At 63.0% G+C, this 224,226-nt stretch carries 209 protein-coding genes and 11 pseudogenes (1 of these 220 cut by a window edge); 124 read left to right on the forward strand and 96 right to left on the reverse strand.

All coding sequences use genetic code 11. The features are described from left to right. The first annotated feature begins 33 nt into the window (after positions 1-33). Entirely contained in the window at positions 34-336 is a 303-nt protein-coding gene (locus OKW45_RS12395) for a VF_A0006 family four-cysteine protein (protein ID WP_429468432.1), read from the forward strand. A 150-nt stretch (positions 337-486) separates the two neighbouring features. Here OKW45_RS12395 and OKW45_RS12400 read toward each other — a convergent pair whose 3' ends face one another. Then, on the reverse strand, positions 487-1,671 hold the full coding sequence (locus OKW45_RS12400; protein WP_429468434.1) for a TIGR03118 family protein: 1,185 nt from the start codon (positions 1,669-1,671) through the stop codon (positions 487-489). Between the two features lie 263 nt (positions 1,672-1,934). On the opposite strand from OKW45_RS12400, the gene OKW45_RS12405 reads away from it, so the two are divergent. Beyond that, complete coding sequence (locus tag OKW45_RS12405; RefSeq protein ID WP_184004948.1) at positions 1,935-2,270, forward strand: hypothetical protein; 336 nt, start codon at positions 1,935-1,937, stop codon at positions 2,268-2,270. 313 nt (positions 2,271-2,583) lie between these two features. On the opposite strand, the gene OKW45_RS12410 is transcribed toward OKW45_RS12405, so the two are convergent. Continuing rightward, positions 2,584-3,801, reverse strand: a complete 1,218-nt coding sequence (locus OKW45_RS12410; protein ID WP_429468436.1) for an FAD-dependent monooxygenase — start codon at positions 3,799-3,801, stop codon at positions 2,584-2,586. A gap of 173 nt (positions 3,802-3,974) precedes the next feature. On the opposite strand from OKW45_RS12410, the gene OKW45_RS12415 reads away from it, so the two are divergent. Beyond that, positions 3,975-4,919: a LysR family transcriptional regulator gene (locus OKW45_RS12415; RefSeq protein WP_090807793.1), complete on the forward strand. Its 945-nt coding sequence runs from the start codon at positions 3,975-3,977 to the stop codon at positions 4,917-4,919. A 36-nt stretch (positions 4,920-4,955) separates the two neighbouring features. On the opposite strand, the gene OKW45_RS12420 is transcribed toward OKW45_RS12415, so the two are convergent. Then, positions 4,956-5,573 (reverse strand): dihydrofolate reductase family protein, encoded by a 618-nt coding sequence (locus OKW45_RS12420; RefSeq protein WP_429468439.1) that lies wholly within the window; start codon positions 5,571-5,573, stop codon positions 4,956-4,958. Between the two features lie 264 nt (positions 5,574-5,837). Between OKW45_RS12420 and OKW45_RS12425 the strand changes: the two genes are divergently transcribed. Continuing rightward, positions 5,838-6,395: a DMT family transporter gene (locus OKW45_RS12425; RefSeq protein WP_429468441.1), complete on the forward strand. Its 558-nt coding sequence runs from the start codon at positions 5,838-5,840 to the stop codon at positions 6,393-6,395. Between the two features lie 33 nt (positions 6,396-6,428). Here the strand turns inward: OKW45_RS12425 and OKW45_RS12430 are convergent, their stop codons facing one another. Both OKW45_RS12430 and OKW45_RS12435 read right to left on the reverse strand, forming a co-directional pair. Continuing rightward, the gene (locus tag OKW45_RS12430; RefSeq protein WP_429468444.1) at positions 6,429-7,496 is read right to left on the reverse strand and encodes a rhodanese-like domain-containing protein; all 1,068 of its coding nucleotides are present in this window, start codon (positions 7,494-7,496) and stop codon (positions 6,429-6,431) included. A 57-nt stretch (positions 7,497-7,553) separates the two neighbouring features. Next, complete coding sequence (locus OKW45_RS12435; protein ID WP_184004936.1) at positions 7,554-8,210, reverse strand: peroxiredoxin; 657 nt, start codon at positions 8,208-8,210, stop codon at positions 7,554-7,556. A gap of 853 nt (positions 8,211-9,063) precedes the next feature. On the opposite strand from OKW45_RS12435, the gene OKW45_RS12440 reads away from it, so the two are divergent. Both OKW45_RS12440 and OKW45_RS12445 read left to right on the forward strand, forming a co-directional pair. Further along, complete coding sequence (locus OKW45_RS12440; RefSeq protein WP_429468448.1) at positions 9,064-9,345, forward strand: DUF4148 domain-containing protein; 282 nt, start codon at positions 9,064-9,066, stop codon at positions 9,343-9,345. A gap of 516 nt (positions 9,346-9,861) precedes the next feature. Continuing rightward, complete coding sequence (locus tag OKW45_RS12445; RefSeq protein ID WP_429468449.1) at positions 9,862-11,841, forward strand: acid phosphatase; 1,980 nt, start codon at positions 9,862-9,864, stop codon at positions 11,839-11,841. Positions 11,842-11,931: 90 nt separating this feature from the next. Here OKW45_RS12445 and OKW45_RS12450 read toward each other — a convergent pair whose 3' ends face one another. The 3 genes from OKW45_RS12450 to OKW45_RS12460 all read right to left on the reverse strand — a co-directional run bounded on the left by OKW45_RS12450 (position 11,932) and on the right by OKW45_RS12460 (position 15,506). Beyond that, a complete protein-coding gene (locus OKW45_RS12450; protein ID WP_018423871.1) occupies positions 11,932-12,807 on the reverse strand; it encodes an alpha/beta fold hydrolase in 876 nt (291 codons plus the stop codon). Between the two features lie 711 nt (positions 12,808-13,518). Beyond that, positions 13,519-14,481, reverse strand: a complete 963-nt coding sequence (locus OKW45_RS12455) for a sterol desaturase family protein (protein WP_429468451.1) — start codon at positions 14,479-14,481, stop codon at positions 13,519-13,521. Positions 14,482-14,489: 8 nt separating this feature from the next. Continuing rightward, positions 14,490-15,506, reverse strand: coding sequence for a YncE family protein (locus tag OKW45_RS12460; protein WP_260327599.1), 1,017 nt, complete (start codon positions 15,504-15,506; stop codon positions 14,490-14,492). Between the two features lie 322 nt (positions 15,507-15,828). On the opposite strand from OKW45_RS12460, the gene OKW45_RS12465 reads away from it, so the two are divergent. The 11 genes and pseudogenes from OKW45_RS12465 (at position 15,829) to OKW45_RS12515 (ending at position 27,304) form a co-directional block, all read left to right on the forward strand. Then, on the forward strand, positions 15,829-17,139 hold the full coding sequence (locus OKW45_RS12465; RefSeq protein ID WP_429468453.1) for an Nramp family divalent metal transporter: 1,311 nt from the start codon (positions 15,829-15,831) through the stop codon (positions 17,137-17,139). A 181-nt stretch (positions 17,140-17,320) separates the two neighbouring features. After that, positions 17,321-17,494 (forward strand): annotated as a pseudogene (locus tag OKW45_RS12470) (IS110 family transposase); the annotation flags it as partial. Between the two features lie 200 nt (positions 17,495-17,694). Further along, the gene (locus OKW45_RS12475; protein ID WP_429468456.1) at positions 17,695-20,079 is read left to right on the forward strand and encodes a bifunctional salicylyl-CoA 5-hydroxylase/oxidoreductase; all 2,385 of its coding nucleotides are present in this window, start codon (positions 17,695-17,697) and stop codon (positions 20,077-20,079) included. Beyond that, on the forward strand, positions 20,076-20,849 hold the full coding sequence (locus OKW45_RS12480) for an SDR family NAD(P)-dependent oxidoreductase (RefSeq protein ID WP_429468459.1): 774 nt from the start codon (positions 20,076-20,078) through the stop codon (positions 20,847-20,849). The genes OKW45_RS12475 and OKW45_RS12480 overlap by 4 nt, the downstream gene beginning before the upstream one ends. Continuing rightward, positions 20,846-21,406, forward strand: a complete 561-nt coding sequence (locus OKW45_RS12485) for a MarR family winged helix-turn-helix transcriptional regulator (protein WP_018423877.1) — start codon at positions 20,846-20,848, stop codon at positions 21,404-21,406. Before OKW45_RS12480 ends, OKW45_RS12485 begins: the two co-directional genes overlap by 4 nt. A gap of 19 nt (positions 21,407-21,425) precedes the next feature. After that, a complete protein-coding gene (locus OKW45_RS12490; RefSeq protein ID WP_429468462.1) occupies positions 21,426-22,277 on the forward strand; it encodes an enoyl-CoA hydratase family protein in 852 nt (283 codons plus the stop codon). Between the two features lies 1 nt (position 22,278). Then, entirely contained in the window at positions 22,279-23,490 is a 1,212-nt protein-coding gene (locus OKW45_RS12495) for an acyl-CoA dehydrogenase family protein (RefSeq protein WP_429468465.1), read from the forward strand. Then, positions 23,487-23,930 carry an acyl-CoA thioesterase gene (locus OKW45_RS12500; protein WP_429468468.1) on the forward strand — a complete coding sequence of 148 codons (444 nt, stop codon included), beginning with the start codon at positions 23,487-23,489 and terminating at the stop codon, positions 23,928-23,930. The genes OKW45_RS12495 and OKW45_RS12500 overlap by 4 nt, the downstream gene beginning before the upstream one ends. Next, complete coding sequence (locus OKW45_RS12505; protein WP_018423881.1) at positions 23,927-24,322, forward strand: RidA family protein; 396 nt, start codon at positions 23,927-23,929, stop codon at positions 24,320-24,322. Before OKW45_RS12500 ends, OKW45_RS12505 begins: the two co-directional genes overlap by 4 nt. Before the next feature lie 84 nt (positions 24,323-24,406). After that, the gene (locus tag OKW45_RS12510) at positions 24,407-26,047 is read left to right on the forward strand and encodes an AMP-binding protein (protein ID WP_429468470.1); all 1,641 of its coding nucleotides are present in this window, start codon (positions 24,407-24,409) and stop codon (positions 26,045-26,047) included. Between the two features lie 33 nt (positions 26,048-26,080). Continuing rightward, complete coding sequence (locus tag OKW45_RS12515; protein ID WP_429468473.1) at positions 26,081-27,304, forward strand: dienelactone hydrolase family protein; 1,224 nt, start codon at positions 26,081-26,083, stop codon at positions 27,302-27,304. A 103-nt stretch (positions 27,305-27,407) separates the two neighbouring features. Here the strand turns inward: OKW45_RS12515 and OKW45_RS12520 are convergent, their stop codons facing one another. Next, the gene (locus OKW45_RS12520; RefSeq protein WP_429468475.1) at positions 27,408-27,716 is read right to left on the reverse strand and encodes a hypothetical protein; all 309 of its coding nucleotides are present in this window, start codon (positions 27,714-27,716) and stop codon (positions 27,408-27,410) included. A 157-nt stretch (positions 27,717-27,873) separates the two neighbouring features. Then, positions 27,874-28,437, reverse strand: coding sequence for a hypothetical protein (locus tag OKW45_RS12525; protein ID WP_429468478.1), 564 nt, complete (start codon positions 28,435-28,437; stop codon positions 27,874-27,876). On the opposite strand from OKW45_RS12525, the gene OKW45_RS12530 reads away from it, so the two are divergent. Beyond that, positions 28,436-28,615 (forward strand): hypothetical protein, encoded by a 180-nt coding sequence (locus tag OKW45_RS12530; RefSeq protein ID WP_018423887.1) that lies wholly within the window; start codon positions 28,436-28,438, stop codon positions 28,613-28,615. The two genes, OKW45_RS12525 and OKW45_RS12530, sit on opposite strands and share 2 nt — an antisense overlap. Before the next feature lie 55 nt (positions 28,616-28,670). Here the strand turns inward: OKW45_RS12530 and OKW45_RS12535 are convergent, their stop codons facing one another. From OKW45_RS12535 to OKW45_RS12550, 4 genes are all read right to left on the reverse strand, one after another. Continuing rightward, entirely contained in the window at positions 28,671-29,840 is a 1,170-nt protein-coding gene (locus OKW45_RS12535) for a WD40/YVTN/BNR-like repeat-containing protein (RefSeq protein WP_429468481.1), read from the reverse strand. Between the two features lie 79 nt (positions 29,841-29,919). Further along, positions 29,920-30,801 (reverse strand): hypothetical protein, encoded by an 882-nt coding sequence (locus tag OKW45_RS12540; protein ID WP_429468484.1) that lies wholly within the window; start codon positions 30,799-30,801, stop codon positions 29,920-29,922. 2 nt (positions 30,802-30,803) lie between these two features. After that, positions 30,804-33,197, reverse strand: a complete 2,394-nt coding sequence (locus OKW45_RS12545) for a type VI secretion system Vgr family protein (RefSeq protein ID WP_429469371.1) — start codon at positions 33,195-33,197, stop codon at positions 30,804-30,806. 204 nt (positions 33,198-33,401) lie between these two features. Further along, positions 33,402-33,812: a hypothetical protein gene (locus OKW45_RS12550; RefSeq protein ID WP_429468487.1), complete on the reverse strand. Its 411-nt coding sequence runs from the start codon at positions 33,810-33,812 to the stop codon at positions 33,402-33,404. Between the two features lie 174 nt (positions 33,813-33,986). On the opposite strand from OKW45_RS12550, the pseudogene OKW45_RS12555 reads away from it, so the two are divergent. The 3 genes and pseudogenes from OKW45_RS12555 to OKW45_RS12565 all read left to right on the forward strand — a co-directional run. Continuing rightward, positions 33,987-34,103, forward strand: a pseudogene (locus OKW45_RS12555) (glutathione S-transferase); the annotation flags it as partial. A 129-nt stretch (positions 34,104-34,232) separates the two neighbouring features. After that, positions 34,233-35,726, forward strand: coding sequence for a DHA2 family efflux MFS transporter permease subunit (locus tag OKW45_RS12560; protein WP_429468489.1), 1,494 nt, complete (start codon positions 34,233-34,235; stop codon positions 35,724-35,726). A gap of 45 nt (positions 35,727-35,771) precedes the next feature. Next, complete coding sequence (locus tag OKW45_RS12565) at positions 35,772-36,605, forward strand: AraC family transcriptional regulator (RefSeq protein WP_429468492.1); 834 nt, start codon at positions 35,772-35,774, stop codon at positions 36,603-36,605. A 47-nt stretch (positions 36,606-36,652) separates the two neighbouring features. Here the strand turns inward: OKW45_RS12565 and OKW45_RS12570 are convergent, their stop codons facing one another. After that, on the reverse strand, positions 36,653-38,017 hold the full coding sequence (locus OKW45_RS12570; RefSeq protein ID WP_429468496.1) for an MFS transporter: 1,365 nt from the start codon (positions 38,015-38,017) through the stop codon (positions 36,653-36,655). Positions 38,018-38,301: 284 nt separating this feature from the next. Beyond that, a complete protein-coding gene (locus OKW45_RS12575; protein ID WP_429468498.1) occupies positions 38,302-39,174 on the reverse strand; it encodes an AraC family transcriptional regulator in 873 nt (290 codons plus the stop codon). A 152-nt stretch (positions 39,175-39,326) separates the two neighbouring features. Between OKW45_RS12575 and OKW45_RS12580 the strand changes: the two genes are divergently transcribed. From OKW45_RS12580 to OKW45_RS12590, 3 genes are all read left to right on the forward strand, one after another. Continuing rightward, positions 39,327-39,710 carry a hypothetical protein gene (locus OKW45_RS12580; protein ID WP_429468500.1) on the forward strand — a complete coding sequence of 128 codons (384 nt, stop codon included), beginning with the start codon at positions 39,327-39,329 and terminating at the stop codon, positions 39,708-39,710. A 252-nt stretch (positions 39,711-39,962) separates the two neighbouring features. Continuing rightward, a complete protein-coding gene (locus OKW45_RS12585) occupies positions 39,963-40,784 on the forward strand; it encodes an outer membrane protein assembly factor BamB family protein (RefSeq protein WP_429468503.1) in 822 nt (273 codons plus the stop codon). Positions 40,785-40,787: 3 nt separating this feature from the next. Further along, the gene (locus OKW45_RS12590) at positions 40,788-41,285 is read left to right on the forward strand and encodes a GNAT family N-acetyltransferase (RefSeq protein ID WP_429468506.1); all 498 of its coding nucleotides are present in this window, start codon (positions 40,788-40,790) and stop codon (positions 41,283-41,285) included. 6 nt (positions 41,286-41,291) lie between these two features. Here the strand turns inward: OKW45_RS12590 and OKW45_RS12595 are convergent, their stop codons facing one another. The 3 genes from OKW45_RS12595 to pdxR all read right to left on the reverse strand — a co-directional run bounded on the left by OKW45_RS12595 (position 41,292) and on the right by pdxR (position 44,175). Next, a complete protein-coding gene (locus OKW45_RS12595) occupies positions 41,292-41,870 on the reverse strand; it encodes a flavin reductase family protein (protein WP_429468508.1) in 579 nt (192 codons plus the stop codon). A 184-nt stretch (positions 41,871-42,054) separates the two neighbouring features. After that, positions 42,055-42,387 carry a hypothetical protein gene (locus OKW45_RS12600; protein WP_026226426.1) on the reverse strand — a complete coding sequence of 111 codons (333 nt, stop codon included), beginning with the start codon at positions 42,385-42,387 and terminating at the stop codon, positions 42,055-42,057. Positions 42,388-42,582: 195 nt separating this feature from the next. Further along, positions 42,583-44,175, reverse strand: a complete 1,593-nt coding sequence (gene pdxR / locus OKW45_RS12605) for a MocR-like pyridoxine biosynthesis transcription factor PdxR (protein ID WP_429468510.1) — start codon at positions 44,173-44,175, stop codon at positions 42,583-42,585. 136 nt (positions 44,176-44,311) lie between these two features. On the opposite strand from pdxR, the gene OKW45_RS12610 reads away from it, so the two are divergent. From OKW45_RS12610 to OKW45_RS12640, 7 genes are all read left to right on the forward strand, one after another. Then, positions 44,312-45,046, forward strand: coding sequence for a GNAT family N-acetyltransferase (locus OKW45_RS12610; protein ID WP_429468511.1), 735 nt, complete (start codon positions 44,312-44,314; stop codon positions 45,044-45,046). 435 nt (positions 45,047-45,481) lie between these two features. Continuing rightward, positions 45,482-47,053: an efflux transporter outer membrane subunit gene (locus OKW45_RS12615; RefSeq protein ID WP_429468513.1), complete on the forward strand. Its 1,572-nt coding sequence runs from the start codon at positions 45,482-45,484 to the stop codon at positions 47,051-47,053. A 53-nt stretch (positions 47,054-47,106) separates the two neighbouring features. Next, on the forward strand, positions 47,107-48,258 hold the full coding sequence (locus OKW45_RS12620) for an efflux RND transporter periplasmic adaptor subunit (RefSeq protein ID WP_429468516.1): 1,152 nt from the start codon (positions 47,107-47,109) through the stop codon (positions 48,256-48,258). A 16-nt stretch (positions 48,259-48,274) separates the two neighbouring features. Next, positions 48,275-51,343: an efflux RND transporter permease subunit gene (locus tag OKW45_RS12625; RefSeq protein WP_429468518.1), complete on the forward strand. Its 3,069-nt coding sequence runs from the start codon at positions 48,275-48,277 to the stop codon at positions 51,341-51,343. A gap of 137 nt (positions 51,344-51,480) precedes the next feature. Next, positions 51,481-52,449 carry a quinone oxidoreductase family protein gene (locus tag OKW45_RS12630; RefSeq protein WP_429468521.1) on the forward strand — a complete coding sequence of 323 codons (969 nt, stop codon included), beginning with the start codon at positions 51,481-51,483 and terminating at the stop codon, positions 52,447-52,449. 124 nt (positions 52,450-52,573) lie between these two features. Then, positions 52,574-53,161: a DUF4337 domain-containing protein gene (locus OKW45_RS12635; protein ID WP_018423909.1), complete on the forward strand. Its 588-nt coding sequence runs from the start codon at positions 52,574-52,576 to the stop codon at positions 53,159-53,161. A 52-nt stretch (positions 53,162-53,213) separates the two neighbouring features. Then, positions 53,214-53,831 (forward strand): LysE family translocator, encoded by a 618-nt coding sequence (locus OKW45_RS12640; protein WP_018423910.1) that lies wholly within the window; start codon positions 53,214-53,216, stop codon positions 53,829-53,831. A 53-nt stretch (positions 53,832-53,884) separates the two neighbouring features. Here OKW45_RS12640 and OKW45_RS12645 read toward each other — a convergent pair whose 3' ends face one another. The 5 genes from OKW45_RS12645 to OKW45_RS12665 form a co-directional block, all read right to left on the reverse strand. Beyond that, positions 53,885-55,159: an RNA polymerase sigma factor gene (locus OKW45_RS12645; protein ID WP_429468523.1), complete on the reverse strand. Its 1,275-nt coding sequence runs from the start codon at positions 55,157-55,159 to the stop codon at positions 53,885-53,887. A 77-nt stretch (positions 55,160-55,236) separates the two neighbouring features. Beyond that, positions 55,237-55,650 carry a YciI family protein gene (locus tag OKW45_RS12650; RefSeq protein ID WP_018423912.1) on the reverse strand — a complete coding sequence of 138 codons (414 nt, stop codon included), beginning with the start codon at positions 55,648-55,650 and terminating at the stop codon, positions 55,237-55,239. Between the two features lie 179 nt (positions 55,651-55,829). Beyond that, positions 55,830-56,183 (reverse strand): YciI family protein, encoded by a 354-nt coding sequence (locus tag OKW45_RS12655; RefSeq protein ID WP_429468525.1) that lies wholly within the window; start codon positions 56,181-56,183, stop codon positions 55,830-55,832. A 300-nt stretch (positions 56,184-56,483) separates the two neighbouring features. Then, on the reverse strand, positions 56,484-56,957 hold the full coding sequence (locus OKW45_RS12660; RefSeq protein WP_429468526.1) for a hypothetical protein: 474 nt from the start codon (positions 56,955-56,957) through the stop codon (positions 56,484-56,486). An 878-nt stretch (positions 56,958-57,835) separates the two neighbouring features. Further along, positions 57,836-58,108 carry a DUF1488 family protein gene (locus OKW45_RS12665; protein WP_013092747.1) on the reverse strand — a complete coding sequence of 91 codons (273 nt, stop codon included), beginning with the start codon at positions 58,106-58,108 and terminating at the stop codon, positions 57,836-57,838. Positions 58,109-58,541: 433 nt separating this feature from the next. Here OKW45_RS12665 and OKW45_RS12670 point away from each other — a divergent pair, with 433 nt between their 5' ends. Continuing rightward, positions 58,542-59,045 (forward strand): GNAT family N-acetyltransferase, encoded by a 504-nt coding sequence (locus tag OKW45_RS12670; RefSeq protein ID WP_429468529.1) that lies wholly within the window; start codon positions 58,542-58,544, stop codon positions 59,043-59,045. A gap of 30 nt (positions 59,046-59,075) precedes the next feature. Continuing rightward, positions 59,076-59,426, forward strand: a complete 351-nt coding sequence (locus tag OKW45_RS12675) for a DOPA 4,5-dioxygenase family protein (protein WP_429469374.1) — start codon at positions 59,076-59,078, stop codon at positions 59,424-59,426. A gap of 28 nt (positions 59,427-59,454) precedes the next feature. Here the strand turns inward: OKW45_RS12675 and OKW45_RS12680 are convergent, their stop codons facing one another. The 5 genes from OKW45_RS12680 to OKW45_RS12700 form a co-directional block, all read right to left on the reverse strand. After that, positions 59,455-59,769 (reverse strand): high-potential iron-sulfur protein, encoded by a 315-nt coding sequence (locus tag OKW45_RS12680; protein ID WP_429468531.1) that lies wholly within the window; start codon positions 59,767-59,769, stop codon positions 59,455-59,457. Positions 59,770-59,805: 36 nt separating this feature from the next. Further along, on the reverse strand, positions 59,806-60,495 hold the full coding sequence (locus OKW45_RS12685; protein ID WP_018423921.1) for a nitroreductase: 690 nt from the start codon (positions 60,493-60,495) through the stop codon (positions 59,806-59,808). Between the two features lie 110 nt (positions 60,496-60,605). Next, positions 60,606-61,328 (reverse strand): PepSY-associated TM helix domain-containing protein, encoded by a 723-nt coding sequence (locus OKW45_RS12690; protein ID WP_429468533.1) that lies wholly within the window; start codon positions 61,326-61,328, stop codon positions 60,606-60,608. Continuing rightward, entirely contained in the window at positions 61,325-62,008 is a 684-nt protein-coding gene (locus tag OKW45_RS12695; protein ID WP_018423923.1) for a Fe2+-dependent dioxygenase, read from the reverse strand. Before OKW45_RS12695 ends, OKW45_RS12690 begins: the two co-directional genes overlap by 4 nt. Before the next feature lie 80 nt (positions 62,009-62,088). Next, a complete protein-coding gene (locus OKW45_RS12700) occupies positions 62,089-64,269 on the reverse strand; it encodes a TonB-dependent receptor (RefSeq protein ID WP_429468536.1) in 2,181 nt (726 codons plus the stop codon). Between the two features lie 278 nt (positions 64,270-64,547). On the opposite strand from OKW45_RS12700, the gene OKW45_RS12705 reads away from it, so the two are divergent. After that, positions 64,548-65,543 (forward strand): aldo/keto reductase, encoded by a 996-nt coding sequence (locus OKW45_RS12705; protein WP_429468539.1) that lies wholly within the window; start codon positions 64,548-64,550, stop codon positions 65,541-65,543. Positions 65,544-65,590: 47 nt separating this feature from the next. Here OKW45_RS12705 and OKW45_RS12710 read toward each other — a convergent pair whose 3' ends face one another. After that, positions 65,591-66,163, reverse strand: coding sequence for a YbhB/YbcL family Raf kinase inhibitor-like protein (locus OKW45_RS12710; RefSeq protein ID WP_429468541.1), 573 nt, complete (start codon positions 66,161-66,163; stop codon positions 65,591-65,593). 170 nt (positions 66,164-66,333) lie between these two features. On the opposite strand from OKW45_RS12710, the gene OKW45_RS12715 reads away from it, so the two are divergent. After that, positions 66,334-66,585, forward strand: a complete 252-nt coding sequence (locus tag OKW45_RS12715) for a hypothetical protein (RefSeq protein ID WP_429468543.1) — start codon at positions 66,334-66,336, stop codon at positions 66,583-66,585. Here the strand turns inward: OKW45_RS12715 and OKW45_RS12720 are convergent. From OKW45_RS12720 to OKW45_RS12735, 4 genes are all read right to left on the reverse strand, one after another. Further along, on the reverse strand, positions 66,551-67,396 hold the full coding sequence (locus OKW45_RS12720; protein WP_018423928.1) for an ROK family protein: 846 nt from the start codon (positions 67,394-67,396) through the stop codon (positions 66,551-66,553). The genes OKW45_RS12715 and OKW45_RS12720 overlap by 35 nt on opposite strands. Before the next feature lie 63 nt (positions 67,397-67,459). Beyond that, on the reverse strand, positions 67,460-69,079 hold the full coding sequence (gene zwf / locus OKW45_RS12725) for a glucose-6-phosphate dehydrogenase (protein ID WP_429468546.1): 1,620 nt from the start codon (positions 69,077-69,079) through the stop codon (positions 67,460-67,462). Between the two features lie 110 nt (positions 69,080-69,189). Then, a complete protein-coding gene (locus tag OKW45_RS12730) occupies positions 69,190-72,000 on the reverse strand; it encodes an MGH1-like glycoside hydrolase domain-containing protein (protein WP_429468548.1) in 2,811 nt (936 codons plus the stop codon). Positions 72,001-72,051: 51 nt separating this feature from the next. Next, the gene (locus OKW45_RS12735) at positions 72,052-74,022 is read right to left on the reverse strand and encodes an amylo-alpha-1,6-glucosidase (protein WP_429468551.1); all 1,971 of its coding nucleotides are present in this window, start codon (positions 74,020-74,022) and stop codon (positions 72,052-72,054) included. Positions 74,023-74,222: 200 nt separating this feature from the next. Here OKW45_RS12735 and OKW45_RS12740 point away from each other — a divergent pair, with 200 nt between their 5' ends. Together OKW45_RS12740 and OKW45_RS12745 are read left to right on the forward strand one after the other, a co-directional pair. Beyond that, positions 74,223-74,570 carry a hypothetical protein gene (locus OKW45_RS12740; protein ID WP_429468554.1) on the forward strand — a complete coding sequence of 116 codons (348 nt, stop codon included), beginning with the start codon at positions 74,223-74,225 and terminating at the stop codon, positions 74,568-74,570. 99 nt (positions 74,571-74,669) lie between these two features. Then, on the forward strand, positions 74,670-76,826 hold the full coding sequence (locus OKW45_RS12745; protein ID WP_429468557.1) for a phosphocholine-specific phospholipase C: 2,157 nt from the start codon (positions 74,670-74,672) through the stop codon (positions 76,824-76,826). Positions 76,827-76,935: 109 nt separating this feature from the next. On the opposite strand, the gene OKW45_RS12750 is transcribed toward OKW45_RS12745, so the two are convergent. The 3 genes from OKW45_RS12750 to OKW45_RS12760 all read right to left on the reverse strand — a co-directional run bounded on the left by OKW45_RS12750 (position 76,936) and on the right by OKW45_RS12760 (position 80,031). After that, positions 76,936-77,853 carry a dihydrodipicolinate synthase family protein gene (locus tag OKW45_RS12750; RefSeq protein ID WP_090807963.1) on the reverse strand — a complete coding sequence of 306 codons (918 nt, stop codon included), beginning with the start codon at positions 77,851-77,853 and terminating at the stop codon, positions 76,936-76,938. Between the two features lie 257 nt (positions 77,854-78,110). Then, complete coding sequence (locus OKW45_RS12755) at positions 78,111-79,226, reverse strand: succinylglutamate desuccinylase/aspartoacylase family protein (RefSeq protein ID WP_429468560.1); 1,116 nt, start codon at positions 79,224-79,226, stop codon at positions 78,111-78,113. Positions 79,227-79,263: 37 nt separating this feature from the next. Then, a complete protein-coding gene (locus tag OKW45_RS12760; RefSeq protein WP_429468562.1) occupies positions 79,264-80,031 on the reverse strand; it encodes a transporter substrate-binding domain-containing protein in 768 nt (255 codons plus the stop codon). Positions 80,032-80,145: 114 nt separating this feature from the next. On the opposite strand from OKW45_RS12760, the gene OKW45_RS12765 reads away from it, so the two are divergent. Further along, positions 80,146-81,066, forward strand: coding sequence for a LysR family transcriptional regulator (locus OKW45_RS12765; protein ID WP_429468565.1), 921 nt, complete (start codon positions 80,146-80,148; stop codon positions 81,064-81,066). A gap of 22 nt (positions 81,067-81,088) precedes the next feature. Here the strand turns inward: OKW45_RS12765 and lysA are convergent, their stop codons facing one another. Then, a complete protein-coding gene (gene lysA, locus OKW45_RS12770) occupies positions 81,089-82,345 on the reverse strand; it encodes a diaminopimelate decarboxylase (protein WP_429468568.1) in 1,257 nt (418 codons plus the stop codon). Positions 82,346-82,464: 119 nt separating this feature from the next. Here lysA and OKW45_RS12775 point away from each other — a divergent pair, with 119 nt between their 5' ends. Further along, positions 82,465-83,403 carry a LysR family transcriptional regulator gene (locus tag OKW45_RS12775; RefSeq protein ID WP_429468570.1) on the forward strand — a complete coding sequence of 313 codons (939 nt, stop codon included), beginning with the start codon at positions 82,465-82,467 and terminating at the stop codon, positions 83,401-83,403. A gap of 229 nt (positions 83,404-83,632) precedes the next feature. Next, positions 83,633-84,487 carry an oxidoreductase gene (locus OKW45_RS12780; protein WP_184030598.1) on the forward strand — a complete coding sequence of 285 codons (855 nt, stop codon included), beginning with the start codon at positions 83,633-83,635 and terminating at the stop codon, positions 84,485-84,487. 33 nt (positions 84,488-84,520) lie between these two features. Here the strand turns inward: OKW45_RS12780 and OKW45_RS12785 are convergent, their stop codons facing one another. The 6 genes from OKW45_RS12785 to OKW45_RS12810 all read right to left on the reverse strand — a co-directional run bounded on the left by OKW45_RS12785 (position 84,521) and on the right by OKW45_RS12810 (position 90,129). Continuing rightward, positions 84,521-84,955, reverse strand: a complete 435-nt coding sequence (locus tag OKW45_RS12785; protein WP_429468571.1) for a rubredoxin — start codon at positions 84,953-84,955, stop codon at positions 84,521-84,523. 71 nt (positions 84,956-85,026) lie between these two features. Continuing rightward, complete coding sequence (locus tag OKW45_RS12790; protein WP_260327592.1) at positions 85,027-85,152, reverse strand: hypothetical protein; 126 nt, start codon at positions 85,150-85,152, stop codon at positions 85,027-85,029. Between the two features lie 223 nt (positions 85,153-85,375). Further along, on the reverse strand, positions 85,376-86,566 hold the full coding sequence (locus OKW45_RS12795) for a Rieske 2Fe-2S domain-containing protein (protein WP_429468573.1): 1,191 nt from the start codon (positions 86,564-86,566) through the stop codon (positions 85,376-85,378). A 215-nt stretch (positions 86,567-86,781) separates the two neighbouring features. Continuing rightward, positions 86,782-88,233: a glycosyltransferase family 2 protein gene (locus tag OKW45_RS12800; RefSeq protein WP_429468576.1), complete on the reverse strand. Its 1,452-nt coding sequence runs from the start codon at positions 88,231-88,233 to the stop codon at positions 86,782-86,784. Between the two features lie 55 nt (positions 88,234-88,288). After that, on the reverse strand, positions 88,289-88,888 hold the full coding sequence (locus tag OKW45_RS12805; RefSeq protein WP_429468578.1) for a cytochrome b: 600 nt from the start codon (positions 88,886-88,888) through the stop codon (positions 88,289-88,291). Positions 88,889-89,214: 326 nt separating this feature from the next. Beyond that, on the reverse strand, positions 89,215-90,129 hold the full coding sequence (locus OKW45_RS12810) for a LysR substrate-binding domain-containing protein (protein WP_429468580.1): 915 nt from the start codon (positions 90,127-90,129) through the stop codon (positions 89,215-89,217). A gap of 97 nt (positions 90,130-90,226) precedes the next feature. Here OKW45_RS12810 and metC point away from each other — a divergent pair, with 97 nt between their 5' ends. From metC to OKW45_RS12830, 4 genes are read left to right on the forward strand one after another with little or no spacing between them, the layout of a single operon-like run. Further along, the gene (metC, locus tag OKW45_RS12815) at positions 90,227-91,390 is read left to right on the forward strand and encodes a cystathionine beta-lyase (protein ID WP_429468582.1); all 1,164 of its coding nucleotides are present in this window, start codon (positions 90,227-90,229) and stop codon (positions 91,388-91,390) included. A gap of 38 nt (positions 91,391-91,428) precedes the next feature. Next, positions 91,429-92,268 (forward strand): ABC transporter substrate-binding protein, encoded by an 840-nt coding sequence (locus OKW45_RS12820; protein ID WP_429468584.1) that lies wholly within the window; start codon positions 91,429-91,431, stop codon positions 92,266-92,268. A 2-nt stretch (positions 92,269-92,270) separates the two neighbouring features. After that, positions 92,271-92,921, forward strand: a complete 651-nt coding sequence (locus OKW45_RS12825) for an amino acid ABC transporter permease (RefSeq protein ID WP_018423949.1) — start codon at positions 92,271-92,273, stop codon at positions 92,919-92,921. Beyond that, positions 92,918-93,688 (forward strand): amino acid ABC transporter ATP-binding protein, encoded by a 771-nt coding sequence (locus OKW45_RS12830; RefSeq protein ID WP_429468587.1) that lies wholly within the window; start codon positions 92,918-92,920, stop codon positions 93,686-93,688. The genes OKW45_RS12825 and OKW45_RS12830 overlap by 4 nt, the downstream gene beginning before the upstream one ends. Positions 93,689-93,778: 90 nt before the next feature. Here OKW45_RS12830 and OKW45_RS12835 read toward each other — a convergent pair whose 3' ends face one another. Further along, positions 93,779-94,663 carry a LysR family transcriptional regulator gene (locus OKW45_RS12835; RefSeq protein WP_429468590.1) on the reverse strand — a complete coding sequence of 295 codons (885 nt, stop codon included), beginning with the start codon at positions 94,661-94,663 and terminating at the stop codon, positions 93,779-93,781. A gap of 133 nt (positions 94,664-94,796) precedes the next feature. On the opposite strand from OKW45_RS12835, the gene OKW45_RS12840 reads away from it, so the two are divergent. The 3 genes from OKW45_RS12840 (at position 94,797) to OKW45_RS12850 (ending at position 97,994) form a co-directional block, all read left to right on the forward strand. Beyond that, positions 94,797-95,081: a hypothetical protein gene (locus OKW45_RS12840; RefSeq protein ID WP_429468592.1), complete on the forward strand. Its 285-nt coding sequence runs from the start codon at positions 94,797-94,799 to the stop codon at positions 95,079-95,081. Between the two features lie 185 nt (positions 95,082-95,266). Beyond that, on the forward strand, positions 95,267-96,529 hold the full coding sequence (locus OKW45_RS12845; RefSeq protein ID WP_429468595.1) for a multidrug effflux MFS transporter: 1,263 nt from the start codon (positions 95,267-95,269) through the stop codon (positions 96,527-96,529). Positions 96,530-96,584: 55 nt separating this feature from the next. After that, positions 96,585-97,994, forward strand: coding sequence for a DHA2 family efflux MFS transporter permease subunit (locus OKW45_RS12850; RefSeq protein ID WP_429468597.1), 1,410 nt, complete (start codon positions 96,585-96,587; stop codon positions 97,992-97,994). A gap of 23 nt (positions 97,995-98,017) precedes the next feature. Here OKW45_RS12850 and OKW45_RS12855 read toward each other — a convergent pair whose 3' ends face one another. After that, entirely contained in the window at positions 98,018-98,737 is a 720-nt protein-coding gene (locus tag OKW45_RS12855) for an SDR family oxidoreductase (RefSeq protein WP_018423955.1), read from the reverse strand. 82 nt (positions 98,738-98,819) lie between these two features. Here OKW45_RS12855 and OKW45_RS12860 point away from each other — a divergent pair, with 82 nt between their 5' ends. Together OKW45_RS12860 and OKW45_RS12865 are read left to right on the forward strand one after the other, a co-directional pair. After that, the gene (locus tag OKW45_RS12860; RefSeq protein ID WP_429468600.1) at positions 98,820-99,770 is read left to right on the forward strand and encodes a LysR family transcriptional regulator; all 951 of its coding nucleotides are present in this window, start codon (positions 98,820-98,822) and stop codon (positions 99,768-99,770) included. Between the two features lie 83 nt (positions 99,771-99,853). Further along, complete coding sequence (locus OKW45_RS12865) at positions 99,854-100,258, forward strand: DUF3224 domain-containing protein (protein WP_429468603.1); 405 nt, start codon at positions 99,854-99,856, stop codon at positions 100,256-100,258. A gap of 80 nt (positions 100,259-100,338) precedes the next feature. Here the strand turns inward: OKW45_RS12865 and OKW45_RS12870 are convergent, their stop codons facing one another. Beyond that, positions 100,339-102,606, reverse strand: coding sequence for a beta-glucosidase (locus OKW45_RS12870; RefSeq protein WP_429469376.1), 2,268 nt, complete (start codon positions 102,604-102,606; stop codon positions 100,339-100,341). 224 nt (positions 102,607-102,830) lie between these two features. Here OKW45_RS12870 and OKW45_RS12875 point away from each other — a divergent pair, with 224 nt between their 5' ends. From OKW45_RS12875 to OKW45_RS12885, 3 genes are all read left to right on the forward strand, one after another. Further along, on the forward strand, positions 102,831-103,850 hold the full coding sequence (locus OKW45_RS12875; RefSeq protein ID WP_429468606.1) for an AraC family transcriptional regulator: 1,020 nt from the start codon (positions 102,831-102,833) through the stop codon (positions 103,848-103,850). 7 nt (positions 103,851-103,857) lie between these two features. After that, positions 103,858-104,472, forward strand: a complete 615-nt coding sequence (locus OKW45_RS12880) for a hypothetical protein (RefSeq protein WP_429468609.1) — start codon at positions 103,858-103,860, stop codon at positions 104,470-104,472. 405 nt (positions 104,473-104,877) lie between these two features. Then, positions 104,878-105,483 carry a hypothetical protein gene (locus OKW45_RS12885; RefSeq protein WP_429468612.1) on the forward strand — a complete coding sequence of 202 codons (606 nt, stop codon included), beginning with the start codon at positions 104,878-104,880 and terminating at the stop codon, positions 105,481-105,483. Between the two features lie 369 nt (positions 105,484-105,852). On the opposite strand, the pseudogene OKW45_RS12890 reads toward OKW45_RS12885, so the two are convergent. Continuing rightward, positions 105,853-107,275, reverse strand: a pseudogene (locus tag OKW45_RS12890) (ShlB/FhaC/HecB family hemolysin secretion/activation protein); the annotation flags it as partial. A gap of 267 nt (positions 107,276-107,542) precedes the next feature. Here OKW45_RS12890 and OKW45_RS12895 point away from each other — a divergent pair. The 3 genes from OKW45_RS12895 (at position 107,543) to OKW45_RS12905 (ending at position 109,429) form a co-directional block, all read left to right on the forward strand. Next, the gene (locus tag OKW45_RS12895) at positions 107,543-108,583 is read left to right on the forward strand and encodes a hypothetical protein (RefSeq protein ID WP_429468614.1); all 1,041 of its coding nucleotides are present in this window, start codon (positions 107,543-107,545) and stop codon (positions 108,581-108,583) included. A 226-nt stretch (positions 108,584-108,809) separates the two neighbouring features. Then, entirely contained in the window at positions 108,810-109,037 is a 228-nt protein-coding gene (locus tag OKW45_RS12900; RefSeq protein ID WP_429468616.1) for a hypothetical protein, read from the forward strand. A 134-nt stretch (positions 109,038-109,171) separates the two neighbouring features. Continuing rightward, the gene (locus tag OKW45_RS12905; RefSeq protein ID WP_429468619.1) at positions 109,172-109,429 is read left to right on the forward strand and encodes a hypothetical protein; all 258 of its coding nucleotides are present in this window, start codon (positions 109,172-109,174) and stop codon (positions 109,427-109,429) included. 336 nt (positions 109,430-109,765) lie between these two features. Here the strand turns inward: OKW45_RS12905 and OKW45_RS12910 are convergent, their stop codons facing one another. Further along, on the reverse strand, positions 109,766-111,076 hold the full coding sequence (locus OKW45_RS12910; RefSeq protein WP_429468621.1) for an MFS transporter: 1,311 nt from the start codon (positions 111,074-111,076) through the stop codon (positions 109,766-109,768). A 176-nt stretch (positions 111,077-111,252) separates the two neighbouring features. Then, the gene (locus OKW45_RS12915; RefSeq protein WP_429468624.1) at positions 111,253-112,347 is read right to left on the reverse strand and encodes a tartrate dehydrogenase; all 1,095 of its coding nucleotides are present in this window, start codon (positions 112,345-112,347) and stop codon (positions 111,253-111,255) included. 124 nt (positions 112,348-112,471) lie between these two features. On the opposite strand from OKW45_RS12915, the gene OKW45_RS12920 reads away from it, so the two are divergent. Continuing rightward, positions 112,472-113,398, forward strand: coding sequence for a LysR family transcriptional regulator (locus OKW45_RS12920; RefSeq protein WP_018423970.1), 927 nt, complete (start codon positions 112,472-112,474; stop codon positions 113,396-113,398). Between the two features lie 34 nt (positions 113,399-113,432). On the opposite strand, the gene OKW45_RS12925 is transcribed toward OKW45_RS12920, so the two are convergent. After that, positions 113,433-113,777 carry a hypothetical protein gene (locus tag OKW45_RS12925; protein WP_429468627.1) on the reverse strand — a complete coding sequence of 115 codons (345 nt, stop codon included), beginning with the start codon at positions 113,775-113,777 and terminating at the stop codon, positions 113,433-113,435. 149 nt (positions 113,778-113,926) lie between these two features. Here OKW45_RS12925 and OKW45_RS12930 point away from each other — a divergent pair, with 149 nt between their 5' ends. The 11 genes from OKW45_RS12930 (at position 113,927) to OKW45_RS12980 (ending at position 123,281) form a co-directional block, all read left to right on the forward strand. After that, entirely contained in the window at positions 113,927-115,225 is a 1,299-nt protein-coding gene (locus tag OKW45_RS12930) for a TAXI family TRAP transporter solute-binding subunit (RefSeq protein ID WP_429469378.1), read from the forward strand. Between the two features lie 235 nt (positions 115,226-115,460). Beyond that, positions 115,461-115,664 (forward strand): DUF3562 domain-containing protein, encoded by a 204-nt coding sequence (locus OKW45_RS12935; protein WP_429468629.1) that lies wholly within the window; start codon positions 115,461-115,463, stop codon positions 115,662-115,664. 142 nt (positions 115,665-115,806) lie between these two features. Continuing rightward, positions 115,807-116,268, forward strand: a complete 462-nt coding sequence (locus OKW45_RS12940) for a GNAT family N-acetyltransferase (protein ID WP_429468631.1) — start codon at positions 115,807-115,809, stop codon at positions 116,266-116,268. A gap of 257 nt (positions 116,269-116,525) precedes the next feature. After that, entirely contained in the window at positions 116,526-118,238 is a 1,713-nt protein-coding gene (locus tag OKW45_RS12945) for an acid phosphatase (protein ID WP_429468633.1), read from the forward strand. Between the two features lie 217 nt (positions 118,239-118,455). Next, the gene (locus OKW45_RS12950) at positions 118,456-118,815 is read left to right on the forward strand and encodes a DUF3564 domain-containing protein (protein WP_184004683.1); all 360 of its coding nucleotides are present in this window, start codon (positions 118,456-118,458) and stop codon (positions 118,813-118,815) included. A gap of 320 nt (positions 118,816-119,135) precedes the next feature. Then, entirely contained in the window at positions 119,136-119,885 is a 750-nt protein-coding gene (locus OKW45_RS12955) for a DNA/RNA non-specific endonuclease (RefSeq protein WP_429468636.1), read from the forward strand. Continuing rightward, positions 119,878-120,138: a hypothetical protein gene (locus tag OKW45_RS12960; protein ID WP_429468638.1), complete on the forward strand. Its 261-nt coding sequence runs from the start codon at positions 119,878-119,880 to the stop codon at positions 120,136-120,138. The genes OKW45_RS12955 and OKW45_RS12960 overlap by 8 nt, the downstream gene beginning before the upstream one ends. Positions 120,139-120,447: 309 nt before the next feature. Continuing rightward, a complete protein-coding gene (locus OKW45_RS12965) occupies positions 120,448-121,563 on the forward strand; it encodes a SpoIIE family protein phosphatase (protein ID WP_429468641.1) in 1,116 nt (371 codons plus the stop codon). A 12-nt stretch (positions 121,564-121,575) separates the two neighbouring features. Beyond that, on the forward strand, positions 121,576-122,139 hold the full coding sequence (locus OKW45_RS12970) for a SiaB family protein kinase (protein ID WP_090808073.1): 564 nt from the start codon (positions 121,576-121,578) through the stop codon (positions 122,137-122,139). A 19-nt stretch (positions 122,140-122,158) separates the two neighbouring features. Continuing rightward, positions 122,159-122,554 (forward strand): DUF1987 domain-containing protein, encoded by a 396-nt coding sequence (locus tag OKW45_RS12975; RefSeq protein WP_018423981.1) that lies wholly within the window; start codon positions 122,159-122,161, stop codon positions 122,552-122,554. 1 nt (position 122,555) lies between these two features. Continuing rightward, positions 122,556-123,281, forward strand: a complete 726-nt coding sequence (locus OKW45_RS12980; RefSeq protein WP_429468643.1) for a GGDEF domain-containing protein — start codon at positions 122,556-122,558, stop codon at positions 123,279-123,281. 80 nt (positions 123,282-123,361) lie between these two features. On the opposite strand, the gene OKW45_RS12985 is transcribed toward OKW45_RS12980, so the two are convergent. Further along, on the reverse strand, positions 123,362-123,607 hold the full coding sequence (locus OKW45_RS12985) for a hypothetical protein (RefSeq protein WP_239499235.1): 246 nt from the start codon (positions 123,605-123,607) through the stop codon (positions 123,362-123,364). Between OKW45_RS12985 and OKW45_RS12990 the strand changes: the two genes are divergently transcribed. From OKW45_RS12990 to OKW45_RS13000, 3 genes are all read left to right on the forward strand, one after another. Further along, positions 123,593-125,410, forward strand: coding sequence for a putative bifunctional diguanylate cyclase/phosphodiesterase (locus tag OKW45_RS12990; RefSeq protein WP_429468645.1), 1,818 nt, complete (start codon positions 123,593-123,595; stop codon positions 125,408-125,410). The two genes, OKW45_RS12985 and OKW45_RS12990, sit on opposite strands and share 15 nt — an antisense overlap. A 148-nt stretch (positions 125,411-125,558) precedes the next feature. Beyond that, positions 125,559-125,936, forward strand: a complete 378-nt coding sequence (locus OKW45_RS12995; RefSeq protein WP_429468647.1) for a hypothetical protein — start codon at positions 125,559-125,561, stop codon at positions 125,934-125,936. 243 nt (positions 125,937-126,179) lie between these two features. Beyond that, positions 126,180-126,497, forward strand: a complete 318-nt coding sequence (locus OKW45_RS13000; RefSeq protein WP_429468649.1) for a hypothetical protein — start codon at positions 126,180-126,182, stop codon at positions 126,495-126,497. Here the strand turns inward: OKW45_RS13000 and OKW45_RS13005 are convergent. Continuing rightward, a pseudogene (locus OKW45_RS13005) lies at positions 126,494-126,787 on the reverse strand (helix-turn-helix domain-containing protein); the annotation flags it as partial. The gene OKW45_RS13000 and the pseudogene OKW45_RS13005 overlap by 4 nt on opposite strands. A 154-nt stretch (positions 126,788-126,941) precedes the next feature. Between OKW45_RS13005 and OKW45_RS13010 the strand changes: the two are divergent. Continuing rightward, positions 126,942-127,469 (forward strand): Mpo1 family 2-hydroxy fatty acid dioxygenase, encoded by a 528-nt coding sequence (locus tag OKW45_RS13010; protein ID WP_429468651.1) that lies wholly within the window; start codon positions 126,942-126,944, stop codon positions 127,467-127,469. 1 nt (position 127,470) lies between these two features. On the opposite strand, the gene rarD is transcribed toward OKW45_RS13010, so the two are convergent. After that, on the reverse strand, positions 127,471-128,367 hold the full coding sequence (gene rarD / locus OKW45_RS13015) for an EamA family transporter RarD (protein WP_429468654.1): 897 nt from the start codon (positions 128,365-128,367) through the stop codon (positions 127,471-127,473). Positions 128,368-128,926: 559 nt separating this feature from the next. Between rarD and egtD the strand changes: the two genes are divergently transcribed. Next, on the forward strand, positions 128,927-129,910 hold the full coding sequence (egtD, locus tag OKW45_RS13020) for an L-histidine N(alpha)-methyltransferase (RefSeq protein WP_018423989.1): 984 nt from the start codon (positions 128,927-128,929) through the stop codon (positions 129,908-129,910). Between the two features lie 103 nt (positions 129,911-130,013). Here the strand turns inward: egtD and OKW45_RS13025 are convergent, their stop codons facing one another. Continuing rightward, on the reverse strand, positions 130,014-130,307 hold the full coding sequence (locus OKW45_RS13025) for an acylphosphatase (protein WP_018423990.1): 294 nt from the start codon (positions 130,305-130,307) through the stop codon (positions 130,014-130,016). A gap of 138 nt (positions 130,308-130,445) precedes the next feature. On the opposite strand from OKW45_RS13025, the gene hpnA reads away from it, so the two are divergent. Both hpnA and OKW45_RS13035 read left to right on the forward strand, forming a co-directional pair. Beyond that, positions 130,446-131,456: a hopanoid-associated sugar epimerase gene (gene hpnA / locus OKW45_RS13030; protein ID WP_429468657.1), complete on the forward strand. Its 1,011-nt coding sequence runs from the start codon at positions 130,446-130,448 to the stop codon at positions 131,454-131,456. Positions 131,457-131,590: 134 nt separating this feature from the next. Then, positions 131,591-132,169, forward strand: coding sequence for a hypothetical protein (locus tag OKW45_RS13035; RefSeq protein WP_018423992.1), 579 nt, complete (start codon positions 131,591-131,593; stop codon positions 132,167-132,169). Between the two features lie 90 nt (positions 132,170-132,259). Here OKW45_RS13035 and OKW45_RS13040 read toward each other — a convergent pair whose 3' ends face one another. Both OKW45_RS13040 and hpnC read right to left on the reverse strand, forming a co-directional pair. Further along, on the reverse strand, positions 132,260-133,432 hold the full coding sequence (locus tag OKW45_RS13040; RefSeq protein WP_429468659.1) for a glycosyltransferase: 1,173 nt from the start codon (positions 133,430-133,432) through the stop codon (positions 132,260-132,262). Beyond that, positions 133,432-134,298, reverse strand: coding sequence for a squalene synthase HpnC (gene hpnC / locus OKW45_RS13045; RefSeq protein WP_429468662.1), 867 nt, complete (start codon positions 134,296-134,298; stop codon positions 133,432-133,434). The genes OKW45_RS13040 and hpnC overlap by 1 nt, the downstream gene beginning before the upstream one ends. Positions 134,299-134,677: 379 nt before the next feature. Here hpnC and ispH point away from each other — a divergent pair, with 379 nt between their 5' ends. Beyond that, positions 134,678-135,622: a 4-hydroxy-3-methylbut-2-enyl diphosphate reductase gene (gene ispH / locus OKW45_RS13050; protein ID WP_018423995.1), complete on the forward strand. Its 945-nt coding sequence runs from the start codon at positions 134,678-134,680 to the stop codon at positions 135,620-135,622. 10 nt (positions 135,623-135,632) lie between these two features. After that, complete coding sequence (gene hpnH / locus OKW45_RS13055; RefSeq protein ID WP_018423996.1) at positions 135,633-136,787, forward strand: adenosyl-hopene transferase HpnH; 1,155 nt, start codon at positions 135,633-135,635, stop codon at positions 136,785-136,787. Between the two features lie 144 nt (positions 136,788-136,931). Here the strand turns inward: hpnH and OKW45_RS13060 are convergent, their stop codons facing one another. Further along, positions 136,932-137,531, reverse strand: coding sequence for an MlaC/ttg2D family ABC transporter substrate-binding protein (locus tag OKW45_RS13060; protein ID WP_018423997.1), 600 nt, complete (start codon positions 137,529-137,531; stop codon positions 136,932-136,934). Between the two features lie 211 nt (positions 137,532-137,742). Here OKW45_RS13060 and hpnN point away from each other — a divergent pair, with 211 nt between their 5' ends. Together hpnN and OKW45_RS13070 are read left to right on the forward strand one after the other, a co-directional pair. Beyond that, positions 137,743-140,358, forward strand: coding sequence for a hopanoid transporter HpnN (gene hpnN / locus OKW45_RS13065; protein WP_429468664.1), 2,616 nt, complete (start codon positions 137,743-137,745; stop codon positions 140,356-140,358). A 2-nt stretch (positions 140,359-140,360) separates the two neighbouring features. Next, positions 140,361-141,380: an MlaA family lipoprotein gene (locus tag OKW45_RS13070; RefSeq protein WP_429468667.1), complete on the forward strand. Its 1,020-nt coding sequence runs from the start codon at positions 140,361-140,363 to the stop codon at positions 141,378-141,380. A 156-nt stretch (positions 141,381-141,536) separates the two neighbouring features. Here OKW45_RS13070 and OKW45_RS13075 read toward each other — a convergent pair whose 3' ends face one another. The 5 genes from OKW45_RS13075 to hpnD form a co-directional block, all read right to left on the reverse strand. Beyond that, positions 141,537-142,022: an acyl-CoA thioesterase gene (locus OKW45_RS13075; protein ID WP_018424000.1), complete on the reverse strand. Its 486-nt coding sequence runs from the start codon at positions 142,020-142,022 to the stop codon at positions 141,537-141,539. Between the two features lie 261 nt (positions 142,023-142,283). Continuing rightward, complete coding sequence (locus OKW45_RS13080) at positions 142,284-143,063, reverse strand: phosphorylase (RefSeq protein WP_429468670.1); 780 nt, start codon at positions 143,061-143,063, stop codon at positions 142,284-142,286. Positions 143,064-143,066: 3 nt separating this feature from the next. Then, positions 143,067-145,145, reverse strand: a complete 2,079-nt coding sequence (shc, locus tag OKW45_RS13085) for a squalene--hopene cyclase (RefSeq protein WP_429468673.1) — start codon at positions 145,143-145,145, stop codon at positions 143,067-143,069. Beyond that, positions 145,142-146,410, reverse strand: coding sequence for a hydroxysqualene dehydroxylase HpnE (hpnE, locus tag OKW45_RS13090; RefSeq protein WP_429468676.1), 1,269 nt, complete (start codon positions 146,408-146,410; stop codon positions 145,142-145,144). Before hpnE ends, shc begins: the two co-directional genes overlap by 4 nt. Positions 146,411-146,414: 4 nt before the next feature. Beyond that, positions 146,415-147,242, reverse strand: a complete 828-nt coding sequence (hpnD, locus tag OKW45_RS13095) for a presqualene diphosphate synthase HpnD (RefSeq protein ID WP_429469381.1) — start codon at positions 147,240-147,242, stop codon at positions 146,415-146,417. On the opposite strand from hpnD, the gene OKW45_RS13100 reads away from it, so the two are divergent. Further along, entirely contained in the window at positions 147,141-147,413 is a 273-nt protein-coding gene (locus OKW45_RS13100; RefSeq protein WP_429469422.1) for a hypothetical protein, read from the forward strand. The two genes, hpnD and OKW45_RS13100, sit on opposite strands and share 102 nt — an antisense overlap. An 88-nt stretch (positions 147,414-147,501) precedes the next feature. On the opposite strand, the gene OKW45_RS13105 is transcribed toward OKW45_RS13100, so the two are convergent. The 3 genes from OKW45_RS13105 to OKW45_RS13115 are packed head-to-tail and all read right to left on the reverse strand — an operon-like array spanning position 147,502 to position 149,430. Further along, positions 147,502-148,452 (reverse strand): sensor domain-containing diguanylate cyclase, encoded by a 951-nt coding sequence (locus OKW45_RS13105; RefSeq protein WP_018424005.1) that lies wholly within the window; start codon positions 148,450-148,452, stop codon positions 147,502-147,504. Then, a complete protein-coding gene (locus tag OKW45_RS13110) occupies positions 148,449-149,072 on the reverse strand; it encodes a chemotaxis protein CheC (protein ID WP_018424006.1) in 624 nt (207 codons plus the stop codon). Before OKW45_RS13110 ends, OKW45_RS13105 begins: the two co-directional genes overlap by 4 nt. Beyond that, positions 149,065-149,430, reverse strand: coding sequence for a response regulator (locus OKW45_RS13115; RefSeq protein ID WP_184004619.1), 366 nt, complete (start codon positions 149,428-149,430; stop codon positions 149,065-149,067). Before OKW45_RS13115 ends, OKW45_RS13110 begins: the two co-directional genes overlap by 8 nt. A gap of 603 nt (positions 149,431-150,033) precedes the next feature. Between OKW45_RS13115 and OKW45_RS13120 the strand changes: the two genes are divergently transcribed. Together OKW45_RS13120 and OKW45_RS13125 are read left to right on the forward strand one after the other, a co-directional pair. Further along, positions 150,034-152,328, forward strand: a complete 2,295-nt coding sequence (locus tag OKW45_RS13120) for a hybrid sensor histidine kinase/response regulator family protein (protein ID WP_429468680.1) — start codon at positions 150,034-150,036, stop codon at positions 152,326-152,328. A 238-nt stretch (positions 152,329-152,566) separates the two neighbouring features. Beyond that, positions 152,567-153,736, forward strand: coding sequence for a hypothetical protein (locus tag OKW45_RS13125; protein WP_429468683.1), 1,170 nt, complete (start codon positions 152,567-152,569; stop codon positions 153,734-153,736). Positions 153,737-153,839: 103 nt separating this feature from the next. On the opposite strand, the gene OKW45_RS13130 is transcribed toward OKW45_RS13125, so the two are convergent. Continuing rightward, complete coding sequence (locus OKW45_RS13130; protein WP_184004610.1) at positions 153,840-154,394, reverse strand: NADPH-dependent FMN reductase; 555 nt, start codon at positions 154,392-154,394, stop codon at positions 153,840-153,842. A gap of 290 nt (positions 154,395-154,684) precedes the next feature. Between OKW45_RS13130 and OKW45_RS13135 the strand changes: the two genes are divergently transcribed. Beyond that, complete coding sequence (locus OKW45_RS13135) at positions 154,685-154,900, forward strand: hypothetical protein (protein WP_026226445.1); 216 nt, start codon at positions 154,685-154,687, stop codon at positions 154,898-154,900. A gap of 154 nt (positions 154,901-155,054) precedes the next feature. On the opposite strand, the gene OKW45_RS13140 is transcribed toward OKW45_RS13135, so the two are convergent. Then, positions 155,055-155,189, reverse strand: coding sequence for a hypothetical protein (locus OKW45_RS13140; RefSeq protein WP_018424013.1), 135 nt, complete (start codon positions 155,187-155,189; stop codon positions 155,055-155,057). Positions 155,190-155,654: 465 nt separating this feature from the next. On the opposite strand from OKW45_RS13140, the gene OKW45_RS13145 reads away from it, so the two are divergent. Together OKW45_RS13145 and OKW45_RS13150 are read left to right on the forward strand one after the other, a co-directional pair. Beyond that, entirely contained in the window at positions 155,655-156,263 is a 609-nt protein-coding gene (locus OKW45_RS13145; protein ID WP_018424014.1) for an RNA polymerase factor sigma-70, read from the forward strand. Beyond that, positions 156,244-156,456: a zf-HC2 domain-containing protein gene (locus OKW45_RS13150; RefSeq protein WP_184004605.1), complete on the forward strand. Its 213-nt coding sequence runs from the start codon at positions 156,244-156,246 to the stop codon at positions 156,454-156,456. The genes OKW45_RS13145 and OKW45_RS13150 overlap by 20 nt, the downstream gene beginning before the upstream one ends. Before the next feature lie 24 nt (positions 156,457-156,480). Here the strand turns inward: OKW45_RS13150 and OKW45_RS13155 are convergent, their stop codons facing one another. Next, positions 156,481-156,726: a DUF1272 domain-containing protein gene (locus OKW45_RS13155; protein ID WP_429469383.1), complete on the reverse strand. Its 246-nt coding sequence runs from the start codon at positions 156,724-156,726 to the stop codon at positions 156,481-156,483. A 33-nt stretch (positions 156,727-156,759) separates the two neighbouring features. Next, positions 156,760-158,136, reverse strand: coding sequence for a GntT/GntP/DsdX family permease (locus tag OKW45_RS13160; protein ID WP_429468686.1), 1,377 nt, complete (start codon positions 158,134-158,136; stop codon positions 156,760-156,762). 248 nt (positions 158,137-158,384) lie between these two features. Here OKW45_RS13160 and OKW45_RS13165 point away from each other — a divergent pair, with 248 nt between their 5' ends. After that, positions 158,385-159,368, forward strand: coding sequence for a sulfonate ABC transporter substrate-binding protein (locus tag OKW45_RS13165; RefSeq protein WP_429468689.1), 984 nt, complete (start codon positions 158,385-158,387; stop codon positions 159,366-159,368). Positions 159,369-159,422: 54 nt separating this feature from the next. Here OKW45_RS13165 and arsC read toward each other — a convergent pair whose 3' ends face one another. After that, positions 159,423-159,782, reverse strand: coding sequence for an arsenate reductase (glutaredoxin) (arsC, locus tag OKW45_RS13170; protein WP_018424018.1), 360 nt, complete (start codon positions 159,780-159,782; stop codon positions 159,423-159,425). A gap of 728 nt (positions 159,783-160,510) precedes the next feature. On the opposite strand from arsC, the gene parA reads away from it, so the two are divergent. Beyond that, positions 160,511-161,173: a ParA family partition ATPase gene (gene parA, locus OKW45_RS13175; RefSeq protein WP_013092840.1), complete on the forward strand. Its 663-nt coding sequence runs from the start codon at positions 160,511-160,513 to the stop codon at positions 161,171-161,173. 24 nt (positions 161,174-161,197) lie between these two features. Next, positions 161,198-162,253: a ParB/RepB/Spo0J family partition protein gene (locus OKW45_RS13180; RefSeq protein WP_018424019.1), complete on the forward strand. Its 1,056-nt coding sequence runs from the start codon at positions 161,198-161,200 to the stop codon at positions 162,251-162,253. Positions 162,254-162,311: 58 nt separating this feature from the next. Here OKW45_RS13180 and OKW45_RS13185 read toward each other — a convergent pair whose 3' ends face one another. Continuing rightward, a complete protein-coding gene (locus tag OKW45_RS13185; RefSeq protein WP_018424020.1) occupies positions 162,312-163,661 on the reverse strand; it encodes a replication initiation protein in 1,350 nt (449 codons plus the stop codon). A gap of 355 nt (positions 163,662-164,016) precedes the next feature. Here OKW45_RS13185 and OKW45_RS13190 point away from each other — a divergent pair, with 355 nt between their 5' ends. Continuing rightward, positions 164,017-164,415, forward strand: a complete 399-nt coding sequence (locus tag OKW45_RS13190; RefSeq protein ID WP_429468692.1) for a hypothetical protein — start codon at positions 164,017-164,019, stop codon at positions 164,413-164,415. A 1,270-nt stretch (positions 164,416-165,685) separates the two neighbouring features. Further along, a complete protein-coding gene (locus OKW45_RS13195; protein ID WP_429468695.1) occupies positions 165,686-166,915 on the forward strand; it encodes a DNA-binding protein in 1,230 nt (409 codons plus the stop codon). Positions 166,916-166,984: 69 nt separating this feature from the next. On the opposite strand, the gene OKW45_RS13200 is transcribed toward OKW45_RS13195, so the two are convergent. From OKW45_RS13200 to OKW45_RS13210, 3 genes are all read right to left on the reverse strand, one after another. After that, entirely contained in the window at positions 166,985-168,067 is a 1,083-nt protein-coding gene (locus tag OKW45_RS13200) for a tyrosine-type recombinase/integrase (protein WP_429468697.1), read from the reverse strand. Between the two features lie 115 nt (positions 168,068-168,182). Then, on the reverse strand, positions 168,183-168,581 hold the full coding sequence (locus OKW45_RS13205; RefSeq protein WP_429468699.1) for a DUF2471 family protein: 399 nt from the start codon (positions 168,579-168,581) through the stop codon (positions 168,183-168,185). Positions 168,582-168,648: 67 nt separating this feature from the next. After that, entirely contained in the window at positions 168,649-169,296 is a 648-nt protein-coding gene (locus OKW45_RS13210; protein ID WP_018424025.1) for a helix-turn-helix domain-containing protein, read from the reverse strand. 137 nt (positions 169,297-169,433) lie between these two features. On the opposite strand from OKW45_RS13210, the gene OKW45_RS13215 reads away from it, so the two are divergent. Both OKW45_RS13215 and tdh read left to right on the forward strand, forming a co-directional pair. Next, positions 169,434-170,639, forward strand: a complete 1,206-nt coding sequence (locus tag OKW45_RS13215) for a glycine C-acetyltransferase (protein WP_018424026.1) — start codon at positions 169,434-169,436, stop codon at positions 170,637-170,639. A 28-nt stretch (positions 170,640-170,667) separates the two neighbouring features. After that, on the forward strand, positions 170,668-171,699 hold the full coding sequence (gene tdh / locus OKW45_RS13220) for an L-threonine 3-dehydrogenase (RefSeq protein ID WP_429468702.1): 1,032 nt from the start codon (positions 170,668-170,670) through the stop codon (positions 171,697-171,699). 41 nt (positions 171,700-171,740) lie between these two features. Here tdh and OKW45_RS13225 read toward each other — a convergent pair whose 3' ends face one another. After that, positions 171,741-172,391: a YceI family protein gene (locus tag OKW45_RS13225; protein ID WP_018424028.1), complete on the reverse strand. Its 651-nt coding sequence runs from the start codon at positions 172,389-172,391 to the stop codon at positions 171,741-171,743. A gap of 123 nt (positions 172,392-172,514) precedes the next feature. Here OKW45_RS13225 and OKW45_RS13230 point away from each other — a divergent pair, with 123 nt between their 5' ends. From OKW45_RS13230 to OKW45_RS13240, 3 genes are all read left to right on the forward strand, one after another. Then, positions 172,515-173,180 carry a TetR/AcrR family transcriptional regulator gene (locus OKW45_RS13230; protein WP_429468705.1) on the forward strand — a complete coding sequence of 222 codons (666 nt, stop codon included), beginning with the start codon at positions 172,515-172,517 and terminating at the stop codon, positions 173,178-173,180. Positions 173,181-173,193: 13 nt separating this feature from the next. Beyond that, the gene (locus tag OKW45_RS13235) at positions 173,194-173,673 is read left to right on the forward strand and encodes a nuclear transport factor 2 family protein (RefSeq protein ID WP_429468707.1); all 480 of its coding nucleotides are present in this window, start codon (positions 173,194-173,196) and stop codon (positions 173,671-173,673) included. 245 nt (positions 173,674-173,918) lie between these two features. After that, on the forward strand, positions 173,919-174,437 hold the full coding sequence (locus OKW45_RS13240) for a hypothetical protein (RefSeq protein WP_184004560.1): 519 nt from the start codon (positions 173,919-173,921) through the stop codon (positions 174,435-174,437). A 1,214-nt stretch (positions 174,438-175,651) separates the two neighbouring features. Here OKW45_RS13240 and OKW45_RS13245 read toward each other — a convergent pair. Beyond that, positions 175,652-175,807 (reverse strand): annotated as a pseudogene (locus OKW45_RS13245) (division/cell wall cluster transcriptional repressor MraZ); the annotation flags it as partial. A 745-nt stretch (positions 175,808-176,552) separates the two neighbouring features. Between OKW45_RS13245 and OKW45_RS13250 the strand changes: the two are divergent. Beyond that, the gene (locus OKW45_RS13250; RefSeq protein WP_429468711.1) at positions 176,553-176,828 is read left to right on the forward strand and encodes a hypothetical protein; all 276 of its coding nucleotides are present in this window, start codon (positions 176,553-176,555) and stop codon (positions 176,826-176,828) included. A gap of 275 nt (positions 176,829-177,103) precedes the next feature. Here OKW45_RS13250 and OKW45_RS13255 read toward each other — a convergent pair whose 3' ends face one another. Next, complete coding sequence (locus OKW45_RS13255; RefSeq protein ID WP_429468714.1) at positions 177,104-177,316, reverse strand: hypothetical protein; 213 nt, start codon at positions 177,314-177,316, stop codon at positions 177,104-177,106. A gap of 155 nt (positions 177,317-177,471) precedes the next feature. After that, complete coding sequence (locus OKW45_RS13260) at positions 177,472-177,657, reverse strand: DUF3562 domain-containing protein (RefSeq protein ID WP_429451350.1); 186 nt, start codon at positions 177,655-177,657, stop codon at positions 177,472-177,474. 383 nt (positions 177,658-178,040) lie between these two features. On the opposite strand from OKW45_RS13260, the gene OKW45_RS13265 reads away from it, so the two are divergent. Together OKW45_RS13265 and phoU are read left to right on the forward strand one after the other, a co-directional pair. After that, the gene (locus OKW45_RS13265; RefSeq protein ID WP_187634295.1) at positions 178,041-178,493 is read left to right on the forward strand and encodes a hypothetical protein; all 453 of its coding nucleotides are present in this window, start codon (positions 178,041-178,043) and stop codon (positions 178,491-178,493) included. A 184-nt stretch (positions 178,494-178,677) separates the two neighbouring features. After that, positions 178,678-179,385 carry a phosphate signaling complex protein PhoU gene (gene phoU / locus OKW45_RS13270; RefSeq protein ID WP_429468718.1) on the forward strand — a complete coding sequence of 236 codons (708 nt, stop codon included), beginning with the start codon at positions 178,678-178,680 and terminating at the stop codon, positions 179,383-179,385. A gap of 545 nt (positions 179,386-179,930) precedes the next feature. On the opposite strand, the gene OKW45_RS13275 is transcribed toward phoU, so the two are convergent. Beyond that, positions 179,931-180,122: an RDD family protein gene (locus tag OKW45_RS13275; protein WP_429468720.1), complete on the reverse strand. Its 192-nt coding sequence runs from the start codon at positions 180,120-180,122 to the stop codon at positions 179,931-179,933. Positions 180,123-181,066: 944 nt separating this feature from the next. Between OKW45_RS13275 and OKW45_RS13280 the strand changes: the two genes are divergently transcribed. Then, complete coding sequence (locus tag OKW45_RS13280) at positions 181,067-181,261, forward strand: DUF3562 domain-containing protein (protein ID WP_429468723.1); 195 nt, start codon at positions 181,067-181,069, stop codon at positions 181,259-181,261. 90 nt (positions 181,262-181,351) lie between these two features. Here the strand turns inward: OKW45_RS13280 and OKW45_RS13285 are convergent, their stop codons facing one another. Continuing rightward, on the reverse strand, positions 181,352-181,570 hold the full coding sequence (locus tag OKW45_RS13285; protein ID WP_429468725.1) for a hypothetical protein: 219 nt from the start codon (positions 181,568-181,570) through the stop codon (positions 181,352-181,354). A 428-nt stretch (positions 181,571-181,998) separates the two neighbouring features. Here OKW45_RS13285 and OKW45_RS13290 point away from each other — a divergent pair, with 428 nt between their 5' ends. Then, complete coding sequence (locus tag OKW45_RS13290; protein ID WP_429468727.1) at positions 181,999-182,838, forward strand: H-NS histone family protein; 840 nt, start codon at positions 181,999-182,001, stop codon at positions 182,836-182,838. A gap of 88 nt (positions 182,839-182,926) precedes the next feature. Here the strand turns inward: OKW45_RS13290 and OKW45_RS13295 are convergent. Both OKW45_RS13295 and OKW45_RS13300 read right to left on the reverse strand, forming a co-directional pair. Next, a pseudogene (locus OKW45_RS13295) lies at positions 182,927-183,546 on the reverse strand (HAD-IA family hydrolase); the annotation flags it as partial. Between the two features lie 103 nt (positions 183,547-183,649). Then, positions 183,650-183,793: pseudogene (locus OKW45_RS13300) on the reverse strand (type I restriction enzyme endonuclease domain-containing protein); the annotation flags it as partial. A 2-nt stretch (positions 183,794-183,795) separates the two neighbouring features. Between OKW45_RS13300 and OKW45_RS13305 the strand changes: the two are divergent. Further along, positions 183,796-184,095 (forward strand): annotated as a pseudogene (locus OKW45_RS13305) (type I restriction enzyme endonuclease domain-containing protein); the annotation flags it as partial. Between the two features lie 2 nt (positions 184,096-184,097). Here the strand turns inward: OKW45_RS13305 and OKW45_RS13310 are convergent. Then, positions 184,098-184,784, reverse strand: a pseudogene (locus OKW45_RS13310) (AbiJ-related protein); the annotation flags it as partial. Here OKW45_RS13310 and OKW45_RS13315 point away from each other — a divergent pair. Together OKW45_RS13315 and OKW45_RS13320 are read left to right on the forward strand one after the other, a co-directional pair. After that, on the forward strand, positions 184,666-184,932 hold the full coding sequence (locus tag OKW45_RS13315) for a YlcI/YnfO family protein (protein ID WP_429468729.1): 267 nt from the start codon (positions 184,666-184,668) through the stop codon (positions 184,930-184,932). The pseudogene OKW45_RS13310 and the gene OKW45_RS13315 overlap by 119 nt on opposite strands. A gap of 107 nt (positions 184,933-185,039) precedes the next feature. Then, on the forward strand, positions 185,040-185,456 hold the full coding sequence (locus OKW45_RS13320; RefSeq protein ID WP_429468731.1) for a hypothetical protein: 417 nt from the start codon (positions 185,040-185,042) through the stop codon (positions 185,454-185,456). 388 nt (positions 185,457-185,844) lie between these two features. On the opposite strand, the gene OKW45_RS13325 is transcribed toward OKW45_RS13320, so the two are convergent. The 3 genes from OKW45_RS13325 to OKW45_RS13335 all read right to left on the reverse strand — a co-directional run bounded on the left by OKW45_RS13325 (position 185,845) and on the right by OKW45_RS13335 (position 189,055). Beyond that, positions 185,845-187,407 (reverse strand): tyrosine-type recombinase/integrase, encoded by a 1,563-nt coding sequence (locus OKW45_RS13325; RefSeq protein WP_429468733.1) that lies wholly within the window; start codon positions 187,405-187,407, stop codon positions 185,845-185,847. After that, positions 187,404-188,345: a DNA-binding protein gene (locus OKW45_RS13330; protein ID WP_429468736.1), complete on the reverse strand. Its 942-nt coding sequence runs from the start codon at positions 188,343-188,345 to the stop codon at positions 187,404-187,406. Before OKW45_RS13330 ends, OKW45_RS13325 begins: the two co-directional genes overlap by 4 nt. Positions 188,346-188,755: 410 nt before the next feature. Further along, positions 188,756-189,055: a helix-turn-helix domain-containing protein gene (locus tag OKW45_RS13335; protein WP_429468739.1), complete on the reverse strand. Its 300-nt coding sequence runs from the start codon at positions 189,053-189,055 to the stop codon at positions 188,756-188,758. A 221-nt stretch (positions 189,056-189,276) separates the two neighbouring features. Here OKW45_RS13335 and OKW45_RS13340 point away from each other — a divergent pair, with 221 nt between their 5' ends. The 5 genes from OKW45_RS13340 to OKW45_RS13360 all read left to right on the forward strand — a co-directional run bounded on the left by OKW45_RS13340 (position 189,277) and on the right by OKW45_RS13360 (position 192,307). Next, entirely contained in the window at positions 189,277-189,762 is a 486-nt protein-coding gene (locus OKW45_RS13340; RefSeq protein WP_429468742.1) for a hypothetical protein, read from the forward strand. Between the two features lie 4 nt (positions 189,763-189,766). After that, the gene (locus tag OKW45_RS13345; protein ID WP_429468745.1) at positions 189,767-190,552 is read left to right on the forward strand and encodes a metallophosphoesterase; all 786 of its coding nucleotides are present in this window, start codon (positions 189,767-189,769) and stop codon (positions 190,550-190,552) included. A gap of 259 nt (positions 190,553-190,811) precedes the next feature. Further along, positions 190,812-191,207: a hypothetical protein gene (locus OKW45_RS13350; protein WP_429468747.1), complete on the forward strand. Its 396-nt coding sequence runs from the start codon at positions 190,812-190,814 to the stop codon at positions 191,205-191,207. Between the two features lie 296 nt (positions 191,208-191,503). Beyond that, on the forward strand, positions 191,504-191,755 hold the full coding sequence (locus OKW45_RS13355) for a hypothetical protein (protein ID WP_134143164.1): 252 nt from the start codon (positions 191,504-191,506) through the stop codon (positions 191,753-191,755). A 3-nt stretch (positions 191,756-191,758) separates the two neighbouring features. Then, positions 191,759-192,307: an MbcA/ParS/Xre antitoxin family protein gene (locus OKW45_RS13360; protein WP_121319894.1), complete on the forward strand. Its 549-nt coding sequence runs from the start codon at positions 191,759-191,761 to the stop codon at positions 192,305-192,307. 427 nt (positions 192,308-192,734) lie between these two features. On the opposite strand, the gene OKW45_RS13365 is transcribed toward OKW45_RS13360, so the two are convergent. Together OKW45_RS13365 and OKW45_RS13370 are read right to left on the reverse strand one after the other, a co-directional pair. Further along, a complete protein-coding gene (locus OKW45_RS13365; RefSeq protein ID WP_429468751.1) occupies positions 192,735-193,697 on the reverse strand; it encodes a DUF4238 domain-containing protein in 963 nt (320 codons plus the stop codon). 93 nt (positions 193,698-193,790) lie between these two features. Next, the gene (locus tag OKW45_RS13370) at positions 193,791-194,591 is read right to left on the reverse strand and encodes a hypothetical protein (protein WP_429468754.1); all 801 of its coding nucleotides are present in this window, start codon (positions 194,589-194,591) and stop codon (positions 193,791-193,793) included. A 213-nt stretch (positions 194,592-194,804) separates the two neighbouring features. Here OKW45_RS13370 and OKW45_RS13375 point away from each other — a divergent pair. Next, positions 194,805-195,209 (forward strand): annotated as a pseudogene (locus tag OKW45_RS13375) (TIGR02594 family protein). Positions 195,210-195,355: 146 nt separating this feature from the next. Here the strand turns inward: OKW45_RS13375 and OKW45_RS13380 are convergent. Both OKW45_RS13380 and OKW45_RS13385 read right to left on the reverse strand, forming a co-directional pair. Beyond that, entirely contained in the window at positions 195,356-195,781 is a 426-nt protein-coding gene (locus OKW45_RS13380; RefSeq protein ID WP_429468756.1) for a hypothetical protein, read from the reverse strand. 265 nt (positions 195,782-196,046) lie between these two features. After that, positions 196,047-196,274 carry a hypothetical protein gene (locus OKW45_RS13385; protein WP_429468758.1) on the reverse strand — a complete coding sequence of 76 codons (228 nt, stop codon included), beginning with the start codon at positions 196,272-196,274 and terminating at the stop codon, positions 196,047-196,049. A 547-nt stretch (positions 196,275-196,821) separates the two neighbouring features. On the opposite strand from OKW45_RS13385, the gene OKW45_RS13390 reads away from it, so the two are divergent. Next, entirely contained in the window at positions 196,822-197,583 is a 762-nt protein-coding gene (locus OKW45_RS13390) for a DUF3592 domain-containing protein (RefSeq protein ID WP_429468761.1), read from the forward strand. Between the two features lie 784 nt (positions 197,584-198,367). Here OKW45_RS13390 and OKW45_RS13395 read toward each other — a convergent pair. Both OKW45_RS13395 and OKW45_RS13400 read right to left on the reverse strand, forming a co-directional pair. Further along, complete coding sequence (locus OKW45_RS13395; RefSeq protein WP_167368822.1) at positions 198,368-199,123, reverse strand: substrate-binding periplasmic protein; 756 nt, start codon at positions 199,121-199,123, stop codon at positions 198,368-198,370. A 2-nt stretch (positions 199,124-199,125) separates the two neighbouring features. Continuing rightward, positions 199,126-200,295, reverse strand: a complete 1,170-nt coding sequence (locus OKW45_RS13400) for an aldose epimerase family protein (protein ID WP_429468765.1) — start codon at positions 200,293-200,295, stop codon at positions 199,126-199,128. Between the two features lie 355 nt (positions 200,296-200,650). Between OKW45_RS13400 and OKW45_RS13405 the strand changes: the two genes are divergently transcribed. Next, complete coding sequence (locus OKW45_RS13405; RefSeq protein WP_090812110.1) at positions 200,651-200,875, forward strand: hypothetical protein; 225 nt, start codon at positions 200,651-200,653, stop codon at positions 200,873-200,875. On the opposite strand, the gene OKW45_RS13410 is transcribed toward OKW45_RS13405, so the two are convergent. Then, positions 200,842-201,819 carry a LysR family transcriptional regulator gene (locus OKW45_RS13410; RefSeq protein WP_090812111.1) on the reverse strand — a complete coding sequence of 326 codons (978 nt, stop codon included), beginning with the start codon at positions 201,817-201,819 and terminating at the stop codon, positions 200,842-200,844. The two genes, OKW45_RS13405 and OKW45_RS13410, sit on opposite strands and share 34 nt — an antisense overlap. Positions 201,820-201,990: 171 nt before the next feature. On the opposite strand from OKW45_RS13410, the gene OKW45_RS13415 reads away from it, so the two are divergent. From OKW45_RS13415 to OKW45_RS13445, 7 genes are all read left to right on the forward strand, one after another. After that, positions 201,991-203,037 carry a 4-hydroxythreonine-4-phosphate dehydrogenase PdxA gene (locus OKW45_RS13415; protein ID WP_090812112.1) on the forward strand — a complete coding sequence of 349 codons (1,047 nt, stop codon included), beginning with the start codon at positions 201,991-201,993 and terminating at the stop codon, positions 203,035-203,037. Positions 203,038-203,103: 66 nt separating this feature from the next. After that, positions 203,104-204,276, forward strand: a complete 1,173-nt coding sequence (locus OKW45_RS13420) for an L-rhamnonate dehydratase (RefSeq protein ID WP_090812113.1) — start codon at positions 203,104-203,106, stop codon at positions 204,274-204,276. A 2-nt stretch (positions 204,277-204,278) separates the two neighbouring features. After that, positions 204,279-205,196, forward strand: coding sequence for a dihydrodipicolinate synthase family protein (locus OKW45_RS13425; RefSeq protein WP_429468767.1), 918 nt, complete (start codon positions 204,279-204,281; stop codon positions 205,194-205,196). 193 nt (positions 205,197-205,389) lie between these two features. Continuing rightward, the gene (locus tag OKW45_RS13430; RefSeq protein WP_090812115.1) at positions 205,390-206,682 is read left to right on the forward strand and encodes an MFS transporter; all 1,293 of its coding nucleotides are present in this window, start codon (positions 205,390-205,392) and stop codon (positions 206,680-206,682) included. Positions 206,683-206,775: 93 nt separating this feature from the next. Next, positions 206,776-207,723 carry a YncE family protein gene (locus OKW45_RS13435; protein WP_429401018.1) on the forward strand — a complete coding sequence of 316 codons (948 nt, stop codon included), beginning with the start codon at positions 206,776-206,778 and terminating at the stop codon, positions 207,721-207,723. Further along, entirely contained in the window at positions 207,701-208,699 is a 999-nt protein-coding gene (locus tag OKW45_RS13440; protein ID WP_090812117.1) for an amidohydrolase family protein, read from the forward strand. The genes OKW45_RS13435 and OKW45_RS13440 overlap by 23 nt, the downstream gene beginning before the upstream one ends. Then, positions 208,699-210,279 (forward strand): aldehyde dehydrogenase (NADP(+)), encoded by a 1,581-nt coding sequence (locus OKW45_RS13445; protein ID WP_429469385.1) that lies wholly within the window; start codon positions 208,699-208,701, stop codon positions 210,277-210,279. Before OKW45_RS13440 ends, OKW45_RS13445 begins: the two co-directional genes overlap by 1 nt. Positions 210,280-210,689: 410 nt before the next feature. On the opposite strand, the gene OKW45_RS13450 is transcribed toward OKW45_RS13445, so the two are convergent. Beyond that, on the reverse strand, positions 210,690-211,604 hold the full coding sequence (locus OKW45_RS13450; protein WP_429468770.1) for a LysR family transcriptional regulator: 915 nt from the start codon (positions 211,602-211,604) through the stop codon (positions 210,690-210,692). A 348-nt stretch (positions 211,605-211,952) separates the two neighbouring features. On the opposite strand from OKW45_RS13450, the pseudogene OKW45_RS13455 reads away from it, so the two are divergent. The 4 genes and pseudogenes from OKW45_RS13455 to OKW45_RS13470 form a co-directional block, all read left to right on the forward strand. Beyond that, positions 211,953-213,188, forward strand: a pseudogene (locus tag OKW45_RS13455) (serine hydrolase domain-containing protein); the annotation flags it as partial. A gap of 141 nt (positions 213,189-213,329) precedes the next feature. Further along, the gene (locus OKW45_RS13460; RefSeq protein ID WP_429448599.1) at positions 213,330-214,196 is read left to right on the forward strand and encodes an NmrA family NAD(P)-binding protein; all 867 of its coding nucleotides are present in this window, start codon (positions 213,330-213,332) and stop codon (positions 214,194-214,196) included. A 581-nt stretch (positions 214,197-214,777) separates the two neighbouring features. Beyond that, positions 214,778-216,598 carry an ABC transporter transmembrane domain-containing protein gene (locus OKW45_RS13465; protein ID WP_429468773.1) on the forward strand — a complete coding sequence of 607 codons (1,821 nt, stop codon included), beginning with the start codon at positions 214,778-214,780 and terminating at the stop codon, positions 216,596-216,598. Between the two features lie 405 nt (positions 216,599-217,003). Further along, on the forward strand, positions 217,004-218,524 hold the full coding sequence (locus tag OKW45_RS13470; RefSeq protein WP_429468775.1) for a methyl-accepting chemotaxis protein: 1,521 nt from the start codon (positions 217,004-217,006) through the stop codon (positions 218,522-218,524). A gap of 504 nt (positions 218,525-219,028) precedes the next feature. Here OKW45_RS13470 and OKW45_RS13475 read toward each other — a convergent pair. After that, a complete protein-coding gene (locus OKW45_RS13475; RefSeq protein WP_429468778.1) occupies positions 219,029-221,086 on the reverse strand; it encodes an alkaline phosphatase family protein in 2,058 nt (685 codons plus the stop codon). Between the two features lie 1,256 nt (positions 221,087-222,342). On the opposite strand from OKW45_RS13475, the gene OKW45_RS13480 reads away from it, so the two are divergent. The 3 genes from OKW45_RS13480 to OKW45_RS13490 form a co-directional block, all read left to right on the forward strand. Then, entirely contained in the window at positions 222,343-222,531 is a 189-nt protein-coding gene (locus tag OKW45_RS13480) for a hypothetical protein (protein ID WP_429468780.1), read from the forward strand. Positions 222,532-222,693: 162 nt separating this feature from the next. Further along, the gene (locus OKW45_RS13485; protein WP_429468783.1) at positions 222,694-222,993 is read left to right on the forward strand and encodes a hypothetical protein; all 300 of its coding nucleotides are present in this window, start codon (positions 222,694-222,696) and stop codon (positions 222,991-222,993) included. Between the two features lie 146 nt (positions 222,994-223,139). After that, positions 223,140-224,226, forward strand: partial view of a CapA family protein gene (locus OKW45_RS13490; RefSeq protein WP_429468786.1) — the 5' portion only. The gene runs 26 nt beyond the window's last position; only the first 1,087 of its 1,113 coding nucleotides appear in the window; the start codon lies at positions 223,140-223,142; its stop codon lies beyond the right edge, outside the window.

Here is a 224,226-nt window from a genome sequence, read left to right on the forward strand (position 1 = left end):
CATCGTTATATCCCTTGCGTCTCGCCCACATTCATGATCAAGCCCGCCTCTCTGCTTCTGTCGATCGCACTCGCCACGCCGCTTTCGGCTCTGGCGCTCGGCACCGATAATCCAGACTACGATCAATGCATTCTGGGTTCGCTAGGAAATAGCCAGAGTACTTTCGCGGCACGCGTGATTAGCGATTCGTGCAGCGCGCTTTACAGAAATGGCGCACTGCTTCTGCCGCGGGAAAAGTCGTATCACGTGTGTGTGCTGCAGAATGTGCAAACCGTGCGAGGCGCATTTGCAGTTCAGCAGATATTGCGGGCATGCCGGCGTCAGAATCAGATGTGAGTCAGGACAGTCAGGACCTGACATCGCTGGTGCTCGACCACGCGTGGATCTGACGATCGTCACACACACTGCTCGAGCGCACATTGCCTCGCATAAGCAATACCGCCGTTCTCGCTTCCAGAGCGGCGCTTCTCAATTGCGCGCTTAGCGCTACATTCCAACGCTCATGCCGCCGCCCGCGCTTGTGCCGGTGTTCGTACCCGTGTTCGTGCCTGAGCTCGACGTCGTATTCAGATCGATTCTTCCGTAGACGCCATCGGCTTCGTCATTCGGCCCCGCCGCGAAGAAGAGTGTGCTGGAAGGCTGATTGCTGAGATCGTTGCCGAACGCGATACCCCACACGCCCTGCTCGACGATCGGACTGCCGTTCGGTCCACTGATCTGTCCCATCGACTGACCGCTCGACGCGTTGAACGCATTGATCATGCCATCGCCGAAATTGCCGATCAGTATTGCGCCGCTCATCGAGCCGAAGTTCCCGGGCGCTTGCGCAATGCCCCACGGCGCGTTCAACGAACCGCCTGTCGCGAAGCGTTGCTTCAGGTTGCCCGCGGTGTCGTACACATCGACCATGCCGAGCCCCGCGCCCGGGACATCGTCGTGTTTGGCTGCGTCTTGCATCGCGTAGGTGACGAACAGATTCGAGCCGATCGCCTGAATGCCGAACGGCGCGAAGCCGGCTGGAATCGCCGGGTCCGTGAAGGCGCCGGGCATCGCGACCTTCGTGAACGAGGTATCGAAGACGTCGATCTTGTTGTTATGGAAGTCCGTCGCATAGAGGAAGTTGCCGTTGTTCATCGCGGCGAGCGCGAGACCCTTGTAGACGGCGCCGCCCGTACCGTCGTCGTACATGACGAACGCATTGGTCGGCCCTACGGCGGGCGCCCACGCGGTGATGGTGCCGCCTTCGCCCGTGAAGATGAATGCAGCGACTCCAGACTTGCCGTTTTCCGTGACGCGGAAGCTTTGTGTTCCATTGAAAACGATGCCCGTGGGCGATGCGGAGCCGTTCTTGCCGTCGGGTATCGTGACGACCAGCGACTGCGGCACGCCATTGCCGTCATAGAGCGTCGCGACGTCGGTGCCGTTGTCCGCGACCCAGACGAAACCTTTGGGATTGAAGGCCACGCCCCAAGGGTTTTTCAGATTTGCGTCGGTGTGTGCAGCGGGCACCGCGCCATCGGATACGAGGGCCGTCGCTGCGAATGACGACTGGACGGGTGGGTTCGCGCTGCTCGAACTCGAGCCACCGCTGCCACCGCCGCCGCATGACATCAGAGTCGCGATGGCCGCGCCGCATGCAACGACGCCGAATATAGCGAGTAGAGACTTCATGACCGCACTCCTTGTTCTGCTCAAAGGACCTAACGGTCAATGAACGAGAACGTCGCGGGGTTTATTCCGGCGGAGAGCGGCTTATTTCGCGGCAGGTCTCGTGAGATCGAATGGCTGGATTCGCCCCCCACGACCGCCACTCCGTGCGCCGCCGATCGCTTCGCTACCTACAAAAGCACGCGGCACGCTGTTTGCGACATTCCTGTAGCGCAGGCGGCAACTGTCTGCGTCTATCTTCCAGTCCAATTAAGGAGGGGCGGATCATGAGCAAGGCAACCATCACACTAGTCGCGGCCGTCGCCGCACTCTCGCTGTCGGGCGGCGCTTATGCGCAGGCGGCCGGAGGCCAGAGCGGCAGCGGTTCGACCGGCACAGCCGGCAGCACGGCTAGTCCGTCGAACCAGATGAACGGCGCAACCACAGGCGGCTACGGCATGCCAGGCACCACCAACACGGGCAGCGGCATGGGCGCCAAGGCGCCGAACTCGGGCCTGCCGAGCAACGACAGCAGCTCGACGTCTGACACCACCGCCGCTCCCAAGAGCAACAACACGCTGGCGACTCCAAGCGTGGTGTCGCCAGCCGCTACCGGCCATTAACAGCTGGTAAAAATGACTGTTAGCCGCGAATCAGCGCAAGCACGGAGCGCTCCAATCGCAGCGACGTAGATGTAACTGCGACCGACGCGCAGTTTCCCGGATATCAGGCACTAGCTAATGCGACCGATCTACGCGGTTTCATACGGTCGCTATTCGACACTTCTTCACCGGGAATTGCGCGCCGGATTCCCAGGCAACGCGCGAACTCCCAGGATTTACGGCTCGCATCAGAAGCCGCAGAGCCGGTAGATCGCGCGTTGCCGGTCACTCGCATGCGGCCCACCGCCTCCCTATTGAAGCCTCATGGAGAGGCTCAAAGCCACGTGCCCCCTTGCCGCGCGCTCGGCTCTTGCGCGAGCGCATCGAAATCGTGAATCCAGTCGAGGTGATGCAGCATGCTGTCGCGCGCCCCTAGCCGCGCGTTGCGTTCCTGCGCGGCGGGGCCGTCCGGCAGATGCAGCACGTCCGCGGTGCTGATCGACGCGTACTGCACTTTGCGCGTGCGGCCTCGGCGCAGACGCTCGTAGGCTTCCTGTGCTTCTCGCCAATTGCCTGGGCCCGCCTTGGCGAGTTGCGCGGCCAGCACCACGGCATCCTCGATCGACTGGTTGGCGCCCTGGCCGTGATGCGGCACGAGCGCATGCGCGGCATCGCCGATCAGCGTTACGCGGCCCTTGCTCCAGCGGCCGAGCGGCGGACGGTGAAACAGGCCCCAGCGCTGACTGATCGGCACGGCCGTGATCATCTGCACGACGGCCGGATGCCAGTCCTTGAACAGGCGCAACTGCTCGCCTTCGGTCGACGGCATGACCCAGTCGCGCGACGGCCACGGCGACGGATGACGCTCGACCAGCAGGAAGTTCTGATCGCCCTTGTCGCCGATCGGATAATGCAGCAGATGGCCGCCGGGCCCGACCCAGAACTGGATCGTCTCCGGATCGGGCAAGAGGTCCATGCGCTCGGCCGGCACGATGCCACGAAAGCCCGAGCAACCGGAATACAGCACGTCGTCGTAGCCGAGCATCCAGCGTCGCGTAATCGAGCGGGCGCCGTCGGCGCCGATCACGAGATCGGCATCGATGCGCCGACCGTTGTCGAACGCGAGACTCACGCGATCGGGATGCTGCACGAGATCTACCAGCCGATGGCTGAGCTCGATGTGCTCGAGACCAACCGCCTTCGACAGCACCGCCTGCAGATCGGCTCGATGAACGCCCCAGTACGAGCCGCCGAACTGCTCGCGATAGCTGGGCATGCCGCGATGATGTCCAATGACGCTGCCGCTGCGGCCATCACGATAAATGAGCCCGGGTACTTCGGCGCACACGTTTTCGAACGCGGAGCGTAGCCCCATGCGCTCGTACAAGCGCGTCGCGTTGGCCGACAGTGCGACGGCCGCGCCCACTTCGCGCAACTCATCGGTCTGCTCGTAGAGTTGCGCATCGATGCCATGTTCGCGTAGTGCGAGCGCCAGTGTAAGGCCGCCGATGCCGGCGCCGACGATCGCGATGCTCAGATCCATCCGGTTCATGATTGTGTCTCCGATATGCGGGTTTATCGATTCGGGCCACTCTGGAACGCGCGCCCGGCGCGTCGCATGCGGATACCGTGTTGGTATTTTCAGCACTAGACGGTCATTGCTCAATAAGATGAAATGAATCTTCTTCATCACTGAAATGAATGACCTTAGGTCATGCCGAAGCCATGGAACTGAGCGATCTCGATCTCAACCTGCTGCTGCTGTTCCAGCGGCTGATGCAGGAGCGGCGCGTGGCGAGCGTCGCCGAGCAAATGAACATGAGCCAGCCGGGCGTCAGCAATGCGCTCGCGAAGCTGCGCCGCCTGCTGGGTGATCCGCTGTTCGTGCGGGCGCCGGGCGGCGTGGTGCCTACCCCGTTCGCGCTGCGTCTCGCGGAACCGGTCTCGCAGGCGCTCGCCACCTTGCACGCCGCGCTCAATCCGGTGACGGGCTTCGATCCGCTGCGCGAGATGCGAACGATGACGATCGGCATGACCGACATCGGCGAAGTCGTGTTTTTGCCCGCATTGCTGGAACGATTGTCGCGCGTCGCGCCAGGCATCGCGATGAATACGGTGCGCAATACGAGCGTCAATCTGAGCAACGAAATGGCCGACGGCCGGGTCGACCTGGCGATCGGCCTGTTGCCGCAGTTGAAGGGGGGTTTCTATCAGCGGCGTCTGTTCGATCAGCGCTACGTCTGTCTGTTCAGACGCGCTCACCCACTCGAGGACGCGCCGCTCACGCTTTCCGCGTGGCGCGAAGCTGAGCATCTGGTGGTGGTGTCGGCCGGCACCGGCCACGGTCAAGTGGACGAGTGGCTGAAACGGCGCGGCGTGCGGCGTCAGGTGCGACTGACCGTGCCGCACTTCATGAGCGTCGGCTACATCCTGCAACGTACCGACCTGATCGCCACGGTGCCCGAGCGGCTCGCTCTGGAGTTGGCCACGCCGTTCTCGCTCAGCCTGCGCGCGCTGCCGATGACGCTGCCCGCCGCACCGATCCATTTGTTGTGGCACGAGCGCGTCCATCAGGACGAAGGCAATCGCTGGCTGCGCGAGGTCGTGATCGACCTGTTCGCCGATACCGTGGCGCGTGGCAGGCGAGCGCGGGACGTGAGGAAGAAATAGGCCTCCGTTTGTAAGCGTCGACCGGAAGCTTCGCGCTTACTCGAACGTTCCGGTTCGGACTTCGCCGTTGCGGGTGTAGCGCGTGATCAGCACGCCGCCGGGGGTGCTCGTCACGTGTGCCAGCGTGAAGGCGGACGCTTGCGCGTCGTTGCCGAAAAGGCGTTTGCCGTGCCCGAGGATGACGGGATAAATCAGGAGTTGGAGTTCATCCACGAGGCCCGCCGCCAGCAGTTGGCGCACCATGTCGCCGCTGCCGAACGTCAATAGATCGGCACCGTCCTGAAGTTTCAGCGCGCGTATCGCGTCGGCAAGGTCTCCGGTCAGTGCATGACTGTTGTGCCAATCGAGCGTATCGGATCGATGCGTGGCCACGTGCTTGCGGACCTGATTGAACTGGTCGGCCATGTCGCGGTTGCGTGAATCGGCCGGTACATATGGCCAATAAGACGCGAATATGTCGTACGTGCAACGCCCTAGCAGCAACTCGAACGGCTGCGCGAGCAGATGGTGCACACTGGCGCCGACCGCTTCGTCGGCGTAAGGGACGATCCACCCACCCAAACGAAAATCACCACTGGCATCCTCCTGGGGCGCGCCGGGGGATTGAGCGACGCCATCCAGACTGAGGGACATGGAAACGATGTGCTTGCGCATGATGTGCTCCTGGGCGATGAACCTGATCGGTTCCATCTATACGACGAACGAGTCGCGTGCGGATCGACAATCGACGTCCGCACCGGGTGAAGCCGCGTGAGCGAGCATCGCGCGGTTGGCGCACAATGACTGGACCCACGGGTGCCTGCGCCGCAGGTGTGAAGGTGCGCACCACTCGCCAGCGCATGGTCGGAAGATCGCCCGACACAGTGATGCGGACATAGCAGCCGGCGTAACGTCCGGTCGCCCGTGGCATTTCGTTCGATGGCCGATGGACAACATCACCAGAAACATGTCCGTACCTTCAGCAACAACCGGATCGCACGATTCCGCGCGGGGTTATTCACCCAACCGAAAGTGCTCGTCATTGTGGCGATAGTATGCAGCCTGCTGTGGGGCAGTTCATACCCGGGAATTAAAATTGGCTATGCGTTGCTCGGGATCACGCAAAACGATATTCCTTCAAAGCTGATCTCAGCGGGCTACCGGTTCGTGCTCGCGGGACTGTCGTTGTTGATTCTTGCTACCCTGTCGAAGAAGCCTGTTTTCGATTTGAATCGGCGCCATAGCGGACAGTTGATGCGATTGGGTTTCACGCAAACGGCCATTCAATATGCTCGGCGAAGGCTTTATCGTTATTGCCGCATTCGTGCTTTCCGCTGCATCGATTTACGGAAAGCGCATTTCGCAGAACATGGACGTCATGGTCATGACGGGTTATCAACTCGGGTTTGGCGGCGCCGGCGCAACGGAGCGCTGGCTATTCGAAGGCTGGCGCGGCTTTGGGGGCAAGGTCGAGGCTGTCGCCAAGGCCAAGGCTGAGCTTGTGGGGGTTCCGAAGCGCCGAAGCCCCCCTCAAACACTATCCGACGCAACCGGCAACCCCTCCGTCCTCCACCGCAGCATCCCACCGGCAAGATTCGCCACCTTGCCGAACCCCGCCTTCGTCAGCAACACGCTTGCCTGCGCCGAGCGCACGCCGGACCGGCACACCGCGACCACCGGCCGCTCGCGCTCCAGTTCATCGAGCCGCCCTGTCAATTGCGACAGCGGCACCAGCTTCGCGCCCGGCAGATGACCCAAACGATCGATGAACTCGGGCGCCTCGCGCACATCGACGATCTGAAACGCGGCGCCATGCTCAAGCAGCGCCATCGGCTCGATTTCCCACACGCCGCTAAAGCGCAGCGTCAACGGTGCCCAATTCGGCGTTTCGGTCGCAACTTCGGCGCCGCTTTCCGGCTGCCCGCAACGCATGTTTGCGGGCACCGCGACAGCCATCTGCTTCGGATGCGGCAAATTCAGGTTGTTCATGTACCCGGCGAAATCGCCGACGTCGACGTCGCCGCCCAGACGCGGATTGAAGCGCCGCTCCTCAGTCACGCTCGTCACCGTGATGCCGCGATAATCGTGCGCGGGATAGAGGAGGCAGTCGTCCGGCAGTGACAGGATCTGCTCGCGCACGGACGCGAACAACTGCTGCGGACTGCCCTGCTGGAAATCGGTGCGGCCACAGCCGCGAATCAGCAGGCTGTCGCCGGTAAAGGCCATGCTCAGATCGTCGAGCACATAGGTCAGGCAGCCGTTCGTATGGCCAGGCGTTGCGCGCACGGTCAGGTGACGCGTGCCGAAGTCGATCCGATCGCCATGCGCGAGCGGTCGCGTGACGCCTTTCGCCTCGACGACCCCGGCAAGCCCGATCTCGCTGCCGCAACGCAAACGCATGCGCCATGCGCCGGTTACGTGATCAGCGTGCACGTGGGTATCGAGCGTCGTGAGCAGCCATAGGCCCAGCTCCCGCAGCAGCGCCTGATCGCGCGGCACCTGCTCGTAGACGGGGTCGATGAGCACCGCCTCGCCGCTATCGCCGAGTAAGTACGTGTAGGTCGACGAAGCAGGATCGAACAGCTGACGAAAAATCATCTGTATCCCATAGGAAGGTCGGCGAGGCGGCCGCAAGCGGCCGCCGTGCCACATCTGTCAGCCCGGTTGCTTGGTGGTGCGCAGATACGGTTTGATGGTCTTGAAACCAGGGAAAATCTGCTGCGCCTCTTCGTTGCTGACCGCGGACGTGATGATCACGTCTTCGCCCTGCTTCCAGTTGACCGGCGTCGCGACCCTGTGTTTGGCGGTCAGTTGGATCGAATCGAGCACGCGCAGGATCTCGTCGAAGTTGCGGCCGGTGCTCATCGGGTAGGTCAGCGTCAGCTTGATCTTCTTGTCGGGGCCGATGATGAAAACCGAGCGCACGGTCGCGTTGGTCGCGGCGGTGCGGCCCTCGCTGGTATCGCCCGCGTCGGCCGGCAGCATGTTGTACAGCTTGGCGATCGCGAGGTCGGTGTCGCCGATCATCGGGTATTTGACGGCGGCGCCCTGCGTTTCCTCGATGTCCGCGGCCCATTTTTCGTGGTCTTCGACCGGATCGACCGACAACCCGATCAGCTTCGCGTTGCGCTTGGTGAACTCCGGCTCGATCTTCGCCATGTAGCCCAGTTCAGTCGTGCAAACCGGCGTGAAGTCTTTCGGATGAGAGAACAGGACCGCCCATTGGTCGCCGATCCAGTCGTGGAAATCGATGGTGCCCTGCGTGGTCCGCGCGGTGAAGTTGGGCGCGGTGTCATTGATACGAAGTGACATATTGCCGTCCTGTGAAGTCGTGGTTAAGCGGAAGACTCGAGCCAGGCCTGTCTGCAACGGTCCAACACGAGCCCGGTTAATCTCGGGGATCGAAAAATCACTAACGCTCACAACGATAGATGAAGCTTTCGCGGCAAGTAGAGCATCGCCGTGCTGAAGAAGCTCGAGATCGCCGCCTGTCGGGCGAATACGAGCGTTGCCGCATCGCGCAGTGAGAGTTCAAATATAGCGCGTTACGCACAAGCCATGCTGACACCCATCGAAATCAGTCCGGCTTGGCCACTCCGGAACGGCTTGGGGGACGTTTACCGGAAAATCATGGACATTCGACGCGTCGGCGTGTGTTCGATAGCGCACAGATTTACCGGCCCTGGCGTGACCGAGTCCGAGCGCGGTTTGATGCTTTGCACGAACCCGGCGAGGCGGGTCGGAGCGTGCGGTACTGAAGCGCTTGCAACAAACGCAGCTTCCGTCCGCTCGAAAAACATCTGCTGAATGCTCGCCATGATGGCCCGGTTTGGCGGCGGGGTGTGGATATTCGCGATTGCGGCGGGTCAGTCCGCAGTGCCTGGCGAGACAGGCGAAGCCGGTTCGTCAAAGACGACTGCCAGATCGCCTTTATCGATAAACGGTCGGAACATGTCTGGCGAACGCCGCGCATTTTTCGCAGACGGGATAAGCGGCTTTTAAGGTTGCAGGGCGTACCTTCATATCCACGCACTGAATAGCGGGCACCCCGTCGATCGCTATCTGTTCGCGGTCCACCTCAGCGTGAAGATCGACTCGCTTTCAATGCAGCTAGCGTGGTCCATTCTATCCATCGAAATTTGCCTATTCACCAAGGAGCCATCTCATGAAAGTACTTATCGCTCATGCAATCCTTGCAACCACAATCGCCATTCCAGCGCTCTCGTCGGCGCAGCCCCTCACTCGCTCCGAGGTGGAAGCGAACGTCATCCAGGCGGAACAGAACGGCACGCTCCATCAGTCGAAAGTGCACTATCCGAGCGAGAGCAGCCCGCGGCAGGCACACGCGAATAACGACTACGGTTCAGGGCAGGTGGTGAATTCGCAATCCGGACATCGCCTTTCCTTCGCAACGCCCTCGGATAACGCGCTTTTCTCGCATCACTGAATTGCTGGTGAGCGTTCGACTTTCCATTCAAGCGCGCTTCGATACTTCCACACGCCTAATTTCCGGTTCTCATACGGACGTCGCTAGTCCGATCCAACGTCGATATGAAAAAGCTAGTGCGCTCGATTGACTTCATTCTATTGACCGCCGCGTCGGTGGGCCTCGTCTTGTTTGTCGTCTGGCGAGTGGCGACGGTAAAGGGGTGGTTTTAGGCTCACGCGAAACGATTGTCCGTTAAAGGATCGCCCTATGGTTGGCGTTCCGAATCGACATTGCATCAGTACCTCGCGGAATGAAACCTTTCGCATGCTTCGCGAATGTGGATGAGCCGCAATCAAATACTAAGGAGTTCTGCGTTCACACGTCTGCGACGCATGTGCAGCTTCCACCACCAGGTCTTCCGGGATATCTGCGAATCGCGCCACGATATCCGATACCGCGTAATCAGTCGCAACAATGCGGTCATAATTCACCCGCACAATCCGACGCGACCAACAACCACAAGAAAGTCTCGTGATGCCTCATTTTCGCGTCCCTCTCCCGCTGCGCCTCACGGTGTTCGCAAGCGTGGTGGCACTAGCCGCGTGCGGTGGTAGCAATGATTCTTCTACGCCGACCGCCTCGAACACTTCGACGACGGCGACGGCCTCGATCCCGGCGCCCCCTGCCGACCCCGGTTTTGTCGACAACGCAGCAATCCCCGACGTGCCCGCGTTCGTCGACACGATTGCGACAAACCAGCGCGGCGATGCGCGATATGCGACGCTCGCCACGAATGCGGGCGTGCGTGTCGTCTCGCGATTCCTCGACATCTGGCAACCGTTGACCGAGATCGTCGATGCGGGCGTCTCCGCGCCCGCCAATGGTTCCTTTCCGGCTGTCGTGCAGTCCGCGTGGACAGGACTACCCAATGACGGTACGCCGGGTGGGGCTGTCGTGAACAGTGCCGTCCATGCCGCGAACATTCAATTCGTGGTCACCGAGACGACCAACCGAACTCAGGCACAGGCCGACGCAGCCTACTACGACGACCGGCGCGGCAAAGCTTATAGCGTGACCGATGGCATGGGACCGCTCACCAATGCGTGGCGCGCGGCGGCACAGCAGGTAACGACCATCACGTCGATTCCGGCGGATGCGACGACCGTTCTGTACAACGACAACGGCAACAACATCGGCGTCGGCAGCAGTGGCGGCAACACCAGTTTCGGCCAAGTTGTCGACCTGCTCAACATCATGGGCAACAACGCGTCCACCGAGCCGGCCAAGCGCTTCTACAAATACGCGCGGCCATACCGCTGGAGCACGAGTGTCGTGGTGGATCCGACTCTGGTGCCTGCCGAGAGCACTACGCCTTCGACCGATGGCGGATTTATCAGCGGTCACGAGGCGGAGGCCATGCGCGACGCGATGACGATGGCCTACGTGCTGCCGGAGCGGTTCCAGGAGATGGCGAGCCGCGGCCTCGAACTTGGCGAAAACCGCATTTTCGCCGGTATGCATTCGCCGCTCGACGTCATTGCTGGTCGAATGTTTGCACTTGCGGCGACTGCCGCGAATCTTTCCGATCCGAGCAACGCCACCTTGAAGAGCGCCGCATTTAGCCAGGCGCACACGGCCCTGATGCAGTCGACGAATACCAATTCGACGAGCTTCGCTGCTTTCGCCCACTCCGGCACGGCAGCGACGGACCGCTTCGCCGACTACGCGACGAACAAAGCGGACTTCACTCGCCGTATGACGTTCGGCTTTGCTCCGATCGAATCGACCAATGCGCCTCCCGTTGTGCCGAAGGGTGCGGAGGTGTTACTGGAGACGCGCTTTCCGTATCTGAGCGCTGAGCAGCGCCGCGTGGTGCTCAAAACGACCGAGCTTCCTTCCGGCTATCCGGTCATGGACGATGCGGAAGGGTGGGGCCGCCTCAACATGTTTGCAGCCGGGGACGGATATGGTGCGTTCCATGGCAGCGTCATCGTTTCGATGGATGCGTCTCAGGGCGGATTCAACGCGTCGGATCTGTGGCGCAACGACATTGCCGGCGCAGGGAAGTTGACGCTGCAGGGTAGCGGAACATTGAAGCTCGGCGGCAACAACACCTGGTCGGGCGGCTCGCAGGTAAGTGGCGGCGTGCTCGAGGCCGATTCTCCGAATGCGTTCGGCACGGGCGACGTGTATGTGGGTGCGGGTGGCATCACCATCGCGGCGGCGTCGCCCGTGTCTATCGTCGGCAAGTACACGCAGCTCGCCGGCACGACACTCGAGCTCGACATTGACGGTAAAGGCGCCGGCCAACTGCACGTTGGTAATCAGCTGACCATCGCCGGCGGCACGCTACACGTGAAGTTCGTGAGCGGCTATGCGCCCAAGGTCGGCGACACCATCGATCTGATCGATGGCAACGGGGCGACGAAGCAGTTCACGACGATCACGGTCGACGGCCACAAGGCGACGCCGGTCTATTTGTCGACCGGCGTGTCGGTGCACATCGATTCGTAATCCGGCCATATTGGCGTGGCTATGCGACGCCCGGATAACCCGCTGTCTGTAATGCGGAGCGTCTGGCTATGCCCGTCTGTCGTTGATCGTCTAAAGCGGCGATTCCTTCGTCAAAAACCGCCTGATGGCAATGGAGACGATTTCTGGAAACTCTTCGTGAATCGCGAGCTTGCCCTTCATGACCCATTCAACCTGAACATTTGGCAATTGTCCTAACGCTTCCATTTCGACACGCGATTTCGGTGGCGTCTGATCGCCGTAGATCACGAGGATCGGAATGTTGGCTCGGCGCGCAAGATCAAGGAACGCCGCACGGTTGGCGACCCGGTCTAGCGCACCGGTCACAAAGCGTACCGAACTGTGCCGGGCTCCGGGTGCACGGGTGACGGCGAGTTTGGCCGCGAGACGATCGCCGCCAAGCCAGTCAGGATCGCTGTAAACGTGTTCTCTCGCCATCATGGTGATGACATGGCGGCTGACGTTGAGCCGGTAGAGAAGCGGGCCAGCGAGGGGGTGATCAATGGCAGAGCGCACACGGGAGAACCAGGCCCGCTGGCCACCCATCATCGTCGGCAACGGGCCGCGCCACGTCGGTGCGATGAGGACCAGGCGATCAACGGTACCTGACCGCAAGACGGCCTGGTAAAGCGCATAGGTGGCTGCATGTCCGGCCGCCACAATGGCGTGCGGTGGTGCCACGAAGTCGCTTAAAAACCAGTTAAGAAACTCCGAGAGAAGCTCCGGCGACCATTCTTCCTTTGGCCGCCCCTGATCGCCGAACCCCGGCCAATCAACCGTCGTCACGTGAAACTGAGGCGCGAGCAAGTCGAGCAGCGGGCGCATCTCCAGGCGCGTGGAAATCGTACTCAGGGCCGGCAGGAGGACGACCGAAGCGCCGCTGCCGGCCTCATCCACGTCCAGCGCGATCTCTCCACTGTCCCACTGGCAGCGTATCGTCTTCGTCATTGCCTTTCCAATTTGGCCTTCATACGAATCACGCGGTAGATATTGAGGACCAGTTTTATTAGAGGTCGGTCTCCGGCCATGTATGGATGCGTTTTTCGTGCTGATTGCTGCGCTTGCTAACGGACTGGCCAGTTTCTTTGGATCCGGCCGCCATCCGTGCGATGTTGACGCGCATCTCCAACCAATCTCGAGGACGACTGGTCGTTCAAAACGTCATCGGCCATCGTCTCATAGCAGACCGAGAGCCGTCGTTCGGGAAACTTATCGCAGTGGCAGAAACGCCGATCGCTTTACGCGCGCGCGGGGCGTGTAACGCACAAACCAGGAACTGCTTCTGCGCAACATCATTCACTCCATGGGCGCCTTGACGGGCGCGTCGCGTCGGGGAGAGACAGCCCCCTAAGTTGACGGAGCGCAGGCCGTATCGCGACGTGTTTCGCCCTGATCTGTGCTTGACAGCCTTTACCACTTCGAACTCTTTGAACTGAGGATAGCTGGATAGAGCGGGTAGGTGCCGGTATCCGTGCATTCTGAAACCAGCAACCAGCCTGTCTTCGAACCGTGACCTGGAGTTATCGCACCTCGGGTTCAAAGGCACAGAGCAGATGCTTTGCGGTCTACTAACAGGTTCTTTGCACCAGCCGGTCCGGACGCAAATCCAGGCGCCCATGAACCGGCCCGTTTGGGCACTGGCGCAATGCAGGGATGTCCTCAGGAACTGCGGCGAGTCTTTGCCGGTTGCCGCCACTGTTCAAGGAAAAACTGCAAGCCGCCCAGTTGCTGTGCGATGTAGCCGCCCGTGGCCATTGATTCCGGTGCGCGCCGGTCGCCTGTGGGCGGGTACTCGGCGGAGAAGTCCGCTGTGCCAAACACGATGTCCCAGATCGGGAACACGGCGCCGTAGTTGCAGGAATTCCTACCGGCCGCGCGCAGGCCGTGATGCAGCCGATGAAAGCGCGGCGAGACGATCACCCGGTCCCCGAGCCAGCCGAACGAAAGCTTGATATTGGCGTGGCTCAGGCTTTCGATGAAGCGCATGAACAGGAACAGCAGCGGAAACTGCAGCGGCGGAATACCGATCGCGAGGCCGACGATGCCGAACCAGATTGCGGCGACCAGGTCGTCAAGCAGATGGTTGCGATCGTCCGACCAGAAACTCATCTGTCGCTGCGCATGATGCAACGCATGCAGTGCGTACCAGCTACGGTATGAGTGCGACAGGCGGTGACGCCAGTAATCGGCACAGTCCAGAATCAGCGCGTACGCGATGAAGGTAATGACCGGATGTCCGAGAAGCGGCGGTATCAACGTCTCAAGCGTTGGCGGTATGTAGCCGTGATCGACCACGAAGCCGTTCACCCACACCTGCACCTGGTAGAACAGCAGGAAACTGACGACAGGCAACACCCCGACGCGGTTGAGGATCGTATAGAACGCGTCGGTTACGACGGCTTTGCGGTCATCCCAGCGTTCGATCGGAAAGAGCGCTTCGAGCGGCCAGCAAACCGCATACGTGACGATAACCGCGAAGAGGCCATAAACGCAGATCAGCGCCCAGTCGAAGGAAAGCTCTTCCCATTGCATCCAGCCGAAGTGATAAAGCAACGGCAGAACGAGATACTGGTCGATTTCACCGGCCAGCATATTGAAGAACCTGTCGAGAAATATCAGCATGATGGGCGTTAGAGCGTTTCGGCGGTAACGAGACCTGGGCGGCTCATTTCGGTGGTGAGGAAGATGCCGTGCGGCGAGCGTCCGACATCAATGGTCTCGTAGTTGCCGCTGGCTGGATCGAGTACGGCGACCTGCTCCCGGAAACGCAGCGTCACCCATAGCTTGCCGTCGGGGCCAACAGCAATATCATCTGGCCCCGCGGCGTGGAACGGATAGGTACGACGAAGCTCGAGGGTGGTTGGATCGAGCGCCACCAGCGAGCCGCCGATCCGGTTGCTCACGTAGAGCGTCGCGCCGTCGGGTGTAAGAAAGACATTGTGCGGGCCGACGCCGGTTTTCACGCGCCGCAGCACGTTACCCGTCACTGGATCGACCTCAGCCACATGGTCGCTGCCCATCACGCAGACCAGTACCTTGCCGTTGTGCCAGAGCACGCCGGCGGGGGTCGATCCGACGTTCGACTTCCAGCGGATCGTCAGGTTCGTCAGGTCGAATGAAACGAGCGTGCCGGACTGCTGCATCGAATTGAAGCTCCAGCGCGAGTCCGGCGAGAAGTCGAGGTGGCTCGGCATGCCGCCGGGCGAGAAGCGCTTGACGAGCGTCAGGTCGTCGGGGCGGTAGATGTCGACATAGTTGAGCCGCAGTGCATTGACGACGAGGTAGCGGAAATCCGGCGTGAAGCCAAGCTGGTACGGATCGGCGATCACCTTGTGGCCAAGCGCCAAACCGGTGTGCGGGTCGACAATGAACAGTGCATTGCCGCTGGCGTCGGCAATATAGAGCTTGCTTCTGTCGCGCGAAAGCGCCCAGTGACTGGGTTCGCGCAACGTCGGCAATGTCCGGACGATCTTGTGCGACGCCATGTCGATGACAGAAACGCTGGCTTCGCCGGAATTCATTACGATAGCGAGAGAGAGAGGCGCCGCGCTGGCGATACCTGAACGAAGGGCGAGGAAAGGCGACAGGCCAAGACTCAGGGGAATGGCCAGACTACGGCCCAGTACTTCGCGACGTGAAAGCTTCATGGAGGGCATGCATGAGAGAATCAGCCATTCATTCTGCTGGATGGATTCACCGTCACGCAAGGACGAATTGCGAATGGCGCTGATATGGAGCGATGCTACGGCCGCTTCCTGTCAGTGGCCTAACAAATGTCGGGCGAAGCTGACGATCCGCACACGATTTCGCTGTATTTGACCGAGCTTCCAGGGGGACCCGGGCGCGCTTCGCGCAGCACCCGCCCCGATCATCCGCGGAGTTTGGCCGCCCCTGTATATTGCCATCACGCGCTAAAGAATCTGGAGTAATAGCATTGCCACGTTCGTCCAGAGAAATCGGGAAGTGTCCATGAACAGCACTACCGGCAAAAATACGCTCACAGATCGCACGACTGTTGCGATTCGCGATGTGCTGGCCGGCAAACGGCGCGGCTTGCGCTCTGCGCTGCTGTTCGCCGGACCCGCAGTGATTGCCTCGATCGCCTACATGGACCCAGGCAATTTCGCGACCAACATCCAGGCCGGTTCCCAGTTTGGGTACACGCTGCTGTCGGTGGTACTGATGGCCAACCTGATCGCCATGCTGTTCCAGGCGCTCTCTGCCAAACTCGGCATCGTGACGGGCCGTAATCTGGCGGAAATGTGTCGCGAGCGACTGCCGCGCAAGGCCGTCTTCGTCATGTGGTGTGTCAGCGAAGTGGCTGCGATGGCAACCGACCTGGCCGAATTCCTCGGTGGCGCAATCGGCCTCGCGTTGCTGCTCAAAATGCCGTTGATGGCCGGCATGGGCGTGACCGCCGTGGTGACGTACGGCATCCTGGTGTTTGAAAAAAGCGGTTTCCGGCCGATGGAAATCATCATCGGCGCGCTCGTCGCCGTGATCGGCCTGTGTTACCTGATCGAATTGTTCATCGCGCCCGTTGCATGGGGGCAGGCCGGATTGCACTCGATCTTGCCCTCGATGCCGAACGGGGAAGCGCTGACCGTCTCGGTCGGTATCGTGGGCGCCACCGTGATGCCACATGCGATCTATCTCCATTCCGGGCTGACTCAGAGCCGGACCCCGGCGAGCAACGCGGGCGAGCACCGCGCACTGCTGCGCTTCTCGAATCGGGAAGTCATCGTTGCGCTTTCCTTCGCGGGTCTCGTCAACATGGCCATGGTCATCATGGCCAGCGCAGCATTCCATGCCGGCCACCGCGACGTCGCGGAAATCGAAACTGCTTACCATACGCTCACGCCGTTGCTCGGTGCGGACGCGGCAGCGGTTTTCCTGATTTCGCTCATCAGCTCGGGTATCTCCAGCTCCGTTGTCGGCACCATGGCTGGCCAGATGATCATGCAGGGCTTCGTCGGTTTCCGGATTCCCATCTGGGTGCGACGTCTGGTGACCATGGTGCCGGCGTTCGTGGTGGTCGGCCTCGGCGTGAATGCCACCCAGGCGCTGGTGGTCAGTCAGGTTGTGCTCTCTTTTGCGTTGCCGATCCCGATGGTGGCGCTGGTGCTCTTCACTCGCCGCAAAGACCTCATGGGCGAGTTCGCCAATGGCCGGATCACGGATATTGCGGCGATCGCCGCGACGGTCATCATCCTCGCGCTGAATGCGGTGCTACTGCTTCAGACCTTCGGCGTCAGCATTCCGGGCATGCCTGCACGCTGATGCAGCCCACCCGGACTCGTTCGGGATGGGCCTCTGCGCCCGGCTCGCTTCTGCTTCGGCCGCGCTGCCGGAGCGATGGACGGCGAAGTTTGTTCGCTAGCCATCGACTGACGTCGCAGTAGGTAAGCAATCGCGGCGAAGCTTAGTGCGACAGTCAAAGGTGCTGTTGCATGCGAAGTTCATTCGGCCGTTTGTCCAGACGAACAAGACCGACGCGGCGGATGCGCGGGCGATCTGGACGGCGGTGCAGCAGCCGGGGATGCGAACGGTAGCGGCAAAGACGGAAGACCAGCAGGCGATGCTTGGCCTTCACCGGATGCGCTCGCTGCTGATCAAGTTCCGCACCATGCAGGTAAAACCGGCAGCCAGCCCCGAAGACCTCGCAACGCGCGCTGTTCCGTCCCCAAGACGGACTTCACTCTCTCCAAGACGGACTTTATTACTTTGGATCACGTCGCAGAACACGACTCGATACCCGCGCTCGAAATTTACTTGACATATAAACTATCAAAACCTAAATTAATCCCACCGCGGAGTTCATTTTGGGGAACCAGCATGCGCATAGTCTGTATCGGCGGCGGTCCGGCCGGTTTGTACTTCGGTCTGTTGATGAAACAACGCAACCCCGGCCATGAGGTCACGGTGATCGAGCGCAACCGCCCCTACGACACTTTCGGCTGGGGCGTCGTGTTCTCCGACCAGACGCTCGGCAATCTGCGCGCCGCCGACGCCCCGAGCGCCGAGGCGATTCTCGACGCGTTCAATCACTGGGACGACATCGAGATTCACTTTCGCGGCCGCAGCGTGCGCTCATCGGGCCACGGTTTTTGCGGCATCGGTCGCAAACGTCTGCTGAATATCCTGCAAGCGCGCTGCGAAGAACTCGGCGTGAAGCTCGTGTTCGAAACCCAGGTCGTGGACGACAGCGCGTACGACGCGGACCTGATCATCGCGAGCGACGGCCTGAACAGCCTCGTGCGCCAGAAATACGCGGACACCTACCAGCCGGACATCGATGTGCGCGACTGCCGCTTCGTGTGGCTCGGTACGAAGAAGCTGTTCGACGCGTTCACGTTCGCGTTCGAGCAAACCGAATTCGGCTGGTTCCAGGCACACGCCTACCGCTTCGACGATCGAACCTCGACGTTCATCGTCGAAACACCGGAACGCGTGTGGCGCGCCGCCGGTCTGGACGAAATGAGCAAGGAAGACAGCATCGCGTTCTGCGAGAAGCTGTTCGCGAAGTACCTCGACGGCAACGCGCTGATGTCGAACGCGGCGCATCTGCGCGGCTCGTCGCAATGGATCCGTTTTCCGCGCGTCGTCAACAAGGAATGGGTGCATTGGCGCAGCAAGGCGAACGGCACACGAACGCCGATCGTGCTGATGGGCGACGCCGCGCACACCGCGCACTTCTCGATCGGCTCGGGCACCAAGCTCGCGCTCGAAGACGCGATCGAACTCGCGAACAGCATCAGCGCGCACCCGGGTTCGCACCTGGACGATCTGGCCGCCGCATTGAAGCACTACACCGAGGTACGCAGCGTCGACGTGCTGCGCATCCAGAACGCCGCGCGCAATTCGACCGAATGGTTCGAGCACGTCGATCGTTATACGTCGTTCGAGCCGGAACAGTTCGCGTATTCGTTGCTCACGCGCTCGCAGCGCATCTCGCACGAGAACCTGCGCGAGCGCGATGCGCAGTATCTGTCCGGTTTCGAGGACTGGCTCGCGAAGCGCGCGGGTGTCGAGCGCGCCGCTGACAGGCATTCGATTCCGCCGATGTTCACCCCATTCACAGTGCGCGGCGTCACGCTGAAAAATCGCGTGATGGTGTCGCCGATGGCGCAGTACTCGGCGGCAAACGGCGTGGCCGGCGACTATCACCTGATGCATCTCGGCGCGCGCGCGATGGGCGGCGCCGCGCTCGTGATGACCGAGATGACCTGCGTGTCGCCCGAAGCGCGTATCACGCCCGGATGCCCGGGCATGTACGCGCCCGAGCACCTGGTCGCGTGGAAACGCATCGTCGATCTGGTCCATCTGCAATCGGATGCGAAGATCGGCATCCAGCTCGGCCACTCGGGCGCGAAAGGTTCGACGCGCGTCGCGTGGGAAGGCATCGATCAGCCGCTCGACGAAGGCAACTGGCCACTCGTTTCGGCGTCGCCGCAGCAGTATCTGCGCGGCATCAGCCAGCATTCGCGCGAAGCCACACATGACGAGCTGCGCGCCATCGAGCAGCAGTTCGTCGAGGCGACGCGCATGTCGATCGAAGCGGGTTTCGACTGGCTCGAACTGCACTGCGCGCACGGCTATTTCCTGTCGAGCTTCCTGTCGCCGCTCACGAATCACCGTACCGACGCATACGGCGGTCCGCTCGAAAACCGTCTGCGTTATCCGCTGCAGGTGTTCAGCGCGATCCGCGCTGTGTGGCCGCAAGACAGGCCGATCTCGGTGCGGATTTCGGCGCACGACTGGGTCGAGGGCGGCAACACGCCCGACGACGCCGTGAAGATCGCGCAAGCGTTCAAGGCGGCCGGCGCGGACATGATCGACGTGTCGTCGGGTCAGGTCAGCAAGGAAGAAAAGCCCGTGTTTGGCCGCATGTTCCAGACGCCGTTCGCCGATCGCGTGCGCAACGAAGCCGGCATCGCGACAATCGCGGTCGGCGCGATTTCGGAAGCGGACCACGTGAACAGCATCATCGCGGCGGGTCGCGCCGACCTGTGCGCGATCGCGCGTCCGCATCTCGCGAATCCGTCGTGGACGTTGAACGAAGCGGCAAAGATCGGCTATCTCGACGTCGCGTGGCCGAAACCCTATACCGCCGCGAAAATGCAGCTCGAACGCAACCTCGAACGCGAGCGTGCGCAGGCCATCGCCAACGCCGGCCTCACGGCGCAACAACGCGCGCAACGCGCCGAAGGAACCGTGTGAACACCTCAGACACTCCTCTCGCCGGACAACACGCGGTCGTCACCGGCGGCGGCAGCGGCATCGGCTCGGCCATCGCGCAGGCGCTGCTGCGCGCCGGCGCGCGCGTCACGCTGATGGGCCGCAACGCGCAACGCCTCGACGCGCAGCGAGAGCAATGCGCGGCGCTCGGCGACGTCGCGTGTATCAGCGTGGACGTCACGCAAGAAGATTCGGTGGTGCGCGCATTCGAGCAGGCGGGCACCGTCGATATCCTCGTGAACAACGCGGGCCAGGCGCAGGCCGCGCCGTTCACGCACACCGATATCGCGCTGTGGCAACGCATGCTCGACGTGAATCTGACCGGCGTGTTTCTCGGCACGCGCGCCGTCCTGCCCGGCATGCTCGAGCGTGGCTATGGCCGCATCGTCAATGTCGCGAGCACCGCGGGGCAGATCGGCTATGCGTACGTCGCCGCGTATTGCGCCGCGAAGCACGGCGTGATCGGCCTCACGCGCTCGCTCGCGCTCGAAACCGCGACGCGCGGCATCACGGTCAATGCAGTGTGCCCCGGCTACACCGAAACCGAGCTGCTGCATGCCTCGCTCGAACAGATCACGAGCAAGACCTCGCGCACCGAAGCACAGGCGCGCGAAACGCTGCTGCGCTCGAATCCGCAGCGCCGCTTCGTGAATCCGGAGCAGGTCGCGAACGCGGTGTTGTGGCTGTGCCGCCCCGGCTCGGATGCGATCACGGGGCAATCCATTTCCATTTCGGGTGGAGAAGTGATGTGAGCAAATCAACGCAAGCAAAAAAGTCGGCGGCGGCATCGGATGCGAAGCTGTCGCGCAAAGGCGTGGCTCAACCCGCGGAGAACGTCGTGGACCTCGAAATGAGCACCGGTGCGGACAGCCACATGGGCCTGCGTTTGTGGCTGCGCATGCTGACCACCACCAACCTCGTACAGGCCGAATTGCGTAGACGTCTGCGCACCGAATTCGACACCACGCTGCCGCGATTCGATCTGATGGCGCAGCTCGAACGACATCCCGATGGCCTGAAGATGACCGAACTGTCGCGCCGTTTGATGGTGACGGGCGGCAACGTCACTGGCATCACCGATCAGCTCGAAAAAGAAGGGCTCGTCACGCGCGACACCGATCCGAACGACCGCCGCTCGATCAGCGTGTGCCTGACGCCCGCTGGCCGCAAGGCGTTCGACAAAATGGCCGTCGCGCACGAGCAATGGGTCGTCGAACTGTTCGGTGGTCTGAGCCTCGACGAAAAGATGAAGACGCATCAGGACCTCGGCAAGCTCAAGCAGCATCTGCTCGACAGCCTGAGAGGCTGACTTCGCACTGGAGGAATACATGACACGATCCAACGCCGATGCACTGTTGTCCGGCAACCGCCTGACCCTGGCAGGCCACGAGGCGAAGCATTTCGGCTGGTCGGTGAGCGACAAGGTCGCGACGATCACGCTGAACCGTCCCGAGCGCAAGAACCCGCTGACCTTCGAATCGTATGCGGAGCTGCGCAACCTGTTCCGCGATCTCGCGTACGCGACCGACGTGAAAGCCGTCGTGCTGCACGGCGCGGGCGAAAACTTCTGCTCGGGCGGCGACGTGCACGACATCATCGCGCCGCTGATCGATCTGCCGATGCCCGAGTTGTTGCTGTTCACGCGCATGACCGGCGACCTCGTCAAGGCAATGCGCCATTGCCCGCAGCCGATCATCGCAGCCGTCGACGGCGTCTGCGCGGGTGCCGGCGCGATCCTCGCGATGGCTTCCGATCTGCGCCTCGGCACCGCGCGCAGCAAGCTCGCGTTCCTGTTTACGCGCGTCGGCCTCGCCGGCTGCGACATGGGCGCGTGCGGGATGCTGCCGCGCATCATCGGCCAGGGACGCGCCGCCGAACTGCTGTTCACCGGCCGCTCGGCAACGGGCGACGAAGCTCACGCCTGGGGCTTCTACAACCGCCTGTGCGACCCGTCCGCGCTCATCGAAGAGACACAGAAGCTCGCCGCCGATCTCGCGGCCGGCCCGAGCTTCGCGCACGGCATGACGAAGAAGATGCTGCACCAGGAATGGAGTATGAGCATCGACGAAGCGATCGAATCCGAAGCGCAGGCGCAGGCGATCTGCATGGGCACGCGCGATTTCGAGCGCGCGTACGACGCGTTCGCGGCGAAGACGCGTCCGGTGTTCGAAGGAGACTGAGTTGAGCGCCGATCATCAGAACACCCCGATCGATTTGCACAGCCCGCTGGCGTGGCCGTTTTTCGAGCCGCGTCATCGCGAGCTCGCGGCAGGCATCGACGCATGGTGCCGCGCGCATCTCACGCATGACGAGCATGGCGACACCGATGCGACCTGCCGTCTGCTGGTGCGCGAACTCGGCCACGCCGGCTGGCTGAAATACGGCGTCGGCGGCATCGCCTATGGCGGGCACGGCGACACGATCGACACGCGCGCCGTATGCCTGCTGCGCGAAACGCTCGCACGCTATTCGGGCCTCGCCGATTTCGCCTTGGCGATGCAAGGCCTCGGCTCGGGCGCGATCTCGCTCGCGGGCACGCATGAGCAGAAATCGCGTTATCTGCCGCGCGTCGCGAGCGGCACGGCGATCGCCGCGTTCGCGCTGTCTGAGCCGCAAGCGGGCTCGGACGTCGCCGCGATGGCGCTCGCGGCTCGCGCGGACGGTGAGCACTACGTGCTCGACGGCGAAAAGACGTGGATTTCGAACGGCGGCATCGCGGACTTCTACGTGGTGTTCGCGCGCACCGGCGAAGCGCCGGGCGCGCGCGGCATCAGCGCGTTCATCGTGGATGCGCAGACGCCGGGCCTCGACATCGCCGAGCGCATCGACGTAATTGCGCCGCATCCGCTCGCGCGCCTGCGCTTCACGAACGCGCGCGTGCCGAAGAGCCAGATGCTCGGCGCGCCCGGCGAAGGCTTCAAGATCGCCATGCGCACGCTCGATATTTTCCGCACCTCGGTGGCGGCCGCATCGCTTGGCTTTGCCCGTCATGCGATGGCCGAGGGCCTCGCGCGCGCGGCGTCGCGCAAGATGTTCGGCCAGACGCTCGGCGACTTCCAGTTGACGCAGGTGAAGCTCGCGCAGATGGCATTGACGATCGACAGCAGCGCGCTGCTCGTCTATCGCGCCGCGTGGCTGCGCGACCAGGGCGAAAGCGTCACGCGCGAAGCCGCGATGGCGAAGTGGCACGCGAGCGAAGGCGCGCAGCAGGTGATCGACGCAGCAGTGCAGCTTTATGGCGGCATGGGTGTGCAAAGCGGCAGCGCGGTGGAGATGCTGTACCGCGAGATCCGCGCGCTGCGCATCTACGAAGGCGCGACCGAGGTGCAGCAGCTGATCGTCGGCCGCGATCTGTTGAAGGCGCATGCCGCCGCGAACGGGAATGCGCAATGAGCACTTCGTTCGAGCGGCCCATACGCATCCGCTTTTCGCACTGCGATCCCGCGGGCATCGTGTTCTTTCCGCAGTACCTCGTGATGACCAACATGCTCGTCGAAGACTGGTTCAACGAGGGCATGCGCATCGACTACGCGCACATGATCGCGCGGCGCCGCATCGGCCTGCCGATCGTCAAGCTCGACTGCGAGTTCTCGCGGCCGAGCCAGATGGGCGAAACGATCCTGCTCACGCTCAAGGTCCGAACCATCGGCCGCAGTTCGATCGGCATCGAGATTCACGGCCATTGCAACGGCGAAACGCGTTTCCGATCTAAACAGGTGCTCGTGTTCATATCGTTCGACAGCGGCAAATCCATCGATATTCCCGGCGACGTCGCGAGCGCGCTCGCCGCGTATGCTCCATCGCCCCCCTCCATCCAGGCGCATCGCTCATGAAACAGGCTCTCCTTCCCGCCGGCTGGGTCAAGCCGCGCGGCTATGCGAACGGCGTCGCCGCGAGCGGCACGCAGGTGTTCATCGCCGGCCAGATCGGCTGGGACGAACAGGCGCAGTTCCAGTCCGATGACTTCGCGCAGCAGTCCGAGCAGGCGCTGAAGAATCTGCTCGCCGTGCTGCGCGAAGCGGGCGGCAAGCCCGAACACCTCGTGCGCCTCACGTGGTACGTGACCGACAAGCGCGAGTATCTCGCATCGCTGAAGGACATCGGCCGCGCGTTTCGCGAGCTGATCGGCGACTACGACATCGCGATGAGCGCGGTGCAGGTCGTCGCGCTCATGGAAGACCGCGCGAAGGTCGAGATCGAAGCCACCGCGGTGATTCCGCACTGAACGTCGTACAGGTACCGAACGCACAGGCAAGCCCTTCACACCGAACGAAGCGCATTTTCCGGCTCAACGCCTCGGGAGACCACGATGGAACCGTCAGCACACGTCGATACTTTCGCGCGCGACAATCTTCCGCCGCAGAATCAATGGCCCATCTTTCTGCTCGACAATCCGGACGTCGCCTATCCGCCGAGGCTGAACTGCGCAACCGAACTGCTGGAGCGGACCATCGAGGCGGGGCATCGCGACCGGCCGGCGATCTGGTCCGACGTGGACGGCAAGCCGCAAGCCACCACGTACGGCGAACTGCTCGCGCTGGTCAACCGTAGCGCGCATGTGCTCGTCGATGAAATGGGCTTGCGCCCCGGCAACCGCGTGCTGCTGCGCGGACCGAACACATTGCAGATGGCCGTCGCCTCACTCGCGGCGCTGAAGGCCGGACTCGTCGTCGTGCCGACCATGCCGCTGCTGCGCGCGAAGGAGCTCAAGCAGATCATCGAGAAGGCGCAGGTCAGCGCCGCGCTTTGCGACGCGCGCCTGAGCGCGGAACTCGAGCGCTGCACGAATCCGCGGGACGAGTTCTACTGCGCCGTGCTGAAACAGACCCGCAGCTTTCACGACGACTCCGCCGATTCGCTCGACACGCTCGCCGTCAACAAGCCCGAGCACTTCACCGCCAGCGACACCGCCGCCGAGGACATCTGCCTGATCGCGTTCACGAGCGGCACGACCGGTGCGCCGAAAGGCTGCATGCATTTCCATCGCGACATGATCGCGATGTGCGACCTGTTCCCGCGCCATGTGCTGAAGCCTTCCGCGAACGACATCTTCTGCGGCACACCGCCGCTCGCGTTCACGTTCGGGCTCGGCGGGCTGCTGTGCTTTCCGCTGCGCGTCGGTGCCTCGACGGTGTTGGTCGAAAAGCTGACGCCGCAGACCTTGCTCGAGGTGGTCGAACGATTTCATGCGACCGTGATGTTCACCGCGCCGACGTTCTATCGGCAGATGGCGCCGCTCGTCGCGCAACATGACCTTTCGTCGCTGCAGAAGACCGTGTCGGCCGGCGAAGCGCTGCCCGATTCGACGCGGCGCCTGTGGCGCGAGGCGACCGGCATCGACATGATCGACGGTATCGGCGGCACCGAGCTGATCCACATCTTCGTTTCGTCGCAAGGCGCGGAGATCCGGCCGAACGCAATCGGCCGCGCGGTGCCGGGCTACGTCGTGCAAGCCGTCGACGACGACATGCAACCCGTGCCGCCTGGCACGATCGGCAAACTCGCGGTGCGCGGCCCCACGGGCTGCCGCTATCTGGCCGACGAACGGCAGTTACGCTTCGTGCGCGACGGCTGGAACCTGCCGGGCGATTCGGTCTATCTCGACGCGGACGGCTACGTGTTCTACCAGTCGCGCGCCGACGACATGATCGTGTCGGCCGGCTACAACATCTCCGGTCCTGAGGTGGAAAGCGTGCTGATGCAGCACGAGGCGGTGGCCGAATGCGGCGTGATCGGCGTGCCCGACGAAACGCGTGGGCAGATCGTGCGAGCCTTCGTCGTGGTGAACCCGGGCTACACCGCCGACGATAAACTGGTCGCGCAACTGCAGGATTTCGTTAAGAATAACGTCGCGCCGTATAAATACCCCCGCGTCATCACGTTCGTCGGCGCACTGCCGCGCACCGAAACCGGCAAGCTCAAACGTTTCGAGTTGCGCATGATGACGTAACCCCTATCTTTCCTGAGACTGGAGGCAGACTGCATGGCCGGCTCTTTCATCGAAGTCGTCGCCCACGATGGCGGCCGTTTCAACGCATACGTCGCGCGGCCCGCGCAGGGCTCGGGCCCAGGGCTCGTGCTGCTGCAGGAAATCTTCGGCGTCAACGACACGATGAAAGCGAGCGCCGATCGCTACGCCGAAGAAGGCTACGTCGTGCTCGTGCCCGATCTGTTCTGGCGCATCAAGCCGGGCATTTCGCTTGGCTACGGCGACGCCGACATGAAAGAGGCACTCGGCTATCTGGCACAGTTCAACGCCGATGTCGCGGTCAAGGACATCGCCGCCACCATCGCCGCGTTGCGCGAACTGCCCGAGCAGGCCGGCAAGGTGGGCGTGGTCGGCTACTGCCTCGGCGGCAAGCTCGCGTTTCTGAGCGCGGCGCGTACCGACGTCGATTGCGCGGTCAGCTATTACGGCGTGGGCCTCGAAGCGCATCTCGACGAAGTATCGGCAATCAACTGCCCGATGGTGTTCCACTTCCCTGAAAACGACGCGCACTGCCCGCCCGAAACGCGCGAACGCATCAGCGCCGCGCTGCGCACGCGACCGCAAATCGAGCAATACGTGTACCCCGGCTGCGATCACGCGTTCGCCGCGCAGCAGCGCAAACAGTACGACAAGCCCGCCGCGATGATGGCGTACTCGCGCACGCTCGCGCTGCTGCGCAAGGTGCTCGGTCCGGTCTACGATCTGAACGCGCTGTGGGAAGCGCATTGCTATCACGAGTTCGCGACACGCGACGTCGACGCAGTGATGCCGACGATGGTCGCCGAGCCCTACGTCAATCACGTGCCGACGATGACTGGCGGCGTCGGCCACGACAATCTGAAGCGCTTTTACACGCATCACTTCGTCAACTCGAATCCGCCCGACACGAAGCTGATTCCGATTTCGCGCACGATCGGCTCGGATCGCGTCGTCGATGAATTCATTTTCAGCTGCACGCATAGCTGCGAAATCGACTGGCTGCTGCCGGGCGTCGCGCCGACCGGCAAGTACTTCGAGGTGCCGATGCTCGCCGTGGTGTGCTTCCGCGGTGACAAGCTTTATAACGAGCATATCTATTGGGATCAGGCTTCGGTGCTCGTGCAGGTGGGGCTGCTCGATCCGGAGGGCTTGCCGGTGGCGGGGATTGAAAGTGCGAGGAAGTCGCTCGATGAGACGTTGCCGTCGAATGGGTTGATGGGGGGTAAGTCGAAGGTTTAAGGAAGTGGTGCTGCCGTCGCTGTGCATCATTCGAATGACTCGCGCCGGCAGCCGAGGCGGCGTAAAAATCACAGGGTGTGATTTACGGGCGGACGACCGGCGACTACCAGGCCAGTGCATCATCCATCAACTCAAGGGCAGGGACGAAATGCCATTGTCGGAACTCGGGATCGAACAGGGCAAACTGATCGAAATCGGGAGCGGCATCATCAACTTCCATAACCGGGGCTTGCGCCCACGCCTCCTGCACAAGAACCGCAAGCCTTATTTCCGCCCAAGCGTGGAAGGTCTTCACCGTTTCCTTCCACGCAAACAGGCCCGCCCGCTCGTGAACCTCATCAACCAGCCGTGCAATGCTGCCTGTCAGCAAGGCAGTGTCTTCCCATGAATCCGATCGCGACGGCACAAACATGACCGCTTGCGGTGCGCTGTCTGGCCGCAGCAACACCCACAAGCCATGAAACAATTTAAGTGGAAATGCTGTTACCACTCATATAAATTTATTAAACTTAGGCGCATTGCGATTACAGATCAACGTATCGCGGCAACAAATTCTGATCGGCACGGCGTCATTTTGCAGAAGTGCCGTTGTATATATTCAAGGTAGTACGGTTGCACCGATGCACTCGGTTTAGCACCGGGAGTTGCGGCAACATCCTTCGTCGCTCCATACCCCATGACATTGCTGTCGGAGCGGATCTGCCAGACCTGCTGCCCCCACAAGCCGCCCCCTTGGAACAGCCGTCCAGAACTAGCACACTGCTGTGCGCGTTTAACACGCTTTCGACATGCTGCCTACGCGTTGGCACGTCGAATGTTGTATCCGGCCCGTCTCGGTAACGCGCCACATAACCGCCTGCAATCGGCGTATCGACCGTCACACCATACCGGCCATGCACATCATGGTCGTACGGGACCGACTGCTTTTTCCCGTCTGGCCCAAGCAGTTCTCGACCGGTCGAGTCAGCTTTGAACATATCGACCGACACGATCTTTACCCGCACCGTTGCCGTCAGTACTTTCTTCTGACTGTCATAGGCCAATTCGAAGGCCGTTGGAAACTTGTAGCCGGCGAGAAAGCCCATCTGCGAGTTATCGGTGCCGGTCGGCGGCTGCGTACTCGACCCGTTCATGGGATCGGGTTCAAGTGGTGTCGCGGCGTTGCAGACCGAGCGGCGCTTCATCGGTATCGAGCTGGACCCCGTGCATTTCGATAATGCTTGTGAGCGCATCAGCGACGCGCACCGCCAGGGCGTGCTGTTCGACCATGCCGACACGGCGCAGGAACAGGCGTGCTTGACGCTCGAATAAAAACCCCCGCCGAAGCGGGGCAGAAGCTACGAACGCCAACGTTATACCCGACCGTTTACCAGGTTCGCTTTTTCAGCGTATAGCCATACAGGCCGTACTGTGTATTTGTGGCAGCGTCAAAATAAACACCTTGCGTGATACCGTCATCGGTTTCGGTCCACGATTTGCCGTAGTCCTTGCTGGCAAGCGTAATGTCGCGAGGCGCACCTTGCCCGGTGGCATCCGTCGCATACACAAGCAGTACGCCACGCTTGCCCACGCTGAGTCCGTCCAGCGTCAGACGTGCATCAAAGGTATGGTGTTGTTCGGCTGTCTGATTGCCGCGATTTCCCCACGTCGATAGCGCACCACTTCGTCGCCCGTTGTCACTCAAGTCTTTCCAGTCGCGCGGCGGCCCAAGCCGGGATAGCGCATAAACCGAATAGCCGTAATCGGGCGGCACCGGCTCGGACTGGAGCGAAACGACTACCTGGTTAGGGAGCTTCACGTCAAACTCGAACGCATCGCTATCCCATTTCAGCCGGTCAACGATGCTTTCAGGTTGTATATCCTCCATTTCTTCCGGCACGTAGTAGGCAACACGCAGCGTGCCGTCCGGACCAAGGTCCACGGCATCAAAGGTCTTTCGCGGCGCGTCGTCCTCGGTTGCGTGGAGCGGGACCTTAATCGCTTTCCATGTGTGCCCGCCATCCGCCGTGCGCCAGACACGTGGTCCCCAGCCAACCGCGTACCCCCGGTCAGAATCAAGGAAAAGTAGCTGGCCGATATTCCGGCTCTCCGGCCAGTCGAGTTGTGTCCAGGTTTTGCCGCCGTCGCGCGAGCGCCAGAGCTTCGTGATATGCGGTGACAAGCCATTTTTTGGTTCAGGAAGCTTGTAGTCCATCCAGTCCGTGCTGATGTACTGCGTGCTCCAGTCCTTCGAATACCACCAGGCCGCGTCCTGTCCCGGCTGCTGGAAGTAGCGCGTCAGCCCGACGTCGATTGTGCCGCGGAAGAAACTAACGGTATTGCGGTTTAGCGTTTCCGCCGTATTACTCATCCAAGCCTCAGTGGGTTCCGCAACCTGCGGGTCCTTCAATTGTTCAACTGGCTTGAAAGTGATTACCGGGTCAGCAATCTTGAGGCTGATAACCTCATTCCCGTTGATCCGAGAATTGCCGCCCCCATACGGCTTGTCGTTCTTCATGAACGTCGTTGAAATCGTCTGCCAGACTGGAGTCGTCATGCTGTGATATCCGTAAGTTGCGATGGCGGCCAGGAGAAGGCTGCCGAAAATGAATGTCCTGTACCTGGGCATTCGCATGTCACTTCGCATCCATCAGTCGCCCGAGCGCCTTACTCACCAGGTCGTCGATATCGGCTTTCGTGGCATCCCACGCATCGCCGATGGTGTCGCGTGCAACCACCTTGCCGCTGTCCCATACCTGCTGGTAGGTTCGCCAGTCGCCCCATTCTTCCATCGCCGGACCGCCCGTAATCTTCAGCATGTCAGGAGGGTGCAAACCAGCTAGTCCGCCATCAAGATAGGCGAGTGGGTGCGTCTTGAACGCAAAGCTCTTGAACGTATCGCTGTCCAGTTCAAGCTGGTATTGAGGAACCGTCATTTTGAAGCTGCCGTTTCCCGGCTTCACACTGCTCATCTGGATGACATTGCCCTGCATGTTCTGCTGAAGTCCTCTTTCCATATTCTTTTGCAGATACCACCGCGCGCTACGAAGCCATGCCTGCCCTGCGGGGCTAAGCGTTGGAAACAGTTTCGCGCCATAGTTCGAACAGTAGAAGTAACCGTAACTGACGTAATAGCTTGGCGGTTTGTGCCCGCAGCCGATGTGCCGCATCATGAAGTTGCTATGCCGGGACCAGTCGGAGGCGGTGCAATCGGGCTCAATCAATGTCTGCCGCTGGTGCAGCAGACGGGCGGAGACTTCCTTGTCGGTCCACGGGTCCCAGGACGTGGCGAAGGCTTTCACGGTGGCCCATGCGCTGCCCACAGTGACCTTCTCGACTGTTTCTGTGTATTCGCACTGCAACGGCCTGTAGTAGTACTCGCAATTTCCGATTAGCGAATCCGCAGCAGGCGGCACATGATCGTCACAGGCGGTACGCTCCACCCGCGCGCGCTTCGTGTATGACTTCAACGTCATGTACGACTCCGCGTAACCCACATCCTTGTCTTCATCTGCCATTTTTAGTTGCCCTTCAATTTGATTGAGACACCTTGAGGAACATGGCTCTGAGCCAGCGACGTTTCGCCGCGCTCATTGGTTGTACCTTCGGCAATCAGCTTGCCCTCAGAGAACATCTGGTAACGCGTATTGGTAATGGGAACTTCTGACCCGGCCCAATGCACAACGAACGCCTCATCAAAAGCCCCCGTCAATTCCGGCAATGGCGGAACTGCGGTTGCCAGCCTCTGCGCGCCTTTCTTCTGGATTGTGATGAACTTCAGAAATAGGTCGAATGGACCACCAAGCGTAATGCTGCCGTCCTTCATGTGGATGAACGCACCGCCGCATTCGAGAATGATTTCCTTCGCGGCCGACAGATTGACCTTGCCGTTGACGCTGGCAACGTTCACATCCTTGTCCGCAATGAGGGACATCGGGCCGCCCTGGGCCTGCACCTCGACCGGCCCTTTGGCCGCGAAGATTTTTATCCCAAGCTTCTGCGCGAATAGCGACAGCTTTTCGCCCGCCGCAACCGTGAAGCGCTTGACCACGCTCCAGTCGGCGTTCTTCCCTGCGACGGTCGAGATGCTATCCTGCGCCGAAAACTGTACGCCGCCGCCCGCGACAAGCGCCGCCGAGGCGGGGGTGCTCATCAGCAGCCCCGGCTTTTTCAGGCCGTCCAGATCGTCTTTCATCTGCTGGTGGGCGTCGGTGTCGGCTGGCTCGGCCTTCGCGCTCGCGGCCGATGCGGCGAGCGCCTTTGCGGTCGCCAGCGCGCTTTCAAGCTGCGCGATGGTCTCCTGCATGTCAAGCTGCTTGCCGGTGGCGCCGGGACGGTCATAGGTCGTAACCATCACGCCTTTGCCTGCGCGAAGCGCCCCCCAGCCCGACGATCTGAGCTCATACCCTTCGCCCCTATATTCGAGCTTGCTGTTGACGAGGTAGCCGAGATTCAGTTGCGACTTGCCCGAATGGTCGGTGCTGAGCTTGACGCCTTCCTGACCCTCCCAGTCCTCCATACGCAGCTTGTTGTTTTTCTGCGTGCGGATCGTGTTGCGCGACAGCCAGCGCCGGTCATTCGTCACCAGGTCGCGCGCCTGGCTGTGGTGATGGAAAGCCGTGATTTCCGGCTTGTCCGGGTCCCCGTCCCTGAAGGAGATGACTGCTTCGTCGTTATCCAGCGCAACGAAGTGCATGCCGGTCTGCAGCTTGCCCGCGAACGGTTTCGCGAGCCGCAGCGGCACGCTCTCGCCGCCGTTGGGCCAGGTGCCGAAGTCGGCATCGAGCCGAACCACGTAGTAGCCTGCGGCATTCATGTAGCCATAGGTGTATTTGTCCGGGCTGCAAATCCGCCCGCTGAGTGTGCCGCTTACCCTGGCCCATTTTTCCGGCTCCAGTTCCAGCCGGAAACGCCGGTCGGCAGGGATCGCCTTGTAGCTGTTGGTGTAGGACGCGTCGCGCGCGCCGCTGTGCGTGACCCCGATCACGACCTGACCTTTGGGCGCATCGGGCAGCACGATATCCGTTTCGAGTACGCTCGCGCACTGCAATGCGAGCACGTTGCTCTCGCCCTCATACACGACCTGGCGGGCAATCGCCGCCTCATGCCTAAGCTGCGCCTCCCACTTGGCCCCGGCCTGGTCCAGGTGGTTCGTGCCATAGAGGTAGGGCTGGCCGTAGGTGGTCGGGTCGGCAGGTGCGACATTCGCCGTGTCGCGCAAACGCTCCCAGGCGGCGTCCGGGTTGTAGTCCGCCACGAGGATCGATTGCGGCACCGTCACGGTATGGGTCCGGATGGCCGTGACGGCTTCCACGCCGTCCGCTTCGAGTCCCGCCGCCTCGCGGTACGGCACGATCCGTTGCGGCTCGTCGTAGCGGTAGTGGTCGATGTCATCGGCAAATACAGTCTGGTCGCCGTATTCCGTTTCCACGATATAGCTGTAGATGCCGGCCTTCTGCATCAGCGTCTGGACATAGGCCAGATCATTCACCTGGTACTGGAAGCGCCACAGGTGAACCGGATACTGGCGGCGCAGGCGGAACGCCACCAGGTGATCCGGGATGCCGTGCCGGCGCAGGATGGCCTGGATGATCTGCGGGGTCGTGAGGTGCTGGTAAGGCTGGGTGGTCGTGACGGCCTCAAGCCGTCCGAAGTGCGACTTCAGGACAACTTCGTACTTGACGAAATCCTTCGTGGTCTGCACCGTCGAGAAGCGCTCGACATATCCCGAGAACTTCCGCACGGTCCCGTCCCCGGCCACGATGCTGAAAACCGCATCACGGTTCAGGTAGTCGGCGCGCGCAAGCTGCTGCCGATGGGTCAACTCGATATGAACCTCGTTCGGTGCGCCCATCTTCTCAGTTGCTTCGAACGACACGACCGATAACGCTGACGCGCTGTCGGTGCCTGGCACCGCCAGGTGGCACGCCTGTCGTCCCGTGATACCCCGGCTTAACGGATCAAACTCTGCCACTCCCGTCTCCTTGAAAAGACCAGCGATGCTGCATTGACTGTAAAACCCGTTAACTGACCATTTAAATTTCGCGAGGTCAACGGAAACAATATGAGATAGGCGCATCTTGACAATCGTTAAAGAAAATCCGGCGCATCTGATTCATCACGCATCAGAACGGCTTCTGCCGTCGCCTCCCGACAAGTGACTTGTCCTTTCCCGCCGCCTTTCGACAAGAACCGCGATAACCAGCACAGCACAGAACAGCGCCACGCAACCCAGCGCCACGTAGAGATAAAGTACTGATGGATCGTCCATAGGAGAAAACGAGCCCGTCGGGGTGGGCAAACTATAGTGAACGCTGATCGATACCATGAACGGCCACGGATGACGCGTGTCGTCCTCACCAGCTCCGGCAGACAGGTGCAATGCACTGACTGCCACCAGTGAACCCAGGTGTGCGTTCGCTTCAGTAGCACGTTCTTCACAGAATATCTGGAGCGTGGCCGCGAGCAGCGCGCGATCTTTTGCCTGTCCTTCATTCGTAGCCAGCGCGTGCGCCGTGAAGCGCGGCATTTTCCTGCGCGAGCTGGAGACTGGATTCGGTGAGTTCGGCAGGCGTGGCGGAGAGTTCTTTCTTGCTCACGGTGTCCTGTTCCTGTCTGTGAGGAAAAGACCCGCCAGCGCCGCAAGTGACTGGTAGGGTGGGCGGGCACATTGACAGGGTTGGACGACCGGAAACGCGCGTCCGGCGTCACCGCGCAATTGCCCGCGATAAGCGCGTTTTTGCAGCGCATTCACGCGCGGCCCGCGTATCAGCGCACGCTCGAACGCGGCGGCAAATACGAAATCCTCGGCGGTGATTGAAGCGGAACCGCGCGCCGCTTCGCGCAACGCCGCCGCCCAGGATTTCGTAGTTGGACGCTAAATGCACGGGTGCTAGACTCGAAAACCCATCGTCGGTGATCGACCGAATCCTCGTAAAGGGGCGTCCGCATGACCCATTCCCTGCACGGCAAGCAACGCTGGCTCGCGCTAATCGTGCTCTGCCTCGGCGTACTGATGATCGTGCTCGACACGACCATCGTGAACGTCGCGCTGCCGTCCATCGCAGCCGATCTCGGCTTTAGCGAAACTTCGCTCGTGTGGGTTGTCAACGCCTACATGCTGACGTTCGGCGGCTGCCTGCTGCTCGGCGGACGGCTTGGCGATCTGTACGGACACCGCAAGCTGTTTCTCAGCGGTATTACGCTCTTCACGCTCGCTTCGCTCGCCTGCGGCCTCGCGAATTCGCAGGTGCTGCTGGTCGCCGCGCGCGCCGTGCAGGGTCTGGGCGGTGCGATCGTCTCGGCGGTATCGTTGTCGCTGATCATGAATCTGTTCACCGAAGCCGGCGAACGCGCGAAAGCGATGGGCGTGTATGGCTTCGTCTGCGCGGGCGGCGGCAGCATCGGCGTGCTGCTCGGCGGACTGCTCACCAACCTGCTGAGCTGGCACTGGATCTTCCTGGTCAATCTGCCGATCGGCATTGCGGTGTACGCGCTGTGCCTCGCGCTATTGCCCGCTGCGCGCGGCCACGCGCATGGCGAACGGCTCGACGTGGCCGGGGCGCTCAGCGTGACCGCATCGCTGATGCTGGCGGTCTATGCAATCGTCAACGGCAACGAAGCGGGCTGGACTTCGGCGCAAACGCTCGGCCTGCTGTTCGTCGGGCTCGCGCTGCTTGCTGTGTTCCTCGCCATCGAGGCGAGAATCGAACACCCGTTGATGCCGCTCGCTCTGCTGCGTTTGCGCAATGTCGCGACCGCGAACCTGGTCGGCGTGTTGTGGGCGGCGGCGATGTTCGCGTGGTTCTTTATTTCGGCGCTGTATCTGCAGCGCGTGCTCGGCTATCGGCCATTGCAGGTGGGGCTCGCGTTTCTGCCCGCGAACCTGATCATGGGACTCTTTTCGCTGGGATTGTCGGCGCGCGTGGTGATGCGCTTCGGGCTGCGTCGTCCGCTCGCGGCCGGCCTGCTGATCGCTGCATGCGGGCTTGCGCTGTTCGCGCGTGCGCCCGTCGACGGCAGCTTCGTACCCGACGTGTTGCCCGGCATGTTGCTGCTCGGCTTTGGTGCGGGCATCGCGTTCAATCCGCTGCTGCTCGCCGCGATGAGCGACGTCGATCCCGCCGATTCGGGCCTCGCGTCGGGCATCGTCAATACATCGTTCATGATGGGCGGGGCGCTTGGGCTTGCCGTGCTCGCGAGTCTTGCCGCGGCGCGTAGCGAGGCGATGCAGGCGTCGTCGAGTGCGGCGGCTGCGCTGAACAGCGGGTATCACGTCGCGTTTCTGTTTGGGGCGGTTTTTGCGGCGGCGGCCGGCGTGCTCGGTGGGCTGTTGCTGAGGCCGGGGCAAGCGGGTAGCGCCGCGGGCGTGCATGGTGACGCGGCGGAATCGTCTCAGCCCTCCGCCGCGACTGCAAAACCGCAAGCGCGATCAAATGCGTGAGTTCGCCGCTGACTATGCTGGCTTCATGCTGACATGAGAGCTGAGATGAACCCGGTTGGAAAAGCGCTCTGGTATATCGAAAGCCACTTCGCCGGAGAGTTGACGCTCGACGACATCGCCCGCTGTGGCTGCGTATCGCGTTTTCACCTCGCGCGCGCGTTCGAAGCGGCCACCGGAATGCCGGTGATGCGCTACGTTCGCGCACGGCGTTTGAGCGAGGCCGCACGACGTCTGGCCGATGGTGCGCCCGACATCCTCGCGGTCGCTCTCGACGCCGGCTACGGCTCTCACGAAGCATTCACGCGCGCGTTTCGCGAACAGTTCGGGCTCACGCCCGACGCGCTGCGCGCGCGGGGTCATTTCGACAACCTGACCATTGTGGAGCCGATCAAAATGGACGAAACCCTTCTCACCCATCTGGACGCGCCGCGCTTCGAAGACGCGCGAGCGTTTCTCGTCGCTGGACTGAGCGAGCGCTATACGTGCGACAGCAGCAAGGCGATCCCATCCCAATGGCAGCGCTTTGGCGCCTGGTACGGCAGGGTGCCGGGACAGGTCGGCAAGGTGGCTTATGGCGTTGGCTATAACGCCGATGAACTGGGTAACTTCGACTACATGTGCGGCGTCGAAGTCAGCGATTTTTCCGCGTTGCCGCCAGAGTTGAGTCGTGTGCGCATCGCCGCGCAACGGTATGCGGTGTTCACTCATCGCGAGCACATCTCAGGCATTCGTCGCACGATGAATACGATCTGGAATCAGTGGTTGCCCGCGTCAGGGCACGTGCCTGCCGATGCACCGCATTTCGAACGGTATGGCGAGCAGTTCGACCCGGCGACGGGGATGGGTGGAGTCGAAGTCTGGTTGCCGTTGAAAAGTTGATGGTCAATTCGGCGGATGGCCGTTGTGCCGGCCATCCGCCTGATCGTTCACGGAGTGGCATGTCCGCTGTCATGCAATGCATGCACGTCGTCGTATTCCCGCGAAATGTCCTTATTCGTGTAATCGCCCAACCGCATGGCGGCGGCCACGCTAATCACCGCGCACGCGAAGACATACCACGCCACCGCAAATCCCGAATGGAAGTAAGCATAAAGCGCCGTCGCAATCAACGGCGCCGGACCGCCAGCGATGACGGAAGCCAACTGATAGCCCATCGACGCACCGCTGTAGCGCAAGCGCCCCGTGAACGATTCGGCGATCAACGCGGCTTGGGGACCATACATCATCGCATGCGGCACCAGCGAAAGAACGATGGCCGCGAAGATCCACATCGGGTTGTGGGTTCCGACCATGAAAAAGTACAGAAAGCCGAATAGCCCGACAGCAGCGGCACCGATCACATACATGCGTCGACGTCCGATCAGATCAGACAAGTGACCAAACAGCGGAATCGTGAAGAATTCCAGCACCGAAGCGGCCAGCACTGCCGTGAGCAACAGATCGCGTGTGACACCCAGACTCATCACACCATAGGTGAATATAAAGGCCGTGAAAATATAGAACGGCGCCTGTTCCGCCATACGCGCAAGAGCCGATAGAAGAATGTCTTTCGGCTGCCGGCGCAATACTTCACGCATCGGCGCCTTTTCGATCCTGCGCTCAGCGAGCAGCTTCGCGAAGATAGGCGTCTCGAGGATACTCAAGCGGATATAAAGGCCGATCGCGACCAGCACGATACTGAGGAAAAACGGCACCCGCCAGCCCCAGGTGAGAAACGCGCTGCCGGAAATCTGACTGATGGCAAGCACCACCAGATTCGCGACGAACAATCCCGCCGGTACGCCGAACTGCGGCCAGGACGCGATGAAACCGCGATGCTTGTTGGTACGTGCCCACTCCATCGACATCAGCACCGAACCGCCCCACTCGCCTCCAACGCCCACACCTTGAATGAAGCGCAGCGCCGTGAGCAGGATTGCCCCCCAGATACCGATCGTCGCATAGGTTGGAACAAAGCCCACGGCAAACGTCGCGAGTCCCATCAGCAACAGCGTCACGATTAACGTGGCTTTACGTCCGATGCGATCGCCATAGTGGCCGAAAATCGCCGCGCCCACCGGCCGCGCGATAAAGCCGACAGCGTAAATCAGAAAAGCTTGCAGTGTGCCGACGAGCGGGTCCGATTCAGGAAAGAACAGTTTCGCGAATACAAGACCCGTGACAATGCTGTACAGGAAGAAGTCATACCATTCGATTGTGGTACCAATCGTGCTGGCGATGACAGCACGGCGCAACTGGCGCCGAGCCTCCTCATCCGAGAGGGGCACCGCCCCTGATTGCGTGGCAGCCATTTGATATCTCCCCAAAATGGACGGGTGACATCTTTTTTTGACATTTGGGCTATTGCGTGGTTCCAATGGACGCGAGGTACGTGCAGCGAAAACCGGTACATTTCGGAATTGCATTTTTTGCCGAATTGGCAATCCGGCACCCCGCTCAATGCAATTGATACCGATGCCGAAATCGAATTGGAGTTCGAACGAACCGCGGCTTCGGACATGAGCTTTCGCGAAGAATGGAAGCGAGTTGCTTCGCACTAGCAGGCATCTCACATGCTCGTCACACTCTCCCCCAATCACACCAACGGAATGTAGATATCCGTCTGCCACTGATCCAGCGGCGTCTCAGGATAGACGCTCAGGTAGTGGAAAAACAGCGGATGGTCCCGCAACTCTTCCCCACTCGAAGGCAGCCAGTCGCGATAGACCGGGTAGATCGTCTCGCCGATGTGGTCGGTCGATCCCGTGTGCCGAACCACCGCGCACCGTCCACCCGGCATCACGAGCTCGCGCACGCCATAGAGATTCGGCGCGACCGGCTCGTCGATCTCTCCGCAGATATCGAAACGGAATTCATCCGCTGGCACGGTGTCTGGATTGCCGTGCGGGACGCCGAAGGTCCGGCTCGACGCCACTGGTGATTGTCCGCTTTGAATACGCCAATCGATGAACTTGCGCGCACTCTCGTTGACGAGTCCGGGCGAACCACAATGTTCGAGCGCGGCAACGCGGGTTTCCGCAAAATCGACGATTTTCACTTGCATGGTCAGTTTCCTCGAAAGATAGGGAACAACAAAACTCGCACTCCAGAATTGCCATGCTGGATGTCGTCGAAACGCGCTCGGCGTCGTGCCGAACGCACGCTTGAACGCACGGCTGAAGGCTTCGGGACTGTCGAAGCCGGCGTCGAGCGCGGCATCGAGAACCGAGCACGACGCCTGCGACGCGAGGCGGCGGGCCGCACGACGCAAGCGCACCAACTGCACGTAGCGTGCGACGGGCACGCCGACGTACGCGACAAACTGCCGATGAAAATGGAACATCGAGAAGTTTGCGATGCGGCTTAGCGCGTCGACCGACAGATCGCCCTCGAGGTTTGCATCGATATAGGCGAGAACGGCTTCGAAGCGCTTCGTGTAGGCAGCGGTGGCGTCTGTGTGAGCTAACATGGTCTGGATCGTGCGAGTTTCGATATGGTCGCCGAGGTTGGACACATCTTACCTAGCCGGACTTGCTCGATCTTCAATTGGCTCGCTGCCGAGCCTGGAGAATTTACGTAAACTTATCTTCGTTCACCCGCGCTTCCTGAGATTGTCCGCCGATGCCCTCTTCGATCAGCAATTCGCTCCTGTGGATCTTCGACGCGTTCGAACGCGATCCGACGTATATGCGTCGGCGGATGTTTGGTAGCGACGCTGCGTATATCGATGGGCTGTTGTGCCTGGTTGCCGCCGATCGCGATAAGCCGTGGAATGGGCTGCTCGTCTGTACGTCGCGGGAACGCCATGCTGCTCTGATTACCGATATGCCTGCGTTGCGGCCTCACCCGGTGCTTGGGAAATGGCTTTACGTGCCGCAGGAGGATCCTGCGTTTGAAGACACTGTCGAGCAGGTGACGGCACTCGTGCTGGAGCGGGACCCGCGAGTGGGTGTCGAGCCTAAGCCGAAAAAGCGGCGCGGTAAGTCGGCGTTGCCGGAGGGTTGAAGCGCGGCAGTACCGTTTCGGTCTCTCTTGCTGTCCGAACGCGCGCTCATGCCGGGCAGATCATCCAATCAGCCGCGAATCGCACGACCCCGTCATACTCTCGCCGACGAACCCGGCAGGGATGTAGAAGGGCATTCGATTGAAGTGGAGTTGCCGCGCTTTCATTGGTGACTACGCGAATTGCGGTCGGGCTTAAAGACCGGAAATAAGACTCGGCTTTGGCATACGCAAGTCGATTCAACCACTTATTCAATGGTCACGCAGTCTGCCGTCATCGCGAACGGTACGGCTTTCGTAGGAACCACATCGAACGAAGAATTGATGGCCGCCTATGTCCCTCCGCCTGCCTGGCAGTGGAGTTTCGGCGGCAGCGTCGTCGCACTCGATGTCGCGACCGGCGCAATCAAATGGCAACACGTGGAATGTCGGCTGCGGCCTCAACGTACCAGGCGTCTTCACCCTTCCGCCGAACGCCAACTGTCCCAATCCGAAAGGTCAAGACTCACAGGCGGTCTGCAGTGGGGATCGGCCAACGATGGCCAGTTCATTTATGTTGCGCTATCGAATAGCAGAATGACCGGAGCGGGAACGACGCCAGGCGTATGGCAATTGGCGAACGGCGGTGGCACCAACACGTCTGGCGGTTGGGCGTCGCTCAACGCGAATTCCGGCGCAGTGACGTGGACCATGCCGGACCCCCTCGGAAGCCGCGCGGACGCAGCCGTCAGCGTCGCCAATGGCGTGGTCTTCGGATGCAATCTCGACTACACGAATGGCACGATGTACGGGCTCGATTCTTCCAACGGAAAAGTCCTGTGGTCATTCAATAGCGGGGGTGCATGCAATGCCGGGCCGGCCATTGCGGACGGCGTGGTGTTCTGGGGCTCTGGCTCGACGAGTGGACCGGGGCCGCTGAAATTGTTCGCCTTCGGTCTGTCGGAAACGCCCGAGGCCCCGTCCGTTCGCGGCGGGGCCCTTGGCTCTTTGCTACGATGTGAGTCTGTTCCGAAGCCGGCGCGTTTGGCGCGTACCGCCCGCCGGCCAGGAGTCATCACCGAACTCACCGAGCACTAGACCTTGACGATCCACATCCGCCCCGCCATCGCTTCCGACGCCCCCCTGATCCTGCGCTTCATCACCGAACTCGCGATCTACGAAAAAGCCGGGCACGAAGTCGTCGCCGGCGTCGAAGACATCGAGAAGAGCCTGTTTTCCGAGGGCGCGCCCGCGAAAGCGCTGATCTGCGAAATGAACGGCGAGCCAGTCGGTTTTTGCGTGTACTTCTTTTCGTATTCGACGTGGCTCGGCAAGCAGGGGCTTTATCTGGAAGACCTGTACGTATCGCCCGCATCGCGTGGCAGCGGCGCGGGCAAACAGATGCTGCGCCACCTCGCGCAAATCGCCTGCGAAACGGGCTGCGCCCGATTCGAATGGAGCGTGCTCGACTGGAACGAGCCGGCCATCGGCTTCTACAAGTCGATCGGCGCGAATCCGCAAAGCGAATGGGTACGTTATCGTCTCGCCGGCGACGCGCTCAAAGCATTCGCCGAAGGCGAAACCGAACGGAGCACCTAAGCCCGCTCACTGCGCGGAAGCCGCGACGGGCGCCACCTCGAATGCATCGCCCGTCGCGAAGAAGGTACCGCCGGCCACGTAATGGCATGTGCGCAGGTCGGGATCGTCGCCGAAATGCCAGCGGTTGCGCGAATACACGCGGCTATCCGCATACGCGGCGACCACCTCGCCGATGATCAGATCGTGCCGTTGGCTGTCGTCCGGAATCACCTTGCATTCCATCCAGGTGATGCAGCCGGCCAGCATCGGCACGTCGATTTTTTGCGCGCGGAAGGTCTCGAGATCGAACGCGGAGAACTTGTCGAGTTCGACGCCCGCGTGCGTGCCGACCGCGAGCGTTTGCGCGGCGAAACCGCGGCTCGGCAACTGCAGCCCGAACACGCCGCTCGCTTCGATCAAGCGACGCGTCAGCGTGCGGCTATCCACTACCACCACCTTCGGCGGATTGAAGTCGAGCGGCATCGCCCATGACGCGGCCATCACGTTAGATCGACCATCGTGTGCGCTCGTGATCAACGTGACGGGTCCGTGATTGAGCAGTTGAGTCGCGCGCGACAATTCCACGGTTTCTCGGGTGGCGTTCAAAGCATCGTGATGGCGTCGAAAGGATGACGCTGATTGTAGCGGGGCGGGAGAAATGCGGTGCGGCGTAGGGCCGAGCGATACGAGAGCGATTCGAACTACGCGCGGATGGCGGCCGGATCGAGCTGCCGGGCGGCGGCCCACAAGCCGCCGCCCGACCGGACTTCAAACGAATTTCAATGGGCCCTCAATGTGGCGCCTTGCCGTTCGGCACCGCATTGAGCGGCTTGTGCTGCTCTTCGCCGAGTCCCGGGAAGAACGCGTTCCAGGCGGCACGCACGCCTTGCGCCGCGGTGGCTTCGGCGCCGACCGACTCGGCCGCGCCGTCCGCGGCTTTCGACGGATCGGCGGACAGGCCGCGCCAGTGCGTGAATACCAGCAACGGCTTTTCGGTCCACACGCCGTCGCCAAATTTCGCAAACGCCGTGTCCCCGCTCGCCAACTGCACTTCGTACCAGCCTTCGCGTACGGGCGTATGGATGGCAAGGTCAAACCACGGGGTCGGTTCGATTTCCTTCATGTCGTCTCCGGTCGGATAGATCGTCATCGATAACCACACTGAACGCATTGTTCGTGCCCATCGGCGGCGCCGCACCCGCCGCGCGACGGGACGGGCAACCGCGGCACATGCGGGCAAACCAGCACATCGGAACCGCGAAGTCGCCGCGCATACGACACGATAGCGCGACATGGGCCAGGCGGACAAACGTAAAACTTACATGCCCGGAGTGACGGACGTACGGCGTGGCGGGGCGGGTTTTTTGCGGGACCGGACGACGGTTTTTCCGCTCCGTTTTGCCGCGCGCTTCGCAGCCGGTCGCGCCTCGCCCTCCATCTCCCGCACCACCTCCGCCAGCGCTTTCACCGCGGGCCCCAAGCGCTCCGCCTCCGTATTGCCATACCCGATCACGAGCCCGTTCGTCTGCTCCGACGCCCCGATCGAAAACCCCGACAGCGCGCGCGGACTCAATCCCAACGCCTGCGCCCGCGCCGTGATCGCGCGATCGTCGAGTGACGCCGGCAGCCGCAGCGTCAGATGCATGCCGCAATCGCCGCCAAGAATCGTCGCCGCCGGAAAATGCTCGGCCAGCGCGTCGCGCAGCGCCTGCTGCCGCTCGCGGTACAGCCGCCGCATCCGCCCGAGATGCCGCCCGAATTCGCCGCTTTCGATGAAATGCGCGAGCGCCAGTTGCTCCAGCCGATGCCCGCCGCGCAGCATCTCTTGCAGCGCAACAGCGGCGTGCGCGGCGATCGCGCGAGGCAGCACGACGAAGCCGATGCGCAGCGCCGGAAACATCGTCTTGCTGAACGAGCCGACGTACAGCACGGGCGCCTCGTCGACGAGGCCCTGCATGCTCGCGATCGGCTCGCCAGTGTGACGCACCTCGCCGTCGTAATCGTCCTCGATCAGCCACGCGCCGCAGCGCCGCGCCTCGGCAATCAGCGCAAGCCGCCGCGCCACCGCCAGCACCGCGCCGGTCGGATACTGATGCGCGGGAGACGTATAGATCAGTTTCGGCGGATGCGTGCGCCACGCGTCGGCCGGCACGGCCATGCCTTCGGCGTCGACGGGAATCGGCAGCATGCGCAAGTCGCCCGCGTTGAAAGCGGCCTTCGCGCCGCGATAGCCGGGGTCCTCGATCCATGCGATATCGCCGGGATTGGTCAGCAGTCGCACGCACAGGTTCAGCGCCTCCTGCGCGCCCTCGGTGATCACGACCTGCGAGCCATCGCAGCGCACACCGCGCGCCATCCGCAGATGCGCGGCGATCGCGTCGCGCAGCGCGGGCTCGCCGGCCGGCGTGCCGTAGCCGAGCGCGCTCGGTAATGCGCGCTCCATCGCACGTTCGAGTGCGCGCCGCCACGCGGCAAGCGGGAAACGGTCCAGCGCGGGCGTGCCGGGGGTCAGCGCGTACCCGTTGTCGGCGTGCTTGTGCGACGCCGCGAACTGCTCGACGCGCGCCGCGTATACGACCTCCGGCGCGGCCGACGCCGCCGCCCGCTCGCCGCGCGCGGCGGGGCTCGACAGCGGGCTCACGCGCGTGCCCTGGCGATCGGCGATTACGTAGCCGACCGCGGCCAGATGCTCGTAAGCGATCACGACCGTGTTGCGCGATACGCCCATTTCGGCGGCGAGCAGCCGCGACGACGGCAACAGCGACCCGGCCGGCAGACGACCGGCGAGAATCGCCTGCTGCAGACGTTCGATCAGCTGCTTTTGCAGCGGCGCGGGCCGCTTGGCCCCGCTGGCGCCGCTCGCGGCGAACGCGTCGTTCGCATGGACGAGCGGTCCGATGATTTCGATCATGGTGGCTGGACCTATCGAATAAGCGTGTCGTGGATCTTTTGAACATACCACGTTTGCCGTATCGTTCCTGCATCGACACGCATCGACACGCATCGGCATCCTCCGGCATCGCCCATTCATCGACAGGAGAACAGACATGGAACCCATACGTAACGCCTACGGGCAGCCAATCGGCGCGCCCGTGCCCGGCTGGCACGGCGCGCAGCCGCCGGGCCGCGAGCCGCTGAGCGGCCGCTATTGCCGGCTCGAAGCAGTCGACGTCGAGCGCCACGCGGCCGACCTCTTCGACGCGTACGGCTCGGCTACCGACGGCCGCGACTGGACCTATCTGGCGGTTGGCCCCTTCGACAGCCTCGCGGCCTATCGCGAGCGTCTGACGCAGATGGCGGCATCGAAAGATCCGCTGCACTACGCGGTCATCGACCTGGCGACGGGCAAGCCGGTCGGCACGCTCTCGCTGATGCGGATCGATCCGGCCAACGGCGTGATCGAAGTCGGCCACGTCACGTATTCGCCGCGGCTCAAGCGCACGCGCATCGCGACCGATGCGATGTACCTGCTGCTAGGCGAAGTGTTCGACAAGCTCGGTTATCGGCGCTTCGAATGGAAATGCGATTCGCTGAACGAGCCGTCGCGCAAGGCCGCGTTGCGCTATGGATTTACGTTCGAGGGGATCTTCCGGCAGGCGATCGTCTATCGCGAGCGCAATCGCGACACGGCGTGGTTTTCGATCATCGACAGCGAGTGGCCGGCATTGCGCTCGTGCTATGAGCGGTGGCTCGACGCGGGCAATTTCGATGCGCAAGGGCAGCAGGTCGAGCGGCTCGCCGATCTGATCGCGCAGCGCCGAGCGGCGGACGAGGCCCGGTAAAACCGGACGATCGATAACCAGGCAACAGCTCGACCAGTTCGCCACGCGCGATATATTCGCCAAACATAAAGCTCCGCCCATACGCGACACCCGCCCCCGCCAGCGCGGCGCCGACGGAGGGAAATGAGAGAGCATGGGTGAGCCCCGGAAACTGGATCACGATGGGTATCCCCAACCGGGCCAACCGCGTGCCCGAATCCGTAAAATTTTCTTGAGTGCCGCTCGGGGCGTGGCAGACAGCGGGTAGCACCGGCTGCCATCACCGCCCTCCTACGTGATCTCGTATCCACCTTCGTCCGCCAGCGAACGCGAGGTCAAGCGCGGTTCGCGCCGTGCATGGTAAATTCCAGCGTCGGCAAGACAACTCCAAGAACGTTCGGGTGCCCTGAACATCTTCGTCCGGTCCACCCGCCATTGGCGATACAAGGTAGATCGATGATCGACGTGAGTCAGCGTATTGTCTGGCGGCGCCTCTACGTTGCGCTTTGCAGCTGCGTCGCGCTGGCCGGCTGCATGGTCGGCCCCGACTACCACGCGCCGCCCGCGCCGGCCACCGACACCTTCACCACCACGCCGCTGCCGGACCAGACCGCCTCCGCGCCCGGCCCCGCAGGCCTGCCGCAGCGTTTCGCGCCGGCCCAGGACATTCCCGCCGCGTGGTGGACGCTGTTTCATTGCGAGCCGCTCGACGCGCTGATCCGCGAGGCGATCGCCAACAGTCCGAACATGGCCGCCGCGCAGGCGGCGTTGCGACAGGCTCGCGAGAATTACACCGCGCAAGCCGGCGGCACCTTGCTGCCGAGCGTCGACGCGCAACTGAGCGCCACGCGCGAAAAGATCAACGGCATCGCGTTCGGCGAGCCCGGCCTCGTCGAGGAATTCAATCTCTACAACGCGTCGGTCAACGTCTCGTACAAGCTGGACGTGTTCGGCGGCGCGCGGCGCGAACTCGAAGCGCTGCATGCGCAGATCGACTATCAGCGCTTCCAGCTGCAGGCCGCCTATCTCACGATATCGGCCAACATCGTGACCGCAGCGGTCAAGGAAGCGTCGGTGCGCGCGCAGATCGACGCGACCGAGCGGATCGCTACCGAGGAAGAGCAGCAGCTGAACGTGCTCGACCAGCAATTCTCACTCGGCGGCGTGAGCCGCACGGCCGTGCTCGCGCAGGAAACGCTGCTCGCGCAGACCCGCGCGACGCTGCCGCCGCTGCAACAGCAGCTCGATCAGGCGCGCCATCAGCTTGCGGTACTCGCCGGCAAGCTGCCGAGCGATACCTCGGTGCCCGACTTCACGCTCGACATGTTCTCGCTGCCCGACACGCTGCCCGTGAGCCTGCCGTCGTCGCTGGTGCACCAGCGCCCCGACATCCTTGCCGCCGACGCCACGCTGCATCAGGCGAGCGCGCAGGTCGGCGTCGCGACCGCGGCGATGTATCCGCAGATCACGCTGTCCGCGAGCTACGGCGCCGAGGCGTTGACGCCCGCGCAGGTGCTCAGGGCCGGCAGCACGATCTGGAGCATCGGCGCGGGCTTGCTGCAACCGGTCTTTCACGGCGGCCAGCTGAGCGCGCAGAAGCGCGCGGCCGAGGCCGCCTACGAGCAGGCCGGCGCGCAATACCGCGAGACGGTGCTGCTCGCGTTCCAGAACGTTGCGGACACGCTGCACGCGCTCGAACACGACGCAACCGGCCTCAAGGCGCAGACCGACGCGTCGCGCGCCGCGAGCGATTCGCTCGAACTGACGCGCGGACAGTATCGGGTCGGCGGCGTCAGCTACCTCGCGCTGCTCGACGCGCAACGCCAGTATCAGCAAACGGTCGTGAGTCTCGCGCAGGCGCAGGCCGCGCGTTACGCCGACACGGCGGCGCTGTTCCAGGCGCTCGGCGGCGGCTGGTGGAATGCCGCCGCGCCCGAGTCCGCGGCCGCGCCGGCCGCGGCGTCGGCGAGCGCGTCGAACACGTCGTCGCCATCAGCAACGACGGCAACCGCCGCAACGCCACATTGACCGTGCCCTGACGCAACCCCAGCCCTCGCCCCAAGCCGAGCAAGGACATCACGATGGCCGAAAGAAAACCGATGACAAAGCGGATGCTGATCATGTTGATCTGCGTCGGCCTGCTGCTCGCCGCGCTGGTCGGCTTCAACCTGTTCCGCGCGCACATGTTCGCGAAGTTCATGGCGGCCAACACCGCGCCGCCCGCCACGGTCTCGGCGGTGGTGGTCCACTATCAGTCGTGGCAGCCGCAGCTCGCGGCGGTCGGCAGCCTGCGCGCGGTGCGCGGCGTAGACGTGACGACCGAAGTCGCCGGCCTCGTGCGCGAGGTCGCGTTCGCGTCGGGGCAGGAAGCGAAAGCCGGACAGATCCTCGTGCGACTCAACGCCGACAGCGACGTCGCGCTGCTGCAATCGTTGCAGGCCGCGGCCCAACTCGCGCAGACGGTCTACGAGCGCGACCGCGCGCAGTACGACATCAAGGCGATCGCGAAGGCGCAGCTCGACGCCGATGCGGCCGACCTCAAGGGCAAGAAGGCGCAGGTCGCGCAACAGCAGGCGCTCGTCGACAAGAAGACGATTCGCGCGCCGTTCGCGGGGCGCCTCGGCATCACGACGATCAATCCGGGGCAATACCTGAATCCCGGCGATGCGATCGTCACGCTGCAAGCCATCGATCCGATCTACGCCGACTTCTCGGTACCGCAACAACAGCTCGGCCAGCTCGCGATCGGCGCGACCGTCAGCGTCGATACCAACGCGTACAGCGGGAAAACGTTCACCGGCAAGATCCAGTCGATGAGCCCGAAAATCGACAGCGCGACGCGCAACGTACAGATCGAAGCGAGCGTCGACAATCGCGAGCGCAAGCTGCTGCCCGGCATGTACGCGAACGTGAAGATCGACTCCGGCGCCGAACAGCGCTACCTGACGCTGCCGCAAACGGCGATCACCTACAACCCGTATGGCGCGACCGTATTCATCGTGAAGCCCGGCACGCAGCCCAACGCGCAGGGCAAGACGCTGCCCGTCGCGCAGCAGGTGTTCGTAACGCCGGGGCCGACGCGCGGCGACCAGGTGGCGATTCTGAAGGGCATCGACGACGGCACGCAGGTCGTGACGAGCGGCCAGATCAAGCTCAAGAACGGCACGCCGCTGATCATCGACAACCGCGTGCAGCCGTCGGACAGTCCGAATCCGACGCCGCAGGAACAATAAGTGAGGCCGCCCGATCATGTTCACGGACATCTTCATCCGCCGGCCGGTACTCGCTTCGGTCGTCAGCCTGCTGATCCTCGTGCTCGGGCTGCGCGCGCTCGCGGTGCTCAAGGTCAGCCAGTATCCGCAAACCGAAAACGCGGTCGTCACGATCATGACGGCCTACTACGGCGCGAACTCGGACACCATCGCCGGCTTCATCACGCAGCCGCTGGAAGCGGCGATCGCGCAGGCGCAGGGCATCGACTACATGTCATCGACGAGCATCACGGGCGTGTCGACGATCATCGCGACGCTGCGTCTGAACTACGATGCGAACCGCGCGCTGACGGAGATCAACACGCAGATCGGCTCGGTGCGCAACCAGTTGCCGCCGCAGGCGCAGCAGCCGGTGCTGACGGTGCAGACCGGGCAGACCACCGACGCGATGTACATGGGCTTCTACAGCAGCGTGCTGCCGAGCAACAACGTCACCGACTACCTGCTGCGCGTGGTCAAGCCGAAGCTCGATTCGATCCAGGGCGTGCAGACCGCCGAAGTGCTCGGCGGCCGGCAGTTCGCCATGCGCGCGTGGCTCGATTCGGCGCGGCTCGCCGCGCACGGCGTGAGCGCGAGTGACGTGTACACCGCGCTCGGCAACAACAACTATCTCGCGACGCTCGGCACGACGAAGGGGCAAATGGTCAGCGTCGACCTGGAAGCGGGCACGGACCTGCACACCGTCGACGACTTCAAGCAGCTCGTCGTCAAGCAGAAGAGCGGCTCGCTCGTGCGTCTCGAGGATGTCGCGAACGTCGTGCTCGGCGCCGACAGCTACGACTTCAACGTCGCGTTCAGCGGCAAGCGTTCGGTGTTCATCGGCATCAAGGTCGCGCCGGACGCGAACATTCTCGACGTTGCCAAGCGCGTGAAAACCGTGTTTCCCGATCTGCAGAAGCAGTTTCCGACCGGCATGACGGGCGACATCGTTTATGACGCGACCGACTTCGTCAACACCGCGATCAGGGAAGTGATCAAAACGCTCGTCGAAGCGCTCGTGATCGTCACCGTCGTGATCTTCCTGTTTCTCGGCAGCTTCCGCGCGGTGATCGTGCCGTTGATCGCGATGCCGCTGTCGCTGATCGGCACGTTCTTCGTGATGCAGGTGCTCGGCTATTCGATCAATCTGCTCACGCTGCTGGCACTCGTGCTCGCGATCGGGCTCGTCGTGGACGACGCGATCATCGTCGTCGAGAACGTCGATCGGCACATGAAGCACGAAGGCAGAACACCGTTCGACGCCGCGCTGATCGCCGCTCGCGAGCTGGGCGGCCCGATCGTCGCGATGACCGTCGTGCTGATCGCCGTGTACGCGCCGATCGGCTTCCAGGGCGGGCTGACGGGCGCGCTCTTCACCGAATTCGCGTTCACGCTCGCGGGCGCGGTGACGGTGTCGGGCGTGATCGCACTCACGTTATCGCCGATGATGTGCTCGCGCTTCTTCCGCGCCGAGCAGGAGTCGGGGCGCTTCGCGCGTTTCGTCGACCGCCAGTTCGAGCGCGTGCATCGCGGCTACGGCCGGCTGTTGCATGCGACGCTCGATACCTGGCCCGTGTTCGTGATCATGGGCGCGCTGCTGCTGTGCGGCACCGTGTACCTGTTCATGACCTCGAAGTCGGAACTCGCGCCGCAGGAAGACCAGGGCGTCGTGCTTTCGCAGATCGTCGGGCCGCCGAACGCGACGATCCAGCAGATGCAGACCTATGCGGACCAGGTGTTCGATGCGTCGAAGACGCTGCCCGAATACTCGCAGATGTTCCAGCTAACGGGCTCGCCGACCATCAATCATGGTATCGGCGGCGTGCTGTTCAAGACCTGGGATCAGCGCGGCAAGAACGCGACCGTTCTGCAGCAGGAGTTGCAGCAGAAGTGGAATCAGATCGCGGGCGCGCGCGTCGCGGCGTTCCAGTTTCCGCCGCTGCCGGGCGCGCAGGGCTTGCCGGTGCAGTTCGTGATCAGCACGACCGAGCCGTTCGAAAACCTCAACGAGGTGTCGCAAGCAGTGCTGGAAAAAGCGCGCGGGAGCGGCATGTTCTTCTTCGTCGATAGCGACCTGAAAATCGACAAGCCGGAAGTGACGCTCGTCGTCGATCGCGACAAGGTGGCCTCGCTCGGGCTGTCGCAAAGCGACGTCGGACAGGCGCTCGGTTCGGCGCTGGGTGGCGGCTACGTCAACTACTTCTCGATCGCGGGACGCTCGTACAAGGTGATTCCGCAGGTGCTGCAAACCGACCGGCTCAATCCGTCGCAGGTGCTCGACTACTATCTGCGCACGCCGGACGGCAGCGTGATTCCGGCGTCGACGATCGCGCATCTGCGGCACAGCGTCGTGCCAGAATCGATCAACCACTTCCAGCAGTTGAACTCGGCGACGATCTCCGGCGTCATCGTGCCGGGCGTCTCGCAAGGCCAGGTGCTCGATTTTCTGCGCCAGGCGACCGCGCAGGTCGCGCCCGCCGGCTATTCGGTCGATTACTCGGGAGAGTCGCGCCAGTTCGTGCAGGAGTCGGGCGGCTTCGTCATCACGCTGCTCCTCGCGACGATCATCGTGTTCCTCGCGCTCGCCGCGCAATTCGAGAGCTTCCGCGATCCGATCGTGATCCTGATCTCGGTGCCGATGGCGCTGTTCGGCGCGCTGATCTTCATCAACATCGGCCTGACGACGCTGAACATCTACACGCAGGTCGGCCTCGTCACGCTGATGGGACTCGTCAGCAAGCACGGCATTCTGATCGTGCAGTTCGCCAACGAACTGCAGCGCGCGGGTCGCGCGAAGCGCGAAGCGGTCGAGGAAGCGGCGGGCGTGCGGCTGCGCCCGATCCTGATGACGACCGCGGCGATGGTGCTCGGTGTGGTGCCGCTCGTGATCGCGTCGGGCGCGGGCGCGGCGGGCCGCAACGCAATGGGGCTCGTGATCTTCACCGGGATGTCGATCGGCACGCTGTTCACGTTGTTCGTCGTGCCGGCGATGTACATGTTTCTGGCCGCCGAACATGAGCGGCATGCTCGGGCGCCGAAGGCCGACGAGGCGGGTCAGGCGGGTTAGAGCCTGGGTGGTCGCGTACCCGGCGCGCGGGTTGTTCGAAATCTGAAAGCCGTTGTCCTGATGACTTTGCTCGCGTCACTTAGACGACGGTGCATTCGCTGCGCAACGCGGCGCAAGACCAACCGGAGCCACGCACGATGAAAGCGATTCAGTTCAAATCTTTTGGCAACCCCGAAGTGCTCGAATACGTCGATCTGCCGACGCCGCAGGCCGACGCGGAGCATGCGGTCGTGCGGGTCATGGCGGCCTCGGTCAATCCGAGCGACGTGAAGAACGTGTCGGGCCATTTCGAACATACGGTGCTGCCGCGCACGCCGGGGCGCGACTTCAGCGGCGTGGTGGTGGACGGCCCGGCCGCGTGGCTCGACGCCGAGGTGTGGGGGACCGGCGGCGACATCGGCTTCACGCGCGACGGCACGCACGCCGAGTACCTCAGCATTCCGGTCGCGGCGCTGTCGCGCAAGCCCGTGGCGTTGAGCCACGTCGAGGCGGCGGCCATCGGCGTGAACTTCGTGGTCGCGTGGCTCGGCACCGTCGAATACGCAAAGTTGCAGGCCGGCGAGACCATTGCCGTGCTTGGCGCGGGCGGCGGTGTCGGTGGCGCGGTCGTGCAGATCGCGAAAGCACGCGGCGCGCGCGTGATCGCCGTCGACCGCCGGCCGCTCGATCCCGCCACGCCCGCGGGCCGCCTGATCGATGCCTTCGTGGCGTTCGACGAACACGCGGCCGCACGCGTGAGCGAGCTGACCGGCGGCGCGGGCGCGGAAGTCGTGTACGACACGGTAGGCGGTGTCGCGTTCGAGACCGCGCTGAGTCTCGCGAAGCGGCGCGGCCGCGTGCTCGAAATCAGCGGGACCGGCAAGCGCCGCGTCGAGTTCGATCTGGTCGACTTCTATCACAACGAGACGCAATTGCTCGGCGTCGACAGCGCGAAGCTCGGCGTCGCGGAATCGGCGCCGCTGATGACGGCGCTCGTCGAGGGCTTCGACAACGGCAAGCTGAGCGGCCCGGCGATCGCGCAGGAATTCCCGCTCGCCCGCGCGCGCGAAGCCTACGAGGCGGTCGCCGCTGGCACGCGCGGGCGCGTCGTGATTCGCATGCAATAACCGTCCCTCTGGCACAGTGCGTTGAAGCTGCGGCCTCCGGGCGTCCGCGACACGCTAAGATTGAGGCCGCCGGGCGCCCGCGCCGTCCGGCGAGAACGACAAAAGCATTGCCTCGGAGAATCTGATGTCTGAAGAATATGAAGTACACGGTCCGCACGACCATGCCGTCGAACACGCCGGCCACGCCGCGCATCACGACGCCGATCCGTTCGCGAGCCGCATGGCCGTGATGACCGCGATCCTCGCGACGATCGGCGCGCTGTGCGCGTACCAGAGCGGCAACGCCGAAAACCTCGCGCTGTTCTTTAAGAACGAAGCCGCGATCAAGAAGACCGAAGCGTCGAACCAGTGGAACTACTACCAGGCGAAGGGCGAAAAGGAAAACCTCGCGGAACTCGGCGCGGCGCTGTCGGCGCCCAATAGCGACGCGCACGCGAAGTTCGTCGCCGACGTCGAGAAATACAAGCAGCAGAAGGAGCCGATCCGCGCGAACGCGGAAGCGATCGAAAAACAGGTCGTCGCCGCCGATACGCGCAGCGAAACGCTGTTGCACGGCCATCATCGCTGGGCTCAGGCGACGCTTCTGATTCAGGTCGCGATTGCGCTGTGCGCGATCACGCTGCTCACGCGCAAGAACTGGCTGCGCAATCTGTCGTACCTAGTCGCGGGAGTGGGCGTGTTGACCGCGAGCGCTGCGTTTTTCGGGCTATGAGCGGGATGCTCGCGTTACTTTTCACCCAGAGCTTTGCAATCGGGAGCGTGTCGTGATCGATGGGTCCGCCGTGGTCGGCGTGTTTTCCGTGTATATCGCGGGCGTGGTGAGTCCGGGCCCGAACTTCGTCGCGGTCGCGCACAAGGCCGCTTCGGCGACGCGCATCGAAGCGCTCGCGATGGTCGCCGGCATCGTGCTCGTCAATCTGTTCTGGGCCAGCTGCGCGATTCTTGGCGTCGGCATCGTGTTCGCCGCGTTCCCGTGGCTCGCGCTCGTGGTCAGGATCGTGGGCGCGTGTTACCTGCTGTGGTTCGGCGGGCGGCTGATCTTCAATGCCTCGGCGGCGCGGCAAGCGGTGCTCGTCAAGGCACCGGCGGGCGGCTTCAGGCAGGCGTTCGCGCAGGGCTTCGCGACCAACATCGCGAATCCGAAGTCGATGGCGTTTTTTGCCGCGGTGTTTTCGTCGGCGGCGCCAGCGCATGTGAGCACCGGCACGTTCGCCGCGATGCTCGGCATGGTGTTCGTCGTCGCGAGCGGCTGGTATGGGTTCGTCGCGCTGGCGCTGTCGCATCAGCGCATCGCGTCGGCTTATCGGCGCGGCAAGATGTGGGTGGATCGTGTGTGCGGCGGCTTGATCGTTGCGTTGGGGGTGCGGCAGCTGATTCGTTGAGGCGGCACTGACGTGTGCGTGAGCACCAATGTGCCAGCACAAATGTGCCAGCCTCAATCCGCGAGCCCGCGCGCACGCTCCAGCAACAACTCGCGCTCGCGCGTATTGCGCGTCATCGCCGCGGCGCGCTCGAACTCCACGCGGGCTTCATCGACGCGTCCAAGCTTGACCAGCAGATCGCCGCGCACGCTCGGTAGCCAGTGATAATTCGCGAGCGCCGAACCGGCGGCGAGCGCATCGACGATCTCGAGCCCAGCCGCCGGCCCGAACGCCATCCCCACCGCGACCGCGCGATTCAACTCCACTACCGGCGACGGCGCGACCTGCGCCAACGCATCGTACAGCGCGACGATCTGCGCCCAGTCGGTGTCCTTGGCGCGGCGGGCCCGCGCATGGCACGCGGCGAGCGCCGCCTGCAACGCATACGGCCCGCTCGCGCCGCCGAGCGCATGCGCGTTGTCCAGCGCCGCGAGGCCGCGGCGAATCAGCAGCGGGTCCCAGCGGCTGCGATCCTGATCGAGCAGCAGTACCGGACGCCCCTGGGCGTCGGTGCGCGCGTGCGTGCGCGACGCCTGAATCTCCATCAGCGCAACGAGACCGTGGACTTCGCTCTCGTCGGCTACGAGTCCGCTCAACACGCGCCCAAGCCGCAACGCCTCCTCGCATAGCGTCGGGCGCATCCAGTCGTCGCCGGCCGTGGCCGAATAGCCTTCGTTGAAAATCAGGTAGATCACCTGCAGCACCGACGCGAGCCGCGCCGCGCGCGCGTCCGCCTGCGGCACCTCGAACGGCACGCGCGCCGCCGACAGCGTGCGTTTCGCGCGCACGATCCGCTGCGCGATGGTCGGCTCCGGCACGAGAAACGCGCGCGCGATTTCGTCGGTGGTGAGGCCGCCGAGCAGGCGCAGCGTCAGCGCGACGCGCGCATCGGTCGATAGCACCGGATGGCACGCGGTGAAGATGAGCCGCAGCAGATCGTCGCCGATGTCGTCGGCGCGCGCGGCGTCGAGCGAATCGACGAAATCGGGCACCACGTGCGCTTCGATCGCGTCGAGATCGTGGCCGAACTCCTCGCGCTTGCGCGCATGCAGCGCCTCCTGGCGCAGGCGATCGAGCGCGCGGTTCTTCGCGGCCGTCATCAGCCACGCTCCGGGGTTGTCGGGCACGCCCGCGTCCGGCCAATGCTCGAGCGCGGCCACCAGCGCGTCCTGCGCGAGTTCCTCGGCGAGTCCCACGTCGCGCACGATCCGCGCGACGTGAGCGATGACCTTCGCGGATTCGATCCGCCAGACAGCGTCGATCGCACGATGGGTGGCCTGTATCGTCACGGTGTCAGCCTTCACCTGCTGCCGGCGGTTGCGCGTTCAGGACCATGTACGCGGGCTCCCAGACGTAGTCCATCAAATCAGCGGCGATCTTCTTCGAGCTTGTGAAAGCGCTCGACTTCCGGCCCCGGCTCGAAGTCGTCGAGTTCGAACAGCTGCCGCACTTCGATTTCGCCATCGGCGTGCTCACCGAACGGCGCCGGAAAACGCCGCGCCCATTCCATCGCCTCGTCGCGCGAGCGCACCTGGATCAACGTGTAGCCCGCGATTAGCTCCTTGGTCTCCACGAACGGCCCGTCCACGATGCTCCGTTTGCCGCCGCTATAGCGCACGCGCCAGCCTTTCGAGCTCGGCTGCAGGCCCGTCGCGTCGAGCAGCACGCCGGCCTTCGCGAGTTCTTCGTGGTAGGCGCCCATGGCCGCGATCAGCGACGGTTCGGGCATCTCGCCGGCTTCGCTCGCGGCCGTGGCTTTGACGATGATCATGAATCGCATGTCGTTGCTCCTTGTTGTTAGTGGTTGGTCGTGAGTGGATTCTTGTGAATCGCCTGGTGGGGTCGCGCCGGCTCGCCCCTTACTCACACGACGTGCGATGCACGGTCGGATCGACACGCGCGACGGTCCCCACATCCCAGGGAAAACACCGAAACTGGTGAAGTGGGAGTCACGCGTGCCTAGATGAAGCACGGTCCGAGCTTGCGCACCTCGACCGTGCACCACGACGCCGCCGGGCAGGTTTGCGCGATCGCCACGGCCTCTTCACGGCTGTCGCAGTTCAACAGAAAGAAGCCGCCGATCATCTCCTTCGCCTCGGCGAACGGCCCGTCGACGAGCTTCGATTGGCCATGGCGGACCTGCACGCGCACGGCGTCCTTCTGCGAAGTCAGTGACTCGACCGCGAGCAGCTTGCCGCGCGCTTTCAGGTTCTCGGAGAAGCGCACCATCTGGTCGTAGAGGTCGCGGCCCGCAACTTCGCCGCGCTCCTCGCGTTGGTCCGTGGGTTCGACGATCAGCAGCATGTAGGACATGATGTCTCCGATAGGGCTCGGTTGTGGTTGTATGCGCGGGTCGGCATCGCAACGACGCCAGCGACGCCTGGTCTCGGCGGTATGCAGGGGTACGCAAGCAGGTAGGCGGCAAGCAGCCGCAGCCAGTCTAGCAAGCGGGAATCGCAGCGGCAAACGCGCCCGGCGAGACTTCTACGGACACTCGTTACAAGCCGCGCCACGCGCATCGGCCGGCCTCGGCCGGGCTCGCCGATAGCGCATTGAGCGCATCGCCGGTGACCCGCGACGCTTTCGAAATGCGCGCCGCCAGATGCGTGCCGCTTAAACCGCCGCTTCCGCCAGCGCCCGCAGTCGCGCGGAACGCATCAAACCTTCGATCATTTTCGCTTCCGCGCTCGCCAGCTCGCTTAGCGACGCCGCCGACAACTGTCTGTCGAAAATCGCTAGCGCCGCGCGCAGACGTGCGTAGTCGTCGTCTTCGAGCGACCAGCGGCCGGTCTGGCGCTCGCGCACATCGAGCCGCACCATCGCCGCATGCGCGCTTTCGATGTCGGCGCGCGCGTCGGCGCCCAGTCCGGCATGCACAAGTTCCTGCGACACCAGCAAATGCCGGCTCAGCGTCGCGTGCAGAATGCGCGCGCCGTGGCCGCGGCGGAATGCATCGAGCGCGGCGTAGGCCTGCAACAGCATGGTCTGCGTGACCGGCGCGTGCGCGGTGCGGCTCTGGGTCAGAGAACGCAACAATGGAGACATGGCCGTGCGGCCGGGCTTGCGAACTCGCGACTTGCTGGACATCGATTCAACCTCCTTCTTTCGGCGGCGCACCCGGACTTCGGCACGCGACGGCGGCAAACGCCGCGCTCAAACGTCCGACGTATTTCGCGCCCGACAGTTCACCCATGCGCACGCCATGCGACGCGCGCGTTCTTCGAACGTATCGAAGAACGCAATGTCCGCATATCGGTTCGACGCCGCCAGAAACAAGAAGCCCGCTTCGTCGAGATAAAAAAAAGCCCTGTTCCGCGAGGAACAGGGCTGACAGGATGGAACGGCCGAGCAGGCGCGTGGATGCCTGCCAACCTATAACCACCTAACCTGCAAAGCTATTGCTTACGTGTACTGCACCGGCAATTTCTACCGCTCGACAGCAAGCTTCAACTGCCGATCCAAACTACCACTTCAATTGCGACTGCATGTGGGCCGGTCCTCGCTATCTGCTACTTCTGGCCGCTACCCCTGTTGCTTTGCGCTCGGTGCTCGATGCATTGCGCGCTTGTATTGCGTCAACTGCGGACTGCCAACTGCCAGATACGCACTGCGAACTGCAGACTACTTATCAACGGTACGGTTCAAATCCGACACGAGGGGAAGATCGCATCGATGGAGGCCGGTGATTCCTCGCTCCATGGGAAAAGAGTGTATGCGCGCACGCGCGAAAGCAATTGAGCGAAACGAAGCGCTTTGGCGGGTTAATTTGGCGAATCGATGTAACAGCGGGCCTACGGAGCGCTCGATGTGAAATCAGCGATTGCACCGAAACGGTGCTGCAAAAGCCTGAGAGAAAAACGCGAAGTGCGAAGTCGGCCGCGTTCAGGCCGAGCGGAGCCGGTGCCGTCGCGCCCGCGTCATCGCATGTGCAGCTTCGAGCGATGACGCGCGCCACGCCACGCACATCAACCTCGTGTGGAGAAATCGTCGATCGTCAGCAAGACCTTCTCACCGGGACGCGCGAGCATTTTTCGTTCGGCGATCGCCGTAATACGTTTGCGCCCATCCGCGAACGTCTTCAGAACGCGCGCCTCACCCGCACCGCGTTGCAGCCAGAAGTGCTGCTCGAGCGCCTCGCGCGTGACCGCGCATTCAAGGTCTCGTCCCCGCGACGAAAGCTGGAAAATCACCGCGCGCCCATCTGCCGAGACGCTGGGTACCGCCTCGATCATCGTCATAGCCCACCTCGCAACGTTGATTACGACGTTCGCCGCATAACGCGAACGTCCCCGGATAATCATCTGGACGCTCGCCGCAGCGGGTGACGCGGGAAGCGGACGTTCGCGCGCCAATCGTCGGAGGCCTCGTCTTGTCTGTTCATACGGTGGTGCGGATAGCGCGGCCGCGATGGGTCGACGACCGTGCCCGCGAAAAAGCGAATCAACCTGGAGCAAAGCGCATGCCACCCAACGCAGCAAGCGGCGCAGCGCACGTCGGCACGAGCCGGCATGCAGCCGCGCGCACCGACCCGCCGCATCGAGCGTTCGCCTGCATCGCAAGGCGAGAAGACTGCAACATAGCCGCGTGGTAAAAAAGCGCAGCCGGCGCGACAATCGACGACAATTCTTACTCGCGCTTCGCACGATCATCGCGCGCCACCACCTTGCCGACATGTCCGCCCAACCGCCCGACCAACGATCCGGGTTGACCTTGCGCCCCGCGCAACCCGACGACGAAGCCTTCCTGCTCGAACTGCGCAAGACGACGATGACCGAACACCTGGCGCGCGCCGGCGAGCCGACCGACGACGACGCCCATCGCGCGCGCCTGTTGCATCGCTACGACGCGGCGCAGGTGGTCTGCATCGACGGCGCGCCTGCGGGCTTGTTGAAGGCGCATCGCAACGACGTCGAATGGTTTGTCGTGCAGTTGCAGATCACGCCGGCGCTGCAGGGTCGCGGAATCGGCGAGCAAGCGCTGCGCACGATCCTGCGCGCCGCCGCGGCCGAAGCGTTGCCGGTCAGCTTGCAGGTGCTCAAGGGCAATCCCGCCAAACGGCTGTACGATCGTCTTGGCTTCGAGATCGTCGGCGAGGATCGGACACAGTTTCACATGCGCCTTGCAGCGCGCGCGCCGGCGGAAAGCGAAGCAGAACGAATGTCGGATAAAGACTGATACGGAACGAGCCTGGCAATGAACTCTGATATGACTTTTCGCGCTGCTTCAGCGATACAAAGCTGGCACGCGCACATCTACTTCGACCCGGCGAGCCGCGCTGCCGCCTGGGCGTTTCGCGAGCAGATCGACGCGCATTGGGGCGACAAACTGCAGATCGGGCGCTTCCACGAGCGGCCGGTCGGGCCGCATCCGATGTGGTCGTATCAGCTCGCCTTCGCGCACACGCAGTTCGCCGACGTGGTCGGCTGGCTCACGCTCAATCACGGCGCGCTCGATGTCTTTCTGCATCCGAACACCGGCGACGCGCTGCGCGATCATCGCGACGCCGCCGTGTGGATCGGACACTCGCACGAACTCGTGCTGAAGGCGCTGCTATAGCAGCGCTGCGAACGCTACGGCGGCGTGCTCACATATTCGTGTACGCGCTGCACCAGCCGCGCGACGCGACCTTTTTAGTGCCGAACAGCGTGCAGCCGCCGTATGCGTCCGATGCCTTGCCCTGGAACAGCGAGCAGTTCGCGCACGATTGCCCGGCCGCGAAGTTCGGAAATCTGGCCTTGTCGACCTTCGACGCATCTTCGGTATAGCCGACCGCCTGCGCCTGCGGATCGCTCTCGCTGAGCGCATTGGGAACGGTCGCGGCAAACGCGACCCGAGACAGCGCGAGCGACGAGCCGACGCCCGCGCTGACCAACAGGAAATGGCGCCGCGTAGTTTTCATTTTCGTTTGCCTCTGGGTGGGGACTGAGGGCTGCGTTCAATCGAGAAAGCGCGCGAAGCGCTCGACCGGTTCGCGCTCGGGGCGCAGCGTATTGACCGGCGCGTTGGGGTCGGCGAAGCCGAGCGACATGCCGCACACGAACTGCTCGTTCTCGGGCAGGCCGAGATGTCCGGCAATCAGCCGATGAAACTGCATGAACGCGGCCTGCGGACAGGTGTCGAGACCGCGTCCGCGCGCGGCCGTCATGATCGCCTGCAGGAACATGCCGTAGTCGAGCCAGCTGCCGCGCTCGAGGCTGCGATCGATCGTGAACAGCAGGCCGACGGGTGCGTCGAAGAAACGGAAGTTGCGCGAGTGCTGTTCGTGCATGCGCGCCTTGTCGCCCTTCTCGATGCCGAGCAGGCTATACATGTCCCAGCCGATCTTGCGACGCCGGTCGATGAACGGCGACTGCCACTGGCGCGGATAGTACGCGTACTCCTCCTGGTACAGTTCGTCGCGCTGCGGATCGTCGTAGGCCGCGAGCAGATCGCGCGACAGACGCGCGAGCGATTCGCCCGTCAGCACGTACACCTTCCACGGCTGCGTGTTGGTGCCCGACGGTGCGTGGCTGGCGGCTTCGAGAATCGCTTCGATGTCGGCGCGCTGCACCGGTGTCGGCAGAAAGGCGCGCACCGAGCGCCGCGTGGTCAGCGCGGTGTCGACGGGGTTCGCGGGAGAGGTCATCGGCGGATGGCGGCAGAGCCTGCGAAGTAGGTCTGCGACGATTCTAGCGCGTACCGCTCAAAGCCTGCCCGCCAGCGCGCAGGCGTCGCCCGAAGCGTTGCGCTCCGCCCTTACATCGTCCCCAACATCGCTGCCGCCGCAATCGATCCGACCACGAGCGCGAGCCCCACCGTCTTGCGCCTGTTCAACTCGGTCCACAACAGCACGCCCGTCAACGACAGCAGGATCAGGCTGCCCGCGAGCGTATCGATCAGCAGCACCCAACCGACGCTCAAGCCCACACCCTTGTGCATGTTCGTCAGCATCGCGAGAAAGGTGTTCGCGCTGCGCTTGACCGTCACGGTGTGGTTGCCGACCCAGTATTCGGCCGAGGTGTTTTCCTTCGGCGACCCGAAACTAAGTTGCCAGTGCTCGGGCTGCACGACGCTGCGATCGCCCCACGCCACCGGATGCTCGGTTTCCTTCTGCACGCGCCCCGGCTTGCCGGCGATCTTCAGCTCCTGCTTGAGCCACTTCGCGAGCTCGCGCGGCGTTTGCGGCGCCGGTTGCGGCAGCGGCACCTGCATCACCGAGACCTGCGGCTCGCCGGTCGAGACGCGCAGCGGGCCGCCGCGATGATTCAGAAAGAAGCCCGTCGTGCCGAACAGCAGACCGAGCGCCGCGCCCCACAATCCGACCCAGCCATGCACCTTGCGCAGCCACTTGATGAAGGTCGCGCGACGCGAGCGCTGCTGGCGCGATTTCAGTTCATCGCCATCGAGCCGCCGCGGCTCCTGCGCGTCATGTTCGCCGGTCGCGGGCGGTTGAATGTCGAGGGTGTCCGATACGCTCACGTTTCACTCCAGGTGCGCAGCAGATTGTGATAACAACCGACGAGGCTGCGTCGCGCGGCTTCGTCGGCATGGGTGGCATTGAGCCGTTGAATCGCGGTGTCCATGTCGAACAGCAGCGCGCGATGCGTGTCGCTGCGCACGAGGCTCTGCACCCAGAAGAAGCTCGCCACCCGCGCGCCGCGCGTGACTGGCGTCACCTGGTGCAGACTCGTCGCCGGATAGACGATCATGTCGCCGGCCGGCAGTTTCACCTGCTGCACGCCGTAGGTGTCCTCGATCACGAGTTCGCCGCCGTCGTATTCGTCGGGCGCGCTGAGAAATAGCGTCACCGACACGTCGGTGCGCAGCTTCACGCCGTTCGGCAGCACGCGCACCGCGCCATCGACGTGGCTGCCGAACTGCATGCCGCCCTCGTAGCGGTTGAAGAGCGGCGGATAGACCTGGTTGGGCAGCACCGCGCTGATGAACAGCGGATTGCGTTCGATCGCCGCGAGGATCACATCGCCGAGTTCGCGCGCGAGCGTCGAGTGCTCGGCAATCTGCTGATTGCGCTTGACCGGCGCGCCCTGATAGCCCGCGGTCGCGCGGCCATCGACCCACGCATCGCCGCCTCGATCGAGCCGCTCGCGCATGAAGCGCAATTGCCCGGCGTCCAGTACCTTCGGAATGTGCAGCAACATGATGTGTCCTTCGCGTCGGCTTGCCGTTCGCAACAGCGGCAAGCCGGACGCTTGCGCTCAGTGCGCATCAAAAGCGCGTATCAAAAGCGGTAGTTGAACGTCGCGAGCAGCGTGCGGCCGATGCCCGGCACCGAACGTCCGCCGTCCGACGGAATCAACGCGTCGTAGTAGTACTTGTTGGTGAGGTTCAGCAGGTTCAGGCGCACGTCGTACTTTTTCGCGTGATAGGCCGCGGTCGCGTCCCAGCGCGTGTAGCCCGGCACCTTTACGTTGTTCGTGTTCGACGCATAACGTGGCGACATGTAGATCGGACCGCCGCCAATTTCCCAATGCGGCGTGATCGCGTACGTGGTCCAGAACGTCAGCGTGTTGCGCGGCGTGTTGGCCGGCGTGTGGCCCTGCGTGCCGTCGGCCGCTTTCAGGATCGTCGCGTCCATGTATGTGTAGCCGCCGAAAATCTGCCACTTGTCGGTGATGTGCCCGGTCACGCCCGCCTGGAAGCCGTCGACGCGAATGTTGCCGGCCAGTTGGTATTCGGTCGGTGACACCTGCGTGCGCGCGTTGTCCTTTTCCTCGCGGAAGATCGCCGAGGTCACCGAAATGTTGCCGCCGAACAGATCCCACTTGCCGCCGATTTCATACGACTTCGTCGATTCCGGCGCGAGGTTCTGAGTGAGGTTCGTGACCGTCAGGTTTTCGAGCGATGGGTTGAACGACGTGCCGTACGACACGTAGTACGACTGCCAGTCGGTCGGCTGGTAGATGACGCCGGCGCGCACGCTCGTGAAGTAGTTGGTCTGGCTCGCGTAAGCCGGCGCGCTGATCGTATTGTGGATTCCCGCCGAGAAACGATCCCAGCGCACACCGCCGATCAGCTTCCAGTGCGGCGTCAGCGTAATCGTGTCGTTCAGGTAAGCGGCAATTTCGTTCGCGCTCGAATCGGCGTAGTTGCCGAGCGTCGTCGTCACGTTCGACGGCGTGCCCATGATCGGCGGATTGAGCATCGGCACGATCGGCAGGTTGTTGCGCGTGTACGCCTGGTTCGTATAGCTGTCGTGGCCTACTTCGACACCGGCGATCAGGTCGTGCCTGATCGGTCCAGTGTCGAATTTGTATTCGAGCATCGTGTCGTTGTAGATCGCGTGATTCTGGATCACGCGGTCATGACTTTGCAGCTTGATGAACAGCTGCGACGGCGACAGCGTCGTGAAGTTGCCGTTGCTCAACGCTGTGCTGGACGACAGCGGCCCGGTCAGCACCGCTTGCGGCGCGGTTTCGCGCGCGTCGGTCATCGAGTGCGAGATCTGCGTCTGGTTCGTCAGCGTCAGGTTCTCGGAGAACTTGTGCTTGATCGCCGCGGTGAAGATCTGCACGTCCTGGATCGTTCGGTCGCTGGTCAAACCGTAGAACGTGTTCTTCGGCACCGGCGACGGTCGGCCGTTCAGCGCCTGGATGCCGTAGTCGGGCATGTCGTGGTTGCGCTGGATCAGCGCCGACAGCGTGATCTCGGTCGGCGTGCCGATGCCGAAGCGCAGTTCCGGCGCGACGCCGAAGTCCTTGTTCTTCATCACGTCGCGCGTCGAGCCGAGGCTCTGGCCGAATGCATTGAGGCGGATCGCCGAGGTGTCGGTAAGCTTGTGGTTCACGTCGACGGTGGAGCGGTAGCGGTCGTCGGTGCCGATCATGCCGGAGACTTCCGCCGAGTCCGTCAGGTTCGCCTTCTTGCTGACCTGGTTGATCACGCCGCCGGTCGAGCCGCGGCCGAACAGCATCGACGACGGACCGTACAGCACCTCGAGCGATTCAAGATTGAACGTGTCGCGGTAGTACTGGTTGCGGTCCCGAAAGCCGTCCAGATAGATGTCGTTCTGCGCGGTGAAGCCGCGCAGATTGATGTTGTTGCCGATCTGGCCGCCTTCGGCCGCGCCGATCGTCACGCCGGGCGCGTTGCGCAGCGCGTCCGTAAACGACGTCGCGCCCTGCGAGGCGAGCAGGTCGCGATTGATCACGGTGACGGTCTGCGGAATGTCGCGCAGCGCGGTCGGCGTCTTCGCGCCGACGGTCGCACGGTCGGCCTGGAAGTCCTGCTGAACGGCCTGAGCCTGCACGCCGATGGTCGGCAGCGTCTGCGCGGCGGCGGGTGTGTCGTTCCGTGCGCTGGTTTGTGCGTTCTGCGGCGCGCTTTGCGCGAGCGCCGGGGTCGTCAAAGGAACGGCAAAAGCGAGCGCTAGCGCTGTCGCGAGCGGCGTGTGATTGAGCATGGAAATCCCGTCAGAAATGCGTTTGTCAAATTCGCATCACTGACGTCGAATTCATGACAAAGCCGCAAATGGCTGGCTGCCGCTCTCCGTTGTGTGAGATGGAGGTGACGGGATGGCTGGCTAGGTTTAAATGAGAATCGCTATCATTTCATATCTACTGGAAGTCAGCAATCCCGGCGTGCGTCAGGCACACCGAATCGCAACTCGGTTTATCCTTTTTACAACACTGTAGTTTCATCGCTTCGGCAGCGCTTTCCTTCCCCTCTGGAGTCGAACTTATGCAATATCGCCAATTCGGCCGCACCGGCCTGACCGTTTCGCGCCTGTGTCTCGGCACCATGACCTTCGGGCTGCAAACCGAAGAAGCCGCATCGCACCGCATCCTCGACACGGCCGCGGACGCCGGTGTCAATTTCATCGATACCGCGAACGTCTATCCGCTCGGCGGCAGCGAAAATCTGGCCGGACGCACCGAGGAAATCGTCGGACGCTGGCTGAAGGGCAAACGCGAGCGCTTCATCGTCGCGACCAAGGCGGTCGGCAAGATGGGGCCCGCCGCGTGGGACCAGGGCGCGTCGCGCAAGCACCTGCTCGATGCGATCGACGCGTCCTTGCAGCGCCTCGGCACCGACTACGTCGACCTGTACCAGCTCCATTCCGACGACGCGAAGACCCCGCTCGACGAGACGCTCGAAGCGCTCGATGCGATCGTGCGCTCGGGCAAGGCGCGCTATATCGGCGTGTCGAACTTTCTCGCCTACCGGCTCGCTCGCGCACTGGGGCGCGCGGACGTGCTACGCGTCGCTCGCTTCGTGTCGGTCCAGCCGCGCTACAACCTGCTGTTTCGCCAGATCGAGCGCGAGCTGCTGCCGCTGGCCGCCGAGGAGCAGCTGGCCGTGATGCCGTATAACCCGCTCGCGGGCGGACTGCTGACCGGCAAGCACCGGCTCGACGCGACGCCCGCCGAAGGGCGCTTCACCGAAAGCGTCGGCAAGGCTGGCGCGATGTATCAGGAGCGCTACTGGCATGATCGCGAGTTCGACACGATCGAAAGGCTGAAGGCGATCGTCGCGCCGACCGGCGAATCGCTGACGAAGGTGTCGCTTGCGTGGGTGCTCGCGAATCCGCTGATTACGTCGGCGATCATTGGTGCGAGCCGCGCGGAGCAGTTGAGCGATACGCTCGCGGCGGCCGGGCTCACGCTCGATGCCGCGATCAAGACCCAGCTCGATGAAGCGAGCGTGCAGTATCGCTGGGGGGACGCGGCGCGCTAGGCGCCCGCCGGCGGATCAAGCGCGGCCCGGCATTCGGCCGCGCGTCTTCATCGTCCGTAGCGCAGCACGATGCTCGTCGCGGCGAGCACGTGGTCCTTGATCGCGGCGTGGAACGCGTCGCGCGTCAAGCCGGCCGGCAACGCGTCGGGCGGCAGATCGAGCGCATAGACCTGCGCCACGTAGTGATGCGGTACCTCGCCGACGGGCGGACACGGGCCGTAATAGCCGGGGCCGCCGGTGCGATTCGTGCCGGCGACGCTGCCCGCCGGCGCGGCTTCGCCTGCGGCGAGTCCGGTCGTGGCAGGCGCGATGCCATAGACGATCCAGTGCACGATGCCGAGGCCTTTCGCGCCGTCGGGATCGAAGATCGTCACCGCGAAACTTTTCGTGCCGGCCGGCGCGTTATGCCATTGCAGCGCCGGCGACACGTTGCCGCCGCCGCAATTATTCGCGCTCGCCGCGTGGCTTGCGTTGAGCGTGCCACCATCGGCCAGTCCCGGCGACGACACCGCGAAGGCATGTGCCGCATACGCATACGCATGCGCGCTCGCGTAAGCGAGCAGCGCGCACGCGCCGACGGAGAGGAGGCGCCGCGCGAGGGTCAGGTGGATGCGAGTCATTGGGAGTCTGCGGGGTTGGACGTGCCGTTGAGAGCTTTGCAGTTCAGAGAGCAACTATTATTGCCACATTGATGTTCGGCGCAGTATCCGGTTTGGCCCTTGCGGAATCGGTTCTCAGGTTTGAGGATTGTCCCGCCACTGTCGAGTCCAGGCACGCTGCGATGCCACGCATGATATTCACGGACGCGGCGGCACGTCATTACCGCAGCATTCTTCGTGAAGCCGCAAAGGAGCCGATTAACTTCGCGGGCCACTACGTTCTCGCTACCTGGGGATGCGGTGCTGGCTGCGTGATGGCGGCGGCAATCGATACGAACTCGGGCCGCGTCATTTCGCTGCCCTTCACGTTTTCCGATTGGCCGCTGGACATCACCGAACCGCCGCTCGTCATCCGCCCAGCCCACCCTCTCCCTTCGGCTTGAACCGCCCCGTCTTCTGCGTCGCCTCAGGATACTGTCGCGTCTCGCGCACCGACAGCGGATGCCACAATTTCGCGCCGCCCTCGATCCCCGCGTCGTTCGATACGGTCGCCACGTTCGCCGGCAGCGAAAACTTGATGCGCGCCGCGTTGCCGCCGCCGATCCACAGCTTGTCGTAATTGACCAGTGACTCGAGAATGCCGATCACCTTCTCGACACGCCGGCTCCAACGCTTGTTACCGATCTGCTCGCGAGCGGCCTCGCCGATGTATTCGTCGTACGCGACGCCCTTCTTGCTGACCGGATGATGCGCGAGCTCCAGATGCGGCATCAGCTCGCCATCGCGAAACATCGCGGTGCCGGCGCCGGTGCCGAGCGTCAGCACGAATTCGAGGCCGTGGCCTTCGATCGCCGCGAAGCCTTGCATTTCGGCGTCGTTGATCATCCGCACCGGCAGTCCGCCCAGGCGCTGCGCGAGCGAATCCGCGAGCGCAATGTCGTGCCATCCTTCGATGCCGAAGTGCGGCGCGGTCAGAATGCGGTTGTTGCGCACGACACCCGGAAACCCGATCGAGATACAGACGGGCCGCACCTGCTCGATGAGCGGCGCCACGAGTTGCGCGAGCGCGTCCACCAACTGATCCGGCGTGCACGGATGCGGCGTCGCAACGCGCACGCGCTCGGTTTTCATCTGCCCGTCGGCGTCGATGATCGCGGCCTTCAGGCCGGTGCCGCCGACATCGATCGCGAGAATGTGCTCGCTGCCGCTTTTCGGCGCATTCCGTTTCACTGCGTTCTTGTTGCGTGTTGCCACGATGTCTCCCGATTGTGTTGAGGCGGTTGTGATGCGTGTCTGCGGGTTGGTTCAAAGGTACCGCTACGACTTGCCACCGGGCGCTTTCTGCTGCAACGGGCGCCACGCGTGGCCATCGCGCGCGAGCAGCGCGTCGGCTTCGGCCGGCCCGTCGCTGCCGGCCGCATAGCCGCGCACGGCAACCGCGCCGCCGCTCCTCGGATGCAGCACGTCGTCGACCGCGCACCAGCTCGTCTCGATGCTGTCGGCGCGCTGAAACAACGTCGCGTCGCCAAGCATGCAGTCGTACAGCAGCGTCTCGTAGCCGACGTTCGCGCTTTCCGCAAAGAAGTCGCCATAGTTGAACGACGACTGTACCGGACCGACCTGCATCACCGGCCCCGGCACCTTCACGTTGAAATCGAAGCTCGAGCCGTGCTCGGGATCGATGCGAATGGTCAGCACGTTCGGCGTCAATGCGTTGACCGGCGTATCGCGGAACAGGCGGAACGGCACCGGCTTCAGCTGCACCGAAACCTCGGTGCGGCGCACCCCGAGCCGCTTGCCGGTACGCAGATAGAACGGCACGCCGGCCCAGCGCCAGTTCTCGACGAACACGCGCGCCGCCGCGTAGGTTTCCGTCGTGCTGCCGGGCGCGACGTCGGGCTCCTCGCGATAGCCCACGCCGGCTGGCCCTCTTTCGTACTGGCCGAAGACGACGTCGGCGGGCGTCAGCGGCTGGATTGCGTCGAACAGCTCGGCCTTCTTGTTTCGCACGGCTTCGGCGTCGAACGAATTCGGCGGCTCCATCGCGACGATGCCGAGCAGTTGGAACAGGTGGTTCGGCACCATGTCGCGAAACGCGCCGGTCTGCTCGTAGAACCTGCCGCGCCCCTCGACGCCGATCGTTTCCGCCGCCGTGATCTGCACGCAATCGATGTACTCGCGCCGCCAGATCGGCTCGAACATCGCATTCGCGAAGCGCACCGCGAGGATGCTCTGCACGGTGTCCTTGCCGAGAAAATGATCGATGCGGTACACCTGCGACTCCCGCGCATACGACAGGATGTGCCCGTTCAGATCGCGCGCCGATGCGAGATCGGTGCCGAACGGCTTCTCGATCACGAGACGCCGAAAGCCGCCGTTCGCGCCGTCGCCTTCCTTCAGCAGGCCGGCTTTGCCGAGCCGGTCGGCGATCGGTTGGAAAAAACGCGCGCCGACCGCGAGGTAGAAGATCGCGTTACCGCCTTTCGACTGATCGAGCTTCTGCTTCAGCTTCGCGAACGTATCGTCGGATTCGAACTCGCCCGCCATGTATTCGAGGCGCTGCGCGATCCAGTTCCATGCGTTGTCGTCGAGCTTGCCGGCGTGAAAGGTGCTGGCCTTGTCGGCGGCGAACTTCTGCAGCGAGGTATGCAGATCGTCGCACCATTCGCGCGTTTCGCGCTCGCCGTGATTGACGCCGATGATCTTCATGCTGTCGTCGAGCAGGCCATCGACCGCGAGGTTGTAGAGCGCCGGCATCAACAGACGTTTGGTCAGATCGCCGCCCGCGCCGAAGATCACGAGCGTGCACGGCGGCGCGGGCTTCTTGCCGGCCGGCGACGACAGGGCGTCGTACCGGTTCGCGCTGAGCTTGCAGCTCGGCGCGGGCGTTGCGTCGCGTTGATCGGAAGAAGCGGAAGAGTTCGGTGTGGTCGACATGGGATTCACTTGGACCTTGGTAAGCCGATAGAACGAACGCGGCGATACATGAAAGACCACGGGCGCTGCCGCACAGTTCAATCGCGTTCGTGCGTGAGCGCGCGGCGTGCTTACTTCGTCGTCGTGGCCGCGAGCGACGGTACCGGTTCTTTCGCCACCGCCGGCGTTACCGCGGATGCGGGAGCCGCCGGCACCGGAATCGGCGCGGGCGCCGGCGCCGGTTCGCCCGCCAGCGGCACGTTGCCCGATGCCGCCATCGCGCGCGGCTGCAACAGCAACGCGACGAGCCCGGTCCAGCCGGTCTGATGCGAAGCCCCGACGCCACGACCGTTATCGCCATGAAAATACTCATGGAACAGGATCAGATCGTGCGAACGCGGGTCCGCCTGCAGCAGCGGATACGCACCCATCACCGGCCGCTCGCCGCTTTTGTCCTTCAGGAACAGCGTGGTCGCGCGGCGCGCGAGTTCGTCGGCGATTTCGCTCAACGAGAACTTCTGGCCCGACCCGGTCGGATACTCGACGCGGAAATCATCGCCGTAATAGCGATGAAACTCGTACAGCGATTCGATCAGCAGATAGTTGACCGGCATCCACACCGGCCCGCGCCAGTTCGAATTGCCGCCGAACACACGGGTATCGGATTCGGCCGGCAGATACTTGACGCAGAAGCTGTTGCCGTTGTGCTGGTACACGAACGGATGATCGCGATGGCAACGCGACAACGCCCGCACGCCGTGATCGGAAAGAAATTCACTTTCGTCGAGCGCGCGCCGTAACAACGCCTTCATCCGATGCCCGCGCAGCAGCGACAGCAAAAGCGCGTTGCCCTTGCCGGGCTCGTTCCAGCGCGACACCAGCTTCGCGAGATCGGGCCGATGCTCGAGAAACCACACGAGGCGCTCGCGCAAGCCCGGCAGGCCGCCGTGCAGACGCTCCTCGAGCACGTGCACGGCGAACAGCGGTATCAGTCCGACGATCGAGCGAATGCGCATCGGCATGTTGCTGCCGTCGGGCAGGCGCAGCTTGTCGTAGAAGAATTCGTCCTCGCTATCCCACAGGCCCGTGTCGCAGCCGTCGTCGCAACTGACCGCTTCCGCGATGTACAGGAAGTGCTCGAAGAACTTCACACCAATATCGACGAACACATGGTTCGCGTAGGCGAGTTCGAGCGCGATACGCATCAGGTCGAGCGCATACGCGGCCATCCACGCGGTGCCGTCGGCCTGGTCGATGTGGCCGCCGGTGGGCAGCGGCGACGAGCGGTCGAAGATGCCGACGTTGTCGAGCCCGAGAAAACCGCCCTGAAAAATATTGTGGCCGTCGGCGTCCTTGCGATTCACCCACCACGAGAAATTCAGCAGCAGCTTGTGAAACACGAGCTCCAGAAAATCGCGGTCCGCCTTGCCGGTCAGCGCGCGATCGATCTCGTACACGCGCCACGCGGCCCATGCATGGACCGGCGGGTTCGCGTCGCTCAACGCCCATTCGTAAGCGGGCAACTGGCCGTTCGGGTGCTGATAGCGGTCCTTCACGAGCAGCAGCAACTGCTTCTTGGCGAACGCCGGATCGATCAGCGCGAACGCGGCCGCATGAAACGCGAGATCCCACGACGCGTACCACGGGTACTCCCACTTGTCCGGCATCGACACGATGTCCGCGTTGCACAGATGCCGCCAGTCGGTGTTGCGGCCGTGCTTGCGCGCGGCGGGCGGGCTCGGTTGCAGCGGATCGCCGTCGAGCCAGCGCTGCACGTCGTACTGGTAGTACTGCTTCGACCACAGCATGCCGGCGAGCGCCTGACGTTGCACGAGACGCGCATCGGGGTCGGTGATCTCGTGTTGCAACGCGCCATAGAATTCGTCGGCTTCGGCGAGGCGGCGCGCGATCAACGCGTCGGCATCGAATGGCGCTTCATCGGTCGCAGATTGCGGGTGCCAGCGCAGATACACGACCGCGCGTCCGTGCGGCCCGAACTCGAGCGCCGCATGCGCGGCGGCCCGGGTGCCCGCGTCGTGACGGATGGCGTTCGCGTCGCCGTGCACGAGGTAGTCGTTGAAGCCGTCCTTGAACGGGCCCGCGCCGTCCATGCCGAACAGCCGCTTCACGTTGGTGTCGTTCTCGCAGAACAGCCACGCGAGTTGCGGCGCGTCCTTCGACCACGCGGTCACGACGATCGGTTCGTGCACATGGTGATGGCCAAGCAGACGCACCGCGCCGTCATGACCGGTACCGGCGACGAGCTTCGGCTTGTCCTTGTTCTCTTTCCACGACCACGAGTTGCGCGCCCAGATTTGCGGCAGCACATCGAGCGCCGCCGCTTCGTCCGCGCGATTTTCGATCGTCACGCGCATCACGATGTCGTCGGGCGTGTGCTTCGCGTATTCGATCTGGACGTCGAAATAGCGCTGATCGTCGAACACGCCGGTATCGAGTACTTCGTACTCTGGCATCTCGCCGCCGCGGCGCGCGTTTTCGTCGATCAGGTCCTGGTAGGGATAGGCCGCATGCGGATACTTGTACAGCATGCGCATGTAGGAATGCGTGGGCGTGCCGTCCAGATAGAAGTACAGCTCCTTGACGTCCTCGCCGTGATTGCCCTGCGAGTTCGTCAGGCCGAACAGGCGCTCCTTGATGATCGGGTCCTTGCGGTTCCACAGCGCGAGCGACACACACCAGCTGAGCCGGTCGTCGCCGAAACCGGCGATGCCGTCTTCGCCCCAGCGGTAGGCGCGGCTGCGCGCATGGTCGTGCGGAAACGAGTCCCAGGCGGTGCCGTTCGCGCTGTAGTCCTCGCGCACCGTGCCCCACTGGCGCTCGCTCAGATACGGCCCCCAGCGCTGCCAGTGGCCGCATTCGGGCGAATGCAGCCGGGAACCTTCGATCGTGGCGAGCAGATTGGCAGCGCGCAGCGGTGGCATGAAAACGTCCTTGCAACAGGCCTGGCGGTGGGACCCACATCGTAGCGCGGTTTACGCGCCGTTGTGCTCGAACCGGGCAAGCAGACTTTCGACGCGCAGCAATTCGCCTAGCGACCAGGCCTGGAACGGCGTGCCGGCGGGCGCGTGCGGCGCGTCGCCGGCGGCGATCTCGGACAGGTGATCGAGGCCCGCGTGATCGAGATGCGCGTACAGCGGGGCGAGAAAACGCGCCCTCGCCTGCGCGAGATTATCGGCACTCGCGCCATTCACTCGCAGCCACGCTTCGACGAATGGGCCGATCAGCCACAACCACGCGGTGCCCTGATGATAGGCGCCGTCGCGTTCGCGCGGCGTGCCGCCGTAGCGGCCGCGATAGGCAGGATCGGACGGTGCGAGCGTGCGCAGGCCGAGCGGCGTCAGCAATTGCGCTTCGACCTGACCCACCACCGCGCGCGCCGTCGCGCCTTCGAGCAGCGGAAACGGCAGGCCGCCGACCGCGAAGATCTGATTCGGCCGGATCGAGCGGTCGACCGTGCCCTGCACATGATCGACGTCGACGTTATCGAACAGCGCCTGGGTGGCCGGATCGACGAAGCGCCGGCGAAACGCGAGCGTCGCGCGCTCGGCAGCTTGCCGCCACTGCGGGTTCCATGCTGACGCGATTCGCAGCGCGTTGATCCACAGCGCCTGCACTTCGACCGGCTTGCCGATGCGCGGTGTGACGACCCAGTCGCCGACTTTCGCGTCCATCCACGTCAGTTGCACGCCGGGGATGCCGGCGCGCAGCAGGCCGTCGTCCGTGCACACGCCGATGTTGAAGCGCGTGCCGTTCGTGTAGCCGGTCAGGATCGTTTCGGCGGTCTGCTGCAGATGCGCGCGCGTTTGCGCGCCCGCATGCGGCGTCGCCAGATAGTCGTGAACCGCGACGATGAACCATAGCGACGCGTCGACCGAGTTGTATTCGGGCGCGTCGCCGTAGTCGGGGAAGCGGTTCGGCAGCATGCCTTCGGACAGCGTGCCCGACCATTCGAGCAGGATCGCTTCGGCATCGTCGAGACGGTTCGACGCGATCAGCAGGCCGCGCATCGCGATGAACGTGTCGCGGCCCCAGTCGGTGAACCACGGAAAGCCCGCGAGGATCGTGCGGCCTTCGTTGCGCGTGACGACGTAGGCGTCGGCCGAACGTTGCAGGCGCGAGCCGAGTGCGGCGCGGCGTTGTTGTTCGGTCTGGGCGAGGCGGGCGGCGTGGTCGTTGGTTTGGGCTTTGTCGTTCGCGCATTCGGTGGCGGACGTGCTCGACGCGCTCAGAATCATCACCGCGTCGCCCTCCGCGAGATCGAAGCTGAACACGCCGGGCGTCGCGAGATCTTCGCTGCAATCGAGACCGCGCTCCTGCTCGCGCACGTAGCAGAAGTTGCGATACCAGTCGGGCGCATGCGTATAGGCGCCGTTCGTCGCCGCTCGCACGACCGGCAGTCCGCCATACGGTTGCCAGCTCGCGCACGATTGATCGGCGCTGACTCTCGCGCCGAAGTTGAAGGCCGGATTCTCGTGATGCAACGCATGATAGTCACGGCCCGACAGCAACGGTCTGATCTTCAGCACGGGCGCATCGAGTTCGCCGCCTTCGAGCCGCCAGCGCAATACCGTTTCGCACGTCGCTTTGCTGACGAACACATCGGCGATCATCGCCGCGTGCGCACCGAGTTGAATGCGCCATGTCGGCCACGGCGCGGTGTCGAAGCTGGCAAGGCGGCCGCGTAGATCCGGATAGATCACGTCAGGCCCATAGCGTTGCATGGTCAACGCGAAGCGCTCGCCGCCCGCCTCGACCCACGCCTCGATGCCGTTGACGAGCACCATGCGCCCGCCCGGCGCGCGCGTCGCGGCTAGCAGCAGCGCATGGTAGCGGCGCGTGCGCAACATGCCGACCGTGCCCGAAGCAAAGCCGCCGAAGCCGTCGGCTTCAAGCCATTCGTCTTCGAGTTGCGGGATGTCGATGGGTGAATCGATGCGAGTCATTGAATCGTGCCCATGCGCGAACGATAAAGCAGCAAACATAGCGCAGATGGCAGCGCCATGAACATTGACCTTCCCGATACTTTCCATTTTCTTTCGATCAGCCGACGATTTATCGAAAGTTATGCCGGGCGCAAACGTTTCACAATTATTTCTTGAAAGGAATGGAGACTGCACCCGCTTTCATCGAACCGGATGCAGACATGAGAAAAATCAGTTGCATCGCGAGCGCCGCATTGCTGGCGCTTGCCACGATAGCGTTGAACGGTTGCGGCGCGGACGACTCCTCTTCCACGAGCAACGCGACGACCACGAGCCTTGCGCCGAACGACGCGGCGCAACGACCCGCAATGGCGGCAGCGGCAGTGGCGACTCCCAACGCCTCAGCGCCATTCGCGGACAACACGGCGAGCAACACGGCGAGCAACGCGGCAAGTGGCGCAGCCGCCACCGACGCGATCACGCAAGACATGCAGGCCAGTCTCGCGGCCGACAGCCAGCAGGTCGCGCCGGTCATGCGCTACGCGCCCGGCGACAGCGCGAACAACTAGTCCGCAACTGATCAGCAAGAGCAACGCGTAACCGACCACGAAACACCCCAAGGCACGCTCACGCGCGCCATTCTTCCCCTACGCAGAAGGTGATATTCGATGACATCAACTAGCCGTCGCCGTTTCCTGCAAACCGTGGCTTCATCCGCGGGCGCCGCCGCCGCGATGACCGCATTGCCCGAGTCGATCCGCAACGCGCTCGCCGTGCCCGCGTTTTCGCGCACGGGCACGATTCGCGATATCGAGCACATCGTCGTGTTCATGCAGGAGAACCGCTCGTTCGACCACTACTTCGGCCATCTGCGCGGCGTGCGCGGCTACAACGACCGCTTCCCGATTCCGCTGCCGAGCGGCCTGCCGGTGTGGAATCAGCCGTCGAAGGAAGACCCGACCAAGCCGGTGCTGCCGTTCCATCTGGACACCGCGACGACGAGCGCGCAGTGCGTCGGCGATCTCGATCACTCGTGGTACAAGACCCACTACGCGATCGACGGCGGCCGCTACGACCAGTGGCCCGCCAACAAGACCGACATGACGATGGGCTACCACCTGCGTAGCGACATCCCGTTCCACTACGCGCTCGCCGACGCGTTCACGATCTGCGATGCGTACTTCTGCTCGTTGCCGGGACCGACGCACCCGAACCGCGCGTATCTGATGACCGGCATGGTCGACCCGACCGGCACGATGGGCGGCCCGCTGCTCGACAACAACGACTGGGTCGACGGCGATGGTCCGCCGAACTATCAGCTGCTGTCGTGGACCACGTATCCGGAGCGTCTGCAGGCCGCGGGCATTTCGTGGCAGATCTATCAGCAGGGCACGTCGGGCGTCGATCCGCTGAATGGCAATTACGGCACCAACATCCTGCAGAACTTCACGAACTTCATCAACGCGCAGCCGGGTTCGCCGCTCTACGAGCGCGCGCAAACCGTGCGCACGATCGACGACCTGAAAGCCGACGTGCTCGCGAACCGGCTGCCGCAGGTGTCGTGGCTGTGCCCGCCGGCCGCCTACTCGGAGCATCCGAGCTACACGCCCGCGTACGGCGCCGAATACACGTCGCAGATTCTCGACGCGCTGACGTCGAACCCCGAGGTGTGGAGCAAGACCGTGCTCTTCATCATGTACGACGAGAACGATGGCTTCTTCGATCACCTCGTGCCGCCGCAACCGCCGACGACCTCCACCCAGGGCAAGTCGACGGTCACGACCGACGGCGAAATCCACAATGTCGTCAATCCGCTGCGCGGCGGCAGCTACACCGCCGACGGCTATCCGTACGGCCTCGGCCCGCGCGTGCCGATGACGATCGTGTCGCCGTGGACCAAGGGTGGCTTCGTGTGCTCGCAGGTGTTCGATCACACGTCTGTGATCCGCTTCATCGAAACGCGCTTCGGCGTGCATGAGCCGAACATCACGGCATGGCGTCGCGCGGTGTGCGGCGACCTCACCACCGCATTCGACTTCCGCACGCCGGATGCGAAGATGCCATCGCTGCCGGACACCAGCAACTACATGAGCATGGCCGACAACCAGTGCAAGACGCAACCGAAGCCGACCGTGCCGACGACGCCGGCTCCGGTCGATGCGCAGGAAGCGGGCATCCGTTTCGCGCGCGCGTTGCCGTACGAACTGCATGTGAACGGCGCGGCGAACGCGGGCAACGACACGTTCGAAATCACGATCGGCAACACCGGCGACCAGGGCGCGCACTTCTACGTGTACGCGACGAATCGCACCGACGGTCCGTGGCGCTACACGGTCGAGGCGGGCAAGTCGCTCAGCGACACGTTCGACCTGAGCACGACGAACGGCGTGTATGCATTCGACGTGTTCGGCCCGAACGGCTTCGTGCGCAAGTTCGCGGGCAACACCCAGGCGAGCACGCAAAGCACGCAGAATGGCCATGGCAACGCTCATGGCGACAACCAACCGGCGCGGCCTGAAGTGACCGTGCAATACGACGTCGCGAATGGCAACGTGTTCCTGAAGTTCAGCAACAGTGGCGGCGGCATCGCGCATCTGACGGTGATCGACAACGCGTACGGCGCGCGCCCGCGCACCGTGGTCGTGCCGGCCAATGCGCGTATCGAAGAAGGCTGGGTGCTTGCGTCGAGCCATCACTGGTACGACCTGACGGTGACGAGCAGTGACGACGCGAGCTTCTCGCGCCGCTCTGCCGGTCACGTCGAGAACGGCCGGCCGAGTATCAGCGATCCGGCTGCGGTTGCGCCGGTGCTGAGCGCGAGTTGAGGCAACAACCGCCAGCGCCGCTTACTCGCAGCGAGATTCGGCATCCTGTCCCGCCAACGTGGCAGACAGGGTGCCGATGTTTTTTGAGGCTCGTATTGAAACGCGGTGCTTAGAGACCGACGTCCGGCAGCGCCGGACGCGTGGCGAGCGCCTTGGCGACGATGTCTTTGACTTCGGCGAGCGCGTCGCCTTGCAGCGCGAGGCGCGGCGGACGCGTGACGGCGCTGCCTCGGCCGAGCAGTTCCTCGCACAGCTTGATGCATTGCACGAGGTCGGGGCGCGCATCGAGGTGCAACAGCGGCATGAACCAGCGGTACAGCGACAGCGCTTCATCGAAACGCTTCTGCGTGGCGAGGCGGAACAGCGTCTCGCCCTCCTTCGGGAACGCGTTCGACATGCCCGACACCCACCCTTGCGCACCGACCGCGATGCTTTCGACGACGACGTCGTCGAGGCCGGCGAACAGCACGAAGCGGTCGCCCACCGCGTTGCGCAGATCGATGAAGCGTCGCGTATCGCCCGACGAATCCTTGAAGCAGACGATGTTCTCGCAGTCCTGCAGTGCGATCAGCACGTCCGGCGTGACGTCGTTCTTGTAGATCGGCGGGTTGTTGTAGATCATCACCGGCAGATCGGTGCTGGTCGCGACCGAGCGGAAATGCGCGGCGGTTTCGTGCGGCTTCGCGGAATAGACGAGCGCCGGCATGACCATCACCCCGTCGACGCCGACACGCGCGGCTTCACGCACCGTCTGCCGCGCGAACTCGGTCGTGAACTCGGCGACACCCGCGACGACCGGCACCTTGCCGCCAGCCGCGTCGCGCGCGGCCTCGATCACCTGCAGTTTTTCCGACGTGCTCAGCGAGGTGTTTTCGCCAACCGTGCCGCAGACCACCAGACCCGACACCCCGTCCTTGACGAGATTGCTGACCACGCGGTGCGTCGCGTCGATGTCGAGCGAAAAATCCGGCTTGAACTGGGTGCTGACGGCGGGAAACACACCGCTCCATTGGATAGCCTTGCTCACTTTGTCCGTCTCCTTCAATAAGCCGGCCGCGCCGACACACGTTGAGTATGACGACGAGTATCGGCCTTTATCCGGAGGCGGGCTTGGGCTTTTTCGTGGCTGAAAGAGATTAAATCCGCACAACAGGCGAGACGCCGGATCGCCGGGCGGGCGGTGCCGGCTACTTCGCGGCAAGGCGGCTGAGGCGCACGTCAGCGCCGTCGCGCGAGGCTTCGAGGCGGCCCCTGGATGCCGAGTCCGGCATAGCCGTTACGCGATCAGGCGCCCAGCAAAACGCCCGTTCGGATCGGCCGCGTGCCGGTCACGCGGCCGAGCGGCGCACCGGCCGTCACGAAGCGGATCGCGCGCCGCATGTACAGCACCCCTTCGGTCTGGCTCGCGATCGTGGTCGTCTCGTCGGTCAGCGGATCGACGATATCGAACAGCGGCTGGCCCACGCGGATCTTGTCGCCGATCTTCGCGCGGTGCACGAGAATCCCGCTCAGCGGCGCATAGAACTGCTCGCTGCCCGCGAGCGGCGTCGCCGGCGACAGCAGCGGCGGCAACGGCTTGGCCTCGCCCCGAATCGCGCCGCGCCACACCAGGTAGTCGACGAGCGCGTCGGCATCCTGTTGCGCGACTTCATACGACACGTCGCGCTGGCCGCGGCATTCGACCGTCACCGCGATCGAGCCGGTCGGCACCGGCTTGCTCGCCGGCATCTGCTGCTGCAACGTCCACCACAGCAGGCTGTGGGTTTCGTCGAACGCGCCGCCGCCCGAATCGGTCGCGAGCAACGACGCCTCCGCGCCGAGATAGCGCGACAGCGGCTCGAACTCGGCCCAAGCGGCTTCGCTCGTGTACACATGCATCGCCGCTTCGAGCGAGCAATGCAGATCGATCACGACGTCCGCGTCGCACGACAACTTCAAGAGCGCCAGTTGCAGCGACTCGAATTCGGTCAGCGGCTTCTGTTGCGCGAGTTCGGCCGCGAGCAGCTCGCGCACGATGCGGCGGTTCTCGTTCGCGTCGGCGCCGAGCGCCTCTTTTGCATTCGCGACGAGCTTTGCGAACTGCACGAAATGCCGGTTGAAGTTCTTGCCACTGCCGAGATCGAAGCGGCCGATGAACTGCCCGAGCACGTATTGACTGAGGCCGACCGGATTTGACACCGGCACGAGCACGATTTGCGCGTTCAGCGCGCCGGCTTCCTCGAGCTCCCGCAGACGCCGCTTCAGCAGCACCGTGGTCAGCATCGCGGGCGTTTCGTCGGCGTGCAGCGACGCCTGGATATAGATCTTCTGCCCGCTATTGGCCGGGCCGAAATGAAACGAAACCAGTTCGCGGTGCGTGCCGATTGCTGGCGACAGAAGCGGAATCGATTGCCTGTTCATGAATGGAAAGCCGCGAAGATAATGCTGGAAATCTGGATCAATTGCCGTACGGATCGAAGTCGAAATACTTCTTCGCGATCTGCGCATAGGTGCCGTCTTTGCGCATCGACGCGATCGCCGCGTTGATCGATGCCTGCACCGCGGTTTCGTCCTTGCGCAAGCCGATGCCAACGCCGCGATCTCCCATCGAAAGCGGCTCGCCGACAAACGCGAAGCCCTTGCCCGCGGGCGTGCGCAGGAAGCCGTAATCGGCCTCGACGATGCCGAGCAACGCGCCGTCGAGCCGGCCGTTCCGCAGATCGGCGAACACCTCGTCCTGGCTCTTGTAAGCGACCACGTTCGCGCCGAGCGGCGTCCAGTTCTTCAGCGCGTAGCCCTCGAACTGCGTGCCCGACTGCACGCCGATCTGCTTGCCGGCGAGTCCGCTCGCCGTAGGCACGAGCGACGAGCCTTGCCGAGCGATCAGCCGCGACTTGAACTGGAACAGCTTCGACGAAAACAGAATCTGCTGCTCGCGCTTCTCGGTGATCGACATCGACGACAGCACCGCGTCGATCTTGCGCGCCTGCAGCGCCGGAATCATGCCCGAAAACTCGAGTTCGACCCACTGACAATGCGCGTGGATGCGCCGGCAAATCTCGTTGCCGAGATCGACGTCGAAGCCCTTCAGGCTGCCATCGGGCGCCTTCGAGTCCATCGGCGGATAGGTCGGATCGATGCCGAGGCGCAACGTGTTGGCGTCAGCGGCGAACGCGCCGCTGCTGAAAGCCAGCGCGGCGCAAAGAGTCATCAGCGGAGTTTTCATGGAAGGCGACGATGAGCGGATCAGGACAGCGCGATCCTAAGCCGCTGTGGCGCCTTAAAGAAGTCCTGTCCGGACTATCATGATCACTTTTACCGATCACCAAACCCTGACGCCATGGCATTGACGATTTCCCAGCTGCGCGCGTTCACGGCGGTCGCCGAGCATGGCAGCATCCGCGCGGCGTCGCGCGCGCTCGGCATCGCGCAAAGCGGCATCACGCAGCAGTTGCAGAACCTCGAATCGATGCTCGGCGCAACGCTGTTCACGCGCACGAATCGCGGCATTGCGCTGACCGCGCTGGGCCAGCGGCTACTGCAGCGGGCCGGCGCGATCCTCGGTGAATGCGAGCGTGCCGAGGAGGACGTGCGGCAACTGCGCGGCGACTACGTGGGCGAGGTCACGTTCGGCATGACGACAGAGCCGCTCGTCGACGCGTTCGCGCCCGTGCTGATGGAATTTCGTGCGCGCTTCGAGCGCGTCGCCGTGCATCTGCGCACGGGCACGTCGCGCATGATGATTTCGTGGATCCGCGAAGGCACGCTGGATTTCGCTGTCGCGCTCGTATCGAAGCAGACCGACACCGCCGATCTGTCGGTCACGCCGCTCTATCCGTCCGACCCGGTGATCGTGTGCCGGCGCGGTCATCCGAAGGCGCGCGCGAAGTCGCTCGCCGAACTCGTCGGTTGCACGTGGGTGACGACGCGCTCGCCGAATCTGACCGAGGAGCCGCACGTCAACCGGTTGAGCCATCTGTTCGATAGCTACGGCTTGCCGCCGCCGAAGATCGTCGCGACCGTCGAGGGCTTGTACGAGACGCTGCACCTGGTAGCCGCGACTGATTGCCTGTCGCTCGAATCATCGGTCATCGCGAAGCGCGGGCCGTTCGCGGACGTGCTGACGACGATCCCCGTGCGCGAGCGCGCGTTGCAGCAGAACGTCTGTCTGCTGCAACGCGCCGCGATTCCGCTGACCCCAGCCGCGCAAGAGTTCGCGACGATGATCGCGTCGTACACGCGCACGGTGCGGGCGCATTGAGCGTTGAACTCCAACGCGCCGCTCAAGCCGCCGTTGCTTCGAGCGCTATCAATTCTTCGATGCGCTGCCTGCGCCGGATCAGCCGCGCGTTGCCACGCTCGATCAGCACCTCGGGCGCGAGCGGCCGGCTGTTGTAGTTCGATGACATCGACGCGCCGTACGCGCCCGTGTCGTGGAACACGAGCAGGTCGCCCATTTGAGGCGCGGGCATCGACCGGCTCGTGACGACACCGCCTTGCGCCTGCGTGAACACGTCGCCGGCTTCGCACAGTGGCCCCGCCACGCTGAACGAGCCGGCCGGCGCATCGCTCGGCGTGCCGTTGCGCCGAAGCACGCTGATCTCGTGATAACTGCCGTAGTACGACGGCCGCACCAGGTCGTTGAAGCCCGCATCGAGCAACGCGAATTGCCGCGACGGCCGCCGGTTCAGCGCGTGCACTTCGGCGACGAGCACACCTGCTTGCGCGACCAGAAAGCGCCCCGGTTCGATTTCGAGTCTCACGCGATGCCCGACGCGTGCTTCGATGCGGCGCCGCGCGTCGTCCCACAGCCGGAAATAGTGCGCGGTATCGACACTCAGCTCGCCATCGCGATACGGCACCGACAAACCACCACCCGCGGAAATCGCCTCGATATCCTGATCGAGTTGCGACACCGCATCGACCATCGCATCGCACACTTTCGCGAGATGCGCGTAATCGACACCCGAGCCGATATGCATGTGCAGCCCGACGAGCTTCAGCCGATAGTGCCGCACCAGTTCGAGCGCGCGTGGCAGGTCATCGCGCCAGATGCCGTGCTTGCTGTGCTCGCCGCCTGTGTTGGTCTTGCTGCTGTGGCCGTGACCGAAGCCGGGATTGATCCGCAGCCACACGCGATGGCCTTCGCTCGCGTGTCTCCCGAGACGTTCGAGCATGTCGGGCGAGCCGGCGTTGACCGTGATTCGCTCGTCGAGCACGGTGGCCAGCGTCGCGTGGTCGAGCACGTCGGCGGTGAAGACGACGCCTTCGGGCCCACCGGTCGATGCGGGTTGAGCCGCATAACCCGCGGCAAAACTGCGCGCGAGTTCACCCAAAGAGACCGCATCGACCATCACGCCTTCGTCGCGCATCAGCTTCAGGATGTGCACGTTCGAACAGGCCTTCTGCGCGTAGCGGATCGTGTCGAAACTGCGCAACTGCGCGATGCGCTGGCGGATCGTGTCGGCGTCATAGACCCATAGCGGCGTGCCGTGCTGGCGCGCGAGGTCGGCGAGTTGATGGGAGTCGAATGGCGTCATGGTCGGTTGCATGTCGAAGCTTTGCGAAAGCGATAGCCGACATGATGATCCGCGGCGATCATTCAGTAAAATACCAATCTATCGCTCGCCTATTCACATTTGATATAGCACGGACCGCCATGGCGCTCACGCACCGGCACATCGAAATCTTCCGCGCGCTGATGACGGCCGGCAGCGTGACCAAGGCAGCCGAGATGCTGTTCACGTCGCAGCCCACCGTGAGCCGCGAACTCGCGCGCATGGAACAGAGCATCGGCTTCGCGTTGTTCGAGCGAGTGCAGGGCCGGCTGCGTCCCACGCAATCCGCGCTGACGCTGTTCGACGAGATCAGGCGCGCGTATGTCGGGCTCGAACGCGTCGCGTCGACCGCGGCCGCGCTGCGCGAATTCAAGGGTGGCCAGCTGTCCGTGATCGCGCTGCCGGTGTTTTCGCATTCGATCCTGCCGGGCGCCGTCAAACGCTTTCAAGGTATGCAGCCGGGCGTCAGCGTATCGATCGCGACGCAGGAGTCGCCGTTTCTCGAAGAATGGCTGACCGCGCAGCGCTACGACCTCGGTCTCACCGAGCACGACGCGCCGCCGCCCGGCACGCGCCTCACGCCGCTCATCGCCGTCGATGAAGTGTGTGTGCTGCCCGACGCTCACCCGCTGCTCGCGAAACGCGTGATCGCATTGAAAGATTTCGCCGATCAGGCGTTCATCAGCCTGTCCGCGAACGATCCATACCGGCTGCAAATCGACGAAGCGTTCGCGCGAGCCGGCATCGCGCGCCGCCTGCTGATCGAAACGCCGACCGCGGTGTCCGTGTGCAGCTTCGTGCGGCAAGGGCTCGGCATTGCGGTCGTCAATCCGCTGACCGCGCTCGATTTCGCGGGCCACAATCTGCATATCCGGCCGCTCGCGTCGTCGCTGCCGTTTCGCGTCAGCGTGATCCGTCCCGAGCACCGGCCCGCGCATCCGCTCGCGGACGCGTTCGTCGGCGCGCTGCAAAGCGAAGCCGCCGCGCTGCGGCTACAATTGAAGCGCCACACCAGCCCCAAGCGGTCATCGCATTCATAGCAGTCACGGCGGCGTCCCCGCTTCATCGCCCGGCGAATCCGCGCAGCGCCACGCGCGTTCGCGCGGGGCCACCGCCCGAACCGTCCGCCGCGCGAACCGGGCACGCTTCGAGCTGACATCACCCGCATATCGATTACCGACGCGCCGCGCGTCTGCGCCGCATCGGGGCGCCGTTGTTAGCGCCGTTTTCCAGGCTTCACGTCAGAGACCCTCAACAGGAGTGTTCCAAATGATGAATCGAGACAATCCCGTCTGGCTGATCACAGGCTGTTCCACCGGCTTCGGCCGCGAGCTCGCGAAGCTCGTGCTCGAACGCGGCTGGCGCGCGGTCGTCACCGCGCGCGATGCATCGAAAGTGAAGGACATCGCAGAGGGGCACGGCGAGCGCGCGCTGGTGCTGCCGCTCGACGTGACCAATCGCGCGCAGATAGAAACCGTGGTCGCGCAGGCGAAGCGCCATTTCGGCCGCATCGACGCGCTCGTCAACAACGCGGGCTACGGTTATCTGGCCGCGATCGAGGAAGGCGAGGACAGCGAAGTCCGCGCGATGTTCGAGACCAACGTGTTCGGCCTCGTCGACATCACGAAGGCCGTGCTGCCGATCATGCGTGAGCAGCGCAGCGGTTTGATCGTCAACGTGTCGTCGATTGGCGGGATTGCGAGTTTCGCGGCGACCGGCTACTACCATGCGACGAAGTACGCAGTGGAAGGGCTGTCGGAATCGCTCGCGCTGGAAGTGAAACCGCTCGGCATCGGCGTGCTGATCGTCGAGCCTGGGCCGTTTCGCACCAACTGGGCGGGTCCGTCGATCAAGCAGTCGGCAACGCTGATCGACGACTATGCGTCGACCGCCGGCGAGCGCCGCAAGCAGACCGAAGCGCGCAGCGGCAACCAGGCCGGCGACCCGGTGCGAGCCGCGCAGGCGATCATCGATGCGGCGTTGTCGGACGCGCCGCCGCTGCGGCTGCTGCTCGGCAAGACCGCGCTCGATCTCGCGTACAGGAAGCTCGACTTTCTGCGCGGCGATTTCGACACCTGGCGAGCGACGAGCGAGGGGGCGGATTATCCGGAAGGGACGGCGTAGAGCGGGTTTGTCAGGCGAGCCTCGGCCCGCCGCTTAAAACTCCACCAGCGCAAAATCTTCCTTGCCCACATCGCACAGCGGGCAGCGCCAGTCGGCCGGCACATCGGCCCAGCGCGTGCCCGGCGCGATGCCCTCTTCCGGCACGCCGGCGGCTTCGTCGTAGACCCAGCCGCAGATCACACAGACCCATTGCTTGAAGTCGTCGGTTGTGGCGACATTCGCGACCGACGGCGCATCGGGCGTACCGGTCGCAGCGGCATCCGCCGCGCACGTGCTCGCCGTCGCATCGAGGCTCACGACGAGCGGCGCGACCGTGCCGCTACCGGTTCCCGCGAGCCGCGCCTTCAGGCTGTCGAGCAGGCGCTGCGCTTCGTCGTGGGTCAGATCGATCCAGTACGGATCGCCGGCGCCGTCGTTGAGTCGCTCGGGGGAAAACTGGATTTCTACGGCTACGCCCTTCTTGTACATGGCAATCGGAATCTAGAGAAAGCCGGCGACGCACGCCGGCGCAGGGCTGCCCGCGCGACGCGGGCGCTGCTTCAGTGCGCGTGGACCAGCAGATTCAACGCGATCGAGGCGATCAGGCCAGCGGCGCCGATCAGGCCAAGCAACTGCAGCAGAGTGAGGGATTTACGCGAGTTGGTGGGGGTTTGTTGCGTGGTCACGAGCGAGTCTTGAAGTTCGGAAAAAGCGCAATGGTACACGGGTGCGGACGCGACGAATGTCGATTGGCGCAAACTCGCGAACAACGAAAGTACCGGGCGATATTATCGCCGCTTGCGCGCCGCGCATTGTCTACCGTGGGGAGATGGATTAATTCCGGGCGAGGGGGAAAGCCGTGGCGGGACTGGGTGCGCGGCGCCGGTGAACACCCGCGCCGCGCCGCGCTCAGGTCTTGGCGAGCGGATCGCCGTGACGCGAATCCCAGAAACGGATCACCGCCGTATCGCCGGTGCCCGCGCCGACCACCTGGTCCGGCGCGCCGCACTCGCGCAGCAGCGCGCGCAAGTCGTTGATGACCGGGAACACCTCGTGATTCCAGTCCGCTCCCTGCGAATCGTGGGCGCGCTGCTCCGCCTCGACGATCTCGCGATCCTCCTTGAAAATGCGCTCGGTGAACCACACCAGCAGCGGCCATGCGAGATTCATCACACCCGGAATGCCGGGCTTGCGGATCGACAGCAGCCCAAACGTTCGGTTGGTGCGCTGCTCGCGGTCGAGCGGCACATAGACGATCCACAGGTCCATCACCAGCGTCTGCTCGTCGTTGCGGATTCGCAGGGTCTGGTATGGGTATTCGGTGCGGATCGTCATGACGTCTTTGTCGCCGGAGCCACCGGTCTTGCGCCTCTCGCCGAACACCATCGCCTCGCCTAGCGGCTGCTGCCCCTCCATGCGCGCAAACGTGTAGTCGACCTCGACCCAGCCCTCACCGCGTCGCCGCCCGAGCGAACGCGCACGCATGCGCCCCATCTGGCGGCGATGCAGGAACTGATGATTCATGTCCATCAGGTTCTCGTGCATGAACGAATAATGACACTTGACCGGACGGCCGAAGCGGCGCGTCTTGTACTTCGGGTCGGACACCGAGCGAAAGCCCGGCAACGGCCGCTCCTCCGCGAGCGCGGCGTCGCCCGGAAACACGAAGATCAGCCCCTCCACTTCCTGACACGGATACGAGCGCACCCCGTTCGGTAGACGATCGCGGCCGAGGTACGGCACGTCGATGCACTTGCCCGAGCAGTCGTAGGTCCAGCCGTGATAGCCGCAGCGAATCGATTCGCCGTCGACCACGCCCTGATGCAGCGGCACCTGCCGATGCGCGCAGCGATCTTCCAGCGCGAACACTTTGCCGCTCTCGGTGCGCGCGAGTACGATCGGATCGCCGGCGAAGGTCACGCCGAGCGTCTTGCCGCGCTTCACTTCATGCGACCACGCGAGTGGGTACCAGTAATCCGGATGAATGGCGACGCGGCGCAGATCGCGCACCGGCGCCTCGTGAGTGGTTTGAGCAGGCGCGGCAGCGAGCGTTGCGCCTGCGTATTCCTGTTCCTGTTCGAGCGGGGGAACTGCATGCATAGGTCAAAGCCTCCGTGCACCAGCTGATGGAAGGTTGCCGCGCTGCATGGCAGTGCGGCATCTTCACCAGTCTACTTGATGCAGCCGCCGCATGGCACTTTCGCCGGCATGCGCGATGCGTCGCAGCACACGTTGCGCAGCAGCGCGCATCAGGGTGAACGAGCTCTCTTTACCACACCCGCCCTACAGAAACATTGACCTGCACTTCGAGCTGCTCAATCCTCGTCGACCGCGACGAGCCCGGATCGCCGTTGCACGCCCCACGCGCGGCCGCCGCGCAGAAAATGCAGCCAGCCGAGCGCGGCGCCCAGATGACGCGCGAGCTGGAACGTGAACGGCTCCGCAACGGCCGCGAGCATCGCCATGCCGAGACTGTTGCCACTGCGCTCGCCGGTCCAGCGCCGGTAGAGATGAATGCTCCACAGGTAAAACGCCAGATCGATCGCCGTTTTCAGGCCGATCACGCTGAAGATCGACACGACGATCGCCCCGTGTCCGCCGAACAGAAAACCGAGTAGCAATGCGAATGCCGTGAGGCCGTAAATCGGCTGCATCGTGTCGATCGCCTTGACTGGCAGCATCAGCATGCCGAGCGTGCCGTAGCGCCGATTGCCGGTCATGTCGCGGTTCCAGTACTGCGTCTGCAGGAAACCCGCGAACCAGCGGCGGCGCTGGCGCAGAAAGCTTGCGAGGGTGTCGGGCGCATCGGTGCGCGCATGCGCTTCGCCGACCACGCGCACGTCCCAGCCGAGCTTGTGATCCACCGAATAGCGGCGCAGCCGGTGAATCAGTTCGTAATCCTCGACCAGACACTGCGGATCGAAGCCGCCGACCGCGACGAGCGCATCGCGCCGGAACGACGCGAATGCGCCCGAGATCAGCAGCAGGCTGTCCGCGCGCATCCACGCGAAACGCGCGATGAAGTTGCGCATGTACTCGTAGGTCTGGAACCACTGGAACACGCGGCCCGACAGCGACTTGCCGCAGACCGGCACGAGAATGCCCGCTGCCGCGACGAGCGACGGCCCGCTCGCGAACGCGGCGCGCATCGCGTAGGTGGCGTCGTCGTCGAGCAGCGTGTCGGCGTCGACGGTCATCACGGTGTCGGTCGTCATCACGGTGATCGCGGCGTTGAGCGCGCGGGCCTTGCCGCCGTGCGGCACGCGCAGCCAGTACAGGTTCGGATGCAGCGAGCTCGGCGCGCTCAGCACGTCATCGGCGGCGGGCGTGAGGCCGAAGCGTTGCGTGAGCAACTCGGCGGTGGCGTCGGTGGAGCCGTCGTCGGCGATCACGATCTGCGCGGGGCCGTGCGTTTGCCGCAGCAGCGCGGCGAGCGTGACCGGCAACACGGCCGCCTCGTTACGCGACGCGACGATGACACCCATGCCCGGCAACTCGCGCCGTTCGTGCTCGGCTTCGAGCGGCGCCGCGCGGCGCGTGAGCGGCAACGACTTCCACGTGACGAACGCGAGCAGCAACGTGTCATATACGACATACGCAATTCCGGTCGACCACGCGAGCGCGCCACGCAGAAAGAATGCTCGCGCGAACAGCAGTGCCCACAGCACGACGACGCTGGAATGGATCAGCGTGCTCAATAGCGTCGCGCGACGCGGCAGAATGCGCGGCGACGCGACAGCAAGTGCCTGTTCGAGGGTCTTCTTCAAGGCGAGTGTCTCAGGTTCAGGTGGGTTGCGGTTAGTTGGCGAAGCGGCGGCGACTTCACGGCGTCATGCGCTTCAACACCGATTTGCGATCGAGCCACTCATGCTTGAGCGCGCCGCCGATATGCATCGCCAGCAACGCATAGAGCGCATAGCCGAGCCACGTATGCAGCGCGCCGAAGCGATCATGCAACGTCTCTTTCAGTGTCGGGTCGAGATGCATCACATAGCCGATGCGCGGCCATTGGAACAGGCCGAACCACCGCATCGGATGCGTGGCCGCGTCTTTCCACGCGGAATCGTGCAGCCAGCCGGATAGCGGCAACGCAATCATCAGCAAATACAGCGCGAAGTGCGCGAGTTGCGCGGCAATCATTTCCCACGACGGAAACTCGCGCGGCAACGGCGGCGGCTTGTGCGACACGCGCCACAGGATGCGCAGCAGCGCGAGCCCGAGCACCGTGATGCCGATCGATTTGTGCGTGTCGATCACCGGACGCACCCAGTCGTCGGGCAGCGAATCGGCGGACAGAGCGAGCACGACATTGGCGCACATCAGCAACGCGATCAGCCAGTGCAGCGTCATCGCGGTGCGCGTATAGCGCGGCGGGCGAGAGGCATCGGTCGAATCGGTCAGGGAATTCGCTTGCGTGTTCATGGGTGTTCCGTTCGCGAGGGCGATGAATGCCGCGAAAGCTGTTTGAAAATCGACGCTACCGGTATCAGGCAAACGCCCTAGTGTGCCGTTTTATTCCGCGAAGCGCTTAACCTGCGTGTTTCAGTTTGTTTCGGGCTTTGGATGCACGACACGCGCGCAAATCGCACTCGCGTGGCCGCTTTTTAGCTGGTGTTTTGGCCCATGTTCTGGCTGGCGTCCCGCGGATCAGCGCGGGACTCGCGGCAGCACGAGTTCACCTTGCGCTTGCGCGAACGTGACGAGGCCAGGCGCGATGTAGCGATCAAGCGTGTCCGATTTCTATCCGATCAATTCGCCAGCGCCCTTTTGAGCGCCTTCTGGTCACGTTCGAGCTGCATTCTCATGTGCCGCATGAACTGCCTCACGGTTTCCGTGAGTGGGGTACCAGGGCGAAACACCAGCACTCCTGTGAACATTACCTCGATGTCGATCGGCTTCACGACGAGCCCCCGCTCTGCGAAGTCCAACGTCACGAGCGGATGAGCGATTCCTATACCGACTCCCGCGAGCGCCAGTTCGCAGATCGTGTGCGAATACGGCGTCTCGACGACCGATTTGAGACGGATTTCGCGTGCCGTGAGTTGCGTCTCCAGGCGTAGCCTGGTGCTGTCTTCGGGATTCAGCGCGATGAAAGGAAATTCAGGCAGATCCGCAACAGCGATGACAGGACGCGCGGCCAAAGGATGATGCGAGTTCATCACTGCGACAGCCCGCATACGCGCGAACACCGAGTGTTCGAGGCCGGCCATCGACATTTCGTCGGACATCAGGCCGAAATCCACCTGTCCAGCCGAGACCTTCTCATGCACTTCGCGCGAACTCATCACCTGTAGCGAAATTTGCACGTTTCTGGACGGGGCATCGAACGCCGCAATGACACGTGGCAGAAAGCCTGTGCCCAGTGCCGGCAGAGAGGCGATCGCCATGCGGCCCAATCCGTAGGACCGCAAACTACGGATTCGATGCTCGATGACCTCGAATCCGCGAAAGTACTGGTCAACCTCACGCATCAGGGCGATGGCTTCCTGGGTGGGAACGAGCCGGCTGCGTATCCGCTCGAACAGGCCGAAGTCCGCCATGGTTTCCAGACGCCTGATGGCCTGACTGACAGCCGGTTGCGAAATGCCGAGCAGGGCCGCCGCCTTGCTCGTGCTTCCTGCGTTCATGACCGCCCTGAACACTTCAATATCCCTGATCCGCATAACCTAGACTTATTGACCTAATTATTTCCGATGTTGATGCAATCCCGGGCGAAAGTAAACTTCGATCATCAATCCACGAGGCATCATCGGGAGCAAGATGACAAGCAATCCCCAGAAAGCGCCGCAGCCGTTCCGCAGCCTGTCCCCCTCCATCATCCGGGCATCGACGGTTGTATTCGATTCTCTGGCCGCGTTTTCGCGCCGCAAGGAGCGGCAACCGGACGGTTACAGCTATGGCATCACCGGAACGCCAACGGCTCGTGAACTGGAGCACCGCATCGCCGAGCTCGAAGGTGGCGCGCATTGCGTGGTGACGCCTTCCGGTCAATCCGCGCTGATGACGACCGTGATGGGGTTCGTGCGCGGCGGCGATCACCTTCTGGTGTCCGCTGCCTGCTACGGCGCGCTCAAGACATTCGCGCATAAGTGGCTGGCGCACTTCGACGTCGAGGTCGAACTGTATCCGCCGGCAATCGGGGCTGCGATTGAAAAGTACATCAAGCCCAACACCCGCATGATCTGCATGGAGTCGCCGGGGACGGTGACGATGGAGATGCCCGACATTCCGGCGATCGTCGAAGTCGCGAAACGTCACGGTGTATTGACGATGATGGACAACACCTGGGCAAGCCCGCTCGCTTTCAAACCGCTCGAGCACGGTGTGGATTTCAGCGTCGAAGCCGCGACGAAATTTTTTGGTGGTCATTCGGATCTACTGGTGGGCTGCGTCAGCATGAACGACGCGGGTTACTACGCGACTTTGCGCGAGACGCAGAGCGTTCTCGGCCAGCAAACCAGCCCTGATGACTGCTTCCTCGTCATGCGCGGCCTGCAAACCCTGAAGGTCCGTTTCGCCGCCCAGAGCGCCTCAACGTTGCAGATTGCGAGGGAACTCGAACGTCACCCGGAAGTGAGCAAGGTGCTATTCCCGGCACTGCAGTCCGATGCCGGTCATGCCATCTGGAAGCGGGATTTTGCGAGCAGCGGGTGTCTCTTCTCCCTGATCCTCCAGCCCGCGGCGGAGGACGCGTTCAACGCATTCTTCGATACGCTCCAGTATTTCCCCATCGGGGCGAGCTGGGGAGGCGTGCATAGCCTCGCTGCCTACTACCCGGCCCCGTTGCAGGCCGAGCGTGCGTTCCCGCTTACCGACCAGCCTATCGTGCGCCTTTCGATTGGGTTGGAGGACCCGGCGATGCTGCTTGCGGATCTGAATGCCGGTCTTGACGCATTCAGACGCACCCGAACAACCGCTGCGTAGATTTTTTAATTCAATTTACCTGGATGAGCGAGTACGAGATGAAATCAATCAAGGGATGGGGGCGCTTTGTCACGATAGCGAGTTTCGTGACGCTTTGCGCGGCATTCAGTTCACCGGCTACTGTGCAGGCAGCGGATCTTCTCGCGCAGGCGAAGGCGAGTGGCACATTGCGCGTGGCCAACACCCAGAGTAGTCCCCCATGGAGCATGCTTGACGAAAACAACAAACCTGTCGGCTATGACGTTGCAATTGCAGAGGAAGTCGGCAAGCGCATTGGCGTGCCGAACGTAGTATTCGTCGCCGATTCGTTCAAGAACTTCGTGGAAGGGTTGAAGACGGGCAAGTACGATCTTGTGATGAACGATCTCACACCTACACCTGAACGGCAACAACAGGTTGATTTCGGCGATCCATACGGCGTGGAGGATTTCCGCATTTTCGTACCGGCCGGCAACACAGACATTAAGGGCAAGGAAACCCTTAGAGGCAAGCGAGTGGGAGTGGTCACTGGCTCAAGCAATGAAACATGGGCACGAGCACACCTGCATGACTCCGACATCCGTTCGTACGATAACGGGGGACTCGTCTTCAGCGATCTGGGCAATGGACGTATCGACGCGGTAATCATCTCGCACTTCGGCGGCATGAAGTACGCCAACGTCAACCATTTACCGGTCAAGGAAGTGGGCGAGCCCTTGATCTACCAGCTATCAGCGCCGGCTTTGATGAAAGGCCAACCGGCCCTGCTCGCAGCGGTCGACAAGGCCATTGCAGACATGATGGCTGACGGGACGATCGAGGCCATTGCCAGGAAGTGGGTCGGGCGGGATTACGATATGCCCGGCACGATCACCAAAGCGAAGGCGCACAAGGAGTAGTCATGATCGAGCTTTTCATGCGCTCGCTTCCGCTGTTAAAGAGTGCGGTGCTGATGACACTCTTTCTCGGTTTGTTGTCGTTTGTGCTCGGTTCGACGCTAGGGTTGCTGGTCGCCTTGGCTCGTATCTCCAGCATAGGTGCACTACGCGCGTTCGCATTCGCATATGTATCCATCTTCCGTGGCACGCCGCTGCTCGTGCAGATACTGCTGATCTATTTCGGTTTGCCCCGGTACGGTCTGACTCTTGAACCGGTTCCCGCCGCGCTCCTCGCGCTCACGCTGTTTTCGGCCGCGTATCTGAGCGAGAACTTCCGTTCCGGCATCAACGCGGTGGACAAGGGCCAGTGGGAAGCTGCGATGTCGCTGGGCATGGGTTACTGGAAAGCCATGTCGCGGGTTATTCTCCCCCAAGGACTACGCATCGCCATTCCGCCTGTCGGCAGCCGCATGATTGCACTAATCAAAGATACATCCCTCGCTTCGACAATCACGGTGGTGGAACTGACCCGCGTCGCCGACCAGGTCGGCGCCTCCACCTTCCGCTACATGGAAATGTTCCTGATGGTCGGCCTGATCTACTGGGGCATCAACCAGATTCTCACGATAGTCCAGACGGTCCTCGAGAATCGCATTTCGAGGCGTTTTGTATGAATACTGATATCGGGACGATTGAAGTCCGTGGACTTTCGAAGGCATTTGGCGAGAACCAGGTCTTGCGCGGCGTCGATTTCAGCGTATCGAAAGGCGAGGTTGTCGTTGTAATGGGTCCCTCCGGGTCGGGCAAGACCACGCTGCTGCGCTCACTGAACTTCCTGGAGGTACCGGATGCCGGCGGCGTGACAGTATGCGGCATCGATGTCGAATGCAACGGTTTGTCAAAACCGTCACGCCAGAATCAGAGGAAGATCCGCGCGATCCGCCAGCGCACCGCGATGGTGTTCCAGTCGTTCAACCTCTTTCCGCACAGGACAGCACTGGAAAACGTGATGGAAGGTCCGGTCAGCGTCAAGGGTGTCCCTCGTGCGCAAGCGTCGGAACGCGCAATTCACCTGCTGACACAGGTTGGCCTGGCCGCAAAAGCCAACGAATATCCGGCACGGCTGTCCGGCGGTCAGAAGCAGCGCGTAGCGATCGCGCGGGCGCTCGCGATGGATCCAGAGGTCATCTTCTTCGACGAGCCCACATCCGCTCTCGATCCAGCGCTGCGGGAGGATGTCCTGACCGTCATGCGCGACGTTGCCAAAGCGGGCATGACGATGCTGATCGTCACGCACGAACTGCAGTTTGCGCGAGATGTAGCGGATCGCATTGTTTTTATGGATGGCGGCGTGGTTGCCGAAGACACAACACCGCAAGCCTTCTTTGGTGAAGGCAGCAGTCCACGGGTAAGGCAGTTTTTGCATCTGATCGAGACCTGAGTGTTGACTGCGCCGCGACACCGCCTTGAATCACGCGCAGGGCTTCCGTTGCAAAAGCGGCGGAAAGCGTCGGCGACGTAACACAGCCCGCTAGCTCAATCGCAAACTCCGCAATACGTCGAGCACATACTGAGTCGGACGCTCCACCGTACCTGCGCGAAAGGCCAGGCCCAAGTGCCGCCATAGCGCCGGGCGCAGCGGACGTGTGACGATGCGCGCGTCGGTCGCCGCACGGCTCGCTTCCTGCGGCAGCAGCGCAGCGCCGTATCCCGCTGCCACGAGGCTCTTGATCGCATCCGAGTAGTTGAGCTGGATGCGCGGCGTGGGGTGCTGCCCCGCCGCGCTGAACCATTCCGTCGTCAAACGCGAAAGCCGCGTGGTGGCGTCGTTCAGGATCAGCGGTTTCGCGGCGATCCATCGCGGCGTGATGCGAGCCGGACACGTCCACCCGGCCGGCATGAACGCGACCACCGGATCGCGGCGCCATGTTTCGATCGATAGCCCTCGTAGCGGCGCTTGCGGCAGCGCCACGATGCCCACGTCGAGCGACTCCTGGGCGAGTCGCGTCAGCGTTTCCTGCGAAGTCAGCACGGCGATTTGCACATCGATGCCGGGATGCCCGGCGGCCAGTCGTTCCAACGCCTGCGGCAGCAAATTCGCAATGGCCGCGGTGGAAGCGCCGAGCCGAACCCGTCCGCCGAGCCCTTCCACCTGTCGCCGCACGCCCTCCAGTGCCTGCTCGGCATTGGCCAGCATCTGACGCGCATAGGCCACCAGCGTCTCGCCGATCGCCGAGGCCCGCACCTGACCGCGTTTGCGCGACAACAGCGGCGCGCCGACGCGGCTTTCGAGATCCGCGATATGCAGACTGACCGTGGGCGGCGCGAGATGCAGAACGCGAGCGGCCTCGGCGAAAGAGCCGAGGTCGGCGACGACGACAAGAGTGCGCAGGCGGTCGAGACTGATTTCTCTCATCGGAATGGGAATCGGAATGGCATTGGTCAGAAAAGCTGAATCACGCGGTCAGTAAACTCAACTTTTCCAATCTTACGTGCAGACGGAAGATGGTGGCGCTGGTTTTTTCAACGCTCACCATCGGGCCGTTAACATGAACTCATCTTCAACCAGAAGTTGCGAGCCGCGGGAGGCTTCGCATCGGCTAGACGCAATCTCGGACGACGCCAGGTCGTTACTGCTCGGGCTCGTCTTTACAGGCGTCGTGCTGGCTTTCGCCGTGATGGCGATGATCTGGACGGCGTCGCGCCCCCCGCTCAAAGGCAAGGACTGCTCCGGCCGCATCGCAAACGACGAGCATGCGAGCTTCGTCGCGTTCTTCCAGGACCCGGCAGACCAGGGCGCGTTGCTGCGGTCGATCGAGGACTGCGCGAAATGAGCCTCGTTGCGGCGGGATAGCGCGCCCGTCGGCCGCGCCATCCCACACCCCCGCCAGGGACTATCCCACTTCCTGCCATACCACGGGCACAATACCCGGCGATAATGCCGCGGGCATTCGCCTTTTCCGTTCGATATCCGAACCCACCGATGCCCGCGCCGCCAGTGTTCCCTTTCGATGCACCCATGAGCCACGCCACCGCCGACCACCCCGCTTCCGCCGACTCCGCCCCGAACTCGCCGCGCTTCCTGCTATTCCTGATCTGCCTGTTCGCTTCCGCCGGACAGCTCGCCATCGACATCTACGTGCCCGCGCTGCCCGCGATGGCGCGCTACTTCGGCACCTCGCCACAAGCGATCCAGACCAGCGTCACCGGCTACATGGCCGCCTACGCGTTCGGTCAGCTGATCTTCGGTCCGATCGCCGACGCGTATGGCCGCAAGCGCGTTCTCGCGTTCGGTCTGACGGTCTACACGGTCGGCTGCCTGCTGTCGCTCGCGGCGCCCAATCTCGAGACGTTCATCCTCGCCCGCGCACTGCAGGGCTTCGGCATCGCGAGCACGAACCTGCTGGCGAAGGCGATCATCACCGATTCGTTCGCGGGTCAGGCCTTGCTGCATGCGTTCACGTACATGGCAATCGCGTGGGGGCTCGCGCCGATCGTCGCGCCGGTGATCGGCGCGCATCTGCAGACCGCGTTCGGCTGGCGCGCGAGCCTCGTGTTTCTGCTGATCTATTCGCTGGTGATGTGGGCGCTGCTGTGGCGTTATCGCGAGACGTTGCCGAAGCCCGTCCATCTCGAACCGCGCACGCTGACCGCGAACGCGCGCAAAGTGCTCGCGAGCCCCGTGTTCCAGAGCTGCTTCCTCGCGCAGGGCCTGTGCTACAGCATCCTGCTGGTGTTCAACATCGTCGGGCCGTTCATGGTGCAGACCACGCTGCACGAGCCGCCGACCTTCTTCGGCTACCTCGCGCTCGGCATCGGCATGATGTACTTTCTTGGCGGTCTGTCGAATCGCCTGCACGGTCCGGGTCTGCCGAGCGCCGAGCAGCGGCTGCGCATCGGCGCACGGGTGATGGCGGCCGCGTCGCTTGCGATGCTGCTGCTCGCGCTAACGGTCGGTCTGCGCGTGTGGACGCTCGCGACGCCTGTGCTCGTGATGGGCTTCTGCGCCGGCGCGATGTATCCGACGCTGATGGCGAAGGGCAACTCGCTGTTCCCGCACATCGCGGGTCTGACGAGCGCGATTCTCGGCTGCGCGCTGCTGCTGGTGTCGTCGGCGATGATGGGGTTGGCCGGCTTCGTGTCGGTGCAGGTGCTCACACCGCTCGCGCTGTTCTTCGTGGTCCTCGCGTTCGTCGTCGTCGTGATGGTGACGAAGCTGCTGCGCCATCTCGAGCAGGTACAGCCTGCGGCCGCGGCGACCGCAAGCGGCAAGGCTGCGTGAGCCGGCACATGAGCTCGACCGAACGCCAGACCTTCATCCGTACACGCGCGGACCAATGAGCGGCATGCGCGAGCGCCCTTGCGCATCCGCTTCCACGCGGATCGATCCGACCGTGTGGAAAGTCGCGGCGGTCGTGTCGATCGGCTCGTTCATGTCGCAGATGGACTCGACGCTGGTCAACGTGTCCCTCTCGGCGATCGGCCATACCCTCGATGCGTCGATCGCTACCTCTCAGTGGATCGTCAGCGGCTACCTGCTCGCGATGGCGTTGATGTTGCCGCTCAACGGCTGGCTGGTCGACCGCATCGGCGCGAAGCGGCTGTACCTGTTCTGCTTTTCGACGTTCACGATAGCGTCGATGCTGTGCGGCGCGGCGCAGACGATCGGCGGGCTGATCGGCGCGCGCATCTTGCAGGGCCTCGTTGCCGGTGTGCTCGTGCCGATGGCACAAATGATGATTGGACGCGTGGCCGGCAAGAACCTCGAGCGGGTGATGGGCTACACCGCGATACCTATTCTGCTCGGTCCGATTCTCGGCCCGGTGCTGGCCGGCCTCGTGCTCGCGCACGCGAGCTGGCCCTGGCTGTTCTTCGTCAATGTTCCGGTGGGCGCTTTCGGCGTCGCGATGGCGGTGTTGCTGCTGCCGCGCGATGCCGCCGGGTCGCAGAAACGACCGTTCGATTTCACCGGCTTTGCGTTGATCTCCCCTGTGCTCGTCGCGCTTGTCTATGGACTTCAGGACGCGTCAGGAGCGGTGGGCCTGGCGTGTCTGCTCGCGGGCGTCGCGTTTCTCGCCGGCTTCGTGCTGTACGCGGCGCGCAAAGGCCATACCGCGCTGATCGACGTGCGCATGTTTGCGATACGTACGTTCTCGGTCGCCGCACTCGCGCAGTTATTCGCGAACGGGATCATGTATGGACGGCAGCTCGCCGTGCCGCTTTTTCTGATCGCGGGCTGCGGTTTGTCGGCCGCGCACGCGGGCGGCCTGCTCGCGGCAACCGGCGTCGGCATGATGTGCTCGTTTCCGCTGCTCGGATGGTTGACCGAGCGGCTCGGCTGCCGCGCGCTCGCGGCGGGCGGCGCACTGCTGGCGTTTCTGAGCACGCTCGTGTTTCTGTGGCTGAGCGTTGATTCGTTCTCCACCGGATGGGCCGCGGTCGGTCTGTTCTTTGCGGGCGTCGGTCAGGGGACGATCAGCGTGCCGTCGATCTCGGCCGCGTATTCGTCGATCGAGAGAGAAAGGCTCGCGGTTGCGAATACTGCGTTGAACATCGCGCAGAGAGTGGGCGGTCCGTTCGCGACGACGCTGCTTTCGATGGTGATAGCGTCGACGTTGCACGGTGTTTCGGGTGCACAGCCCGGCCGATTTCTGCCGACGTTCGTGCTGCTGGCCGGGCTGCATTTGTTGTGCTTCGCGGCGGCGATGTTTCTGCCGGTTCGCGTTCAGCGGGCGAAGAACGCCTGACCACGCATTCTCGCGCCCGTGCTTCACAGTAGCCGCAAGCCGCCATCGCACTCGATCACCGCCCCCGTCATAAACGTGTTCTCCAGCAGAAACTGCAGCGCGTGCGCGACATCGTCGGCCTGCCCGACGCGCCGCACCGGTAACGTTTCGCTTTGCTGCCGAAACAGCTCACTCTTCACGCTCGCGGGAAATCTGTCCCACCACGGCGTATCGATCACACCCGGCGACACGGCGTTCACGCGCAGCGGCGCAAGCTCGCGCGCCAGCGTGCCGATCATGCTTTCGAGCGCGCCGTTGATCGCACCCAGACCCGCCGTGCCCGGATTCGCGATGCGCGCCGAAATCGCGGTCAGAAACGTCACGCTGCCGTCGCGACGCAGCGTGGGTAGCGCGGTCTGCGCGGCTTCGAGCTGCGGCCAGAACTTGGCCTCGAAGCCACGCCGCAGCGCGGCCAGATCCAGTTCGGCAAACGGCCCCGCGCCTTCGCCGCCCGACAGCGTCATCACCAGATGATCGATCCGGCCGAGCCCGCCGAAGAAGTGTCCGAGCGCCGCGCGATCGGCGCAATCGAGCGCCTCGCTCGTCACCTGTCCACCGATGCCAATCAGCGCATCGTCCAGTTTGGCGCGGTCGCGCCCCACCGCGACGACGCTCGCGCCAGCCGCCACGAGCCGCTTCACCATCGCGAGCCCAATGCCCGACGAGCCACCTAGCACCACGACCTTCTGATTTTGCCAGTCCATGTCATTGCTCCTGAGTGTGAACGGAAGACCCCGTGGCAGTAGAATGCGCGGTGCGAGCCCATCACTCAAATCGTTTAATGTCATGGCCAACATCATTGAAAATGATTTTCGGCGCTTCGACCTGAACCTGCTGCTGACCTTCCGCGCGCTGCTGGAAGAGCGCAGCGTCACGCGTGCCGCGCAGCGGCTGTTTCTTGGGCAACCGGCCGTCAGCGGCGCGCTGAAGCGCTTGCGCGAGACGTTCGGCGACGAGTTGTTCGTGCGCACGCCGCAAGGCATGACGCCGACGCCGCGCGCGCTCGAACTCGCGCGGCAGATCGAGCCGTTCCTGCAATCGCTGCATCAGGCGCTCACGCAGCCGTCCGTCTTCGATCCGGCCCGCGCGCAGCGGGTGTTCCACATCGGCCTCAGCGATTCGCTCGAACTGCTGCTGATGCCGGAGATCAATGCGCGCCTCGCCGACACCGCACCCGGCGTGAAGCTGATTGCGCGCTCCACAGATTCGACGCGCGCCGCCGCGATGCTCGACGATGGCGCGATCGAACTCGCGGTCGGCGTATTCCGCGAATGCGTGCGGTGGCAGCGACTCACGCCGCTGTTTTCATGGCGCTTCGTGAGCGTCTACAACCCCCGGCTCGTCAGGACGCGCCGCAAGCGTCTGTCGATGGACGAGTTTCTGCGCCACCGCCATGTGCTGACTTCGTTCAGCGCCGAGCTGCGCGGCTTCATCGATGAACGACTCGGGATGCAGGGACTGAAGCGCGACGTCGTGTTTTCGAGCTCGAACTTCGCGACCAGTCCGTTCATCGTGCAACGCACGGCGGCGATCGCGACGGTGCCGGAGTTCATCGGCCGCGTCTGGCGCGATACGCTCGGTCTCGCGCTGAGTCCGCTGCCATTCGAGTTGCCGGGCTACGAGGTTTCGCTGATGTGGGCCGCGGCGCACGACCAGGACCCGGCGCTCGCGTGGCTGAAGCGCGAGTTCGCGGACGCGTTCGGCACGGCTGACAGTACTGCGCGTGCAGCGCCCTGACAGCGACGTGTGCTACGGTTCGGAAGCGTCACGGTTCGTTTCGCCGCTTCGCCGTCGCCCGTTCAAGCCAAGAGGAAATTCCGATGACTCACCACGTCGCAAAAGGCACCTTCATCGTCTCCCTTCAACCGATGCCGTTCGAAAACGCGGAGGCCGAATCGAAGCTCGGCCGCATGTCGATAGACAAGCAGATCTCCGGCGATCTCGCCGCGACCACCCAAGGGCAAATGCTGAGCGCGATGACGAACGTCAAAGGCTCGGCCGGCTATGTCGCGCTCGAACAGGTCACTGGCACGCTGGCGGGCAAGCAGGGCACGTTCGTGCTGCAGCATATCGGCGTGATGAATCGCGGCACTGCGGCGCTGGCGGTAACGGTCGTGCCGGATTCAGGCACGGGCGAGCTGAGCGGCATTGAAGGCGAGTTCAAGATCGACATCGTCGACGGCGCGCATTCGTACGAGTTCGCTTATCGTCTGCCTGGCGACTAACATGCCGTACGGGTGCCGGCGGGATACGGCGCTCGACCCCGTACCCCGCTACCAGCCTTTCCAGTTCAAAACCTCAGCGCTCAATGCCCCGCGATCGTCACCGACGCCGTCAACGCATTCGGATCGCGCGAAGAAGCCCCCGCGATCATCTGATAGACGCCGCCGTTGAGCTTCCACACGTGGTTGGTCGCGTCCCACGTCGACAGTAGCTTCGGCGCAATCGATACGCTGACCTGCTGCGACTGCCCCGCCTGCAGCGCGACCTTTTGCCAGCCGACCAGACGCTTCGGCGGCTCGCCCAGACCGCTTGGCAACGCGGCATAAACTTCGGCGATTTCCGCGCCCGCGCGCGAGCCCGTATTCTTGACGGTAAAGGTCACGCTCACGTTGCCGCTCGCATCCACTTGCGCGTTGAGGCCCGAGTAGCTGTAGCTCGTATAGGACAGCCCATAACCGAACGGGAACAGCGGCGCGATCTGCTTGCCGTCATACCAGCGATAACCCATGAAGAGGCCTTCGCTGTAGGTAACGGTGGTATCGGTGGCCGAGATCGTCGGTTGCGGCAGATCCGCGTCCTGCATCGGGAACGTGATCGGCAATTTGCCGGACGGGTTCACGGCGCCGAACAGCAGATCGGCAATCGCCTGGCCGCCCTGCACGCCCGGATACCACGCTTCGAGCACGCCGTGCACGTTGGATAGCCACGGCATCAGGACCGGGCTGCCGTTCTCGAGCACGACGATCACGCGCTTCGCTTGCGCCGCGACCGCGCTGATCAGCGAGTTCTGATCGTAGCTCTGGTTATAGGTGTCGGTCGCATTGCTCGGCAGGCTCAGGCTCGGCAGATCCGCGCCCTCGCTTTCCCATTGCGTCGCGAACACGATCGCCACGTCCGCCTTCGCGGCGGCGGTCGCCGCTGCCGCCGCGTTCGTGCCGTCGACGAAGGTCACGCTCGCGTTCGGCGCCTTCGCCTGGATCGCGGCCAGCGGTGCCGACTTGTACCACGTCGCGCAGGTGCTCAACAGCGGCGACGGCGACACGCAACCGGACACCGCGGTGCCCGCGGCCGCCGGCACCGCGCCCGAGCCGCCGCCCGACAGCACGCCCGCATCCGCGTGACCGCCGATCACCACGATCGACGACAGCCCCGCCGCGTTCAGCGGCAGCACCGGTTGCGAATCGCCGCTCGCCACCGCGTTCTTCAGCAAGACCGACGATTGCTGCGCGACCTGCAACGCGAGCGCATTGCCCGCGGTTTGATCGACGCTTCCTCCGGTGGTTGGCGGCGAATCGAAGACGCCATAGCGAATCATCGTGCGAAGCTTGCGCTGAACCATGTCGTTGAGTCGCGACATCGGCACGCTGCCGGCGTTGACCGCGCCCGTCAGCGCGGTGTTGAAATACGACGTCAGCGTAAAGCCCGGAATCGACGCTCCGCCGCCGAGGTCGCCGGGCTCTTCTTCATCGAGGCCGGCCAATGCCGAGGCGACCGTACTGTGCGTGGCGGTCCAGTCCGACTGCACCACGCCCTTGAAGCCCCACTCGTTCTTCAGCACGGTGGTCAGCAGATACGGGTTTTCGCACGCATACACGCCGTTCACCAGGTTGTACGAACACATCACGTTGCCGGGCGTTCCCTGCGTGACGCCGAGTTCGAACGCGAGCAGTTCGGTTTCGCGCATCGTACGTTCGTCGACGACCGAGTTGCTGGTCATGCGGTTCGTTTCCTGATCGTTCATTGCGTAGTGCTTGATCGTCGCGATGACGTTCTGCGCCTGCGTGCCGATCGTGCGCGCGGCGCTCAGCGTGCCGGTCAGTACCGGATCTTCGCCCATGTACTCGAAGGTGCGGCCATTGCGAGGTTCGCGCGCGAGATTGACGCCGCCGCCGAGACCTTCGCCATAACCGAGCACGCGCAGCTCGGTCGCGATACGCGCGCCGTATTCGTTCGCCAGCGTAGGGTCCCAGCTTGCCGCGAGCGCCACCGGCGCAGGCAGCGCCGTCGCGTTCGAGTTGACGACATTGACGCCGCCGGCCGAATCGGCCATCGCGAGGCCCGGAATGCCGAGCCGCGCGATGCCGGGAATGTAGCCGGCTCCGTTGACGCCGGCCGGATACGGACCGCCGAGTCCCGCGTTGGGGATACCCACGCCGTGCACGAGCTGAATCTTTTCGGCGGTCGTCATCTTCTGGACGAGCGCGGCGGCACGCGCGTCGGCGCGCGCATCGGGATCGGACGGCAACGCCGGGTCACTGATGTTGCTGCCATTGCCGCAGGCGGCGAGTACCAGCGCGACACCGCAGGCGATGGCGCTTGCGGCAAAGGGTATCGTCAGCTTCCTTCTCATCATCTCGCTCCGTGTTGTCGTTGTCGGTCATGTGATTTGCATTGCGTCACGTTGTATCGACGTGCTACCGGCACGTGACGCGTCCTGTTACGCTAAGCGCTCGTGGTAATGCGCCGAAAGAAATTCTAGGGATGCGCCCGAAACGCGCTTGACCGATAGGTGCAGCACTTGACCGATGAAGAGTCAGGAAAACCCGCAGACAGGTTTCGACCGGAGGAGGCAAAGTGGATTTGCGTCAGAAGTCCGTTTCAGCGCGCATCTATCGAGGATTGCTCGACGCGGCGGAGCGCGAGGGCCTCGATCGCACCAAAGTGGCCCACGATATCGGCATCGACGAGGCCGACATCGCCGCGGCCGATGCGCGAGTGCCGGGCGACAAGCACGTCGCCATGCTCCAGCTTGCGGAAAGCTGCCTGATGCGCGGCGCGCCCGAGGGCGGCATGCTCGATGGTCTGCTGTATTTCCCCGAGCTTGCGGGCGTGCTCTGCAATTGCCCGACGCTGCGCGATGCATTGCGCAATTACGTCACGTACCGCGACCTGATCGGTAATGTCGACTGGCTCGTCATGCAGGAGCACGGCGACGAAGTCGCATTCGAATACGTGACGGAAGGCGAAGGGCGCAACGCATCGAGCGCGCTCGGCAACTTCGCGCTGATAGCGGGCGTGGCAAAGCTCTACGACGTGCGACTGCGCGTGCGCGACGCGGGTATCACCGATGCGCGGCTCGGTGCGATCGCGGCGCTGAGCGGGACGTTGGGCGTGCGCGTTCAACTCGATCAGGCGTGCAATCGGATGGTGTTGCAGTCGTCCGCGCTGGATCGCGCGTTCGAGGTCTACAACGCGCCGCTCTCGAAGATTCACATGCATGCCGCGCATGGAATCTTGCAGCGGATTCGCGAGCAGGGCCGCTTTTCTCCGACGGTCGAGCGATGTCTGCGTGACGTGCTGCGCGAGCATGCGGATGCGATCGAGCCGAAGAGCCTGCAGACGATCGTCTGCGAGCGGCTGTCGCTGACGCGCTGGACGTTGCAACGCAAGCTCGCGGCGGAGTGCAAAACCTTCAGCGAGGTGCTGACGCAAGCGCGCATCGACGAAGCACGCACGCTGCTCGCGCATACGCCGATGTCGATCAGCGAGATCAGCGAGCGGGTTGGCTTTGCATCGACGACCGCGTTTACGCGGTTTTTTACGCGAGCGTGTGGAGCGCCGCCCGCGCGGTATCGGGGACGGTGCCGGGCGTGATCGACCCATGATGAGCATCGATCAGGACATGACTCGACTGTTCGGCGTCATGGGGGCGATCGTTTCGCTAGTCGCGTTTCTGCCTTATGGACTTGCGATCTGGCGCGGCACCGTACGCCCTCATCTGTTCACGTGGCTGATCTGGTCGGTCGTCACGGCGATCGCGGCTGTCGGCCAGTTCGTCGCCGGTGCGGGTCCTTCGGCGTGGTGTACCGCGGCGATCGCGGCCACCTGCTTCTTTGTTCTCGTATCGAGCGTCTTTCGGGGTGAACGGCAGCGGACCGCTTTTGATTGGCTTTGCCTTGTCGCGGCGTTGTCCGCTATTCCGCTCTGGATACTCACCAATGATCCGACGTTGTCGATCTGTCTTGTGACGCTGATCGAACTCGTCGGCCTCGCGCCGACGGTTCGAAAGACTATTCGTGATCCGTGGAGTGAGAGTCTTTTGTACTTTGCGCTCTGTGTTTTTAAATACGCGCTCGCGATTCTTGCGCTGCCGAAATGGAGCGTGGCCGTGGCGTTTTATCCGGCCGTGAATATCGTGGCGGCAAGTGGAGTTTGTTTGTTGATGGTGGTGCTGCGTCGACGGGTGCGAACGTATTCCGAGGAAAGGGTTCGGTGAGGGGCTCCCGAAAGACAGTGCGACGATTCGCAGCGCGCGATCTGAATGTGCCTCCCTTTTGTCCGATATTCATCAGGTCACCGCAAGTAGCATCGATTACACTGGTTTTCGCTATGCGACTTTCAGGCGTGGCTGACCCACGAAGTCACCATTGCGCGGACTTTCGTGCATCCCTTCCGCACGTATCCGCCGACACCGAGCGAAATACGACTGCTTGGTGAAAGCGTTTCGCCATTCACCACTTTGGCCCGCCCCTGGTCCCTCACACGACGGCGACCAGGTATCGCCGCGGCCATTTCACATCGACTATTTTCGCTTGATTGAATCAGGCGCCTGATCCGGCAGCCGATAGGCCCCTTGCACGGCGCGATTTCACGCGCCTGATTCGCTGACAAGGAGATGAAGATGAAGACCCGCCAATTAAGCATTTGGTCGGCTGTAGCCGTTGCACTTCTGTCGCTGAGTGGCACCGCGCAGGCCGGTGGTGATGACGGCGACCGTGGCCGTGGCGGTGGCGGCGGTCTTTGCTCGAACGCAACGCTAAAAGGACCCTATGGGTTCATCGGTCACGGCGTGATCCTTGGGTTGCTGGATTCGAGCAACGTGCTGCATCCGTTCGCCACCCAGGCGATGCTCGATGACGTCGCCCTCGTGACATTCGACGGCAACGGCAAATTTACCCGCACCGATTTCGGGAGCATCAACGGCGTGCCGAAAGGTGGGCAGACAACGTTCAATCCGCACCAGAACGGTACTTATAAGGTGAACTCCGATTGCACCGGCACGATGTCGGTCGTCTATATCACCGGAGGACCCGTGCCAGCCGGCGTCGAGACCGATCTGAACATCGTGGTCACTTCGGACGGGACGCAGGTCGAATCCGTCGTCTATCGGGCGAGCATCCCGTCGGCCGCGTCGGCCCCCGACGGCTACAGCTGCCCGATGGATTGCGTGCAAGGTGTGCAGGAGGCGTTCGAAGGGAAGAAGGTTCTGGTCTACGGCTTCCGGTAGTCGGGTACTGACGTATCGGATGAATTCACGCTGAACCATTTCGTCTGTTCACTGGGCTCCTTTGGTCAACAAACCTGGAAGGTTATTTCGATGACTGCCCCCACATATTCAGCCTGCGTGACCCAACCCGCTGGGACCTACATGGACTGCCAGACGACTCCACACTGAGAGCGGCGGCAATTCTTCTGCCCCGCCTCTGAGAACGCCCGCGCAACTGGCGGGCGTTCTCGGCAGACAGCCTAAAGCACAAGTAAGCCAGTCTGTTCGTACGAGAAATAGACGCTCGCAGCGGGGCGGGCGTTAAAGACAGGCGGCGCCCTGAGAAAGGTTAAATGCCGTCTTTTCCGGGCACAACGAATGGACTGCCGGTCAGAACTGCGCGGTCAACTGGAAACCCAAAGTGACCCGAGCAGTGGGAAAGCCCGAAGGTTTGTAGATCGGTGTACCCGCGAACAAGTCATAAGCGAGCGCGCCAGCCTTCGCCGATGCGCTACCGCGAAGGCCGATCACCGCGCCCGCCAGTTGCGTCCCGACGAGAAAAGCCGCGCTCGGCCCGAACACATGCCCCGTAGTCGATGCCCGCATAGAGTGATTGGTCCGTTGATCCGATAGGTAGCTGCAGTTCATTGCGCCAGAAAAACCCGCGCTCGGCTGCCAGCATCGTTTCGCCGTCGAAGCCGCGCACCGTGTAGCGGCTTCCAATGGTCAGGTCATCAATGTAGTTAAGCGTGTTATTGGTGAACTGCCCGTGAACGGTTGTCACGTAGCGCAGCAGCTGGGTCGCAATGGCAAATGGGACGGACAGGTTCGCATCGAGTACGGCCATGTGAAAGCGGTAGGTCGGACCGCTCGCGTAGAAGTCAGGTGTCGCCCCGAGGCCGCCGACGCCCTGACGATAAGCGAGCGTGCCGTCGAACTGCGACGCGCCAAGGTAATGCCGGTCGGTCAGCCCGGCTTCGACGAACGTGTTGTTGCGTCGCTGCTGCGGGATATCCGTGTCCTCAATAAAGCTTTCGCCGAAGCGCTTCGTCAGGCCGAACTGCGCGCCGAGCACGTCATTCCGACTGCGCATGAGGACACGCTGTAGTTTGAAATCAACTGTCTGCGAATTGCCGCTGGATACGAAAGTTGTGTTCGCGCCTGCTATCTGCTGATAGTAGGTGTTCGTGTAGGCCGACAGCGTCCCTGTCCAGTAGCCCCAAGGGATCGAGTAGGAGCCGTTCCATCCATGCGAGCCAAGCCGCCTGTCGCCGAATTCGAGGTCCTGGCTAACGCCAACGTTGAAGATATCGTTCAGGCCGAGCGGGTTGTCGATGCCAAGGCTCAGGTTGCCTTGCAGCCTGCCGGTCGCGCATGTACCCGAATTGGCCACCGAGGCGACCGCAGTCCACGGCTTCGTGCGCTTTACCGTAACGACAACAACGCTTTCCCCGGGTACGTCAGCTGGCTCGATTTTCATGTCCACGTCCTGACTTCTGACGCGCTTCATCTGTTCAAGTCCCTGTTCCAGATCGCGCAGGTTCAGCATGTCACCATCGCGCGCCGGGAAAGCGGATTTCCGTGTGCCGCGCATGGACGGATCGGCAAAGCGGATCGCGCGCACCACGCCCGGCACCAGTGCAAACTTCAGCAGGCCGCTGGACAGGTCCTGTTCGGGTAACAGCACGCGCGTGGTGATGTAGCCCCGACTCAGGATAATCTGCTGCAATCCTTTGGAGAGTGTGTCGAGTCCCGCCTTGCCGACGCATTGGCCCGTGTAATGGTCGAGCCATTCGCGCGCGAAGGCGAAGCGTCTGCCGTTCCCGAACACGGCCGCCCAGGAGCGCGTGCAGGCCCGACAGCCCGAACTGGCGAAGGCACGCTAGGGCTGAATGGGCTTCCGCGTAGCGCTCATGTACTGCTTGATTTCTGACGTTCCAAAGGCGATCAGGTTAAGCATCGCAACGCCGAGGCGCCTCGCAAACTCACTCGTCCAGCTCGAGTTTCAGCACATATCCCGAAAACATAGCCTTCCGATGATCTGCTAGGTTTACGCCGTCACACGGATAGAGACCATCGTATGCCCTGGAACACGCTAGAAATTCCGCTGGAGTGCAGCTGGCAGTGCACGCTGCATGCCGCCAGCCAGTGTCACAGCATGGAGCGAGAGCTGCGCAGCAGCCTGTTTTGGGATCGAGATAGCAGCCGCTCGCGAGGCTGGTCGTCGTTCATGAGGGATGACAGGCGGGACGAAGAAGAAGACGCGCGCAGGCAGCTTGAACAGGACCGGCAAGACTTCGACCGGTATTTCCGGTCACGCTGGGATCTGCGAACGATCACGGGCGGTCAGGCTCTACGCGAAATCCAGACCTATGTCAGGGATGCGCTGGGTCTCCCGCACTGGAACCTGCCGACCGACAACGCGAGTATCGAGCGCGTTCTCAGGCAGGCGGTGAAAGATGGGCGGCTCGTCCCGGTGGTCCACCGTGACCGGCGTTCCGCGCTGGGGCATGTGTACAGCCCCACCCCTGCACCGCTGCGCTGGCCGTCATCCGGGGGTAGAGGTGGAACCTACTGGAGCCGCTCACCCAATCTGTTCCCGCCCGGCATCACCTCATTCAACGGCGAGCCGGTCCTGTCAGGCCCGTACGATCCGACCACGTGGGAATCGCGACTGGTCGCCGCGCGCGCTGCGATGGGCGGCAGTAGCAGCGGCGGCGCCCTGCTTGGGGTAGTCGAGGCCGTGGCCGGTGCACTTGTCGGCGGCAACGCGGACATGGGCGAAGGTGACGGTGTGGCCGAGGGGTTCGCTGAATCGGCCGAGGGTACATCGACGCCGTTCAGCGGTGCGCATCCGTTCGAGTACGGCGACGACGCTGTGTCCGGTGATTCCTTCGATCTTGCGGGCAACCTGACGCCTAACAAGGGCGCGGCCGGCAGCTGGTACACGAACCCCGGCAGCGGCCAAATGCGGATGTACGGGCAAGACGGTTTTCCAGTCGTTGATTTTGATTTCGACCACGACCACGGGCAAGGCATCCCGCATGCCCACAACTGGGAGGACGCGGGCGGCCCCTTTCCCATTCGTGGGCCGGGGGTGCGGGTTTCGCCGCTACCCTAAAAACTGCCCCAGTCGACCATCCTGCAAGCGATCACACCCTTTCCTACCTTTGCCACTCATGAAAACCAGACATAGCTATCACGACGCCGAGCTGGTCGGCTGCGCATACTCGCGCACGGATTCCTCTCTGCTGCTCAGTTTCGAATGCGCAGACGGCGCTGTCCCGAAACTATTGTTCTCCGGAGTCTCGGCCGTACGTATCAACGATTTCTGCCAGCAGAATGTAGTGTCGCGCCTGCTCATTTCGCCGTCGCATGCGTTCGCGCCCGATGAGATTCGCGCCTATGTAAATTGGGCAAACAGCCAGCACGACTATCGCGCAGCGATGACGGACGAGAAGGCGCAGACAATCGATGCAGCCATTGCTGCAAAGAAGTCCATCCTGTTCGTACTGGAGCCGTCCGTCGGTGCGGAAGTCGTCGCGGTGTGCCACGGGATTCAGGAGATTGATTGACCTCCCTCGCGTCGCGAGAGGGCGGCGCTGCTTCGAACCGGGGAAATCCCGCTTCTAAAGATCAAGCGCGCCACCGGCCGGGTCCGAAACCGCTTCGATGCCGTCACACATTGACCGATACGAAGGAGTAGCCAATGTCTCTGCTGAAAAGCCGCATTACCGCGACCGACAGGAAGCTCGACGAACTGAAGCAGGCCCGCAAGGTCGCTGACAAAGTGCGCCGTCAGGCGCACAAGCAGACGAAGGCCGACCGCGAGCGCAAGGTGCAGCTCGTCGGCGAAGCCGTTCTCAGGCGTGTGGACCGCGGCGAGTGGGATGAGGCGGAGTTTCGCCGGATGATGGACGATGCGCTATCCCGGCCTGCTGACCGGGCGCTGTTCGATCTGGATTGAGTGAGACACGGCGAGGCATGGCGGCAGCGCGTCGCTGTGCGCCGTATGATGTAAGCGACACCGTTGCGTCAGAGGCAAACCGTCATGAATCGGGATAGGCTAGCGACGGCTCGGCGCGAGGCCGTAAGACGCATTGCGTATCGCCTTGCCGACAGCGGCAACTATGCAGACTGTCAGGCGGTTGAAAAAACGCTTCGCGCCCGTTATGACGTGCTTGATTCCCGCCAGCTGCTGCGCGTCCACGGCTTCCGGTAGTCGGGTACCGACTTATCGGATGGATTCACGCTTGCCGCCGGCATTTCAACCGGCGGCGCTCTCGTATCATCGATGTTTAGCTCAATGCCCCGGCCGTTCGCCCACTGCGACCGGCGCATGCTTCGTCTGTCGGCTCAACATCAGCGTCACGACCGCCGACACCGCCAACGTCGCCCCGACCACGTAAAGCCCCGCCGTATAGCCGCCCGTTACTTGCTTGAGCCAGCCGATCGCAAACGGCCCGACGAAGCCGCCGAGATTGCCGATCGAGTTGATCATGGCAATGCCTGCCGCCGCCCCGGCGCCCGACAGGAACATGCTCGGCATCGCCCACAGCGGCGCCTTCGCGGCACTGATTCCGACGTTCACGACGACGAGCGCAAGCACGATCATCAACGCAGTAGTCGCATTACCGGCGAACACGAAGCCGACGCACGCAAGCGCGCACGGAATCACGACATGCCACGTCCGTTCGTCGGTGCTATCCGAGTGCTTCGCCCATAGCACCATCGCGATCACCGCAAGCACGCTCGGCACACCGGCCAGCAGCCCGGTTTCGAATGTGCCGAAACCGTATTGGCGGATGATCAGCGGCGCCCACAGGCCGAGCGTATAAAGTCCCGCCGAGGTGCCGAAATAGATCAGCGCGAGCGCGAGCACGCGCGGATCGCGCAACGCGCTGAGCGCGCCGGCCGTGTGGCCCGCGTGCGCGTGCCGGGCGTCGGCTTCGAGCTTCAGCCTCGCGATCAGCCAGTCGCGTTCTTCGGGCTGCAACCATTCGGCTTGCGCGGGTTTGTCGGTCAGATACTTGAGCACGAAGAAGCCGAGGATGATCGCGGGCAAGGCTTCCAGTATGTAGAGCAATTGCCAGTCGGCAAGTCCGGCAATGGGTGGCAGCTTCATGATCGCGCCGGAAATCGGCGAGCCGATCGCAGTCGAGATCGGCGCGGCGGCCATGAACCATGCCGCCGCGACCGCACGCTGCCGCGCCGGAAACCACAGGCTCAGGTACAGGATGATGCCGGGAAAGAAGCCCGCTTCCGCGACGCCGAGAATGAAGCGCAGCGCGTAGAAACTGGTCGGCCCGACGACGAACGCCGACGCGAGCGACACGAGCCCCCACGACACCATCACGCGAGCGATCCAGAGCCGCGCGCCGACCTTGTGCAGAATCAGGTTCGACGGCACTTCGAACAGAAAATAGCCGATGAAAAAGAGCCCGCCGCCGAGGCCGAACGCGGTCGGCGAAAGACCGATCGCCTTGTTCATCGACAACGCGGCAAAACCCACATTCACGCGATCGAGAAAGCTCACGAAGTACAACAGCATGACGAACGGGATGATCCGCAGCATCAGCTTGCGGGACACCCGGCTTTCGAGTTCCGAAGTCATTGTCTCCTCCTGCGGCGCGCGGCTGTTGACCGCGCGCGAGCCTCGCGCCGGCCGACGTTGGGCCGAGCTAATCGAGTCAAGGTAGTGTGCCGGCCACTCGTGGCCGGGGCGTAGCCCGCGCGCCTGATTTGCGCGCGGTTCCGCTCAGTCCGGTTCAGTTCGCGCGAAGCCGGCGCTCAAGCCGCGTTCGCCGCGGGCGTCGCCGCCTGCTCGATGAACGCGCACACGGCCGCCGTCACCTGCGCGGTCGTGGCCGTGCCGCCGAGGTCGCGTGTATGCAACGCTTTGTTCGCGGTGACCGCCTCGACGGCCTGCATTACGCGCCTGGCCGCGTCGAATTCGCCGAGGTGTTCGAGCAGCATCACGACCGACCAGAACGTGCCGACCGGATTCGCGAGCCCCTTGCCCATGATGTCGAACGCGGAGCCGTGGATCGGCTCGAACATCGACGGATAGCGGCGCTCCGGATCGATGTTGCCGGTCGGCGCGATGCCGAGGCTGCCGGCGAGCGCGGCCGCGAGGTCGCTGAGAATATCGGCGTGCAGATTGGTGGCGACGATCGTGTCGAGCGTCGCGGGACGATTCACCATGCGCGCGGTCGCCGCGTCGACGAGTTCCTTGTCCCACGTGACGTCCGGAAACTCCTTCGAGATTTCGAGCGCGATCTCGTCCCACATCACCATCGCGTGACGCTGCGCGTTGCTCTTCGTGATCACGGTCAACAGCTTGCGCGGACGCGACTGCGCGAGGCGGAACGCGAAGCGCATGATGCGCTCGACGCCGGCGCGCGTCAGAATCGACACGTCGGTCGCGGCTTCGATCGGATGGCCCTGATGCACGCGGCCGCCGACGCCCGAATATTCACCCTCCGAATTTTCGCGGACGATCACCCAGTTCAGATCCTCGGGCTTGCAGTACTTCAGCGGTGCGTCGATGCCGGGCAGGATGCGCGTCGGGCGCACGTTCGCGTATTGGTCGAAGCCCTGGCAGATCTTCAGTCGCAGACCCCACAGCGTGATGTGATCGGGAATGTCCTTGTCGCCCGCCGAGCCGAACAGGATCGCATCTTTGTTGCGGATCGCGTCGAGCCCGTTGGCCGGCATCATCACGCCGTGCTGGCGGTAGTGATCGCCGCCCCAGTCGAAGTTCTCGAACTCGAACATGAAGGCGCGCGTGGTCTTCGCGAGCGCCTCGAGCACCTGCGCGCCGGCCGGCACGACCTCCTTGCCGATGCCGTCGCCGGGGATGGTTGCGATGCGATAGGTCTTCATGTCTCCGTCCTGTGTTTGGTGAATGGCGTGAGTGGACTCTAGCGCGATCCCACGGGTAAAAACCGGTGCTAAACTCAAAGCATCTTTAACTTGCATTCACAAATGCGAAGGCGCGGAAAAGACGATGCGCGACACCGTCCAGCCAGCCGATCTGGGCTTTTTCTCGACGCTCGCCGCGAGCGGCAGCCTCAGCGCGGCCGCGCGCGAACTGGGGCTGACCGCGGCAGCCGTCAGCAAGCGCCTCACCCAGATGGAGCAGCGCGCGGGCGTCGCGCTCGTGAACCGCACGACGCGCCGCATGATGCTGACGCCCGAAGGCGAGTTATACCTCGACCGCGCGCGGCGGATTCTCGACGAGATCGACGAACTGGCCGAACTGCTCGGCTCGGCGAAGAAGACACCGAAGGGTTTGCTGCGCGTGAACGCGACGCTCGGCTTCGGGCGCAGCCATATCGGGCCGGCGATCTCGCGCTTCGTCGCGCGGTATCCGCAGGTGTCGGTTCAACTACAGTTGTCGGTCACGCCCCCGCCGCTTACCGACGACAGCTTCGACGTCTGCATCCGCTTCGGCGAGCCGCCCGATACGCGCGTGGTCGCGCGCCGGCTTGCGCCGAACCGGCGTCTGCTGTGCGCGGCGCCGTCGTATCTCGCGGCGCACGGCATGCCGCTCACGGCGCACGATCTGACGCGCCACAACTGCATCGGCATTCGTCAGGGCGACGAAGCGTACGGCGTGTGGCGGTTGACCTCGGGACGCGGCGCCGCGCGCAAGACCGAGGCGGTGCGGATCAAGGGCACGCTGACCACCAACGACGGCGAGATCGCCGTCAAATGGGCGCTCGAAGGACACGGCATCCTGATGCGCGCGGAATGGGACATCCGGCAGTATCTGGCGGAGGGTTCGCTCGTCCAGTTGCTGCCCGATCACGACACACCGAATGCGGATATCTTCGCGGTGTATTCGCCGCGGCATCAGATGTCGAATCGTATTCGCGCGTTTGTCGAGTTCATTGCGCGGGAGTTGGGGGGTGAGGTGGGGGCGGGGGCGTAGTGCTGCACAGCGATCGTGCGCACCCGTGATGTCATCAAAGAGCGAGCGGCACATCGGCCCAATTTTGCCTCGCTTTCCGAGTCGTTTGATTGAGCATGGTTCCGTCTTCGCCGGAGCTGACGGTGTCACGAACGTTACCTCGAGTCACCTGTCTTCTCGCTTCCGTCGTCACCCCGGAGTGAACGCCTTTTCGATCACGGGCGTCGAGATGACCGCACAACACGAACAGGTTCGCCGCTCTTTTGCCGGGGTCAAGCAGGAGTACATCGTTCAAAATGCCAGAGGCGGCAGCAACGGCGTAGTTACTGGAATCTTCGACATCAGGGCCAACCGACCTGTGTCCCGATGACAGTGTCAGCCAGATCTTTTCAAGGCACATCACTGACTATCGAATAAAACCCCCTGATATCGTAAAGTTGAGGAAATAGAGACCGCCTCCCTCCCATTAGTCACCAAGGCCGGACCTGACCAAACCGGGTAACGATGCCGAGACCAGACCCCGCGCTGTACCGCAGCCCGACAACCCCGATGACGCGGCGGCGCAGGCGTCTTCTGATCGTCGGCGCGATCGTGCTCATCGCCGCATTCGGCTGGATGCTCGCGCTCGTGCTCGAGCCCGCGTTCCAGCGCACGATCGTCATCACCTCCGGGGCGGACGGTGGCATCTATCGCGGCTTTGCCGATCGCTACGCGCCGCTGCTCAAGCGTGAAGGCATCAAGCTCGACATCCGTAGCTCGTCGGGCTCGGTCGAAAACTACCAGCGGCTCGCGGACCCGGACAGCGCCTATCAGGTCGGCTTCATTCAGTCGGGCACGACCAGTCCGAAGGACACCGACAATCTGCAAACCATCGCCGCCGTGTCGTACGAACCGATCTGGGTGTTCTATCGCGGCGATGCGACGATCGACCGGCTGTCGCAGCTGCGCGGCAAGCGCATTTCGATGGGCGTGCCAGGCAGCGGGTTGCTCAACGTCTCGCAGATGCTGCTCGGCTATAGCGGCGTCACGAGTCAGAACTCGACGCTGCTGCAGATGGACGCGAACGCCTCATACCAGGGGCTCGAAAGCGGTCAGGTCGACGCGGCGTTCTTCATTGGCCGGCCCGACGCCGACATGCAGCACACGCTGCTCACCAGCAACCTGAAGCTGATGAGCTTCGCGCAGGCCGATGCACTGGCGCAAAAGTTCCCGTCGCTGTCGAAGATCACCTTGCCGCGTGCCTCGACGAGCGTCGCCGACGATCTGCCGCGCAGCGACATCACGCTGCTCGCGGCGACGGCGCTGCTCGTATCGAAGGACACGCTGCATCCGGCGCTCGTCTATCTGCTGCTCGACGCGGCGCGCACGGTGCACGGCGGCGAGGACTACTTCACGCCGCTCGGCACGTTCCCCAATCTGAACACCGAAGAATTCCCGATCTCCGACGAAAGCGTGCGGTACTTCAAATCGGGCCGGCCGTTTCTGTATCGCTACCTGCCGTTCTGGCTCGCGAGTCTGATCGAACGTCGGCTGCTGATTCTGGTGCCGTTCCTCGCGCTGCTGATCGGCCTCGCGCAGGCGCTGCCGCGCATGCTCGAAACGCGTATGAAGAAACGCCTGTTCGTGTGGTACCGCGCGATCAAGGCGCTCGAGGACGAAGTGTGGAAGAACGCCGAGCCGTCTCGCGCGCAGATCGCGCAATGGAGTGAGGAGATCGAAAGCATCGACGCGAACGCTAGCCAGATCCGAATTCCGTACCGCTACTTTCAGGATGTTTACGCGCTGAAACAGGCGATCGGCGTCGTGCGCGACCGGATCGCGCATGTAGCGCAGAAAGTGCAGAGGTAGAGACGGCGGTCGCTTAGCCCTGTGCGTTCCGCGGGTATTCACCACCGCGCGACCCGTTGTTTTTCCGCACGGTCTCACCACATGGTCGCTTGCCGCAGCGCAAGAAAAAAATCTCTGTGAAATCAGTCGAACGATAGATCGATTCAATTGGCGCGCTCGCGATTCGCATCCTGTAATGGACTCCTGCCGTCCGCGTACCGTCCATCCAGCCTGCCGTCCTGCCCGGAGTGAGCCCATGTCCCAGCCTGAGCCGAATGTAGAGGAAGTGGTCAGAAGCATCGCCGAGGAAACCGACACGCCGACGGAAACGGTGTCGCGCATGTACGCCGATACGCTCGCCGAATTCCGGAACGAGGCGCGCGTGTTCGACTACGTGCCGCTGTTCGCCGCGAAGAAGGTCCGCAACGAGTTGCGTCACAAGCAACATCGCGGGCACTGACTCGCGGCATGCGGTGATGCATCGGCTCACCGCACTGCCGCACGCGTCGTGGCTCCAGATTTTGCGAGCATGGTGGAGCTAACAATCGCGTCGCAAATTTTTTATGCTGGCGGTTCCACAGCTTTCCAAAGGAGCCGTCCACATGTCCGCCCCGCTGCAGATTCGCGCCGTCACCCGTGACGATTTCGATGCATGGTTGCCGCTATGGGACGCCTACAACGCGTTTTATGGCCGCTCGGGCGAGACCGCGTTGCCGCGCGAGATCACGCAAATCACGTGGAATCGCTTTTTCGACGGCTACGAGCCGATGCATGCATTCGTCGCGGAATGCGCCGGGCAATTGCAGGGCATCGTGCATTTTCTCTATCACCGTCATACGACGATGGCGGGGCCGATCTGCTATCTGCAGGACCTGTACACGCTCGATAGCGAGCGCGGCAAGGGTGTCGGCCGTGCGCTGATCGAGGCCGTCTATGCGCGCGCAAGAGCCGACGGTGCGCAACGCGTCTACTGGCAGACGCACGAGACGAATCACACCGCGATGCAGCTCTATGACAAGGTCGCGGATAAGTCCGGCTTCGTGGTATATCGCAAAGCGCTCTAACGCACAGCGCTTCTCATCAGAGATGCCTATCAACGGCGAAAGGCGCAGCACCGTTATGCGACGCAAAAACGTCATCCGATCGACGCACGGCACTGGCTACTATTGGCCGTCGACGCCACGCATCACAGCTGGCGCGCGAAGCGTCGGCTGCCGTAAAGCCGCGAGGCCTGCCGACCTCGGCGGACCCGTAACCGGTGTCGCGCGCGCCGCTTCGAGCGGCGCCGATGCGACCGTCACGTCTCCTTCGGAACTCACCGATGACCGACCACGATCCTCACCTGCCACCGAAACTGGACAACCCCGATTCAATCGATAACACCAACGACGCCCCCGACGATCCCGAACGCCGGCGCGTCCTGACCGGTCTCGCGGCGGTCGGCCTCGGCCTTGCGCTGACCGGCTGCAAAACAGGCGAGGGACTCGCGGGCAACGGGCCGCCGCGCAGCGCCGCCGACTTGCGGCTCGACGCTGCGCTGCACGATCAGGTGAAGAACATCGTGGTGATCTACGCGGAGAATCGCAGCTTCGCGAACCTGTACGGCAACTACCCGGGCGTGCAGCATCCGCTCGACGCGGTCACCGCCGAGCAATACCTCCAGCTCGACCGCGATGGCAAGACGCCGCTGCCGCGGCTGCCGGCGATCTGGGGCGGGCTCGTGCCGCAGGCGCAGGAAGTGGACGGCAAGCGCTACATGATCGGCGAAAACGATCTCGATCATCTGCACAACCGGCCGTTCCGCATCGTCGATGCGCACGGCGCGCCGCTGCCGACCGGCGTGATCACGCGCGACCTCATCCATCGCTTCTATCAGAACCAGATGCAGATCAACGCAGGGCGCAACAACCAGTTCGCCGCGTGGGGCGATTCCGGCGGCCTTGTGATGGGGCACTACCGCAATTCCGCCGACACGCTGCGTCTGTGGAATCTCGCGCAGCAGTACACCCTGTGCGACAACTTCTTCATGGCCGCCTTCGGCGGCTCGTGGCTGAACCATATCTTCCTGATCTCGGCGCAGGCGCCCTACTATCCGGACATCCACAACAGTCCGGCGCAGAAGATGGTGTCGGTCGTGGAAGGCGACGATCCGACCGGCACCCGTTTGAAGCTCGCGCCCAATTCGCCCGCGTCGGCGCTCGACGGTCCACCGAAGTTCGTCAATGACGGCGCCTTCACCGCCGACGGCTACGCAGTCAACACGATGGCGCCGCCGTATCAGCCGAGCAGCGTGCGTCCGGCCGAAGGCGGCGACCCGGCTTTCGCGGATCCGTCGAACCCGCGGGTGATGCCGCCGCAGAATTACGCGACGATCGGCGACCGGCTGACCGGCAAGGGCATCGACTGGGCGTGGTACAGCGGCGCGTGGCAATTCGCGCTCGATCATCGCGATACCGGGTCGATGCCCGACTTCCAGTACCACCATCAGCCGTTTAACTACTTCGCCAATTACGCGCCGGGCACCGCCGCGCGCCGCCGCTATCTGCGCGACGGCGGCATGGGCAACGACGCGTCCACCAATCGCCTGATTGCCGACATCGACGCGGGACGTTTGCCGACCGTGACGTTCTATAAACCGCAGGGCGACCTGAACATGCACGCTGGCTATGCGGACGTCGCCTCGGGCGACCGTCACATCGCGACGCTGATCGAGCACATCCAGCGCGGCCCGCAATGGCAGAACACGGTCGTGATCGTCACCGTCGACGAGAACGGCGGTTGGTGGGACCACGTCGCGCCGCCGATCGGCGATCGCTGGGGGCCGGGTTCGCGCGTTCCCGCGCTCGTGATCTCGCCGCTGGCGAAGAAGGGTTATGTCGATCACACGGTGTACGACACGAATTCGATTCTGCGTTTCATTAGCCGTGTGCATGGACTCGCGCCGCTCGATGGCGTGGTCGCCCGCGACAACGCTTTCGCAAGCAACGGACTCGCGCCGCTCGGCGATTTGACCGCTTCGCTCGATCTCGCTTGAGCGCCTCCCGGCTGCGTTGATTTGCCGCGGCTCGCGGTCTGCATGTGGTCGTTACTGCATGCATATCGCGTACGCCGCGGCGCAGTAAGGATTCACCGTACCTCGCCACACCTTTTGGCGACTTGATTTTCCATTCGCACGTCATGCCTTTGTCTTGCATAAAGCGCCGCGCCGCCTAGACTGATAAAGCGCTTCGCAATTTATGAACGGAACTGATATGCGACTGACCATCCTGATTAACGGTTCCGATCCCACCGTAAGCCATGATTACGCTGTGCTCTGGCTCGATACCGATGAACATCGGTGGTCCAGAGAAGCGCATCAAGGGATCGACCTGCCCCCATGGGGCGAACTGCGCGACGAAAACGGCGTGACCACGCTGTGCGCACCGAGCGCCGACGCGCCGCTCTGTACGTTGCGCGGTCTGCACGTCGACCGCAAAGAGCGAGTGAGCGCCGCGCAAGGCGCCGCTGCATGGACCGCGCTGCAAACACGCAAGGCGACTAGCGGCTTCTGGCGTTTGCAGGCGGTGGATCGTCAAAAAGTGCGCGCTGAAAACAGCGTGTTCGGTAATTAAGTTCTGGCGCGATTCGTCGCGCTTCTCTTTTCCGGTCGAAACTTCCGGCTCAGTGCGCGAGCCCTGTTCGGACGCGTAAATCTGTTCGTGCGCAATCGAACATAACGTGCCGCGATAGCGCACGCCTTAAGACCTTCTTAAGATTGCGTGCGTAGATTCGGAAGTCCACGCATTCGGGTCGCTGCAAAGCGGCCCATTTTTTTGTCCGGCGCACGCCGCCTCTGCCGTTTCAAGTTCCCTTCCTTCGATTCGCATTTCGCAGCCGCTCGATGCGGGCCACGACGCTATACTTGCGTCCCCGTTCATCGAACCACCGACACATGAAGAAGTGGCTTGCCTGTCTGTTACTCGCCGTCGCCGCTCATGCGAGCGCGGCGCCTGCCTGCGCCGGATTCACGCCGAATGCGCAATGGCCCGTCCTCACCAACCAGAAGATGGCGCCAAAAACGCGCCTGCTTTGTTATAGCGATTTCGCGGTGCTGCATTCGGGTATCACGCACGGTCCGCTGTGGTCTGCCGAGCATCTGACGCGTGAGCACATCGAAGAAGCGAAGGACATGGTGCGCACCAACAAGTTCTTCGAAGACGCGCGTCTTCCCGAAGGCGAAGGCGCGACACTCGCCGACTACAAACGCAGCGGCTTCGATCGCGGTCATATGAGTCCGGCGGGTAATCGGTGGAACGACGAGGCGATGGCGCAATCGTTCTCGCTCGCGAACATCGTGCCGCAAAATCGACAGAACAACCAACGATTGTGGGCACGCATCGAAACAGCCGTGCGCAAGATCGCACTCGCCTACGACGACACGTACGTCGTCACCGGACCGCTGTTCACCGGCCAGCAATTGCAGACGATCGGACCGACGCGCGTGTTCGTGCCCACCCAGTTGTACAAGGTCGTCTACGTGCCGTCGCGTCAACTGGCTTTCGCAGTCGTGGTTGATAATGTAGCGACCAACCGCTACGACATCCGCACGATTCACGAACTCGAAGCAATGTCGGGCATCCGCTTTCCGGGCATTCCGGACAACCTCAAGGACCAGCGGCCAGGAGGACTGAAAGGTGTTTAAGCCCTATTCGAACGATGACGACGTATTCAACATTCAAGGCGATGCGCTCACGCTCAGCAATGGCACGACGCGTGTCGTGCTGAACGGCACGCTCGAATTGACGCGCGATCAACGCGGACTGAAGGCGGCGCTCGCGCTGAAGGAAGCGCTCGATGCGATCGTCGCGAGACTGCAGGCGCAGAAGGATTTACCGGCAAAGGTGCAGGACGAGCCGGATGCCAAACCGGGTACCGTGCAGAACCCGTTTCAATAACGGATTGGGCGGCGTTGCATTTGCGCAACCTCGCAGATCGCAAGTTTTACTCATGTCGGTCACGCAAACCTTTGCGTGACCGCCAGTTTTCTAATCTCGCGCCAATAGAGCGGATCGCCTCCTCTCTGTCACATAATGTACATAGAGAAACCTTAGCGTGCGAGGTTTCCTCATACATCGACTGGCGTCGCCATGCATGCTGCGTTCTCGAGATTTCGCCGTTCTTCCGCACAGGGTAATCCGCGCACTGCCGGAGACTTGTGCCAGAAAGTTCCATCCGTAGACGTTGAAGATCCCAACTCCGTGGTCATGGAGATCTTCTCGGCGCGCCGCGACATGCAGAGTCTCGCTGTCATCGATGACCAGCGTCCCATCGGCCTGATCAACCGCGATATCTTCATGTCGCAAATGAGCAAGCCGTTCCATCGAGAGCTTTACGACAAGAAGAGTTGCATCGCGTTCATGGACAAGGAACCGCTCATCGTCGACGCCGACGTGAGCATCGAAGCGCTGACGTTCAGGACCGTCGAGGCCGGAGAAAAAGCGCTGGTCGATGGTTTCATCGTGACGCGTGACGGACTCTTCTCGGGTCTCGGCAGTGGTCTGCAGCTTATCAGTGCGGTCGCGGAAATGCAGGCGGAGAAGAACCGCCAGATCATGCAGAGTATCGAGTACGCCAGCGTGATACAGCGCGCCATGTTGCGTGCTTCCAGCGAGACCCTGTCGATGAAGCTGCGCGACGCGGCGATGGTCTGGGAACCTCGCGACGTCGTCGGCGGCGACTTCTATCATTTCGCGGCCTTTCCAAGCGGCTGGTTTGGCGCTGTTGCCGATTGCACCGGACATGGCGTGCCGGGCGCCTTCATGACCTTGCTTGCTTCGGCGTCACTGTCGAAGGCGCTCGAACAGATCGGTCCGCGCGACCCCGCCGCGCTACTGGCGGCCGTCAATCGAAACGTCAAGGGCTTGCTTGGGCAAGTGAACAGTGCCGACGAAGGAACCCAATCCAACGACGGTCTGGATACCGCATTCTTCTGGTTCGACGCCACGGAGAGCATGCTGCATTTTGCCGGCGCGAGGATCGCTCTGCACATCCTGTCGCCCGATGCCGCGGAGTTCGAAACGATCTGCGCTGACCGCATGGGTGTCGGTTATGTGGACAGTCGCGCCGACTATGCGTGGACCTTGCGATCGAATCCGGTCACGGCGGGTAGCCTGCTGTTCATCTATACCGACGGCCTCGCCGATCAGATCGGCGGCCCGCGCAACATTTCTTTCGGCCGGCGCCGTGCGCTCGACCTGATACTCGAAAACCGCGCCGAAACCCCGGCGACGATTTGCGAGCGCGTCCGGCTCGCGCTCGCGGAGTGGCAAGGCAAGCAACCGCGCCGTGATGACGTCACGCTTTTCTGTGCCCGCATTTAACGAATTCCCAGAATGTCCCAACTACTAGAACAAGACAGCGCCTTTTTCGAACTCGCGCAGCGGCGCAACGTGCTCTTCTATCACAAGGGCTACTTCTCCCATAACATCGTCGCGTCGATGGGCGAAGTCGTGAAACTGCAGCTCGAAGTCGCCGGCGTCAGCGGTCCTACTCGCCGCAAACTCTTCTCGTCCTTTATCGAACTGGCACAGAACATCGTTCATTACTCGTCGAACGCGCTGGAGCCCGGTGGCGAACGGGCAGGCGAGATACGCGAGGGCGCGGTCTGCATCTCCAGGCACGGCGAACATCACGTAATGTTGTGCGTCAATCCCATCGCGACCGCCGAAGTCGAGGACCTGCGAAGCAGGTTGGAGCCTCTGCGCAACATGTCACTCGAAGAAATCAAGCAAGCGTACAAGGTTTCATTGCGCACCGATGCTCCGAAAGACAGCAAGGGCGCCGGGCTCGGTTTCCTGACGATGGCGCGCGATGCGAGCGCGCCGCTTGAATTCGCTTTTCATCCGCGTGCCGACGAACCGGGCACCACGCTGTTTTGCCTCATGGCCATCATCTGAGCAGGAAGGCACACGAACAATGGAAAACCTACACATCCCCGCGACGACGACGTCGCCCGAAGTCGATTTTCGCTTCGACCAACACGCGTTGTCGATCAGGGGAGAGTCCTACCCCGAAAACGCAGCCGCCTTTTACGCGCCGATCATCGAGCAGATGCGCAAATACCTCGCCGCGAACGCCGGGGCCGAGATCACTATCGACGTCGCGCTGACGTACTTCAATAGCTCGAGTACCAAAATGCTGTTCAGCATCTTCGACGCGCTCGATCAGGCGGCGGAATCGGGAACCCGCGTGTCGATGAACTGGTATCGCGACGAGGAAGACGAGACCATTGCCGAATTCGGCGAAGAACTGAAAGCCGATTTCCGCGCGATCGAGTTCACCGATCGTCCCATTGCGCAGCAGGGAAAGTAAAGTGCGTTCGACCTCTTCCCTTGACGTGTCCTCGGGCGGCGCACCCGATCTGTTCCAGAACGAGAGCACCGCGCTGGCAAAGGCTCGGGCCATGCATTCGATCATCGATGCGGACCCCGCGCAGTATCGCCAGTCGTTGGGCGAACTCATCGAGCACTTCCAGCGCCTGATGCGCGAGACACGGCGCCTGATCGGCCGCAGCGACCGGGCTGAACGCGAGATGCAGGTGCTGGCCCAGCAGTTGGCGTATCGCGCATCGCACGACGCGTTGACGGGCGTACTGAACCGCAGCGCCGTGATCGAACGGACCACCAAGATCTTGCGCATCAGTAGCGCGGTGATGATCATCCTCGACATCGACGAATTCAAGCGGATCAACGACGACTACGGCCACCCCACCGGAGACGCGGTCATTTCGGGGGTCGTCGATTGTCTGCGCAGAATCGTCGGGGAACAAGGCTTCATCGGCCGAGTGGGCGGTGAGGAGTTCACCGTGCTGCTGCCCGGTCATGAACCGGCCAGCGGTGCCATTCTTGCCGAGCGCATGCGAGAAGCCATCAGTGACTCGCTGGTCGTTCCATCCGTCGAGCGCCGCATCACGGCCAGCTTTGGCGTCAGCATCAACGAGGTTGGAACCTGTTTCGACACCGCATATGGCCTCGCCGATGCGGCTCTGTACCGCGCCAAGCGAAGCGGGCGCAACCGCGTGGAATTTGCCGATCGATAGGTGGATAAGCAGACCCATAGCGCGCCGTTACAGGCAGATCCGGAGCCCTAAGGCAAGTCATGCAGCCACCTAAACATTCACTATCCGGGCGGGTCGGTGTTCGCCCGCGCCGGGTTGACGGAAAGGGAAGGGCCTTGGGACAGGAAGCAACGCGCAAAGCCGGTACTGTCATAGCCGTACTTGCCATTCTCGCTGTCATTGCGACGAGTACCTTCCTCGCAATCCGCCAGAGCAGCGAGCAGGACAGTTCGCTTCGGACGATCCAGGCTTCCGGGCGGCTGCGCCACGACCTCGACCAGGTTCAGCAAGTCATGCTCGATGAGCATGCGACGCTCTACACCTCGATCGCAACGGTGCCGCTCTACAAACGCGCCGCTTATAGCTTTCCGATGCTGGAACTGCTCGCGTTGACGCGCGACGCGCGCGAGAGCTGCAGCGAGAATCACGAATGCATATCGAGGCTGTCGGATCTGGACGACATGATCGGCAGACTTAGCGAGCTGAGCTTTGGTCTTGCGCGCAAGATCGCGGAACAACCCGGCAGCGTGGCAGTGGGCGACCCCAGACTCGAACAAATCGACGCCTATTTCTATAGCGTTCTCGAGCGGGTCGTCGACGTACGACTCGCGGCCGACGCCAAGGTCGCTTTAGTCGTCAGCCAATCCTCGTTGGATGGGAAGTGGTTTACGCGCATGCTGTTGAGCTGCGGCGTCGCTTCGGCCTTGTTGCTGCTTTCGCTGATTCACTGGAACGGGCGCATCGGAGCGCATCTTCGTCGTTCGCTCACAAGACTCGAGCATCAAGCCAGATACGACGCACTGACCGATCTGCCGAACCGGGTGCTGCTCGGCGAACATCTTTCAGAGTCGCTCGTACGCGCGGCAGCGACAGGTCAGAACGTTTCCGTCCTGTTCCTCGATCTCGATCGTTTCAAGGACGTCAACGATTCGCTCGGACACCGCATTGGCGATTTGTTGCTACAGGCCGTGGCGCGAAGGCTTCAGCGTCTGCTGCGCGCGACGGATTTCGTCGCGCGTTACGGGGGGGATGAATTCGTCATCGTCGCGGAACGGGCCGACGCGAAGCAACTCACCGAAATGCTGGACACGCTGATTCACGAGATGAGCGAGCCGTATCGCATCGGCGAGCACGAGCTTTATCTCGAAGCAAGCATCGGCGTCAGTACTTTTCCACAAGACGGCGCCCAGCCGGAACTGCTCACGCGAAATGCCGATGCCGCGTTGTACGTGGCGAAATCGCGCGGGAGAAACGGCTATCAATTCTACGAACCGGAGCTGAGCCGGGCGGCCGCCGAGAAGTTGCGGCTCACGACGCGACTGCGGCGCGCCGCGAAAGCCAATGAGTTGTATCTGGCGTATCAGCCGCAAATCGACATGAAAACCGGATGCATCGTCGGTGCCGAGGCACTTTTGCGGTGGCACGACGACGAACTCGGTGAAGTCTCGCCGGCCGTCTTCATCCCGCTTGCCGAAGAAACCGGTCTGATCCAGAGCATCGGCACGTGGGTATTGCGGCAAGCGTGTCTGCAGGCGAGCGCATGGGTACGCTCGGGGCTTCCGCCCGTGCGCATATCGGTCAATGTTTCGCCACTTCAACTCGAACGCGCGGACCTTCCAGGCGTAGTGCACTCGGCACTCGACGATGCCCATTGGCCCGCCGAACTGCTGGAGCTCGAAGTCACCGAGGGCACGTTGATGCGCAACGCTGAAGAAGCGCAACGGGCTTTTGCCGAACTGCGCGAACTCGGTGTGTCCATCGCTATCGACGACTTCGGCACGGGTTATTCGAGCCTCAGCTATCTGAAACGCTTTAGCGTCGACCGCATCAAGATCGATCGCGCCTTCGTTTGCGAAATCGGCAGAGACAAGGAACTCGAAGCTCTGTCGCTTGCCATCATCGCGATTGCTGAAACGCTGAGCTTCGATGTCGTCGCTGAAGGGGTCGAGCTCGAGGTCCAGCGCGAGTTTCTGGTCCGTCACGGATGCACGGTGGCCCAGGGGTTCCTGTTTAGCCCAGCGGTCTCGCCGGAAGCTTTAGCGCAATTGCTCGGCAAGACCGCGGTCGCGTCTTCATTGAGCCTGGCGCCTTTGCGGGGATTCGCATTGTGAGTCGCAACATGTATCCGCGCTGACGCACTACTTACGTTTTGTCACCAGCGCAGCGTCAACTCCTGTATTCCGCCCTACGTTAAACCGGCAGCGCTGAAATGATTCAGCCGCGACAAACGAATCCACCGATTCAATCAGGAGTCACATCATGAAGACGCTTTTCGCCGCTGTTGCTTCCGCACTGCTCGTGTCGAGCGCATTTGCTCAAACGGCCGCACCGTCTGCCGCACAACCCGCGCAAACCACGCAGCTGCCGACCGCCGGCCAGGCGAATCTGAAGGCGAGCACCGCGGTACAAGCCGGCGCGACGGACGACAGCGCGACCGCAACGAAAGCGCCCGCCGAAGGCGCTACGCAAAAGCACGTGAAAAAGACTTCCACCCATACGAAGAAGGTCCACAAATCCACGGGCAAACACACCGTGGAAACGAGCGCCGCGAAGACTAAAACGGAAAGTGCGAAGGAGGCCAGCACTGCCCCGGCGAAAGCCGACGGCGCACAAGCCGACACGACCAAAACGCAATAACGCGTGATCGGTTTCGGCGCTGACCGGCCATGCAGGTGCTGTTCAAATAGAAGTTGATCGAAGCCGGACTGTGCCGTTCAGGGAGGGCGAGTCTTACGACTCGCCTTTTTTTCTATGCGGCGTGTCATTCGCCGTCGTATCTTTTTGCCGACAGACGCGCGAATTTTTGCACCGTCTTTACTCGCGGACGACTACTCTCGAATTGTTCCAATTCACCGTCGCGTTGCACGAACGCCGCATCACATGGCTCTTACCCAATCGCTCGACAAGCTATCGCCGCAACCTGCCAGCAAGCGGGTTCAACGCAGCACCGTCATTCCGTTTCCGTCGGCGCGCGCGCTTCTACTCGTGACGCTGACGCACGCTCAGTTGCGCGCACTGCTTCATTCGCCGCTCGGCGTCTACGTAGTCAACACGGAAACCGTGCGCGAAGAAGACCGCGTGCAACTCGACATCGCGCGCGAAGATCTCCACTTCACGTTGCACATGCTGCTCACCACGTTGCCCGCCGCGACGATCGGTCCATTGAAACGTCGCGTCAGCCACCCGAGCGCGCGTTAAATGCGCTCGACGAGAGACTGTTCACGCAGCATGTCGGCATCGACGATTTCGATCTCCGCATAGCGCAGCTTCAACGCGCCCTGCGTCTCGAAGTGCATGAGCACCTGATTGATCGTCTGCCGCGACAACGCGAGCATCATCGCCAGGTCTTCCTGCGGGACCTTCAGCACGCAGCGCAATGCGCCGGGTTCGCCATAGCCGCCCGCCATCAGCAACAGGCGCCGCGCGACACGCGGTGCGGCCGGCAATAGCGCGGCTTCCTCGATCGCCTCGAACGCAGCGCGTGGTTTCGCGCCGCGTTCGAGCAGCCCGGCAAGCTCCTTCGATGAAAAACGCTCTGTCATGGACGGTATCCGTGGACGATCGTTGCTGATTGTCGGCTACCCGATGGTTTGAAAATCCGCTGCCCTCGATTATGCTGACTTTGACACAGGAGCGGCCCTGATGAGAACGCTGACGCAGCAACTGACGCAATACGCGGCCTACCATCGCGACCGGCGCAATATCGCCACGCACTTCGTCGGCATTCCGATGATCGTGCTCGCGCTCGCGGTGTTGCTGAGCCGCCCGTCATTTGGCGCCGGGATGTTCCCGGTCACGTTGTCGCCCGCGTGGTTGCTGTTCGTGGCGGTGACCGTCTACTACCTCGCGCTCGACGTGCCGCTCGGCGTGCTGATGGCCTGCGTCTCGGCGCTCTGCGTCGCGTTCGGCAAGTGGATCGCCGCGCAAACGACGCTCGCGTGGCTCGCGACCGGCATTGGGCTGTTCGTGGTCGGCTGGGTGTTCCAGTTCGTAGGCCACGTGGCCTACGAACATCGCAAGCCGGCATTCGTCGACGACGTGATCGGCCTGTTGATCGGCCCGCTATTCGTGCTCGCCGAAGCGCTGTTCGGTGTCGGCTGGCGTCCCGAGCTGCGCGACGCGATCGAGGCACAGGTAGGCCCGACGCGCATCGCTGAGCGAGCGCCGTAGTTCAGTTCGACGCGAACCGAACGAAGCGCACGCTGTGCAGCGCGGTCAGCGCGACGGCGATCCAGATCGGCACATAGGTCGCGAGTTGCGCGACGCTCAGCGTTTCGCGCAGCAGCGTGATCGACACGAACACGAGCAGCACCGGCTCGACGTAGCCGAGAATGCCGAACAACGCGACCGGCAGCAGTCGGCTCGCCTTCAGATACGAAGCGAGCGCGAGCGTGCTCAACGCACCGAGGCCCGGCAATAGCAGACACCACATTTCGGCGCGTCCGGCGATTGCTTGCAGCGAGCCGCCACCGAGAATGCACACGGCGGCCACCGGCAGCAGCAATGCCATTTCGACGGTGAACATCGCAAGCGAATCCTGATTGATCTGACGACGCAGCACGAAATAAGGCGGATAACCGAGCGCGACGACGAGCGTCGGCCACGAGAACGCGCCCGTCACCCACAGCTCGTGGGCGACGCCAGCCGCCGCGCACGCGACCGCGAGCCACTGCAACGCGTCGAGCCGCTCGTGATAGTGGAAGCGCCCGACCAGCACCATCACGAGCGGCAGCAGAAAATAGCCGAGCGACACTTCGAGCATGCGCCCATGCAGCGGCGCCCACAGAAACAGCCATAGCTGCGCGCCCAGCAAGCCCGCGGCCACGATCATCGCGACGCCGAGCTTCGGCTGCGTCATCATTCGGACAACCAGCGCGCGCAGAATCGGCAGTCGCTTGCGCAACGCGACGAGCAGCAGCGCGCCAGGCACGGTCCACACGATGCGCCACGCGAAGATGTCGAGGCCCGAAAGCGGTTTCAGCAGCGTCGCGTAAGCGGACAGTAATGCGAACATCGCCGACGCGCCGACCGACAATGCGATCCCGCGCCTGAAGTCGTTGTGACTCATTGCGCGGTCGGGGATCGGTGTGACGCGTGGGCTTGCGGCGCGCGACGCAGGCTCGCGGCGTTCGTTGTAGTCATGAATATGATGTCTCGTGAGCAGGCGGCCACGCGGGCAAAGCGGCAAACGCTGCGTTGTTGTTCTGAAGCGGCGGTGCAAAACCGTAGGAAAACGGGCATTCTAGACGGGTTATTCGCCGACGGGATTGCGCTTTTTCGTCAGTCGGCTGCAATTAGTCGTGCGCGTCGCGCGTCGATGCACTAGAACATAACTTCGTGCGCCGCGGCCGGCGAAGCCATTTCCGGTTCGTCCTCGCCTCGCGCGAATCTTGCTACCCAAGATTTGCACGCTGTGGCCGCACCACTCGCGACAACGACGTCCACAGCGGCACGCAACGAGCAGCACCCACGAGCCGGGTCGGCGAATGCAGCCTCGAGCGCAGTCTGTCAGGCCGCCACGAATCACCGCCCGCGCATCTCGCCACGGCATGCCTCAACTGCGTTTCATCGCGCATGCCACCGCCCGGCAGCAATCCCGCTCATCGAATGTGACTACTGGAGCCAGCATGACCCAGCCAGCCCTATCGCTCAGCAACTCGCCTTCCGAACTGCGTCGCGCCTTCGCCGCCGACGTGTACGCCGGCCTCACCCATACGCCGCAAAAAGAGCTGCCGTCGAAGTATCTGTACGACGAGGTCGGTTCCGCACTTTTTGAAGTGATTACCGTATTACCCGAATATGGCGTCACGCGCGCCGAAGAACGTCTGCTCGCGAAGCACGCGGCCGATATCGTCGAGCATTTGCCGCATGACGTAACGGTCGCCGAACTCGGCAGCGGCAGCGGCCGTAAAACGAGGCGCATTCTCGAGGCGCTGTGTAAAAAACGCCCTACTTCCTACTGCCCGATTGAAATTTCGCGCAGCGCGTTGCAGTTGTGCCGGCGCGAACTCGGTGACATCGAGCGGATTTCGATCGTCGGTTATGAGCGCGACTATCTGGCCGGTCTCGCCGAAGTGAGCCGGCAGCGCGCGCCCGGCGACCGCTTGCTCGTGCTGTTTCTCGGCAGCACGATCGGCAACTTCGGCAGGCTCGCGGCGACGCGCTTTCTGCGCGAGATCCGCAACATGCTCGCGCCCGGCGACGCGCTGCTGCTCGGCACCGATCTGATCAAACCCACGCCGGTGCTGGTCGCAGCCTACGACGACGCGATCGGCGTAACCGCGTCATTCAATCTGAACCTGCTCGCGCGCATCAACCGCGAACTCGACGGCGACTTTCCGCTCGATGAATTCGAGCACGTGGCGCGCTTCAATCCGGACGCGCGCAGCATCGAGATGCATCTGCGCGCGAAGCGCGATATCACCGCTCACGTGCGCGCCGCAAAGCTGACGGTGTCGCTGAAGGAAGGCGAGACGATCTGGACCGAAAGCAGCCACAAGTATCGCGCGGAAGAATTGCCCGCGATCGTCGATGGCGCCGGCTTCGTGTGCAGCCATCAATGGATCGAGGATGAGTGGGGATTCGCGGAGAGTTTATTGGTGGCCCGGTAGGCGCTGACCACGCGGCAAATAACGGCCGATAAAGGCATAAACGAAAAAGCGGCGCGCCCTCCTCTGGTCGGCGCGCCGCTTTTTTAACTCGCGCGGCTCGAGCTCAATGCTGCTCGAAGCGGTCGTAACGCCTGTCCGTGGGGCGCTCCTCGCCTCTCACTTCGGTCACGCGCGCCGCCGGCGGTCCGTGACGCAGCCACGACAACATCCGGTCGATCTGATTGGCCGGTCCCTGCAACATCGCCTCGACCGAACCGTCGTCGCGATTCGCGACCCATCCCTTGATGCCGAGCGCGTGCGCCTGGCGCACCGTCGCAAGCCGAAAGCCAACGCCCTGCACGGTGCCGCGCACCCGCGCGTAGTACGTTTCGATCCGCTCATCCAGATCCGGGGCCATGCCGCTACCTCCTTTTAATGCCTGACAGTCTTTCAAGCCGGCATTCTAGTCGCGTCGCGGCGAGCGTGCTGGAGAACGCCCATCCGTTGCGCGCGCCACGTACAATCCGTCGACCATCACGCAGGAAATGGAAACAGAATGACCGAACAGCATCGCGATCTCGTGCTCGTGACCGGCGCGTCGGGCTTCGTCGGCTCGTCGGTGGCGCGCATCGCGCAGAGCAAGGGCTTTCGCGTACGAGTGCTGGTGCGCGCAACGAGTCCGCGCAAGAACGTCGAATCGCTCGACGCGGAAATCGTCGTCGGCGACATGCGCGACGAAGCATCGATGCGCAACGCGCTGCGCGGCGTGCGCTATCTGCTGCACGTGGCCGCCGATTATCGGCTGTGGGCGCCGGACCCCGGCGAGATCGAGCGCGCGAATCTCGAAGGCACCGAGGCGACGATGCGCGCGGCGTTGAAGGAAGGTGTGGAACGCATCGTGTATACGAGCAGCGTCGCCACGCTGAAGGTGACGAGCTCCGGCCAGTCCGCCGACGAAACCTCGCCGCTTCGGGCCGACCAGGCGATCGGCGTCTACAAGCGCAGCAAGGTGCTCGCCGAGCGCGCGGTCGAGCGCATGATCGCCGAGGACGGTCTGCCCGCGGTGATCGTCAATCCATCGACGCCGATCGGCCCGCGCGACGTGAAACCGACGCCCACCGGACGCATCATTCTGGAGGCGGCGCTCGGCAAGATTCCCGCATTCGTCGATACGGGGCTGAACCTCGTGCACGTCGACGACGTCGCCGCCGGTCATTTCCTTGCGCTCGAACGCGGCAAGATCGGCGAGCGCTATATTCTGGGCGGCGAAAATCTGCCGTTGCAGCAGATGCTCGCCGATATCGCGGCGTTGACCGGCCGCAAGGCACCGACACTGAGCCTGCCGCGCTGGCCGTTGTATCCGCTCGCGATAGGCGCGGAAGCGGTCGCCAAATTCACGAAGCGCGAACCTTTCGTCACCGTCGACGGACTGAAGATGTCGAAGAACAAGATGTATTTCGCGTCGGCGAAGGCGGAACGCGAGCTGGGGTATCGGGCGCGGCCTTATCGCGAGGGGCTCGCCGATGCGCTCGAATGGTTCCGGCAGGCGGGGTATCTGAAGCGGTGATCAAGGGATAAGTGCACGGTTAAGTGAAGGGCTGAACAGCGGCCGTAAGCATTTTGTTACAAGTCCCGCGCCGGCGACGGGTCCAAGCCCGCGCGCAGCAGGTAAAATCGCGGGTCCTACCTGAGAAACCTCGCATGAATCTTCACGAACAGCTCGGCGCGCTGGAAATGGGCGTCGACCAGCTCATTCAGGCTGTCGTGGCCACGCAGGCCGAGAACACTCCCGAGACAAGCGCTGACGCTGCGGCATCGCCCGCAGCGGTGGAGCATGCCGCGCACGAAGCAGCGGCGCAAGCGGCAGCGGAACAGCACGCGAGCACCGAAGCAAACGCAGAAGCAAACGCAGAAACGAACGCCGAAGCGATCGATAAGCCGGCCGCCCCGCAATTCCAGCCGACGCTCGAAATCAACCGCCCCGCGCGCGACGAAATCACGATGACGATCGGCAACCAGACCGTCGCGCTACGCCCGGATCAGATCAGCCGGCTGATCGAGGAACTGTCGAACGCACGGGCGTCGATGACGCCGGAGCAGCCGCAAGGCATCCCGCCGGGCTGGCAATTCGTCTCGACGAAGAATCCGATGATGGCCGTGCAGAAGCAGTCGAACGGCGATCGCTTGCTCGTGATGCGCCACACCGGCCACGGCTGGGTGCCGTTCACGTTCTCGCCGGACATCGTGATCCAGATGTACATGATGCTGACGAACGCGTGATGAAACGCGCTACGTAGAAAAAGCGGCCTGGAGCCGCTTTTTTTACGTCTGCCTTCTGCATCCGACGAGCGCTTCGGCCATCGCCAGACATCAGCGCTCCTGCACTGGTGCCTGCACGCGCGCCTTCCACTGCCCACCCTTGCCACGCCAGTAGCGCACCGCCGATGCGAACGTTGCGCCGACATAGAACAGCGCCACGAGCGGCAGAAACGGCGCCCACAGCGGTGAGCGCCGGTAGTAGACGAGCATCGGCGCATACGCGCAGCACATCGCCGCCCACGCAATCCAGGCCGGCCAGCCGAGCGGCCCGAGGATCAACGCCGCGACCGGCGGCAACAGATAGATGATCGCCATGCCGACGAGCGTGCCCGCGAGCAGTAGCGGCGAGTAGCGCAGCTGCGTGAACGCGGTGCGCGCGATCATGTTCCAGATGTCGCGCCAGCTGTCGTAGGGACGCAGCGACACGCTCTTCGCCGCCACATCGAGCCGGATCGGATGACGGCCGGTGCCACGATGCTTGATGCGCGCGGCAAGACTGCAATCGTCGATCAGCTCCGCGCGAATCGATTCGATGCCGCCCGCTTCCTCGAGCGCCGCGCGGCGCACCAGCATGCAGCCGCCCGCCGCGGCCGCGGTGCGGTTGCGTGGATTGTTGACCCACGCGAACGGATACAGCTTCGCGAAGAAGAACACGAAGGCCGGAATCAGCGCCTTTTCCCAGAGCGAATCGCAGCGCAGCCGGACCATCAGCGAGACGAGGTCGCGCTTTTCGGCATCCGCGCGCGCGACGAGCTGCGTCAACGCCTCGGCGGGATGGCCGATATCGGCATCGGTCAGCAACAGGAATTCGGCCGGCAGATCGAGCGTGCGCACCGCCTCGATGCCCTGCGACTGCGCCCACACCTTGCCGGACCAGCCCGGGGGCAACGGCTTCGCGCTCAGCACGGTGAGGCGCTCCGGACATTGCAGCCGCAGCGCTGCGGCACGCGCGGCGTCGGCGGTGCCGTCGGTGCTGTGATCGTCGACGACGATCACGTGGAACGCGCCTGCATAGTCCTGCGTGAGCAGCGACGTGACCGCCTCGGCGATCACGTCGACTTCATTGCGCGCCGGTACGACGGCCGCGACGGCCGGCCATGCGTCGCGTGCCGCGATGGCCAGCGGCGCGGCTGGGCGCGCGCGCCAGAAGCCGCCACGCGCGAATAGCAGCACGCACCAGATCAGCAGGGAAACACACGAAAGAATGAACAGGACCGCCGCCATTAAGCATTACCCTCGATTGAGCGCGCCGCCATGCCGACGCGTCTGGATAGTCGCATTTTCAGGGTGCGCGCCGCCACCACGCACCAGTCGAACAGATTGAGGACCGGGCGCGCGCGGAACACATCGTAATCCGCGCGCTCGATGCGCTCGAGAAACCGAAAGCCTGCATGCACCGCGCCGCACAGCTCGATGCCGAGCCGCCCCGGCATGCGCAGCGCGAGCGGTGCGCCGCGGACCAGCGTGGCGCGTACGAACGCGATTTCATACGCCATCAGCGCGCGCCACGCATCGTCGACGACACCATCGGCAATCTGCGCCTCGGTCACGCCGAAGCGGCGCAAATCGGCTTGCGGCAGGTACATGTGCTGTCGTTGCCAGTCGGCGGCGACGTCGAGCCAGAAGCTGATCAGCTGCGACGCTGTGCAGATCGCGTCGGCGTCGGCAAGATTGTGCGGCGTCGCCGCGCCAACCAGATGCAGCAGCAGATGCCCGACCGGATGCGCCGAGCGGCGGCAATAGTCGACGAGCGCGGCGCGATCCGCATAGCGATTGGTATCGATGTCCTGCGCGCAGCCGTCGAGCAGATCGTAGAACGGTTCGAGCGGCAGCTCGTATTGCGCGATCACGCCAGCGAGCTTGCCGAACAACAGCGCATGCACGGGCGCGGCGCGCCGTTGCACGATCGCGTCGAGCCCGGCGCGGAAATCGGCCAGCCGGGCATGCCGCTCGGCGGCGCTCCACTGGCCTTCGGCGGAGATATCGGCCGCAGTGCGCACGACCTGATAGATAATACCGACAGGCGCGCGTAGGGCCTTAGGCAGCAACACGCTCGCGATCGGAAAGTTTTCGTGCTGATCGACGTCCATCCAGCGAGCCTCGAAACCATTCTGTAATGCAGCGCGATGTCCGCGCCGCGGCAAGGATCGGTAGTTTAAGGGTTCCGTCGTGACGGTGCAGTGTGCGGTCATGGTCGGGCGCGTTACGAGGCAATCCCGCGCTGGCTCCTTACATCTTCGTAACGCTCGCCGCCCCGGTCGTCCGCGCGGCCCAGCGGCTGCGGCAAGCGGCCAACACACGGGCCGCAGCAAAAAGCAAAGTGGCCCCGATAGCGTTAGAATGCGCGTTTGGTTTTGCTGTACCGGCCGGTCGCCGGGGCTCAAGACGTCAACTAATCAAGATGGGCGCGGCGATAAAGTCGGTTTCACGACTTCTTCGAAACCCGCGTTAGTCGGAGTTCGCCAACTTATGCGAGTCATCCTTGCTCAGCCGCGCGGCTTTTGTGCGGGCGTTGTCCGCGCAATCGAAATCGTCGATCGTGCGTTACAGCAACACGGCGCACCGGTGTATGTCCGCCACGAGATTGTCCATAACCGTCACGTGGTCGACAATCTGCGCCAGAAGGGCGCGCGTTTCGTCGAGGAACTCGATGAAGTGCCGCAAGGTGCCGTCGCGATATTCAGCGCGCATGGTGTTGCGCAAACCGTCGAACGTGATGCCGAAGCGCGCGGCCTCGACGTGCTCGACGCGACCTGCCCGCTCGTGACCAAGGTGCACGTACAGGGTCGTCAGTACGTGGCCGCCGGCCGCACGCTGATCCTGATCGGCCACGCCGGCCATCCCGAAGTGGAAGGCACGATCGGCCAGATTCCCGGCCGGGTGTTGCTCGTGCAGAGCGAGGCAGAAGTCGCGAAACTCGAGTTGCCGGTCGATGCGCCGCTCGCCTACGTGACGCAAACCACGTTGTCGGTCGATGACACGCGCGGCATCATCGACGCGCTGCTGCGCCGCTTTACCGACATGGTCGGTCCCGACACGCGCGACATCTGCTATGCAACGCAGAACCGCCAGGCGGCGGTGCGCGAGTTGAGCAAAGAGGTCGACGTGCTGCTGGTGGTAGGCGCAACCAACAGCTCGAACTCGAACCGGCTACGCGAAATCGGCAGCGAGAGCGGCGTGGCGAGCTACCTCGTCGCCGACGGCTCCGAAGTGAAGCCCGAATGGTTCGCCAACGTGCACACGGTCGGCATCACGGCCGGCGCGTCGGCGCCCGAAGAAATGGTCGAAAACGTAATCGATGCGCTACGCGCATGGGGGCCCGTCGATGTCACGACGATGGCGGGCCGTGAAGAAAAAGTCGAATTCAAGTTGCCATCGAAACTGATGCAACCACTCGCTGCACGCGAAGTTTAAGGAGGACGCCTTGTCTATTCCGCTGCTACAGAAAGTCCGCGTCGGCGCATACATCATGCGCCAGCATCTCTCCGGCAACAAACGCTATCCGCTCGCCCTGATGCTGGAGCCGCTGTTTCGCTGCAATCTCGCCTGCAATGGCTGCGGCAAGATCGACTATCCGGATCCGATTCTGAACCAGCGTCTGTCGCTGGAAGAATGCCTGCAGGCCGTCGACGAATGCGGTGCGCCGGTCGTGTCGATCGCGGGTGGCGAGCCGCTGCTGCACAAGGAAATGCCGCAGATCGTCAAGGGCATCATGGCGCGCAAGAAGTTCGTGTACCTGTGCACGAACGCGCTGCTGATGGAAAAGAAGATGGACGACTACGAGCCAAATCCGTACTTCGTGTGGTCGGTTCATCTTGACGGCGACAAGGAAGCGCACGATCACTCGGTGTCGCAGGAAGGCGTGTACGAGAAGGCCGTGGCCGCGATCCGCGAAGCGAAGCGCCGCGGCTTCCGCGTGAACATCAACTGCACGCTGTTCAACGACGCGCAGCCGGAACGCGTGGCGAAGTTCTTCGACACGTTGGGCCCGATGGGCGTCGACGGCATCACGGTATCGCCGGGTTATGCGTATGAGCGCGCGCCGGATCAGCAGCACTTCCTGAACCGCGACAAGACCAAGCAGCTGTTCCGCGAAATCTTCAAGCGCGGCAACAACGGCAAGAACTGGTCGTTCAGCCAGTCGGCGATGTTCCTCGACTTCCTCGCGGGCAACCAGACCTACGAATGCACGCCGTGGGGCAACCCGGCGCGTACCGTGTTCGGCTGGCAAAAACCGTGCTATCTGGTCGGCGAAGGCTACGTGAAGACCTTCAAGGAACTGATGGAAACCACGGACTGGGACAAGTACGGCACCGGCAACTACGAGAAGTGCGCGGACTGCATGGTCCATTGCGGTTTCGAAGCGACGGCCGTGATGGACACGGTTGCGCATCCGCTGAAGGCGCTGAAGGTCAGCATGCGCGGCCCGAAAACCACGGGCGCGTTCGCGCAGGACATTCCGCTCGACAAGCAGCGTCCCGCCGAGTACGTGTTCTCGCGTCACGTCGAGATCAAGCTCGAAGAAATCACGCGCGCCGGCAAGGGCAAGAAGGTGGAGACCGCGACGGCCGCGCATTGAGGCGTTCGACAGGAGAGCGGCCGCGCGCCGCCTCTGTATTGCGCATGATCGTTAAGCGCAAGCAGCTCGAAAAAAGAGCGCGGTGGCCAATCAAGGCCACCGCGCTTTTCTTTTACCGATTAAAACCTCCGTCGACCGACCCGCTTACGCGCCGCGCGCATTATGCGCAGTCAGGAATTTGATCAGCCCGTCGATGCCGCCTTTGGCGATCTGGTCGGCGAACTGCGTCTGATACACCTGGATCAGCCACGCGCCCATCATGTTGATGTCGTAGATCTTCCAGCCCGACGGCCCTTTAGTGAGCCGGTAGTCGATCGCGTCATCGCCGCCGTTGCTGATCACGTGCGATTGCACGACGATGTCGGTCGCGCCGCCTTCGCTGACCGGCGCAAACTGGAACTTCACGTCCTGGTCGCGCAGTTGTGACAGTGATGCGGCATAGGTACGCGTGAGCAGCAGCGTAAACTGCTCGTACAGTTGCTTCTGCTGCTCCGGCGTCGCGGTCGCCCACGGCTTGCCTACCGCGATACGTGTGGTGCGCTGAAAGTCGGTGGCGGGCAGGAAGTGCGTCTGGACGACCTGGGTGATCTTCGCCATGTCGCCGCCGCGCGCCTGCGGGTCAGCCTTCATTGCGCTCACCGTGCCCTGGACTGCACTTTTTACCACCGCGTCGGGTGCGCTCTGCGCAAACGCCGCCGTGGACACCACGGCCGCAGCCACAAAAGCAGTCAGATATCGTTTCATACGCTTGTCACGACTCGAAAGAAGTAGCGCCGACGGGCCGCAGCCCCGCGGCTAAAGAGGGGTACACCAGTATAACGGGGATTACGTTCCCATCCGGACGAAGCCGTCAGGAGCCGTACTTGCTACCGAAGTCGGGCTTGCTTGCCCGGGCTCTGTATACTTATGCACCTTCGTCAAAAACAACATCCGTGATAAGGCCACGTCCGCCTACATGCTGAAGTCATCTATCGTCCGTCTCGTCGCGTATTCGGTGCGTCATCCGCTGAGGATCATCGCGCTGTCGATCGTGCTCGCTGTCCTGAGCGGCATATACGTCGCGCATAACTTCAAGATCAACACGGACATCAGCCGTCTCATCGAGACCGACAAGCAATGGGCGGCAGTCCAGAACGCGCTCGACGCCGCCTTCCCCGACCGTGGCGACACCGTGCTGGTGGTGGTCGAGGCGCGCGCGCCCGAATTCGCCGACGCCGCCGCCAACGCGCTGACCGCCGCGCTCAGAGCCGATCCGAAGGAGTTCACGTCGGTCTCGCAGCCCGCCGGCGGCCCGTTCTTCGAACACAACGGCCTGCTGTTTCCGTCCACCGACGAGGTGATGTCCACCACCTCGCAACTCGTGCAGTCGCGCCCGCTCGTCAATCAACTTGCGCATGATCCGAGCCTGACCGGTCTCGCCGGCACGCTGAATACAACCCTGCTGCTGCCGCTGCAACTCGGCCAGGTCAAACTCCCTGACATGAGCCGGCTGCTTGCGCAAAGCGCGAACACGCTCGATCGCGTGCTGGCCGGCCAGCCCGCCGCGTTCTCGTGGCGCGCGCTCGTCGATAAAAGCGCCGCCACCGATCCGGCGCGTTCGTTTGTCGTCGTGCATCCGGTCGTCAACTACGACGCGCTGGAGCCGGGCGCGAGCGCGTCGAGGGCGATTCGCGCAACCGCAGTCTCGCTGCATCTCCAGGAGCGCTACGGCGCAACGATCCGCCTGACCGGCGAGCAGCCGCTCGCCGACGAGGAGTTCGCGTCAGTGCAGGACGGCGCGGTGCTGAACGGCATCGGCACTTTCATCGTCGTCCTGATCATTCTGTGGCTCGCGCTGCGCTCGGGCCGCATGATTGCAGCCGTGTTCATCACGCTGTTCGTCGGCCTCGCGATCACGGCCGCGCTTGGCCTGTTGATGGTCGGCGCGCTCAACATGATTTCGGTCGCGTTCATGGTGCTGTTCGTCGGGCTCGGCGTCGATTTCGGCGTGCAGTTCGGCGTCAAGTATCGCGAGGAGCGCAACCGCGACGACCGGCTGTCGGCCGCGCTGATGCACACCGCGCACAGCATCGGCGTGCCGCTCACGCTCGCGGCCGTGGCAGTCGCGCTGAGCTTCTTCTCGTTCCTGCCGACCGCTTATCGCGGCGTGTCGGAGCTTGGCCAGATCGCGGGCGTCGGCATGTTCGTCGCGTACTTCACCAACATGACCTTGCTGCCAGCGCTGCTGAAGCTCTTCAATCCGCCGGGCGAAGTCGCCTCGCCCGGTTTCAAGCAGCTCGAGCCCGTCGACGACTTCCTCGACCGCCATCGCAAGCCGGTGTTGATCGGCACGCTGCTCGTCGTGATCGGCGCGACACCGCTGCTCACGCACTTGCGTTTCGACTTCAATCCGCTGCATCTGAAGGACCCGCATACCGAGTCGTTGGCAACGTTGCTGTCGCTGAAGGATTCGCCCGAAGCCGCGGTGAACAACGTGCAGGCGCTGGCGCCGTCGCTTGCCGACGCCGACGCGATGGCCGAGCGACTGCGCAAGCTGCCGGAAGTGGGCCGCGTCAACACGCTGAGCACCTTCGTGCCGGCCGACCAGCAGCAGAAGATGATGCTGATCGCGAGCGCCGCGCAACAGCTGCTGCCGGCGCTGCAACAGCAGCCCGCGCCGCAAGCCGACGACGAGTTGCGCGTCGCCGCATTGAAGCGCGCGGCGAATCAGTTGTCGCTCGCGGCCGAGGACCATCCGGGCCCTGGCGCGGCGGACGCGCAGCACCTGTCCGCGACCTTGCAAAAGCTCGCCGCCGCCGACGCCGCCACGCGCGACCGCGCCGAAGTCGCGATGTCCGACACGCTGCGCATCGCCTTGAAGCAGCTTGAGAACCTTCTGCAGCCGACCGAAATAACCCAGCAGACCCTGCCGCCAGGCATCACCGCGATGTGGATCGGCAAGGGCGGTCATGCGCTCGTCGATATCGCGCCGAAGGTGCCCCCCGGCGTCGATCCAAACGACGACCAGATGCTCGCGCGCTTCGCGCACGCGGTGAAGAGGGCGGAGCCGGGCGCGATCGGCGGACCGATCTCGATCCTGCATTCGGCCAACACGATCATCAAGGCGTTCCTGCAGGCGGCCGTCTATGCGCTGCTGTCGATCGCCGTGCTGCTATGGATCGCGCTGCGCCGTGTCGGCGACGTGCTGCGCACGCTGGTGCCGCTGCTGGTGTCCGCGATCGTCACGCTCGAACTGTGCGTGGTATTCGGCATGCCGCTGAACTTCGCGAACATCATCGCGCTGCCGCTGATGCTCGGCGTCGGCGTCGCGTTCAAGATCTACTTCGTGATGGCGTGGCGCCACGGCCAGACCGGCCTGTTGCAGTCGAGCCTCACGCATGCGGTGCTGTTCAGCGCCGCCACAACGGCCACCGCGTTTGGTAGCCTGTGGCTGTCGCACCATCCGGGCACGTCCAGCATGGGGAGGCTGCTCGTGCTTTCGCTGTTCTGCACGCTGATCGGCGCGGTGGTGTTCCAGCCGGTACTGATGGGCAAGCCGCGTCAACGTCGCGGGAAGCAAAAAGGAATATAAGCATGAAGCTGCGTAACACCGCGCTGGCGCTCACCGCCGCGGGTCTCATTTCCGGCTGCGCGACCGCTCCGGACCGCAAGCCGGGCGATCCGTTCGAGCCGGTGAACCGGGTGATCTTCAATTTCAACGATGGAGTCGATCGCTATATCGCGGTGCCGGTCGCGAAGGGCTACCAGAAAGTGACGCCGCAGCCGCTGCGCACCGCCGTCAGCAATTTCTTCTCGAATCTGGGCGACCTCACCAACGCCGCAAACGCGCTGCTGCAACTGAAGATCACCGATGCCACCGAAGACATCATGCGCTTCGCGTTCAACTCGGTGTTTGGGATTGGCGGCCTGCTCGACTGGGCGACGCCGGCCGGTCTGCCCAAGCATCATCAGGACTTCGGTCTGACGCTCGGGCATTGGGGCATTCCGTCGGGTCCGTATCTGGTGCTGCCGCTGTTCGGGCCGAGCACGGTGCGCGACAGCATGGGGCTCGTCGTCGATGTGAAGTTCAATCCGCTGAACTATATCGAACCCGCGACCCGCAATCCGCTGTACGTGCTGCAGTTCGTGAGCACACGTTCGGATCTGCTCGGCGCGACCAGCCTTCTGGAGCAGGCCGCGCTCGACAAGTACTCGTTCGTTCGTGATGCCTATGTGCAGCAGCGCCTCGCGCGGCTGCGGGGCACGAGCAATAACCCTCCGCCGCTGCCGAACTACGACGATCACGGTGATACGGGCCCGGCTGCTGCCCCAGCGGCAGGCGCGCCGGCGGGCGGCCTGCCGAATTACTCCGATCCGGGCGATGTGGGCGAGACGCCCAATGGCGCTTCGGGAGCGGGCGGCGCGGCCAAGGGCGCGCCCGGTGCGCTGCCGAATTACAACGATTCGGGTGAGTCCTCGCCGGCGCCCAATGGGGCTTCCGGCGGAGCGACCAGCGCGCCCAGCGGGGATCTGCCGAACTACACCGATCCGGGTGACAGTGGCGCGGGCGCTACCCCAGCCGTGCCTGCTGAGCCGGCGTCGGCCCCGCAATAGCGCTCCAGGAGATCTGGGAACCGGCCGCCGCGCCGGCCGTGTCCTGGCGCTTCAGTCCCGCGCTACAAGGCACAGCGGACGCCTTCGATGGGTGCCCCGCGTGGAAGTACAGCCAAACGTCGCCCGACCGAGCCCGCGGGCATCGCTGCAACCCGCTCAGTGCAGGCTCTCGACCTCGCTGCGCTCCGCGACCCGATCTTCCTCGACCGCCGCGACTGGTGCCGTTTGCGGCACTGGCTTGGAGTTCGCGCGATAGTGAGCGAACTGCTCGTCCGCATAACGGATACGCGTGCGGCCATGTGGCACCGGATCGCCGTTTTCGTCGAGATTGACGAATACCATTTTCTCGACCGTCAGAATGCTCTTGCGTGTGATCTTGTTGCGCACTTCGCAGCGCAGCGTGATCGACGTGCGGCCGAAATGCGTGGCGGTCATGCCCAGTTCGATGATGTCGCCCTGGCGCGCCGAACTGACGAAGTTAATCTCTGACATGAACTTGGTCACGACGCGCTGATTGTCCAGCTGAGAGATCGCGTAGATCGCGGCTTCTTCGTCGATCCAGCGTAGCAGGCTGCCGCCGAACAATGTCCCGTTGGGATTCAGGTCTTCGGGCTTGACCCATTTTCTCGTGTGGAAATTCATTTGGTACTCCGTGTCTGCGGCTCCGGGGAGGACGCGTCATGCGCCGGAACCTAAGGGTTAACACTAGCATACCAAAAGTAGGGGTTTTCCCTGATATTTCAGAATTGCATAATTAATCGTGCTGATAGTCTTGGGGCCCACGATGGACCACCGCTAGTGGTCAACCGCTTCGGGCGATGGCTACGACTCGAGTCGCCGCTTCAGGGGCGGGTCACGCACACGCTAGCGACTGGCTGCCGGCTCCGGACGCGATCGGAATCGCTAACCGCCATTTCCCGTCGCGCAATTGTTGACGCCCGCGATCCGCAGCGCGCCGCCCTTCCCCAAGGCCTCCCGCGCCTCGACCAGCGTAGTCCGCGCGGCACGCGCATCACCGGCGAGTCGCAGCAGCGCGCCGAGTTGCGACGGTTGCCGCAGCAGTTCGCGCAGAATCGGCCCCAGCGCCGTGGTGCCGTCGTCGCGCAAGCCCGCCGTCGCGGCGGGCGGCAGCGTACGCCAGGCCGGATCGACGATCGCGCGACACACGGCGAACGGCAGACCGTGCGCGGCAGCGGTCGCGCCAGCGATATGCGATTCCATGTCCACCGCGAGCGCGCCGGTCGATTCGTGCAGCGCGCGTTTGTCTTCGGCGGTGATCAGCGGCGCGGCGACCGCCGCCATCGCGCCACGGCGCAGACGTCCCGCGAGCCCTTCGGCCGTCCTGACGTTGGTCACGGCGGCGGCAATCCGCTCCGCCCATTGCCGATCCGTATCGATACGCCCGAACGGCCCATGCACGGCATCCGCGACGATCAGCGCGCCCGGTTGCAGATCCGGCGCGAGCCCACCCGCCGTGCCGAAACTGACGATCCCCGCCGCGCCGCGAGCGACCGCCGCGTTCAGCGCGCGCTCGAGCAGGTCGGCGCGCGCCGCATAGACGACTTCGACGCGCTCGCTGCCGTCGCCGCGCGCGATGCGCGCCTCGAACGCCATGCCCGTCACGACGATCACCGGCAAGCTGCTATCGCCCGTCCCCACGGACGGCGTCATCGACACGGACATCTATCACATCCCGACCGTGACGCGCGTGAGCCCATTGCGCTTCAGATGACGGAAGCGCGCGAGCGCCCACAGCGGGAAGAACTTGCGATAGCCGTGGTAGCGCAGATAAAACACGCGCGGAAAGCCGGTCGCGGTAAAGCGCGTTTCGTCCCACAGCCCATGCTCGCGCTGCTCACGCTGCAGATAGTCGATACCGCGCGCCACCGCCTCGTGATCGACCTCCCCCGCCGCCATCAGCCCGAGCAGCGCCCAGGCTGTCTGCGACGCGGTGCTCGGCGCACGCTCGTAGCCGCGATAGTCGAGCTTGTAGCTCTCGCCGCCCTCGCCCCAACCGCCGTCGTCGTTCTGGATCGACACGAGCCATTGCACCGCGCGCCGCATGCGCGGGTCGTCGTGTGGCATGCCGGCCGCGTTCAGCGAGCACAGCGCGGTCCATGTGCCGTAGATGTAGTTCAGGCCCCAGCGGCCGTACCAGCTGCCGTCCGACTCCTGCTCCTGCAGCATGTAGTCGAACGCGCGGCGCGCCGGCTCGCTGCTTTGCGGCAGCTCGCCGAGCTGCGCGAACATCGACAGACAGCGGCCCGACACGTCCGCGGTCGGCGGATCGAGCAGCGCGCCGTGGTCCGAGAACGGAATGTTGTTCAGGTAGTACTGCGTGTTTTCCGGTTCGAACGCGCCCCAGCCGCCGTCGCTGCTTTGCATGCCGACCACCCATTCGCGCGCGCGGGCAATTGCTTCGCGATCCACATCGGACTGCGTGAGCGCCGCCGAGCGGTGCATCGCCATCGCGACCACCGCGGTATCGTCGACATCCGGGAAATGCGCGTTGTTGTACTGGAACGCCCAGCCGCCCGGCCGCACGTTGGGGCGGCGCGAAATCCAGTCGCCGCGCACGTCGAGAATCTGCAGCGGACGCAGCCACGCGAGCCCGCGTTCGGCCGCCTGTTCGGCGCGCGCTTCGCCGGTTTCGAGCAAAGCGTGCGCGGCGAGCGACGTATCCCATACCGGCGACAGACACGGCTGGCAATAGGCTTCGTCGTCCTTGATGACGAGCAGCTTGTCGAGAGATTTGCGAGCGATCGCGCGATGCGGATGATCGGCCGGATAGCCGAGCACGTCGTACATCATCACCGAGTTGGCCATCGCCGGGAAAATCGCGCCGAGGCCGTCCTCGCCGTTCAGCCGTTCGTCGACGAACGCGACCGCCGCGCGGATCGCGCGCTCGCGGGTCGCCTTCGGCAACAGGCCATCGACCGCGCGCAGCACCGAATCGACACAACGGAACAAGCCGAACCAGCCCGCGTGCTGATGCGGTGCGCGCTCGTTCATGCCGGTGTTCACCGGCGCGCTGCGGAACAGCTCGTCGATGCGCACCTTGCGCGGATTACGCGCGAGCGGCCGCTTCGCGTTGAGCACCAGCAGCGGCACGATCACCGTGCGCGCCCAGTACGACACCTTCGACAGATGGAACGGGAACCACACCGGCAGCAGCATGATCTCGACCGGCATCATCGGCACCGCGCGCCACGACACCACCCCAAAGAGGGCGAGCAGGATTCGCGTGAACACGTTCGCGTGCTCCGCGCCGCCGTGCGCGAGGATCGCGTCGCGCGCACGCACCATGTGCTCGGCATCGACCGGGTCGCCGATCATCTTCAGCGCGAAGTACGCCTTCACGCTCGCGCTGATGTCGAGCGCGCCGTCGGTGAAGAGCGGCCAGCCACCGGTCAGCAACTGGATGCGGCGCAGATAACGCGCGATCTTCTGTTCGAGTTCGAGGTTCGGCGTTTCGCCGAGATAGTGGACCAGCAACACATATTCGGCCGGAATCGTCGCGTCGGCTTCAAGTTCGTAGACCCAATGGCCGTCCGGCTGCTGCGCGGCCAGGATTGCATCGGTCGCGCGCGTGATCGATGCGTCGAGCGGGCTCGCGCCCCGCACGGGCGGCGGCGTTGCGGTTGCCAATGCGTCCGCCACGGCGGGCGCGTTGGCAACCACGGCAGCTTCGGCCAGGTTCGGCGCCGCATCGGCGGCTTCGGGCAGCGCCGCGTCGAGCGGCTGGGTGTGAGATAAGTCGTTCATCTGCGTTCCATCGGTTGATTCAGCAGCGTATCCGCGGCCTTCTGGCCGGAGCGGATCGCGCCTTCGAGCATCGCGGGCAGGCCGGTGGCCGTCCAGTCGCCCGCGAGCACCAAATTGTTCCAGCGAGTGCGCGTGCCCGCCCGCAATGTCTCCTGCGCGGGCAGCGCGGCAAACGTCGCGCGCGATTCCATCACCACCTGCCAGCGCGGCAGCGGCGCGGCCGGCAGATTGACCGCCTGCGCGACCTCGGCCCAGACGGTCGCCGCCAGCACGTCATGCGGCGCGTCGAAGAGCCGCTCGGCGCCGTTGAGCGTCACCGACAGGCGGTCGTCGAACGCAAACAACCATTCGGCCGTTCCGTTCAGCAGCGCGGTGATCTGCGGCAGGCCGAACGGCGGCTCGACCGCGAAATGCACGTTGAGCACGGCCGCGAAACGCGTCGGCGCGCGCAGGCCCGGCACGAGAGCCACCGCGGCTTCGGGCGGCAGCGCGAGAATCACCGCCTCGTTCGCGCCGAGCGCGATGCTCTCATCGTCGAAATGCAGCGCCTGCACACGGGCCGGGTCGGCCGCGAACGTGATGTCGCGCAGACGCGAACCGAGCCGAATCGTCGCGCCGCCATGTTGCAGCAGACGCAGCGCCGGATCGACGAACGCGCTGCCAAGATCATTACGCGCGACCAGCGGCCGGCACGCGAGCCCGCCCGCGAGCAGCGTTTCGCGCACGAGCGCGCCGGTCAGTTCGGCCGACGCGTCGCGCGGCTCCAGATTCAGCAGCACATGCAGCAGCGGCCGCAGCAGCCGTTCCCACAGCGGACCGTGACAGCGCATCGTCTGCGCGACGCTGCGGCCCGGTTTCGCAAACAGCAGCGGCACGAGCGACAGGTAATCGGTCGGACCCGTGTTCGGCACGCGCGCGCGCGGATCGAAAATCCACCACGGCAAACTCCCCGGCGACAGACGCACGCTCCAGCGCGAACGCGTGGCCAGATCGACGAACGGATACTCGGGCTGCGCTGAGCCGACCAGTTCGTCGGCGGCGCCGATCGCGCGCACGTAGTTGAGCGTCGCGGCATTGGCCGACAGCACGATGTGATTGCCGCTGTCGAGCGTCGCACCAAGCTTCGCGTCGTAGTACGAACGGCAGCGGCCGCCCGCGTGATCCTGCGCTTCGTGCAGCACGACCCGCGCGCCGCGTCGCTGCAACTGCACAGAGGCTGCGAGCCCGGCCACGCCCGCGCCGACCACGTGGACGAGCTTCGGCATCAGTTCAGAAAAGCGCGTAACGCGCGACGATCCACAGCAGGCGCAGCTTCGGCTTGCTGACCTTCGTGCGCGGAACGTCGAAGCCGCGCTCCAGCGTGCGCTCGAGCAGCACGCGATAGACGCCCGACATGATGCGCGGCGCGCGCACTCGAGCGCGCGGCTCGCGATCCATGATCGCGTCGGACTCGGCGAAGTGCTGCTTCGCGCGCTCGGCGAGCGTCGCGCAGACGCGCGGCAGCGTCGGATCGTCGGCGATCTGCCGCGGGTCCGTGGCCGCGATGCCTTCGCGCGCGAGCAGCTCGCGCGGCAGGTAGCAGCGGTTGATGACGGCGTCTTCGTCGATATCGCGCAGGATGTTGGTGAGCTGCAGCGCGCGGCCGAGATGGTGCGCGAGCAGCCGGCCCGGCTCGTCACGCATCCCGAATATCCTCACCGACAGACGGCCGGCCGCGCTCGCGACGCGGTCGCAATAGAGGTCGAGCGTGGCGTCGTCGGGCGCGCAGATGTCGGCGGCGGCATCCATCGCCATGCCGTCGATCATTGCGTGAAAATCCTCGCGTTGCAGATGAAACGTGTGAATGTGCCGTGTCAGCGCGCGAAGCGACACGCGCGGCTGGCCGGCGTAGCAAGCGTCGATGTCGGCGCGCCATTGCTCGAGCCCGGCCGCGCGCTCGGCGCGCGGCAGGTCGCTGTCGGCGATGTCGTCGACGGCGCGGCAGAAGGCGTAGACTTGGTACATCGCATCGCGCTGCGCCGCCGGCAAGATGCGCATCGCAAGATAAAACGAGCTGCCGGACGTGGCGGTAGCGGCGTCGATTTCAGTATCGTCCACGACAAGATTGGAAACAGCCAAGACGATCTCCGCTGGAGGCGCCCGCTGAAAGGCGTTCAAAAAGGTTTTTATGCCAACCCGCAGGGCAGTGGGCCCGCGCGCGCGAACACGCGCGAAACATCCGGCTGGGCGGCCGGAAACGGCGAAAAGTATAGCAATCTTTGCCGGTGACCGCAGTTTCGCCGGTCAAAAGGGGGACAGGAAGGAAGGCAGCCGGGCGCGGGGCGACGGGCTCGACCGCACCGCCCCCGCTAGCGAATCAGGCTCCCGCGAGCCGGAACGCGACCGCGCAGTTGCGGCCCTGACGCTTTGCGCTATACAGCGCCGCGTCGGCCTCGTTGATCAGCACGTCGTAGGCGGGCACGCCGGCGCGCGCCGTCGCGCCGCCGAGGCTCGCCGTGACCGGCACGCTAGTGCCGATCAGCTCGACCGGCGTTTCCTCGATCACGCGACGGATCTTCTCCGCCACCAGCATCGCGTCGTCGAGCGGCGTGCACGGCAGCAGCAGCGCGAACTCCTCGCCGCCGAAGCGCCCGAACGTGTCCTGTGCGCGCACCACGCCGGCGACGCGCTGCGCCATCACACGCAGCACCGTATCGCCGACGCCATGACCGAACTGGTCGTTGATCTTCTTGAAGTGATCGAGGTCGAACAGCAACATCGACATGTCGCCGCCGTAGCGCTGCCAGCGCGTGAACTCGTCACGCAGCCGCGTTTCGAAAAAGCGCCGGTTCGCGATACCGGTCAGTCCGTCGCGATTCGCGTACTCCTGCAGCTTCGCAACCGCCTCCTCGCGTTCGCGCTGCACGATGCTCACATGCGTCACGTCGGAGATCGTCACGCACACGGCCACCACCTCACGACCGCGCATCAGCGGCATGAACGTGCAGTCCTGCTGCATGAAGTCGACCCCACCGGTGATCGGCCGGTCGTGATCGAACTTGAACAGATACGGGCGCTGCTCCCACGAGCTGAACGCAAAGCTGCCGAGCTGAAACACGCTCTCGATCTTGCGCGAGAGCCACACGCGCGGCAGCTCCGGAAAGTTCTGGTAGATCGAGTGGCCGACCACCTGCTCCGCTGACAGGCCGCTATGGTCCTGCATGAAGCGATTCCACATCAGCACGTTCAGTTCACGGTCGAGCACGAAGATGCCAAAACCGACCCGCTCGACCACGAGGTCGCTCAACGATTCCACGGAGACGTTCATATACTGGACAGCAGCGCATCGAGCGCTTCATTCATGTGTCGGATTGATTCTTCGGCCATCAGCATCACCAGATGCGCGCGAAAACTTTGATGTTCGAGCGCGAAATTCACTTCGACGAGCAGCGCCACCTGCCATTGCAGCACGCCGGGCTGGAACACTTCGTCGAGCGTCAGCGTGTCGCCGAGCATGCCCGGCGCGGAAAACACCGGCGTGCGGCCGAGCTGCTCGAGTATCGACGACACGCACGCGCCGGACAGCAGGTTCGCGACGTCGAGCATCAGTTCGCGCTCGCCGATCTCCTCGTAGCTCGAACGCGCGTACGGGTCGCCGACGAGCGAACACAGCTGCGCGATGCTGTCGCTGCGGCAGATCACCAGCACCTCGCCCTTGATGTCCGAGCGAAAGCCCTGACGCACCGCGCTGACCGTGTCGTCGATATGGGTCATCTCGCGCAGCGTGCGCGCCGCGTCGCTCACCTCGACCATCCGCACGCGCGGCACCGACAGCTCGATGAACGAATCGAGCAGGCCCGCGAGCCGCGTCGCGGCCCGGCCCATCGCGAGATTGGCGATTTCCTGTAGCGCGTCGCGCTGGTCTTCGGTGAAGGCGGGCTCAGACATACAAGCCGTACTCCTTGAGGATGGGCAGGACCGCCTCCGGCGTCACCGGCTTGGCGATGAACGCGATCGCGCCGAGCTCGCGCACGCGCTCCTGGGCGAGCGGCTGCACGTCGGCGGAAACGACGATCACGAAGGTGTTGAGGTCCTCGTGCTGCAACGCTTCGAGGACCTGGTAGCCGGTCATGTCGGGCATCGTCAGGTCAAGGAACATCACCGATGCCTTGCCCTCGCGATACAGCGCGAGCGCCTCGTGCCCGTTCGTCGCGTAGGACACGTCGACTGCCCAGTCGGGCGGCAGTGCCTTCGTGAGCAACTTGCGGGCGAGCAGCGAATCGTCGGCGATCACAATGGGCAGCATGGCAACGGTGGGTCGGGCGTTTTGGGCGGGTCGGATAAAGGAATCGGCTGGTTCGTCTGCGCGCTTTCCGCGCCTGGTTGTGTGCGTATTTCGTTCGTCACGACAGCGGAGGGTGGCACTCCTTCGCGTGATGCCGACCGATGCGCGACCAGGTACAGCGGCGCCTGTCGAATTGCTATTGCCTTTGGCGAGAGGGGTGCGAATGCAGCAGGACGCGTTTGGCGAACCATGACGATCCGGCGCACAGAGGTGGCAACGGCTTTTTATCGTGGCGAGGATTGTCGAAGTAAAGTCGCGCAAAAGCAACTCGCCAGAATCGCTGACGGTAACGATCTGTTTCTCTGCTAGGCGAATTTCAGAAATAGATCTATCGTCGGGGCGGACATTTTTTTATCTTTATCCTTTTGTGTACGTTTGCGCTTCCCGATTCGTCGCTGTTTTAAAGCCGCTCTTAAAGAACGGCCGGCACGGCGGACGCCCATCCCCAACGCTTTGCGGCAAATTATTCCGTGCTGCGTCTATGCTTGTTCAGAAGGCGGCATGGTGCCGGCAACGGCCCGATACGGGGCTGCCACATCCGAACGACTTTTCGCGTCAACGACAATGACATCAGACCGGGTCGATTCCGCGCGCGCGGGCCGTCTTCCGCGTCGTCCCGCCCGCGAGCAGGACGACGCGTCGTTTCCCGCCGTGCCGGAACAGAATTTCCAGGTGCGTCGCATCACGCTGATCGCGCTGCTGGTCGCGGCGATCGTGCTGCCGTTCGTCTACGTCGCGGCGATGGCATTCGCCGATCTGCGCTCGCGCGAGGCCGACGCGACCGATCTGGCGCTGCGCACGGTGCGGGTCGCCGAAGAACACGCGTTGAAGGTGTTCGACATGAACGAGACGCTGAACTCGCGCATCGTCGATCTGACCGAAGGCCTCGACGACGACGGCATCCGCGCGCGCGAACACACGATTCACCACAAGCTGCGCACGATGGGCGGCGGCTATCCGCAGGTGGCCTCGATGTCGATCTTCGGCCAGCAGGGCGCGCTGCTCGTGAGCAGCCGCCTGTATCCGTCGCCGGAAATTTCGATCGGCCAGCGCGACGATTTCGTCGGCATCCGCGACGGCAACGTGCTCGAACGCGTGTCGAAAGTGATGACGGGGCATGTGAGCGGCGAACAGGTGTTCAACATGGGCGTCGAGCGCCAGGCGCCCAATGGCTCGTTCGCGGGCGTCGTATCGATCGCGCTGCGGCCCAGCTATTTCGACGCGTTCTATCGCGAGTTGCTCGGCAGCAGCGACGCTACGCCAATCATCATGAGCCTCGTGCGCACCGACGGCGCTGTGCTCGCGCACTACCCGCGCGGCCCACGCGAGCCGACCGCGCTTGCGTCCGATTCGCCGTTCGCCGAAGCGGTCAGGCAGGGGCAGCGCTCCGGCGTCGTGCGGATGCGCTCGAGCTTCGCCGGCGGCAACCTGATCGTCGCCTTCCGGCACATCGGCTCGTATCCGGTCTACGTGCTGTGCGGCTATCGCACGTCGGCGATCTGGGCCGCCTGGTACAAGCACCTGAGCGTGCTGGTCCTGTCGATGTTCACGCCGTCGATCGCGCTGTGGTGCGTGATCTGGCTGTCGCTGCGCCGCCTCGGCGCCGAAGAGGAAGCGTGGCAGCGTTGGCAGGCCGAGGCATCGATGCGCCGCTCGATTGAATCCGCGTACCGCCAGTCGCGCAAGATGGAAGCGCTCGGCACGCTGGTCGGCAGCGTCGCGCACGACTTCAACAACCTGCTGATGATCCTGTCGGCCAACGTGCAGATCGTGCGACGGCGCGGCGTCGGCGGACTGGAGCGAGAACTGTCGGCGATGGAACGCGCGCTAAAGAGCGGCCAGTCGCTGACGCGGCAGCTGCTCGGCGTCGCGCGCAAGCAGCCGCTGCGCACCGAGACGCTGTCGCTCGAACGCTGGCTGCCGTCGTGCCGCGAACTGCTGCGCGCGTCGCTCGGCGCGAAGGTGTCGCTCGTGATCAATAGCGGCATTGATACCTGGCCGGTGCGCGTCGACGTCGCCGAGCTCGAGCTCGCGTTGATCAACGTCGCCGTCAATGCGCGCGATGCGATGGCCAACGGCGGGCGCTTCACGGTGCGCGCGAGCAATGTCGTGTTCCGTCACGAGGACGGCTTTCCGCTGACCGGCGAGTTCGTGCAACTGTCGCTCGAGGACACCGGCGCCGGCATGGCGCCCGACGTGCTCGCGCGCGCGTTCGAGCCGCTTTTCACGACCAAGCCCAAAGGCATGGGCACGGGACTCGGATTGCCGCAGGTCTTCGCGTTCTGCGAGGGCTCGGGCGGGCTCGCGGCAATCGACAGCGCGATCGGCGCGGGCACCTCGGTGCGGCTCTATCTGCCGCGCGCGTCGAGCGAGCCGCACACGGCCGGACCTGCAGAAGCGCTAGCGACCGAAAGCGGCGTGCCGCAGGGTCTGCGCGTGCTGCTCGTCGAGGACAACGAAGAAGTCGCCGCCGGCACCGAAGCGCTGCTGCAGATGATGGGTCATCAGGTCACCTGCGTGTTCAACGCCGACACGGCGCTGCGTGTACTCGACGACGCCCGCGCGAAGCGCGCGAGCACCGGCGAGCCGCTGCCGTTCGATCTGGTGCTGTCGGACATCCACATGCCCGGCAAGATGAACGGCATCGATCTGGCCGAAGCGGTGCTCAGGTTCGACCCACGGCTGCCGGTCATCCTCGTCACCGGCTACGCGGAAGAGCTCGACCGCGCGCGGCACGCGAACGTGCGCGTGCTGTCCAAGCCGTTCGATATCGGACTGCTGGAGCAACTGCTCGAAACGATCCAGCACGATGCCGTGCAAACGAGCAACGATACCGCCACCCATCCGGCCGATACCTGATGTCGACGATATGTCGGCGGCATTTACCAGGCCTTGTAAAAAGCGCGGCGCTTACACGCCGCGCTCTTTACATCGTGAGCCCGCGTCATGCGTAGCACGCCGGGCAGCGCGGCGCCGCGCGTGGGACGCGGCGCCGCCGCGCGGCGATGCGGGGGCATGAAGGTTGCTTGCCCGCAGACGACAAGGGGACGACGCCGCGAGCGCCGCCCGTTCCAGCAGAACATGTCGGGAGACAACCATGCAACATACCGTGATTGGTTTATTCGACACTTACATGCAGGCCGAAACCGCCCGCGACACGCTCGTGCAAACCGGCTTTGCGCGCGAGAAGATCGAGTTGCAGGCGAACGCCGAACCTTCGGTTGGCTCGGCCACCAGCGAAGTCGCCAACGCGGGCGTGCTCGCGAATATCGAGCGCTTTCTTGCCAGCCTGTTCTCGACCGGTCCGCGCTCATCGGACACTGCGCGTTACGCCGAGGCGATGCGGCGCGGTGCGGTGCTCGTGTGCGTCCACGCGGCGAGCGAGTCGCATGCGGAGCTGGCGCGCAATACGCTCGTGCGGCTCGGCGCGACGGATATCGGCGACCGCCCGCCCGAAGCGGACACGCCGGTCGCCACCGCCCGCGACCACTCGATACTCGATGAGTTGGGCATCGGCGCGGTGATGCCGGGAACGCCGCGCACGTCGAGCGTAACGACCGAGGCGGGTGCGACGCCCGGGATGCGCGACACCACCGCGACACCGGGGGCGGCGGGCGTGAGTTCGAGCAGCGGCGCAGCGGGTGCGGCGGCCATGACCGAATCGACCGGAATCGCCGGCGCGACGGGCGCCACTTCGGCGACCGGTACGAGCGCACCCGACACCATGCCCCCTCCCGCCACCCCGCGCCCTGATCCGCTGACCGCCATGCCGCCGCCGGACATCGGCGCCGCCGCCAAGCCGTTCGCGCCGCCGCCGATCAGCGAACGGCCGATGAGCGATCCGGTCAACGAACCCGTCGTCGATCCGCTCGCCGGCGATGCGGGACGCAGCGCGATCGCCGCCGGCTCGGTACCAGGTTCGGGCGCGGTGATGCAGCCGTCCGACATCGTCCCCGAAGGCGGGCAGCCGGGCACCGGTCCCGGCGCCCAGATGCCGAACGAATATCTGGAATACGAAGAAGATTTCCGCGCGCACTACGACGAGCAGTACGCCGCCGCGAACGCGCGCTATGAAGACTATGTGCCGGCCTATCGCTACGGCGCGGAGATCGCTCGCGACGCGCGATTCCGCAATCGTCCGTGGGATGAGATCGAGCCAGAAGCACGCCGCCATTGGGAAACCACGTCGCCCGACAGCACGTGGGAGCGCTTCAAGCTCGCGGTGCGTCACGGCTGGGAGCGGGTGACCGGCCATCACCACGTGTAGGCGATGCGCCGAGCGACACGAGCGCGGCCGCCTTACGCGGCGCGCGCTGCGTTCGCGTTGCTTCGGCGGATGGTCAGGACGCGGTCAGCGGCGCGAGGCTCGGCTACACCGCCCCGTGCCGCTTGATCCACGTGACGTAGCGGTCCATGAACGTCTGCAGGAACTTGCGCGTGCCGTCGTTGACGATCTCGCCTTTTTCGTTGATCACCGCTGGATCGTGCTTGATGAACACCTCGGGCTGCCCCATCGCCGCGACGTCGAGATAGGCGAGCACGTTGCGCAGATGCTGTTGAGCGAGCGCGCTACCGGTCGCACCGACCGAGGTGCCGATCACCGCGCCGGGCTTGTTGGCCCACGAGTTGGTGCCCCACGGCCGCGAACCCCAGTCGATCGCATTTTTCAGCACGCCCGGTATCGAGCGGTTGTATTCGGGAGTCACGAACAGCAGACCGTCCGCGGCTTGCACACGCTCCTTGAGCTTCTTGCCGGCCTCGGGATAGTCGGCGTCGTAGTCCTGGGAGTACAGTGGCAAGGAGCCGATATCGATGTATTCGAAGGTGAAATCGGCTGGAGCAAGGGAAATCACCGCCTGAGCCAACTGGCGATTGAACGAATCCCGCCGCAGGCTGCCGACGACCACTGCAATGTGATAGGCCATGTTCGCTTCCTCAGGTAAGGCGCTCGACGCGCAGAGAGTACGAACTGTCCATCATAGGCAAAAGCCGCGCGAAACGCCCAGGCCCTGGCGAATTTGGCCAGGTAATAGCGGATCGGGAAGGGTTTTTGCGGTACCTGTCGGTGGATAACCTCGCGGCTCGAAAAGTTATCCACAGATTCGCTGAATAACCTTGTGGATAAGTGGGACTTTTGCCTTGTCAATCAAGCATGCCTTCGGGCCAGGGCGATCTGAGGCAAATGGACACCATCGACATTCTGGAGGACCGGATCATGAGTCTCGACTACGCAGGAAAATCCCACGACGAAGCGGTCGCCGCGCGCAAGAAAGCGCGGCAGCGCGCGCAGGAGCCGGCGGGCGGCGAGATGGCCGTCGACGGCGTCGAAGCCGACGCCACGCATAGCTGCGGCGAGTTGTCGGAACGAGGCAAACAGGTGTGGCGCACGGGCGCCGGACTCGATGGCGGAGGGAAGGCGCCGAGCCGCTAGCACTCGCGCGTTTGTCCGTCGGCCGTAGCTAGAACGGGCCGCTTGACGCCGCCGTATCCCCATGCAGGCCGAATGTTGAATACTGGAATACGAAAGGGCGCCGTTGCCGGCGCCCTTTTCTCATGCTTCCTTGCTGCGCATTTCGACGTGGCGATCAGTTGCCAAAAAATACGTTGCAGTACGACGCCGGGCCGTTGCAGGTCGAAGCCGGAGCGTCGGCGTGAGCGACACCCGAGGCCGCTGCGAACAGCGCGGCCGAAGCGATCAGGGCGGAGAAAATGCGTTTCATGGTGTGCGTCCTCGTTTGTGTGTTGGTTGCGCGATCTGATGCGATCGATGGCGTGAAGAATAGCGAGCGGGCCCGCGTCCACCAACAGCGAAGATGAGAAGACATTATTTTATAAATTGAAATAATCGCTATTGTGCGGTTGCGGTGAACTGGTGGTCGACCGCGACGCGTTGACCGGCCCGTATGGCGATCCAACCGTCTTGTCGCCCGCAGGCTCGAAATATCATTTCTTGCAACAATTAATTTCCGGTGTCATAAGCGGCCGCGCCGCGCGACGAAGCTCCTCGGGCATCGATTGCCAAGGGGCATATGTTCAATACCGATTCGCTAGGGCAGGAACGTGAGGGAGAATGGCGCACGCATCCGCAAACCGTGCGAGGACGACCATCTGCTCATGAATCACGACGTTTCAGGACGACACGCGCAGCGCAGCCCGCGGCCGACAGCGCAGCGACGGAGCATGCCGTGACGCAGCCAGGCGCTCCCTCGCTGGACGATCCCATCTATCTCGCCCAATTGCGGCGTGACCTCGTGCGCTTCGCCCGTCTGCAATTGCGCGATGCCGCGGCCGCCGAGGACGCCGTGCAGGAAGCGCTGACCGCCGCGTGGACTCAGGCCACGCGTTTCGCCGCGCAGTCGGAGCACAAGACCTGGGTGTTCGGCATCCTGCGCCATAAGCTCGTCGACACGCTGCGCGCGCGCCAGCGCACGGTCAATCTGTCGGCGCTCGAAGCCGAACTCGACGGCGAGGCGCTGCTCGATCGCGAGCTCTTCAAGGACAACGGCCACTGGTCGCGCGAAACCAAACCGCGTCCGTGGCCGACACCCGAAACCGCATTTCGCCAGCAGCAATTCTGGACGCTGTTCGAGATGTGCCTCGAGCATTTGCCCGAGCACATTGGACGCGTGTTCATGATGCGGGAGTTTCTCGACCTCGACATCGCGGCGATCTGCGCCGAACTGCAGATCAACGCGAATCATTGCAGCGTGCTGATCTATCGCGCGCGGCTGCGGCTGCGCACGTGCCTGAGCGAAAAAGGCCTATCCAGCGAGGATGCGAATGGGGAAATGTAAGGACATCACGCGGCTGCTATCCGATGCGCTCGACCGCTCCCTGTCGACTGGCGAATGGCTCGCGATCCGCCTGCATCTGCCGACCTGCAGCGGGTGCCGGAACTATCGCAAACAGATCCGCCTGCTGCGGGTCGCCGCGCATGTGGCGGGCGGAGTGGCGAACGTGGATGGAAAGGTGAGCGGCGACGAGTGATTTGCCGCTCTGCCACACCGCAGTTCAGCGCTCGCCGATCGGCACGTCGCGATAGCGTTCGAAAAAGCGAGCATGCGATGCTTCATCGATGCCGACAGGGTGCGCATCGGCACGCGCCGGATGTTTGGCGAGTTGCGCGCGGGTGCGAATCGGCCGATGCGCGAAATTGCCGCCGCAATTCGGACACACGTTGCGCAGCCTCGTCAGCGCGCAGACCTCGCAGAACGTGGTTCTGCGCGCGCGTTCCTCTGCGCGCGCGTCGATACGCAGCCCAAGTGAGTGAGGCTGTCGCGCGCGCCGTGCTCACGTCAACGCGCTCCATAGCACGAGCGTCAACGCGAGACCGACGACCGATACGATCGTCTGCAAGACCGACCACACCAGTACAGTCTGTTTAAGCTGGAGTCCGAAATATTCGCGGACCATCCAGAAGCCGGCGTCGTTCACGTGGCAGAAGAACACCGAACCGGCGCCGATCGCGAGCGCCATCAGCGAATTGTGCGTCGTGCTGAGGCCCGCAACGACCGGCGCGACGATGCCGGCCGTCGTCGTCGTGGCGACCGTCGCCGAGCCGGTGGCCTGGCGCAGCGCGACGGCGATCAACCACGCGAGCAGAATCAGCGGCATATGCGCGCCGACCGCGATCTTCCCGATCGTCGTGCTGATGCCCGCGACGACGAGCGCCTGCTTCAGGCCGCCGCCCGCGCCGATCGTCAGCAACAGCGCGGCGATCGGCGGCAGGCTTTTGCGCAGAATGCCCCCGACGCGCTCGCGCGCCATGCCGCGCGACCAGCCCAGTGCGACCACCGCGAACAGTACGGTGAGGCCTAGCGCGATCAGCGGCTCACCAAGAAAATTCAGCGTATTGAAGAGGAACGTTTCGGGCTGAAGCAGAAGCTTCGCGACCGTGCGCCCGAGCATCAGAATGACAGGCAGCAGGATCGTGATCAGAGAGATCGCGAAGCCCGGCGGCTCGAAGCCGTTCTGCTCGGCGGTGAACAGCTTGCCCATTTCTTCAGGCTCGACGACGTGCATGCGTTTCGACAGCCAGATGCCATACAGCGGACCGGCGAGGACCACAGCGGGAAGCGCCACGATCAGGCCGAGGCCCAACGTCAAACCGAGATCGGCGTGCAACGCGCTCACCGCGATCAGCGGACCCGGATGCGGCGGCAGCAGCGCATGCAGCGTGGTCATACCGGCGAGCGCGGGAATCGCGATGCGCAGAATCGGCTGCTGCGCGCGACGCGCCATGACGAAGATAATCGGCACCATCATCACGAGGCCGACTTCGAAGAACAGCGGCAGGCCGATGAGCAGCGCGACGACGGCCATCATCCACGGCAGCGTGCGCGGGGTCGAGTGCGCGAGGATCGTCGACACGAGCCGGTCGGCGGCGCCCGATTCGGCCATCAACGCACCGAGCATCGCGCCCAGCGCAATGATGATGCCGACGTCGCCGAGCAACGCGCCGGCGCCTTTGCTGAACGCGCTCGCGACTGCTTCGAGCGGCAGGCCGGCCGTGAAGCCCGCCGCGAAGGTGCCGACCAGGATCGACAGGAACGGCGCGAGCTTCAGCACGCTGATGAAGATGATGATCAGTGCTAGTCCAAGCGCGCACGACAGGATCAGTTGGGTGTCGTGGGCGGCCCACGGTGTCAGCGTTGTCGTTACAGGCACGGCGGTTTTTTTCCTCTCTTCGTTTGCAGTCGATCGATGCAGCCGCGAGCTGGTGGTCGCGGCCGCTTGTTTTTGCCGGTCGATTGTAGCGGGAGGGGAAAGGTTGGGCTTTGGGCAATGCTTCGCGACTGCCGCATGATTTGCTTATGCGAATTTATCGGTTCGTCCAGGCCCGCAGACGAATTATCGTCGGAGCCAATCGGACCATATTTTGGCGTCCGTTAAATTCTTTTTCGACGAGTATTCTCATGTCCCGTGATCCGCTGCTGACGCGCCGTACGTTTCTGGCCGGCGTAGGCGCAACGCTGGCCGCCGCCGCGTTGCCGGTCTTCTCCACCGCCGCATTTGCCGCCAATGAACATGCAAAAGAACTTCGCATCGGATATCAGAAAGCCGCAAGCACCCTGGTATTGCTGAAGGCGCACGGCACGCTCGAAAAGCGGCTCGCGCCACTTGGCATCACGGTCGAATGGACCGAGTTTCCGGCTGGGCCGCAATTGCTGGAAGGGCTGAACGTCGGCGCGATCGATTTCGGCTATGTGGGCGAAGCGCCGCCCGTCTTCGCGCAGGCCGCGGGTGCCAATTTCGTCTACACGGCGTATGAAATTCCGACGCCGCACGCCGAAGGCATCCTCGTGCATCCGGACGCGCCAATCAAAACCTTGGCCGATTTGAAGGGAAAGAGGATTGCGCTGAACAAGGGCTCGGATGTGCACTGGTTTCTCGTCGCCGCGTTGCGGAAGAACGGCGTGAAGTTCAGCGAGATCCAACCCGTGTATCTGCCGCCCGCCGATGCACGCGCGGCCTTCGAGCGCGGTGCGGTCGATGCGTGGGCGATCTGGGATCCGTTCCTCGAAGCCGCCAGGCGGCAAACGAACGCGCGGCAGCTCGCCGATGCCGAGGGTATCGTGAGTCACCACCAGTTCTTTCTGAGCGCGCGGCCCTTCGCGCAACGGAACGGCGACGTCCTTGCGATCGTGATCGATGAAGTCGGCAAGGAAGGGGAGTGGGTGCGCGGCCATTACAGCGAGGCCGCCGCCCAACTCGCGCCAATTCAAGGGCTCGACGCGAGCGTGATCGAATCAGGCTTGCGGCATTACGCGCATATCTACAAGCCCGTCGACGCGAACGTACTTGCGGAACAACAGCGCATCGCGGATACGTTCACCGAGCTGCATCTGATCCCGACGAAGATCGTGACCAAGGATGCCGCGCTGTCCGGTAAAGCCTAGCGCAGCAGTTCGAGTCCGCATTGCCCACATCGTTTTACTTCGACGGTTGCGCGATCAGGCGAAAAGCGCGGCGACATTTTCCGGCGGTCGGCCGATGACAGCCCGTCCGTTTCTGACGACGATCGGTCGTTGCAACAGAATCGGATGCTTCGCCAATGCTTCATAGAGTTGGGCGTCCGTCAGCGACGTGTCGGCAAGATTGAGCTCTTTATATTCAGCCTCGGTATCGCGGATCATTTCGCGGACGGGACAGCCGAGTTGAGCATTGAGCTTCTCAAGCTCTGCGACGGTGAGTGGCTTCTTCAGATATTCGACGATTTCCGTCGCTTCGTTTGCGGGGTTGTAGGTGTTCGCGAGGAGTTCGCAGGTGGTGCGAGATTTGGAGCAGCGCGGGTTGTGGTAGATGGTGATCATGGCTGGATGCGGGGCTTACGCCGTTGAAGGTTGCTGTGACGGTTAGAAGGGTTCGGGAATTTTAGCGGGTGACTTGATGACGTGGCGCGGGATGACTGCGCGGCATCCGCGTTGTTTGAACCCTCGGCGAGGTGGGTCGGTTTATGCGCATAAACCCACGCCGCCTTCGGGGCGAGTGGGAACCGTTTAATGCTGGCACCCTGAGTTCTAGTCGCGCCTGCGATTCGCTCGCGCGGGCGCGATTCAAGCGACAACCTATATCCCCCGCTGATGAAGCACCGGACGCACGCTTGACGCTTGCCGCCATGTCTGCGGAGAATCGGTGTCGGACGAATTCACGACGAATCGTCCCTCCGGGCCAATTGGCACGTGAACTTTATGCGCATAAAGTCTGGCGCCTCTCACCCCTTTGGCCGCTCAGATGCGTGCGCTCCTTTTCCCAGCACATCGGCCCGAGAATAATCGCGAACAGTCACCGACGACTGTGCACGCAGTACGCGAGCACTCATTACTTTCCCTTTGCCGCCGCAAGACAGCGATCAGCAACCCTTAAGCCCCAATCCACGCTTGCTCTGATATCCCGCAAGACCCGGGCACACGTCCGGTGCCTCTTTATGCGCATAAACCCTTTGCCGAATGGCCAATTTAAGAACCGCGCTTACGCAAATCATTTGAAATAGCAATTCAACCAGGTAAAATCCATTTGCGTCTAAAAAAGGAGGTGAAATTTGGCGGCAGAAATCATCGCGGTAACACAGCAGAAAGGCGGGGTCGGGAAGAGCACCATCGCGATGCATCTCGGCGCTGCATTTCACGAGAAAGGCAAACGCGTTCTCGTCGTCGACGCGGATGGCCAAAACACTCTGATTCACTGGGCCAGTGCTGCCTCCGACGGCGACATCGGTATTCCATTCGCCGTCGTCAACCTATCCGAAGCAGGCAGCCAGATCCATCGCGAGATCAAGAAGTTTGTGGCTGACTACGACATCATCGTCGTCGACTGCCCGCCGTCCATCACCGAAAAAGTCTCCGGCGTCGTTCTGCTCGCGGCGAGTGTCGCGGTGATCCCAACTTCCTCGTCCCCTGCCGATTACTGGTCGAGCATCGGCCTCGTCAAGCTGGTCCAGCAAGCGCAGGTCATGAACGAAGACCTGCGAGCCGTGTTCCTGCTCAACAAGACTGAAGAGAAACGGATGCTGACGCGCGAACTGAAGCGCGCGCTCGAAGAACTCGGCTTCCCTCTCCTCAAGACCCAGATTCCCACGCGCGAAGCCTACAAGCAGGCAATGGCGTTAGGGCAAACGGTGCTTCAGATGAACGACCGCGGCGCGAAACTCGCCGCACTCGAAGTACGGGCGTGCGCCAACGAGATCGCCGCCTTGCTCCCGTGAATTTATGCGCATAAAGGACCCTGAATGAAACCGTCCCAGTTCGCCAAAGGCTTTCAAGCACGTCCTGACACGTCCAGCAGCGAAAAGCGCACCGCGCTCGACCGTCTGAATGCGATCGACGGCCTCGTCAGAAACGAGCCGAAAACTCCCGTGATCGCCGGGCGTCCGATTCCGGGCGTCTTGCCGTCGCGTCTGCAAGACGCGGAGATTCCTGATCCGGACAACGAATCGGCGGCCTACCGCGCCTGGAGGCTCGAGCACGGCTATCGTCCCGGCCAGATCGTCGAACTGGCGCTCAAAACGATCAAGCCGAGCCCGTTCAATCCACGGCACTTCTATGTGAAGTCGTCGATTGCGGAGCTTGCCGTCAATCTGGCGAAGCAGGGGCAGCAGCAGGCGATTCACGTCATTCCCGACTATGACAACCCTGGCACCTACTTCGTCAGTGACGGCGGCAGACGCGTGCGCGCGCTGAAAGAAGCGAACAAGGAGTCGGTGAAAGCGATCGTCATCGATCTGCCGATCGGCATCCAAAGCTACAAGCTCGGTTACGACCTCAACGTGCAGCGCGACTCGCAGACGGTGTTCGACAACGCGGTCGTGTGGCGACGCTTTCTCGACGAGCGACATTTCCAGAGCCAGAAGGAACTGGCCGAACATCTCGGCCTCGACGAATCGACGGTCGCAGTCGCGCTGTCCATCGCCAAACTCCCGGAAACCGTGATGCAGGAGATGGTCGCGCGCCCTGACCGCTTCGGCTCGAACATGGCGTATCAGGTGGGCCGCTACCACACGGCTCGCGGCGCGGAGGCGACACTGCGACTGATCAACCGGATCCTTTCCGACGATCTGAGCACACGCCAGGTCGCCGACATCGTCAAAGGCCGAGCGACCTCGCAGGAAAGCGCCAAACCGGCGGGCCGGCAGCGCTACGCGCAACGTCTGGAAATCAAGCTTGGTGGTGTGTCGGTCGGCGATCTGAAGTCGTATGGGGACGACCGGCTCGAGTTGCGCCTGAAAGGCCTCACGCGTGAAAAGCGCGACGACATCCTGCGGCAGATCGAGAAGATGCTGAAGTAAGACGTGAGGGCGGTGCGCATGCACCGCCGCCTGGATTTCAAAGGCAGTTATCGACCCATCAGGCCGCGCGCGACTGGCTCAGTGTAAAGGCGAGCAGATCGCCGTCGGTCGGTTCGCCCCAGGTCCTGCGCGCGAGCCAGTCGAAGAACGCCGTTTCGACGATCTTCGACTCGAGCCCGCGACGCCGCCAGTCGTCGCGCATGTGCGTGCCGAGCCCCGGCAATTCTTCTTCCTCGAACGACTGTCGCGCGATATCGCGCTCCGACTCGCCCTGTTCGTTGTACAACTCGTAGGCCTGCTTGCGACGGTAAGCAGAGTATTCGCCGAGCAGACGCGCCTTCAGATCGTCGGCCGGCGACGCCGCGGCCTTGCTGGTGCCGCCACCCGCGGGCAGCGCCTCGACCGGCGGCGCATAGCCTTTCTTCAACGCATCCTTGAACAGCGCCGGCGCACTGCGCACCGGCGGCAGTGACGTGCTGCGCATACGCTGCTCGGTCATCTGCAGCGCCGCGCGGATCCGGTTCTCCTCGCTGTCCGCGTAAAGCGTTTGCGCCTCCTTGAGCGGAATGCCGATCTTCACCATCCGGTCGACCAGCGTGCTGTCGAACACGTTCGGATGTTCGTCGAGCGCGAGCATCGGCTGCTTGCGCTCGGTCACGCGGAACTGGATTTCAGCGACGCGCCGACCCTCGCGATGCTCGATCAGCTCGACAAAAATGTTCGTGACCGCGTTGACCTCGGCGATGGCCGGGCGCAGGTAGTCGCGCTTGAAATACTTATACTCGCGCTTCGCCTCGTCGCCGGCTTCGGTATCCGGCGTACCCGACAGAATCGGCCGCCACCATTCCCAGGTCTCGCGCATCGTCAGGTGGCTGGGGTTGGTCAGGTAGCGCACGCAGATCTCGTAGAGTGCGAGGCCCGCGCTGCTGCGCAGCTGACTCTGGAACTGCAGACTCAGCCGCGCATACTGAACCGGATCGAGCAGTTTCTTCTTGATCTTCGGCGCAAACGAAAACTCGACCCAGACGCGACGCGTGGTCGGATCTTCGAGAATTTCCGCGTCCGCGATCAGCGTCGAAATACCCCATTTGCGGCCAGGCTTCTGACTCGACGTGCCGGTGCTCCACTCAACCTGCACCGACACCATGCGGCGCAGATGCTCCTTGACGAGCGCGGTGTCATTGGAATCGAACGCGGAATTGGCGACGATATCGGACAGAAGCGCCCGATAGGTGTCGCCCGACTCATCCGCTTGCTGGGCCACGGCGAGTAACACGTTAAAAAGCTTGCGCGTGAGCAGCGTGATCTTGCCGCTCTTGGGCTGGATCGCGATCGCCTCGACGGCTTTGCGCAGCTCAGCCGAGCTCGGGCTGACAACATCGGTCTTTTTCGCGCGCTTCGTAGCCATGCGTCGAGGTGAGGAGGGGATTTCGCGAGAGCATACCGGCTGTGGTGATATGCGTCTATAGCGCCCATCTCACCATTGCCGGTGAAGCGAGTTTACGAAGCGCAACTCACCTCGAGCAACTCCCGAAAACCCTCACCTCGTGTGCGTGCCGCCAGGATCGGGCTCTCCTTGCCGGTCGCGGCGTTTGCGAAGCCGGCTCGTTTCGCCGCGTGCGGCAACTGGGAGCATGTGATCCCGAATCTCCTCACCTCGAAAATTTTCGCGGATTTTTTCGAGAACCTCGTGCAAACGGATGGTGTCCGGGGCGGGTGAAGACTTTGTCGTGCGGCCTCGCGATCGTTTCGTCGATCGTCGCGTGCTGCTGGCCGACGCACAGTCCGGATCAATAGATGGAATGCCCGCACGGTATTGGACCCGCTACGCGGCGTGGGCCAGCGACAGGCGCCCCGTCAGCCCTGTTGTCGGTGCATCAAGCTTCCTATCGTCGGGCGCGCCATTCGAGCTGCTTGGTGCCTCCGCTGACGATTCAGCCCTCACCGCCGAGAACCTGCCAGCATTAACCACCAGTTTCGACTTCGAGCTTCGTCCGAAGCTGCCGAAAAAGGGGAGATCCAACCACAGGCAAATCCTCACCGCTCCGATGCTCCCGAAAAACCTCACCGTAGCACCGCGGAACGGCACAACACGACACGCGCTCATGCCGCGCCAGTACCGCATTTCTCCAATGCAATCTCCTGAAAAGCCTCACTTTTGACGTTTACGGAGGCCACGGCGCCCCCTCCCAAAGAACTCCTGAAAACTCTCACCTTTGCTGGCGGACAGGCAAAAAACCAATGATTTCCGTGACTTGCGATAATCCCATCGAGCATTTGAACCACCGGGTGTCCCCGTAAAACCTCACCTTAAGCCCGTTTTTTCGCACCGCAGCACTTTCATTGTGTCCCGTGGATCTCCCGGAAAAACTCACCTCTGCAATCAGAGACTCGGTATACCTACGCTCGCAAATCGCCAGTTGCCGGGCATCTCCGGCCGATAACCCGCGTTTCAGTCCCGAATCTCCTCACCGTAACGCGCAGAACCCTATCCAGACCTTCCCGAAAAGCCTCACCTTTGACGAAATCACCGGCCAAATCAGCTCGCGGATCTAGCTGATAAGCCAGTTCCCCGAATCCCCTCACCTTTCCACTCGCCAGCGGTTCCCGCCGACCAGTCTTTCGGGCAATCGATGTGTCGAAATCCATCCTGGCTCCCGTAAAACCTCACCTCAGTAGTCTGGATGCTCAAAAAGAAAGCAAAATTGGACCCCGCGTCCCGAAAAATCTCACCTTCGTTTCACGTTTTCTCCCGCCACGGCTCACCAAAGCGGTTATCCACCCCAAAAAACCGGCAAAAAACCACGCTCGCGAGCCTCCCGAAAGCCCTCACCTTGCTGCTGGCCAAACCGAACAGACACTTTCGAGGACTGTCGGGCGCTTCGCGGCTGCGAAGTCCCGCAAAACCTCACCTTTGCCCAGACCCCACGTATACGGCGTTTCCTGAACCCGCTCACGTTCCGTCCCGGAGCCGCTCACCGAGCTTCCCGGACCCCATCACTCGTGTTTCCCGCAGACCCTCACCACGTCTCCCGCAAAGCTTCACCTTGCTGGGCTGAAAGCCCTGCCAGATAAGGGTTTGCCGAGTCGTTAACGTTTTTAACAAGGGTTCAAAGGTGTTTATTTTTATTACTCTCAAGCCTTGCACCCGCGAGCCCCTGAAACACGGGCCCAACACCACGCAGCCATTGCCGATCAATCGTGAAACAGTGCGCGATCATGCGAGAACCAAACAAAATTCTTCTAATACAAGGGCTTATTAGCTATTCTTCGTTTTGTTTCACGGAGAAAAACGGTCCGCGCATGTTTACTATCGCGATTTGCACGCAAAAGCCTGTCGGTATGCGCCAATCCCTTCGCCACCGATAGATTGGTAGCAAACACTACGTAAATTGTTATGATCCATCCAATTCGAGCCACATCGAGGTAAACATGAATCTGGATCAGGAGCGGCAAACCATTCGCGACGAGCTTGAATCAATGCGTGCGCAGGGCGTGCGCCGCCAGGATCTGTCGCTGCATGCATGCAAACGGCTCTTTTTCGATCTCGGCATCCGACCATCGATGGCGGCCGTTCGCGATCTCACGCAAACCGGCAGCGCGAGCGACATCCCGAAGGACATCGATCATTTCTGGGAGCGCATCCGCAGCGTATCGCGGGTCAAGGTCGGAGCGGGCGCGATACCAAAGGCACTCGAAGATCGCGCCGGCGAACTGCTGGGCGCGCTATTCGAAGAAGCGGTCGTGCAGGCCAAAGCGTCGCTCGATGGCGAACGCGAGGAGATCCGCGCGCAGATCAGTGCCGCAGATCTGCGCGTACGCGAGGCGGAAATTCGTCGGGATGCGGCCGACGACTCCATCAGGCGCAGCGAAGCGCGCGCCGAAGCCGCGTGGGAGCGGGTTCGCGCACTTGAAACCCAGTTATCGAGCGCGACTACGCACGGCAGCGTTCACCTCGAAGGCATGCAGGCAACCACGCGCCGGCTCGACCAGGAGAACGAGGCGCTGCGGCAACGGCTCGAAAACGAACAGACCACCAATGCTGCGTTGCGCGACCGGATCGACGCGTTGCACGTCGAATTGCGGCAAAGCACGGAGCACTATGCACAGCAGATCAAGGATGCGGTCGCGGAAGCCGAGCGGCGCGTCAAGCCGATGCTGGTCGAACTCGACTCGCTGCGTAGCATGGCCGCGACGTATCAGTCCGGCGTGCGTGACGCGAGCCGCAAGGAATTCGAGTTCATTCAGCAGATTGCCGCCGCCAAGGCACGCGCCGATCGGCTCGACGCGCAGCTGCGCGAGCAGTCGGACGAAGTCGACGCGCTGACGAAAGAAGTCGCCACGCTGCGTGGCCAGCAGGGCATCGATCCGGCCATCGCCGTACTGCTGTGCTCGCTGGTTACTGAGGGGCGGCTCACGAGCAAAGAGTTGAGCATGATCGGCACTGCGGCTGACGGCCACGTGACGCTGCCCGCGAAATGCCCGAAATGCGAGGAAGGTGAGCCGGAGCTGTCGCAGGTCGATCACCGTTTCGAACTGTTGTGCCCGGAATGCGAGCACTCTTCCGGCCTCGGCGAATCGAGGCTCGCGGCGGTGAACCAGTTCCTGTCGAACGATGGCTCCACCGCGCCGTCGTCCCGCTCTGTCCACGCGATGCGTTAACCAGAGGCGGCCAATCCAACGGAAAAAACTCAAAGGTGAGGAAATTCGGGACCGCGACGGTGAGGTTCTTCAGGGCTCGCCGGCTCCCGCTTTCCGCGTCAAACGCCCGTCACGGCGGGGCTCGGCCAACGGCGCCGAAGCTGGATCCGGCTCCTCTGTCGCGGGCGAATCCTGCTGATCGATCCACGTTTGCCACGCGCGATATAGCCGGTTCGCGGACACCGCCTGCACGAAGCCGAGCCATTGTCCGACCTGTTCGGCCTCCACCCCGCTTTCGAAAAGATCCGCCGCAAACGTGTTGCGCAAGGTCTGCGGACTCGCGCGCGATTGGCGCGATGTGGCAATCCCCGCTGCATCGACGAGCGCATCCACCGCGCGCAGCATCGTGGCCTTATGCATCGGCCTGCCCGACGGCGATGCGGGAAACACAAGCTTGCCGGCCAGTTGCATCAGCTGGCGTTCGGCTAGCCAGGCGTCGAGAATCGCCGTTGCGAACGGCGCGAGTCGCGTGCGCCGCGTCAGCACTGGATTCGCGGACTCGATCGTGACCCACGGCGAGCCCTCTCTTACGCAACTAACCGTAAGCGCTCCCGCTTCGCCCGTCTTCAGTCCTGCGCCCAGAAACACCGCGATCAACGCGCGATCGCGTCGCTCTCTCCAGCGCTGCGCGGTCGACAAAGCCGGCAACGGCGCGAACAGCCGTGCGATCAACGCAGTGCGTTCCGCATGCGTGAGAAACCCGGTCGGCTCATTGTCGCGCGCATTGCGCCACGCGGCTTCCCCGTCCTGAGCGATGAAGCGAGCCGGGTTGGTCGACGCTGATTCGATCTCGCGCACGTGATCGAGCACGCGCTCGATAAGCCGCAAATAGCGGATCCGCTGCGTTCTGCGAATCGCGAGGCTGGCGACGAATTCGGCGATCGCGGGCGTGTCGACCGTCGCGAGGCTTTGTTGCCGCGCGCCAAGCCAATCGAGAAACTGACCCCACTGCGCCTGATAGACCAACGCCGAAGAGCGACGGAAGTGCTGCTTCGCGAGCCACGCATCGAACGCGACCTGCGGGTCGCGACGCCAGTCTTCGCGTTGCTGATCGAACAGATCGGTAGAGGGCGCGGGACGGGGAACGGGGTCGGACAGATGAGGAGGTGACATGAGCAATCCTTCCGTTAGTTGCACCGTTTGGTCCGCGTATTGTAGGCGCTGACCGCCGCAAGGCCGACCGCGAGGAATGGATGAGGATCGGAGCCATCCCGAGGTGGCGCCGCCATTAGCCGCCCCACGCCCGGGCGCGCTTTAAGGGCGCATCGGCCGGCCGTGGCAGCGCCGCCCGGCGCGCCGCTTCCTCGTACGCATTGACGGCAAACGCAAGGACGGCGGGCAATGCATTGGAGGTGCCGAAATCCACGCCGTCATCGGTTTCTGGATAAGGCAGATCGGACGGGCGCTGGAACAGCCCGAGCATCAGCGCGTCGTGCCGGCCGGCAAAACCGAGATCGGCCAGCGCCTCGGCTTCGATGGCATGGAGCAGACGCCACGTGAGCGGCACCTGCTTGACGATGTAGCGCGCGGCGATGCTGCGCACGATATGTTCGAGATCGCGCGCGGCGGTCTGGAAGCGCAGCGCGGCGAGAGTTTGATCGGTAGGGTCGGTTTTCAGGTTGTTCATTCTCGGCTCCAATCGACACCTGATACTGTACAAACATACAGTATCGAGCGCAACCTGGCCGAACGGCCTAGCCGTGAATCACAACCAGCAGCGCTTTCGCCTCGCTCTTGCCGACGTTGCGGATCGCATGCGGTTCATCCGCGACGTAGCGCGCGGTGTCTGCGACCTTGAGCCGCTTCGTCGCGCCGGCCGCCTCGATTTCGATCGAGCCGTGCAGTACGGTCAGATGCTCGCGCGTGCCTGGCTCGTGCGCGTTCGACACGAGGGCCCCGCCTGGCCGCAGCGTCAATTCGTACCACTCGAACTTGCCGGCCAGCTCGATCGGTCCCCACACACGCAACTGGTATTTCGCTTCATGACCGCTTAGCGTAGGAATATCGTGCGGTCCGGAAACGGCGATTGCCTCGGGCGACTTCGGCGCCGCAAACAGCGAATCGAGGCTTACGCCGAGCGCATTGGTCAGCCGCCATGCAACCGCGATCGTCGGATTGGCCTTGTCGCGCTCGATTTCCGACAGCATCGATTTCGACACGCCGGCCGCGCGCGACAGATCGTCGAGCGTCATGCGCCGCCCGGCGCGCAGCCGTTGAATCTGTTCGCCGACGCGCGGCGGCGCAGCAATCGCCGCATTCGGCGGTAATGCCGCGCTGGCGGAGGTGGGCGCCGTATTGGCCGCGGCGCGGCGTGTACCCGAACTTGCCATTTCCTGACCCATCGTTTAGAGTTGTTCGATATACCGGATTTTAGTTCGGAAAAACGAAAATATCCGATAAAGCTGACAACCGACTATAACAGGCCGCCCTTCCCGCGCGCATGCGAATGCGGGCGCCATCACTCTCAGGAGTCCCGTTCATGCGTGACCAATACCTTGCCCATTTGCGCGGCACCCTCGACCAGATCCGCGCCGACGGCTTCTACAAGAGCGAGCGCGTGATCGCGAGTCCGCAGTCGGCCGACGTGCGTCTTGCCGACGGCAGCGACGTGCTGAACTTCTGCGCAAACAACTATCTCGGTCTCGCCGACGACGCGCGGTTGATCGAAGCCGCCAAGCAAGGCCTCGACAGCGACGGCTTCGGGATGGCGTCGGTGCGCTTCATCTGCGGCACGCAAACCGTGCACAAGCAACTCGAAGCGGCGCTCGCCGCGTTCCTGCAAACCGACGACTGCATTCTCTACTCGAGCTGCTTCGACGCGAACGGCGGCCTGTTCGAAACGCTGCTCGACGAAAACGACGCGATCATCAGCGACGAGCTGAATCACGCGAGCATCATCGACGGTGTGCGGCTGTCCAAAGCGAAGCGTTTTCGCTACCGGAACAACGACCTCGGCGATCTCGAAGCGCGCCTGCAGGAAGCCGATGCGGCGGGCGCGCGCTTCAAACTGATCGCGACCGACGGCGTGTTCTCGATGGACGGCATCATCGCGAACCTCGCCGGCATCTGCGATCTGGCCGACAGGTACGGCGCATTGGTGATGGTCGACGACTCGCACGCGGTCGGCTTCATCGGTGAACACGGTCGCGGCACGCCCGAGCATTGCGGAGTGATGGCGCGCGTCGACATCATTACCGGCACGCTCGGCAAGGCGCTCGGCGGCGCATCGGGCGGCTACGTCGCGGCGCGCAAGGAAGTCGTCGAGCTGTTGCGCCAGCGCTCCCGCCCGTATCTGTTCTCGAACACGCTGACGCCGAGCATCGCGGCGGCGTCGCTGAAGGTACTCGAATTGCTCGCCAGCGATGAAGGCGCGCAGTTGCGCGCACGCGTGCGCGAAAACGGCGCGCATTTCCGCCGCGCGATGAGCGCGCTCGGCTTCACGCTCGTGCCGGGCGAACATCCGATCATTCCGGTGATGCTCGGCGACGCGCAACTCGCGGGAAAGATGGCCGATGCGCTGCTGAAGCAAGGCGTCTACGTGATCGGTTTTTCGTTCCCGGTGGTGCCGCGTGGCCGCGCGCGCATCCGCACGCAGATGAGCGCCGCGCACACGCCGGAGCAGATCGACCGTGCCGTCGAGGCGTTCGCGCGCGTCGGTCGCGAGCTCGGCGTCATCACCGCGTGATCGCCGCGTGATTCGAATGGAGAAGCAGATGAAAGCATTGGCAAAACTCGAACGCGGGCCGGGCCTCACGCTGACCGACGTGAAGAAGCCCGAAGTCGGTCATAACGACGTGATGATCCGCATCACGCGCACCGCGATTTGCGGCACCGACATTCATATCTGGAAGTGGGACGACTGGGCGCAGAAGACGATTCCGGTGCCGATGCACGTCGGCCATGAATACGTCGGCGAAATCGTCGAGATGGGGCAGGAAGTGCGCGGCTTTGCGATCGGCGATCGGGTGTCGGGCGAAGGACACATCACCTGCGGCTTCTGCCGCAACTGTCGCGCGGGCCGCCGGCATCTGTGCCGCAACACGATCGGCGTCGGCGTGAATCGCGAGGGCGCGTTCGCCGAATACCTGGTGATTCCGGCCTTCAACGCGTTCAAGATCCCGCCTGAAATCTCCGACGATCTCGCCGCGATCTTCGATCCGTTCGGCAACGCGACGCATACGGCGCTGTCGTTCAACCTCGTCGGCGAAGACGTGCTGATTACCGGCGCTGGGCCGATCGGCATCATGGCGGTGGCGATCGCCAGGCACGTCGGCGCGCGCAACATCGTGATCACCGATGTCAACGACTATCGCCTCGAACTCGCGCGCAAGATGGGCGCGACGCGCGCGGTGAACGTGTCTCGCGAATCGTTGCGCGACGTGATGCACGATCTGCACATGACCGAGGGCTTCGACGTCGGACTCGAAATGTCGGGCGTGCCGAGCGCGTTTACGGGCATGCTCGAAGCGATGAACCACGGCGGCAAGATCGCACTGCTCGGCATTCCACCCGCGCAAACCGCGATCGACTGGACCCAGGTGATCTTCAAAGGCCTTGAAATCAAGGGCGTTTATGGGCGCGAGATGTTCGAGACCTGGTACAAGATGGTCGCGATGCTGCAAAGCGGCCTCGATCTGTCGCCGATCCTCACCCACCATTTCAAGGTCGACGACTATCAGGAAGCCTTCGCGACGATGCTCTCCGGCGAAAGCGGCAAGGTGATTCTCGACTGGACCTCTGCCTGAGTCGGCACCTCACCGCCTGAACGCTGACGCCCGCAGCGCGCTTACGCGCCTGCGGGCGTTTTCACGAACTCGGCCTGGATGCGCACGTGAATATCGTCGCCGACGGCCGGATACCAGGTAGATAGACCGAACTTCGCGCGGCTGAAATGACCGTCCGCGGAAAAGCCAAGCGTGTCCTTCTTCGTCAGCGGATCGGGCGCGAAGCCGTTGAACGTGACGTCGAGCGTGACCGGCTGCGTGACGCCGCGGATCGTCAGATCGCCGCTCAGCGTGCCGCGCGCTTCGCCGGTGCGCTCGAAACGCGTGCTCGCGAAGCGGATCTGCGGATAGCGCGCGACGTCGAGCATGCTGTCGCTTTTCACCATCTTGTCGAGCAGCGGCACGTTCGTGTCGATGCTCGCGGCGTCGATCGCGACCGACGCCGTGCTGCGGTCGAGGCCGCCGTCGTTCCAGTCGAGTTCCCCCTGCTTGCGATCGAAACGCATCGTAAAGCGCGTGTATTTGAAGTGATCGATATCGAACGTGATGCTCGTATGGTCCTGATCGATGTCGTAGCGTCCGGGCGGCACGCGCGCCTCGTTCTGACTGACCGAATGCGTGAGCACCTGGATCGGCGTGCAGGCCACCGCGCCCAGCAGCGTTGCGCCGAGCAGCGCGCGTACCCACGCGGTGCGAACGGAGGATGGTTTCATCGAAGCGATTCCGGTTGAGCGGTGATCAAGCGATCGCCATCAAGATAGCAGCAAGCGCACCCACAGTGCCGCAGGGCGAAGAAAAACTTGACGAGGGAGAATGATCGTTCTACCTTTTCGTCCATGACACACGAAACGATTCCGACTGTCCCGAACGACGCGGCCCAGCCCGGCACGGCGCGCGAACGCCTGCTCGATGCCGCCGAGGCGCTTATCTACGTCGGCGGCATCCATGCAACCGGCGTCGATGCGATCGTGCGGCAGTCCGGCACCGCGCGCAAAAGCTTTTATACGCATTTCGAGTCGAAAGATGCGCTAATCGCGGCCGCGCTCGAACGGCGTGACGAGCGCTGGATGAACTGGTTTATCGCCGGCACGCAACGGCGCGGCAAGGGCGCGCGCAGACGCCTGCTCGGCATGTTCGACGTGCTGCGCGAGTGGTTCGCATCGGCGGATTTTCATGGCTGCGCGTTTCTGAACGCGGCCGGCGAAATCGAATCCGCCGACGATCCGATCCGCGTCGTCGCGCGCAAACACAAGGCACGGCTGCTCGGTTTCGTGCGTGCCGAATGCGACGCGTTCGTCGTGGAAGCCGAAATCGATGCGCGTCGCGCGGCGCCGCTCGCGCGGCAATGGCTCGTGCTGCTCGACGGCGCGATCGCGGTGGCGCTCGTGAGCGGCGAAGCCGATGCGGCGCTCGACGCGCAGGCGGTTGGCAAGACCTTGCTCGATGCGGCAGCGAAACCTGCCGCAACCAAACGGCCGCCATCGCGGCGCACCATAACCTGACCGAGGAACCATCATGGCCGATACGATCGAAGCCCGCCCGCCGCTGCCGCCATTCACTCGCGATACCGCGTTCCAGAAAGTGCGCGCCGCGGAAGATGCCTGGAACACCCGCGAACCCGAGCGCGTATCGCTCGCGTACACGACGGATAGCGTGTGGCGCAACCGCGCCGAATTCGTGCATGGCCGAGCGGAGATCGTCGGCTTTCTGCGCCGCAAGTGGGCGAAGGAGCTCGACTATCGGCTGATCAAGGAGCTGTGGGCGTTCACCGACAATCGCATCGCGGTGCGCTTCGCGTACGAATGGCACGACGATTCGAACAACTGGTTCCGCTCGTATGGCAACGAGAACTGGGAGTTCAACGAGCATGGTCTGATGGCGCATCGTCACGCAAGCATCAATGACCTGCCGATCCGCGAAGCCGACCGCTTGTATCGCTGGCCGCTCGGCCGGCGGCCCGACGATCACCCCAGCCTGTCCGATCTCGGTCTGTAGACGTTCCCACCACATTCATCGACGGCGGCGCACCCGATGCGCGCCGCGAACTTCTTCACCGCTTGTTCATCACGGCGCCATCGGTTCTCCGTTATCGTGGCGGTTCCGGCTGCGGGGGCACGTCGCGTGCCCGGCCGAGCGAGTCCTCAACATCGACCGCACGGCTTCAGGTACAGTGCGCGACGGGCGGCACGCGGATCGCCAGAACACCATGACACCGGCGCTCGACCGGTGACGGAGAAGAAATGCACTTCAGGCAGATGAACAAGAATATCCGGCGCGCCGCGGTGGCGCTTTTCGCCAGCTTCGCGGCGGTCTCCGCGGCGCACGCGGGCAACTGGTGTGACGGCGGTGTATGGGTCGACGCGATGCTCGGCTCGTATCACATCAACCCCGATCCCGATACGCACTTCGAGCAGTTCAACCCCGGGCTTGGCGTCGAATGCTGGCTGAACAACCAGTGGGCGCTGACGGCCGGCGGCTTTCGCAACTCGCTGCGTCGGCCGTCCTACTACGGCGGCGGCGTGTGGGCGCCGGAGTTCGCGCATTGGGGCATCGTTCGGATCGCGGCGATCGGCGGGATCATCTCTGGCTATAACTACGGCAACTGGGGTCTCGGCAGCAATCACACGATCGGCCCGGTGGTCGCGCCGATCGTGATGCTCGAATACAAGCGCGTCGGCGCGAACTTCATCGTCATTCCGCCGATCCCATCGGACAATCTGCCCTTTACGATTGGATTCCAGCTGAAGGTAAAGTTCTGACAGAGCTGAGCGTTGTCAAAAAAGTTGCGACTTGCGGGAAGTCATATATTTTTGGCAATAAAGTTGCGACTTGCCTTGCTGGGCGGGGATGTGATGTCGAAGAACAGCGGATTTGTGCACGTCATTTACCTGGTTATCCGAAAGACAGTCGCGACTTCCCTTATTCGGCCGGAATTTTTGGCCTCCGATGAATCAAAGCAGCGATCTCGAATAGGCGCGAAGTCGAGCATGATTACCACCAAACATTTGCCTAAACCACAGTTGAGTATAGGCCAACGTTGTTGAAACAATTGAAACTAATTTCCCCGTTTAGTTTCCGGCGTCCGCACCTTTCTGGAATTGCTCACCGTACATGCAAGTGAAGACCCGTGTCAGACCCAGCGTACCGTTCGGAGTTGCCAGGCACCTCCTGGAATTGCTCACCGTACGTGTGAGTGAGGGTAAGTGTCAGATCCAGCACACCGTTCGCAGCTGTCGGGCACCTCCTGGAATTGCTCACCGTGCGTGTGAGTGAAGGCCCGTATCAGATCCAGCGCACCATTCGCAGCTGCCGGGCACCTCCTGGAGTTGCTCACCGTACACGTAAGTGAAGACCCGTGTCAGATCCAGCGCACCGTTCGCAGCTGCCGGGCACCTCCTGGAATTGCTCACCGTACACGTAAGTGAAGACCCGCGTCAGATCCAGCGCACCGTTCGCAACTGCCGGGCACCTCCTGGAATTGCTCACCGTACGTGTGAGTGAGGGTAAGTGTCAGATCCAGCGCACCGTTCGCAACTGCCGGGCACCTCCTGGAATTGCTCACCCTGCGTGTGCGTGGAGGCCCGTGTCAGATCCAGCGCACCATTCGCAGCTGCCGCCGGGCACCTCCTGGAATTGCTCACCGTGCGTGTGCATGAAGGCCCGTGTCAGATCCAGCGCACCATTCGCAGCTGTCGGGTATCTCCCGGAACTGCTCACCGTGCGTGTGAGTGAGGGCTCGTGTCAGATCCAGCGCACCATTCGCAGCTGCCGGTCACCTCCTGGAATTGCTCACCGTGCGTGTGAGTGAGGGCTCGTGTCAGATACAACGTACAGTTCGCAGATGATGAGCATCTCCTGGATTCTCTCACCGTATGCGTGAGCGCCCGTATTTGTGATGACGTTGACTGGGATGCAGATACCGGAAGCGCCGGCTGGTGCAGAGGGCTGAGTGAAACCCGGTCTGGGGAAGCGATGCCTCCGGCATGCCCTGCGACCTCGCCGCCTGTTCGCGGGCAGCGTGGATTTTCGCATCCCACGGCTCGATATGGCTACCCATGCCGAGCAACATGACCTCTTTTTCCAACGATACCGCCATCGCCTGGCGCAACTCCGGCGATATCTGCATCCGCTTCCGCCTGCTTGCTCTTGTGCAAGGTCGAAGCCGAGATGCCCTGTCGCGCGGCCGGCTGCCGCTCGGTGAGGCCCAATGTCTCGCGAATGAGCTTCAGCCAGCCACGCACCCGATCAAACCTTTACTCTCCTGTACGGTGAGCCGTTCCAGGAGACCATTCGAGATATCAATTGGTGAGCGGCACCCGGGTCCGGTCTTCACTCTCCATACGGTGAGTCGTCTCGGGAGGCCATGCGCGATTGTCAATCGGTGAGCGCGCCGCGCCCGATCAAACCTTCCCGCGCCGGTACGGTGAGCCATTCCGGGAGGTCGTTCGCAAGAGGCAGTCGATGACTGCACGAGAATCAGGCGCAGCCGATAGGTATGGTGAGGAGTTCTAGGGGAATCTCTTAGCACAATCTGATAGAGCGAAAAATGCCGGGCTGAGCAATCCCAAGAAATGCTCCTCAGTGTTGGGAATGGTGAGCTGAACCTAAAGCGCGTTTCCCGGTGAGTGGTATCTGCGTGCGTAACGTTTCCTACCTAGTCAATTGTAGACGTTCGCAACAAATTGCATTCACGTACCGGGCGGCCCTTACCAGCAGGGGTCAGGGACGGGCGTGCTTACCGCACAGCGCACGTTGTGACCGCTGGCCCGAGATTCCGACATTGCCGAATCGTAGCCGCAGACGAGCTTCCCGCATTTCACATAACGTCACATAGAGCTGGTATAAGCAAGGAGAGCCAATCGTGCAGGAGAAGGATGTTGACCATCTCGCGCTCCCCGAATCGTACGAAACACCCCTTTGAAAAATTATTTGTGGACCTTGGCAGTCACTCGCCCGACAAGGCGCTGGCAGCACTGACCTCTGCAATGCAGGAAGAACGACGCGACATGAACGCGTTTGAGTGGTTGTCGCAGGCGCTCCCCGGCGCAACGCTCAAACCAGCGCTGGCGTGTGGCTCCGTCAGCGAGCTCTACCGGTCATATACACGGCCCGCGGAATTCGAGCGGCTGAAGGGCGTCCGGCGCTTTTGAGGGGGCGTGGCCGCAAGACTGGAGGAGACTGCATGGGGTGCTCGACGGCGCCGTCGGCACGATGGTGATGGACATCGGCCGCGCGGAAACCATATGCGCTTGACCGCGCGAAACTTTACTCCGCGAATATGCTTTCCAGCTCGGTGAGCCACATGCGTTGAAGAGGGCAGTCAAATATCTGGAGGAGCAGCAGCGACTCCACCGACGTGTCGCGCACGAAATGCTGCATACAGGCTCTCAGGTGTGGCCGTGAGTACTGCCATTCCTGAATCATTCTAGCTTCGAGACGCTTTCCGCTTCCTCGACTCGACCCGTCGTGACAGGTCGGTCAACAGCCATCTAGCGACTACATCAGGTCCGTTCATGTCGTGGCTGGCGAACTTGATTTCGTCCTCGAAGTAGACGATAACCGTGCCGCTCATGACACGATAGCGGGTGCCATTCAATTCGACTTCGATTTCCTTGGTGGATTCGTAATCTTCGACCATCAACACCGCTCTGTAGTAACTATGACGAGTCGAACTTACCCAATCACATGAGGTACGTCAACGACACAGGAGCAGGAGCCTTTCTGTGCCCTTCTTTCAATGCAGCAGAATGTGGCGTTGCACGGCGTCGCGCTGGTTATCGATGTCAATGCGGCCTAGTGCCGATGTCGCAAATTCTCGCGGACGCGCTTGGCCACGAGGACTGTCATGTAATCCATTATCCGTGCGCCGTGGCTGTATTCGGCCCACGTGTCCTCATACAGCTTCGACACGGTCTCGGTGGGGGTATTGGTGTCAGAGGCAATAGCCTTGATGACATCTTCAACGTTGGGCTGGGCCATGGCGCTCTCCTGGCGTTGAGTAGGAACGGCAACTTCGGGAGGTCGATTAGACGACGCTGCCCGGCCGTATGCAAATTGAATAGACCTATCGCTTCGTTATGTCTGTAGAGACACTCTTGCGTTCTCTCGACCACTGGTGCGCTTACTCCACTGCTCCGTGCCCGACACGGATGAGCTGCGAAATGCTTATGCCCGGCGCGCACTACACAAATTCAATCTTTTCAGCTACTTGTCCAACTTGCCCGTGAATTGTCCACAGCCTTGCGAACAGATTGTGTGGACAACTTGATGGTCCGGGCCCGAGGGCGCATCTCCAATGCAGTCTGGTAATCGCAAATTAACGGTATATACTGTTTATACCGTTAATCAGTCTGGAGATGGTCATGAGTGAACCCAGCGTGAGGAAGCCGACGAAGAAGGCCTTTCACTTCCCGAAGAATGCCAACGGCCATGCGAAAGTCGATGAGAAGCCAGCGGATGAGAAGAGTATGGCCGCAGCCGCAGCGCCAGATGCCCAGCCGGCTCCGACGAAGGCCGACAAACAGAAGCGCGCGAAACCCGTTGAGGCCGCGCAAGTCAGTCCAGCAGCAGAGGTGAAAGCGAAACGCGCGAAGAAAGAGAAGGTGGTGCGCGACAGCTTCACGATGCCGAAGTCCGACTACGAGAAAATCGCGGTACTGAAACAGAAGTGCCTCGACGCAGGCGTCTCGGTGAAAAAAGGCGAGCTTCTGCGCGCTGGTCTGCTCTTGCTGGACTCGGCGCCCACCATCGAGGGTCTGCTGGCAGCTGTTTCTGCGGTCGAAACCGTCAAGACTGGTCGACCAGCAAAATCATAGCTGTACCACGGTCCGAGCGGATTGCCGTGCGGACCGGGGTTCGCCGCTGTGCTTCGCTGGATGCTCCTGCATGTTTCGTGGAGCTTCCACCACCGTTCCTTACGACGCGACCCTAAACTGATACTGCGGTCACGAAACCGAATGGCGATTAGGCAAATAGCCGGCGCGGTTGAAGGGGATTCCGATGCCAGACGAGCACCTTTCCAGTCGATTCGACGCTGACATCAACCACGTATTGTCCAAGGTGTTCGAGATGGGCGGCTTCGTTGAATCGCAAGTCGTCAATGCGATGCAGGCGCTTAACCACCTCGATTTGGACCTGGTCGACAGAATCTTTGCCGACGAGCGTCGACTCAATGCCATGGAAGCGGAAGTCGATGAAGAGTGCATCAACATCATCGCGCGGCACCAACCGGCTGCACGCGACCTGCGTCTGCTGATGGCCATCTCGAAGGCCGTCACGAACCTCGAGCGTGCTGGGGATGAAGCGCGGAAAGTCGCGAAGCGGACTCGGCGAATTGCAGAAGACGGCAACGCAATGGCCATCAATATCGCGGAAATCGCGTTATCCGGTGAGATGGCCATGACTATCCTCCGCCGTGCGCTTGATGCATTCGCGCGCCGCGACACAGGTGCTGCAGCACAAATCCTCCGCGACGACGACGCTATCGATGACCAGTTTCGTTTGTTCGTCCATAAGCTGGTGAAGTACATGAAGGAGAACCCCCGAATCATCCCGATTGCGCTGGACTACCTCTTCATCGCAAAGGCCATCGAACGCATCGGCGACCATGCGACGAACATAGCGGAATTAATCATCTACGTCGTCAAGGGCAAGGACGTGCGCCACGTTTCCCGTGAACAACTCGAACGCGAAGCCTTCGGTCAATGACGGAGCGCGAAACCAGCACGAAACCGCGAGCGCACCGGTCGCGAGGAGGGACTGATAACTGCGCGAGTCGCGAACGTGAAGCGTGCGGTCGCACGCATAAAGTCATTCGCTAGATATGTCTTTACATCTTCTTCAATCGAAGACTTCTTCTGACATATAAAGCCATAAGTTGCATGGGATTCTTTTAGCGGGTGACCTCCGCGAGCGCGGGGTCTCCCGTAACCAGGTATCAGAACAGGAAAGAAGCGCTCAGCGATAAAAGCGACACCGGATGAGGCGACCAGCGAAACGTTCGATGTGCTGGTTTCAGGCAACAAGCAGACGCGTCGTTGATTGACCGCTTCCCCCGACGAAATGGTAACTTCTGTAGGGAGAGTGTGCTTTTCCATGGCTGCGTTGGCTCTTCGTTACCCCCCCCGCACCTTGTCAAATGGACGGCACGATTCTGACGTCAGGGCAATTCATCGTGCCCGTCGCGTTGCACTTGTGGTCGGCCTCGAGTGTTGGGCAATTTTTGATCAATGACCACGGTGTTCGCCATGCGGTCATGCAAGCCCTGCTTGCGCGGGTTGAACAGCACCCCAGAGAAATCCGGCACCGCACGTCGCGAAGCAGACCAGGTAGCCCAACGTTCGCATGGCGGCTTGTCGCGCCGTCATCGGCTCTCCTGTATCGGCGTCGACAATGCGCAGACCCAACGCTCGTTTGCCCGGGGAGGTGTCCCAGATGGCCCACATGACGCCAGTCACGACCACCGGAATACATTGCGCGACTATCAGCTAGAACAGGATAGACGGGCCGGCTAGTGCTGGCACACTCAGCAAGTCTTCTGTCGATGGGGCTAGAGGGACGACAAGCACAAGCGCAGTCCACCAAATGCTATCAATGAGCAGCGCACGGGCCCGGCGAGAATAGGTTGCGTATTGCTGCTTCACGGTTTCAGCATGGGAGGCCGAGCGTTGCGGCATAACATTAAGCTGGACTAGTCGAGCAACGACTGCTGGGGCTCGTCCGAAGATTTTCGCGAGGCGTTCTTGGTGACAACGGGAGCGCCTCTGCGTGCATTTCCTCCGCTGGGTACAACTGCAGAAACGACCTTGCTTCGTCTGCGTTCCGGTGCAATAAATTCAGTTTCCCTAATCATTCGGCTCGCTCACATTTCGTCTTGTATATCCCATCCAACTACCCGATTCTCGTAATGGGCACCGTCTTCCCTCGCGAGGCGAGCAAAGACGCGTGCCTTGGCAATTGCGTCTTCGACGGTTTCGACCGTGAGCTCGGTCACGCCTTGATATAAGCCGCTCATACTGAATTGGCACCGTACTATCGAATATCGAATTTTCATTTCTCTTTTCTCGCTTTCTCGCGTCAAGTCTATTTACTTACTCGCGTACCGCGAATCATTCTAACAGGCTGTTGAAAACCCGCGGGCGGCGGTCGTCCGGACAGGAGGAGGTAAACGTTGAAACAAAGCGTCGAGCTACACTGGGACACACGATGCGCGGAGCCGACGGCTAACGGACGCGTGTGGCATTGAATATGCGTGTCAGCATTCGAGGGTGCAGACCTGTGGTGTACGTTTCATTGACAGATTCTATTTGCGATTTCCACTGTCGCGACCTTCACTACACTACTACTACTACTACTACTACTACTACTACTACTAGTGGATGGAGGACATATGAAGACGGCCGCCGACCCGCAGAAAATTGTTCATGACATCGCCGAGTCCACGGACACCGACGAAGAATTGGTGTCGAAGATGTACGCTGACGCCGTTGCAGATTATCAGCGTGAAGCGCGTATTCTGGATTACGTTCCTCTCTTTGCGGCAAAGCGCGTACGGGAAGGCCTGAAATCCCGAACAGCAACGTAGTGCAGAATCTTTCGTACACTGCCGAGTCAGCCTGCCCGAGTTCGGGGCGAGCTAAGCCCTGGATGTCCGCGCACTCGGCACCGCGAGGACTCAGCAGTGGCTGTCCACCCAAGCACGTGCCCAGTCTAGACCGACTAGCTCGGCCTCTTCTTCGGTCTCAAAGCTGCCGAGGACGCCCGAGGTTTCAACAAGCTTATTGTGCTGGGTGATGGTGCCGCTTGCCGCATATCGTTCCGGGTGAAGAATGTCTTCCTGTTGAACGATCGCGTGGCCCCAGATGCGGAATCCCTTGTAGCTCTCAGCTTCCACTAGCGCGTAACCTCGACAGTTGAACGGTGCGAATTCACGCGAAGTACGTTTCCTTCGGGAGTTATCTGCCGTGGAATTTCGAATACGTCTGGCGCAACAACTCGCGCACCATCACCGACGATATGCTGCCTTGTGGCCTGCTTTGTGACCGCAGCCGTCGTGCGATGCGTCCGTGTCTTTACCACGTGGGGCAGGAGCCGCTTAGGCTTGAATGGTTTCAGAGCGGTCGAGTGCTGATGTATCCCGCCCCGCGCCTCTGGTGGGTCCCCGCGGGCGGCTCGTGCAGAGATACGCTGCCTAAGGGAAGAGTGCTCTCGAACCCAACCGGTGATGGGTTACTTACTCACCAGGTCCAACATGCCCTCTGGAACTAGCCCGCAGCGCTATGTCCGTGGCATAGTGCGGGCATCTCAACCACGGAGGCGGGAATGACCACGCTGGAATCCTTGCAAGCAAAAATCAAAAAACTCGAACAGCAGGCCGACGCGCTCGTTGCAAAGCAGTCGTCGGGTGTTATCGAAAAGATTCGCGAATTGATGTCAACGCACGGCTTGACGACAGCAGACATTGACGCGCATGTTAGTGGCAAGAAACGTGGACCGAAGCCTGGTGCCAAATCTGCGGTCGCCACGAAGGCTTCTTCTGCTGCGAAGTATCAGGACCAGAAAACTGGCGCCACTTGGTCCGGGCACGGTAGGGCTCCGGGTTGGATTGCGAACGCGAAGGACCGCACCAAATTCCTGATTCAGGATGGCGCTGACGCAGTCGTCGCTGCGGGCGCGGCAAAGGTGAGCAAGGCCAAGACTGGGGGCAAGAAGGTTTCGCCGTCGGTCGGCGCCACTGGTGGCACGGGTCAGCGGAAAGGCCCGCAGCCAGCGATGTACCTTGACCCCAAGTCCGGCGCGACTTGGAGCGGACGCGGTCCGGCGCCGGCGTGGTTGGCTGGTGCTAAGGACCGCAGTCGATTTCTGATTGATGGTGCGGGCGTCGGCGCTGCGGTAACTGAGACGGGCAAGCCTAAGGCAGGTGTCAAGAAGGCCGCCTCGAAGAATGTAGTCGCTCCCAAGAAGGCCGCGGTGACCAAGTCTCCTGCTGCCAGCAAGAAAGTTGCAGCGAAGAAGACCGTTGCCCCGCCGACGAAGCGTACGGTCGTGAAGACGGTGGCTGCCAAGAAGGCTGCCGGAAAGAAGGCTGCTCCGGTCAAGGCGGTTGCTGCGAACGCCGACAACACCGCCGTACCGGAAGCAACGCTGGAATTGAGCGCGTAACCGAGCGTTTGGCGAGTGATGCCAACTGGACCTGCTTATCCAGCTGGCATCGGCTTACACCGTAGCCTTCGTAAAGGTCGGTGACTCTAGGGCCGGCTTCTTTTCTCGAAACCACGCTCATTTGCGTGGCTGCGAAGTCCCAGGCCTGTTCCGCATGCAGGTCGCTCTTTTGGGCCGGTCCGTGCTCGGTGGGTGTCGCGACGAACGCCGTCTTCAGTCCGCACCGACGTGCTGCTGCCAGGTCGCCGTTGTGAGCTGCGACCGTGCAAACCGATGCGGCGTCAAGGCCAAGGATTTCGACCGTCTCGACATAGACTTGCGGCGAAGGTTTGTAGGCTCGAACGACTTCTGCGCCGAGAATCGCATCCCAAGGGAGCGCGGCCCGCTTCGCCATGTCCAGCATCAGCCTGATGTTTCCGTTCGACAGGGCGCAATCATGAAGCGACATTTGAGTCGGAATAGCCCCTCAACGGAGTCAGGCCACGGGTCGAGCCGGTGCCAGGTGCGATTCAGTTCGTCGAGCTCATCCGCAGAAATCGAATCGACGTCGATACCGTAGTCGGCCAGCACCTTGTCCAGGTTTTCCCTGTGCAGTACGTCAAGCCTGACAAACGGCCGCCGTCCACTGCGTATCTTTTCCACTGCTGGCGGGTATTGACGTCGCCACGCATCTGCAAACTGAAACGAGTCAATAAACAAAGCATGACGGCTCCATCTCCTGAAGGTCCGTCATGGGGGCGGCTGGTGCTTTCGTCATGAAACAACAATCCCGAAGCGGCCACTGCGACGCTTCGTGAAGAGTACTGCCGAGCTAGCTCCACGCCTCCCCCAACGCCTGTGCCTGCGGCAAGACCAGCTCCACCGCGCCGTCCTGCTGGTCCGGCGGGTACTTGTATTTACGCAGGATGCGCTTGACCATCAGCCGCAGTCTGGCTCGCACGCTCTCCCGCTCCGACGCGTTACCAGAACCGGGCGATTGAAACTGCCCAGGTCATCGAAGAGCTCATCGACATGGCCAAGAAGTTCCGCGCTGCCGCGACCCGGGGCGAGGAACTGGGCCTGACGCAAGACGAAATCCGCTTCTACGACGCGCTCGCCAATAACGAGTCAGCCGTCCGCGAGCTAACCGACGAGACGCTCAAGAAGATTGCACACGAACTCACCAAAAACCTGCGCCAGAACATCACAGTGGACTGGTCACCTAGGTCGTCCGATTTGCTGAACTCGATGCCTCGCTTCGTCAAAAGGGTCTTGCAGCACGTTTCGATAAGCTCTTTCGCCGTTCCAATGGCTAACGCGGGGTCGCGCTCCGCGGCGTGCTCGAGGCGCTCGATTTCTTTTGCCATCCAACCTGCATCTAACGCGTCCGCTACCGTTCGAGCGCGAGAGACAACGCGCGAGCCACTATTCGTTAGCCGACGATGGGCAAACCGAGGACGACCTGCGATACGCTCCTCCTCGTAAAGCTCCCAGCCAGCCTGTCGAAGCTGCTCGTTGAAAAGTGAGACCAGCTTGATTACATCATCTCGGTCCGGCCGAACGAGCGGATGCACCATCTCACACAAGAATCGCAGGAAGCGCTCTGCAGGCCCATCGACAAGATTGAAGCGACCGTCGGAGAACAGCCAGTCACGGCTCCAATCATCATTGTTCATCCGATGCTGCCATATGTCGCCAGCAGCGTCTTTGAACCGAGCATCGGACGACGGAAGTTGCTCTAGTTCAAATAGCCTACTTAAAAATTCCACGTCATCAAGCTGGCCGAACCAAGCAAGGTCATTCAACCGCAAGCCGTCTAGGATATTGATACGAACTTGTCTGGGACCCATGACGACGACCATCCTGACACTTCGTGTCGACCCGGAACTTCGGATGGCAGCCGAAGGTGTGCTCCGCAAAAACGAATCGTTCCCTGAATTCATGGAATTGGCGCTGCGCGACTGCATCGCGCGCCGCCGTGTCCAAGATGGATTTATATGGAGAGGCCTCGCTTCAGAGAAGCAGGCAGGTCGCGACAACGCATATTTCAGTGCGAGCGACGTTCTTTCGGAGCTTGAACGCCGGCTGACTGCTGCAAGAAATTCTTCGCGATAGCGGCTTGACGAAAGTAGCTTCTTCGCTCGCGCCTTTTCGCTTTCGCTACGACGCGGCGACCTTAAGTGCCGACCAAACGGCGTACTAGCGTCTAAACACAGGCAGCCGTGCGAGCAGATGCGCCGGTCGTGCGGCATGAGCATTTAAACGGCATTGCTTCACTGGCGATGAATTCTCCGCCCCTCCACCTGCCGCCACGCCAAGGTGAGTTAGCACTCACTTATTCCGGACGCGAAGCCGTTGAACTGTTGTCTATTCTGCTGGCAGATGCCGTCACCGACATCGAAGTTGCGGCACGAGACGCGGGGATTTCTGATGCCAGCTTCGTGCGCCTGCGCCGAGCGATGGACCGGGTTGCTTGCGCCCAAGCAGTTTTGAAAACAATGGGGGCGGAGAGCGTCGGGGCGAGCGGCGAAGAGACGGCGCACCGGGTGTTGCGGGTGCGGGAGGCGGTCGAGTTGTTGGCAAGGGGGTGGCCGGAAGATTATCCGACCGGGGCGGTTGAGTGGGTTGCGTTAGAGTGAACCACGCGTTAGGCGCCAGTAGACCAACGAAACAAAACCGGACCACCATCGTCAGATGGAGGTCCGGCTATTCAAAGCAAATCGCTGGCAGACTTAACTTGGTGGTAGGCACGGCCGCAAGCCGCCCCGTCCAAAGACACGCCAAGAGAACGCTGACCATATATTTCGGATAACGCCTTATCCGGCGGCCATTTTCGAGCTTTCATTCGAAGCGTTAACCGATAGTTACGACACCGGTTAACAGATACTAATAGTGCTCTCCAACAACACCGGCCAACCGGGCGGATTGGCGAACCACCGTCACCGACTTCGCGAAATTCCGCATTTTCTCCACGTCCTGATTCAGACGAAAAGCTTTGGTGCCACTCCAGGCTCACATGCCTTGAAATCAACGCGAACGAAAACTCCCCTCCACAAACGCCCGTGTCTGCGTCAGATCCGTGCGCGCATACGCGGCCGTCGTCTGCACCGACGCATGACCGAGCAGCGTCTGCGCAACCGGCAGCGGCACCGCATGATCGACCACCAGGGCCCGCGCATACCCATGCCGTAACCAGTGCGTCGACGCGGCGCGTAGCAGCGTCAGCGTCGCCAGGTCGCCCGGCGGCACCCTTGCTTCAGCGGCCAGCAGGACGGCCTTGACCTCGTCGTAGAGGCCGCTGTGACCGAGCGCGTCACGCTTCTCGCTGTGGATCAGGGCAACCCGTTCAAATGGCGACGGGCATGCCGGCAGGGCTCGCGCGAGACGGTAGGCACGCAGCGCCGGCACGCAGACCGACGGCAGTGGAATCGACCGGCGCTTGCTGCCTTTCCCCAGCACGTGCAGGGTCCATTGATCCTGTGGGTCCACCTCGAGCCGGGGCAGGCCGTCCGTTTCCGACCACACCAGTTCGGCCAGCCGCACGCCGGCGAAGCGATACAACGACCAGATCGCGCGGCGACGCGCCCAGACCAGCGCCGGCATCGTGTCCGGTGCGACGCCGCTGACGACCGCGTCGCACAGCGCCAGTACGCTGGCCGGCATGATCCGGGACGGGGTCCAGCTGTCACGGCCGGCCGCCCCGCCGGACAGTTCGGCGGCGGGATTGGCAATCACATAACCGGTGCGCAGCCAGTAGCGGAACAGGCTCGACACGACAGCGAGCGCCCGCGCACGGGTCGTGGCCTGCAGACCGGCTGGCCGGTTCCGCGTCGTGTCTGTGGTTCGCGTGGTGCGCCGGGTCCGTTCGAGCGCCGTCCGGTAAGTGAGCAGGTTCTCGCGGGTCAAGTCGGATAGGGATCCTAATTGATGACGGTCGCACCACAGGATCAGGCGTCGCAGTTCTGCGAGGTACGCACGCAGCGTATGCGGTGAGCGGCTCGCCCGGTCGCGCAGGAACAGGGCGACGGCCTGCGCGTCGTCCGTTACGCCCAGCGTATTGGTGACCGGCGACGGATTGGCGAAGCGGCCCGCGCGCGCCAGCCACGCGCAGCCGGTGGGATCGGGCGCGAGCGCCGCCAGCCAGAGCGCAGGACTCGACGAAGGACCTGGCGTGGCCGACGCGGCGATGGCGGTGAGGCCCGCGTCTGCGGCGCCCGCAGCGAACAGGGTGGCCGTGGCTGGGCCGTCTGGCGCGAACCGGAAGCGCCGGTGCTGCTTCAGCAGACGCAGCAGCACGGCGTCGGGCGCCGGTGCAACCTCGGCGGCTGCGACCCTGAGCCGCCCGCGCTCCCAGTACTCGAGGGCCGTGTCGTGATCGAGCAGCAGGGCGAACACGAAGGGATGTTCGCGTTTCGCGTCAGCCAGTGACGGACACCCGCGTTTGAGTAACGGGAGCGTCCAGCGCGTATAGACCGGGTGGCCAAGGGCGTCGGCGACATAGGCGAGCGCCGCGTCAACGGTCTCAGGCAGACGCTGCGGGGGCGCGCGGGCCGTATCGATCCAGCCGGCGAAACCGGGTGGGGGGTTCATTGCGGGCGCCGCCGCCTGCTGGTCGCCGGCGGCGGCGACGCGATGCCCGGCTTCCGGTGATGCGAGGGTCTGGCAGTGCGAGCGCGGCCGTCGATGGCGGCCAGCAGCGCACGCTGCTCGGCGACAAGCGTGGTGAGCGCCGCGCCTTCCGCAGCCGCGCGCAGACGCGCGTCGCGTTCCGCCGCGAGGTCGCCCAGCAGGCGATCGCGGAGCGCTTCGAGCGCCGCCGCCCGCTCCTGCGCGTCGGCAATCTGTCCCGTCAGCTGTTCGCGCTCGATCTGCAGCGCGTGGCGCTGGTGCCCGGTTTCCTGCAGAAGCTGTCTGGACAGCCCTTCATAGCGGGTGTGGACTGCGGCGAATTCCCTTGCATGTGCCTCCTTCATATTAGTGAGAGCGAGCTGGGCCGCCTCCAGTTGTCCTTGCCGCTCGGCGGCGGCCGTCCGGTACCCGTCGGTCCGCTCGGTCAGGCTGCGGCAGTCGGCCCGCAACGTAGCCAGTTCGGTGTCGCGCATGTCGAGTTGCGAGCGCAGCTCCGCAAGTTCCACCCGCAGCATTTCTGTACGGAGGTCGGCTTCATGACTGGCGGCCGCGGCCGCCTCAGCCTGTTGGGCAGCGTCGGCACGCAGGCGCATGACGTCGTCCAGCTGGACCGCGACAGCTGCGTGCCATAACGCGCGCATATGGGTCGCGATTTCATCGGGCAACTCCGGGATCGCCACATCGGCGAGACCCGCGCGGACCACTTCGGCCTCGATGTCGTTGAGTGCGCGCGACAGGGTGGTGGGGTCGCCGGCGCCCAGGCGAGCGCGCAGTTTGCGCACCGACACGACCTTGCGGAAGCGCGCGCCGGAGGGCGGGTCGGGGTCGCCCGCCTCGGCGAGCATCGCGAGGACGGTGGCGCGGATTTCATCGCGGGTAATGGCAGCGGGACGCGGCATGGCGGTCTCCGGCGCCGGGCCAAGGTGCTGCAGGGCGGGCGGAGGCGACGAGGACAGGTTATTCCAGTCTAGATGACGCACAGTCCTTACGCCAGAAAACCGCTTTTCTGCCGGAGCCGGAAGGCATGGCGGTGATAACTTGAGTTATCACCGGAGAGCATGCGCGGAGACGCAAGGCGCAGTGTTAGGCACTGTGAAGCGTCGGGGCGATGTTCTGAAGGAAAGCCATGATGCGGTGCGCAAACCCACGCTCGACGATTTCTAGACGCATTGGAAGCTGGGTAGTGAGGGATTCGGTATGCAGACGCAACCACAATGAATTTCGCGTGATTAAAAAAGGGCGCCGCGCGACACGGAAGGGCGCTGCTCATGCGTTCCGCTGGCTGGAATACGTCACCCAATACGCACGCTTATTTTGGAAGCTTCCCGCTTGCCCTTGCGCGCGGGCGGCTGGGCTCAAGTGCAGATTTCTTTTTCGTGTGGGCGTTCGCGATATGTTGCTCGACAGCAGCAACCAGTTCGCTGGCCGCACAATCAAGTGCCCTGGCCAGAGTAAGCAGCATTGCAAGTGTTGGTTGAGCGCGGCCCAATTCCAGCTTGCTCACATATACCCGTTGGATATCAGCCTCAAATGCCAACTGTTCCTGAGTAAGGTTTGCCTCAAGCCGGCGTGCACGCAGTACAGTTCCGAAGGCTTCCGCTGCTTCCAAATTTGCTCCCGTGAAATGGGAGCACTGTCCTTTTACCGTTATAATTTGTCTTCATACTGGAGTATGAATTATCGTGTCATCACCACTCCTTTTAGCGCGGCGATAGCGGCCTCGGCGGCGTCTCAGCGCAGAAGGTGAAAGCGGCATTCTGCGAACCCACAGCCGCCGGGCTGTTTTCAAAAGCGGCGGTGGATGGCCTGTAGAGATAGGAATCTAGACTTATGTTTTTGACTTCTGACGAGAACCGTCTGCCGGCATGGCCCGGAGTGACGTTGTCGGCCGTTGCCGAGATGGCGGGTTGTGGGGATGTGCTCATCCTGCAATTTGCCGCCAGCAAACGCGACCTGCCCCGGGTTGCCATGGTGGAATTCGCGTCGGGTGCTGCGAAGACGCTGCTGCAACTGACGGCAGACGGCCAGACCGTGCGGGGCGCGGCAGTGCTGAGCGCGAAGCCGGACAGGGACTCGGCACAATGGAGTCTGGAGCCGCTGAGCGAAATTCACATCGGCGCAACCGCCGCCTATGACGAGAACCATCCGCTGGTGTCGTTTGCGCGATTCACAACAGCAGGGGGGCAGGAGTTCTCGATGCCGATCGGTATCGCGGAGAAACACTCTCCCGGAAAGCGCATCTACCCGTCCACGCCGGCGCGTTCGTCAAAGGCTGGTCGCCGGAAATCCACGGTTGATGGCGCTGGGATGGACTGACGGCATGCGGATCCAGATCGCCTCGGATCTGCACCTGGAAATCGTGCACCAGAGTTTTCCGGGTCACAACCCCGTCAGGCTGACGAATGCGGACGTGCTGGTGCTCGCGGGGGACATCGCGAAAGGGGCCGATGCGGTTGAGCCGTTTGCGCGCTGGCCGGTGCCCGTCATCTACGTGCATGGCAACCATGAAGCGTATGGCACGGAGTACGACACGCTGGCCAACTCCATCCGTATGCGCGCGGCCGGTACTGCGATTCATTACCTTGAGCGCGACACGTTTGTCATGGGTGATGTGCGGTTTCTCGGTTGTTGCCTCTGGACAGACTATGCGCTCAGTGGCGTGCGCGACCGGAGTATGGCGCTGGCCGGGCGGATGCTGCATGACCATCGTGTGATCCGCGTCGGCGACGGCACACGTTTTCGGCCGGAGCACGCGCTGGCCGAGCACGAAAAGACAGTGAAGTGGCTGCGGACCGAGCTGGCAAAGCCCTTCGACGGGCGCACGGTCGTCGTGACCCATCACGGCGTTGCTCCGCCGTCGGTGCATCCGCGCTATGCGAACGACCCGGTCAACGCTGCCTTCGTGAGTGACCTGCGACCTGTGCTCGAGCTGGCCGACGTGTGGATTCACGGTCACGTGCATGACTCGTTCGATTATCGCGTTGGCCAGTCGCGGGTGATTGCCAACCCGCGCGGCTATGCGACGAACCGTCTGATGGCGGGTGCACCAGCCGACCTGAAATGGGAAAACCCGGCGTTTGATCCGGCGCTGATGATCGGGTTGTGAGCAGATGTGCCGTGGCGCGCTGAGGCGGCGCAAACGTCTGGCGATGCGCATGGGCGCTGCCGCGAGGAGATCGCCTGCAAAAAAATGGTTGACCCCCAGGACTACGGACTCGAGGGAGCATCTCGACATGGAGCGCGCTTGACCAGGGCGAACCGGCGAAAAAGACGGCGACAGTCATTGCTCGCCTGACGGGAGCAGCGCCCAGTTACGGGCGCGCCTGAAGACCTTCGCGCTCGCCACGCGTAAAACAGGAACAGCGATGACGACAGCCCGCCACAGTCTTCAGGTTCAGCGAGAAGACACGATCGTGAAAATACTGGCCGAGGGCGAGTGGATCGGCGCAGACACCGTTCCCGCAGACGTAGCCGGATGGCAGCAACGCGGCTGGATCTTTGGCGTGGAAGCTGAAGGTCAGCGGTACTTTGCCCGATACCAGTTCGATGATCGTGATCAGCCGCTGCCGGTCATCAGGGAAATTCTGGCAGAGCTCGGACCCGCCACGGACCCGTGGACAATTGCCGCCTGGTTTCACTTTCCCAACGGCTGGATTGTGGAGGAGGGTTGTACCGCCCCGATCGCGCCCAAGGATGCGCTTGATCACCACGTTACGGTCGTTGATGCCGCACGCCGGTTCCGCGGAACATTTGAAGCATAACCATGGACGAATTTCCCGACCCGACAGGACCTTTCCGACCGGAAACTGTCCGGTTCGGGCATTCCCGATCAAGGGTGCGCTTACGCGCAAGACTGGTTCGACTTTCTCAACGGGCATCGCTGATGCCAGGATGCAGGTGTCAGCTCGATCTGATGGGCACATGTCCGAACGCGCGACCGCCGCGTGGCAGAAAAAGGCTTATGTCATTGACGACGCGGATTGCGTCCAGTATCTGAAGCGACTGCCCGTGACGCGTGGCACGTCGGCTAAACGCTCGCAAAAAGGAACAGCGATTTATGAGCAGCAAGGACCACATCCGGTATCAGGCGAAAGAGGGCGGTCAGCCCGGCTGGGATCTTTACGCCGAGATTTTTGAGCCAGAGGACGTCGTGTATCTGGAACTTGACGGTGTAGCCGCTGAAGTCACGATGCTCGGGAACCTGGAGCGCGGGCCGGGCACGGTACTGTTGCGCCTGCCGGTCGCCACCGCGAAGCAGCTCGGTCTCGTGCCTCCTGGCTGGAAAAAGTCGGGCTGGGAAAGGGAGTAGGTCATGCGCGAATACCGTGACAGGATGGTGCAGGAGATCGCCGCCTGCACATGCGACCGCTGCAGCCAGCGCATGTCGCCCGATGATGACCAGGGGGAGTGGTATGAAAAAGTGTCGCTCGACTGGCGCGGCGGATTTGGCTCGGTTTTTGGCGACGGTGCCCATCTGAGCATTGACCTTTGTCAGCAGTGTCTCCGCGATACGCTCGGGTCATGGCTGCGGGTCGATCCGCCGTCCGCAACGGACAACGTGATTGAAGCCTTGAAGGGCGTCGTTTCCCGACCCGACGTGCGGGTAACAGTGGACCAGATGAATCCACTGCTGTTCGGCGAGCAGGACGAGTCCCGTGGCACGTTACTCCTTGCGACACGTCTCGCGAAAATAGTCGCGCAGGCGATAGCCGTCTTCCGGGAGCAGGATAAGGCGATCCGGTGGCTGGTCATGCCGCACAAGCAGTTTGCCGGCCGAACTGCGCTCGAAATGGCGAAGACCGAGGATGACGCACGGCTGGTTGAGGAAGCGCTGGTGCGGATTGACGAAGGGTACGGATAGCAAAAGGCCGGACTTTGGGGGCGCGACTGCAGAACTTGTTGCCCGATTGCGCATCCGCACATCGCCTGAAGCCGACGATCATCCGATGCGATAACTTGTATGTTGTCGCTGGGTATCCCCTTGAGCAAGCCTATTCGCAGGGCAGTTCCGGACACAACCGGAAAAACGGTCTTTAGCCCCGACATCCGGCTGACCGGTGCGCTCGGGTTGCGCTCATTGAGCTATCAAGCCACGAAGCGGCCGGTGGCATCGTGCGAGCCTGCGAATGGCTGAAGGTTCCGTTGCTGAACGCGTACAGTCGGCCAGAAACGGACCTTCAACACGAAGACTCAGATCGTTGACGATCGACAGACAAACGTGCGGGGGCTACGGCGTCAGCGACACAGGCGGGCGCATTGTGGTTGGGTGACGCTGCCCGCGCCACGGGTCAACGAGCGCTTCGGGGGGACACCACGAGGCCAGTGACGCATATCGAAGTGTTGGCGAGCGGGGGGCGCGCGAAAAATTCAAGGACGGCAGGTTCGTTCGCGAAAATCTGCTGATAGGACGCCTCGACCACTCTTAGGTTCAGCAACGCGACCTGCTCGGCAGATAGCCCATTGTCGAGAAATGGACAGACTTCATCAACTTCGCCAAGCCACAGCGCAAGCTGGGGCGACAAGGGGTAAAAGATCGTTACGGTCTGAGTTTCCATCGGTCGCAGGTTTATCACGGGTTGGTCGCCAGTGATGAAAGGTATATTCGAGTGATTGCGCAACAACGCGAGCCTTCTGCGTTTCCGCTCACGATAAAGTGAAGCCCCGACATTCTGTGCAAACATAAAGCTCAACATGCTCCATGCACGTCGTATATCGGCGTCTCCCATTTGCTTGATAGTGGCAGCAACACGTTCCTTGATTCCTTTGGTCCGCATATGTTGCTTAGTCAGAAAATCAAGGAACGCGATGCAGCGTTTGTCATCATAAAAACTGATGTCGCCATCAAGGGCGCATTTCAGTAGAGGAATGAACCGAGCCTCGACATTTGAGTGGAGCTCCTCCAACACGTTCGAGGCATAGCCATCCAGCAACCTTGTTATTGATTTGCTCTCGGCGGCTCCGGGAATCGCCTCGACCTCGCGAAAAGGAGACATTAGCTTGTCCACCAGTGACTGGAAGCTCCGCTGCGCGGACGGATGGGACTTTTCGAACATCAATTGCACCATTTGCTCATCAGCGGCGGTGAGCTTCTGGAATTTGTAAAAGTCCTTTTCAACTGCGACGCGTGTCGTACCCGTAGGAAAGACCCGATCATTTTGCAGACACCAGATGCTGCCGCAGGTGGTCCACGGCCTCAGATATAGCTGCCATACGTGATGGTGGCGGCGCTTGGGTTTTTGCTGTTCGGTCATTCCCGACTTTGGCGTGATTGCAACCGTCGAATATTAAGCCACTCCACTTACATTCGCTCATCAGCGCGGCCCGCGTATCGCGCCGGGCTTGATTCAATCGGCCGTAGGTTCTTGCCCTCGCGGGGCGCCTGCAGCGGACTGCGCGCTCACGATGCCTTGGCGCACGGCGAATCGAACAATGCGCCCGGCCGACTCGTGATCGCCGAAGCCATTCGCTGCGGCAGCGAACGAGACCACGGCCATTTCGATGCTATGGCGCAAGTATTTGGCGAAGGCAGCCGGGGCGGACGGGTGTGGAACGCCGGATACGTGATACCCCGGCGGATTCGCTCCGTAAAGCTCCATCAGTTGCGAGCAGTTCCCATGGACATAGCCGGAGTTGACCGCGTATGTTCTCTTGATCAGGCTGCCCACCGTCTCGCCGTCCGGTAAAACCGGTCCCCCTGCATACATCGCATCGATATATTTTCGCAGCTTCCAGCGCTTGAATTCCGGCCGCTCATTGAGGTCCGGAATCCCCGACGACCGCACGCTTTTGTAGTATTCGGGATAGAACGACGCTAGGTATTCGTGGTGTTCCGGCTGTAGGCCGAGCTCAAGGCCTCGCGCCAAGAACATAATGTCCTCGACAGTTTCCTCTACCATTCTCACCAGTGCGGCATGCTCGATTAGATAGCTGGCCTCAAGCAGCACAATCGCAGCGCGCGAGGTGCTAACGACGCGGGCCATTTTCGGCACGATTACCTGCTTTACTCCCTGTTTCGCATAGCGGGGCGCACGTCTTCCGGGGTAGATATCCGTCATTTGCGGCGGGTCAATCATGCCTGCAAGGCGGTGCAGAGTCTCTTCCATCAGTGCCAGGGCGTCGATCACGATGGTCTTGTCATTGATCATTGTATTTTGGTTGTCCTAGGATTGCCAAAGTGTATCGGTTCCGTGTCTGTCAAATAGGGGTGCCTCCAAGAAACGATCATCTTCGTACACTATCGGCCACGAACGGTCGGTCGACCGCTCATTCGGAATCGGCGACAATCGCGGGAGCGCATAAGAAGCCGTCCAACGCGAATGATCATCGATACCAGAGATAGCTTTACGGAACCAGCCTGGATGCCTGTAGCCATTGCCGAACGTGGCATTGCACGTTTTCCGGTTGGCGAGACGAATCCACGAATAGTCGAATACAACAACCAAACCAATCTCGTTGGCTACGACGACAAAGTTTCCTGGTGTTCCTCATTCATTAACTGGTGCCTGGCGCGCGTCGGGGTTCGCGGTACCGGATCGGCATTGGCACGGTCTTGGCTCGATTGGGGTATCGCCCTTGAGAGCCCGACCTACGGTTGTATTACTGTCTTGACGCGCGACGATCCGACAAGCTGGAAGGGGCATGTCGGGTTTTATCTTCGTCACGACGCTGACTATGTTTATCTCTTTGGCGGAACCTAATTGGACGAGGTTCGCGAGTTAGCCTACCCGGTCGCCTCGGTGCTCGGCCATAGATGGCCGAAGTAAGCCGGCCTCCGTCGGGCTCGGTGCGGCCACAACCGGCCACTCGACGGGGCGCGGTGGATTGCCGACAATTCGACCGAGAGCGTTACATTTATGCCGGCCAAGTAGGGCCATTTTCAACGCGGAAATGTGTGCAGCGGTGACTCGCGTTACCCGCCCGCCGGACAGTTTTGCTTCGTAAAATTCAACACACTGTCTTTCGCGATAGCGAATCCCCAAGCCCTGATTGTAAGGTTTCCGACGAGCGTATCTTCACAGAGCATGATGTCTCGCGGCCGGCTCCCGCCATCGAAACTACATACAGCGCCGTAACTCTCGTCCTTGGTGTTCTCATATATTGTTTCGACCATCAACTGACAGTGAGCGAGGCTTCCCTTCATTCCAAGATCTTGAAGCTCTCGCTGCCATTCAGCGCGCGTGCGCTCGACTTGCACGGGATCGTGCACCGGCCTTGCTTCGAGAAATCTCGGCTCCGACTGCGCATCTTGTGCTCTTGACGGAACCGACGACACTACGCCGCAGACAGATGCGCATGCAATGGTGATCGTGAACTTGCATATCGCTTTCTTCAGCATCGATAGGCCTCCGGCCTTTAAGAAGAATTGCTCTTCGTCTTTTGACTGCGTGCGACCCAATCCTATAACGGCCGATCAATCAAGGACTGAAGGTAGGAAACGCCGAACGTCTTCTAACGGGCAGGGTGAGCGTCGCGTGTGGGTCGGAAATGCCTTTTGCATGAACGCGTGCCCGGAGCTACCACGTCGGAAGCGACGTGGAACTGTCCGCGGCCAGTTCCAGTCAGTCCGCAGGACGATCCAAATCGAGCTATGCAATGGCCGATTAACTGGCGCCGTTCCAAACGCCAGCATAGAGATCGTAGACACGTGTATGTCCGAGCGCGGCTCGGATTTTTTCCTCTCCGACAGAGTCGAGCAATAGCGTTGGAATGGAAACCCCAACGTTTTCCGTATCGATAGTGAATACTTCGGCAGCATCGCCGCAGGACGGAGCTAGCATGGACTCTACATCGGCGGCACTGCCACTGAGCACAATGAGCTGGAGACTCATGATCGCTTCACCCTAACCTCAGCAATGTCCTGAAGGGCGTCGGCTAGGCGCGCTTCAAGATCGTCTCCAACCTTTTGCCCGCGGACGTCGTAGTACGCAACAAACCTCGCTGTGCGCGATTGGACGTGTTGGTGTCCGTAGTGGACACGAGCGCGAACGAAAGCGAGACTCAACCTTAACGCTTCCTCGGTTTCGATGAAGTGATTGACGACCAAAACGTGTTCAGTTCGATCAGGTGCGGAAAATTCTGGGGTGAACATGCTGTGAGTGCCCGTATTGTCTCGGTCCACCGAACGACCGCTTCCAAGAATTTTAATTGACCGCTTCGGGTCGGGTTATCCCTTTTGCATCAAACGCACGGCCGAGACGATCATTGCGCTCGGCCGTGGGGCGCTGGTCGGCCAGGATCGGTCGGTGGACCAAGCCGCTCAGATTGGCGACAATCTGGCTATCGGTGCCTTCGGAAGATGAACGCTCCCACCAACGACAGCGCCGAGCTGGTACTAGGCAACGCATCTACCAAATATAAGAAGGGGTGACACCGACCATGAGAAACATGTCCGTGATGCGCGTAGTAGTCGTTTGTCTTGCGCTGGTGCTCTCTATCGTTAGGCTGGCGCTCAGGGAACATTGGCACATTAATATTTTCGAGATCGTATTTGCCTTTGCGGCGCTCGTGGCGATCGTACTTGCGATGCGCAGAAAGCAGCAGGCGAGCCAGTCCACTGAAATAGCCCCGCCGGGTCGGGTACAAGCAAAGAAGCCAACCATGCTTGCCATGGTCTATATGCTGGGCATCTCGATCTGGGTCGCATACATGGGAGGCCAGCTTTTTCACACGGTCATTCATTCCCGGCAGCTTGCGCAGGACGAACAGCATTGGCTAATGACGAATGCGACGATTATAAGCAACTCGCTGCGATCAATGCAGCGCAAGAATGGAGGTCAGTCCTGGTCACCCGTGTGGGCGTACACCTATTCAGTTGACGGTCAGACCTATCAGAGCCAGAGCATGGCCCTTGCGGGTGGATTCAGCGCTCACTGGTATCCGAGCAGGGATGAGGCCAGACTCAATGCTCAATCGCGCTCCGACGGTAGCGTTGTGGCGGTCTACTATGATTCTGCGGATCCCTCCCATTCGGTGCTTGACCGGCGAACGATCGGCAACGGCAACACTGATGGTGTGGTATTGACGTTATCCGTGGTGCTCATGATGTTTCCAGTCGGTGCACTTGCCCTGATTTACGTGTCCTGGAAGAAGCGGAAACAGATCGACCAGCAACTAATTGAACGCGTCGAGCCTTTGTAGCGGAATTTGATTCACATCAAGCCGTCCACTACCGAGATTCCTCGGAGAGGAGGGCAGCGCGCAATAGACAACGTCGCCCATGGAAGGCGAGCGACCGTGTATTGGTCGATGGAAACGGTCAGCCGGCAAGGCCCGTGTTTGTCGCGATCGTCGCCGCGAACGTCCGCTTCAAGGGAAGTTGAGTGTCCCTTCAGGGTCGGCACATGCCTTTTGCATTGCACGCGCGGCCAGGATGAGCGTCGCGCTCGGTCGTCGGGCGCGGATCGGCCATGAGCGGTCACTTGCCTGCTGGGTCGTGAAGACTTTCCAACGTCGGCAACGTCACCATGAGCGGCCTTTGCGGTTCTGCGCGCCAGGCGTCTACCACGGCGCGGGGTCTTAATGTCAGCCTGAGGGGGCACGTCCGGTCGGGCGCGCTCGCGACCAATGCGAGCTTCGGCGCTTGAACGTTCTGGGCGCAATTCCGAACGATGCTTTAGCGAAAGGCGTGCATGGAGTCTTCCGTGCGAACGGGCTTGCATCGCTATAGCCAAAGCAGGTCGCATGCTTGGTATGATCCGCTGCGCTTGATGCCGGCCGCTTAACAGACGGTTTCATAAAGACTATTGAGCCCGCTGAACGGTGTTCGCGCAGATCAAGCACCAGCGTTGGATGCGGACCTTGCCCTCGCTGCTCGATCAAGGCGGGGGAGTTCGTAGTAAAAGTTTCTCTCCTGATCCTTTGTATTAGTGGCGTTGATGGAAGCGCAAGACGGCCAATTTAGCCACCTGCGCTCCGTGCTTCGCTATTTCTGGCCGAAGTAGTACGCGTAGGCGCGATCGACGACGCCATCACGCTTGACCGTGTCGAACGCCTTCGCCCAGGCGTCGCGATCGATTTCCGGCGAATCCTTCGACGCGGCGATGTACAGCGCGCGCCTTGCGAGCGTCTTTCCGACGACGAGATTCCCCGGATGCTTCGCCGCACGCCACGCGAATTTCAGTTCGATGTCAGCGCTGTATGCGGCATCCACCTCGCGGGCGGCGACGGCCTCGGTGACGGCGGCCGCGTTGCTGTAGAGCTTGAGATTCGAGAAGCCGCGCTTCTTCAGTTCGGCGTGGCCCGTCGACCCGCCCACGACGCCGATCGCCCGCAACGCGTTGCCCGCATCATAGGAATCGATGGCGGCGGCGCCCGGCTGCGACACGAAGACCTCTTCGATATCCCACACCTTCTGTACCCACATGTAGTTCGGCTCGCGTTCGGCGGTTCGCGAGTACGGGAAGAAGAGGATGTCGTGCCCGGCCCTCGCTTCGGCCTGCGCGTCCTGCCAGCCGACGAATTTCACGGCAATGTCCCGCTTCATCGCGGCGGCCATCTGCCTGACGATGTCGAGGAAGAAGCCGTTGTGGCCGCTGTCGGCATCCGGATGGCGAACGGGGTCGATCGTGTATGGCGCGTTGTCCGCGACCCGGATCTCTTCCGCGTGCGCGGGCAAGGCGTGGCACGCGATCGCGACGGCCGCCGCGCAGGCGCCCGTCGTCGCGTAGATGCGTTTCATCGTCATGGTGTCCCCGCTGATTTCGCCGTGGAGAATTTATAGATCGTCGTCGCCGTGAACCGCTCGCCGGGATCCAGCACGGTCGTCGGCCAGTTGGGTTCGTTCGGCGAATCGTCCGGATGCTCGGCGAGCATCGTGAAGAAGCTGCGGAATCCGTAGATTCTGCCGCCCTTGCCGACGTCGGTGCCGGGCAGTGCGTTGCCCGAGTAGAAGTGAATCGCCGGCTCGGTCGTGTAGATCTCCAGCACCCGGCCGGACGTCGGCTCGTACACGCGCGCGGCGAGCCCTAATTCGCCCGGACGCTTGTTCAGAAACCAGTTGTGGTCGTAGCCGCCTTCGGCAGGCGGGTTCGCGAGCTGCTGGCCTTGTTTCAGCTGATCGTCCTGCGTGTAGATCAGGTCGGCAATGCGCGTCGGCTTCGTGAAGTCGAACGGCGTCCCTTTGACGCTGCGACGCTCGCCGGTCGGGATCAGCTTGACGACCGGCGTGAAGGTATCAGCGTCGATCGTCACCACGTGATTCACGATGCTGTTGCTCGGGTCTCCGCTCAGGTTGAAGCCCGCGTGATTCGAGAAGTTGACGATGGTCTTCCTGTCGGTGACCGAGTCGTACCTGATCTTCAGCGCGTTGTCGTCGGTCAGCGTATAGACGACCTTTAGGCTGCAGTTGCCCGGATATCCTTCTTCGCCGTCCTTGAACACGTAGTTGATCTGCAGCGTGTGATCGTCGAGCTGCTTCGCGTCGAACACACGGAAGCGCGAGCCCTTCTTGCCGCCGTGCAGGTGGTTCGGGCCGTTGTTGATGCTGAGCTGGTACAGCTTGCCGTCCATCGTAAACTGGCCCTTCGCGATTCGGTTCGCATAGCGGCCAATGATCGCGCCGGTGGACGGGTTGTACCTGTTTCCGTCCTCGATCGTGTCGAAGCCCATCACGACGTCGCCCAGATTGCCGTTGCGGTCCGGAACCAGCAGCTCGACGATCTTGCCTCCGTAGTTGCTGATCTTCACGACCATGCCCTGCTTGTTCTTCAGCGTGTAGAGGTCGGTCTGCTTGCCGTCGATCACGCTCTGATAGCCTGCCGGCTTCACGTCGACGTAGGGCGCCGAGGCCGTCGCCAGGGCCGGCAGGCCGGCGAGCAGGATCAGCGCTGCGCACGCACGTAACTTCAACATCGTTCGTCTCCTTTTTTGTCTGTCGATTTGCCCGGCGTGGCGGTCCGGGGGCAGCGCCATTCCGGGCTTCCGGTGAGCGCCTAGTATCAGGAGATCGTCGATAACCGACTAATGAAATTACGCGATATATCGATATCCGTATGTTATCGATCGGCATTGCGCCGAGGTGCGGATCAATCGTCGCAACGGCACTCAGTAACCGCGACCGACGTCGACGACGTTCAGCAGCGGCTCGCCTTTCACGAGCCTTCGCGCGTTCTCCGCGATCTGCTCGGCCATCGTCTTCAGGCTCGCGACCGACCCCATATGCGATCGCGAGGAGTTCCTGCCGCTGCAATGGCGCGCGGCGTCTGACGTGCTCGAGGACGCGTACCGCACGCGGCCGCTGTGGTACGGAGCGCTGTATCGCGAGACGCTGCGCTGCCCCACGCGCCTGGTGACGATCACGCGCACGGGGACGATCGACAGCGCGCCGGACATCGCCGCCGCGCTGTCGGTGCAGGCGACGGTCGTGCATCCGCTGGCCGGCACGACCGACGTGCCGGCTTACGTGCTGCTGGTGTCGACGCCGGACAACTGACCGCCTGGCTGCTCGCCGTCGTCCTCGTGATGGAACAGCGTGAGGAACTGCCGCGCGGGGATGCTGAGCGGCCGGTCGCGCCGAACGAGGCTGCCGTACGACGGCAGCTTCTGCGCAAGCGTGTAGTCGACGATCGCGACGAGCCCGTGCTCCGCGTTGCGCTGCGCGACCGTCAGCGGGATCACGCCGAGCATCTGCGAGCGGTCGACGAGGTTCATCGTCGTCAGCATCGAGCCGGTCTCGATCAGCCCGCGCGGCATCGGCTGGTGATGCATCCGGAACTCGCCCTCGATGACCTCGCGCGCCGGGCTGCCGCCCGGCTGCAGGATCCACGGATACTCGAGCAGCGCGTCGAACCCGACCGGCCCCGCGCCCGCGAGCGGATGGTTGCGGCCGGAGACGACCGCGAGCGCCTCGTCGTCGACCGCGCGGAACACGCAGTCGCTGCCGGCGTCGCGGCCGATCACGACCTCGAGCACGCCTTCCTGCAATTGCGGCATCAGCCGGTCGCTGGTGTCGACCGCGATGTCGATCGCGAGCAGCGGATAGCGCGCCTTCAGCTGCACGAGCGCCTCGGTGAGCCGCCCGGGCGACGCGGCCATGATGCTGCCGATCGCGAGCCGCCCGGCGCTGCCGAGCTGCAGCTCCGCGAGCTCGCGGTTCAGCGCCTCCATGCTGCCCCGGATCCCGCGAAAGTAGCCGAGCACGCGCTCGCCGGCCGGATTCAACACGAGGCCGCGCCCGACGCGATTGAACAGCCGCTGACCGAGCGCGTTCTCGAGTTCGTGCAGCATCTTTGTCGCGGCCGGCTGCGTGAGGCCGAGCCGGTCGGCCGCCGCGTGCAGCGTCGAGCATTCGTCGACCGCGAGCAACAGCGCGATCTGACGCATCCGCAACCGGTTCAGCAGCTGCGGCGTCGAGTCGCGTTTGTCGATCGAGCCCATGTTTGATTACCTCAGGTTATCGATTCATCAAGAGTTTTCAATTTACGGGCACGGTCCGTCTACCTAGCATGAACCCCATATCAGGAACAGCCGGATTCCGGCGAAAAGGAGACGCATTATGCAGACGAAGTCAACGGTCGCGCACCGCGTGGCGCACGCGGGAGAACTGGCATGACGGCCCCGTCGACCTTGCCCGTCATCGCGCTGACGCTCGGCGATCCCGCCGGCATCGGTGCCGAGCTGATCGCGAAGCTGCTCGCGCGCCCCGATGCGACGTCCCGCGCGAACCTGGTGCTGGTCGGCGACCGCTGGCTGTGGGAAGCCGGCCAGCGCGTGGCCGGCGTGCAAGTCGACGTCGAGCCGATCGCGTCGCTCGCCGCCGCGCGCAACCGGCCGTCGATCGCGTGTCCCGCGCTTGTCGAAGTCGACACGATCGACCCGTCACAAGTGAAGGTCGGCGAGGTCTGCGCGGCCGGCGGCCGCTCGGTGCTGACCGTGCTGAACCTGTGCATGGACGCCACGCTCGCCGGCGAGGTCGACGCGATCTGCTTCGCGCCGCTGAACAAGCACGCGATGAAGCTCGGCGGCCTGAAGCACGAGGACGAGCTCCACCACTTCGCCGAATACCTCGGCGTGACCGGCTACTTCTGCGAATTCAACACGCTCGGCGAGCTGTGGACGTCGCGCATCTCGTCGCACGTGCCGCTGAAGGACGCGCCGGGCTACCTGAGCATCGAGCGGATCGAGCAGGCGTCGGAGCTGATCTACCGGTCGCTGCTCGCAAACGGCATCGCGGCGCCGAAGGTCGCGATCACCGCGTTCAATCCGCACGGCGGCGACGGCGGCAGCTGCGGCCGCGAAGAGATCGACATCATCGAGCCCGCGGTGACGAAGCTGCAGGCGCGCGACTGGCCGACCGATGCGCCGTTCCACGGCCCGTTCCCGGCCGACACGATCTTCCTGAAGGCGCAGGCCGGCGATTACCAGGCGATCGTCACGATGTACCACGACCAGGGGCAGATCGCGATCAAGCTGCTCGGGTTCTCGCGCGGCGTGACCGTGCAGGGCGGGCTGCCGGTGCCGATCACGACGCCCGCGCACGGCACCGCGTATGACATTGCAGGCCGCGGCACCGCCGACGTCGGCGCGACTTGGCAGGCCTTGCAGATCGCCTGCCGGATGGGCGCCGCGCGCCGGCAGCAGACGATTTCCGCGTAACGGCCGCCCGGCTGCCCACGCGCTTCACGACGCATCGAAACACATCGAATCTCAGGAGACACTGTAATGAAGATCAAGTCCGTACGCGCCCGCGTCTTCCAATGGAAGGGCAAGACCGTGCCGCCGCAGGGCAATTTCTGCGCGAACGCGATGGACCTGCTGTACGCGCCGCAGGAAACGATGAGCACGTTCCGTTTCCATTCGTGGACGGTCGTCGAAGTCGAGACCGACGACGGGATCGTTGGCTACGGCAACGTCGCGCTCGCACCGCAGGTCGCGAAGGTGATCATCGACCAGTACCTCGCGCCGCTCGTGATCGGCCAGGACCCGTGGGACTACGAATACCTGAACCAGCGGATGTACCGCGCGACGCACGCATGGGGCCGCAAGGGGATCGGGATGGCCGCGATCTCGGGTGTCGACATCGCGATCTGGGACATCCTCGGCAAGAGCGTCGGCAAGCCGGTCTTCAAGCTGCTCGGCGGCCGCACGAAGGAGAAGATTCCGTGCTACTACTCGAAGCTCTATCGCACCGACCTGAAGGAAATGCAGGCTGAGGCGCAGAAATTCCTCGACCAGGGCTTCCGGGCGTTCAAGATGCGCTTCGGCTACGGGCCCGCGCACGGGCAGCAGGGCGTCGTCGAGAACCTGAAGTCGGTCGCCGCGGTCCGTGAAGTGATCGGCTACGACAACGACCTGATGCTCGAGTGCTACATGGGCTGGAACCTCGAGTACGCGAAACGGATTCTGCCGAAGCTCGAGAAGTATCAGCCGCGCTGGCTGGAAGAGCCGGTGATCGCCGACGACATCGACGGCTACGCGGAGCTGAACCAGCTGACGAGCATCCCGATCTCGGGCGGCGAGCACGAGTTCACGCTGTACGGCTTCAAGCAGCTGCTCGACCGCAAGGCGGTGTCGGTGGTCCAGTACGACACGAACCGCGTCGGCGGCATCACGATGGCGCACAAGATCAACGCGCTGTGCGAAGCGTACAGCGTGCCGGTGATCCCGCATGCGGGCCAGATGCACAACTATCACCTGACGATGAGCACGCTCGCGTCGCCGATGAGCGAGTACTTCCCGATGTTCGACGTCGAGGTCGGCAACGAGCTGTTCTATTACATCTTCGACGGCGAGCCGGTCGCCGAGAACGGCTACCTGCAGCTGCGCGACGACGTGCCGGGTCTCGGCCTCACGCTGAAGACCGAGTTCCTCGACCAGTTCGAGATCGTGGAGTGATCATGAAAGCGCGTTACAAAGGCGTGTTCCCGGTCGCGCCGACGATCTTCACCGAGAACGGCGCGCTCGACCTCGACGGCCAGCGCCGCTGCCTCGATTTCATGATCGACGCGGGCTCGCAGGGGATCTGCATCCACGCGAACTATTCGGAGCAGTTCGCGCTAGGCGACGATGAGCGCGGACTGATCACGCGCACGACGCTCGAGCACGTCGCCGGCCGCGTGCCGGTGATCGTCACGACGTCGCACTTCAGCTCACGGATCTGCGCGGAACGCAATCGTCACGCGCAGGCGCTGGGCGCCGCGATGGTGATGGTGATGCCGCCATATCACGGCGCGACGTTCCGTGTGTCCGAAGCGCAGATCCAGGCGTTCTTCGAGGAAGTGACCGGCGGCCTCGACATCCCGCTGATGATCCAGGACGCGCCCGCGAGCGGCACGACACTGTCCGCTCCGTTCCTCGCAAAGCTCGCGCGCCAGATCGAGGCCTTGTCGTACTTCAAGATCGAGACCGCGGGTGCCGCGTCGAAACTGCGCGAGCTTATCGCGCTCGGCGGCGAGGCGATCGAAGGTCCGTGGGACGGCGAGGAGGGGATCACGCTGCTCGCCGATCTCGACGCGGGCGCGACCGGCGCGATGACGGGCGGCGGCTATCCGGACGGGATTCGCCAGATCACCGACGCGTACTTTGCGGGCAACCGTGACGAAGCGTGCGCGCAGTACGCGCGCTGGCTGCCGCTGATCAACTACGAGAATCGCCAGGCAGGCTTCCTGACCGCGAAGGCGCTGATGATGGAGGGCGGCGTGATCGCGTGCGACAAGGCGCGCGCGCCGTGGCCCGAGCTGCATCCGCAGGTTCGCGCTGGGCTGCTCGACGCCGCGCGCTGGCTCGATCCGCTCGTGCTGCGCTGGGGCCGCTGAGGTCCGTTAGCGCGGCACGCGTTTCGCGGTTCCATGTGCGAACCGCGTTTGCCGCGCGGACGGGCAGGCGTCCGCGCAGAGGCGGAACGCACATGCGTTCCGCGCTGGCGGCCGGCTCCGTGCCGGTTCGTCACGGCGTGACAGGCGGTCCATCAGAAGTCCGTCGCTGCCGACCACCAAAACTGGAGACACCATGACTGTGCTGACCCCGGCCAACCCGGCTTACGACACCGGCGAAGCCATTCCACGCCGCCGCTGGCTGCGCGTGATTCCGCCGCTGCTGCTCACGTGCATCATCTCTTACATGGATCGCGTGAACATCGCGTTCGCGATGCCGGGCGGGATGAACGCCGATCTCGGCATGGACGCGACGATGGCCGGTCTGGCCGGCGGGATCTTCTTCTTCGGCTACCTGTTCCTCCAGATTCCCGGCGGCAAGCGCGCGGCGCTCGGCAGCGGCAAGAAATTCATCGCGTGGTCGCTCATCAGTTGGGCCGCGCTGTCGGGGCTGACCGGTCTCGTCACGCATACGTGGGAGCTGCTGACGCTGCGCTTCCTGCTCGGCGTCGCCGAAGGCGGGATGCTGCCCGTCGTGCTGACGATGGTCAGCAACTGGTTCCCCGATCGCGAACGCGGGCGCGCGAACGCGATGGTCATCATGTTCGTGCCGCTCGCCGGGATGATCACCGCGCCGCTGTCCGGCTACATTCTCGCCGCGTACGACTGGCGCCACCTGTTCTTCAGTACGGGCGTGCTGTCGCTGCTGTTCCTGATCGTCTGGATGCTGTTCGCCGACGACGGCCCCGGGACCGCGCGCTGGGTGTCGCCGCGCGAGAAGGCGTACATCCTCGACGCGCTGCGCGAAGAGCAGGAGCGCAAGCGCGCGTCGGGCAAGCCGGACGCGGCGTCGTTCGGCGCGATGATGTGCAACCCGACGATCTGGCTGCTGATCGCGATCAACTTCTGCTACCAGGTCGGCATCTACGGCTACACGATGTGGTTGCCGACGCTGCTGAAGAACCTCACGCACACCGGGATGGGCAAGATCGGCCTGCTCGCGATGCTGCCGTACATCGCGATGATGGTCGGCATGTTCGCGACGTCGTATCTGTCCGACCGGACCGGCAAGCGCCGCCTGTTCGTGCTGCTGCCGCTCGTCGGCTTCGCCGCATGCCTCACGCTGTCGGTGCTGACGCACGAAACGATGCTCGTGTCGTTCGCGTTCCTGATCGGCTGCGGCTTCTTCCTGCAAGCGGCGGCCGGCGTGTTCTGGGCGATTCCGCCGAAGCTCTGCAGCCCTGAGACCGCCGGCAGTGCGCGCGGCCTGATTAACGCGCTCGGCAACCTCGGCGGCTTCTGCGGCCCGTACGCGGTCGGTGTGCTGACCCAGCACGTGAGCTCCGCGGCCGGCGTGTACAGCCTCGCGGTCACGCTCGCGGTGGCCGGCCTGCTCGCGCTGACGCTGCCGAAGCTCTGCGAGGACTGAGAAACCGACTGACGGTTGCGAACGCAACGAACCCACACTCGCCGCGGCACGATATGCGAGCCGCGGCGAAACCTCGAAGGACGGAGATTCACGATGAACGACATTTTGCTGCTGGTGCAGAAATGCGCCCATACCTTCAGCTTCTACGATCTCGAGACGAAAGCGGCGCTCAAGCACATCGTGCTGCCGAGCTTCCCACACGAGTTCACTGTCGACGCGGAGCGCCGCTTCGCGTACGTCGGCATCTTCGGGATCGAAACCGCGTGGACGCGCGGCCAGGACGGCGATCACCGGATCGCCGAGATCGATCTGCACGAGCGCAAACTCACGCGGATGCTCGACCTTTGGCCGTACTACCGGCCGCACGGGATGGCGAGCGACGCCGACGGGCGCCTGTATGCGATGAGCGAGGCGAGCGACATGCTGCTCGTGTTCGATCGTCCGCGCGAGCAGACGGTGCCGAACATGGCGGTGCCATCCGGCGGCGTGAAGACGCACCTCGTCACATTGACGCGCGACGCGAGCCGCGCATACGGCGTGCATCTGCTGTCGAACACGGTCACGCAGTTCGATCCGCGCGATGCGACGGTGACGCCGCGCGCGGTGATGCCGGGGCCGCGCCCCGAAGGCAACGCTCTGTCGAGCGACGAGAAGACGCTTTTCGTCGCAAACCGCGGCGACGACACGCTCGTCCCGATCGACACCGCGACGATGACCTGCGGCCGCCGCGCGAAGACGCGCAGCGATCCGAACCGCATTTACCGGACGAGTTCGGTCGACGGCCGCGACCTGCTGCTGCTGACGAATTCGGGCGAGCAGTCGATCTCGGTGTTCGACGCGGAGCGGCTCGAGGAAATCGAGCGCATCGCGTTGCCGGCGAATCCGACCGCGCTGTCGTTCCATCCGTCGCGGCCCGCCGCGTACGTGTCGTTCCAGGACGATCACGTGCGCGAACTCGACCTGACTGCGTGGCGCTTCGTCAACGAGATGCCGACGCTGCGCGAGCCGGACGCGTCCTATGTGCTCGCAGGCGGTCGCTGATCCGCGCGCGGACGACGCGGCGCTCGCGCTGCCCGATGCGATCGTCGACGCGCACCATCACTTGTGGCGCCTGAACGGCGACGTCCGCTATCCATGGTTGCAGGGCGCGTACGATCCCGAGCACTTCATCCTCGGCGATTACGCGGACCTGCGCAACGACTTCGGCGTCGACGAATTCCGGCGCGCGGCCGGCGGCGCGCCGGTCGTCGCGAGCGTGCACGTCGAGGCGGAGTGCCTGCGCGACGACGCGCTCGCGGAAACGCGCTGGCTGCATGACGTCGTGGTGCGTCATCCGATTCCGTCGGCAGTCGTCGCGTGGGTCGACCTGCTCGCCGACGATGCCGATGAGCGCCTCGCCGAGCAGGCCGCGTATCCGCTCGTGCGCGGCGTGCGCTTCAAGCCGCGCACGTCGGCGACGCCGGACGCCACGGTCGACGGCCCTGGCACGCTGAGCGACCCGCGCTGGCCGCGCGCGCTCGAACGGCTCGCCGCGCATGAGCTGCGCTGGGATCTGCGCGTGCCGTTCTGGCATCTCGACGAAACGGCCGCGCGGCTCGCCGATGCGCCGGCCGTCGACGTCGTGCTCGAACACGCGGGGCTGCCGTGGGACCGTTCGGACACAGGCCTCGCGCGCTGGCGGCGCGGGATGGAGGCGCTCGCCGAGCAGCCGCGCGTGTCGGTGAAGCTGTCCGAATTCGGGCTGCGCGACGCCGCATGGAACGACGCGGAGAATCGCCGGATCATCGGCGACGCGGTCGCGATCTTCGGCGCCGAACGCTGCATGTTCGCGAGCAACTTCCCGGTCGCCGGATTGCGGATCGCGTATCCGGCGCTGGTGCAGACGTTCGCGGCCGCGATGGCGGACCGGCAGCTGAGCGACGCGGCACGCCGCGCGATCTGGCATGACAACGCGATCCGGATCTACCGGATCGATCTCGACGAACCTCGCAAACTGGACACACAGACAGGACGATGATGCAGATCACCGGAGAGATGTTGATTGGCGGCGCCTCGGTACGCGGCGCGGAAGGGACGATGTTCGCGTTCGACCCGGCGCGCGGCACGGCGCTCGAGCCGCCGTTCGGCGCGAGCAGCGCGGACGACGTCGATCGCGCGTGCAGGCTCGCGCACGCGGCGTTCGATGCGTTCCGGGCGGCGCCGTTCGAAACGCGCGCGCGCTTTCTCGAGACGATCGCCGAGAACATTCTCGCGCTCGGCGACGCGCTGATCGAGCGCGCGCATCAGGAATCGGCACTGCCGGTCGCGCGGCTCGAAGGCGAGCGCGGGCGGACGGTCGGGCAATTGCGGCTCTTTGCGTCGCACATACGAGACGGGCGCTGGCTCGCCGCGACGATCGATTCCGCGCAGCCCGAGCGCAAGCCGCTGCCGCGTGCCGATCTGCGTCTGCAGAAGATTCCGGTCGGGCCGGTTGCGGTGTTCGGCGCGAGCAATTTCCCGCTTGCGTTCTCGGTCGCGGGCGGCGATACCGCATCCGCGTTCGCGGCCGGGTGCCCGGTCATCGTGAAGGCGCATCCCGCGCATCTCGGCACGTCGGAGCTCGTCGGGCGCGCGATCCAGCAGGCGGTGCGCGCGTGCGGGCTGCCGGAAGGCACGTTCTCGCTCGTGATCGGCGCGGGCAACGCGATCGGCGAGGCGCTCGTCGCGCATCCGGCGATCAAGGCGGTCGGCTTCACCGGCTCGCGCGGCGGCGGCCTCGCGCTGATGGACATCGCCGCGAAGCGTCGTGAGCCGATTCCGGTGTATGCGGAGATGAGCAGCATCAATCCATTCTTTGTGCTGCCGGGCGCGCTCGCGAAGCGCGGCGCGGAGATCGCGCGCGGGTTCGTCGATTCGCTGACGCTCGGCGTCGGGCAGTTCTGCACGAATCCGGGCCTCGTTGTCGTGCTCGACGGGCCAGATACGCAGGTGTTCGTCGATGCGGCTGCGCAGGCGCTCGGGCAGAAGGGCGCGCAGACGATGCTGACCGCCGGCATTGCAGCCGCGTATGCGAACGGCATCGCCGAGCGTGCGGCGGGCGCGAACGTGTGTGCGCTCGCGCGCGGCGCCGACACGGACGCGAAAAGCGCCGCGTGCCCGGCGTTGTTCGCGACGACGCAGCAAGCGTTCGTGTCGGACCCGCAACTCGAGGACGAGATCTTCGGGCCGACGTCGCTGATCGTGATCTGCAGGAACGTCGACGAAATGATCGCGCTCGCGGAGCACGTCGGAGGGCAGCTCACGGCGACGCTGCACGTCGAGGCGGACGACGTCGCGCTCGCGCGGCGCCTGCTGCCGACGCTCGAACGCAAGGCGGGACGGATTCTCGCGAACGGCTATCCGACCGGCGTCGAGGTGTCGCATGCGATGGTGCATGGCGGGCCGTTCCCGGCGACGTCCGATCCGCGCATGACATCGGTCGGCGCGATGGCGATCGAGCGTTTTCTGCGGCCGGTTTGCTATCAGGATCTACCTGCGGAACTGCTGCCGCCCGCGCTGCAAGACGACAACCCGCTCGATCTCTGGCGGGTGCGCGACGGCCGGCTCGGCCACGGCTAACCTGGCACACGATGAATCGCGGATCGCGCCGCATGCGCGCGCGATCCGCGCGTCGCGGCGTGAGCGCGGGATTTTGTCCTGCGGCCTCGCCCGCGCGTCGTCGACTATGATGAGTGCCTGCCAATCGACCATCGTCGAACCTCCCGCCCATGCCGACGTCGAAGCCCACTCCGTTGGTGCCGGCGCCGAGCTTCACGTCCTGACTGACCGCTGTACGCTCCAGACCTGCCGTATGCTTGCGACGGCTGGGACCGTCCGCACCGGGTCGTGTGCCGCCGTTGACGTCAGGCAGAGGTCGGCCAGAACTGGACGTTCGTAATCTGATCATGGCAGACCGCAACCCACACGTAACCGGCCATTCGATATTGCCTCGCCAGTCCGCCGCGACTGCACTAGCGCGTGCCGACGCGCTAGTGATTGCCCGTCAGTTCGACCACGAAGTCAAGAAAAGCTCGGGTCTTTGCCGGCACGTGGTGCCGGGATGCGTAGTAGACGTATAACGGATACCGTTCGTCTACCCATTCGGGAAAAAGTTTGATCAATCGGCCGTCGGCAATCAGGGGCTCGGCACCGAGCAGCAACATCTGCGCAATGCCGGAACCGGCGAGACATGCGTTGAGCAGGGCACCCGGATCGTTGACAGTGAGTCGTCCCTGAGTGTCAACCACAATGCGTTTTCGCTTGCGATGGAATTCCCACTGGAACGGCTTGCCTGTCTCCGGGTTGCGAAATTCAAGGCATCTGTGGCTTCGACTTTCAAGGTCCGCCGGTTTTGCCGGCCGTCCCCAGCGAGCAACGTACGAGGGCGCTGCGACCGTCACAATGCGGGTGTCGAGCAGCTTTCTCGCGATCAGGGTAGACGCTTTGGGTTCGCCGAATCGCACGGCGAGGTCGAACCCATCCATGACGAGGTCGCCAAGACTGTCTCGCGCGATGAACTCGATTTCGAGTTCGGGGTGTGCGTCCATGAACGCATCGAGTTGTTGCCCAAGAATGGTCCGGTAGACGACAGGATCCAGATTGATCCTTAGTTTTCCACGCACAGCGGCGGCGCCACCTGCCGCAGCGGCCGCTGCTTCCTCAAGCCCGGCGAGATGGGGCATGACCTGCTCGTAAAAGCGGCGGCCCTCTTCAGTCAGGGAGACGGAGCGCGTTGTTCGGCTGAAGAGCCGGATGTTCAACCTTTTTTCCAGCCGCGCAATCGCCCGACTGACGCCCGGCGGCGTCATTCCTATCACCTCCGAAGCGGCCACAAACGTTCCCGCATCCACTACGGCGGCGAACACGCTAATGCTGCCGGAAAGCTTCTCGCTGCTGGATCTCATGGTTGCTCGAGTTAATACGAGTTGCAGAGCACGACCGACCAACTGAAGGCGAACGCTGCGCCGCGCAGCAGTGCCGGACGTCTCCCTTGATCATGCCAAATCAGTGACGTGTTGTCACTTATCTGATGACATCCATGTCATTTTGTTTCGTTCGGTGCTTGTCCAGAATACGCCTCACCGAGACATCCGGTCTCGCCAATCGAAAGGAAGTCGCCATGCACACCCTATTTGCATCGTTGCCCTGGCGACCGTTGGACGCATTAACGGGAACCGGTCGCGGAGCGCGTTGTTCGCCTATCACTGAAGCACTGTAATGCCGCGATTCATTCATTCGAAGAGGAACTGAAAATGGCAGTTCAAACGGATCGTCGTCGCCTCCTGAAAGGAGCGTCGAGCCTGCTGGCTCTTGCGACACTTGGTGGCTTCCCAAGCCGCGACGCGCGGGCGGTATCGCAGCGTGCGCCTGGCGACGCCGCGCTGGCCCATCACCCGGCCTACAGTTCGATCGATCAATGCCTGCAACGGGCGGTGGACGACGGCACGGTTGCCGGTGTTGTCGCCATGGGCGCAACGGGCCGCGGACTGGTTTACGAGGGAGCGTGTGGCCGGGCGAATGCCAGCACTGGCGAGGCCATTAGTCCTGACACAGTCTTTTGGCTCCTGTCGATGAGAAAGGCGATCACCGCAGCCGTGTGCATGCAGCTCATCGAACAGGGCAGACTGCGGCTCGATCAACCTGCGGGCGAGATCCTGCCGCAGTTGAAGTCGCCTCAAATCCTCGACGGATTCGACGTCTACGGGCAGCCGAAGCTGCGTCCTGCGCGCAATGCGATTACGGTGCGATATCTGCTGACGCATACCTCCGGCTTTACGTACAGCATCTGGAGCGACGAGCTCAGCCGGTACGAGAGGGTGACGGGTATGCCGGACATCGGCTATTCGATGAACGGTGCATTCGCGGCACCGCTTGAGTTCGACCCGGGCGAGCGCTGGGAGTGCGGCATCAGCATGGACTGGGTCGGCAAACTGGTCGAGGCCGTGACCGATCAGTCGCTGGAAATCTACTTCCGCGAGCACATCTTCGATCCGCTGGGGATGCGCAACACGGGCTTCCTCATCGACAGCGCGCAGAAGCAGCGCGTCGCGACCATGCACAGGCGTCAAGCGGACGGCTCACCTGCGCCCGAGCCATTCGAGATCAACCAGCGCCCCAAATTTTTCATGGGCGGAGGCGGACTCTTCAGCACGCCGCGCGACTACATGTCGTTCCTGCAGATGCTGTTGAACGGCGGCACGTATCGCAGCGAAGGCGTGCTACGCGCCGACACCGTCGCGACGATGTTCCGCAATCACCTTGGCGAACTGCAGGTCGCGGAAATGAGGACGGCGCAGCCGTCGTGGTCGAACAGCTTCGATCAGTTTCCGGGCACAGCGCACAAGTGGGGGCTGTCGTTCGACATCAATACAGAGCAAGGACTTCACGGACGAAGCGCAGGCAGCGTGAGCTGGGCTGGGCTGTTGAACACCTACTTCTGGGTGGATCCGGTCAAGCGGGTCGCCGGATCGCTCTTTACGCAGATGCTGCCCTTCTACGATGCGCGCGTCGTGAACCTCTACGGACAGTTCGAGTATGCGTTTTACGACGGTTTGCGTCGTGCTCGAGTGGTTGACCGTCGGCACATCCACACTGCGTCACCCGATATATCCACACATGGAGAACGAGCAATGTATGCAATCACGGGAATCACCGGCAAGGTGGGCGGCGCACTGGCCCGCGAACTGCTGGCTACTGGTCAGCCGGTGCGCGCAGTCGTGCGCGATGCGACGCGGGCAGAGGCGTGGGCAGAGCGAGGTTGCGAGATCGCGACGGCTTTCATGGAAGACCCTTCGTCGCTCGCCGCCGCGTTCGAAGGCGCGACGGGCGTTTTCATCCTGCCGCCTTCGGAGTTCGATCCGGAGCCCGGGTTTCCTGAAGCGCGCACGGTGATTGAGGCCGTGTCCGCAGCACTCCTGAAGGCGCGACCCGAAAATGTCGTTTGCCTCTCGACGATCGGCGCACAGGCTGACGAGGTCAACCTGCTCACCCAGCGCACGCTGATGGAGCAGGCACTGCGCGAGATGCCGATGCCGGTGACGTTCCTGCGCCCTGGCTGGTTCATGGAGAACGCCGCATGGGATGTTGCGTCTGCAAGCGACGATGGCGTCATTGCCAGTTACCTGCAGCCGCTCGACAAGCCGGTGCCGATGGTCGCCACTGCGGACGTAGGCCGCGTTGCTGCCGAACTGCTTCAGCAGGCAAGGCGCGGTGTGCGCGTCGTCGAACTTGAAGGTCCACGCCGGGTGAGTCCCAACGATCTCGCATTGGCTTTCGCCGGCGTGTTGCGCCGTCAGGTACGTGCGGAAGTCGTCGAAAGGCAGACGTGGGAAGCGCTGTTCCACAGGCAGGGCATGAAGCATCCTCTACCCCGCATGCGCATGCTGGACGGCTTCAACGACGGCTGGATCGATTTCGAAAGCGATTCTGACGAAATCTTGCGCGGCCACGTCGAACTGGAGACCGTTCTGGGCGAGCTTGTGTCGCGTCGAATCTGACAAGAGCCGATACGGCGACGCTTGGACTCTGGGCTTGACTCTCCCGATGCATCAGGTTTTCGTTCAAACAAGGAATACACGATGGAATACAGCACGCTTGGCAGAACTGGTCTACGCGTCTCACGGCTGAGCCGTGGCCGACCGGATTGGGTCGGGTCGTGCCGCTCGCAGACACGCTATGACCGCCCCGGCTCGGCGATTAACGTTTGCTCCCGACTCGGCAATCGCGACCGGCGCATTTCGTATCAAGCCATCTTGGCGACGGCCACTGCGGGCCCACATGTAGCGTACCCAACGTTGCCATCGACCCTGTTGCGCAGCGGTAGCATTACGCTTTACCTGCTCTTCGCGGTCGCGCTCGACGCTCCTCTGTACCTGTTCGTGGATCTGGCGCAACGTCAAGCCACCGGGTCCTTTCAGTTCGTCCGGATCGGGTTTGTCTGTCATGGCAATGGCTCATTCCTGAGAAGATCGATTTGATCTTGATATATATGGGGAGTCGCGGCAAGCACGCGACCGCTGCCTTCGAATCTGTAGGACTGGCACAATCGAGATGAACTTCTACCCGCTCGGGAATCCTCATGCCAGACGCTGTCCCGCCTTCGCCGCCTTCGCGGGCTATAGGCCCCCTGTTTGCCCTGTTTCCCTTCATGCGCCCGTATGCCGGGCGCTGGGCGCTCGCGTTCCTGGCGCTGGTGACGTCGGCGGGCGCCACACTGGCGTTGCCGGTGGCGTTCAAATACCTGATTGACCGTGGCTTTGCTGCGGGTGACCGTACGCATATCGATCGCTATTTCCTCGCGTTATTCGCCGTTTCGCTGGTACTGGCCGGCGCCACGGCACTGCGCTTCTACCTCGTGTCGTGGCTGGGCGAGCGGGTCACGGCTGATTTGCGAAGTGCGGTCTACGACCACGTGCTGGAGATGAGCCCGCAGTTCTTCGAAACCACGCAGACCGGAGAGGTGCTGTCGCGGCTCACCACCGACACCACCTTGATTCAGACGGTGGTGGGCACCAGCCTGTCGCTGGGGTTACGCAACTTCTTCCTGCTTACCGGTGGCGTGGCGATGCTGGCAGTGACCAGCCCTGTACTGTCAGGCTACGTTATCGCTACGCTGGTGGTGGTGGTCGCTCCCATCGTTGTCTTCGGTCGGCGCGTGCGCCGCCTCTCGCGCGCCAGCCAGGACAAGGTAGCGAACGCGAGCGCGCTGGCGGGCGAGGTCCTCAATGCCATGCCGACGGTCCAGTCGTACACGCAGGAGTCCTTTGAGGCGCGGCGGTTTGCCGGCGCGGTGGAGGTGGCCTTTGAGACAGCGCTCAAGCGAATTCGGGCGCGTGCCTGGTTGACCGCCGTGGTTATCGTGCTGGTATTCGCCGCCGTCGTGTTCGTCCTCTGGCTTGGGGCGCAGTCTGTGCTAGCCGGGCGGATGACGGCCGGCCAGTTGTCCCAGTTCATCCTCTACGCGGTGTTCACCGCCGGCGCTGTGGGAGCTGTCGCCGAAGTGTGGGGCGATCTGCAGCGGGCTGCCGGCGCCACCGAACGTTTGTTGCAACTGCTGGTGGCACGCTCGCCGGTGGTGCAGGCCGAGGCGACGGTCGCGCTGCCGGCGCGCGGGGACGGCATCCGCTTCGACAATGTTAGCTTTTCGTATCCGTCCCGCCCCGGCATTGCTGCACTCGCCGGGCTCTCGCTCGACGTCCGCGCGGGCGAACATGTCGCGCTGGTTGGACCGTCCGGCGCCGGCAAAACCACGCTGTTCCAACTGCTGCTGCGATTTTACGACCCGCAGGCCGGCAACATTCTGATCAACGGCGTCCCGACGCGACAGGTGCCGATCCTCGAGTTGCGCAAGGGAATCGGGGCAGTGCTGCAGGAATCGGTGATCTTTTCGGGCAGCGTGCTCGACAACATCCGCTACGGCGCGCACGAGGCCACACTCCCGCAAGTGCAGCGGGCTGCCGAAATGGCCGCTGCGGCCGGCTTTATCGAAGAACTGCCGCTAGGCTACGACACGTTTCTAGGCGAGCGCGGAGTACGACTGTCTGGCGGACAGCGCCAACGCATTGCGATCGCCCGCGCGATCCTGAAGAATCCGCCCGTCCTGCTGCTGGACGAGGCCACCAGCGCGCTCGACGCTGCCAGCGAACGCCTCGTACAGAAGGCGCTGGACAATGCCGCGCAGAACCGCACCACGCTGGTCATCGCGCACCGCCTCGCGACCGTACAGCAAGCGGACCGCATTGTCGTGCTGGAGCAAGGCCGCATCGTCGCGCAGGGCCGTCACGCCGACTTGCTTCTGAGCTCGCCGCTCTATGCCCAGCTTGCCGCCCTGCAGTTTGGCGAGCAGGTTGCGCATATGGGACAGCGCGACGCTGAGTGCGATCGCGTCGACTCGGCGTGAAGACACGATCCAGGTCGGCAGGGCAACCGCAGGGCTCCCAACGGATCGACATGACGCGGTAGCGTAAGGCAATAAGCGGCCATCTCCGGCCGCTATTCCGCGCCTTCTCACGGACATTTGGACGTCGGCTCCGCTCAGACAACAGACCTTCGCGCGTCGATCGTGCCTGTCGCGTAGGCCGCCATCCCAAACTAATTGTTTCGGCAGAATACACTTTAGTACATCGACACGCGCCATTAAGTATGTCGTCCTCCTGTCGTTATATAGGACGATCCGATACTAATCGTCGGCCAGCGCAGCAGGTGCCGCATCGCCGCCCGCTATCGCACAGTACGCGGTGCAGCAACCCCTGGACAACCATGTTTTCGACGATAAAGGGCAGCCTGGCGCTGGCCATGGCCTTTTTTGAGCGCACTTCTCGTGGCAATCGGCACGATTGGTCTGATCGGCATGAGCCGCTCGGATACCACGACCTACGATCTTTTCACCAACCTGATGCCGAGCGCCGTTTCAGTCGGAAACGCCGAAATGTACATGGCGCGCGAACGCCTGAGCTTCGATCGCGCCGCGATTAATGCCGGTACGCCGCCCTCCGCCGAAGATGCAATCGGCCACGGCGCTCTTATGCGCAAGGCATCGGATGAGGCGTGGGCAACGTATGCTGCTTTGCCGCAGGGCCCGGGCGAGAAGCAGCTCGCCGATACCTTCAACAGCCAGCGGCTTGCACTCCAGAAGCTGCTGGACGCGAGCTACGCTGACGTCCGTTCCAACGACCACGACAGAATCACGAAGGCCGCAAGTGCTATGTCGGTCGCGTTCAACGAATTCGCCAAGTCGGGCGTCGAGTTGCGCAAGTTCCAGTTCGAAGCCGCCAAAGCCGCGTACGACGAGGGCCAGGCGACCTTCAACGCATTCCGCATGCTCAACATCATCGCCATTTTTCTGGGCATGGCCGCAGCCGGCTACTCGTGGCTGTCGCTGCGCCGGAAGATCGCACGTCCGCTCGATGCGGCGCTCGCACAATTCGACGCCATCGCGTCGGGCGACCTTCGCCGCGACGTCGTCGTGACGTCGAACGATGAAATGGGTCAATTGCTTCGCGGCCTCTCGAAGATGCAGGCGAGCCTCATCGATACTGTGCGCACGGTGCGCACAGGCAGCGAATCGATCGCCTCGGCCACCAAGCAGGTCGCAGCGGGCAATATCGATCTGTCGTCGCGCACGGAAGAGCAGGCGTCGGCGCTGCAGGAAACGGCGTCGAGCATGGACGAACTGACGGGCACCGTGAAGCAGAATGCCGACAACGCGCGACAGGCCAGCTCTCTCGCGGCCAACGCGTCGGAAATCGCGGACAAGGGCAGCCGCGTGGTGTCGCAGGTCGTCGACACAATGGGCGAAATCAATCAAAGCTCCGCCAAGATCGCGGACATCATCACGATCATCGAAGGCATCGCGTTCCAGACCAACATCCTTGCGCTCAATGCAGCCGTGGAAGCGGCGCGGGCCGGCGAAGAAGGCCGCGGCTTTGCGGTCGTGGCGGGCGAAGTGCGCTCACTCGCCCAGCGCTCGTCGGCGGCGGCGAAGGAAATCAAGCAGCTCATCGGCACCTCGGTTGAGCGCGTTCGGTCGGGTACCTCGCTCGTCGATCAAGCCGGCCGCACGATGACTGAGATTATTGGCGCAGTGCAGCGCGTGACCGACATCATGGGTGAGATCGCGGCGGCATCGGAAGAGCAGAGCAGCGGTATCGAACAGGTGGCGCGCGCCGTGACGCAGATGGACGAAGTCACACAGCAGAACGCGGCGCTGGTGGAAGAAGCAGCGGCAGCGGCGCAGTCGCTTGAAGATCAGGCCGGTGCATTGAGAACGGCTGTCGCGACCTTCCGCCTTGACGATGAAGCGCCGCTCGGCATCGCCCCCATGTGAAGCCGAAGGCGAAAGCGCCTGCAGTGGCTGCGAGCCGTGCGGCGCCAGGAATGCCCCACACGCCTGCCAATCCCGCGGCCGATGGACTGAAATCGGCGGCGGTACGCAGCGAATGGGAAACGTTCTGAACTGAGCATGGCAAGACTGGCACACCGGCCCGCGCGCTTGCTGAACAATGAAATCGATATGTAGATGCGCGGACGGGTAACACGGGAGGCCAATATGCGCCAGACCAAACACCCCACCACCGGATGTCATCAAGTGAATATCGGGTTGTAACTTCAAAGTGGCCGTCGGAGCGGCGGTAGTGGGTCGACTTGAGCCGGTCGCCGTCGCCGGCATCGTCCGTTCGACAGCCCGGCCTGACTGGGTCCAGGTTACACAGTCGCAGGCATATTCGAAGAGTGAAGTCATGGCAGGCCCCCGTCGTGAAAAAACGCGGCGCGATTTTCATCACGCCGCGTCTGGACTGCTCCGAAACCACGGATTCCCGGCTTCAGAACCTCAGAACGGCCACCATCCTTTGCCGCCGTTCTGGCCTTGCGCGTTGCTGGCGATGCTGCCGTTGCCATTGCCGCCTTGATCGCCGTGATTGCCGTTACCGCTCACGCCTTGGTCGAAATGGAACGCGCCGAATAGATCGCCGATCGCGGGTGCGTTGACCGGCACATACGGGTTCGAGCCGGTCTGTTTCGGATTCGGCAGATTGTCGCGGCTGCGGCCCGTGATCGGGGCGAGCTGCCAGTTGCGCTCGATGAACTTCACGATGGACGCGTGATCGTCGTACTCGTGCGCGACGCGTCCGCCTTGAGAGTAAGGCGAGACCACGATCAGCGGAATACGTGGACCGTCACCGAAGAAGTCGACCGGCTGGATATAACCCGAATCGTAGTAGCCACCGCCTTCATCGTTGGTGATGAGGATCGCGGTCGATGCCCACAGTTTCGGATTGCTCTGAACCGAATCGATGATCTTGCGCACGAATCCTTCGTATAGGTCATATTTCGACGAGGCGGGGTGACCATCGAGGCGTCCGCCCGGCTTCACGAAGGAGACCGCCGGCAGCGTGCCGTTTGCGATGTCGGCGTAGAGATCCGTCGAGTCCTGCAGGTGCGCCTTCACGGTCGCCGGGTTCGTCATGATCGACGTCTCGTAGAGGAACGGATTGCAGATGTTGCAATAGACGCTCTGAGACGGGTTTGTGACGAATGTGTTCCAGTCTTCGCCGTAGTACTTCCACGAGATCTTCCTGGCGAGCAGCGAGTCTGCAATTGTGCGAACCGGCGAAGGCGGGATCGTAAACGGGCTCGTATTGACCGTGCCGTTGCCGTTATAGCCCGGGTTGTAATTGTTTAGCAGGTAGTACGCACCTGCCGCACAGTTCGCGCTCGGATGGTAGGGCAGCGACCCCAGGTAGTTGCGAATCGGACCGACACCCGGTTGTGACGTGTCCGAGCAATTACTGTAAGAGCCGCCCGAGTAGCCGTCCTGCGCATACCAGTTGTTCGTGCCCGGCATCGGACGCGGGTCTTCGATCTGGTTCTTCGGGGGCGTGGACATATTTCCGTTGCCGTCCGTGTAGTAAAGCGCGTCGGCCGTGCCGACCATGATGCTGTTCGCGCCCGTGCCGCCCATCACCGGCTGGTGATAGTTGTCGCTAATCGTGTATTTCTGCGCAAGCTGCGTGAAGTAGGGCATATCGCCGGTGCTCGCGTTATAGAAACCGAGTGCCGTCGAGCCTTCGCCCGTTGTCTGATCGGTAAAGCCAGCCGGCCGGGGGCTGCCGTTGGACCCCGCTCCGATCGACGTCTCGACCCACGCGAAGAGATCCATCTTGCATCCGCTCGGATTGCTGGCAGTGGCATTGGCGAGACTGCAATCCGATTGCTGCCAGTTCTGATAAAAGCGATGCACTGGGCTCGCGGTGTACTGATCGTAATTCGGCCCGACACGCGAGATCTGATAGGGGCCGCTCTGCAGGTTGTACGTATTCGAGCCAAAGCGCGTGTCGACAGCGCCTTTCGGAAGACCCGTCGCACCCGTTGTCAGATGAACGAGATCTTGCGGCTCGAGCGCGTTGCCCTCGGCGGCCTGTGCTTCAGCAAGCGTCGTAAAGGGCGCGCTCGTATCGCTGGTGGCGCTCGGAGCGGAACCGGTGTTCGGCGCGGGCAGCACGGAGTATGCCGTTTTCGAAGTGGGACTCATCAGGAAGGTGGTCGGATCCGTCGCTTGCGCCATGTTTTGCTGCGCAAGCGAGAAGTTCGGGCCCGGGCTGCCGTCGGCATTGATGATGCCCTTCGAGAGCAGATTCTCGATCGTTTGTCCGTGACCCGGCTGGTAGCCGCCGAAGACCTGGTCGAAAGTGCGGTTCTCGCCGACGATTACGATCACGTGCTTGATCGGCGTGACGGTGTCTAGAGATGGATCCGCGTTCGTTGGCGGATGCGACTGCGTTTGCGCGAGTGCTGGGAATATCGAGCAGGCTACCGTCAGTGCGGCTGCGGTGCCGATAAAACCGGCGCGCCGCACGAATTTTTGTGGGGCTTCTTGTTTTCGCTTCATTCACTACTCCGTTGCCATACGGCTCTTGTGGGGGTTGCAAGATCGAAGGGTAGGTGTGCAGGTGTGCGTCGGTTGACCGCGGGGACCTCGTTATAGGCGATTCGTTGAAGTGCGAAACATAAAGGGCACGCATGACGGAAGCGAGAACATCAAGTTTCAATGTCCCGACGCGCAGATAACAAACGTGGGCCAGGCTTCTTGCTGATTGTTTACGTTGCTTCGCGCATGCAACTGGCGAGACGCATCTTCGATTTTGTGTACCGATCGTCGCAGCCGCGCCGTACGGGGCTCGCGCCGCGAATACGATCAAAGACTCGCCCGACCGCAAGGGCAAAGGTGAATACCGGGCCGATGCTTCAGTCGGCTTTTCACTGCACGTGTAAGAAAAAGTAAAATTCGTAAGTCCCAATAGATCTAAGGCCGTGTGTCGCGGTGGCGGTGCAGAAAACACGGCCGGTCGCGGGCGGCCTGCGCCGCCCGCACGCCGGATCAGTCGTCGCTCAGCAGTGCTGTGGCAAGACGACTGAACGAGCGTCCAAGAAAGACGCTGGACTAAGAGACGCCCGCCGAACGATTCCAGCAAGCTATCGCATCCACCGGTTGAAGCCGCCCTCCGACGCGGACGCTATCGAGGCGGTGCAGCGCTGGGCGATCCAGTGGTGCGACGAGAACTCGGCATAGGCCGAGCGATTTGACTCCTCGAATCAGGTCATTGCAGAAAGTTATGCAGCCTTGCAATGCCTGTCGCGAATTAGTTGGCAAGCCATCCAGCGTTCCCCCGCATGGCCATCTTGCCGCTGACGGCGGCAGTGCGATCGGGCCGCCGAGCCACATGACGAAAATCAGCAGCAACTGGAATTTCACACCGAACGGTTGGCTACAACGTGGCAGGCTGCAGTTGACGTGAAACGATTGGCTCATGTCGGGCCGGAAGCTGCCGCTCACGAGTCGTTTCTGAACGGCTCAAAGGGGTCGGTCCGGCCAACCGCGTCGGGCGCCAGTCGGCCATCATCAGCCTTTCGTCCGTGCGTGAGAAGAGACATACGAAGGTCGGCTTCGTATCCGACAACGGCCCGTTGCGCTCGAGAGGCTACCGCTGCATCGCGAGTCTAATCGAACATCTCGGCTAAAGATCGAGCACCGGTACCTTGCTTCTCGCGCGCGATACGCAGGCCGTCAGGAATTCGGCAGCGATACGTGTGCAACCCATCCGGCCTGCTAGACTGGAAGTTCCCCTGCAAGCCATGGAGGGAGACATGACGGCCGTCTACGTTGTGAAGACTGGCCAGAACTTCCTCTGCACCGCAGAGGACGGCGATATCGGCATGGCACCGGAGATTAAGGAAGCCAAGTCCTTTCTCTCGTATGAGGATGCGAACAAAGTCGCGAACGAGCACGCCGACCCCGGATACGAAATCGTGGCCGTCAACATCACGAGACGCTGATGAGGAGTCCGCTCCCAGGCGCTCAGTGAACGAGGGCTAGCAATTCAGGAGGCGCCATGCGATATGGTACCCCGGCCCGCTGCGTCCAAAATCACCTGAGAATGGGCTGCACTGTGCATCAAGATTCGCACGACGCGGTCGATGCGCACATTGAACGTTAGCATGGACCGCAATCCCGTTTTCCACGAACGCTCAAGAGTTCGGAGTGTCGCCGCGCACCATGACTCCGGCAAACGGATTGATGATCACGTAGTGCTGGCCGACGAGCCACGCAAAGAGCGCGCGCAGCACGGCGAGCGCATACGCGGCGAGCGGACCGTCTGGCCGCGTGCGAACGCCCGCTATTCGGCGGAATCGCGCGGCTGTGGCCGGCCCGGCCGGCCCGGCCGGCGCGGCCGTCGCAGCAACGCCCGGTACGCGATCGCATCGTCGGTCGTGAGCGAGAGAGCCGGACGATTGTAGAAACTGCGTCGCGAGTGCGAAGCAGTGATTGCACGCGGCAGGCGCTTCCGTACAGCCCCGAACGCTAGACGCCGAAGTGCCAGCAAACTATCTTGAAGGCGTTCTGGCGGCTTACTGCATCGGGAACATTGGTTTTTTCCAGAAGGATGAACTGCATCAAGCTGTTTCTGTGCGGGGACGTGATGTTGGGACGCGGTATCGATCAGATACTGCCGCATCCGAACCTGCCCCAACTCTTCGAACCCCATATGCGTTCGGCGAGAGGCTATGTGCGCCTCACTGAAGCGAAAACCGGCTCGTTACCGAAGTGTGTCCCGTTCAGCTACGTGTGGCGCGACGCGCTGCTCGAACTGGAGCGCATGAGTCCTGCCACGCGCATCATCAACCTCGAGACGGCCGTCACATCCAGCGAGGACGCATGGCCCGGAAAGGGCATCCACTACCGCATGCATCCCGCCAACGCGCCCGTCTTGAGCGCCGCGAAAATCGACTGCTGCGCGCTCGCGAATAATCATGTGCTCGATTGGGGCTTTCGCGGGTTGACGGAAACTCTGAATGCCTTGCATTCAGCCGGCATTCATACGGCTGGCGCGGGGCAGGACGACGTCGAGGCCGCCGCGCCTGCCTTGATCGAACTGGCGGGCGGCGGCAGAGTGATGATCTTCGCCTTTGCCACGGAATGCAGCGGCGTGGGCGCGGACTGGGCCGCCGGTTGGGGCCGAGCCGGCGTGAACCGGCTCCCTGATCTTTCGGCTGACACCGTATGCACGATCGCGGCGCAGGTGCGAGCGGTCAGGCAGGCAGCCGACATTGTCATCGTCTCGATCCATTGGGGCGAGAACTTCGATTTCGACATACCTGCTTCGCAGCGATACTTCGCGCACGAACTCATCGATTCGGCGGGCGTGGATCTCGTACACGGCCATTCGTCGCATCACGTGAAGGGCATCGAGCTGTATCGAGGCAAACTCGTCCTGTACGGCGCCGGGGACTTCATCAACGACTATGAAGGTATCGGCGGTCAGGTAGCGTTTCGCAGCGACCTTGCGCTGATGTATTTTCCAACGCTCGACCTTGAAACGGGCACGCTGACCGAACTGTCGATGACGCCGACGCAGACACGCCACTTCCAGATCAACCGGGCGCCTGAAGAAGGCATTCGATGGTTACACGAAACGCTGAATCGGGAGAGTCAGCCATTGGGCGCCACTGTGGAGCGCCGCGCGAACGACA

This window comes from Paraburkholderia lebeckiae (assembly GCF_050436225.1).
Lineage (GTDB): Bacteria > Pseudomonadota > Gammaproteobacteria > Burkholderiales > Burkholderiaceae > Paraburkholderia > Paraburkholderia tuberum.

What these genes read in the sequence shown, in the direction of transcription:
- OKW45_RS12395 (WP_429468432.1), top strand. Translation starts at nt 34, where the DNA reads ATGATCAAGCCCGCCTCTCTGCTTCTGTCGATCGCACTCGCCACGCCG.
- OKW45_RS12400 (WP_429468434.1), bottom strand. Translation starts at nt 1,671, where the DNA reads ATGAAGTCTCTACTCGCTATATTCGGCGTCGTTGCATGCGGCGCGGCC.
- OKW45_RS12405 (WP_184004948.1), top strand. Translation starts at nt 1,935, where the DNA reads ATGAGCAAGGCAACCATCACACTAGTCGCGGCCGTCGCCGCACTCTCG.
- OKW45_RS12410 (WP_429468436.1), bottom strand. Translation starts at nt 3,801, where the DNA reads ATGAACCGGATGGATCTGAGCATCGCGATCGTCGGCGCCGGCATCGGC.
- OKW45_RS12415 (WP_090807793.1), top strand. Translation starts at nt 3,975, where the DNA reads ATGGAACTGAGCGATCTCGATCTCAACCTGCTGCTGCTGTTCCAGCGG.
- OKW45_RS12420 (WP_429468439.1), bottom strand. Translation starts at nt 5,573, where the DNA reads ATGCGCAAGCACATCGTTTCCATGTCCCTCAGTCTGGATGGCGTCGCT.
- OKW45_RS12425 (WP_429468441.1), top strand. Translation starts at nt 5,838, where the DNA reads ATGGCCGATGGACAACATCACCAGAAACATGTCCGTACCTTCAGCAAC.
- OKW45_RS12430 (WP_429468444.1), bottom strand. Translation starts at nt 7,496, where the DNA reads ATGATTTTTCGTCAGCTGTTCGATCCTGCTTCGTCGACCTACACGTAC.
- OKW45_RS12435 (WP_184004936.1), bottom strand. Translation starts at nt 8,210, where the DNA reads ATGTCACTTCGTATCAATGACACCGCGCCCAACTTCACCGCGCGGACC.
- OKW45_RS12440 (WP_429468448.1), top strand. Translation starts at nt 9,064, where the DNA reads ATGAAAGTACTTATCGCTCATGCAATCCTTGCAACCACAATCGCCATT.
- OKW45_RS12445 (WP_429468449.1), top strand. Translation starts at nt 9,862, where the DNA reads ATGCCTCATTTTCGCGTCCCTCTCCCGCTGCGCCTCACGGTGTTCGCA.
- OKW45_RS12450 (WP_018423871.1), bottom strand. Translation starts at nt 12,807, where the DNA reads ATGACGAAGACGATACGCTGCCAGTGGGACAGTGGAGAGATCGCGCTG.
- OKW45_RS12455 (WP_429468451.1), bottom strand. Translation starts at nt 14,481, where the DNA reads ATGCTGATATTTCTCGACAGGTTCTTCAATATGCTGGCCGGTGAAATC.
- OKW45_RS12460 (WP_260327599.1), bottom strand. Translation starts at nt 15,506, where the DNA reads ATGAAGCTTTCACGTCGCGAAGTACTGGGCCGTAGTCTGGCCATTCCC.
- OKW45_RS12465 (WP_429468453.1), top strand. Translation starts at nt 15,829, where the DNA reads ATGAACAGCACTACCGGCAAAAATACGCTCACAGATCGCACGACTGTT.
- OKW45_RS12475 (WP_429468456.1), top strand. Translation starts at nt 17,695, where the DNA reads ATGCGCATAGTCTGTATCGGCGGCGGTCCGGCCGGTTTGTACTTCGGT.
- OKW45_RS12490 (WP_429468462.1), top strand. Translation starts at nt 21,426, where the DNA reads ATGACACGATCCAACGCCGATGCACTGTTGTCCGGCAACCGCCTGACC.
- OKW45_RS12500 (WP_429468468.1), top strand. Translation starts at nt 23,487, where the DNA reads ATGAGCACTTCGTTCGAGCGGCCCATACGCATCCGCTTTTCGCACTGC.
- OKW45_RS12505 (WP_018423881.1), top strand. Translation starts at nt 23,927, where the DNA reads ATGAAACAGGCTCTCCTTCCCGCCGGCTGGGTCAAGCCGCGCGGCTAT.
- OKW45_RS12510 (WP_429468470.1), top strand. Translation starts at nt 24,407, where the DNA reads ATGGAACCGTCAGCACACGTCGATACTTTCGCGCGCGACAATCTTCCG.
- OKW45_RS12515 (WP_429468473.1), top strand. Translation starts at nt 26,081, where the DNA reads ATGGCCGGCTCTTTCATCGAAGTCGTCGCCCACGATGGCGGCCGTTTC.
- OKW45_RS12520 (WP_429468475.1), bottom strand. Translation starts at nt 27,716, where the DNA reads ATGTTTGTGCCGTCGCGATCGGATTCATGGGAAGACACTGCCTTGCTG.
- OKW45_RS12530 (WP_018423887.1), top strand. Translation starts at nt 28,436, where the DNA reads ATGGGATCGGGTTCAAGTGGTGTCGCGGCGTTGCAGACCGAGCGGCGC.
- OKW45_RS12525 (WP_429468478.1), bottom strand. Translation starts at nt 28,437, where the DNA reads ATGAACGGGTCGAGTACGCAGCCGCCGACCGGCACCGATAACTCGCAG.
- OKW45_RS12535 (WP_429468481.1), bottom strand. Translation starts at nt 29,840, where the DNA reads ATGACGACTCCAGTCTGGCAGACGATTTCAACGACGTTCATGAAGAAC.
- OKW45_RS12540 (WP_429468484.1), bottom strand. Translation starts at nt 30,801, where the DNA reads ATGGCAGATGAAGACAAGGATGTGGGTTACGCGGAGTCGTACATGACG.
- OKW45_RS12550 (WP_429468487.1), bottom strand. Translation starts at nt 33,812, where the DNA reads ATGCCGCGCTTCACGGCGCACGCGCTGGCTACGAATGAAGGACAGGCA.
- OKW45_RS12560 (WP_429468489.1), top strand. Translation starts at nt 34,233, where the DNA reads ATGACCCATTCCCTGCACGGCAAGCAACGCTGGCTCGCGCTAATCGTG.
- OKW45_RS12565 (WP_429468492.1), top strand. Translation starts at nt 35,772, where the DNA reads ATGAACCCGGTTGGAAAAGCGCTCTGGTATATCGAAAGCCACTTCGCC.
- OKW45_RS12570 (WP_429468496.1), bottom strand. Translation starts at nt 38,017, where the DNA reads ATGGCTGCCACGCAATCAGGGGCGGTGCCCCTCTCGGATGAGGAGGCT.
- OKW45_RS12575 (WP_429468498.1), bottom strand. Translation starts at nt 39,174, where the DNA reads ATGTTAGCTCACACAGACGCCACCGCTGCCTACACGAAGCGCTTCGAA.
- OKW45_RS12580 (WP_429468500.1), top strand. Translation starts at nt 39,327, where the DNA reads ATGCCCTCTTCGATCAGCAATTCGCTCCTGTGGATCTTCGACGCGTTC.
- OKW45_RS12585 (WP_429468503.1), top strand. Translation starts at nt 39,963, where the DNA reads ATGGTCACGCAGTCTGCCGTCATCGCGAACGGTACGGCTTTCGTAGGA.
- OKW45_RS12600 (WP_026226426.1), bottom strand. Translation starts at nt 42,387, where the DNA reads ATGAAGGAAATCGAACCGACCCCGTGGTTTGACCTTGCCATCCATACG.
- pdxR (WP_429468510.1), bottom strand. Translation starts at nt 44,175, where the DNA reads ATGATCGAAATCATCGGACCGCTCGTCCATGCGAACGACGCGTTCGCC.
- OKW45_RS12610 (WP_429468511.1), top strand. Translation starts at nt 44,312, where the DNA reads ATGGAACCCATACGTAACGCCTACGGGCAGCCAATCGGCGCGCCCGTG.
- OKW45_RS12615 (WP_429468513.1), top strand. Translation starts at nt 45,482, where the DNA reads ATGATCGACGTGAGTCAGCGTATTGTCTGGCGGCGCCTCTACGTTGCG.
- OKW45_RS12620 (WP_429468516.1), top strand. Translation starts at nt 47,107, where the DNA reads ATGGCCGAAAGAAAACCGATGACAAAGCGGATGCTGATCATGTTGATC.
- OKW45_RS12625 (WP_429468518.1), top strand. Translation starts at nt 48,275, where the DNA reads ATGTTCACGGACATCTTCATCCGCCGGCCGGTACTCGCTTCGGTCGTC.
- OKW45_RS12630 (WP_429468521.1), top strand. Translation starts at nt 51,481, where the DNA reads ATGAAAGCGATTCAGTTCAAATCTTTTGGCAACCCCGAAGTGCTCGAA.
- OKW45_RS12635 (WP_018423909.1), top strand. Translation starts at nt 52,574, where the DNA reads ATGTCTGAAGAATATGAAGTACACGGTCCGCACGACCATGCCGTCGAA.
- OKW45_RS12650 (WP_018423912.1), bottom strand. Translation starts at nt 55,650, where the DNA reads ATGCGATTCATGATCATCGTCAAAGCCACGGCCGCGAGCGAAGCCGGC.
- OKW45_RS12655 (WP_429468525.1), bottom strand. Translation starts at nt 56,183, where the DNA reads ATGTCCTACATGCTGCTGATCGTCGAACCCACGGACCAACGCGAGGAG.
- OKW45_RS12660 (WP_429468526.1), bottom strand. Translation starts at nt 56,957, where the DNA reads ATGTCCAGCAAGTCGCGAGTTCGCAAGCCCGGCCGCACGGCCATGTCT.
- OKW45_RS12665 (WP_013092747.1), bottom strand. Translation starts at nt 58,108, where the DNA reads ATGACGATGATCGAGGCGGTACCCAGCGTCTCGGCAGATGGGCGCGCG.
- OKW45_RS12670 (WP_429468529.1), top strand. Translation starts at nt 58,542, where the DNA reads ATGTCCGCCCAACCGCCCGACCAACGATCCGGGTTGACCTTGCGCCCC.
- OKW45_RS12675 (WP_429469374.1), top strand. Translation starts at nt 59,076, where the DNA reads ATGACTTTTCGCGCTGCTTCAGCGATACAAAGCTGGCACGCGCACATC.
- OKW45_RS12680 (WP_429468531.1), bottom strand. Translation starts at nt 59,769, where the DNA reads ATGAAAACTACGCGGCGCCATTTCCTGTTGGTCAGCGCGGGCGTCGGC.
- OKW45_RS12685 (WP_018423921.1), bottom strand. Translation starts at nt 60,495, where the DNA reads ATGACCTCTCCCGCGAACCCCGTCGACACCGCGCTGACCACGCGGCGC.
- OKW45_RS12695 (WP_018423923.1), bottom strand. Translation starts at nt 62,008, where the DNA reads ATGTTGCTGCACATTCCGAAGGTACTGGACGCCGGGCAATTGCGCTTC.
- OKW45_RS12700 (WP_429468536.1), bottom strand. Translation starts at nt 64,269, where the DNA reads ATGCTCAATCACACGCCGCTCGCGACAGCGCTAGCGCTCGCTTTTGCC.
- OKW45_RS12705 (WP_429468539.1), top strand. Translation starts at nt 64,548, where the DNA reads ATGCAATATCGCCAATTCGGCCGCACCGGCCTGACCGTTTCGCGCCTG.
- OKW45_RS12710 (WP_429468541.1), bottom strand. Translation starts at nt 66,163, where the DNA reads ATGACTCGCATCCACCTGACCCTCGCGCGGCGCCTCCTCTCCGTCGGC.
- OKW45_RS12715 (WP_429468543.1), top strand. Translation starts at nt 66,334, where the DNA reads ATGATATTCACGGACGCGGCGGCACGTCATTACCGCAGCATTCTTCGT.
- zwf (WP_429468546.1), bottom strand. Translation starts at nt 69,079, where the DNA reads ATGTCGACCACACCGAACTCTTCCGCTTCTTCCGATCAACGCGACGCA.
- OKW45_RS12730 (WP_429468548.1), bottom strand. Translation starts at nt 72,000, where the DNA reads ATGCCACCGCTGCGCGCTGCCAATCTGCTCGCCACGATCGAAGGTTCC.
- OKW45_RS12735 (WP_429468551.1), bottom strand. Translation starts at nt 74,022, where the DNA reads ATGACTCGCATCGATTCACCCATCGACATCCCGCAACTCGAAGACGAA.
- OKW45_RS12740 (WP_429468554.1), top strand. Translation starts at nt 74,223, where the DNA reads ATGAGAAAAATCAGTTGCATCGCGAGCGCCGCATTGCTGGCGCTTGCC.
- OKW45_RS12745 (WP_429468557.1), top strand. Translation starts at nt 74,670, where the DNA reads ATGACATCAACTAGCCGTCGCCGTTTCCTGCAAACCGTGGCTTCATCC.
- OKW45_RS12755 (WP_429468560.1), bottom strand. Translation starts at nt 79,226, where the DNA reads ATGAACAGGCAATCGATTCCGCTTCTGTCGCCAGCAATCGGCACGCAC.
- OKW45_RS12760 (WP_429468562.1), bottom strand. Translation starts at nt 80,031, where the DNA reads ATGAAAACTCCGCTGATGACTCTTTGCGCCGCGCTGGCTTTCAGCAGC.
- OKW45_RS12765 (WP_429468565.1), top strand. Translation starts at nt 80,146, where the DNA reads ATGGCATTGACGATTTCCCAGCTGCGCGCGTTCACGGCGGTCGCCGAG.
- lysA (WP_429468568.1), bottom strand. Translation starts at nt 82,345, where the DNA reads ATGACGCCATTCGACTCCCATCAACTCGCCGACCTCGCGCGCCAGCAC.
- OKW45_RS12775 (WP_429468570.1), top strand. Translation starts at nt 82,465, where the DNA reads ATGGCGCTCACGCACCGGCACATCGAAATCTTCCGCGCGCTGATGACG.
- OKW45_RS12780 (WP_184030598.1), top strand. Translation starts at nt 83,633, where the DNA reads ATGATGAATCGAGACAATCCCGTCTGGCTGATCACAGGCTGTTCCACC.
- OKW45_RS12785 (WP_429468571.1), bottom strand. Translation starts at nt 84,955, where the DNA reads ATGTACAAGAAGGGCGTAGCCGTAGAAATCCAGTTTTCCCCCGAGCGA.
- OKW45_RS12795 (WP_429468573.1), bottom strand. Translation starts at nt 86,566, where the DNA reads ATGCATGCAGTTCCCCCGCTCGAACAGGAACAGGAATACGCAGGCGCA.
- OKW45_RS12805 (WP_429468578.1), bottom strand. Translation starts at nt 88,888, where the DNA reads ATGAACACGCAAGCGAATTCCCTGACCGATTCGACCGATGCCTCTCGC.
- OKW45_RS12810 (WP_429468580.1), bottom strand. Translation starts at nt 90,129, where the DNA reads ATGCGGATCAGGGATATTGAAGTGTTCAGGGCGGTCATGAACGCAGGA.
- metC (WP_429468582.1), top strand. Translation starts at nt 90,227, where the DNA reads ATGACAAGCAATCCCCAGAAAGCGCCGCAGCCGTTCCGCAGCCTGTCC.
- OKW45_RS12820 (WP_429468584.1), top strand. Translation starts at nt 91,429, where the DNA reads ATGAAATCAATCAAGGGATGGGGGCGCTTTGTCACGATAGCGAGTTTC.
- OKW45_RS12825 (WP_018423949.1), top strand. Translation starts at nt 92,271, where the DNA reads ATGATCGAGCTTTTCATGCGCTCGCTTCCGCTGTTAAAGAGTGCGGTG.
- OKW45_RS12830 (WP_429468587.1), top strand. Translation starts at nt 92,918, where the DNA reads ATGAATACTGATATCGGGACGATTGAAGTCCGTGGACTTTCGAAGGCA.
- OKW45_RS12835 (WP_429468590.1), bottom strand. Translation starts at nt 94,663, where the DNA reads ATGAGAGAAATCAGTCTCGACCGCCTGCGCACTCTTGTCGTCGTCGCC.
- OKW45_RS12840 (WP_429468592.1), top strand. Translation starts at nt 94,797, where the DNA reads ATGAACTCATCTTCAACCAGAAGTTGCGAGCCGCGGGAGGCTTCGCAT.
- OKW45_RS12845 (WP_429468595.1), top strand. Translation starts at nt 95,267, where the DNA reads ATGAGCCACGCCACCGCCGACCACCCCGCTTCCGCCGACTCCGCCCCG.
- OKW45_RS12850 (WP_429468597.1), top strand. Translation starts at nt 96,585, where the DNA reads ATGAGCGGCATGCGCGAGCGCCCTTGCGCATCCGCTTCCACGCGGATC.
- OKW45_RS12855 (WP_018423955.1), bottom strand. Translation starts at nt 98,737, where the DNA reads ATGGACTGGCAAAATCAGAAGGTCGTGGTGCTAGGTGGCTCGTCGGGC.
- OKW45_RS12860 (WP_429468600.1), top strand. Translation starts at nt 98,820, where the DNA reads ATGGCCAACATCATTGAAAATGATTTTCGGCGCTTCGACCTGAACCTG.
- OKW45_RS12865 (WP_429468603.1), top strand. Translation starts at nt 99,854, where the DNA reads ATGACTCACCACGTCGCAAAAGGCACCTTCATCGTCTCCCTTCAACCG.
- OKW45_RS12870 (WP_429469376.1), bottom strand. Translation starts at nt 102,606, where the DNA reads ATGAGAAGGAAGCTGACGATACCCTTTGCCGCAAGCGCCATCGCCTGC.
- OKW45_RS12880 (WP_429468609.1), top strand. Translation starts at nt 103,858, where the DNA reads ATGATGAGCATCGATCAGGACATGACTCGACTGTTCGGCGTCATGGGG.
- OKW45_RS12885 (WP_429468612.1), top strand. Translation starts at nt 104,878, where the DNA reads ATGAAGACCCGCCAATTAAGCATTTGGTCGGCTGTAGCCGTTGCACTT.
- OKW45_RS12895 (WP_429468614.1), top strand. Translation starts at nt 107,543, where the DNA reads ATGCCCTGGAACACGCTAGAAATTCCGCTGGAGTGCAGCTGGCAGTGC.
- OKW45_RS12905 (WP_429468619.1), top strand. Translation starts at nt 109,172, where the DNA reads ATGTCTCTGCTGAAAAGCCGCATTACCGCGACCGACAGGAAGCTCGAC.
- OKW45_RS12910 (WP_429468621.1), bottom strand. Translation starts at nt 111,076, where the DNA reads ATGACTTCGGAACTCGAAAGCCGGGTGTCCCGCAAGCTGATGCTGCGG.
- OKW45_RS12915 (WP_429468624.1), bottom strand. Translation starts at nt 112,347, where the DNA reads ATGAAGACCTATCGCATCGCAACCATCCCCGGCGACGGCATCGGCAAG.
- OKW45_RS12920 (WP_018423970.1), top strand. Translation starts at nt 112,472, where the DNA reads ATGCGCGACACCGTCCAGCCAGCCGATCTGGGCTTTTTCTCGACGCTC.
- OKW45_RS12925 (WP_429468627.1), bottom strand. Translation starts at nt 113,777, where the DNA reads ATGTGCCTTGAAAAGATCTGGCTGACACTGTCATCGGGACACAGGTCG.
- OKW45_RS12930 (WP_429469378.1), top strand. Translation starts at nt 113,927, where the DNA reads ATGACGCGGCGGCGCAGGCGTCTTCTGATCGTCGGCGCGATCGTGCTC.
- OKW45_RS12935 (WP_429468629.1), top strand. Translation starts at nt 115,461, where the DNA reads ATGTCCCAGCCTGAGCCGAATGTAGAGGAAGTGGTCAGAAGCATCGCC.
- OKW45_RS12940 (WP_429468631.1), top strand. Translation starts at nt 115,807, where the DNA reads ATGTCCGCCCCGCTGCAGATTCGCGCCGTCACCCGTGACGATTTCGAT.
- OKW45_RS12945 (WP_429468633.1), top strand. Translation starts at nt 116,526, where the DNA reads ATGACCGACCACGATCCTCACCTGCCACCGAAACTGGACAACCCCGAT.
- OKW45_RS12950 (WP_184004683.1), top strand. Translation starts at nt 118,456, where the DNA reads ATGCGACTGACCATCCTGATTAACGGTTCCGATCCCACCGTAAGCCAT.
- OKW45_RS12955 (WP_429468636.1), top strand. Translation starts at nt 119,136, where the DNA reads ATGAAGAAGTGGCTTGCCTGTCTGTTACTCGCCGTCGCCGCTCATGCG.
- OKW45_RS12965 (WP_429468641.1), top strand. Translation starts at nt 120,448, where the DNA reads ATGGAGATCTTCTCGGCGCGCCGCGACATGCAGAGTCTCGCTGTCATC.
- OKW45_RS12970 (WP_090808073.1), top strand. Translation starts at nt 121,576, where the DNA reads ATGTCCCAACTACTAGAACAAGACAGCGCCTTTTTCGAACTCGCGCAG.
- OKW45_RS12975 (WP_018423981.1), top strand. Translation starts at nt 122,159, where the DNA reads ATGGAAAACCTACACATCCCCGCGACGACGACGTCGCCCGAAGTCGAT.
- OKW45_RS12990 (WP_429468645.1), top strand. Translation starts at nt 123,593, where the DNA reads ATGCTCGATGAGCATGCGACGCTCTACACCTCGATCGCAACGGTGCCG.
- OKW45_RS12985 (WP_239499235.1), bottom strand. Translation starts at nt 123,607, where the DNA reads ATGCTCATCGAGCATGACTTGCTGAACCTGGTCGAGGTCGTGGCGCAG.
- OKW45_RS12995 (WP_429468647.1), top strand. Translation starts at nt 125,559, where the DNA reads ATGAAGACGCTTTTCGCCGCTGTTGCTTCCGCACTGCTCGTGTCGAGC.
- OKW45_RS13000 (WP_429468649.1), top strand. Translation starts at nt 126,180, where the DNA reads ATGGCTCTTACCCAATCGCTCGACAAGCTATCGCCGCAACCTGCCAGC.
- OKW45_RS13010 (WP_429468651.1), top strand. Translation starts at nt 126,942, where the DNA reads ATGAGAACGCTGACGCAGCAACTGACGCAATACGCGGCCTACCATCGC.
- rarD (WP_429468654.1), bottom strand. Translation starts at nt 128,367, where the DNA reads ATGAGTCACAACGACTTCAGGCGCGGGATCGCATTGTCGGTCGGCGCG.
- egtD (WP_018423989.1), top strand. Translation starts at nt 128,927, where the DNA reads ATGACCCAGCCAGCCCTATCGCTCAGCAACTCGCCTTCCGAACTGCGT.
- OKW45_RS13025 (WP_018423990.1), bottom strand. Translation starts at nt 130,307, where the DNA reads ATGGCCCCGGATCTGGATGAGCGGATCGAAACGTACTACGCGCGGGTG.
- hpnA (WP_429468657.1), top strand. Translation starts at nt 130,446, where the DNA reads ATGACCGAACAGCATCGCGATCTCGTGCTCGTGACCGGCGCGTCGGGC.
- OKW45_RS13035 (WP_018423992.1), top strand. Translation starts at nt 131,591, where the DNA reads ATGAATCTTCACGAACAGCTCGGCGCGCTGGAAATGGGCGTCGACCAG.
- OKW45_RS13040 (WP_429468659.1), bottom strand. Translation starts at nt 133,432, where the DNA reads ATGGCGGCGGTCCTGTTCATTCTTTCGTGTGTTTCCCTGCTGATCTGG.
- hpnC (WP_429468662.1), bottom strand. Translation starts at nt 134,298, where the DNA reads ATGGACGTCGATCAGCACGAAAACTTTCCGATCGCGAGCGTGTTGCTG.
- ispH (WP_018423995.1), top strand. Translation starts at nt 134,678, where the DNA reads ATGCGAGTCATCCTTGCTCAGCCGCGCGGCTTTTGTGCGGGCGTTGTC.
- OKW45_RS13060 (WP_018423997.1), bottom strand. Translation starts at nt 137,531, where the DNA reads ATGAAACGATATCTGACTGCTTTTGTGGCTGCGGCCGTGGTGTCCACG.
- hpnN (WP_429468664.1), top strand. Translation starts at nt 137,743, where the DNA reads ATGCTGAAGTCATCTATCGTCCGTCTCGTCGCGTATTCGGTGCGTCAT.
- OKW45_RS13070 (WP_429468667.1), top strand. Translation starts at nt 140,361, where the DNA reads ATGAAGCTGCGTAACACCGCGCTGGCGCTCACCGCCGCGGGTCTCATT.
- OKW45_RS13075 (WP_018424000.1), bottom strand. Translation starts at nt 142,022, where the DNA reads ATGAATTTCCACACGAGAAAATGGGTCAAGCCCGAAGACCTGAATCCC.
- OKW45_RS13080 (WP_429468670.1), bottom strand. Translation starts at nt 143,063, where the DNA reads ATGTCCGTGTCGATGACGCCGTCCGTGGGGACGGGCGATAGCAGCTTG.
- shc (WP_429468673.1), bottom strand. Translation starts at nt 145,145, where the DNA reads ATGAACGACTTATCTCACACCCAGCCGCTCGACGCGGCGCTGCCCGAA.
- hpnE (WP_429468676.1), bottom strand. Translation starts at nt 146,410, where the DNA reads ATGCCGAAGCTCGTCCACGTGGTCGGCGCGGGCGTGGCCGGGCTCGCA.
- OKW45_RS13105 (WP_018424005.1), bottom strand. Translation starts at nt 148,452, where the DNA reads ATGAACGTCTCCGTGGAATCGTTGAGCGACCTCGTGGTCGAGCGGGTC.
- OKW45_RS13110 (WP_018424006.1), bottom strand. Translation starts at nt 149,072, where the DNA reads ATGTCTGAGCCCGCCTTCACCGAAGACCAGCGCGACGCGCTACAGGAA.
- OKW45_RS13115 (WP_184004619.1), bottom strand. Translation starts at nt 149,430, where the DNA reads ATGCTGCCCATTGTGATCGCCGACGATTCGCTGCTCGCCCGCAAGTTG.
- OKW45_RS13120 (WP_429468680.1), top strand. Translation starts at nt 150,034, where the DNA reads ATGACATCAGACCGGGTCGATTCCGCGCGCGCGGGCCGTCTTCCGCGT.
- OKW45_RS13125 (WP_429468683.1), top strand. Translation starts at nt 152,567, where the DNA reads ATGCAACATACCGTGATTGGTTTATTCGACACTTACATGCAGGCCGAA.
- OKW45_RS13130 (WP_184004610.1), bottom strand. Translation starts at nt 154,394, where the DNA reads ATGGCCTATCACATTGCAGTGGTCGTCGGCAGCCTGCGGCGGGATTCG.
- OKW45_RS13135 (WP_026226445.1), top strand. Translation starts at nt 154,685, where the DNA reads ATGAGTCTCGACTACGCAGGAAAATCCCACGACGAAGCGGTCGCCGCG.
- OKW45_RS13140 (WP_018424013.1), bottom strand. Translation starts at nt 155,189, where the DNA reads ATGAAACGCATTTTCTCCGCCCTGATCGCTTCGGCCGCGCTGTTCGCA.
- OKW45_RS13150 (WP_184004605.1), top strand. Translation starts at nt 156,244, where the DNA reads ATGCGAATGGGGAAATGTAAGGACATCACGCGGCTGCTATCCGATGCG.
- OKW45_RS13165 (WP_429468689.1), top strand. Translation starts at nt 158,385, where the DNA reads ATGTCCCGTGATCCGCTGCTGACGCGCCGTACGTTTCTGGCCGGCGTA.
- arsC (WP_018424018.1), bottom strand. Translation starts at nt 159,782, where the DNA reads ATGATCACCATCTACCACAACCCGCGCTGCTCCAAATCTCGCACCACC.
- OKW45_RS13180 (WP_018424019.1), top strand. Translation starts at nt 161,198, where the DNA reads ATGAAACCGTCCCAGTTCGCCAAAGGCTTTCAAGCACGTCCTGACACG.
- OKW45_RS13185 (WP_018424020.1), bottom strand. Translation starts at nt 163,661, where the DNA reads ATGGCTACGAAGCGCGCGAAAAAGACCGATGTTGTCAGCCCGAGCTCG.
- OKW45_RS13195 (WP_429468695.1), top strand. Translation starts at nt 165,686, where the DNA reads ATGAATCTGGATCAGGAGCGGCAAACCATTCGCGACGAGCTTGAATCA.
- OKW45_RS13200 (WP_429468697.1), bottom strand. Translation starts at nt 168,067, where the DNA reads ATGTCACCTCCTCATCTGTCCGACCCCGTTCCCCGTCCCGCGCCCTCT.
- OKW45_RS13205 (WP_429468699.1), bottom strand. Translation starts at nt 168,581, where the DNA reads ATGAACAACCTGAAAACCGACCCTACCGATCAAACTCTCGCCGCGCTG.
- OKW45_RS13210 (WP_018424025.1), bottom strand. Translation starts at nt 169,296, where the DNA reads ATGGGTCAGGAAATGGCAAGTTCGGGTACACGCCGCGCCGCGGCCAAT.
- OKW45_RS13215 (WP_018424026.1), top strand. Translation starts at nt 169,434, where the DNA reads ATGCGTGACCAATACCTTGCCCATTTGCGCGGCACCCTCGACCAGATC.
- tdh (WP_429468702.1), top strand. Translation starts at nt 170,668, where the DNA reads ATGAAAGCATTGGCAAAACTCGAACGCGGGCCGGGCCTCACGCTGACC.
- OKW45_RS13225 (WP_018424028.1), bottom strand. Translation starts at nt 172,391, where the DNA reads ATGAAACCATCCTCCGTTCGCACCGCGTGGGTACGCGCGCTGCTCGGC.
- OKW45_RS13230 (WP_429468705.1), top strand. Translation starts at nt 172,515, where the DNA reads ATGACACACGAAACGATTCCGACTGTCCCGAACGACGCGGCCCAGCCC.
- OKW45_RS13235 (WP_429468707.1), top strand. Translation starts at nt 173,194, where the DNA reads ATGGCCGATACGATCGAAGCCCGCCCGCCGCTGCCGCCATTCACTCGC.
- OKW45_RS13240 (WP_184004560.1), top strand. Translation starts at nt 173,919, where the DNA reads ATGCACTTCAGGCAGATGAACAAGAATATCCGGCGCGCCGCGGTGGCG.
- OKW45_RS13250 (WP_429468711.1), top strand. Translation starts at nt 176,553, where the DNA reads ATGTTGACCATCTCGCGCTCCCCGAATCGTACGAAACACCCCTTTGAA.
- OKW45_RS13255 (WP_429468714.1), bottom strand. Translation starts at nt 177,316, where the DNA reads ATGGTCGAAGATTACGAATCCACCAAGGAAATCGAAGTCGAATTGAAT.
- OKW45_RS13260 (WP_429451350.1), bottom strand. Translation starts at nt 177,657, where the DNA reads ATGGCCCAGCCCAACGTTGAAGATGTCATCAAGGCTATTGCCTCTGAC.
- OKW45_RS13265 (WP_187634295.1), top strand. Translation starts at nt 178,041, where the DNA reads ATGAGTGAACCCAGCGTGAGGAAGCCGACGAAGAAGGCCTTTCACTTC.
- phoU (WP_429468718.1), top strand. Translation starts at nt 178,678, where the DNA reads ATGCCAGACGAGCACCTTTCCAGTCGATTCGACGCTGACATCAACCAC.
- OKW45_RS13275 (WP_429468720.1), bottom strand. Translation starts at nt 180,122, where the DNA reads ATGTGGGCCATCTGGGACACCTCCCCGGGCAAACGAGCGTTGGGTCTG.
- OKW45_RS13280 (WP_429468723.1), top strand. Translation starts at nt 181,067, where the DNA reads ATGAAGACGGCCGCCGACCCGCAGAAAATTGTTCATGACATCGCCGAG.
- OKW45_RS13290 (WP_429468727.1), top strand. Translation starts at nt 181,999, where the DNA reads ATGACCACGCTGGAATCCTTGCAAGCAAAAATCAAAAAACTCGAACAG.
- OKW45_RS13315 (WP_429468729.1), top strand. Translation starts at nt 184,666, where the DNA reads ATGACGACGACCATCCTGACACTTCGTGTCGACCCGGAACTTCGGATG.
- OKW45_RS13325 (WP_429468733.1), bottom strand. Translation starts at nt 187,407, where the DNA reads ATGAACCCCCCACCCGGTTTCGCCGGCTGGATCGATACGGCCCGCGCG.
- OKW45_RS13330 (WP_429468736.1), bottom strand. Translation starts at nt 188,345, where the DNA reads ATGCCGCGTCCCGCTGCCATTACCCGCGATGAAATCCGCGCCACCGTC.
- OKW45_RS13340 (WP_429468742.1), top strand. Translation starts at nt 189,277, where the DNA reads ATGTTTTTGACTTCTGACGAGAACCGTCTGCCGGCATGGCCCGGAGTG.
- OKW45_RS13345 (WP_429468745.1), top strand. Translation starts at nt 189,767, where the DNA reads ATGCGGATCCAGATCGCCTCGGATCTGCACCTGGAAATCGTGCACCAG.
- OKW45_RS13350 (WP_429468747.1), top strand. Translation starts at nt 190,812, where the DNA reads ATGACGACAGCCCGCCACAGTCTTCAGGTTCAGCGAGAAGACACGATC.
- OKW45_RS13355 (WP_134143164.1), top strand. Translation starts at nt 191,504, where the DNA reads ATGAGCAGCAAGGACCACATCCGGTATCAGGCGAAAGAGGGCGGTCAG.
- OKW45_RS13360 (WP_121319894.1), top strand. Translation starts at nt 191,759, where the DNA reads ATGCGCGAATACCGTGACAGGATGGTGCAGGAGATCGCCGCCTGCACA.
- OKW45_RS13365 (WP_429468751.1), bottom strand. Translation starts at nt 193,697, where the DNA reads ATGACCGAACAGCAAAAACCCAAGCGCCGCCACCATCACGTATGGCAG.
- OKW45_RS13370 (WP_429468754.1), bottom strand. Translation starts at nt 194,591, where the DNA reads ATGATCAATGACAAGACCATCGTGATCGACGCCCTGGCACTGATGGAA.
- OKW45_RS13380 (WP_429468756.1), bottom strand. Translation starts at nt 195,781, where the DNA reads ATGCTGAAGAAAGCGATATGCAAGTTCACGATCACCATTGCATGCGCA.
- OKW45_RS13385 (WP_429468758.1), bottom strand. Translation starts at nt 196,274, where the DNA reads ATGAGTCTCCAGCTCATTGTGCTCAGTGGCAGTGCCGCCGATGTAGAG.
- OKW45_RS13390 (WP_429468761.1), top strand. Translation starts at nt 196,822, where the DNA reads ATGAGAAACATGTCCGTGATGCGCGTAGTAGTCGTTTGTCTTGCGCTG.
- OKW45_RS13395 (WP_167368822.1), bottom strand. Translation starts at nt 199,123, where the DNA reads ATGAAACGCATCTACGCGACGACGGGCGCCTGCGCGGCGGCCGTCGCG.
- OKW45_RS13400 (WP_429468765.1), bottom strand. Translation starts at nt 200,295, where the DNA reads ATGTTGAAGTTACGTGCGTGCGCAGCGCTGATCCTGCTCGCCGGCCTG.
- OKW45_RS13410 (WP_090812111.1), bottom strand. Translation starts at nt 201,819, where the DNA reads ATGGGCTCGATCGACAAACGCGACTCGACGCCGCAGCTGCTGAACCGG.
- OKW45_RS13415 (WP_090812112.1), top strand. Translation starts at nt 201,991, where the DNA reads ATGACGGCCCCGTCGACCTTGCCCGTCATCGCGCTGACGCTCGGCGAT.
- OKW45_RS13420 (WP_090812113.1), top strand. Translation starts at nt 203,104, where the DNA reads ATGAAGATCAAGTCCGTACGCGCCCGCGTCTTCCAATGGAAGGGCAAG.
- OKW45_RS13425 (WP_429468767.1), top strand. Translation starts at nt 204,279, where the DNA reads ATGAAAGCGCGTTACAAAGGCGTGTTCCCGGTCGCGCCGACGATCTTC.
- OKW45_RS13430 (WP_090812115.1), top strand. Translation starts at nt 205,390, where the DNA reads ATGACTGTGCTGACCCCGGCCAACCCGGCTTACGACACCGGCGAAGCC.
- OKW45_RS13435 (WP_429401018.1), top strand. Translation starts at nt 206,776, where the DNA reads ATGAACGACATTTTGCTGCTGGTGCAGAAATGCGCCCATACCTTCAGC.
- OKW45_RS13440 (WP_090812117.1), top strand. Translation starts at nt 207,701, where the DNA reads ATGTGCTCGCAGGCGGTCGCTGATCCGCGCGCGGACGACGCGGCGCTC.
- OKW45_RS13445 (WP_429469385.1), top strand. Translation starts at nt 208,699, where the DNA reads ATGCAGATCACCGGAGAGATGTTGATTGGCGGCGCCTCGGTACGCGGC.
- OKW45_RS13450 (WP_429468770.1), bottom strand. Translation starts at nt 211,604, where the DNA reads ATGAGATCCAGCAGCGAGAAGCTTTCCGGCAGCATTAGCGTGTTCGCC.
- OKW45_RS13460 (WP_429448599.1), top strand. Translation starts at nt 213,330, where the DNA reads ATGTATGCAATCACGGGAATCACCGGCAAGGTGGGCGGCGCACTGGCC.
- OKW45_RS13465 (WP_429468773.1), top strand. Translation starts at nt 214,778, where the DNA reads ATGCCAGACGCTGTCCCGCCTTCGCCGCCTTCGCGGGCTATAGGCCCC.
- OKW45_RS13475 (WP_429468778.1), bottom strand. Translation starts at nt 221,086, where the DNA reads ATGAAGCGAAAACAAGAAGCCCCACAAAAATTCGTGCGGCGCGCCGGT.
- OKW45_RS13480 (WP_429468780.1), top strand. Translation starts at nt 222,343, where the DNA reads ATGACGGCCGTCTACGTTGTGAAGACTGGCCAGAACTTCCTCTGCACC.
- OKW45_RS13485 (WP_429468783.1), top strand. Translation starts at nt 222,694, where the DNA reads ATGGACCGCAATCCCGTTTTCCACGAACGCTCAAGAGTTCGGAGTGTC.